Genomic DNA, 230,686 nt, shown 5'->3' with positions numbered 1-230,686 from the left:
AAGGTCAGCCGGCCCATAATCACTGGTTTTTTCAGGGTGTTACGCTTGAACCACGCCAGATCTGCAGGCAGGTCCCACGGCATGGCGTTCTCCATTCCAATAATGCGATCTGCTGCTAATGCCGCGATAAGACTAATCATGTTAACTACTCACAGGAAAAAAATTGGCGCCATGATACGAGAAGGTGAAACTTTCGTCGATAGGGGGGAAGGTCTAATTGCGTAAAGCTTTTTATGATGTCGCATTTCACTGCCTGCGCAGCGTTTTTCACCGCGAAATCGCGTCTGTTAGCCGCAGCTCGCCAGTAATCTGACGCCGGCTGGCACAAAACCGGGCGAATAAGAAAACGGCTCCCGCAGGAGCCGTGGGGGTTATCAGAAGTCGTAGCGCAGACGCACCAGATTCATATCACCCAGGTTATCGGTGCTGGAGGTAAAGACATGTTCGTAATCGACACGGAAACCGTAGTCGAGGAACAGCGTCACACCCAGACCGTTGTCGATGCGCTGATAATCACGGCCGGTCGCATACTCAATGCGATCGCCCATGACATATGGCTGCACCGCTTTCAGGCCATACTGCGCCACCGGGATTTTATAACCGGCAAAGTATTCCACGCCCCATGCATCGCCAGCAAAGTAGTCATGCACATCTTTGCGTTTGGTGGTCATGAAGTTCTGATACCAGCCGCCGCCCGCTGACAGCGTCCAGTTGCCTGGCGTCCAGCTCAGCGCAGTGCCATAAATGTTCTGATCGTAATCGCCGCTGTCGCCGTTGTTCGGGTTACGCATCGCCGCGCGGGTGTAGTTCCACGCCGTGCCCCAGCTCAGATCGTCGGTAATGTGATAATCCACACCCAGCGAACCGCCGCCTTTGCGCTTGTAGCGCAGGCCGTTGCCTGGCAGGAACTCATTATCGTCGAACAGATAAGAGGCGTAGAGATCCAGATCGCCGAAGGTGTTTTTATACTTCAGCTGCTTACGCGAACGGTAAGAGCCATCGTAGTCGCCATTGATCCCGTTACCTGGTGCCTGACCGATCATGTCGTAGTCCCAGATATCGGTCTTGGCCCCTACGGTATCGTAGTAAACGCTGTTCTGCTGACCAAAGGTCAGCTGGCCCCAGGTCTTGCTTTTCAGACCGGTGTAGAGCTGGCGGCGCGTGGTGTTATTCGCACCGTCTGCATAGTGACGATCCCAGCTGAATACCGCCGGAATATTCACGCCCAGCTCGTAGTAGCTGATCCAGCTGACGTCGTCGAACAGGTAGTAATCCGCGCCGAAACGGAAACGGGTGCCGCCATCGAATCCGTCACGCTTGTACGATTTGTCATCCACGCCGGTCTGGTGATTGACCTGAGCACGGATGCTGCCGCCAAAGGTAAAGGTGAGGCGGCTAAGCGGATCGCCAGCCTGTGGGTCCTGTTTTAACAGGGTGATTTCCGCCTGGCTGGCGAAAGGAAGAATAGCCATCAGTGCAGCCACTGCACTCAGAGAAAAAGTACGCATTTTCATTTTTATAGGTGTCCTTGCACGCTCCGGTGATGAGCGGCAGGCATATTACTGGCGAAAAATCCGGACAGGAAGTGTTTATCTTATAAATTTGTGCGAACGGGGCTGATTCGCACCTATAGCTAAAAAACTAAGTCAAATCAGTAACTTTAAGGCAAATCCTTTGCTTTACGCGAGCCTGATTTTCAGATTATCGCCAGGTTAGAGGCAAAAAAAACGGCTCCCGCACGAGCCCTTCAGACAGCTGACAAATTCAAATTCTGGGGTGACCACAACGTATCAGCACAACGCGCAGGGAGCACGGACAGAGGAGAAAAGCGTCCCGCGCCATGGACGGCGCGGGCCGGGCGGCCAGGGATTGGCTTGAGCGACTTTCCGATCTGCCCGTGCTCCCTTCGCAGGCGCGATCTCACCGCTGACATGGCCAGAATTTAACCAAAAAAAACGGCTCCCGCAGGAGCCGCTTTTCACACTACCTCGACTTACATCGCCTTAATCTGCGCGTGCATCTCCTGAACGGAGATGACCTGCTCCGTCGGGTCAGCATTCAGGGCCATCGCAGTGGCGAAACCGCCATTCAGCGTGGTGTCATAGTGCACTTTATACTGCAGAGCACTGCGGCGAATCAGCTTCGAATCTTCAATCGCCTGACGTCCTGCCGTGGTATTGACGATATAGCTATATTCGCCATTCTTCAGACGGTCCTGAATGTGCGGACGACCTTCATGCACCTTGTTCACCAGACGTGGGTTAATTCCCGCCTCGCCCAGCACAACCGCCGTGCCGTGTGTCGCATCCAGCTCGAAACCAAACTTCTGCAGCTTGGCAGCCAGGTCGACGATACGTTTCTTGTCGCCTTCACGCACCGACAGCAGTGCACGGCCCGACTTCTTCATGTTGCTCTGTGCGCCCAGCATCGCTTTAGAGAAGGCCTCAGCAAAGGTGCGGCCCACGCCCATGACTTCACCGGTCGAACGCATTTCCGGTCCAAGAATCGGGTCAACGCCCTGGAACTTGTTAAATGGCAGTACGACCTCTTTCACGGAGTAGTAAGGCGGAATCACCTCTTCGGTAACGCCCTGCTCTGCCAGCGTTTTGCCTGCCATCACGCGTGCGGCCACTTTCGCCAGCGGCACACCGGTCGCTTTCGAGACGAACGGCACGGTACGCGCGGCGCGCGGGTTAACTTCGATCAGGTAGACTTCGTTGTCTTTGACCGCGAACTGGACGTTCATCAGGCCGCGGACGTTCAGTTCGAACGCCAGCTTCTCAACCTGCTGACGCATCACATTCTGAATCTCCTGATTCAGTGTGTAGGCCGGCAGTGAACAGGCGGAGTCACCAGAGTGAACGCCAGCCTGCTCGATATGTTCCATGATGCCGCCAATCAGCACCCGCTCACCGTCGCAGATCGCATCCACATCGACTTCGACCGCATCATCCAGGAAGCGATCCAGCAGCACCGGCGCATCGTTAGAGACGGAGACCGCTGTCTGGAAGTAGCGCTTGAGGTCGGTTTCGTCGTAGACGATCTCCATGGCGCGGCCGCCCAGTACATAAGAAGGACGTACCACCAGCGGATAGCCCAGGCCAGCGGCTTTCTCAACGGCCTGCTCCAGCGTGGCGACCGTGGCATTGGCTGGCTGTTTCAGGCTCAGACGATCGACAGCCTGCTGGAAACGTTCACGGTCTTCAGCACGGTCAATAGAGTCCGGGCTGGTGCCGATAACCGGCACACCCGCCGCTTCCAGCGCACGCGCCAGCTTCAGCGGGGTCTGACCGCCATACTGCACGATTACGCCTTTAGGCTGCTCGATACGGACGATTTCCAGCACATCTTCCAGCGTCACCGGCTCAAAGTAGAGACGGTCGGAGGTGTCATAATCGGTCGACACCGTTTCCGGGTTACAGTTGACCATAATGGTCTGGTAACCATCTTCACGCAGCGCCAGCGCGGCGTGAACGCAGCAGTAGTCGAACTCAATACCCTGACCGATACGGTTTGGCCCACCGCCCAGAATCATGATCTTATCGCGATCCGTCGCCGGATTGGCTTCGCACTCCTCTTCATAGGTGGAGTACATGTAAGCGGTATCGGTGGCGAACTCGGCGGCGCAGGTATCCACACGCTTATAGACCGGGTGCAGGTTAAACTGCTGACGCAGCTTGCGAATTTCGCTCTCAGCCACGCCTGCCAGCGCCGCCAGTCTGGCGTCGGCAAAGCCTTTACGCTTCAGCGCACGCAGGAAGGTCGCATCCAGGCTGTTTACCCCTTCACGGGCTACCTGGTCTTCCAGCCGGATCAGCTCTTCAATCTGCACCAGGAACCAGCGGTCAATGTTGGTGAGATTGAAGACGCCATCGACCGACATCCCGGCGCGGAACGCGTCAGCGATATACCAGATACGGTCTGAACCGGCATCTTTCAGCTCGCGGCGGATGCGGGTCAGGGCTTCCGGGTCGTCCAGATGCACTTTCGGGTCGAAGCCGTGCGCGCCCACTTCCAGGCCGCGCAGCGCTTTCTGTACGGACTCCTGGAATGTGCGGCCAATCGCCATCACCTCACCGACCGATTTCATCTGGGTGGTCAGGCGGTCGTTGGCACCGGCAAATTTTTCGAAGTTGAAGCGTGGAATTTTGGTGACCACGTAGTCAATCGACGGCTCAAATGAGGCGGGCGTTAAACCACCAGTGATGTCATTCATCAGCTCATCGAGAGTAAAGCCGACCGCCAGCTTGGCCGCAACTTTCGCAATCGGGAAGCCGGTCGCTTTTGAAGCCAGCGCAGAGGAGCGAGACACGCGCGGGTTCATCTCGATAACAATCAGGCGACCATCTTTCGGGTTCACCGAGAACTGGACGTTAGAGCCACCGGTTTCCACACCGATTTCACGCAGGACCGCCAGCGAGGCGTTACGCATGATCTGATACTCTTTATCCGTCAGCGTCTGAGCGGGGGCGACCGTGATGGAGTCACCGGTGTGAATCCCCATCGCATCGAAGTTTTCAATCGAGCAGACGATGATGCAGTTGTCGTTTTTATCGCGAACCACTTCCATCTCATACTCTTTCCAGCCAATCAGCGACTCATCAATCAGCAGCTCATTGGTCGGTGAAAGGTCGAGGCCCCGTTCACAAATCTCTTCAAACTCTTCGCGGTTATAGGCGATGCCGCCACCGGTGCCGCCCATGGTAAAGGAGGGACGGATGATGCAGGGGAAACCGACATCTTCCGCCACGGCCAGCGCTTCTTCCATGGTGTGTGCGATACCGGAACGGGCGGTGTCCAGCCCGATGCTTTTCATCGCGACGTCAAAGCGACGACGATCTTCTGCTTTATCAATAGCATCTGCAGTCGCACCAATCATGGTCACGCCAAACTCTTCCAGCACGCCCTGACGCTCAAGCTCCAGTGCGCAGTTCAGCGCAGTCTGGCCGCCCATGGTCGGCAGTACGGCATCCGGACGCTCTTTTTCGATGATTTTGCGCACCACTTCCCAGTGAATGGGCTCGATATAGGTGGCATCGGCCATCTCAGGGTCGGTCATGATGGTCGCCGGGTTGGAGTTCACCAGGATGACCCGGTAACCCTCTTCACGCAGCGCTTTACACGCCTGCGCACCGGAATAGTCAAATTCACAGGCCTGACCGATCACAATCGGACCGGCACCAAGAATCAGGATTGATTTTATGTCTGTACGTTTTGGCATGAATTAGCTCCTGATTACTTCGCTTGCAGACGGAAGACGTCAATCAATTCAATAAAGTGGTCAAACAGCGGCGCAGCATCACCCGGTCCCGGGCTGGCTTCCGGGTGTCCCTGGAAGCTGAAGGCTGGCTTGTCAGTGCGGTGAATGCCCTGCACCGTTTTATCGAACAGCGAAATGTGGGTGACACGCAGGTTCGCGGGCAGATCGTTCTCATCGACGGCAAAACCGTGGTTCTGGGCGGTGATCATCACGCGATTATTGTCGAGATCCTTCACCGGATGGTTGCCGCCATGATGGCCAAGCTTCATCTTCACGGTCCGGGCTCCGCTGGCCAGCGCCAGCAGCTGATGACCCAGGCAGATACCGAACACCGGAATCTCGGTTTTCAGGAAGGCCTGAATCGCGCTGATGGCATAGTCACATGGCTCCGGGTCACCCGGGCCGTTGGAGAGGAAAATGCCATCCGGATTCATCTTCAGCACCTCTTCCGCCGGTGTCTGAGCCGGTACAACGGTCAGACGGCAGCCGCGGTCAACCAGCATACGCAGAATGTTGCGCTTAGCACCGTAATCGTAAGCCACCACATGATAAGGCAGGGCTTCCGCTGAGGATTGTTCCGGCAGGCCACTGCCCAGCGTCCAGCTGCCCTGCTGCCAGCTATAGGTTTCCGTCGTGCAGACCTCTTTCGCCAGATCCATCCCTTTCAGCCCGGGGAACGCCTGGGCTTTCTGCAGCGCCAGCGCGGCATCCGGATTATCACCGGCGATAATGCAGCCATTCTGAGCGCCTTTCTCACGCAGCAGACGCGTCAGCTTGCGGGTATCGATATCGGCAATGGCCACAATGTTGTTGCGCTGCAGGTAAGCGGAGAGTCCCTCTTCGCTTCGGAAGTTGCTGGCAATCAACGGCAGATCGCGGATGACCAGGCCCTGAGCATGAATCTGGCTTGATTCTTCATCAGCGGCGTTGGCACCGACATTACCGATATGGGGATAAGTGAGAGTAACGATTTGGCGGGAATAGGAAGGATCAGTGAGGATTTCTTGATAACCGGTCATTGAGGTATTGAAAACGACTTCCCCCACTGCCGACCCCGTTGCCCCGATGGCCCGACCGTGGAATTGGGTTCCGTCTTCCAGAACCAGGATTGCTGACTTAATCAAAACATCCTCCAGGGAATAAACAGTCATAATATCTGCATATTAATTCAAAATAGCCGCCTGAATCAATGCAAAAACCGCCTGAATTGTCGATTTTTGGCAAATTGCGCGCATTCTAATGATCACCCTGGGGCTTGTCTACCCTGAGGCCCGTTTTTTTCATCTTTATCTGACTTATGAGGCCAGAAACGGGCTTAAGCGGTAAAAACAGGAGAAAACCCGGCCGAATAATCGTTTGCCAGGCAGCAAAAATAAGAACCCGAGGTTGTCAGGCTGATTTTTTTGACCAAATGGTCAAAAATGGCATCTTAACGGAGATAAAACGCGCAAAAAGCGATAAAAATAGATGACTTAATCTGTTTTCAAGCCAGAGGAAGGATTTAAGACAAAATTAAGGGCAATAAAAATATTGCCCTTTTCCAATCAATTGGTTAACGATTGAAATAACCACATCACGATGGTTTACAACACGCACAACATCACAGATCCAGCACATCCCGCATATCAAACAGGCCTGCTTTCTTCTCTTTCAGCCACAATGCCGACTTAACCGCACCTTTTGCGAAGGTCATGCGGCTTGAGGCCTTGTGGGTTATCTCAACCCGTTCGCCAATATCCGCAAACATTGCCGTATGCTCACCGACGATGTCCCCGGCGCGCACCGTGGCAAAACCGATGGTCTGAGGCTGACGTTCGCCGGTGTGTCCTTCACGCGTATAAACCGCGTGCTCATCCAGTTTCCACTGCATCGCATCGGCAATCGCTTCACCCATCGCCAGTGCGGTGCCCGATGGCGCATCCACTTTGTGGCGATGGTGCGCTTCAGTAATCTCAATATCCGCATACTCCCCCATCACGCTGGCGGCTTTCTCCAGCAGCTTCAGCACCAGGTTGACGCCCACACTGAAGTTTGCGGCGAATACAATGGCGATATCTTCTGAGGCGGCGCGAATAGCTGCTTTGCCTGCGTCATCGAACCCTGTGGTGCCGATTACCATCGCTTTGCCGTGCTCACGGCAGATCGCCATATACTCCAGCGTGCCTTCCGGACGGGTAAAGTCGATCAGCACATCAAAGTCATCAATCACTGCACGTAAATCGTCAGCAATCAGGATGCCGTTTCTGCCGATGCCCGCTAACTCTCCGGCGTCGCTGCCGGTCAGCGATGAACCCGGACGGGCGAGCGCAGCACCCAGCTCCACGCCTTCAGCCTGCTGTGTCGCCTCAATCAGATTACGGCCCATACGGCCCGGCGCGCCCACAACGGCAATGCGGATATTCTTCATATTTATTCATTCCTAAAACAAAACTATGCATCCAAAGCGTCATCAGGTTAACGACGAGTTAACAGTCACGCCACTATTAATCAGGGATAATAAGAATTTTATGCAAGCCGCCTGCGATTATCAGTAAAAGCAATCGCCATGGCAAAAGATGGGCTTTTCATCGGCCGCTAAAAACAAAAAAGGCCGAACAGAGTCGGCCTTTTTATCAGGATTAACGTGCGGTTACTGCACGTTGCGCACCTCGACGCGCAGCTCTTTTGGCACTTCAAAGACGATGTTCTCTTCACGGCCAATCAGCTCGATCGCGGCTTCGCCGCCCAGCTCACGCAGTCGCTGAATCACCTGCTGCACCAGAATATCAGGCGCTGAGGCACCGGCGGTGACACCGATACAGGCCACGCCTTTGACCCACTCTTCCTGAATATCATCAGCAGAGTCGATCAGCTTCGCCAGCTTACCGGCGCGCTGCGCCAGTTCAGCCAGACGGTTCGAGTTGGAGGAGTTCTTCGACCCCACCACCAGTACCACCTCGGCATCTTTCGCCAGGGTGCGAACCGCTTCCTGGCGGTTGGTTGTGGCATAGCAGATATCATCTTTACGCGGCCCGATAATCGCCGGGAAGCGCTGACGCAGAGCATCGATGATGTCTGACGTATCATCCACTGACAGCGTGGTCTGCGTCATGAAGCTCAGGTTGTTTTCATCCTTTACCGTCAGCCGGAAAACATCTTCCGGAGACTCGACCAGATACATCCCGCCATTGGGGTTGTTGTACTGCCCCATGGTGCCTTCCACTTCCGGATGACCCGCATGACCGATCAGTATCGCCTCAACGCCTTTACGGCTGGCGCGCGCCACTTCCATATGCACTTTTGTCACCAGCGGACAGGTTGCATCAAACAGCATGGTCAGATTGCGCGCTTTGGCTTCTGCACGCACCGCCTGCGAAACACCGTGCGCAGAGAAGATCAGAATCGCGTTGTCCGGCACTTCACTGATCTCTTCAATGAAGATCGCCCCGCGCTCACGCAGGCTGTTGACCACGTAACGGTTATGCACCACTTCGTGACGCACGTAGATAGGCGCGCCATACATCTCCAGCGCGCGCTCAACGATACTGATGGCGCGATCAACACCGGCGCAGAAACCGCGCGGATTAGCTAACAGGATTTGCATCGTTCGCCTCCAGTGCCGGATCGATCTCCAGCACCTCTACATCAAACTGAATACGATGACCTGCCAGCGGATGGTTAAAATCCACGGTGATCGAATCACCGGAGACTTCACGGATCACGCCTGGCATTTCACTGCCGCCCATGCCGCTGAACAGCATGATGGCCCCCACTTCCGGTTCACCGGCATCGATAAAGTCACGACGCGAGAAATACTGGATCAGGTCAGGGCTGACGCCACCAAATGCCTCTTCCGGCGCCAGAGTGAACTGTTTAGTTTCACCCGCTTTCAGCCCCAGCAGCGCCTCTTCCAGTGCCGCTGAGAGGCTGCCATCACCGAGACGGAACAGCGCAGGCTTACCGTTTGCACGGGTCGATTCCGCCGTCGAGCCATCTTCCAGCTTCAGCGTAAAATGCACCAACACCGCGCTGTCGCGCTGTACGGACTCAGTCATCACTTACCCTTTCTGTTTAGCCTGTTTGCCGTTCGGGCTGAAAAAGCCCTCCAGCACCACCAATGCGGCACCAATACAGATGCCGCAGTCAGCGATATTAAATGTAGCGAAGTGCCAGTTACCGACATAAAAATCGATAAAATCGACCACAAAGCCATGCCAGGAGCGATCAAATAAATTGCCTATCGCACCGCCGATAATCAGGGCATACGCGATGTTTGAAATCTTCTGGCTGGCCTGATTGCGATACATCATCAGCACCAGTGAAACCACGATCGCCAGCGCAATACCGGCAAAGAACCAGCGCTGCCAGCCGCCTTTGTCCGCCAGGAAACTGAACGCCGCGCCATAGTTATGCGCATAGAACAGGTTCAGATAAGGCATCAGCGGCTGCGTTTCATGCAGCATCATGTTGTTCATCACCCACTGCTTACTGGCGAAGTCGACAACGATGACCACCAGCACCAGCCACAGCCAGCGCAATCCGGTTGAGAGTATAGGTTTACGCATCAGGCAAATTCACGCTGTTCACCGTCACCGGCTACGTTAGTGTAACAACGACCACAGACCGCAGCGTGCTCCGGATTCTGGCCGACGTCGGTAGTGTAATGCCAGCAGCGCTGACATTTCTCGCCTTCCGCCTTGTGCAGCGCAATTTTCAGACCTTTCAGCAGTTCGCTCTGCTGCGCTTCATCGTTTGCCAGCGCGTAATCAGCTACCTGGGCACCCGAGGTCAGCAGCACAAAGCGCAGCTCGTTGCCCAGCGCCTGCAGCTTAGCGGCCAGCTCCGCATCGGCATAGAGCGTCACGGTGGCTTCCAGTGCACCACCGATACGTTTGTCGGCACGCGCCTGCTCGATGACCTTGTTGACTTCGCCACGCACTTTCAGCAGCTCAGCCCAGTAGGCATCGTTCAGGGCTTCATCTTCCGCCAGGCCAAACAGACCCTGATACCACTCTTCGGTGAAGACATACTGCGCGCGTTCGCCAGGCAGATAGCCCCAGATCTCATCCGCGGTAAAGGACATGATCGGCGCCATCCAGCGTACCAGTGCTTCAACGATGTGCCACAGCGCGGTCTGACAGCTACGACGCGCCAGGCTGTCGCCCTTCGCGGTGTACTGGCGATCTTTGATGATGTCGAGATAAAAGCTGCCCATCTCAACAGAACAGAACTGCATCAGGCGCTGGATCACTTCATGGAAATCGTAGTTCTCATAAGAGGCGACGATATCGGCCTGCGCCGCCTGCGCACGTCCCACGGCCCAGCGATCCACCACGACCATCTCTTCCGGTTTCACCAGGTCGGTGGCCGGATTGAAGCCGTTAAGGTTCGCCAGCAGGAAGCGGGCGGTGTTACGGATACGGCGATAGGCATCGGCGGAACGCTTCAGGATCTCATCGGAGACCGCCATTTCACCCGAATAGTCGGTTGATGCCACCCACAGGCGCAGAATGTCAGCACCCAGTTTGTTCATCACATCCTGCGGCGACACGGTGTTGCCGATCGATTTCGACATTTTGCGGCCCTGACCATCCACGGTGAAACCGTGTGTCAGCACCTGACGATAAGGCGCTTTGCCTTTCATCGCAGTGCCGATCATCAGCGAGGACATAAACCAACCGCGATGCTGATCGGACCCTTCCAGATAGAGGTCCGGCGCCTGTCCTTCGAATTCCGGACGGGCATCCACGACGGAATAGCTGGTTGACCCGGAGTCGAACCAGACATCCAGGGTATCCGGAACCTTGACGTAATGATCGGCGTCATCGCCCATCAGCTCGCGCGGATCGAGATCCCACCAGGCCTGAATGCCATCCTGCTCAACACGCTGTGCCACTTTCTCCATCAGTGCCAGGGTATCCGGGTGCAGCTCTTCGCTCTCTTTATGAACGAACAGCGCCATCGGCACGCCCCAGGTACGCTGACGAGAGATACACCAGTCCGGGCGGTTCGCCACCATCGATTCAATACGCGCCTGACCCCAGTCCGGGATCCACTGCACGCCTTTGATCTCTTTCAGCGACTGCGCACGCAGGCCTTTCTGATCCATGCTGATGAACCACTGTGGCGTGGCACGGAAGATGATAGGCGTTTTGTGACGCCAGCAGTGCGGGTAGCTGTGCAGCAGTTTTTCAACGTGCAGCAGCGCCTGCTTCTCTTTCAGCAGCTCAACGATCATATCGTTGGCTTTAAAGACATTAACCCCATCCAGCGTCGGGTAAGTGCCTGGCAGATACGCGCCATCTGGCCCGACCGGGTTAGCGGTTTCGATGCCATATTTCTGGCCGATCACATAGTCATCCGGGCCGTGGCCGGGTGCCGTATGGACCGCACCGGTACCGGCGTCCAGCGTGACGTGTTCGCCTAGCACCACTTTCGACTGAATCTGCTCAAGGAACGGATGCTGGAACAGCTGCAGCTCCAGCGCGGCACCTTTGCATTCGCCCAGCACCTGCCATTCGCTGACACCGGCACGCTTCATCACGCTTTCCACCAGCTCTTTTGCCAGGATCAGGGCACGGCCCTCGATCTGGATCAGCTGATAGTCAAATTCCGGATGCAGAGAGATGGCGCGGTTAGCGGGCAGCGTCCACGGGGTGGTGGTCCAGATAACCAGTGAAATCGGGCCGTTGACCGCGGTGACGCCGAACGCCTGACGCACCGCGTCGGCATCGACGGCGTTGAACATCACATCAATCGACGGTGAAGTCTTGTCGTAATATTCCACTTCCGCTTCGGCCAAGGCAGAACGGCAATCCAGGCACCAGTGCACCGGCTTCGCGCCCTTGTGCAGGTGACCGTTGCCGATGATTTTACCCAGCGCACGGATGATGTTGGCTTCCGTGTTGAAGTCCATGGTCAGGTAAGGACGATCCCAGTCGCCCAGTACGCCCAGACGGATAAAGTCTGCTTTCTGGCCTTCAACCTGTTCTGCCGCATATTTGCGGCACGCTTCGCGGAATTCTGCCGCCGTGACTTTCTCGCCCGGCTTGCCGATCATCTGCTCAACTTTATGCTCGATAGGCAGACCGTGACAGTCCCAGCCCGGCACATAGGGCGCGTCATAGCCCGCCATGCCTTTCGACTTAACGATAATGTCTTTCAGAATCTTGTTAACTGAGTGACCGATATGAATGCTGCCGTTCGCATAAGGAGGGCCATCATGCAGGATAAAGGTTTTTTTCCCCTTTTTGGCTTCGCGGATAACGCCATACAGGTTGTCGGCATACCAGCGTTGCAACATTCCCGGTTCGCGTTTGGCCAGATCGCCACGCATCGGGAATCCCGTTTCCGGCAAATTCAGGGTAGATTTATAGTCACTCATCAGATTCTCGATTCCGTTTTTCGCTCAGGTTAAAGCAGCCCAAAGAACTGCCGGGCCGTTACCACATCATTCGCAATTTGTTCTTTCAACGCCTCCAGTGAGGCAAAGCGCTGCTCGTTTCGTATTTTCTGTTTCAGCACCACATCAATGTGACGACCATAAAGATTGATATTGATGTCGAGCAGGTGAACTTCAAGCTGCTGGCGTAAACCTTTTACCGTCGGACGGGTGCCGATGTTCGCCACGCCCGGCAGCGGCTCCGGCGTCAGCCCTTCCACTTCCACCGCATAGACCCCTTTCACCGGCGACACGCTGCGGCGCAAAGGCAGGTTGGCGGTTGGGAAGCCCAGCGTGCGTCCCAGTGCATCACCGTGCACGACGCGGCCGGAAATCGTGAAAGGATGGCCTAACAACGACTGCGCCAGCGCTAAATCATCGGCGGCCAGCGCCTGGCGCACGGCGGTGCTGCTGATGCGCTTTCCGCCCTCACAGAAGGTTTCGGTGCTGATAACCTCGAAGCCATACTCCACACCGGCTTTCTGCAATAACCGGAAATCCCCCTGGCGACCGGCGCCAAAGCGGAAATCATCGCCCACCGCAAGGTATCTGACGTCAAGCTTTTCAACCAGCAGGTCGCTGATAAAACGCTGGGCGGATAACGCCGCAAAGCGACGGTCAAACCGCACGCAGAGCACCTTATCGACGCCGGCTTCAGCCAGGTAGCGCAGTTTTTCACGCAGGCGCGTCAGGCGAGCCGGGGCTTTATCGCCAGCAAACAGCTCCAGCGGCTGTGGTTCGAAGACCATGACCACCACCGGCAGATTACGTTTGCGTCCCTCTTCACACAGCCGGGCCATCAGTGCCTGATGCCCGCGGTGTACGCCATCGAAATTACCAATGGTCAGAACGCAGCCGCGATGCTGCTCGTTAAGATTATGAATACCGCGGATAAACTTCATGGCTGACCCAAACCGGTGGAAATCGGCGGATTATACCCTTGAAACCGGTTCAGGTTAACCCGTCAGCACGCCTTTCATGCTTAACGCGCTGCATTTCCTGTTACAGAAGCACGTGTTGAGAATTTTGTCGCGAAATACTGTATTCAGGAAGGCGAAGCTGGTAGAATCTTGCGCCATCAAATACGTAACCGAGTGCTGCTCATAGAGCGACGCTTATTTGCACAAATCCATTGACAAAATCAGGTTGGAAGGGCATAGTCCTCGGCCTTTGATTTGTCTCTATAGAACACATTTGGGAGTTGGACCTTGGCTAATATCAAATCAGCTAAGAAACGCGCCGTAACATCTGAGAAACGCCGTAAGCATAACGCTAGCCGCCGCTCTATGATGCGTACCTTCGTTAAGAAAGTATACGCGGCGATCGCTTCAGGCGACAAAGCTGCTGCGCAGAACGCATTCAATGAAATGCAACCAATCGTGGACCGTCAGGCTGCTAAAGGTCTGATCCACAAAAACAAAGCTGCACGTTATAAAGCAAACCTGACTGCACAGATCAACAAACTGGCTTAATCGCCTGTTGTTTATCGCTTTGTTGAAAGAACCGGCGCTTACGCCGGTTTTTTTTCGCCTGTCATTTGCCGCACCGCCACTCCTCGTGAGGGTAATGCAACGCGAAAAAAGGAGGCTCTCGCCTCCTCTCTCTTAACGCAGCCTGACCCGTAACAGGCTATATCCCAATACGGCGGAGAGCAGAGAACCGGTCAGAATCCCCAGCTTAGAGAACGTCACCAGCTGCTCATGGGCGGCATCAAAGGCCAGTGAACTGATAAATATCGACATCGTGAAGCCGATACCGCACAGCACGCCGATCGCCATGATATCGCGGATGGTGGTGCCACCAGGCAATACCGCCAGCCGCAATCTGACGGCCAGCCAGCAGAAGAGCGTAATGCCCAGGGGTTTGCCGATTAACAGTCCAAAGATGATGCCTGCCGGTTCCGGTGACAGGATATCGCCCAGCGTAATACCGGCGAGGGAAATACCGGCATTGGCAAAGGCAAACAGCGGCAGAATCAGCCAGTTCACCCACGGCATCAGGCCGTGCGCCAGATGCTCTGCTGGCGAGTGCCCCTCTCTCTTCTCCAGCGGCACAAAGAAGCCCACGATAACGCCTGCCAGCGTTGCATGAACACCCGACTTAAGGACGGCGGTCCAGAGCACAATGCCCACCAGAATGTAGATCGAGATTTTGCGGACGTTGAAGTAATTCAGCAGGGCCAGCACCACAATCGCCGCTGCCGCCACGCCCAGAGAGAGCATCGACAGGCCGCTGGTATAGAACAGGGCGATAATCACAATCGCCCCCAGGTCATCGATAATCGCCAGCGCCATCAGAAAAACTTTCAGCGCAGCAGGAACCCGGCTGCCGAGCAGGGCCAGCACCCCCAGTGCAAACGCGATATCCGTTGCCGTGGGAATCGCCCAGCCGTTGCGGGCAATCTCATCACCGTGGTTGAAAGCCAGAAAGATCAGGGCGGGCAGCGCCATGCCTCCCAGGGCTGCGATAACCGGAAAGATTGCCTTCTCCCGGCTTGCGAGTTCACCGACCCTCAGCTCGCGCTTCACCTCCAGCCCAATCAGCAGGAAAAACAGCGCCATCAGCGCATCGTTTATCCATAACAGCAGATTTTTGCTGATATCCAGCGCACCAAAGCGGATCTGGACAGGCTCATTCAGTAACGCCTGATAGCCTTCGGCCGTCGCAGCGGTATTGGCGAGGATCATGGCCGCCACGGCCGCCAGGATTAATATCATGCCGTTACTGGCATCACTTTCAATGAAGCTCCTGAGGAGGTTTCTGAGTTTCCGAGGCTTATTCAACGTTTATCTTCCTGATCGGCGAGTGAAAGTGAATAAGTGTAACGACTCATATCGCCCGTTAACAGCAGCTTGTGCCCGGCGTTGTCGCTCGCATTGACCGGATCATCCGCAGGCCCGGCTACGCTGCGGGGCAGTCGGTGTGCAGCATCCCTGATCAGAGGCCAAAAAAAACGGAGCCCAGGGCTCCGTTTTATCTTTCCCGGTTTATCGGGTCAGGTCGTCAAAGAATTTTTTCACACCGTCGAAAAAGCTCTTGGAGCGCGGGCTATTGTGCTCGCCGCTCGGACCGCCAAAACTCTCTTCCAGTTCACGCAGCAGCGACTTCTGTTTCTCGTTCAGGCTGACCGGTGTTTCCAACACGACACGACACAACAGGTCACCAACCGCACCACCGCGGACAGATTTCACGCCGCGTCCGCGCATGCGGAACAGCTTGCCGGTCTGGGTCTCTGACGGCACTTTCAGCTTCACGCGTCCATCCAGCGTCGGCACTTCAATCTCGCCGCCCAGCGCCGCCATCGCAAAGTTAATCGGCACTTCGCAGTAGAGGTTGTTCTCTTCACGTTCGAAAATCGGATGTTTCTTCACCGAAACCTGAACGTAGAGATCGCCCGCTGGTGCGCCCTGCTCACCCGCTTCGCCTTCTCCGCTCAGACGGATACGATCGCCGGTGTCGACCCCGGCCGGAATTTTCACTGACAGCGTTTTCGACTTCTCAACGCGACCGTGACCGTGACAGGCGTTGCACGGATCTTTAATCACCGAGCCGCGACCGTGGCAGGTCGGACAGGCCTGCTGAACGGTGAAAAAGCCCTGGCGCATCTGCACCTGGCCTGCACCGTGACAGGTCGAACAGGTTTGTGGCTGCGTGCCCGGTTTCGCGCCGCTGCCGTGGCAGACATCACACTCTTCCAGCGTTGGAATGCGGATCTCTTTGGTCACGCCGCGTACCGCTTCTTCCAGCGTCAGCTCCATGTTGTAGCGTAAATCGGCGCCGCGGGATGCGCGCTGACGGCGTCCACCACCAAAGATGTCACCGAATACGTCGCCAAAGATATCGCTGAAGTCTGCACCGCCGCCGCCAAAGCCGCCGCCGCCGAATCCACCGCCACCCATGCCGCCCTGTTCAAAGGCTGCATGACCATATTGATCGTAGGCCGCACGCTTCTGCGCATCGGTCAGGATTTCGTACGCTTCTTTAGCCTCTTTGAATTTGGCTTCGGCTTCTTTATCTCCGGGATTACGATCCGGGTGAAATTTCATTGCCAGGCGTTTGTACGCCTTTTTGATTTCACGCTCGTCCGCGGATTTGGCGACGCCTAAAATCTCGTAGTAATCACTCTTCGCCATGTTTATTTAGCCCTTAACATGATCGCACGGGCGTGGAGAGATCTCCGACGCCCGTGCTGGTTTCAACGGCTGTCAGGCCAGCCGTCGCGCCCGGTCAGGGGCAATTATTTCTTGTTGTCTTTTACTTCTTCGAATTCAGCATCGACAACGTCGTCATCTTTCTTCGCTGACGCATCACCGGCATCGGCTGCACCTGCCTGAGACTGCTGTGCGGCTTCCATCAGTTTGCCGGACACTTCCATCAGCGCCTGCATTTTGGCGTCGATTTCCGCTTTGTCTTCGCCTTTCAGCGCAGTTTCCAGCGCGGCCAGTGCGGCTTCGATTGGTGCTTTGTCGTCTGCTGACAGTTTATCGCCGGCTTCTTCCAGCTGCTTACGCGTGCTGTGGGCAATCTGATCGCCCTGGTTGCGCGTCTGTACCAGCTCTTCGAACTTACGGTCAGCTTCTGCGTTCGCTTCCGCATCACGCACCATTTTTTCGATCTCTTCGTCGTTCAGACCGGAAGAGGCTTTAATGGTGATTTTCTGCTCTTTACCACTGTTCTTATCTTTCGCCGACACATGCAGGATACCATCCGCATCGATGTCGAAGGTGACTTCGATCTGCGGCATACCGCGAGGCGCAGCCTGGATACCGTCAAGGTTGAACTGGCCCAGTGACTTGTTGTCATTGGCGCGCTTACGCTCACCCTGCAGCACATGAATGGTCACGGCTGACTGGTTATCTTCAGCAGTCGAGAAGACCTGGCTGTGCTTGGTCGGGATGGTGGTGTTTTTGCTGATCAGCGACGTCATCACGCCCCCCATGGTTTCGATACCCAGTGACAGCGGGGTTACGTCCAGCAGCAGCACGTCTTTCACGTCGCCACCCAGTACACCACCCTGAACCGCAGCACCGACAGCAACGGCTTCGTCCGGGTTCACATCTTTACGTGGCTCTTTACCAAAGAACTCGGTGACTTTCGCCTGAACCAGTGGCATACGGGTCTGACCACCGACCAGGATAACGTCATTGATGTCAGAAACCGACAGGCCAGCATCCTGCAGCGCAACTTTCAGTGGCGCGATTGAGCGAGCAACCAGATCTTCAACCAGTGACTCCAGCTTAGAGCGGGTCACTTTGATGTTCAGGTGCTTAGGACCGGTCGCATCTGCAGTGATGTACGGCAGGTTAACGTCGGTCTGCTGAGCAGAAGAGAGCTCGATTTTCGCTTTCTCTGCGGCTTCTTTCAGACGCTGCATCGCCAGAGGATCGTTGTGCAGATCGATGCCCTGATCTTTCTTAAATTCAGCTACCAGATAGTTAATCAGACGGCTGTCGAAGTCTTCACCACCCAGGTGGGTATCACCGTTGGTTGCCAGAACTTCAAAGGTTTTTTCGCCATCAACTTCATCGATCTCGATGATGGAGATATCGAAGGTACCGCCACCCAGGTCATACACGGCGATGGTGCGGTTACCCTGACCTTTGTCCAGGCCGTAGGCCAGTGCAGCAGCGGTTGGTTCGTTAATGATACGCTTAACTTCCAGACCCGCGATGCGGCCTGCATCTTTGGTCGCCTGGCGCTGTGCATCGTTAAAGTATGCCGGAACGGTGATCACCGCTTCGGTCACTGGCTCACCGAGGTAATCTTCGGCGGTCTTTTTCATTTTCTTCAGCACTTCAGCTGAAATCTGCGGCGGTGCCATTTTCTGGCCTTTCACTTCCAGCCAGGCGTCGCCGTTGTCAGCGCTGGCGATTTTGTACGGCATGATTTTAATATCACGCTGAACTTCTTCGTCCTGGAAGCGACGACCGATCAGACGCTTAATTGCGAACAGGGTATTCTGCGGGTTGGTCACTGCCTGACGTTTAGCCGGTTGACCGACCAGAATTTCGCCATCCTGTGTGTACGCAATAATTGAAGGCGTGGTGCGATCGCCCTCGGCATTTTCCAGCACGCGTGCTTTGGTGCCATCCATGATCGCAACACAAGAGTTGGTTGTACCCAGGTCAATACCAATAATCTTACCCATCTAAACATCTCCCACTTAAATTCGTTGCCAATTTGGGTTGTGAACCTTTTATGTGGGCGGGTTGTTTGCATTCAACCTGCCAGCACATGCTTTTTTTCCAACGTTCACAACGCTCGATGAGAAGTAAATGGGGCCGCTTCGATGCGCATCAAGGGTTAAACCAAAAAAAATTTTCACCTCTGGCCCGGTCGGGATCAAAGAACCCAGGCAGAACGCTGAATATGATGCGCCGCTCCGCTCGATGGAGTGAAGCGGAGCGCTTTTTATCATCAACGTTTACTGACCGCCGAGGAACTATGGCAAATTCAACACTGGCCAACCCTGCCCCGCTGGGATTAATGGGATTTGGCATGACAACGGTTTTACTTAACCTGCACAACGCGGGCCTGTTCACGATGGACGTCGCGATTCTGGCCATGGGGATTTTTTATGGTGGGATTGCGCAGGTGCTGGCAGGCCTGCTGGAGTTTAAAAAGAATAACACCTTTGGGCTGACGGCCTTTACCTCTTACGGGATGTTCTGGTTAAGCTTTGTGGCGATTCTGCTGCTGCCGGAAATGGGCCTCGCGAATGCCCCCGACGAACGTTTTCTGGGGGCCTGGCTGCTTCTGTGGGGCATCTTCACGCTGTTTATGTTTGTCGGCACGCTGAAAGGTGCGCGGATGCTGCAGTTTGTTTTCGCCACGCTCACGCTGCTGTTTCTGCTGCTGGCCGTAGCGCATCTGATGCATCTGCCTGGGCTGGTCACCACGGCAGGCTGGGTTGGCCTTCTCTGCGGCGCCAGCGCCTGCTATCTGGCCATGGGGGAAGTGCTGAACGAAACCTTTGGCCGTACCGTTCTGCCGACGGGCGAGAAGCCCCATCACGCATAATATGACGCGGAGTCAGGCTCCGCGTCCTCTCACTACAGCGAATTAACCCCCTGATGCAGTTCTGGCTCGTGGCTGATATCACGCCGCAGCCAGATCCCCGTCACCAGTCCCACCAGCGCCAGTGCCATCACATACCAGCATGGGGCCATCACCGACACATTCATCAGCAGCGACACAAAAATCGGTGTCAGGCCGCCGAAAATCGCATAGGCGAGATTGTAGGAGAAGGAGATACCGGTAAAACGAACTTCCGCCGGAAAGGCACGCACCATCACGAACGGGACGGCGCCCACGGCGCCAACGCTGAGGCCGGCCAGTCCATACAGCAGGAAGAGCTGCTGCGGATAGAGTGCAGTCAGATGATAAAACTGCCAGCAGCAGATCGCCAGCAGCAGGCTGCCGACACACAGCGTGCGGCTGGCACCGAAGCGATCGGCCGCCAGGCCGGCAATAAGACAGCCGAAGCAGAGCATGACGGTGGCCAGGCTGTTGGCCTGCAGCGTCAGCGCAGGCGCAATGCCCAGCTGTTTTTGCAGCCAGACCGGGGACATCAGGATCACCACCACAATGCAGGCGGAGAGCAGCCAGGTCAGCAGCATGGAAATGACGACCGATTTTTTATGTTCAGCCAGCACGGTTTTCAGCGGCAGCTTACTGGAGAGCGCTTTACGCTGCTGCATCTCCACAAACACCGGCGTCTCATGCAGCCAGCGGCGCAGCACCATCGCGCCCAGCCCGAACAGGCCGCCGAGGAAGAACGGAATGCGCCAGCCGCCATCATGAATCGCCTGGGGTGAGAGTGAGGTATTGATCAGCGTTGCCACCAGCGACCCCAGTAAAATCCCGATGGTCAGCCCGGCCGTCAGTGTGCCACAGGCGATACCGATGCGTTTATAGGGCACATGCTCAGCGACAAACACCCAGGCTCCCGGCACCTCGCCACCAATCGCCGCCCCCTGCAGCATCCGCATCAGCAGCATCAGTAACGGTGCGGCAACGCCGATGGTCTGCCAGGTGGGAAGCGCGCCCATCATCAATGTCGGCAGCGCCATCAGCATAATGCTCAGGCTGAACATCTTCTTACGCCCCACTTTATCGCCAAAGTGGGCCATCACGATGCCGCCCAGCGGACGTGCCAGATAGCCGGCGGCAAAAATGGCAAAGGTCTGCAGCTGGCGCAGCCACTCGGGAATATTGGCGGGGAAAAAGAGTTCGCCAATCACGGTGGCGAAGAAGACAAAAATGATGAAGTCGTAAAATTCCAGCGCGCCGCCCAGTGCGGCCAGCGCCAGGGTTCTGTAATCCTTACCGGTCAGACGCTGCGTAGAGGTCAGGTTCATAATAGTCCAGAGGCAAAAGATCGGGTTGTAAAGATCTAATTACTATACCGTCAATCTTTTGCCACACCAGCCGGGCTATAGCTTATGCCTGAAATGGACAATATTTAGTTATTTATCTCACGTATCGCGCTTTTAGGCCGAAATGCTGCTACCACGTCGCGATGGGTTTCGACATACGGCCCTTCCAGTAGCTGTAAACAATAAGGTACAGAGGCAAAAATACCGTGGACTTTGACGTTGCCCTGCTCATCTTTCAGCCCCTCCAGTGTCTCCCTGATCGACTTTGGCTGACCAGGCAGATTGAGGATCAGTGACTGCTTACGGATCACGCCAACCTGACGCGACAGAATCGCGGTCGGCACAAACTGCAGGCTGATCTGGCGCATCTGCTCACCGAATCCGGGCATCTCCCGATCGGCGACGGCTAAGGTGGCGTCGGGAGTGACGTCGCGCCGGGCCGGGCCGGTGCCGCCAGTGGTCAGCACCAGATGGCAAAAGCGTTCATCGACCAGCTCGCAAATCGCCTGCTCAATCATCGGCTGCTCGTCCGGCACCAGTCGGGACTCCATTTCGAACGGGCTGCTGATGGCCGTGCTGAGCCAGCTCTCCAGCGCGGGAATCCCCTGATCCTGATAGATGCCGTTCGCGGCGCGATCGGAAACCGAGATCAGGCCAATGCGTAATGTATTCATGGTTAGCTTCGCTGTGAATGACCGCGGTGCGGTGGAATAAAAGGGGAATAGCCGAAAGGATAATACAAAGTGAAAGGGTCGGAAAAGGGAAAACCGTGACGGCCTGCGCCGTCACGATCGGAGGATTACAGCAGTTCTGCCAGCATCTTCTCAAGTTTGCCCTGATCAACGGCAAAGTTGCGGATGCCTTCTGCCAGCTTCGCCACCGCCATCGGATCCTGGTTGTGCTGCCACAGGAACTCAGACTCGGTCATGCGGGCCGGGCGTGCTTTCACTTCACCGCTGTAGCTCAGCTTACGCTCCAGGGTTCCTTCGCTCTCGGCCAGCTCTTTCAGCAGCGCAGGCGAAATGGTCAGACGGTCACAGCCAGCCAGCTCGATGATTTCGCCGGTGTTACGGAAGCTGGCGCCCATCACGACGGTTTCATAGCCGTGCTGCTTGTAGTAGTTGTAGATTTCAGAAACAGAAACCACGCCTGGATCTTCGTGTGCTGCGTACTCTTTTTTGTCGGTGTTGGCTTTGTACCAGTCGAGAATACGGCCCACAAACGGAGAGATCAGGAAGACGCCCGCTTCGGCACAGGCACGCGCCTGAGCGAAGGAGAACAGCAGCGTCAGGTTACAGTTGATGCCCTCTTTTTCCAGCTGCTCTGCGGCGCGGATACCCTGCCAGGTTGAGGCCAGTTTGATCAGGATGCGGTCATTGCTGATACCGGCATCGTTGTAGAGTTTGATCAGACTACGGGCTTTATTGATGCTGCCTTCGGTGTCGTAAGAGAGACGCGCATCCACTTCGGTCGAAATACGGCCCGGGATCAGTTTGAGAATTTCCAGACCAATGTTTACGGCCAGCTTGTCAGAAACCAGCTGCAGCTGCTCATCTTTATCGCTGCTCTGCTCACGCGCCCAGCCGATCGCTTCATCGATCAGTTTACGGTATTCAGGGATTTGTGCGGCGTTAAGAATCAGAGAAGGGTTAGTCGTGGCATCCTGCGGCTGATACAGCTTCATGGCTGCGATATCACCGGTGTCGGCAACGACGGTGGTGAGCTGACGCAGGGAGGTAAGTTTGTCCGTCATGTTCTTTTCTCTTAGTTAACTGTCAGTGTGAAAAAAGGCTGTTGCGATAATATCACGCGCCAACGGTGGCGCAAGGTCAGGGAATGCCGTTTACGATAGCGCGAACAAATAGGTGTGATTCGTCATTCTTTGCGGCTTTTTTGCTACACTGCGGAGCCTGATAAGCCGCCAATATCCTGTTAAAGCAGGCATTAAACGAGGAAGCAACTATGTTGATGGTGATCTCTCCCGCCAAGACGCTGGATTATGACAGCCCGCTGGCGACAACCCGCTATACCCAGCCTGCGCTGTTAGAAAAGTCACAACAGCTGATTGAGATTGCGCGTGACCTGTCACCGGCCAGCATCGCCTCGTTAATGGGCATCAGCGACAAACTGGCGCACCTGAATGCCGAGCGTTTTAACAGCTGGCAGCCCGACTTCTCGCCGCAGAATGCCCGCCAGGCGATTCTGGCGTTTAAAGGCGATGTTTATACCGGTTTGCAGGCGGAGACGTTCAGCGATCAGGATTTCGATTTTGCCCAGCAGCACCTGCGCATGCTGTCTGGCCTGTATGGCGTGCTGCGTCCACTCGATCTTATGCAGCCTTACCGACTGGAGATGGGCATTCGGCTGGCGAATCCGGCAGGTAAAGATCTCTATACCTTCTGGGGTGACCTCATCACCGAAACGCTGAACGCCGCACTGGCGGAACAGGGCGACAACGTTCTGATCAACCTCGCCTCGGATGAATATTTCCGGGCGGTCAGACCGAAAGCGTTACAGGCGCAGATGATTAAGCCGGTGTTCCTGGATGAGAAAAATGGCAGCTACAAAGTTATCAGCTTCTACGCCAAAAAGGCGCGCGGCCTGATGAGTCGCTATGTGATTCAGGAGCGCCTGACAAAGCCGGAGCAGCTTAAGGCGTTTGATCTGGAAGGCTACCGTTTTGATGCAGCCAGCAGCAGCGAAAGCGAGCTGGTGTTCAAGCGCGCGGAGCAGTAGCCCCGCGCGTCTTCTCTTTCCCGCAGCCGGGAAAGATTATTTCAGCAGAAATGCCCGCAGCGCGGCAAAGTCCGCCTGCATCTGATGTGACAACAGCGGGAGTTCCGCACGCTCCGCCAGCTCCGGCGGCAGCGTCAGGGTCTGCTCAAGGATCGCTTCCACGCTTTCACGGAATTTGGCCGGATGGGCGGTGCCGAGGAACAGGCCATACTCGCCCTCCTGCAGCTGATCGCGCAGCAGACGCCAGGCGATGGCGGCGTGAGGCTCAGAAATGTAGCCAATCTCAGCCAGTTCACGCATGGCGGCACGGGTGGTTTCGTCAGAGACCGCACCGCAGGCCAGGTCGGTCAGCCGCCAGGTTTTACGGCGGAACAGCTCTTCCACACGCGGCCAGTTGTTCGGCTGGCTGACATCCATCGCATTCGACAGGGTCGCGACCGTCTGGTTAGGCTGCCACTCGCCGTTTCCGAGGAAGCGCGGCACCGTGTCATTGGCGTTAGTGGCGGCGATAAAGCGCTTGATCGGCAGCCCCAGTGATTTCGCCAGCAGACCCGCCGTTAAATCCCCGAAGTTGCCGCTTGGCACGGAAACCACCAGCTGATTGCGTTTTTCCTGCGGCAGCTGCGCCACCGCTTCAAAGTAGTAGCAGATCTGCGCCAGCAGGCGGCTGATGTTGATGGAGTTAGCTGAGTTCAGGCCAATCGTCTTTTTCAGCGCTTCATCATCGAACGCCTGCTTGACCAGCGCCTGACAGGCATCGAAATCGCCGTCGATGGCGATAGTTTCGATGTTGCCGCCCAGCGTACAGAAGAGTTTCTCCTGCAGCGGGCTGATCTTGCCCTGTGGATAGAGGATCACCACACGCACATTCTCCATGCCGTAGAAGGCGTGGGCCACGGCCGCACCGGTATCACCGGAGGTCGCGGTCAGAATCGTGATCTGCTCGTCTGAACCGGAAACATAGGAGAGCATCTGCGCCATAAAACGGCCGCCGAAATCTTTAAACGCCAGCGTCGGGCCGTGGAACAGCTCCAGACAGGCCACATCTTCACTGACCGCTTTGACCGGTGCCGGAAACGCAAACGCAGCTTTAACACGCTCATGCAGCTGTTCGGCCGGGATCTCATCACCAATATAAGCCGACAGAATTTTGCTGCTGCGGCTGACAAAATCCATCTCCAGCATCGCGTCGATGTCTGTCAGTTCAAACTCCGGCAGTTCCAGCGGAAAGAACAGACCCTGCTGTGATCCCAGACCCTGTTTCACCGCCTGGGCGAAGCTGACCTGCTCGTTGTGATCCTTAAGATTGTAGAGTTTCATGCGTTATCCCAATTGTCGTGCGCCAGCCGTGTCGAGACGGCAGATATGGACGAAGCCTTCATCGTTCTGCAGATAGTGCTGGCTCAGCCAGTCAGCCATCCGCTGTGCCGTTTCCATCTGATTGCAAACGGCGAAAAGTGTCGGACCAGAGCCTGAGATACCGCACGCCAGTGCGCCGATATCTTTGGCCGCCTGTCGCGCCTCGGCGAAGCCCGGCAGCAGTCTGGTGCGATAAGGTTCAGCAATGACATCCTGCATAAGTTTAGCGGCCAGCAGCGGCTGACGCGTATGGCAGGCATGAATGAAGCCCGCCAGCAGGCGGCCATGCTTGATGCACTCCTCTTTGCGGTACTGCGCCGGTAAAATCGCGCGCGCTTCGGCGGTCGAGACTTTAATGCCCGGATAGGCCATGACCCACAGCCAGTCATCAAAGCCGGGCACGGCCTGGCTGATAATCTCATTCTCCTGTAGCATCAGCTGAATGCCCCCGAGGAAGCAGGGCGCGACGTTATCGTAATGAACGCTGCCGGAGATACGTCCTTCTAGTTCGCCCATCAGCGTCAGCAGGGTGCTGTCATCGAGGGGCTTACCGCAGAATTCATTCATCGCGACCAGACCGGCCACCACCGAACAGGCGCTGGAGCCCAGCCCGGAGCCGATGGGCATGTTCTTCTCCAGCGTCATCGCCACCGGGATCTCTTTGCCCACCGCCTCGCAGAAGCGCTGCCAGCACTGATAAACGATGTTCTCTTTGGGATCGGCGGGCAGCTTACTGACAAAACGTCCGGCGTTGGTCAGTGAAAAGTGCTCTGCCGCCTCCACGGAGACGCAGTCACCCAGCAGGGAACCATCCACCGGCGAAACCGCCGCGCCCAGCACATCGAAGCCGACGCTGACGTTACCAATCGAGGCCGGTGCGTAAATTTTTACCATTTTTAAACTCCCAACTTCCATGACAGCGTGCGCAGCAGGTCGGCAAAGACACCGGCCGCTGTCACATCATTTCCTGCACCGTACCCGCGCAGCACCATCGGGATCGGCTGATAGTAGCGGCTGTAAAATGCCAGCGCATTCTCGCCATTTTTCACCTTAAAGAGCGGATCGTTGCTGTCTACGGCGTCAATTCTGACTTTACAGACGCCGCCCTCTTCGATCACGCCGACATAGCGCAACACTTTACCCGCATCACGCGCCTGCGCAACCCGCGCGGCAAAGGCGTTGTCCAGCTCAGGCAGGCGCTGCATAAACTGCTCAACGTCTGCAATGTCGGTCAGGCTGGCGGGCAGCAGCGGCTCAATTTCAATATCCGTCAGCTCCAGCTGATGACCCGCTTCGCGCGCCAGGATCAGCAGCTTACGCGCCACGTCTGTGCCGGCGAGATCGTCACGCGGATCGGGTTCGGTAAAGCCCATCTCCCGCGCCATCTGAGTCGCCTGAGACAGGGAGACGCCTTCATCCAGCTTGCCGAAGATAAAGGAGAGCGAGCCAGACAGAATGCCGGAGAAGCGCAGCAGCTCATCACCCGCGTTCATCAGGTTCTGCAGGTTTTCGATCACCGGCAGACCGGCACCGACGTTAGTATCATAAAGGAATTTGCGGCGCGATTTGGCCGCGGCGGCACGCATCTGCTGGTAGTAGTTCCAGGATGAGGTGTTAGCCTTTTTGTTCGGCGTCACCACGTGGAAACCTTCGCTGAGAAAATCGGCATACTGATCGGCGACCGCCTGGCTGGAGGTACAGTCCACAATCACCGGATTAAGCAGATGATACTCTTTGACCAGCCGGGTCAGGCGCGCCAGATTGAAAGGCTCTTTGGCTTCGCTTAATGCCGCTTCCCAGTGGCTCAGATCGATGCCGTGAACATTCGTTAACAGCGCATGCGAGTTGGCGATGCCGCAGACCCGCAGGTCGATATGCTTCTGCTTCAGCCACGCCTGCTGGCGATGTAACTGATCCAGCAGCGCACCGCCGACGCCGCCGACGCCCACCACAAAGACTTCGATAACCTGATCGGTGGCGAACAGCATCTGATGCACCACGCGCACCCCGGTGATCACTTCATCGTTGTTAACCACGACGGAGATGGAACGTTCAGAGGAGCCCTGCGCAATCGCCACGATATTGATGTTGGCGCGCGCCAGCGCCGAGAAGAATTTGGCTGAGATGCCGCGCAGGGTGCGCATGCCATCGCCCACCACCGAGATCACCGCCAGATTTTCAATGATATCCAGCGGGTCCAGCAGGCCATCTTTCAGCTCCAGATAGAACTCCTCTTCCAGCACCTGACGCGCCCGCGCCAGCTCGCTCTGCGGCACGCAGAAACTGATACTGTATTCAGACGAGGATTGGGTGATCAGCACCACGGAAATGCCGGTGCGCGACATCGCCGCAAACACCCTGGCCGCCATTCCGACCATCCCTTTCATGCCGGGACCGGAGACGTTAACCATCGCCATGTTATTCAGGTTGGTGATGCCTTTCACCGGATTCTCATCCTGCTCGCCTTCTGCCCCAATCAGGGTGCCGGGCGCCTGCGGATTGGCGGTGTTTTTGATCAGGCACGGGATCTGGAACTGTGCGATAGGCGCAATGGTGCGGGGATGCAGCACCTTGGCGCCGAAATAGGAGAGCTCCATCGCTTCCTGATAGGACATCGATTTCAGCAGGCGCGCATCCGGCACCTGACGCGGATCGCAGGTATAGACGCCATCGACATCGGTCCAGATTTCACAGCAGTCGGCGCGCAGACAGGCGGCCAGTACGGCCGCCGAGTAGTCTGAGCCATTACGGCCCAGCACCACCAGCTCACCACGCTCGTTGCCGGCGGTAAAGCCCGCCATCAGGATCATATTCTGCGGCGGGATCTGGCTGGCTTCGATGCGACGGGTCGATTCGGCGATGTCGACGGTGGACTCCAGGTAGTGACCGACAGCGAGCAGCTTCTCTACCGGATCGATCACGCTGACCTCATGACCGCGTGCCTGCAGCAGCGCTTCCATAATGGCAATCGAGAGTTTTTCACCGCGGCAGATGATCGCCGCATTGACGCTGTCCGGGCACTGCCCCAGCAGGCTGATGCCGTGCAGCACCTGCTTCAGCTGCGCAAACTCCAGGTCCACGCGGGTTTTCAGCCGCTCATATTCAAAGCCAGGCTGTGACTCAGCGAGCCCCTGCAGCAGCTCGCTGAAGATGCGCTCAGCGTCGCTGATATTCGGCAAAGCGTCCTGACCACTGATGGTTTTTTCAATCATCGCCACCAGGTGGTTAGTGATCTTTGCTGGCGCAGAGAGCACGGTTGCAACCTGTCCTTGTTGCGCATTACTTTCCAGAATGTCAGCGACGCGAAGAAACCGTTCCGCATTCGCTACCGAGGTCCCGCCGAATTTCAGCACTCGCATGATATAAACTCTCCTGAATTTAAGCCGAAAAAAAAGCCCGCACTGGTTAGGTGCGGGCTTTTTTTCTGTTTTTCCTGTATGCGTCAGCCCGCACCGTTACCTGTGGTAATGGTGATGGTAATAATTGTGGTGTTCAGGCTGATTTTACGCATTGAGATTTTTTTCTGTCTGTCTTTGTCTGTCCGTCTGGCATCCAGAAGTAAAGCAAAGCGCACATTAAGTCAACCCGATTTGTCCGGCGGGCCCGTTTCCCTGACTGCGCAGAGCCACCGGCGAAATCGTAAAACGCTCTTTGATCGTTTGCGATGCTGAACTTCTCTGCGATCTGTTACTGCAAAATCAGATTTTCGCCGAGGATTAATCTGCGAGTTTTTTTTCAATATCGTGCAGCAGACGATGCAGCATCGCCGTGTCGCGCTGTTCCAGCAGCCCCACCCGCTGATCGATCCAGTCAGAGAGTTTCTCATCATCACTCACCTCCAGCTGCGCCAGCAGCTGATGCAAGCGCTGCCGCAGCGCCTGCAACTGCTGCCCGTCTGCGGCGGCGGTAAGCGGAGCCTCAACCTGATTCAGCTTCGACAATTGATAGCAGTAGACCATCACCGCCTGGCCGAGATTGAGTGACGGATAGTCATTCGCCATCGGGATGCCGGTCAGCAGATCGACCTGCTCCAGCTCCTCATTGGTCAGCCCGCTGTCTTCGCGGCCAAATACCAGCGCCATACTCTTTACCCACTGACGCTTCTCCAGCAGCTGTGTTTCAACCTGCTCTGGCGTGGCGTAGTAGCGAAACTTTGCCCGGCTGCGCGCAGTGGTGGCGACGGAGAAGTCGATGTCAGCTAATGCGTCAGCCAGCGTTGCAAACGTCTGGACGTTATCGAGGATCTCACCCGCGCCATGCGCGACCCGGCGCGCGGCCGGGTCCTGCCAGGCGTCGCTGGCGACAATGCGCAGCTGGCTGAAGCCCATGGTTTTCATGGCGCGCGCCGCAGCGCCGATATTTTCTGGCCGCGCGGGCGAGACGAGAATCAGGGGGAAGAGCATATTTATTCCATTGGTCCATTTACATAACGCCATATTAACATGACTGTTCAGGATTCAGCGGGCGGAAGCGAATAAGAAAAGCGGTGATTAACATTGTTAAAACCGGTTAAAAAAAGCGATCCGAATCTTTTTACCGGCGAAGCGGCCTTTATTAAAGAAACCACTATTAATACATTTAAGTTCAACAGGATAGAATGTGATTACCAGTGGGTTTCATTTTGGAACCGAAGCGTGAAAAATGTAATGAAAATGATGCTTTTTGTGAGCTAAACGGGCAATCTACGAGAAGTTTTTCACAAAAGTGTTAACGTGCTACAATTGCATTTGATATAAGTCAACGAAGCGTTGTTTTTATGCTTATCGGTTGTAGTTGGTGCTGTTAGGTTGCTGTTAATGCAGTTAGGATATGCGCCATTATCATTCTCGCCTGGGGCATGCAATTTTCATCCTGACTGGCTGAGCTAATACTGTTGTTGACGTTGATAGATGGCTTATCAAAATATGATTTCGTACAACGGTTCAGCGCGGCCCGCTGCTCTCGATGATGGAGAACGCCATACCGCTGTACGCCCTGTTTTCAATTTGTTGGCAAATTTTAGGTAGCTAAACATGCAGACCCCGCACATTCTTATCGTTGAAGACGAACTGGTCACGCGTAACACCCTCAAGAGCATCTTCGAGGCAGAAGGTTATGTGGTGTATGAGGCGACTGATGGTGCAGAAATGCATCAGGTGCTGACCGACAATGACGTTAACCTGGTGATCATGGACATCAACCTGCCGGGTAAAAACGGCCTGCTGCTGGCCCGTGAACTGCGCGAACAGGCCAATGTCGCCCTGATGTTCCTGACCGGCCGTGACAACGAAGTTGATAAAATTCTCGGTCTGGAAATTGGCGCTGACGACTACATCACCAAACCGTTCAATCCGCGTGAGCTGACGATTCGTGCCCGTAATCTGCTGTCGCGCACCATGAATCTCGCCATGCCGGGCGAAGAGCGCCGTCAGGTTGAGAGTTACAAATTCAATGGCTGGGAGCTGGATATCAACAGCCGCTCACTGATCAACCCGAACGGCGAGCACTATAAACTGCCACGCAGTGAGTTCCGCGCCATGCTGCACTTCTGCGAAAATCCGGGCAAGATTCAGACCCGTGCCGATCTGCTGAAAAAAATGACCGGCCGTGACCTTAAGCCGCACGACCGCACCGTGGATGTGACCATCCGTCGTATTCGTAAGCATTTCGAATCGACGCCGGACACGCCTGAAATCATCGCCACCATCCATGGTGAAGGTTACCGCTTCTGCGGCGACCTGCATGAGTAAGCTGCGGTAAGCCTGAAAAAAACGCCCCTGCGGGCGTTTTTTTTATGTTCAGTGCCACGGCATAATCGGCACGGCGCTGATCGCATTCTTCGGTGAACCATCGACGACTTTATCGGAGTAGGTCAGATAGACCAGGGCGTTACGCTTTTTATCGAAGAAGCGCACCACCTGCAGCTTTTTGAAGATCAGCGAGGTACGCTGGCGGAAGACCACCTCCCCCTCCGCTTTGCCCTGCGCGATTTTCTCACTCAGCTCCACTGGCCCAATCTGCTGGCACGAAATCGCCGCATCGGAGGTATCCTCAGCCAGCCCCAGCCCGCCTTTAATCCCACCGGTCTTCGCCCGGCTGATATAGCAGGTTACATTTTTAACATCCGGATCGTCGAAGGCTTCAACGACAATCTTGTGGTCAGGCCCGAATATCTTAAACACCGTGTCGACAGAGCCGATCTGTTCGGCGAGCAGCGGGCTGGAAAAGGTCAGTGCGGTCAGCGCAGCGAGGATAAGACGAGGTCTTGTCATGGGGTTACCATTGCAAATTGAATAGATGAACATGTAATGTACTGTCAATCGATATAATGACAAAACCAAAACGGGTTATGCCCGCACTGATTTAGCACAATCTTCCCCGGAAAACGGCCCACGTCTTTTGAGCAATGAGTGCTAATATTCTTCGATGCATTTAGCTGCACCACCAGAGTATGAGGATGTTTTATGGACCAAGCCGGTATCATTCGCGATTTGCTTGTCTGGCTGGAGAGCCATCTGGATCAACCCCTTTCACTGGACAACGTTGCCCAGAAAGCCGGTTACTCTAAATGGCACTTACAAAGGATGTTTAAAGACGTGACCGGACATGCGATCGGCGCCTATATCCGGGCGCGTCGCCTGTCTAAAGCGGCGGTGGCGCTGCGCCTGACCAGCCGTCCGATTCTGGACATCGCACTGCAGTATCGTTTTGATTCACAACAGACTTTTACTCGCGCCTTCAAGAAGCAGTTTGCGCAGACGCCGGCCTGGTATCGTCGCGCTTCCGACTGGAATTCCTTCGGTATTCGTCCCCCTATCCGTCTGGATAATGAGACGCAGCCGGAACCGACCTTCGTCACCCTGCCGGAAACGGTGCTGGTGGGTCAGACCCAGAACTACACCTGTATTCTGGAGCAGATTTCCAGCTACCGTGACGAGATGCGGATTCACTTCTGGAAGCAGTTCCTGCTGGAAACGGATACCGTGCCGCCGGTGCTGTATGGCCTGCATCAGGTGCGCGCCAGCCAGGAAAAAGATGACGAGCAGGAGATCCTCTACACCACGGCGGTGCCGGCTGACAGCGCGGGCAGCCTGCACTCCGGTCAGAACGTCATTCTGGAAGCGGGCGATTATGTGCAGTTCACCTATACCGGCCCGCGCGTCAATCTGCAGGAGTTCATCCTGCTGCTCTACGGCACCTGCATGCCGACGCTGGGGCTGACCCGCCGTCAGGGGCAGGATATTGAACGCTTCTACACCCACGGCGGTAAAAAGCGTGCCGAGCCGCCGACAGAGATCCGTTGCGAATATCTGATTCCGATTCGCCGTCAGACCCCGATCAGCTGATATTCAGGCTGCCGTCCTCACGACGGCGGCCTGCACACCTTCAGCGCTGCAGCTCGTCGAGTGCGGGCGCATCCAGATGAGAGATATCGCCCGCCATCTCCACAATCCACCCTTCGGCCAGCCAGGCGCTCTGCTGATAATCGACCCGCGAGAGCGAGCAGTTTCGCAGACGCAGCCGGCGTTCCGCCCAGGCAGGCAGTCCGAGAATGGTGCTGACCAGCGATCCCAGCGCCATACCGTGACTCACCAGCAGCGGACGGCTCCCGGCCGGCAGGTCGAGACAGGCATTCAGCGCGGCGTGCATGCGCGATGCCAGTTCGGACATGGACTCCCCTTCCGGGATGCGCCCGCCTTCGGTGCCGTTCACCAGCGTGGCACGCCACTGCTCTTCTGCGGCGGTTAAGCCATCCAGCGGACGCTTCTCCAGCACGCCCATATTGAGCTCCCGCAGGCGCGGATCGAGCGTCACCGTGCAACCACAGGCATCCGCGATAATCTCTGCGGTGCGGCGCGTACGGCCCAGATCGCTGGTGATAACGTGGGTAATACCCAGATGTTTCACGCGTTCACTCACCTGATGCGCCTGCTGTTCACCTTTTTCCGTCAGCGGACTGTCGGACTGCCCCTGAATGCGACGTTCCGCATTCCAAACCGTTTCACCGTGACGAACAAGATAGACCTGTAACATAGTAGTTTCCGTTATACTGCGACCAGAATCGCCTTAGAGCCTGTCTGTAGCCTGATGGGCCAGGCGCTTAACCATCTGAGGGTTCAATTAATTATGTACCATGTTGTCGCAGCCACCACCAATCCAGCGAAGATTCACGCGATTGCGCAGGCATTCAACGACGTTTTCGGCGAAGGATCCTGCCATATTGAAGGGGTCGGGGTCGATAGTGGTGTTGCCGCCCAGCCGCTGAGCCACCTCGAAACGCGAACGGGCGCACGTCAGCGCGTAATGAATGCCCGTCAGGTACGGCCTGAAGCGACATTCTGGGTGGCGATTGAGGCGGGGATCGAAGAGGACAGCGCCTTTGCCTGTATCGTGATTGAGAATCAGAAGCAGCGCGGCGAATCGCGGTCAGCCAGCTTCACGCTGCCACCGGCGGTGCTGGCGGGTCTGCGCGAAGGACGGGAGCTGGGCGAAGAGATGGCGCGGTTAACCGGCATTGAAAATATCAAACATCAGGGCGGGGCTATCGGGGCGTTCACGCACGGCCTGCTCAGCCGCGCCAGCGTCTATCATCAGGCCCTGATTCTGGCGCTCTGCCCGTTTGTTCATCCGCTCTATCAGTCGTAATTACTCGCCGTCCAGATGCGCCTGCAGCCAGCGTTTCAGCTCCGGCGGCGCCTCTTTCAGACTGTTAGAGCCACGGGTGATGGTGGCGATACCCACGCCAAGTTCGTTTTTCAGCTCGCGCTGGCTCATCTCCCCCTTCATCAACTCTTCGATAATCCGCAGTCGTGTGCCAAACGCTTCCCGCTCATCCGCCGTCATCATCAGTTGCATCAGCGGCAGCGCGTGACCATCGGCAAAGGCCTGCTGCATCAGCCTGACAAAGCGCTGCCAGCTATCGTCGGCCGGAGGGGTTTCGGCTGAAGGGGAATGAGAATGGGTCATGAAGAGGCTTCCGTACTCGCTAAAGAGTACGGAAGCTTAGCACAGCTAGTAACGGCGATTCCACTCACCATCTGACAGGATTTTGTCAGGCTTGCCCATGAAGTGCCGATAGTAGGCGTCATATGCCAGCACGTTCTTCACGTAACCGCGCGTTTCAGAGAACGGAATGGTCTCGATAAACGCCACGGCATCGAGATTACCTGCACTGGTTTTCAGCCAGCTTCGCACCCGGCCCGGACCGGCATTGTAAGCCGCAGAGGCGAAAATCCGGTTCTGGTCAAACTGCTGGTAGACATACTCCAGATACTGGGTACCAATCTGAATATTGGTTTCCGGATCGAGCAGCTGACTGCTGTTGCTGTAGCCGGGGATGTCATACATCTTCACGGTGTGCGCCGCGGTGGCAGGCATGATCTGCATCAGACCACTCGCCCCGACCGGCGAACGCGCTTTCGGGTTCCAGGCACTCTCCTGACGCGAAATCGCCATCGCATAGCTTGGCGGGATCTGCTTCACCTGGGTGTTGCGCTCGTAAACGCTCTGCCACGCCAGCGGGAACCGCTCTTTCAGGCTGTCCCACATTTTGGCCGTGATCGTGGCCTGCACGCTGAGATCCCACCAGTCCTGCTCATTGGCGTAGCGCGCCAGCATCTGCTGCTGCGTATGTGTGCGGCTGCCGATCAGATTGCTCCACTCGCTGCGCGCCAGGTTATCCAGCCCCCAGTACATCAGTTCACGGACGCGCGCCAGCTCGGGGCCCTGCACCGTAGCACTGTCAGGCTTCGGTGCTTCATCAATCTGCAGCGGATAATCCACCCCCAGACGCTGAGCGGCCACCATCGGATAGAAGCCACGCGCCTGCATCAGTTTACGCAGGATCTCTTCCGCTTCCTCTTTGCGATCTTTCTCAAACAGCAGGTCAGCCTGCCAGTACTGCCACTCATCCTTCTCTTTGGCCTCCACCGGCAGACGGGCGATCCAGGTGTTCAGGCCGCGCCGATCGTGCTGCGACAGCGCCAGCCGCACCCGGCGTTCTACCAGCGCGGTGGACTCACTGTTCATCACCACGGCATCGCGCCAGCGTGCCTGTTCAGCGGTCAGATCGCTGCCCATCATGCGCCAGACCACGATCTCTTTCAGCGCCTGCTCATCTTCCGGCCCCATTTTCTGCGCCCGGACCAGAATCGGGATCAGGCTGCGGGCGTTTTCCATATCCTGCCGCGCCACGCGGGTAAAGGCGTAAATCGTCGCCTGGCGGGTAAAGTCGGTGGGTCCGACGGCGCTGGCGAAGGTGCTGACCGTCAGCGGGTCCTGCTGCAGCGCCTGCACCGCGTCAGACATGGTCTGATAATCTGCCGGCAGGGTTTTCGCCAGATAGCTGACCAGGCTGTCGTTACCCGCCTTCATCGCCAGACGGATACGCTCCAGGATCGTGATCGGTGAAAGCTGACCCGATGACTGCCAGACCGAGAAGAGCTTATCGCAGTCGGCAGGCAGCGCAGTGCCGCGCAGCCAGATCTGCTTCGCGCCATCAAACGCGGCCTGCTGCTGACCCGTGGCCCATTTGGCGTAGTACCAGTTGCAGCGCGCCTGCACCGGTTTCGGTTCGGTCGGGCTGAAATTCAGCACGCCCTGCCAGTCCTGCCGGTAAGCCAGCACATTGATAAAGCGGGTGCTGAGCGAGCGCGCAGGCGGCAGCGTGGGATACTGGCGAATAAAATTCTGTACGGCCAGGGCGGTCTCCTGATCGAGATCCTGTGCCAGCAGGCGATATTGCAGATAAGGATAGAGCGGATAATCCTGAAGCGTGGGCAACAGCTGCTCCACGGTAGCCATCTGATTGCTGTCCCACGCCTGTTTAATTTGTTGATAACGTTGCCGTTGTTGATCAAGCGAATCGGCCCATGCGCTGCTGGCCGTTCCGACCAGGCAGATCCCTATCATCCAGTTACGCCACTTCACCACGTAAATCTCCTCTGTTGCTGGGCGCCGGCGAGTTGCCAGGCAGTCTTCATGCTAACCAGGGCATCAGACTCTTGCCATGTTCTTCACAATATTTACGCACGCGGCGGTTAAACGCACCGTCATCGTTCAGCCTGCGCGCCGTCATTGTGCAAATAATCATCAGAAAAACTTATCACCTCTCGTTTTAAGGCGTTGAATCATCAGCTTAAAAAAGTGGCACACCCTTTGCTCTGTTGAATTCCATCTTGTATACCAGCTGGAATCCTTCTTATGACTTCGACCACTGGCCTGACACTGCACGCCTGGCAACAACGCTACCAGCAGGCGCCACATCAGATTAGCGCACTGCTGAGCGCACACCTTGCCGCCCTGGATGCCCAGGATAATGCCTGGATCATGCTGGCGACCCCGGATCAGCTGGCGGCTCAGATTGAACCGCTGCTGGCTCACTATCAGCGCGATCCCGCATCGCTGCCTCTGTTCGGCGTGCCGTTCGCGGTCAAGGACAATATCGATGTGGCGGGCTGGCCCACCAGCGCCGCCTGTCCCGCCTTTACCTATACCGCCAGCGAGGACGCGGTAGCGGTAGCCAGACTCAAAGCGGCCGGGGCCGTGGTCATTGGTAAAACCAACCTCGATCAGTTTGCCACCGGTCTGGTCGGCACACGCTCACCTTTTGGCGCGGTCAGTAACACCTTTGACCCCGATTATGTCAGCGGCGGCTCCAGCTCCGGCTCGGCGTCGGTGCTGGCGCGCGGACTGGTCGCCTTTTCCCTGGGCACCGATACCGCCGGTTCGGGCCGCGTCCCGGCCGGTTTCAACAATATCGTTGGCCTGAAGCCGACCAAAGGCTGGTTCTCTGCGCGCGGCGTCGTGCCCGCCTGCCGCCTCAATGACACGATTTCCGTGTTCGCCCTGACGGCAGAAGATGCCTGGAGCGTCGCCAGCGTGATCGGGGGCTACGATGCCGGCGACGCCTATTCGCGCGTGAATCCGCGCACCGCCCCCGCCAGCCTGCCGGTTCGCCCCCGCTTTGCCGTTCCTGACACGCCGGAGTTTTTCGATGATGCCGCTGCTGAAGCCGCCTGGGATCGGGCGCTGGAGGCCCTGCAGGCGAGTGGCGCGACGCTGCACCCCATCGACTTCACGCCGTTCCGGCAGCTGGCAGAGCAGCTCTACTACGGTGCCTGGGTTGCTGAGCGCACCGTGGCGGTAGGCGGGATGCTCGATCGCCCCACCGATATGGACCCGGTGGTGCATGAGATCGTCGCCAGCGGCCTGAAATACAGCGCCGTCGATGCCTACAAAGCGGAGTATCTGCGGGCCGCGCTGACGCGCCAGATTCAGCAGACCCTGGCGCAGTTCGACGCGCTGGTGGTGCCGACCTCGCCCACCATTCATACCCTCGCAGAGATGAAGCAGGAGCCGATTCACTACAACTCACAGTTTGGCACCTACACCAACTTTACCAACCTCGCTGACCTCGCCGCGCTGGCGCTGCCTGCGCCGTTCCGCAATGACGATCTTCCTGCGGGTATCACGCTGATTGCGCCCGCCTGGCACGACCGGGCGCTGGCTGAATTTGGCATCCGCTGGCAGCGCCAGCTGGCGCTGCCGCTGGGGGCGACCGGCCTGCCCTGCCCGCCGCCCGTCGCTCTCCCCGTCTCCCCCGATCATGTCCGGCTGGCGGTGGTGGGGGCACACCTCACCGGCATGCCGCTGAATTTCCAGCTCACCGAGCGCAGGGCGGTGTGGGTGGAAGAGACAAAGACCGCCCCTCACTACCGCCTGTTCGCCCTGCTGGACGGGGCGATTAAAAAGCCCGGCCTGATGCGGGACGAACAGGGTGCCGCCATCACCGTGGAGCTGTGGGACATCCCGCTGGCACGCTTCGGCGAATTTGTGGCGGAGATCCCCGCCCCGCTGGGTATCGGCAGCCTGACGCTGGCGGATGGGCGGATCGTGAAAGGCTTTATCTGCGAAGGCGCGGCGCTGAACAGCGCGCTGGAAATCACCGAATCGGGCGGCTGGCGTAACTGGCTGACCTCACAGGGGAGTCACTGATCATGTTCACCACCGTACTGATTGCCAACCGGGGCGAGATTGCCTGCCGCGCCATTCGCACCCTGAAGCGCCTGGGCGTCAAAAGTGTCGCGGTCTACTCTGACGCGGATCGCAACGCGCAGCACGTTAAGCAGGCGGACAGCGCGATCGCCCTCGGCGGCGACAAAGCCAGTGACTCCTACCTGCGCATCGACAAAATTCTGGCGGCGGCGCAGCAGAGCGGCGCGCAGGCGATCTGGCCGGGCTACGGTTTTCTGTCGGAAAGCCAAGCCTTTGCCGAAGCCTGTGACGCGGCGGGCATCGCCTTTGTCGGCCCGACCGCGCAGCAGATTGGCGAGTTCGGCCTGAAGCACCGCGCGCGTGAGCTGGCAGCCAGTGCGGGCGTACCGATGACGCCAGGCACCCCGCTGCTCGCCTCGCTGGAGGAGGCGATTCAGGCTGCCGACGAGATTGGCTACCCGGTGATGCTGAAAAGCACCGCCGGTGGGGGTGGCATTGGCCTGACGCGCTGCGCCGACGCCGACGCACTCGCCAGCGCCTGGGAGAGCGTGCGCCGCCTTGGTGAGCAGTTCTTCAGTGATGCAGGCGTGTTTCTGGAGCGCTGCATCGATCGCGCCCGCCATATTGAGGTGCAGATTTTTGGTGACGGTAACGGTACCGTCGTCGCACTGGGTGAACGCGACTGCTCCCTGCAGCGCCGCAATCAGAAGGTGGTGGAAGAGACACCCGCGCCCGGCCTTTCGCAGGAGACGCGCGATGCCCTGCTCGCCTCAGCGGTGCGGCTTGGAAGGCAGGTGAACTACCGCAGCGCAGGCACCGTGGAGTACATCTACGACGTCAGCCAGCAGGCGTTCTATTTCCTTGAAGTGAACACCCGCCTGCAGGTTGAACATCCGGTCACCGAATGCGTCACCGGGCTTGACCTGGTGGCGTGCATGTTGCAGGTGGCGGCGGGTGATCCGGTGGAGTGGTCACGTCTGCAGCAGCCGCCTCAGGGCGCGGCGATCGAGGTGCGGCTTTACGCGGAAGATCCCCTGAAAAACTTCCAGCCCAGCCCTGGCCTGTTAACCGCGGTCAGCTTTCCTGACGGCGTGCGTGTCGACAGCGGCGTCGAAACCGGCAGCGAAGTCTCCAGCTTTTATGACCCGATGATCGCCAAGCTGATTGTGCATGCCGACAACCGTGAAGCGGCGCTGGAAAAACTGCATCACGCGCTGGATGCGACCCAGCTGCACGGTATCGCCACCAACCTCGACTATCTGCGCCAGATTACCACCAGCGAGGCGTTTCGCAGCGGCAACGTCTGGACGCGCTATCTCGACAGCGTGGTGCCTGCCGCCACCGTGGTGGAGGTGCTGCAGCCCGGCACCTTCAGTTCGGTGCAGGACTACCCCGGCCGCCTCGGCTACTGGGACATCGGGGTGCCGCCTTCCGGCCCGATGGATGACTTTGCGTTCCGGCTGGCTAACCGCATCGTCGGAAACCATGAGGCGGCGGCGGGACTGGAGTTCACCCTGCAGGGCCCCACCCTGCGCTTCCACTGCGATGCGATTGTGGCGCTGACCGGCGCAGAGTGTGACGCGCAGCTTGATGGCGAAGCGGTCAGTTACTGGCAGCCGCTGACAATAAAAGCGGGACAGACGCTGACGATGGGACGCGCCCGCCAGGGCTGCCGCAGCTATCTGGCGGTGCGCAACGGCTTTGACGTGCCGGAATATCTGGGCAGCCGCAGCACCTTTTCGCTGGGCCAGTTTGGCGGTCACGCCGGACGCACCCTGCGCGTCGCCGACATGCTGCCAGTCTCACAGCCTGCGCGCGCCGCCTGCACCACACCGGCCCCGACTGGCGCGCCGCAGCCGCTTGATGCGTCGCTGATTCCGCACTACGGCAGTGAATGGCGTATCGGTGTGCTCTACGGTCCGCACGGCGCACCGGACTTTTTCACCCAGGCCGCCATCGACGAGTTCTTTGCCAGCGACTGGCAGGTGCACTACAACTCTAACCGCCTCGGCGTGCGGCTGGTCGGCCCGAAACCGACCTGGACCCGCGCCAACGGCGGTGAGGCGGGCCTGCATCCCTCCAACGTTCACGACTGTGAATATGCCATCGGTGCGGTCAACTTCACCGGCGACTTCCCGGTGATCCTGACGCACGACGGCCCGAGCCTCGGCGGCTTTGTCTGTCCGGTAACGATCGCCAGAGCCGAGTTGTGGAAAGTGGGCCAGGTCAAACCCGGCGACACCATCCGCTTCCATCCAATCAGCGCGGAGGAGGCGCTGGCGCGGGAAAACGCGCAGCGTCATCTGATTGAGACGCTGCGCCCGGAACATCCCCCGGCCTTTGCCGTGCCGTCACTGGCTGAAACCGCTCACGGCTCCGCCACGATTCTCGCCGCCCTCGACGCCACCGACACCACCCCGAAAGTGGTCTATCGCCAGGCGGGCGACAAATATGTGCTGATTGAATATGGCGACAACGTGCTGGATCTGGCGCTGCGTCTGCGCGTGCATCTGCTGATGAATGCGCTGACGGCGCAGGCAGAACCCGGCGTCGAGGAGCTGTCGCCGGGCGTGCGCTCGCTGCAGGTGCGCTACGACAGCCGCATCATCAATCAGTCCGCCCTGATGACGCTGCTGCTGGCGCTGGAGGCGACGCTGGGCGATGTCAGCACGCTGAAGGTGCCCTCCCGCGTGGTGTGGATGCCGATGGCCTTTGAGGACAGCGCCACGCTCGGTGCCGTCAGCCGCTACCAGGAGACGGTTCGCGCCAGCGCCCCCTGGCTGCCGAACAACGTGGACTTTATCCAGCGTATTAATGGCTTAAGCAGCCGGGAGGAAGTACGCGCGACCCTGTTTGACGCCAGCTATCTGGTGCTGGGGCTGGGCGACGTCTATCTCGGTGCGCCCTGCGCGGTGCCGGTCGATCCACGCCATCGCCTTCTGAGTTCCAAATACAGTCCGGCGCGCACCTTTACCGCCGAAGGCACCGTCGGCATCGGCGGCATGTACATGTGTATCTACGGTATGGACTCGCCTGGCGGCTATCAGCTGGTGGGCCGGACGCTGCCGATCTGGAACACCTTCCTGAAAAATCCGCAGTTCGCGCCCGACGCGCCGTGGCTGCTGCGCTTCTTCGATCAGGTGCGCTTTTATCCCGTCAGTGAAGAGGAGCTGACCCGGCTGCGCGAAGATTTTCGCGAAGGTCGTGGCAGCCTGCGCATCGAAGAGACGCAGTTCGATTTTGCCGCCCACCAGCAGTTCCTCACCGATCACGCCGCTGAGATCGCGGCGTTCCGCCAGCGCCAGGCCGCCGCTTTTGAACAGGAGGTGCAGCTATGGGCGCAGGAAGAGCAGAGCGCGCCGCAGGCTGAGGAGGCGCTGGCCAGCGTCAGCGAGGAGCAGGAAAACGGCGTGGCGGTGCAGGCTGACCTCAACGGCAATATCTGGAAAGTGCTGGTGCAGCCGGGCGACGCGGTCAGCGCCGGTCAGACCCTGATCATCGTGGAAGCGATGAAGATGGAGCTGGCGATTGTCGCCCCGCAGGCCGGTCGGGTCACGCGTATCGCCTGCCAGGCGGGCCGCCCGGTCAGCCCGGGCGATAACCTGCTGTGGCTGGAATAAGGAGCAGCAATGACAAGGCAACCTCAATCCCCAAAAGCGCGCCCGGAGGCGCTGGCAGAGCGGGTCTATCAGGCGCTCAAGGCCGATATCTTCGCCTTTCGCCTGATGCCGGGTGACCGCTTCAGTGAAAGCGAAATCGCCGGACGGCTGGCGGTAAGCCGCACACCGGTGCGTCAGGCGCTGTTCCGTCTGGAGCGCGAAGGTTTTGTGGAAGTGTGGTTCCGCAGCGGCTGGCAGATCCGAAACTTCGATTTCGCCTGGTTTGAATCGCTTTATGACCTGCGCACCGTGCTGGAGTGCGAGGCGGTAAAACGCCTCTGCGCCCTGCCCGCCCCGCAGTGTGCAGCCCTGTTAGCGGAGCTGAACCAGTTCTGGTGTGAGGCAGAGGCGCTCACCGAGGGGCTGGTGGTTTCGCAGCACGATGAGGCGTTTCACATGACGCTGGTGGCAGCGGCGGGCAACCCGGAGATGGCCCGCATCCATGCCGAACTCACGGAGAAGATCCGCATTATCCGGCGGCTCGACTTCACCCGCGATGACCGTATCTGCGCGACCTATCAGGAACATGCAGAGATTTTACAGGCGATTTTTCAGCAACAGACCACCGACGCGCAACGCATGCTGACCGACCATATCGCCGTCAGCAAGGCGGAAGTCAGGAAGATCACGTTGCATCGCCTGCAGCAGGCCCGGCTCCAGACCATCGAATAACACAACAACCACTCAGGGGTTCAGATGATGAAAAGACGTTCGTTGATCAAAGCTTTTGCGCTCTCCGCCACCGTTGTCAGCATGGGATTTGCCTGGAGTGCGCAGGCGGCTGACACCATCAAAGTGGGGATCATGCATTCCCTCTCCGGCACCATGGCGATTTCTGAAACGCCGCTGAAAGATGTGGCGCTGATGACGATCGATGAGATCAATGCCAAAGGGGGCGTGCTGGGGAAAAAGCTGGAGCCGGTGGTGGTAGACCCCGCCTCTAACTGGCCGCTGTTTGCCGAGAAGGCGCGGCAGCTGCTGACGCAGGACAAAGCGGCGGTGGTGTTTGGCTGCTGGACCTCAGTGTCACGCAAATCGGTGCTGCCGGTATTTGAAGAGCTGAACGGCCTGCTCTTCTATCCGGTGCAGTATGAAGGCGAAGAGATGTCGCCTAACGTCTTCTACACCGGTGCGGCGCCAAACCAGCAGGCGATCCCGGCGGTGGAGTATCTGATGAGCGAAGATGGCGGCAGTGCTAAACGCTTCTTCCTGCTGGGGACCGACTACGTCTATCCACGCACCACCAACAAGATCCTGCGCGCCTTCCTGCACAGCAAAGGCGTGGCGGACAAGGATATCGAAGAGGTCTATACGCCGTTTGGTTACAGCGACTACCAGACCATCGTGTCGAATATCAAAAAGTTTGCGGCTGGCGGCAAAACTGCGGTGGTCTCGACCATCAACGGCGACTCCAACGTGCCGTTCTACAAAGAGCTGGCCAACCAGGGGATCAAAGCCACCGACATTCCGGTAGTCGCCTTCTCGGTGGGTGAAGAGGAGCTGCGCGGCATTGATACCAAACCGCTGGTCGGCCAGTTAGCCGCCTGGAACTACTTCGAATCGATCGACAACCCGACCAACGCGAAGTTTGTCGCGGACTACCGCGCCTACGCCAAAGCACACAATCTGCCGAACGCCGCCACCGTGGTCACCAACGACCCGATGGAAGCAACCTATGTGGGCATCCATATGTGGGCCCAGGCGGTGGAAAAAGCGGGCACCACCGATGTCGACAAAGTGCGGGCCGCGATGGCCGGTCAGACCTTTAACGCACCGGATGGCTTTACCCTGACCATGGACAAAACCAATCACCATCTGCACAAGCCGGTGATGATTGGCGAAGTGGAAGAGAACGGCCAGTTCAGCGTGGTGTGGCAGACCGACAAGCCGGTGCGCGCGCAGCCGTGGAGCCCGTACATTGCCGGTAACGACAAAAAGCCCGATTACCCGGTAAAAACCGCGCAGTAAGCGCGCGGCAGACAGGCAGCGTCCATCGCTGCGAAGCGGCAGCACGGCTGTGTAATCTGCCGTGCTGCCTCCCCCTGACGAGGCTCTCTTTATGACTCTATGCCGCTGCTTATTCAGCCTGCTGCTGCTGATGCCGCTGCTGGCCAGCGCCGGACCGGCGGCTGACTTTGCCGCCGCCAGCCGCAGCCAGCAGGCCACCCTGCTGCAGCAATGGGCCGCCGCGCCGGACAGTCAGCGCCTGCCGCTGCTGGAAGCGCTGCACGCCGAAACGGTGGTCATCGACCAGAACAAACAGCCCTTCAGCCAGCAGGGTACACAGCTGACACCGCTGGAGGGTGCGGCCCGGCCCGCCGGTAACCTGAAAAAACTCTTTATGAACAACCGGCTGCGCGTGCTGGTCAACAATGCGCTGGCCGCCCATCAGCTGGTGAGCAGTGATGCCGCGCTGCGCCTGCGTGCCGCGCAGCAGCTGCAGAATGGAGGCGTTGCCGACCAGCTGCCGCTGCTGACGCAGCGCCTCGCCGCCGAGCAGGATAGCCGGGTTCATGCCGCCTTAGCGCTGGCGCTGGCCAACCTGCAACTGGCAGACAGCAATCCGATGGTGCGCCTGCGTGCGGTCAATCTGCTGGGCGAGTCCAGCGATCCTGACACCCAGGCCAGCCTGCAACGCCTGACTCAGCCCGCGAATGAACCGGATGCCACGGTGCGGGCCGCGGCGGCGGACAGCCTGCAACAGATTCAGCAGCGGCTGCGGTGGGGCGATCTGCTGGGGCAGGCCTTCAGCGGCCTGTCGCTAGGATCGATCCTGCTGCTGGCCGCGCTGGGCCTGGCGATCACCTATGGCCTGCTCGGGGTGATTAATATGGCACACGGCGAAATGCTGATGCTCGGCGCGTACGCTACCTGGTGGGTACAGAGCCTGTTTCAGCAGTTTGCGCCGCACTACCTGGCCTGGTATCCGCTGCTGGCGCTGCCGGTCGCCTTCCTGGTCACCGCCGCCGTCGGTATGGCGCTGGAGCGCACGGTGATCCGCCATCTTTATGGCCGCCCCCTGGAGACACTGCTCGCCACCTGGGGGATCAGCCTGATGCTGATTCAGCTGGTGCGGGTGCTGTTCGGGGCGCAAAACCTGGAGGTGGCGAATCCATCGTGGCTGTCAGGAGGATTACAGGTGCTGCCTAATCTGGTGCTGCCGTGGAACCGCATCGCGGTGATCCTGTTCGTGGTATTTGTGCTGGCGCTCACCTGGCTACTGCTGAACCGCACCCGCCTGGGCATGAACGTGCGCGCCGTGACGCAGAATCGCGCCATGGCGGAGTGCTGCGGCGTGCCGACCGGCCGCATCGATATGCTGGCGTTCGGGCTCGGCTCCGGCATTGCCGGGCTGGGCGGCGTGGCGCTGTCGCAGCTGGGCAACGTCGGCCCGGAACTGGGCCAGGGCTATATCATCGACTCGTTTCTGGTGGTGGTGCTGGGTGGCGTCGGCCAGCTGGCGGGCACCGTGGTCGCCGCCTTCAGCCTGGGCATTCTGAACAAAGTGCTGGAGCCGCAGATTGGCGCAGTCCTGGGCAAGATCCTGATTCTGGTGCTCATCGTACTGTTTATTCAGAAACGTCCACAGGGGCTGTTTGCGGTGAAAGGAAGGGTGACTGACTGATGACGCAACCTATCACGCTTCGCGTGGCGCGCACCGCCCCACGCCTGACCCTTACCCTTGGCCTGGTCATCACCCTGGCGCTGCTGGTGATGCCGTTTCTGGCGCTGCTGCCCGCTACACATCCGCTGGCGATCTCCACCTACACCCTGACGCTGGTTGGCAAAATCCTCTGCTATGCGGTGGTCGCCGTGGCGCTGGATCTGGTGTGGGGCTACGCCGGCCTGCTGTCGCTGGGCCACGGCCTCTTTTTTGCCCTGGGCGGCTACGCCATGGGCATGTACCTGATGCGGCAGGCCGCCGGGGAAGGCTTGCCCGCCTTTATGTCCTTTCTCTCCTGGCGTGAGCTGCCCTGGTTCTGGGCCGGCACCGACTCCTTCGCGTGGGCGCTCTGTCTCAGCATGCTGGTGCCAGGCCTGCTGGCGCTGCTGTTTGGCTTCTTCGCCTTTCGCTCAAAAATCAAAGGCGTCTACTTTTCGATTATGACCCAGGCGCTGACCTACGCGGGCATGCTGCTCTTCTTCCGTAACGAAACCGGTTTTGGCGGCAACAATGGCTTTACCGGCTTTACTACCCTGCTCGGCTTTTCGGTCACGGCGACCCCGACCCGTATCGGACTGTTTGTCGCCACGGTGCTGCTGCTGCTGCTGAGCCTGGCGATCGGCTTCGCCCTGGCGCGCAGCAAATTTGGTCGGGTGCTGACCGCCGTGCGGGATGCGGAGAACCGCCTGACCTTCTGCGGTTACGATCCGCGCGGCTTCAAGCTGTTTGTCTGGACGCTCTCCGCGGTGCTGTGCGGCCTGGCCGGGGCGCTCTATGTGCCGCAGGTCGGCATCATCAACCCTGGCGAGATGTCCCCCGCCAACTCGATCGAAGCGGCGATCTGGGTGGCGCTGGGCGGACGCGGCACGCTGATTGGCCCGCTGCTGGGCGCAGCGATCGTTAACGGCGCGCGCAGCTTCTTCACCGTCGCCTTCCCGGAATACTGGCTCTTTTTCCTGGGCCTGATGTTTATCCTGGTCACGCTGTTTCTGCCGCACGGCGTGATTGGCCTGCTGCGCCGGAGAAAAAAATGAGTGATGCCCTGTTTACCCAACCCCAGTTAGCGGATCGCCACCGGGTGCAGCGCGATCCGGTGCTGCAGCTCGATAAGATCAGCGTCTCCTTTGAGGGCTTCCGGGCGCTGACCGATCTCTCGCTGCAGATCGGCGTCGGTGAGCTGCGCTGCGTGATCGGCCCCAACGGCGCGGGCAAAACCACACTGATGGATGTGATCACCGGCAAAACCCGGCCGGATGCGGGCCGGGTGATCTACGACCAGGACAGCGATCTGACCCGTCTGTCTCCGGTGGCGATCGCCCGCGCCGGGATTGGCCGTAAGTTCCAGAAACCCACCGTTTTTGAAGCGCTGACCGTGTTCGAGAATCTTGAGATCGCCCTCAGGGCCGACAAATCGGTCTGGGCCTGCCTGCGCGCCCGTCTCAACAGCGAGCAGCGCGACCGGATTGATGAGGTGCTGAAGCTGCTACGGCTGGGCGGCGAGCGCCAGCGCCGGGCGGGCCTGCTGTCGCACGGTCAGAAGCAGTTTCTGGAGATTGGCATGCTGCTGGTGCAGGAGCCGCATCTGCTGCTGCTGGATGAACCGGCGGCGGGCATGACCGATGCGGAAACGGCCTACACCGCCGAGCTGTTTCGCAGTCTGGCGGGGAAACATTCACTGATGGTGGTGGAGCACGACATGGGCTTTGTGGAGACCATCGCCGACCACGTTACGGTGCTGCATCAGGGACAGGTGCTGGCGGAGGGATCGCTGCGCGAGGTGCAGGCCAACGAGCAGGTTATCGACGTTTATCTGGGGCGCTGAGATGTTACAGGTTACTGAACTGAATCAATATTATGGCGGCAGTCACATCCTGCGCGGCCTCTCGTTTGAGGTCAGGATTGGCGAAATCACCTGCCTGCTGGGGCGCAACGGCGTGGGAAAAACCACGCTGCTGAAGTGCCTGATGGGCCTGATCCCGGCGAAGTCGGGGGAGATTCACTGGCAGCAGCAGCGGATGAATGGCCGCAAACCGCATCAGCGGGTGCAGGCGGGCATCGCCTATGTGCCGCAGGGGCGGGAAATTTTTCCGCGTCTGACGGTGGAGGAGAATCTGCTGATGGGCCTGTCACGCTTTCCGGCGGCAGAGGCACGGGCCGTCCCGGATGAGATCTATCAGCTCTTCCCGGTGCTGCAGGCGATGAAGTCACGCCGGGGCGGCGACCTCTCTGGCGGCCAGCAGCAGCAGCTGGCGATCGGCCGGGCGCTGGCCTGTCGGCCGCAGCTGCTGATCCTGGATGAGCCGACCGAAGGGATCCAGCCATCGGTGATCAAAGAGATCGGCGCGGTGATCCGCCAGCTGGCGCAGCGAGGCGATATGGCGATCCTGCTGGTTGAGCAGTTTTATGACTTCGCGGCCGAACTGGCGGACAGCTATCTGGTGATGTCCCGCGGTGAAATTGTGCAGCGAGGCCGCGGCGACGCCATGGAGGCAGAAGGCGTGCGCGGCCTGGTGGCGATTTAACGCCCGGCTTACAGTAAGCCGGTCTCCACTGAGCAGTGGTGCGATTCCCCCGCGCGCCAGAGGTTTGCGGCCCTCACGGATTGCGGGTAAGATTGAGTGCCAGCCTGGCGGATGAGACGCAACTCATTCAAATCTGTGAGGTTTGTCGCGTATCGACGCCGATTCCGGCGTCCTTCCTCCGCACTGCAGGATAGGGAACAGAGAGATGACCATGGAAACCCGGCGCGATGAACGCATCCAGAAACTGACGCAGGCGCTCAAACGCACCGACAAACTCCATCTGAAAGATGCGGCCCGGCTGCTGGGCGTCTCTGAGATGACGGTTCGCCGCGATCTGACCGAGCCGGGCTCCAGCGTAGTGCTGCTGGGCGGCTATATCGTCAGCGATCCCAAAAGTCATGCCGGTCACTATTTTGTCAGCGACCAGCACGGGCAGAACGCCGCCAGAAAGCAGCGGCTGGCTCAGGTGGCCGCCAGCCTGGTCAGCGAGAACGACACGGTCTTTTTTGACTGTGGCACCACCCTGCCCTATATCATTGATGCCCTCCCCGACACGCTCTCTTTTACCGCCATCTGCTGCGCCATGAACACGTTTCTGGCTCTGAAAGAGAAACCGGCCTGTCACGTGATCCTGAGCGGCGGGGAGTTTCATGCCGACAATGCGCTCTTTACGCCGGTGGGTGTGCACACTCTTCTCGACGATCTCTGCCCGACGCTCGCCTTTATCTCTGCGGCCGGGATCGACAAAGATCAGGGCGCAACCTGCTACAACACTAACGAGCTGACGATGAAACATCACGCCATGCTGCGCGCCCGGCAGTCGGTGCTGGTGGCGGACAGCAGCAAATATGGCAAAGTGCTGCCCGCCCGCATCGGCGACCTGCAGCGCTTCGATCTGCTGGTCAGCGACAGTGCCCCCGACCAGGCCCTGCAGACCTGGCTGACGCAGCAGGCTATTCCCCTGCGTCTGCCCTGAGGCCGGAGGCCAGCCGGTCTCTGCCCGCCTTTTCATATGGCTCGCCGGTGAGCCGGACAAATCAGCGTCTTATGACTGACCGCCCCCGGCCCGCGAATATTCGCCGCCCCCCGGCTGGGATTAAGGGGTGAAAAAGGCTAAACTTCGACATCATTCCAACGACCAACAGACCCAGAGGCTCAAACCAACGTGGCTCAATTCGTCTATAGCATGCATCGCGTCGGCAAAGTGGTTCCGCCGAAGCGACATATCCTGAAGAACATCTCGCTCAGCTTCTTCCCTGGCGCCAAAATCGGCGTACTCGGCCTGAATGGCGCGGGTAAATCGACCCTGCTGCGCATCATGGCCGGCATCGATAAAGATATCGAAGGGGAAGCGCGTCCGCAGCCGGGCATCAAGATTGGCTACCTGCCGCAGGAGCCGCAGCTCAACCCTGAACACACCGTGCGTGAGTCGATTGAAGAAGCGCTGTCGGAAGTGGTTGGCGCACTGAAACGCCTTGATGAAGTTTACGCACTCTACGCTGAAGAGGATGCTGATTTCGACAAGCTGGCCGCTGAGCAGGGTCGTCTGGAAGAGATTATCCAGGCGCACGACGGCCACAACCTGAATACCCAGCTGGAACGTGCAGCCGATGCGCTGCGTCTGCCAGACTGGGATGCGAAAGTCGCGACCCTTTCCGGTGGTGAACGTCGCCGTGTTGCCCTCTGCCGCCTGCTGCTGGAAAAACCAGACATGCTGCTGCTGGACGAACCGACTAACCACCTGGATGCGGAATCTGTCGCCTGGCTGGAACGCTTCCTGCACGACTTCGAAGGCACAGTCGTCGCCATTACGCATGACCGTTACTTCCTGGATAACGTGGCAGGCTGGATCCTGGAGCTGGACCGTGGCGAAGGCATTCCATGGGAAGGCAACTACTCCTCCTGGCTGGAGCAGAAAGATGCGCGTCTGGCGCAGGAAGCCTCTTCTGAAGCTGCCCGTCGCAAGTCGATTGAGAAAGAGCTGGAGTGGGTTCGCAAAGGACCAAAAGGCCAGCAGTCTAAAGGCAAAGCCCGTCTGGCACGCTTTGAAGAGCTGAACAATACCGACTACCAGAAGCGTAACGAAACCAACGAACTGTTCATTCCGCCAGGTGCCCGTCTGGGTGACAAAGTGCTGGAAGTCAGCAACCTGCGTAAGTCCTATGGCGACCGTGTGCTGATTGACGATCTCTCCTTCTCCGTGCCGAAAGGCGCGATTGTCGGGATTATCGGTCCGAACGGCGCGGGTAAATCGACGCTGTTCCGTATGATGTCCGGTCAGGAACAGCCTGATTCCGGCAGCATCGTGCTGGGCGACACCGTCAAGCTGGCCGCCGTGGATCAGTTCCGCGACAGCATGGACAACTCGAAAACCGTGTGGGAAGAAGTTTCCGGCGGTCAGGATATTATGCGCATCGGTAACACCGAGATGCCAAGCCGCGCCTATGTCGGACGCTTTAACTTTAAAGGCGTCGATCAGGGCAAACGCGTGGGCGAACTCTCAGGCGGTGAGCGTGGTCGTCTGCACCTTGCGAAGCTGCTGCAGGTTGGCGGCAACATGCTGCTGCTCGATGAACCGACGAACGACCTGGATATCGAAACCCTGCGCGCACTGGAAAACGCCCTGCTGGAGTTCCCGGGCTGTGCCATGGTCATCTCGCATGACCGCTGGTTCCTGGACCGTATCGCCACCCATATTCTGGATTACCAGGATGAGGGCAAAATTGAATTCTTCGAAGGTAACTTTACCGAATACGAAGAGTACAAGAAGCGTACCCTCGGCGCAGATGCGCTGGAGCCGAAGCGCATCAAGTACAAGCGTATGACGAAGTAAAGGTAAACCGGGGGGCAAGCCCAGCTTCCCCCCATTTTTAACTGTAAAGGTCTCAGCCCGATGAAAAAAGCCGGTGATCGTTCAGTCGCAAAAAAAGCGGAAGTCATTTATGAAGCGACCAAAGTCGCTAATTTTGCCGCAAGTTCGCTGCTTGAAGGCATCCGTATTTTATCTGTCCCTGAGTTACAAACCCTTGAACAGGTCCGACGCCGCTACAAGCAGTAGCAGGAGACGACGGTGAATCGCTATCGTGTCTGGCGGGATCACTACTGTTATCCCGATTCAGATGTGCTGATTAATCGCTACGACATCCGGGATCAGACCCTGCTCGATCAGGCCGAGCGTGATGTGACAGCGCTAACCATTCACACCATCCGGCTCTCCCACCCTCCCTTCACATTAAATACTCTTTGCCACATTCACTATTGTCTGTTCAGCGAGTTGTACAGCTGGGCAGGACAGGTACGCGATATTTCTATCAGCAAGGGACAGACCCGGTTTTGCCAGCCTGCGTTTATCATCAGTGAGGCGAACAGATTATTTGCAAAGCTGGCCGGGGAGAGATGGAACGAACAGCCTGACCATAATGCTCTGTGTCATCAGGTTGCCTGGTATTATTGCGAGTTCAATGTCCTGCACCCCTTTCGTGAGGGAAATGGCCGCGCACTCCGTATCCTGTTTGAACATATTCTTCTTCATGCGGGTTATCAGGTCAGCTGGCGAGGTCTGAAGGCCAGCGACTGGTTAGCAGCCAATATCGCAGGTTATCAGTCCGGCCCGGAAAAAATGGCGGCACTTTTTCTGCACCACATTATCCCGATCAGCGATAAAAATCCCTGAACACCGGGGATTGCAGCGCGAACTCGATAAAGCGAGCCAGCGCCGGAGAGTGCAGTTTGCGCCCCGGATAGACCAGCCAGAGTTCATTTCCTTCAATCTCCCATTCCGGCAGGACGGGCACCAGACGCGGGTCCGCCATCGCACCATCGGTCAGAAAGTGCGGCAGCAGCGTGATACCGGCATCCCCCAGCGCGCATTCACGCGCGTAGAGCAGATTATCGGTGAGGTGGCCTGGCGGCAGCAGCCAGCGATAGAACTCATCATCGCGCTGCAATACCCACTCATTCCAGGCGCGATGGGCAATACAGCGGTGCGCAGAGAGTTGCTGCGGATGAACCAGCGGCGGATGCTGATCGAGATAGCCCTGCGAGGCGACCAGCAGTCGCGGACAGTTACCGATCCGGCGGCCAATCAGCGACGACTCGTGCGGCTGACCGGTGCGCAGCGCCACATCGAATCCCTCCTGCACCAGATCGCGCATCTCGTCGGAGATCGACACATCCAGCGTCACATCGGGGTAGAGGCGTAAAAATGCCGCGTTACAGCGTGCCAGCAGCGTCGCGCCGATCCCCGCCGGGCTGGTGATGCGCAGACGACCGCTGGGATTTTCACGCAGGCTGGCGATCGCCTGATCCGCGCGTTCACTCGCCTGCATCATCTCCTGACAATGCAGCAGATAACGCTCACCGGCAAAGGTCAGATTGAGCTGGCGGGTTGTGCGGTTCAGCAACCGAATCCCTACCCGCTGCTCCAGCTGGCTGATGCGCTGACTGACGCTCGATTTCGGCAGTCCCGCCCGCTCTGCCGCGCCGGTAAAGCTGCCGCACTCCGCCACCAGCGCAAAGAGCGCCATATCCTGCCACTGCCGGAAGGCCATTGTTCACCTCAGACGAACACTCTATGAAAGATTGTCCATCTTATCACCGCTAAAACCAGGTTCTACACTTAAACCTGTTCCAGATCGTGACGCCAGTCTGCCACGGACAGCGCATCACCCGCCGGGCGGCCTCTTCACCGGCTGGCGTGCACTGCCCAGGGCCAGAATGGCAACTGACACTCTCCAGGCTTTGAGCCTGACTTAACAGGAAAATGCTATGTCTATTCGCGCTATCGCTATTAATCCGGAAAGTCCTGAAAACTTCACAGAAATCTTCCCTGAACCCCCGACGCCCGGTGAGTATGACCTGCGGGTCAGCGTCAAGGCCGCCTCGGTCAACCCGGTCGACACCAAAGTCCACAAAGGGGCGATCAAAAACGGCTTACAGGTGCCGCGTGTTCTCGGCTGGGATGCCAGCGGCGTCGTGCTGGAAGTCGGCAGCAAAGTCAGCAACTTTAAACCTGGCGATGAGGTCTTTTACGCTGGCGACCTGACCCGTCCTGGCAGTAACAGCACCGAGCAGCTGGTGGATGCGCGCATCACCGGACACAAGCCCGAAAGCCTGGACTGGGCGCAGTCGGCGGCCATTCCCCTGACGGCGCTGACCGCCTGGGAAGGCCTGTTTGAGCGGCTGAACCTGGAGACGGCAACCGAGGATCAGACACTGCTGATCGTCGGCGGCGCTGGCGGTGTCGGATCGCTGGCGATCCCGCTGGCGAAGCTGCGCAGCAAGGTTCAGATCATCGCCACCGCCTCCCGCGAGGACTCCGCGCAGTGGTGCCGCGATCGGGGCGCCGACAAGGTGATCAACTATAAAGATATGATCGGTGAGCTGGAGAAAGAGGGCATTAAACAGGTGGACTACATCTTCTGCCTGAATGATACCGACGGTCACTGGGAGACGATGGCAAAACTGATCGCCCCGCAGGGCCATATCTGCACCATCGTGGAAAATGAGCATCCGCTGTCGATGGATCAGCTGAAGCTGAAGAGTGCCGCTCTGCACTTCGAGCTGATGTACACCCGCAGCATGTTTAAAACACCCGATATGGCGCGCCAGGGCGAGATTCTGGATGCCGTTTCGGCACTGCTGGATGAAGGTAAACTGCAGACCACACTGAGCGAGACGCTGCACGGCTTAAGCGTTGAGACCTTAACCGCTGCCCATCAGCGTGTGCTGGAAGGTCACATGCGCGGCAAAGTGGTTATGGTCTATTAATCCGGCTGTTCTGCGGCGGCGGTGAAAAGCAACAGCCGCCGCGCTGAGGATGTATGTATGAAGTAGCCCGGTGCAGACCGGGCTATGACAGACCTTAAGGCTGAACGTTCTTCTCGCCCAGCACCCCTTTGACCAGTTCAATACAGCGCAGGAAACGGGTGTCGTAGTCATCTTCCTGGACATGGACGAAGTCGATGTTGTTTTCCCGCAGCATCGTGACCAGCATGGACTGAAACTCCCGCCGATCCACCGAGCTGCCCAGGCTGCGTAAGCCATCCGCCACCCACGGCACGTTGTTCTCCAGCAGAATCACCAGATCAAAGCGATACTCATCGATCAGCGCCTGCACAAACGGATGCTCACGCCCTTCATACTTCAGACAGAACGCCTGAGTCGTCACGAAGTCAGTGTCGATAAACGCCACTTTATTGGCATATTTCACCGCGAAATCGATGTACTGCGCCTGTCCCAGCGCGATCTTGTCGTAATCAGAATATTGCAGCGCCATTTCGTCACCGCCCAGATGGGAAAAGACATAGTCGCGGCCATATTCCCAGGCACTGGTGGTGTTGAAGATGTTGGCGAGTTTGTTCACCAGCGTCGATTTACCGCTAGACTCGCCGCCGAGGATCGCCACGGTACGCACAAAGAAGGGTTTAACTTCTGTCGGGATGTACTCCCAGAAGCGGAACGGATCCTGACGGATCTGCCCACCACTGATGCTCATAAAGGATCGGTTGGGATCGACCAGCACGGTCTGAATGCCCAGGTGCTGCTGATACATCTCCGCATCCGGCGCTTCGCTGGTGTAGATGCAGTCCGCAGCAATGCCGTGCTCGCTGAGGAAAGCGCTGACGCCCTCACTCCAGACATCCCAGCCGTGCGGATAAGGTTCAATCCCCTCCTCGTTGAAGGCGTGAATGCGGATGTTTTTCTGGTACTTAAAGGTCTGCAGCAGCCAGCGCAGGCGATCGCTGACCGTCGGCTGCTGGGACATGGCGCTGTTCTCAAACAGCTCGCGATCGCGCGGCTCATCGTAGCCCATGATGATGTGTAGCTCATCCACCTGACTGCAGGCGCGCTGGATCAGATAGATATGGCCGGTGTGCAGCGGATAGAACTTACCGAATACCACGCCCACCCTTTTATCACGGCGCGGAAATTCCAGCCCCAGAAAGCGGTGCAGCGCTTCCAGCTTCTGCGCGCTGGGGCTTTTGATTTTGGCATTGAGCAACTGGCTCAGATAGCCTTTGGTCATGCCGCTGGCGTCAGCGACCTGTTGCAGCGTGTGCCCCTGCTGGCGAATGGCCGTTTTCAGATACTCAAACGACGACATGTCGTGCCTCCTGCATCAATGCGGTTAAGGTGGGTGCCGCCTGCCCGTGGTTTTTCCGGGCAGGCGTCAGGCGCGTTACAGATCGTCCAGAATCGCCAGCGCATCGGCCAGCTTTTTCGCGCTGAAAACCTGCATCCCGGCAATCGGTTTTTTCGGCGCATTTCCTGCCGGAACGATGGCACGTTTGAAGCCGTGCTTCGCCGCTTCCGAGATGCGCTCCTGACCGCTGGGCACCGGGCGGATTTCACCGGCCAGCCCCACTTCGCCGAAGATCACCAGATCCTGCGGCAGCGGACGATCGCGCAGGCTCGACACCATCGACAGCATCAGCGCCAGATCGGCGCTGGTTTCGGTGACTTTGACGCCGCCCACGACGTTGACGAACACATCCTGATCCGCCATCTGCAATCCGCCATGACGGTGCAGCACCGCCAGCAGTATGGCCAGGCGGTTCTGCTCCAGCCCGACCGCAACGCGACGCGGGTTGCCCATCATCGAGTGATCGACCAGCGCCTGAATCTCCACCAGCAGCGGCCGCGTTCCCTCCCAGAGCACCATAACCGAGCTGCCTGAGGTTATCTCTTCACCGCGCGACAGGAAGATCGCTGACGGGTTGCTGACTTCGCGCATGCCCTGCTCAGTCATGGCAAACACCCCCAGCTCATTGACCGCACCGAAGCGGTTTTTATGACTGCGCAGGGTGCGGAAGCGGGAGTCGGCATCGCCATCCAGCAGCACCGAACAGTCGATGCAGTGCTCCAGCACTTTCGGACCGGCCAGCGAGCCATCTTTCGTGACGTGTCCCACCATGATGATCGCCACGCCGCGCGTTTTGGCGAAGCGTGTCAGGTAGGCGGCAGTTTCCCGCACCTGGGCGACGCTGCCCGGTGAGGACTGGATCTCCGCCATGTGCATCACCTGGATCGAGTCGATCACCATCAGCTGCGGCTGCTCCTGCTCGGCGATCAGGCAGATCTGCTCAATGCTGGTTTCCGACAACATGTTCACATTTTCGGTGGGCAATCCCAGACGATGAGCGCGCATCGCCACCTGTTGCAGGGACTCTTCGCCGGTGACGTACAGGGTTTTCATCCCTTCCGACAACCGGCACATCACCTGCAGCAGCAGCGTGGATTTACCCGCGCCGGGGCTGCCGCCAATCAGAATCGCACTGCCCGGCACCACGCCGCCGCCCAGCACCCGATCAAACTCTTTAAAGGTGGTGGAGAAGCGCGGGAGTGCCTCCAGGCTGATTTCTGACAGTTTCTGCACCCGGCTGGTGCCGGCGCTGCCGGCATAGCCGCTCAGGCGCTCGTTGCGCGCAGCCGCCGGTGAGGCGGCAATGCGCACCTCGGTGATGGTGTTCCAGGCGTGACAGGCGCTGCACTGCCCCTGCCAGCGTGGGTAATCTGCGCCGCATTCGTTACAGACAAATGCGCGTTTTGCCGCTTTGGCCAAATCAATTCCTCAGTTAACGCTCTTCGTGGATCAGGCTGCCGGTCAGGATGCAGAACACCCCCATGAGATCGGCATGGCGAATGGTGACCGCAGTCTGCTCATTCACCTTAGGTTTAGCATGGAACGCAATGCCCAGCGCGGAGGCTTTGATCATCAGCAGGTCATTGGCCCCGTCGCCAATCGCGACCGTCTGTTCCGGCGCGATATCAAAACGCTGCGCCAGCTTCTTCAGCGTATCGGCTTTATATTGTGCGTCGACAATCGGACCCAGCACGTTGCCGGTCAGTTTGCCGTCGCGGATTTCCAGTTCGTTGGCGACTACGGCCGACAGATGCAGCTTATCGCGCAGATATTCGGCGTAGTAGGTGAAGCCGCCGGAGGCGATAGCCACCTGCCAGCCCAGCGCCTGCAGCTTCTGCGTCAGGGTGGTTAAGCCCGGCATTAAAGGCAGCTCATCACGCACCTGTTTCAGAATATTGGCGTCTGCGCCCTGCAGGGTGGCGACGCGCTGACGCAGGCTGGCGCTGAAGTCGAGTTCACCGCGCATCGCGCGCTCTGTCACTTCTGCTACCTGCTCTCCGCTGCCTGCCAGTTTAGCGATCTCGTCGATACATTCGATCTGAATCGCGGTGGAGTCCATATCCATCACCAGCAGACCGGGGGTCTTGAGGTAGGGGATTTTACCCAGCGGCGCCACGTCCAGCCCGGCATCGTGCGCCAGTTTAGTCGCAAACGGCGTCAGCGAGCCCGCCAGGCGGATCACCTGATACTCATCGACGTTCCAGGCGCTGACAATCACCATCGCTGCACCCAGCTGATGCTGATAATCGGTCAGCCGTTGCTTATCCAGCCCGCGGCCATACAGCAGCCAGCCGGTGCGGCCAGCGCGATAATCCAGCGGCATCACTTCATCACCGCTAAGAGAAAGGGGCAAACCCGGCCAGAGAGAGACATCGGCGGGAAGATCGCACCAGGTTAAACGATTTGGCATCAGAGCTCCTGTAGGGACAACAAAACCACGCAAGAGGCTACCCTGTCTGCGTCGCTTCTGGCAACATAATCTCCAGGCTTTCTGTTGTGACATGACCCGGATGAGTAATGGCTAAAACCGCGCTGAAATTTCGCTTACATCGTACCGTGATCGTTCTCATCTCGATGACGCTGCTGGTCGCCCTGATGCAGGGCGTCTCCTGGTTCAGTACCGGTCATCAGATGGCGCGTTCTGAACAGGTCGAGGAGCTGGCTCATACGCTGACCAGCCAGGTGGCGTTCAGCCTTAAGCCGTTGATGGACAACAGTGAAAATAACCGCAATCAGATAGAAGCGATTCTGAATCAGATGACGGCGAACAGCCGCATTCTGGATGCGTCGGTGTATGACGGTGATGGCAGCCTGGTGGCGCACAGCGGAGAAAACATTAACGTGCGCGACAGGCTCGCTCTCGACGGGCAGCGTGCGGGCAGCTATTTCAACCATCAGATTGTGCAGCCCCTGGCCGGAAACGATGGCCCGCTGGGCTTTCTGCGCGTGACGCTGGACACCCATGTGCTGGTCACCGACTCACATCAGGTCGACAACACCACCAATATTCTGCGCCTGATGATGCTGCTGGCGCTGGCCATCGGCATTATCCTCTCCCGTACCCTGCTGCGCCACCGCCGTACCCGCTGGCAGCAGTCACCGTTCCTGCTCACCGCCAGCACGCCGGTGCAGGAGGATCGGGATGAAGATGACCCGAAGAAAGAGTAATGTCCGGCTCTGCTGAGAGGATAAAACGAGAAAGGCCCGCTGTGCGGGCCTTTTTTATACTGCCGGGCAAACCAAATCCGGCTTAGCCTGACCGCAACGAATAAGCTAAACGCGCAGGGAACAGGGGCAGAGGAGGAAAGCGTCCCGCGCCAGGGACAAAAACGTCGGGAGCGTTTTTGAACAACGCAGAGCGTTGGCCCGGCTACGGGCGCACCTCAGGGATGAGGTGCGTAATTGCGCGGGCCGAGCGGCCACGGATGGCTTAAGCGACTTTCCGATCTGACCCTGTTCCCTTCGCCGGCTCGGTCTCACCGCTGTCCCGTGCTGAGTTTGTGAAAAACGAGAAAGGCCCGCTCTGCGGGCCTTTTTTATGGGAACGTTGCGGATTTGCGAGATAGCTTCCCTTAGCCGATCAGCAGCGCTTCCAGCTCAGCCAGCGATTTGACCTGCCAGGTCGGTTTGATATGTTCCGGCAGCGGCCGGGTGCCATGATCGAGCCAGCAGGTTTTCACCCCGGCATTCATGCCGCCGAGAATATCGGATTCCGGCGTATCCCCGACCATCAGCACCCGCTGACGATCCGGATTGCCCATCAGGTTCAGCGCATAATCAAAAATCTCCACCGCCGGTTTTGGCACGCCGACCTGCTCAGAGATTACCAGCGCCGAAAAGTAGTCGCGGAAACCGGTGCGCTCCAGCCGCGTCTGCTGCAGCGCGGTAAAACCGTTGGTGATGATGCCCATCTTTACCCGACCGTGCAGCTGCTTCATCAGGCTCACCGCGCCTGGCAGCGGCGTACAGATCTCGCCCATTGCGGTCAGGAAGCCGCTGTTGAGGATCTCCGGCGCGACGCTGAGCTTTTCGCTCCAGTGATTGAAACGCTGGGTCTGTAACTGCAACGCGGTAATCGTGCCGTTCTGATAATCGACCCAGAGCGGCTTGTTAACCGCCTGATAGTCGCTGTAATCCTGGTCGGAGAACTGCACGTCATAACCGGCGAACAGCCGCTGCAACCCGGCATAAGCATCGAAATGAAAAAGGGTATCGTCCGCATCAAACAGGATGCAATCCCACTGTTCTGACATTAAAGCTCCTTAGCACCGCTACAGCGTCAGCGCCATCATCAGGGCATCTTCACGCCCGCTGGCGGTGGGATAGTAGTTGGAACGACGGCTCACCTGGTTGAATCCCATCTGCTCATAAAGCGCAATGGCGGGCAGATTGGACGCCCGGACTTCCAGCCACAGCGTCAGCACATCGCGTTTTATTAACTCGTCGATCAGATGCTGCAACAGCTGACGGCCAAATCCCCGGCGCTGCCAGGCGGGATCGACCGCGATGTTAAACAGCGACGCTTCATCCAGCACCACCTGGGTAATGGCAAAGGCGGCCATTTTTCCTTCGGCATCCAGCCGTAAATTGAGGAAGCGCTCGCCCTGATTGCTGGCAAACGTCTGTTCACTCCAGGGAAACGCGTGACTGCGACGCTCGATGGCAAAGGCCTCGGCCCGATCGTCAGGGGTGAGTAAAGAGATGGCTGTCATGGTTACACATCTGTTGCCAGAGCGCGCGTCTGGCGACGCCGCTGCTGATCAGTTCATTGAAAGCGGCGCTGGTCAGTGCCACGCCATTAAAAGTCTGTGCACTCTCAACCCCAAGCAGCCAGCCGGCGCAGTTCAGCGTTTCCGGCAGCATCTGGAGTTGATCCGGCGTTACGGTCATCACCTGGGCGGGTTGAAGATTGAGCGTCTGCAGCACGTCGCGCATCAGCGGTTCATCCAGCCCGGGGGGCACGTCAGCGACAATGATTAACTGCGTGTCCGGTGCCAGCGTGACGGCAATTTCGCCCTGAAGCACGCGCGGGCGGCGCAGTTGATACTGCGTAATTCCCATTTGCTGTAAAAGCCAGTCGCGCCTGGACGTCATGGTGTTACCTGTTGGCTGCCTGAATGCGACGCTATGCTAGCAAACCCATCGAACATGCGCCAACAAACCACTATAATCCCCGCTCAGATCTTACAGGAGCTCTACATGTCTGCTTTTACCCCGGCCAGCGAAGTCATTCTGCGCCACAGTGATGAATTTACCGCCCGCCACGTTTTATTTGCTGGCGATTTGCAGGATGACCTGCCCGCTCAGCTGGAAACCGCCTCGTCGCGCGTGCACACCCAGCAATATCATCACTGGCAAAACCTGAGCCGCCGTATGGGCGAACAGGCGCGTTATGGACTGGTTGCGCAGGCGGAAGATGTGCAGGGCTGCGATACGCTGGTCTACTTCTGGACCAAAAATAAGCCGGAAGTGCAGTTCCAGCTGCAGAATCTGCTGTCGCTGCTGCCGGTGGGCTGCGACGTGTTCGTGGTCGGTGAAAACCGCAGCGGCGTTCGCAGTGCAGAAGGCATGCTGGAGTCCTGGGTAACGCTGGAGAAGATCGACAGCGCGCGCCGCTGTGGTCTCTATCACGGTCGCCTCGACGCACAGCCTGACTTTGATGCCGGCGCCTTTGGTCAGCAGTATCAGATGGATGACCTGACGATTCACACCCTGCCAGGCGTCTTCAGCCGCGATGGTCTGGACAGCGGCAGTGCCCTGCTGCTCTCCACCTTTACGCCACATAACAAAGGAAAAGTGCTGGATATGGGCTGTGGCGCAGGCGTCATTGCCGCCTCACTGCATGCCCGTTCGCCTAAAGTACGCCTGTGGCTGTGTGACGTTCACGCGGCGGCGATTGAAGCGAGTAAGGCGACGCTGGCCGCCAACGGCATTGAGGGCGAGGTCTTCCCCAGCAACGTCTTCTCTGACGTCACCGGACGTTTCGACATGATTATCTCTAACCCGCCGTTCCATGAAGGCACGCAGACCAGCCTCGATGCGGCACAGGCGTTAATCCGTGGCGCGGTGAAGCATCTGAACACCGGCGGTGAACTGCGTATCGTTGCCAATGCCTTCCTGCCCTATCCACAGGCGCTGGATGAGGCGTTCGGCAGCCATGAAGTGATCGCACAGACTGGCCGCTTTAAGGTTTACCGTGCCGTCTATGGTCGCGGTGCGAAAACCCGTTAATCCTTTTTTCCGCTGCTGACCGCGTTGCCGGGCTGAAAATGTTGCTTTTTAGAGCGATCGTTTCAGCCCGACGAAATAGTTGTTGACGCAAAGAGTAAAATCTCTAGAATGCGCCTCCGTGGTTGTAACATTCTCAGGGTGTTACGGGTATGCGAAGGTGGCGGAATTGGTAGACGCGCTAGCTTCAGGTGTTAGTGTCTTAACGGACGTGAGGGTTCAAGTCCCTCTCTTCGCACCAAAATCACATGTTTCATATCGCGAGCACTGCGCGAAGGTGGCGGAATTGGTAGACGCGCTAGCTTCAGGTGTTAGTGTCTTAACGGACGTGAGGGTTCAAGTCCCTCTCTTCGCACCATTGCGGTGATATGAAAAGACAACAAGATGCGAAGGTGGCGGAATTGGTAGACGCGCTAGCTTCAGGTGTTAGTGTCTTAACGGACGTGAGGGTTCAAGTCCCTCTCTTCGCACCAACGTTGTCATCCTCCGGCTTTATTCATGTTTCCTTCCTGTTCTGACCGTTTCTTTGCCGTTTCAGGCTCGCCTTCTGATTTTTACACCTTCTCTGTTATGCCAGCATGACGTCTCTGCGCTGTTGCTAATTCAGATGAAAATTCACGGAAACCGCCGCCAGTCCGGTCGCTAATGCCAGGCAGGATGGCAGCAGCAGATAGTGACGCAGGCGCTGATGAAAGAGCATCACCACCGTCAGCAACAGCGCAACGATCATCACCATTCGCCACTGACTGAATCCCGGCTCCCACAGGGCAAACAGCGGCAGCGCTATGCACGGCAGCAGAACCCCCCACGCACTATCCACTTTTTTGCCCAGTGCCCAGCTGATTCCCCACAGGCCGCAGGCCGCTACGATCGCTATCCCCATGACGCCAACCTCAAATGATAAGCATTCCCATTATCATATGACAGTTTTTCCCGTTCTGCAGCCTGTTTTTGGCTGGCCCGGCGCTGAAGATGACAGATCATCTGGAAAATGCTAGATTGCGGCCGATAACACCTTTAATAACAGCACTAGCAATATTTGCTCATTGTCCTGCAGACCCCTCCTTTCTGCTGGCTTGCGCTTTGGTATTTCAGGGTCGTCACGAGTATTTATAATGAAATTACAATCATATGAAGAACTGAAGCAGAGTAAATACCGGCTTTCAGTGATGCTTTTCCTGTTTTTAAATATCGCCGTTTCCCTCTTTTATCTGCTGCCAATAATGAGCACGGAAAAAAGTGAGACGACGCTGCCGGTTATGTGTGTCGCCGCCTTCAGCTCCCTCACGTTAATTGCCCATTTAATCTGGCCCAAAGTTAAACTCCCCCTGTTAAATCCTGTTGCGCTGCTATTAGGGATCTTCTGGGCCTGGCATATTAATTATCGTTTCCATCTGGTGTTCTATTTTGATGGTGGCTTTCTGATTATCAGCCTGATCAGCGTGTTATTTATCAGCGCCATCGCCCTGAGCGATTATCTGGTGGCTTTCTGTCTGCACGTCGCCCCGCCCGTTCTGACCGTATTGCTGCTCGACAATGGTCAGCATCTGCCGCTTATTTTGCTGACCATCTCCCTGCCGCTGATCGGTTTTTCATTGCAGCACCTGATGCGCCGCCGGGCCGACAACTTTACCCTGCGTCTGATGCATCAGCTTTACGAAGAGAAAGAGACCTTCAGCGACCTCAGCATGCTCGATCCGCTGACCGGGCTTTATAACCGCCGTGGCCTGAAGAACCGGCTCGACAATATCCTGGAAAACCACGCCGGCAGCCACTTTGTGCTGTTACTGGATATCGATCACTTCAAGGCCTACAACGACAATTATGGTCATGCGATGGGCGATCAGGCGCTGGCGCGGGTCTCGGTAGCGATCCGTGATGCGGTGCGTTCGCGCGATGTCGTTACCCGCTATGGCGGTGAAGAGTTCCTGGTGCTGATGACCAACGTGAACAGCTCCATTGCGATGAAGCTGGCAGAGCGCATCCGTCAGTATGTGGTGGATTTAGAGATCCCCCATCTGTTCAATGAGACTGTGTCAACGCACGTCACCATCAGCGCGGGGATTGCGCCGATTTACGACAACGAGTTCGACCAGGCCGTCGCCAATGCCGACAGCGCCCTCTATGTCGCGAAGAACCAAGGCCGGAATACCATTCTCGCCTGGGAAGATTTACCCAGAGAGGCGCCTCACACCGCAGAAGAGCCCGTATAACCCGCTGATAACCGGCATCCGCCCCTGTTGATCTGACCGATCTGTCGCGGTCATCGCCGGGCTGATTACTCCTCTCCTCCCCTGCTGTTTTTACCGCCAGCAACCGCACGCTTTTACGCCGCTTGTAGAGTTAATCAATAACGATTATCATTTGCTTTCTTATCTACACTTTTCGTGAGTCGTCATGGCAACCGCTTCAGCTCAGGAACAGCGTTTCAGCGCTCAGTCGATGATCTTCCGGCAGAATGACCGTCCACTGGCGGAAAGTCTGTATGAACGGCTGCAACAGCAGCGCAGCTATCTGCTGGATTCGACCAGGCTCAGCCAGTCAGCCCCGCGTGATGCGCAGACCCTTGCCGTCTGGTCACACGCTGACGCCTTCGCTCCGCTTATCCGGCGCTACAGTGACTACCTCTATCGCGATCATCCCGATGCGGTGCGTGAAGCGAAACCCGTGCTCTCACTCTGGGCGCAGTGGTATTTCGGTCTGCTGATCCCGCCGCTGCTGATGGCTCTGCTGCAGGAGTCCCGCGCGCTCGACTGCTCGCCGGAACACATTCGTGTCGGATTTCATGAGCATGGTCATCCGGCCACCTTCTGGATTGATGTGCAGGAGGATGAGGAGGCGCGCTATCTCAACCCGCTGCAGCGCATCGACCGCCTGATTCAGCAGCATCTCATCCCGGCCGTGAATGGCATTACGCAGCATGGTGACATCAATGCCCGCCTGATCTGGAACAACATGGGGTTCACCTTCCAGTGGTTCCTGGGTGAGCTGAAAAGCCAGATAGATGAGACGCTGGTTCTGCAGCTGGAACAGGCGCTGTTCTTTAACCAGCGGCTGCTGGATGGCAGCGACAATCCCCTCTATCGCACCATGATCCCGCGTGACGGTGAGCTGGTGCGGCGCAGCTGTTGCCAGCGCTATCGCATTCCCGATGTTCAGCAATGCGGCAACTGCACCCTGAGCAGCAGCTAAACAGACCCGATTCCCGCGAATTCTCCGTTTATCCCGTTTACAGGCACAAAGGCTTGTGGCAATTTTTACGCCTTCGATCAGCCTGGAGAGAAAGATGAGTCTGGAGTCTGTGCGCCAGTTCTTCGCCGAACACGCCCCTGAAATTGAAATTATTGAACTGGCAGAGAGCACCGCAACGGTCGGGATGGCCGCTCGCGCCCACGGCGTGACGCCAGGCGAAATAGCAAAAACCCTGTCGCTGAAAGTGAAAAACGAGGTGGTGCTGATCGTGACGCGAGGCGATGCCCGGCTGGACAATCGCAAGCTGAAAGCGGCGCTGGGCGCGAAAGCGCGCATGCTGAGCGTTGACGAGGTGATTAACTGGACCGGCCACCCGGTGGGCGGCGTCTGTCCTTTCGGTCTGGAAAATCCGCTGACCGTTTACTGTGATGTTTCACTGCGCAGTTTTGAAGAAGTCTTACCTGCCGCTGGCGCTATCCATAGCGCCGTCCGCATTTCGCCGCAGCAGATGGCTGAACTGACGAATGCCCGCTGGATTGATGTCTGCGAAGCGATCTGACCCTTTACCTCTGCTCAGCTAATCAGGCGTCTGAAAGCCTGCTCAAGGATCGATAACAGCAGCGTGTTATCGACGCGATGCAGGACATGCACCGAGGCGCCGCACTGCTCGGGCACACCGACAGAGAGCCGGAGCGGCTGCCGATAACGCCAGCTCTTGCCGCGCGTGGCACCGGGACGCAGCTCAATGTCGACCCGGTAATCGATTCCTGAGGCGACACGCTGATTCAGCAGCCAGGCGACCACCAGCGCATCGTGGATCCAGCATCCCGCCAGCTGACGGGTCTGCATCGAATAGTCGATCCACGGACGCAGCGTGTCGCGCACAAAGTCGGCCAGCGGATGATCGACGGCGGTCAGCCGGGTCAGATCCTGCTGGGTCAGCAGCGTCTGCGTGGTGACATCCATCGGCACCAGCGTTACCGCAGCACCACTGTGCAGCACCTGGTGCGCCGCTTCCGGGTCCAGGCCGAAGTTGGTGTCTTTGATATAGTCATCCAGCGCAAAGACGCCTCCCATGACCACAATCTCCGCCACCGATTCGGCCATCGCGGGATAGCGCTGCATCGCCAGCGCCACGTTCGTCAGCGGGCCAATCGCCACCAGCGTAATCTCGCCCGGATTGTCGCAAATCAGCCTGCCGATAGCGTCAGCCGCGTCAAATCCGTCCGCGGTGACATCGGCTGGCTGACGGACATCCTGCCAGAGATCGGCCAGCGCCAGCTGATTAACCCGGTTATCGAGCGTCTCGCGCCACGGCGCCGGATCTTCCTGCAGCGCCTGTGTCGCCCCCTGCACCACCGGGATGGTGAGTCCCAGCCGGGCAATCAGATCTTTCGCCACGCGCGCGCCCACCTCACTCGGCGTATTGCCCGCCACGGTGGTGATTAATTCCAGCGACAGGCCGGGTGAGGCTAAGGCCAGCGCAATCGCCAGGCCATCATCGGTGTTGGCACCTGCAATCCCATTACCGGGATCGCAATCAATAATGATTCTTTTCATCTTCTTATTCGTTAACTCTGAGATTGCGGCGTGCAGCCGCAGGATTCACCGATTTCAAGATAGTGTGGAAACTCCTTTAACTGGGCTTCGCTCTGCCCCTCTTTCAGCATGTGGATCGCCGCACGCGCCATCTCGCGCAGTGGCTGACGCACGGTCGTTAATGTCGGGACATGAAACGATGACTGATTGGTGCCGTTAAAGCAGACCAGCGCGACATCCTGTGGCACCCGGATCTGATGCTCCGAAAAGGCCCGCACTGCGCCAATCGCCTGACCTTCGTTACTGGTAAACAGCGCGCGGGGCACGCAGCCACGGGCGATCATCGTCTGCACCGCTTCATATCCCCCCTGTGGGGTGTAGCTGGCGGGAAACATCAGCGATTCATCAATCGGCAGGCCGCGCTCCTGCATGGCATCGCGCCAGCCCTGAATACGATCCTGCGCGTTAAGCATATCGACCGGACCGGTGATGATGCCGACCTGCTGATAGCCATGGCTCAGCAGATGTGCCGTGACCTGCCAGGCCGCCTGGCGCTCATTGACGCGCAGCATGTTCACGCCCGGCTGAGGTTCCACCCGTTCCAGCATCACCAGGGGCGTGCCGCTCGCCTTAATCAGGTCGATGTAAGGATGGCGATCGACGCTGTTATAAAACAGGCCATCGACCTGCCGGTTGAGCAGCCCCTGAATAAGCTCCAGTTCGCGCCGGCGATCGTCACCGGCATCGCCCAGTAGCATGACATGACCGTGGTTCATCGACTCCTGCAACAGCACGTGCGCCATGGAGGCGACAAACGGATTGCCGATGTTCGGCACGACCAGACCAAAGGTTTTGGTGTTGCCGGACGCCAGCGCCCGTGCAGCCGCATTGGGCCGGTAACCGGTCGCTTTAATCGCCTCCAGCACCCGCTGCCGGGTCGCCTCGGCGACCGGACGCGGCCCGTTGTTAATGACATAACTGACAACTGCCACTGAGGTGCCTGCCGCTTTCGCCACTTCACTGCGGGTCACTTTTCCCGTTAACGACTTAGGCACATCACTTTCCTCCCTAAAAAAACAGGCCGCTTTACACGGCCTGCTGCTTATTTCGTTTTGCCCTGTCAGATGGCGTCATCAGGCAGATTGAGATCCCGCCCTCGCGTCTCAGGCGCAACAAAGGTGGTAAAGAATCCAGTCGCGGCCATCGCCGAGAAGTAGATCGCAATCGGCCACCAGTGTCCGGTATAAGAGAGCATAGCAGCCGCAATCAGCGGTGCCGTGCCGCCGGAGAGAATCGAACCCAGCTCCTTCGCCACCGCCATTTTGGTGTAGCGATGATGAACGCCGAACATCTCCACGCCCCAGGCGGCCTGCACACCAAAAATACCCAGCGACGCCAGCCCCATGCCCACCACAATCACCGGAATGACCAGCATCGGTTCACGCGTATCCAGCAGCGTAAAAGCGGGCCAGGCATAGAGCATCAGCAGCAGACAGAAGACGCGATAAACGATCCGGCGACCAAAACGGTCAGAGAGCCAGCCCGCAAAAGGGATGATCAGGAAACCCAGCAGCGACGCAAGGAACACCGCCGTGGTCGGGACCGATTTATCCACCAGCAGAACCTTCGCGACATAGCCGACGATAAAGCCCTGCGACAGATAGGAGGGACCGTTTTCACCGATGCGCAGCCCCACCATCGTCCAGAAGGCGCGGGTGCGCTGGAAGAACGGCCGCGTATCCTTCACCGGCGGGGTCGCTAGCACACCGGCGCGCGCCGCTTCCATCTCCGCTTTTCTGCGCTCAAAAACCGGGGTTTCGCGCAGATGACGCCGGATCCACAATGCCACCAGCGCGATCAGCGCACTGCTGAGGAAAGGAATACGCCAGCCCCACGCCAGCAGGCTCTGCTGATCCATCTGCACCACCAGCAGCCAGACCAGCGACGCCAGCAATGTGCCGCTGTTAGAGCCCAGCGCGATAACGGAAGCGACCAGCCCGCGACGCTCTGCGGGCGCATACTCGCCCAGCATGACCGTACCGCCAGAGAGCTCTGCACCCGCGCCGAACCCCTGCGTGAAGCGCAGCAGGACCAGACAGGCGGGTGCCCAGACGCCAATCGTGGCATAGCTGGGAATTAAGCCGATAAAGGTGGTGGAGGCCCCCATCAGAATGATGGTGGTGATCATGACCGCCTTTCGCCCTTTGCGGTCGCCGAGCCAGCCGAAGAAAAGTGCGCCGATAGGCCGGGCAACGAAGCCGACTGACCAGGTGGCAAAGCTGGAGAGCAGCGCCATGGCCGGTGTCGATTCGGGAAAGAAGACATCGCCGAAGATGATACCGGCAGCCAGACCATAGAGCGCAAAATCCGCGTACTCCATCGCCGTTCCGAGCCAGCATGAGAATGTGGCGCGCCAGAAATCTTTGCGGCCTGAGGGGGTGTTAAACCGCGCATCGGCGGCTGAAGTGGATGACAGTGATGCCTGCTGCTTAACGGAATTGTGTGCCGTCATAACCCTATCCCTGAATGCGTATGCAGATCGATAAACGCCCGTCCATGGGTCGATTCCCTGATAAAAGCGGAATTCCCCGGTGGCGACGTTCAGTTGACTAACCATGATGAAAGGTTAAAGGATTCCCTGGTGTTGGAATCATCTGCCTCGCCCGTTTTCGCCGATCTTTTTTAACCGGTCACTTAAACTGAGCGAATGTAACTTAACAATCGATGGAGCCGACTGTGCATCGAGCACCGTGAGCAATCACTGGGGACCTAGTGTATCTACGCGCGTAGATAAATCAAGCGATCCCGCCGCAAAATGTTAGTCAGACTTCACTATCACAGTGCGTCATCATGGTTTTTTATCGCAAATTCAGCCAGTTAACAGCGCCTCACTTTGCACAAAAAAAAGTCATCACTCGCGTTAAGTCAGCACTTTCTCTAATCATTAAGCATGATAAACAGGCGGGGCTGCTTTCATCGGGCTCTGTTGTCGCACAGCTCTGTGACCGCAGGATGACACTCAGGCTCAGGCTGAAAAATCGCTGCGCGCGCAAATAATGCGTTACCCTGAAAAAAAGGCCAGGCAGAGAATGTATGACCATTATTCTGATGCGACACGGTAAACCCGATCATCAGGCCGCAGGCCGTCTGAGCGTGCAGGCGCTGGCAGACTGGTGCGAAGCCTACGATCGGTCACAGGTCAGTGACGGGCCGCCGCCGCGCACTGTCCACATTGCCCGTCAGGCGGCGGTTGTTGTCTGCAGTCCCCTGCCCCGCGCGCAGTCCTCCCTGAGTCAGCTTGGTCTGCAGCCGCATGAGGTGAATGCTCTGTTTAGTGAAGTTGCCGTGCCGATGCTGCGAATGGGCGCGATGCAGCTGCCGATTCTCTGCTGGCTGGCGCTGCTGCGGCTGCTCTGGTTCTGCGGATATGCGGGTGATGCGGAGTCCCTGCCTCATGCGCGCCAGCGCGCCGCGGCGGCGGCAGAAAAGTTAATCGGGTACTCCGCTCAGGGCACCGTGCTGCTGCTGGGCCACGGCATCATGAATAAGATGATTGCCCGGGAATTACGCAAACGCGGCTGGCAGGCGGAGAAGCATGCCAGCAGCCGCCACTGGAGTTCCGCGATCTATCATCGCCCGTTTATCTGATCGAGCGAAAAATAGCCCAGCACTTCACACCCCGTTCCCACGCGCGGCGTGGCAATCACTTTACGCTGCGCCAGATCGATCACGCTCAGCGTGCCATCATCCTGATTGGCAATCAGCAGCTGCTTTTTGTCGGGGGTAAAACAGCCATCCATCGGCATGTTACCCACCCCGATGTCACCCAGCGGGTTTAGTAAATCGTCAAACAGCGTGACCAGGGGTTCCTGATCCCCTATTGCCACCAGCTGTTCGCCATCGTCGCTGAAGCGCACTACCTGGCAGGGCTGCTGATGGCCCGGCAGCGTCAGGCGCTGACGGATGCGGTGGCTTTGCCGATCGATCACATAGAGCAGCGGCGCGTCAGCCGCGCTGGCAACCAGATAAGGGTGTTTCGGTGAGGCCGCGATACCGGCAATCGGGCCAGGCAGCAGAATGGTGTCGATGACCCGCCCCTCCGCCTCACACAGATCCACCACCGTGATGGTGGCATCCTCTTCGTTATCGGTGAAGAGCTTGCGGCCGCTGGGAGAGAGCGTCAGGCGATGCGCATTGTGCGAAGGGATCGGAATAACTTTTTCGACCTTATCACTCTGTGGATCGATCACCGCTACGGCGGCGCTCTCCTCACAGCAGAGGTAGACTTTACCGTCGCGCCCCAGCTGACCGCTGTGGGGTGCCCGCAGCGGCGAGAGATCGATAAAGCCGCTGATCGTCCGACGCGCTAAATCAATGACCGCCACTTTATGACCCGGATGGGGATTGTCGCCATGCACGCCGTCGCCATAGACCGGCACATAGGCTTTACCCCAGGGGGCCAGCATCAGGAGTTCATGCGGGCGCGGTGGAAAGGCGTTCAGTTCCCGCTCAACCGCGAACGTCTCCGGATTAAGAAACAGGACGCGATTGCCCCGCTTATCGACCGCCAGCAAACCCCATGATTCACTCTGCATGTGCGCTCCTTTCTCAGTAAGTTCTTCTTAAGCGTAGACAATGCGCTTCAGGCTGTCTGATTCGGCGGATTGATGAGCCGGGCTTACGTCACACATTAAGCGCAATCACGCCCGCCCCCGCATTCCCGTAAGCACCACGGTCTCGCGATTCAGATATTCCTGAATAACGGCGCGTGCCGGGATGAAATAAATGATTAATGACGGGAACACGTTTATTTTTATTTCATGCCCGTCCTGATTCCGTTTTATCCTAAAGTCAAAAAAAGGCATAGCTAATCAGTAAATAATGTTTTATTAAAAAGGTGCAGTGCAATTCCAGATAGCCGTGAGGAAACTACCGCGCGCTCAGGCACTGCGTCGCCACCAGGGAAACCCTTTCAATAATTCCCGCACGCATCGGGGTTGCAGCCAGTCTGTAATGCCGCCTGTTTCCGCCATATGCGAACAGGCAGAGTCTGCACTATGACGGGAAAATAAAAATAACAGGTATATCATGACTGCACATCGCCAACGTCCAGCGCATAAAATCTGGCGCAACTGGAAAAGAATATCGTTCAGCAGCCAGATGTTATGGAATAAAAAACAGCAAAGACTCTGTCGGGCGCCGGAATATGATCCGGGTCAGGAAGATAATGTCGTTTTAATCGCTCAGCAGAAAGAGCTGCCGGAGATTCCAAAGATTGTCTGGATGGTCTGGCATAATGAACAGCTGCCTGCCTCGATGGCGCTCAATATCAGCAAAATACGGCGGGATAATCCCGATCACCAGGTTTATCTGGTGACGCAGCGCACCCTGTCGCAATGGCTGCCCGACCTCCGCTTTATCTCGGCCGATCTGACGCTGGCGCATAAAAGTGAGATCATCCGGCTGGAACTGCTTCACCGTTACGGCGGCATCGGCATTGACTGCAGCACCCTGCTGTTCGAGGATCTCGCCTGGGTGCATCGCGTTCACGAGGCGCGGTCTCTGGATCTGATCGGCTACTACCGTGAGCAGTCAACGCTGAACCTGCTTGCGCCGGTCATTGAAAGCTGGTTTCTGGCCGCCCCGGCGCAGAACCCTTTTATCCGTGAATGGCTGAAACAGCTGGCGCCGGTTAAAAATGTCGGCATCCGCAACTATTTCCATGAGCTGCAGAAGCGCGATGACTTTCCGCTGCTTGTGCAGAATATGGATAACCCGTCCCGTCAGCTGCTCTCACTGGCGCAGCAGGTGGCGATGCGTGAATACCGGCGGGCCAATCTTTATCTGCGTAAAGGTGAAGCCAGTGCCTGGTATTATCAGCGCCTGCACGCCGACAGCAGCAGCGCCTTTGCGCAGTCAGTGCTGTTTCAGCAGCGTCCCCAGACGCCGCCACCGATTATTAAGTTAACCGGCAATGAGCGGCTGCATCTCGACTTCAATCTGCGTATCGGCCTCTATAACCGCAGCAGCCTGATTGGGGAGATGATGCATACCCGTTCGCCGGGACTGGCACTGCCCTCAGTGGTTAAAGCGGGCGCGTAACCAGTGTGTAAAGGTGGTGACCGCGCGCGGCACCTGTGCCGCCCAGGGTCGCACGATCCACAGGCGGGCGGCAAAAGCGCCGACCGGCTGCCACTCCGGCAACACCCACTGTAACGATCCCGCTGACAGCGCCTCACGGGCGCTGAAGTCGGGCAGCATGGCAATGCCCAGACCCTGCAGGGCCGCATCGCGGATCGACTCACTGTTGTTGGTGGCAAAACTGCCCTGAATCTGCACCTGAACCGTTTCGCTCTCCCCCGGCGCGACAAACCGCCAGCGCGGTGACTCGACGCCGCGCGGGTAGTAAAGGCAGTTGTGCTGCGCCAGTGCCTGCGGCCTCTCCGGCACCCCCTGCGCCCTGAGATAGGCTGGCGAGGCCACCAGCACGGTCTGCGTGTCGCACAGTGGCAGCGCCACGTGCGTTTCCGGCAGCGTGTCACAGTGGCGAATCGCCAGATCAAACCCCTCGCTGCTCAGCGAGACAAGGCGATCCGTCACATCCAGCTGCAGGCGCACCTGCGGATAGTCGCGCAGAAACTCGCCGATAACCGGCACCAGTTGCTGGCGGGCAAACGCCACGGGTGCGGTGATGCGCACCAGACCCCGCACCGGCCCGGCGGTATCCCGCACGCTGAAAAAACTCTGTTCGATGCGGGCAAAAGGCTCGCGCAGCTCCTCCACCAGCTTCTCACCGGCGAAGGTAAGCCGCACGCTGCGCGTGGTGCGCTGCACCAGCATCAGACCCGCTCTCTCCTCCAGCTCTTTGATCTTCTGGCTCATCGCCGCTTTGCTGACATCCAGCCGCGCTGCCGCGCGGGTGAAACTGCCCTGCTCTGCCAGTACCGTCAGCCAGTGCAGATGCTCCCACAGGGTGTCCGTCTTCAACTCTTTCATCAGCATTGTTCACAATAATGAATAATCATTTCAGGCTACGCGCTTTTTCCCGCCGGATAAAGCCGTCACCATAGGCCTCTTATTTCTCAGGAGAAACCGCTATGCCACTGCTGCAATTTGATGTTATTGAGGGTCGTTCAGAATCAGAGCTGCGTACATTACTGGATGCCGCGCACCGGGCCGTGCTGACCGCTTTTAACGTGCCGGAACGGGATCGCTACCAGATTGTTCATGAAAACAAACGCTATCAGATGGTGTTTCAGGACACCGGGCTGGGATTCAGCCGCAGCGATAATCTGGTGATGGTGCGGGTCTTTACCAGTCCGCGCAGCAGCGAACAGAAACAGCGGTTTATGGCGGAGCTGGCGCGCGAACTGCGTGAGCATTGCGGCGTGCAGGGCAACGATCTGATGATCAGCTTTATCACCAATGACAAAGGCGACTGGAGTTTTGCCGACGGCGAAGCGCAGTATCTGACCGGCAAACTCTGAAAAGCGGCCCGGACGCCTGCTCTGCTGACGGTGCGCGCCAGCCACCGTCACGTCTGCTGAACGCCCGGCAGGCACGACACAAAATCCCTCTGCGCTTCCTCGCACAAATCCGCCGGATATGTTGCAGCCCGATGACAGCCAATATAGATTGTCGAAAAACCATCCCCCGACGATGGCCGGTTGCGTGACGCCCCGCGCCCCCCTGCAGAGAGAGGATTTCCCGTTGTCCGAATTTGTGTCAGTCGTGCTGTTTCTGGCTGCTATTGCTATCTATTCCTGTAAAGCCGGGCGTAACAGATTCTGGTTTATGCTTGTTCTTGTTCTGCTGGTGATATTTGTGGTGCTGAACGCCACCCTCTACGCCAGTAACTATTTCACCGGCGACGGCATTAACGATGCGGTGATCTATACCCTGACCAACAGCCTGACCGGCGCGGGCGTCAGTAAATATGTGGTGCCGGCCATCGGGCTGATCATCGTGCTGTTTCTGCTGTTCTGCCTGCTCTCCTGGGTGCTGCGGCGGCGTAAGCGTCCCCACCATCTGGGCTGGTCGCTGCTGGCGGCCGCCTGCGCGATCGGCTCGGTGCAGACTACCCCCGCCTTTCGTCAGGTCGCGACGCTGATCGTGTCGCATACCCAGCTGGCCGATTCTGACTTCGACACCTTCTATAAAGTGCCGCGTAACCGCATTGATCAGCCGCGCCTCAACGTGGTTTATATCTACGGCGAGAGTTTAGAGCGCACCTATTTTGATCCAATTGCCTTCCCCGGCCTGGCACCTGAGCTGAGCCGTCAGAAAGAGCAGAGTATCGATTTCAGCCAGACTGAACAGCTGCCGGGCACCGATTACACGATCGCGGGCATGGTCGCCTCACAGTGCGGCATTCCGCTGTTTGCCCCGTTTGACGGCAATGCGTCGGCGTCACTCTCCAGCTTCTATCCGCAGAATGTCTGTCTGGGCGACATCCTGAAAAACTCCGGCTATGAGAACTGGTTTATTCAGGGTGCCGATCTGCGTTTTGCCGGTAAGGATGTCTTCCTGAAATCGCACGGCTTCGATCCTGCCAACCTCTATGGTTCGCAGGAGCTGAAAAGCCGCGTCGCCGATCCCAGCTACCGCAATAACTGGGGCTATTATGACGATACGGTGCTCGACGAAGTCTTTGAGAAGTATCAGGCGCTCTCCCGGGCCGGTAAACCTTTTGCGCTGTTTACGCTGACCGTCGACACCCACCATCCTGACGGATTTATCTCGCGCAGCTGTCAGCGCCGAAGCTACAGCATTGAGGGAAAACCTAACCAGTCCTTCAGCGCGGTCGCCTGTTCACAGGAGCACGTTGCGCGGCTGATCGATCGCATCAAAGCGTCACCGTGGTTTAAAAATACCGTAATCGTGGTGAGTTCCGATCATCTGGCGATGAACAACACCGCGCATCCCTGGCTGATCAAACAGCCGCGTCGCAATCTCTTTATGGTGATCCGCGGGGATAAACCGCAGGCGGAGTTGCTGGAGGCAAAGCGCAGCACGCTGGATAATGGCGCTACGCTGCTGGATATTCTCGGCGGCGATAATGCGATAGGCCTGGGCCGCAGCAGCCTCTCTTCGCTGTCGCTCTCAACGCAGTTTGACGATATGAAGAGCAAGGTCATGAGCTGGAAGCCCGATATCATTCAGCTCTGGAACTTCCCGAATAAGATGGAGAACTTCACCGTCGATCAGACGAAGAATACCTTCAGCTTCTCCGGGACCACTTTTAAGCTGCCGATTCTGTTCCGCATCAGCGACAAACACGTTGAGCCGATGCCGGAAGGGGAATATTCGGCACCGCTGCGCTATCAGCTGGCCGATTTCGCGGCAGCCGATAAATTCGTCTGGGTCGATCGCTGTTTTAAAATGGCGCGACTCTGGCAGCCGTCGCTGGCCCTCTCCGGCGATCTCTGTGTGGCGATGGGGCAAACCGGCGGCACACCGTCCGTTACCCACATCGACAAACCGCAATGGAAAGGCCGGGTGCAGTTCCCGGACGGGCCGATCAGCGATGCACGTTATCAGCAGAATCTGGCGCAGATCCGTATCGAAGATAACAATATCCGCTACAGCGCTGACAGCTTCCGGCTTGATATCCCCGGCGCGCCGCTGAGTGTGAAAAGCTTCAGCGGCATCTCACGCCCGGAGAGCTGGGGACGCTGGTCAAATGCCAATCTCGCGCCTGAGGTGCATATCGACTACGTCAATGCCCTGCCCGCGAAGTTCGATCTGGTGATCACGGCGCGGGCTTACGGCGCGAATGTGCACCGGCCGATTCCGGTTCGCGTGGGCAATCAACAGCAGCTGCTGTCGCTGGGCGAAGCGATCTCGACCCATACCCTGCATTTTGATAACCCGGACGCCAGCCACCAGCTGGTGATCGCCCCGCCTGAACCTCAGCTGAGCAACACCGGCAATATCACGGGGCAGGACCCGCGCAAACTGGGCATTGGCATGGTCGAACTTAAAATCGTGCCCCAGCCTTAATCTCCTCTTTTCTCTTCAGGCCTCTGCGTTTTTGCAGAGGCCTCTTACTTTGTCGCCACCGCTTCAGGGCCTGCCGCGCAGCGCTTCCAGCTTCTCACGCTGCTGACCATCGGCGGTAAAATTCTCCTCCGCCAGCCAGCGCTGCAGCCCCCTTTTCACCTGCGGCCACTCGCGATCGATTATCGAAAACCAGCTGGTGTCGCGCGAGCGACCTTTGTAAACAATGGCCTGCCGGAAATCACCTTCATACTGAAAACCGAGGCGTGCCGCGGCTCTGCGAGAAGGCGCATTGCAGCTGTCGCATTTCCACTCATACCGGCGGTAACCCAGGGTTTCAAAGGCGTACTGCATCAGCAGGAAATGCGCCTCTGTTGCCATGCGCGTTTGCTTCAGACGGGGCGAAAAAGCGACATGACCGACTTCCATCACCCCATGTTCAGGCTGGATACGCATTAACGACAGGCTGCCCACCGCCTCTCCGGTGGCGAGGTCGATCACGGCGAAATGCAGCGGGTCGCGGCTGGCCTCCAGCTGCCGGAGATAATCCTGCCACGCCTGGGGATCATCGAACGGCCCCATAAACATATAGGTCCAGTCGCGCCCATCTTCCGCCAGCGCCCAGGCGTCAGACAGGGCCTCTCCATGCCGCGCGGCGCTGAAGGGCTCCAGCCGACACGACTGACCGGTGAAAACCTGATGTTGTGGCAGAGGACGCGGCTGCCAGTCTGGCAAAGGCTGGCCGACCGGCTGACCATAGTGATTAAGGTGTTGTGACATATCGCCTCCCGGCTGCAGATAATGTCAGCAGAGTGCCACGTTCCCTGCCGCTTAAAAAGCCTGCCCCTCAGGCAACATCCCGGATCCCTTGCCCGTAAACAGTCTGACGCGCCGGGCTGCTCTTCAGCAGGCCGGCGCAGCAATCGAGTGGCGGATCATCAGATGGGCGTCGAAGCGCGGCACGGGGCCGGGGGCCTCGCCGCGGATGGCGGCGATCAGGCGTCGTGCGGCTTCACGGCCCATTTCATAGACCGGCTGCGCAATGACCGTCAGCGGTGGCGTCACAATCTCACTCCACGGGAAATTGTCATACATCACAAAAGAGAGATCGGCCGGGATACGCAGCCCGCGCTGCGTCACTTCGCGCAGCAGCCACATGGCGACCACGCTGTCAGACGCCACCAGCGCGGTGGGCGGCTGCGGACGCTGCCACAGCGCCGCGACGATACGGCTAATCGATGCCTCGTCCAGCGCGTTCACCTGCACCAGCGACGGATCAAACGGCACGCCTGCGTCAGCAAAGGCCTGCATCATGCCGCCCACGCGCTGGGCAACCGGCGTCAGGCCAAAATCGTCTGGCGTGCTGTAGTCAGTGGTCAGCGCCATGCTGGTGATATAGGCGATATGGCGGTGCCCCGCGGCCAGCAACCGGGCCGTGACGTCTGCGGCCACGTCGGTAAATTCACAGCAGACCGCGTCCACATCAAGACCGGTTACCGCGCGATCGAACAGCGTCAGCGCTCTGCCCTCTTCCTGCACCTGTATCAGATGCGCGTTCTGCTCCAGGGCTGAACAGCAGGGCGCAACGATAATGCCATCGACCCGCTTTTCCAGCATCACCCGCACCGCATCCTGCTCCGCCTGCAGCTTTTCATCACTGTTGCTCAGCAGCAGATGGTAACCCGCCGTGCGCGCCACGTCCGCCATGCCACGCAGGGCCAGACCAAAGTGAGGATTCTCAATATCGCCGACAATCACCCCGATAGTATTGGAGCGGCCGGTGTTCATACTGCGCGCCAGCGCATTGAGCCGGTAGCCCAGCGCGGAGGCGGCGCTGTTGACCCGCTCCTGCACCTCATCGCTGACCGCGCCATAGCCACCCAGCGCGCGCGCCGCCTGGGCTTTGGAAACATTTGCTGCGCGCGCCACATCTGCCACGGTCGGCGCTTTGGATCGTCTGTTCTGGCTGGTCATAATTATTTCGAATCACAGGTTGATGACAGGAATATTGACGCCGAAAAAAGGCTGTGCTTAAACTCATTGTAACTCCTTGAGACCGGTCTCACAATGTTTCTGTCTTAAGGTGCCACCTGCGTTGAGACCGGTCTCAATCAGAATTACTGGCTCAACAGTCTCTGATGTTTAAACCTGCAAAAACGGATGAGCTATGAAATCGCAAATCACACTGGGCAAACTGCTCGGCACCGCACTCGCACTCTGTTCACTGTCGTTCCCGACGCTGGCCGCCAGCGACAACAATCCCTATGGGCTGATCGAACCGGGTCAGCTTCGCATCGCCAGCGTCGGCGACTCAAAGCCTTACACCTTCACCGACGCCAGCGGTCAGTTCACCGGCTTCGACGTCGAATTTTTCAGAAATGTCGCCCACCGCATGGGCATCGATAAGGTCGATTTTATTGGTCAGGACTTCTCGGCCATCATGCCCGCGGTCGCCAACGGTCAGTACGATGCGGCGGTGGCGGCGATTGGCATCACCCCGGCGCGGGAAAAAACGGTCGATTTCTCCACCGGCTATCTGGCCGGGTTCCTCACCGTTCTGACCCGTCATGACAGCGGCGTGAAAGATGTCGCCACGCTGGCCAAGCACCGGCTCGGCGTGGTTCAGGGCACGCTCCAGGAGAACTATGCCGTGGAGCACTTCCCGCAGACCGATCTGGTGCGCTTCCCGGATAACAACAGCGCGGTCTCTGCCCTCAACAACGGCACGCTCGACGCCGTCTTCCTCGACTATGAGGCGGCCAAAAGCTACGCCGAACGCTTTAAGCTGGTCTCTGCCGCCGATATCCCCTCTTTTGATGCACCGGCGGGCATTGCCATTGCCAAAGGTAAACCCGCCTTCAAGGCCGCGCTGGACAACGCCATCAAGGCTGCGATGCAGGATGGCACCTGGCAACGGCTCTACCAGAAGTGGTTCCCCGGATCGCCGATGCCAAAACAGTATCTGCCTGGCGGTCAGTAAAGAGGTGGACGTTTACGTCCTGAGTTAACCGGGGGATGCCCCGCTCTGCAAGGAGACGGCGATGGAGCTGCTCACGATTCTTTCCCGCACCTTCTTTGATTTTTCATCAATGAGGGAAGTACTGCCGCAGATGCTGACCACCGGCCTGGTCAACACGGTGATTATCTCAGTGGCGGCGACGCTGCTCGGCACGCTGTTTGGCCTGCTGCTGGCGCTGATGGGCATCTCGCCCTCGCGCTGGCTGCGGGTGCCTGCCCGGCTCTATACCGATCTGTTTCGCGGTCTGCCTTCCATTCTGACCATTCTGCTGATTGGTCAGGGTCTGGCGCGCTTCAGCTATCAGCTGTTCGGTCCGACACCCTATCCGCTGGGGATCTTCGCCCTCAGCCTGATCGCCAGCGCCTACATGGGCGAGATTTTTCGCGCCGGTATCCAGAGCGTGGAACGTGGCCAGCTGGAAGCGTGCCGTGCGCTGGGGATGAGCTATGGCCGGGCCATGCGACGGGTCATCATCCCACAGGGGATCCGTCGCGTGCTGCCCGCCATCGTTAACCAGTTCATCGCCATCATCAAGGATTCGTCGCTGGTCTATCTGCTCGGCCTGATGACGCAGCAGCGTGAGCTGTTTCGCGTGGGTCAGGATGCGGCGGTGCTGACCGGCAACCTGTCGCCCCTGATGCTGGCAGGACTCTTCTACCTGATGATCACGGTGCCGCTGACGCACATGGTCAACTATGTCGATGTGCGCTACCGCACCGGACGCCGTCGTCTGACGGCCCCGCAAAGCGGTCTGAAAGAGGTGGATGAGGTCAGACCGTCCGGCGGCGCCGTTCTGGTCACTCACCCCCGGATGGGAGGCAACCATGAATAATCTGAATGGCGCGAGCTGGCGCGGCGCCAGCCTGGAGCTGCGCAATCTGACCCTCGCCTATGGCCCGATTGAAGTGCTGCGTAAGGTCTCCCTGCAGGTGGCCCCGGGCACCACCACCTGCATTATCGGGCCATCAGGATCGGGTAAATCGACCCTGCTGCGCGGTATCAACCGGCTGCACGAACCGCAGTCGGGGGATGTTTTGCTGGCCGATCGCTCCGTGCTGCGCGACAAGCCTGATGCGCTGCGGCTGCGGATTGGCATGGTGTTTCAGCACTTCAATCTCTTCCCCGATCACACTGCGCTGGAGAACGTCGCCCTCGCCCCCTGGTGTGTCAAAGGCCTGCCCAAGGCGCAGGCGATGGCGATTGCGCGTCAGCGGCTGGAAGAGGTCGGTCTGGGTCAGCGCGCCGATCACCGGCCGCGCGATCTCTCCGGCGGGCAGCAGCAGCGGGTCGCGATAGCCCGGGCGCTGGCGATGGATCCGGAGGTGATGCTGTTCGACGAGGCCACCTCCGCGCTTGACCCCGAACTGGTGAAAGGGGTCCTGACGCTGATGGCGGATCTTTGTCGTCGCGGCATGACGATGGTGGTGGTGACACATGAAATGGGCTTTGCGCGCAAAGTGGCGGATCAGGTGGTGTTTATGGACGAAGGCGAGATTGTGGAAGCCGGGCCGCCAGACGCCATTTTTGACGCGCCGCAGTCGCCGCGCCTGCAACGTTTTCTCTCTGAAGTGCTGTAACTGAGCAAGGAACCTGACAATGGCGGTAAAAACTGAAATGAAGGTGGTGGTACTGGGCGGCGGCGTGCTGGGCGTTTCGACGGCGCTGGAGCTGACAAAACGCGGGGCGGCGGTGACGCTGGTGACCGAGGCGGAGGTCTGTTCCGGCGCATCGGGACGTTCACTCTCCTGGCTCAATTCGGCAGGCGAGCGCTCCCGGCCCTATCATGCGCTGCGCATGGCGGGCATCGATCGCTATCGCACGCTGTTTGCGCAGCACCCTGATCTCGACTGGCTGCGTTTTGATGGCGGCCTTTGCTGGTTCAGCAACGATGCGGCCGGGACGCAGGCCCGACACGCCTATGAGAAGGCGCACGGCTACGACTCTCAGCTCATGAGTGCCGATAACGTGGCGCTGGCAGATGCGACGGTCGATCCCGATGCGCTGCCGTCGCAGGCGATCTTTAATCCGGGTGAAGGCTGGGTCAGCCTGCCGCACCTGGTGGATTATCTGCTGAACCAGTTCCGGTCACGCGGCGGCGAAGTGATCGAGCACGCCGGTAAAGCCGCCGTGATCACCGATCAGGGCCGGGCCTGCGGCATTCGCAGTGACAAGGGGGAGATGCGGGCGGATGCGGTAGTGGTCGCCTGCGGCCCCTGGACCCCGGACGTGGTCGCCCCGCTGGGCGTGACGATCCCCAATGGTTCGCCGGTCTCGATGCTGGTGATCACGGAACCGGCCGGGCATCAGCTGAAAGCGGTGCTCAACACCCCGCGCGCCGCCATCAGACCGAATCCCGGCAACCGCTACGCGCTGGATCATGACTGGTATGAGGCGGATATCCAGCCGCTGGCCGACGGCGATTACCATATTGATGAACATGTCGTGGCCACGCTGGCCGCGGAGGCGAGCCGGCTGTTACGCGGCGACGAGCCGCTCAGCGTGCAGAGCTGGAAGATTGGCCTGAAGCCGATTCCGGGCGATGGCGATCCGGTGCTGGGTGAACTGCAGAAGGTGCCGGGCTGTTATGTGGCCTTCACCCATTCGGGTGCCACGCTGGCGCTGATTGTCGGCGAGCTGCTGGCGGAGGAGATCGTGACCGGTGAGAAGCATCCGATGCTGGCCAGCTTTGGGGCTGAGCGCTTCGGCTGAAAAAAAGCCGGTCATCACGACCGGCTGATTATCTTAGCCACGGAAGAAGATATCACCCGATTTCCCCATGACGATTTTGCCGGTGTCATTGGTAATCAGGATGTAGTTGGCGTTGATGTAGGCCCAGTGGGTGTTCTCCTGCGGGGCCGGCAGATTGCGTTTCTGCCACTCAACGATGGTGTAGGTTTTATCCGTGTACTTCTCTGGCACCGTGTCACCGATGTTGTACTGTTTGTAGTCGATGATGATGGTGCTGAGATCGTAATTCGGGCGCGCACTGTTGGCCGTTGACGGCGTGGTAGGCGTCGTCGGCGTAATGCCATCGTTAGACGGTGAGCTGGTCGGTGCCTGGCTCTGCGCGGCACCGTTGTCCGGCTGGGCGCTGCCTGCACCAGACTGCGGCTGGGCATCCGGGTTAGCGGGCTGGATCTGCGGCGGAGGCGGAACGCTGTCGGTGGCTTCGCCAGCCGCCTGAACAGCAGGGATCAGGCTCAGTGAGCCAACCAGTAATCCCATTGATAAAAGTACACGTTGAGTCCTGCGCATAATGATTTCCACGTTGAATTTTGACAGTCAGGCTAAATTTATCGCACTTCAGTTCCGGCGCGATGACGCTATGTGCCAGGCAACACAGCGCAATTCACTTTATGGCGCCCTGGTCAGCGGTAACGGATCGCTGTGCGACCACTTTATCCTGAGTTGCCAGATCGACCAACAGCGCAATGCCTAAATAGTTACTCCAGTTAAAACCGTTCTGCAGCACCACAATCGCGTTACCGTGACCTTTATCGTAGCCGATAAAACTCGCGTAGCCGCCGATGTAGCCCACCTGATAGGTGATCGGCTGCCCTTCTGTTGTCTCGGTGACCCAGGCGATATTCTGCGTCTGTGCGCCCTGCCGGTACCAGGCACGGTTCACCGCCGCAAACGCCCTGTCCCGTTCTGCATCACCGGTGGCCGTTAGGTGCGCGCGCAGATAGCGACTCAGATCGCGCGCGCTGCTGTAAAGGCTGGCCGCCGCCACCATGTTGCCGTGAAAATGCCAGTCAGGCGTCAGCGCGCCACGGCGGATAAATTTCGGCTGATCGCCGGCGTGGCCCAGCGCGCGCCACGGATAGCCCGCCAGCGTTTCCGGCTCAAAACTGCTCTGATCCATCTTTAACGGGGCGAAGATAAGCCGGGACGCCAGCGTCTGGATATCCTGATGAAAGCGCTCGCGCAGAATGAAGCCCAGCAGCGCATAGCCGAGGTTGGAGTAGCAAGGCCTGCGAACCGCCGGAGCAGAGAAATCCGCCAGGTAACTCAGCACGCTATCGCTGTCCAGATTGCCGTAGAAGTTCTCGCCCGTGCCGAGATAGCGGATGAACTGGTGCAGCATCGGCAGATCCATATCCTGCCGCGGCAGACCGGAGGTATGCGTCACCAGCTGCAGCAGCGTGATGCGGCGTGCGTCACGACTCAGCGGCACGCCCGCGGGCAGCAGATCGGCCAGCGTGTCGCTCCAGTGCAGTTTGCCCTGATCCACCAGCTGGATAATCACCTCGGCCGTCACGCCCTTACTCAGCGATCCCAGCGCAAACAGGGTGTCCGGGGTCACCGGATAGCGATGCACCCGATCGGTGACGCCAAATGAATAGTAGTGCGTTGGCTCATCATGATGGATGACGGCAATGCTGATGCCAGGAACCTGCTTCTGCTGCATGTAGTGCTGCACGATGTCATCGACATTTTCGTTGAAGGTGGCATGCGTCAGGTAGACACGATTGCTGACCGGGGCGGAGGTTTGCGACAGGGTGCCACAGCCGGTCAGCAGAACGATCGCCGCAGCGATCCCGCAGGGTCTGCCGATCCGCTGAGCGACCTGAGCCAGCCGTCGGAGGCAGAACGCAGCGATCCGGCTGCCAGAAAATTCCTTTTTCATAAAGTAATCATTCAGTTAAGTAGAGTTATCGCGCAGCAGGCTGGCCGTAGCGCAAAAAGGTACCATAAAGTGCGGCGGGCTATCGCCTGCATAATGGGGTAAAAGGGGGGTTAAACGCAGGTTAACCCTGCTGATGCCGGACAGCGTTAGCTGTGTTGCTGCCCGCAAGGGTGTACACTGCTGCGGTTTTAAGGCTCAACGCCGCGCTGAAATTTAGATATGCCCGGGAGGCAACCGCATGAAAGAAGGCCCACTGACCGAAAAAGAGCTGCAATGGCTGGAAGATATGCTGGAAAAGTATGGCAGCGAAGCGTCGATTCTCGATGTCTCCGAACTCGATGGACTGCTGACGGCGATCCTCTCCGGTCCCGTAACCGTGGAACCCAGCCAGTGGCTGGTGGCCCTGTGGGGTGGCGAGAAACAGATTCCGAAATGGAGCAACGAGCGCGAAATGACGCGCTTTATGTCGCTTTGCTTCCAGCATATGAATGACGTGGCAGACCGCTTAGCGGAATTCCCGGAGCAGTTTGAACCGCTGTTTGGCATCCGTGAGATGGAAGGACTGGAGTTTACCGTGGTGGAAGAGTGGTGCTTCGGCTATATGCGTGGCGTCGCACTGACCGACTGGTCGGCGCTGCCCGCGGATCTGCAGTCTGCGCTGGACGCTATCGCCCTGCATGGCACCGAGGAGAACCTCGAAAAGCTCGACGCCATGACACCGGAAGAGATGGAAGCCAGCATCGAAGCTATCCGCCCCGCTGCGCTGGCGCTGCACGATCACTGGATCTCGCAGCCCGAGGCGGTGCCGGTACCGCAACAGCCGGTGACCGTCGATAAGCAGCCCGGCCGCAACGATCCCTGCCCGTGCGGCAGCGGCAAAAAATATAAGCAGTGCTGTCTGCATTGATCGAACGGAGTGCGTTCTGATCGGCCGGGTGGGGTTCTGCCCGGCAGATTTAATCTGCCGATCGCCAGCGATCTGACCGCTGTCACCCCGCCCGCCCCCGCAATCCTGTAGAGTGCTCACGACTTGAACAGCTTCACGCTTATCGCTAAGGTAAGCGCGATTTTACCTGCCAGGAAACGCCATGATTACCCTCGCGCTGATTGACGATCACCTTATCGTCCGCTCCGGTTTTGCCCAGTTGCTCGCCCTGGAACCTGATTTTCAGGTGGTGGCGGAGTTCGGCTCCGGCCGTGAGGCGCTGGCAGGGTTACCGGGCCGGGGCGTCCAGGTCTGCATCTGCGATATTTCGATGCCGGACCTCTCCGGGCTGGCGTTACTGAGCCAGCTTCCGGCGGGGCTGGCCACTATCATGCTCTCTGTACACGACAGCCCGGCACTGGTTGAACAGGCGCTGAATGCCGGTGCGCGTGGCTTTCTCTCCAAACGCTGTCGCCCCGATGAGCTGATCGCGGCGGTGCGCACCGTCTCCACCGGCGGCTGTTATCTGACGCCAGAGATTGCGGTTAAACTGGCCGCCGGACGTCAGGACCCGCTGACCCGTCGCGAACGTGAGGTCGCAGAGAGGCTCTCTCAGGGCATGGCGGTCAAAGAGATCGCGGCTGAACTCGGCCTGTCACCCAAAACCGTGCATGTCCATCGCGCCAACCTGATGGAGAAGCTCGGCGTCAGCAACGATGTGGAGCTGGCGCGCCGCATGTTTGATGGCTGGCAATGAGCCCTCTCTTCTCCCGGCTGATCTCAGTGGTCGCCAGTTTCTTCCTCTTCTCGGCAGCCTGGTTCTGCCTGTGGAGTATCAGCCTGCACCTGGTTGAACGCCCGGAGCTGGCGGTGCTGCTCTTCCCGTTTGGCCTGCGTCTGGGGCTGATGCTGCAATGCCCGCGCAGTTACTGGCCGGTGCTGCTGGCGGCTGAGTGGGTCATGCTGCTCTGGCTGGCGAAGGCCGTTTCCCTGGCGCATCTGCCGCTGTTGATGGCGGGCGGCGTGCTGACGCTGCTGCCGGTGGCGCTGATCTCCCGTTTCCGCCACCAGCGTGACTGGCGCACGCTGCTGAGCCAGGGCGCGGCGCTGATCGCCGCAGCGCTGCTGCAGTCTCTGCCCTGGGCCGGTCAGGCGGAGATGCTCAACACCCTGCTGCTGACGCTGACCGGCGGCCTGACGCTGGCCCCGACCTGCCTGGTCTTCTGGCACTACCTCACCCGAACCCGCTGGCAGCCGCTGGGCCCGTCGCTGATTTCGCAGCCGGTCAACTGGCGCGCCCGGCACCTTGTCTGGTATCTGCTGCTGTTTGTCATCAGCCTCTGGTTGCAGCTTGGCCTGCCTGCAGAGCTGTCACGCTTTACCCCCTTCTGTCTGGCGCTGCCCATCATTGCGCTGGCCTGGCACTACGGCTGGCAGGGCGCACTGATCGCCACGCTGATGAATGCCATCGCGCTGATCGCCAGCCAGACCTGGCATGACCATCCCGTCGATCTGCTGCTCTCCCTGCTGGCCCAGAGCCTGACCGGGCTGCTGCTGGGTGCCGGTATCCAGCGGCTGCGCGAGCTGAACCACTCCCTGCAGAGTGAGCTGGCGCGCAACCGGCGCCTGGCGGAACGCCTGGTGGAGACGGAGGAGAGCGTGCGTCAGGAAGTGGCGCGTGAACTGCACGATGATATCGGGCAGACGATCACGGCGATCCGCACGCAGGCGGGCATTATGCAGCGCGTGGCGCCGGACAACAGCCGGGTGATCCAGAGTGGCGTCCACATTGAACAACTCTCGCTGGGCGTGTATGACGCGGTACGGCGACTGCTGGGGCGTCTGCGGCCGCGGCAGCTGGATGACCTTTCGCTGGAGCAGGCGATCCGTTCTCTGATGCGGGAGATGGAGCTGGAAGATGCCGGCATCGTCAGTCATCTTCACTGGCGCATTGATGAGACGCTGCTGAGTGAAGCGCAGCGCGTCACGCTGTTTCGCATCTGCCAGGAGGCGCTGAACAACGTTGTTAAACATGCCAGCGCCAGCGCCGTGATAATCAAAGGCTGGCAGCAGGATGATCGCCTGCTGCTGGTGATTGAAGATGATGGCTGCGGTCTGCCGCCAGGCTCCGGTCAGCAGCGTTTTGGGCTGGTCGGGATGCGCGAACGCGTCACCGCGCTGGGCGGATCGCTGACCCTCTCCTGCACCCATGGAACCCGCGTCAGCGTCCATCTGCCGCTGCGGGCTGTCTGAGGAACTGCCGTGTTTACCTTTCTGAAAACGCCTCCTGACGCGGCGCCGCTGCAGGATAAACGTGAGATTGACAGCCGCTATCGCTACTGGCGCCGCCACATCATGGCGACCATCTGGATCGGCTATGCGCTGTTCTACTTTACCCGCAAGAGCTTCAATGCGGCAGCGCCGGAAGTGATCGCCAGCGGTGTCATGCTGCGAACCGATATCGGCCTGCTGGCGACGCTGTTTTACATCACCTACGGCCTGTCGAAGTTTTTCTCCGGCATCGTCAGCGACCGCTCTGATGCGCGCTACTTTATGGGGCTGGGCCTGATGGCCACGGGCGTGGTCAATATCCTGTTTGGCTTCTCCACCTCGCTGTGGGCCTTTGCGCTGCTCTGGACCCTCAACGCCTTTTTCCAGGGCTGGGGAGCGCCGGTCTGCGCCCGCCTGCTCACCAGCTGGTATTCGCGTAACGAACGGGGCGGCTGGTGGGCATTCTGGAACACCGCTCACAACGTGGGCGGCGCGCTCATCCCGATCATTATCGGCGCGGTGGCGCTGCAGTATGGCTGGCGAACCGGGATGATGATTGCGGGCAGTCTGGCGATCCTTGCCGGGCTGTTTCTCTGCTGGCGTCTGCGCGACCGGCCTCAGACCGTGGGCCTGCCTGCCGTGGGCGACTGGCGACAGGATGAGATGGAGATGGCGCAGCAGCAGGAAGGTGCGGGCCTGAGCCGCCAGGCGATCCTGACGCGCTACGTGCTGCTCAACCCCTACATCTGGCTGCTGTCACTCTGCTACGTGCTGGTCTATGTCGTCCGTGCCGCACTTAATGACTGGGGCAACCTCTACATTTCGGAGACGCTGGGCGTCGACCTGGTGACGGCGAACTCCGCCATTACGCTGTTCGAACTGGGCGGCGTGATGGGCGCACTGGTGGCCGGCTGGGGATCGGACAGGCTGTTTAACGGCAATCGCGGCCCGATGAACCTGATTTTCGCCGCCGGCATTCTGCTTTCCGTGGGTTCACTCTGGCTGATGCCCTTTACCAGCTATGTGATGCAGGCAGCCTGCTTCTTCACGACCGGATTCTTTGTCTTCGGCCCGCAGATGCTGATCGGCATGGCGGCGGCGGAGTGTTCACACAAAGACGCGGCGGGCGCGGCAACCGGCTTTGTCGGCCTGTTTGCCTACCTTGGCGCGTCGCTCTCCGGCTGGCCGCTGGCGTGGGTGATCGACGTCTGGCACTGGAGCGGCTTCTTTGCGGTGATTGCCACGGCTGCGGGGATCTCTGCCCTGCTGCTGCTGCCGTTTCTGAATGCGCAGGCGCCGCGCCCCCAGCCTGAAGCGTGATACGCCTCTCTTTTTTGCCCTGAGTCGGGCAAAACTAAGACATTTTCCTGGTTTCGCCTGGACGCTGTCTCAGGCTGGTCTGGTCAGCGGTTTTTACAATGCCAGCCATTCGCTGCCGATGGCAGTTTTCCAACCAGGAGAATCCCCTTCCATGCTGGCCTTCCTCAAACAGGTGCGCAGACCCACGCTGGATCTGCCAATCGAACTGCGGCGCAAGATGTGGTTCAAGCCCTTTATGCAGTCCTATCTGGTGGTCTTTATCGGCTACCTGACCATGTATCTGATCCGCAAAAACTTCAATATCGCGCAGAACGATATGATCACCACCTACGGGCTGAGCATGACCCAGCTGGGGATGATTGGTCTGGGCTTTTCCATCACCTATGGCGTCGGGAAAACCCTGGTCTCCTATTATGCGGACGGTAAAAACACCAAGCAGTTTCTGCCGTTTATGCTGATCCTTTCGGCCATCTGTATGCTGGGGTTCAGCGCCAGCATGGGCAGCGGTTCGATCAGCCTGTTCCTGATGATCGCGTTTTACGCCCTGAGCGGCTTCTTCCAGAGCACCGGCGGCTCCTGTAGCTACTCCACCATCACCAAATGGACACCGCGCCGTAAGCGAGGCTCCTACCTTGGCATGTGGAACATCTCTCACAACCTTGGCGGAGCCGGTGCCGCGGGCGTCGCGCTGTTTGGTGCCAATGTGCTGTTCGACGGTCACGTGGTCGGAATGTTTATCTTCCCGTCGATCATCGCGCTGATTGTCGGCTTTATCGGCCTGCGCTACGGCAGCGACTCGCCGGAGTCCTATGGTCTGGGCAAAGCCGAAGAGCTGTTCGGCGAGGAGCTGAGCGAAGAGGATAAAGAGGCCGAAGATGAGTCGATGACCAAATGGCAGATCTTTGTTGAATATGTACTGAAGAATAAGGTGATCTGGCTGCTCTGCTTCGCCAACATCTTCCTCTATGTGGTGCGCATCGGTATCGATCAGTGGTCAACGGTTTATGCTTTTCAGGAGCTGAAGCTCTCAAAAGAGATCGCGATTCAGGGCTTTACCCTGTTTGAAGCGGGTGCGCTGGTGGGGACGCTGCTGTGGGGCTGGTTATCCGATCTGGCCAATGGCCGTCGTGCGCTGGTGGCCTGCGTCGCGTTAGCGCTGATTATCGCCACGCTGGGGATCTATCAGCATGCCAGCAACCAGTATGTCTATCTGGCTTCGCTGTTTGCGCTGGGCTTTCTGGTGTTTGGCCCGCAGTTACTGATCGGCGTGGCCGCCGTGGGTTTCGTCCCGAAAAAAGCGATTAGCGCCGCCGACGGTATTAAAGGCACCTTCGCCTACCTGATTGGCGACAGCTTTGCCAAGCTGGGCCTGGGCATGATCGCAGACGGCACACCAATCTTCGGCCTGACCGGCTGGGCAGGCACCTTTGCCGCACTGGATACCGCCGCTATCGCCTGTATCTGTCTGATGGCGATGGTCGCCGTGATGGAGGAGCGCAAGATTCGCCGCGAGAAGCGACTGCAGCGGCTGAAGATGGCATAAAGATGTTATCGGGCCCGGCGGATGCCGGGCCTTTTTTGTGCCCAACCCCTCACAGGACTCTGTTTGGCTTTTGCTGACTCAATTCGCCGTTACGCTTAATGCCTGCAAACTGGCTGGAACAGGCATTTTATCCTCTCCTCTTCAATTTTATTTTCGTCCTGACAACGTAATAACAGGCAATCGTTAATAACAGATTTGATGCCAGAAACGCTGCGAGATTTAATGATGAAAAAGCCTGTTCATCCGGGAAAAAGCATGAATAAGGCAGCGTTCGAAAAAGCAGCCAAAAGATAAATGTGAACAAAAAGATTTTCCCCAACCGACGCAACGTTGAGAAAGCCCACTCTTTAGCAAGATAACCTGGCCTTATCTTTCGCGTAACGCCGTTGAAAAAAGTGATGAGCACACTCATAACAGGCACGCTAATCAGGGTATTAACTAAAATGCTGATGTAGTCCCTTAATGATTCCCAGACCTCCGGGTCAGGCTCACCCAGAATAAAACGGGTCAAAACCTGAGCGTTATGAAAATCAAATGATGCTGTTAAAGCGTTCACTCCCCCTTCATAGGGAACCGCTTTAGCGACAAGCAGCATAATTACAGTAAACAACGCTATCCTGATAAAAAGATTAAAGGCACGCTTTGCCATGAGCAATGACCTTAATATTTTCATAAACCATTAGCTCCTTCATACAACAACCCTCTCTCTTTTACGTTCTCAAAGTTGCATTACGTAAGAGACCCTATGCACAAACTTTCCATGCAGAGCCATAAATAATTTCCCCCTGCTTTTTCTCTACCCTATTCTTTATCAACCAGGCGGAAGAATGATTTTTTCTGTCGTTTTCTGATTTCAATGCCTGACACAACTGAGAGGCATGCCCCACCTCTGAGGTTGCCTGAAGCATCAACGTGCGGCTTCAGGCAACTGATGAGAGCAGATAAAAACGCTCCCGTATTCAGAGGCTGATGCTTTCGCTGGTGTGCCACCTGCCGCATAGCTGTCCGCCATCCGGCAAATCTGCCCGTCGCCATCACAATGACCATCACACCCAATCAGCCTTCTCCCTGACCGTTCATCTCGTCTCTGTTATTCCAGAACCCGCGGTCAGGTGGTCAGCCAGACCCTCGGGTTGTGGCCATGTTTTAATATTTACAGGGTCTGGTGCCTTTGCTTAGATGATAACTCCCAAAGGCGAAGAACTGATTAAGCGGAACCTGAAGATGATGAAGGCGCTGACAGAACGGCAACTGACCATTATGCGACAGCTTATTTCTCATAACAGTTATGTGAGCCTGCGCGCTATTTCAGAAAAAACGGCCATCACGCCAAGAACGTTACGCCGCGACATTGCCGATATTAATGAAAAACTCGCTGACCAGGGGATCACACTGAGCGGTAAAAGTGGGAGAGGCATCACAATTAAATTTGCTGACGCCACTTCCGAAATAGCGGCCCGACGGATTTTTTCTGCGGAGGTGGACGATTTCAGCAGTAACGTCAGAATGCTAAAAATAGCCTCCGATCTGTTAATGCTCTCACCCCGAAGTTCGTCAATCAGTGAGCTGGCCGATAAATATTTTATCAGCCGCGCATCAATAGTGAATGATTTAAAAACATTAGACACCTGGTTACATCAGTTTAATTTAACCTTATTAAAAAGTCGTACCGGCACCAGCATTAAAGGCAGTGACCAGAATATTCGCCTGGCGATGAAAGCGCTGGTATTAAAATCGATCTACAACCGTCAGGACATGATGGAGAGCCGCCTGGATGAAAGCACGCTGCAGGAGCTTTCAGAGAAATTTGGTCAGCAGGCTGTCCATTTCACCCTGCAGCTCATCAATTTTATTGAACAGCAGCTGCACTATACGATAAGCGATCCTTACTACATTAATCTGTTCACCCACGTTCTGGTGCTGATTCACCGCAGCCACTCACCGATGCACAGCCCGGACGCCCGCGCCGTGGTCATGAACCGGGTCAGCGATCCGCACGCCTGGCAGGTTTCACTGGCGGTCATAGAGCGCATCGAGACGGCTTACAACACGCTACTGGTCGCCGAGGAGGCGCACTCCATCTATCAGTATCTGGTGTCGTCCGGTAAGGCGGGCGGCGATGCCGATCGGCACGATGATGCGCTGATTTCAGAACGGGAAACCCGCTTTGCGGCGGCGCTGATCGACCGGGTGGCGCAGCGGATCAACATCGCCATCACCACCGATCCGAAGCTGCAGGCTTCGCTGACTTCACACATCAAGCCGATGCTGAACCGCCTCAGATATCACATCCGGATTAAAAATCCGCTGCTGCACGATATCCAGACCGAACTGGGCACCGTGTTCGCCGCTGTCAAAGCGGTGATCCGGGAGCTGACGCAGGAGTATCAGCTGGATGAAATCAGTGACGATGAGGTGGCCTATCTCACCGTGCATATTCAGGCGGCCATCGAAAACAGCATTAAGGTAAAGCGGGTGCTGCTGGTCTGCTCCAGCGGCCTGGGTACCTCGCAGCTGCTTTACGGACGGATCCTGCGCGCCTTTCCTGACTGGCAAATTATCGACATTGTGCCCGGTAAAAATATCGCGGACTCCCTGAAGCGACAGGCGTGCGACGTGGTGATCTCGACTATCCGGCTGGAACCGCTGGAAAAGCCGGTGGTGTATGTCTCCGCTCTCTTTTCGGCGAAAGATATCGCCAGGGTTACCGAATGTCTGGTATCGAACTCAATTAATTAATGATGGAGAAATAAAATGACGACAGCCGTGGCGATTAATGAAGTGCTTAAAGAAGAGTGCATTATTCTCGATGTCGATTGCCAGACCAAAGAGCAGATTATTTCTCAGCTGACCGACCTGCTCTGCCAGACCGGGGCGGTCACGGATAAAGCCGCTTTTCTGAGAGATGTTTATCTGCGCGAGGAGTTAGGCTCAACCGGATTTGAAAATCATATTGCCATTCCGCACGGTAAATCGGCTGCCGTCGTTAAAACCCGGATTGCCGTCGGACGCTTACGCCAGGATATTCCCTGGGAGACCATCGACGGCACCCGGGTGCGGCTGGTGATCCTCTTCGCGGTTAAAGAGTCCGATAAAGATGTCGGCCATATAAAAATGCTCGCCAGAATATCCATTGCCCTCGGTGACGAAGAGGTGGTTGAACAATTATTGAATACAGAGCATCGCGAAGAGATGTTTCATTTACTCCTGTCCCGCTCGGGAGCCTGAATAACAGGGAGATACTGACAAAATAAAACAGTAAGGAGGTTTTCAGACAGTCGCCATCCATCCGTCGTTAAAAAGATAAAAATAAAATCGTTTCCTTTTACCGGAGAACGTTTATGAACATTATTGCCATTACCGCCTGTCCTACAGGTGTTGCCCACACCTACCTTGCCGAAAGTAATTTAAAAAAAGCGGCGAAAAAACTGGGGCTGAATGTATTAGTGGAAACCCAGGGTGCCATAGAAAGCGAATATATTCTCAGCGACGACGATATTCATCAGGCTGACGTGGTGTTGATTGCCGCAGATAAAAAAGTTGAGATGGCACGCTTTCAGCATAAAAACGTGATTGAAGTGCCCGTCACTCGTGCGGCGAAAGATGCGGAAGGTCTGTTAAGCGCCATCGTCAACGGCGAGCTGGCACCGAAGCTGGTCGAATCTGTGTCACCGACCGGCGCTGCGGAACCGGCTTCTGCGGCCAGAGAGGCGTCTGCTTCCCGCTCCTGGGCGTCGGAGATTTATGTCCACCTCATCACCGGTGTGAACCTGATGATCCCGTTTGTGGTGGCGGGCGGCATTCTGATCGCGCTGAGTTTTTCCTTCGGGATTACGGCGGCCACACCAGGGGACGCACATTTCAGCCCGATAGCGAAGATGCTTTCTGACATCGGCGGCGGCTCCGCCTTTGCCCTGATGCTGCCGATTCTTGCGCTGGGCATCAGCCAGTCGATCAGCGGTAAAGCGGGCATCGTGGCGGGGGCCGTGGGCGGGATGATGGCGATCCACACCGGCTCCGGCTTTCTTGGTGCGCTGATTGCCGGCTTCCTGGCGGGCTACATCACGCTGCTCATGAACAACCATATCCACCTGCCCAAAGCGGTCGCCGGGCTGAAGCCCATTTTAATCGTGCCGCTGCTGAGCGTGCTGCTGACCGGCGCACTGATGGTGCTGCTGATTGGTGAGCCGATCAAGATGCTGCTCGGCTGGCTGACCGCCTTCCTCAGTTCGCTGGGTAACACCAATGCGGCCATTCTGGGCCTGCTGTTCGGCATGATGGTGGCCTTTGATATGGGCGGCCCGCTGAACAAAACCGTCTGTATGTTTGCGATTGGCCTGATGTCGAGCGGCATTTATGGCCCGATTGCCGCCTGTATGGCGGCGGGCATGGTGCCGCCGCTGGGTATCGCACTGGCGACCACCCTCTTCCGCCGCAAGTTTACTGAGCAGGAGCGGGAAACCGGCAAGGTGACCTACATCCTCGGCCTCTCCTTCATTACCGAAGGCGCGATCCCGTACGCGGTCGCCGATCCGCTGCGCGTCATCCCGGCGATTGTCGCGGGCTCCGGCTTAGCGGGCGCGCTGTCGATGATGCTGGGCTGCGCGTCCCGCGCTCCACATGGCGGCATCTTCGTCATCTTCATTCCTAACGTGATCAGCAACGTCATGGGTTATCTGTTTGCGATTGCCGCAGGCAGTCTGCTGACGGCGCTGATCCTGTTGTTCCTGAAAAAAGATATTTCTCTTCCTGCAAAACAAGGATAAAACCTATGCTTTACAACATGAAAGACCTGCTCAGCGTGGCCCGTCAGCATCAGTTTGGCGTGGGTGCGTTTAACATCGCCAGCGCTGAGTTTGGACGCGTCGCGGTTGAGACAGCCGAGCGACTGGATTCACCGCTGATTCTGGAGATCCACCCTGATGAGATGGCGTTTACCGGCCCGGAGTTTATCGGCTATCTGCGGACGCTGGCGATTCAGGCACGGGTGCCGGTGGTGATCCATCTGGACCATGGCCGCACGCTGGAAGAGGTGATGAAAGCGATTTACGCCGGTTTTACCTCGGTGATGATGGATGCCTCCTCTCACTCTTTTGAGCAGAACATTGCGCTGACGAAGAAGATTGTGGAGATCGCCCACGCGGTGAATGTCTCCGTGGAAGCGGAGCTGGGCACCATCGGGGTGGCAGAAGGCAGCGGCGAAGGCGGCAGCAACGAGATTCTCTATACCGATCCGCAGCAGGCTGAGACCTTTGTGCGCGAGACCGGCACCGACACGCTGGCGGTCGCTATCGGCACCTCGCACGGCCTCTACCCCAAAGGCAAGCAGCCGAAGCTGGATATCGAGCGTCTGCAGCAGATCCGGAAGGTGGTGGATATCCCGCTGGTGCTGCATGGCGGTTCGGGTAATAAAGACAGCGAGGTGGCGGAGTCGATTCGTTATGGCGTCGGTAAGATCAACATCTCCAGCGATATGAAGAAGGCGTTTTTCGTGGCGCTGGAGCACGAGCTGAAACAGGGCGGACACGAACCTAATGCGCTGTTTGTAAAACCGATGCAGGCGGCGGGTGAAGTGATCGCGGCGAAGATGGCGCTGTTCAGTTCGGTGGGGAAAGCGGCTTTGTATCGGTAAGGGTTTGGTGATGGATGGCTGGGATGAGGTTTAGTTACTCTGCGGCTGAAACGTCAGCGGGCGGCGCGGAGAGAATAGCGCAGCGTTTATCCAGTAGCGACTCAACAGAAGCCCGATTGCCCTTATCCCAGCCGCGCCGGGTGGTTAGCAGGATAAACCCTTTTTCTCCCGAGAACGTCGCCGGGATGAGCGCCACGCCAGACTCCGCCAGCTGCGGCGAGGAGAGATGGAAATGGCGTGCCACAGAGGAGACAGGATAGATCCCCATCGCCGTCGGCTGCATGACGCGACGGGCATAGTAGGTGTGATTCAGCAAACGATCGGGTAAGGGGCGCCAGTCATCATGAATAAAGGGGCGCTCGGCCTGAAGCTGACGATAGACATCTTCACGCAGGCAGGTCAGATGAATATGCAGTTGATTCTGGCTGCGGCCATAAGCGGAATTGAGCGCCATGCCGAGCCGATCTTCAGGCACGGTAGCCCCATAGGCCGCCATCAGACGATAACGCATTAACCAGGCGTAGCCGAAATAATCGGGACGTCCGGGGCGTGATAGCGCAATGCTCTCAATGCCGGACATCGCCACCGTCGGCACCAGAATAAAGTGCAGCCTGTGGCGGGGATTCTGGATGATGCTGTAGCCCTGAGTGTTGTCCTGCGGCAGATAGATTTGCTGGCAGGGTGCCGGATCGCGTCGGTAGTGATAGTTATTCATGCAGAGGTCACGCGTGACCGTCCACAGCGCGTCAGAGCGGGCGCATCCTGTGAGCAGCAGCGCGATGACCAGCGACAGAGGCCGGCATCGCCACAACAATTTTTTGTTCAGGCGTCTCAATTATTCAGAACCCTGGTCAGCTCAATCTCGTGGGTTATGGGGTTGAAGTAAAGATAGAACAGATCCCCGTCCAGCTGATCGGGCTTCGCCCATATTTCCTTCTCCCCCAGACTGCGTTTTTGCTTCACGTATCCCAGCTTTTCGAGATAAGCGTGGAGTGAAGACGTATCTGTAGCACCCTTGAATATGATGCTATTTGAAGGAGAATAGCCGTCTCCGGGGTGCGCCTCAAAATAGTAGTTGTCCGTTATTCGCGGGGCGTTTTCGATGTCTTTTTGCGTGAGCGTGTGATAGCTGAAGAAATACTTTTCCGTGTAAACAGTCGTTTTATCAGAGCCTGAAGCTACGAGCCAGACAAATAACCCCAGGAGAATAAGGACGGTAGCAACCACTAATGCAAGCCACTTAAAGACATTTTTCATCGCTTCGTCCCTATGAATGAAAGTGATATCTCATAATTACTGAGCCCCTGACAAACACAGATGTAAAATCGTTAAGCCTGGCTTGGTGGCATAGGTGTATTGAACTGACGCAGAGCGGGCATTCTGCTCTCTTATCCTTTGGGATAAGAGAATTCAGCGGTGACTAAATGCGATCCTGATTTATCAGACTGAACATCATAAGCGAAGTAGTAACGTTCTCCCGCTGTGAACTTAAAGCCGAATAGAGGCAGGCACTCACCTTTTGGACCATAAACAGGCTTTTCATCAAAAATCTTATGGAGGGAGTCACTTTTTTCGCTGTTGATTTGAATGGCGGTGATCCTTTCCTGTGGTGCCAGTAGCGACACGACACAAACCTGATTATCTTTCAGAAATGCCGTCGCAGATTCACGCTCCACCATTCGATCGCCCGGCCCCGGGCATCCCGTTAAGAGAAATAGAGCTCCCAGCCACATTCTTTTTTTCATGTTTACCGCTCCTTCCCTGTTACGATTTTCTGATAAAGGGAGATGTTGCTACGTAAGCCCACTTCATGGATCAAAATAGAGTTATCTTTGCTGAAAACAGAATATTGTGGTTACCATAATGGTTTTAGTCATCAGAAAAATCATCTCTTATTAACTCTCTTCTCAATCACTCTGACGATGATCTGATAACCGATGAGCGTTACCACTGTACAGATGATTAATAGCGCCACCCCCACAAACCCCTCAATATCACGTTGATTGAATAGCTTTGCTAACGCTGTCCAAAACTGCTGCTCTCCTTCTGAAGAGGGATCTGATGGCCTTGCAATAAGAAAAGTAATGACAAACAAGGACACTGCGATAAGGATTCTAAACCCTGCCGGGACACGTTTTGCTTCCATTTAAAACCACCTCAATTTTTCCATAAGTCATTAGCCCATTAGGTAATTTTACTTGTGGTGTATAGAGTAAAGCCTGCCGAATCGCGATGAAATCAGTTCTGTGCTGCAATGTGATGCAGCCTAAAGAGACACCCAGTGGGCCGCGAGGATGTAGCCTGAAGTTACCTCGCTTTACGTTATTTACCCACGTATGATCATCTATCTTTCCATCATCACGATACAAAGCAAACCATTCATACCTGATGACTGGCGTTGATCCCAGCCAAGAGTAGAAATCGTGCATGTCTGTCCTGATTATGCCTTTCCAGCCACCCGTAGGGCGTTTAACGATGTGATATACCCCCTCAGGTATCGGTCCATTATCCGGGACTGCAATACATCCTGCACGATTGCGATATTCACTGTTACCAGAGTAAGCCATAAACGTGCCTATTCCATAGATGAGTAAAGGGGAGTAATCGGCATCATTAACAGTGAACTTTCCTTTTAATGCCATTTCTGGCTCCTTTTGTTTTAATGAATTTATTTAAGAACGTGATTTATCATAATGCCTCGTCATGAAAAGAAATTGATCTGCCTTCGATATTATGCACAATCATAATTTAGTGATATCCTTCTTAAACACTGTCTTCCTGATTCGCTAAAGTGCTATAACCGCCAATGAGAATCTATAAATTAGCGCTACATGTAAGTGAAACCATTTATAATTCTTCTGAAAGATAACCTGCGTAAATTGCAAATAGTCACAGCGAAGATAGTGTAGTCAAGACAGAGTTTCTTTTCAGAAACCCCGTTTTGAGATTCGATATAGCAGGGAATATTGACTCGTAAAAACCTTTATTTAAATATTCCCATGTAGCTTATCAGGCATAGCTGACTTTACGCTGCGTAAAACAATCTGGAGCAGGTAAAAAATCATGAAGGGAGCAGTACATTCAAACAGTTAACATTGACATGCTCCCAACATTATATATTCGCAAAACAATACATCTCGAATATACGTTTCATTTTTAATACTGATAAATCATTTTTGAATGATGATCATCCAATACGTTTTGGTTAAATCCTCCGGGTTAGGTGGCATTTTACCAGATTTCATAGAGGATAAAGCTGACATATCTGACTGTTCCAGAACATGAGTGACTTTCCAGCCTGCTTTGGACAAAACAGGCACGGTGCCGGAGATATCACTACTACAGGTAAACTGGGTATTATCAGACAATGTTGCTGCACTGCTGGATTGGGGCAATGAGGCCGAACGACATACGTGTGCCTCATCAGCTAAAACAGCAGTGGAAAACAGGCTAAGAGCTAGCAGAGAGGCTGTGAATTTTAACGCTGGCATAAGTAGCTCCATATGAAAAGATAATCAATATTATCTTTGAAAGAGTTCAATACAAACAAAGACAGAAGCTTTATCTTGCTGTTAAAACCGATCAAAGAACAGAAGAAAATTATTAGCAAAATTAGAAGATTTAGTGTTAATTGTGACTTTCTACAACCCGACCTGAGCACTCAGCTCCATCTGGCGAACGCGCTAAAAGATGCAGCATTAAACTAAGGATCAGATGATGCCAGTTCATCATGCTATCTGGCGGGTGGGCGATAACCCACAGCCGTTAACCATTAGTAAACTCGCCAGTGAGCAACTGCTGGAGAATATGATCTTAAACGATCCCACCATCCTCTCCGATCAGTGGATGATTATTGGCCATCAGGAAAATACGCTTGATAAAGGGCGTATCGATCTGCTGGCAATAGCACCCGATGCCTCACTGATCCTGATTGAGCTTAAACGCGACCGCACACCGCGTGAGGTGGTCGCGCAGGCGCTGGATTACGCTTCCTGGGTGGATGATCTGACCGCCGACCGTTTGTCGCAGATTTATGAAAAATTCTCAGGCGGAGGTAAGCTCGGCGACGCATTCAGGCAGCGCTTTAATACTGAGCTGGAAGAAGAGTCTCTGAATCAGTCGCATCAGATCATTATTGTCGCGGCGGAGCTGGACCCATCAACCGAACGAATCGTTGACTACCTTAGTAAGAATGGGATCTCCATAAACGTTCTCTTCTTCAAAGTATTTCAGCACGGCGGCGATCAGTTCCTGAGCCGTGCCTGGCTTATCGATCCGAGTGAAACACAAACCAACGCAGCACAGGCCACGGCTTCAGGCGCCAGTGCAAAGGAACCCTGGAACGGTGAGTTTTACGTCTCGTTTGGCGACCCACATAGTCGCAATTGGGACGAGGCTCGCGGTTACGGTTTTATCAGCGCGGGTGGCGGAAGCTGGTATAGTCAGACTTTAAAACAACTTCAGCCCGGTAATCGTGTATGGGTAAAAATTCCTGCAACGGGTTATGTCGGTGTAGGTATTGTGCAGAGTGGCGTTGAGCCTGCCAGCAGCTTCACTGTAAATACCGAAGAGGGTGAAAAGCTGGCTATGGATGTGCTGAAGTTCAGAGAGCTTTATCGTAAGAATGCTGATGACCCCGATAAGTCCGAGTATTTTGTTGCTGTGAAATGGCTGGAGACCAGAAGCGAGCAGGACGCCATCAATGAGGTTGGTTTTTTCGGCAATCAAAATACCGTCTGCAAACCTACAACGCCAAAATGGCGCCATACCATTGAAAAATTAAAGCTCTCTTTCAAAAGCTGGAATGCTGAATGGTAGTCTATTTATTACGTATCCTATTGATATAAAAGTTCTTTCGAAAATTGAGGGTTTATTATTATTCTGGATATTGATGAAATCATTATATTATCAGTACCAGACTTCTTTTCTGCTTTATAAGAGAATCAGCTTGGGATTAATTTAGTGAGCGCTTTTTTCAGCAAAAACTCAGATAAAAAAAGCCGTCCTTAAGTGACTTGAACTTGCATGTTTAGTGCGAAGGCCGGACTAGAAAAACAACACAAGACATTGAAAAAACTATATAAAAAAAACCATATTGCTTACCTGACCACCATAATGACCCCATTTAAAATCTTCTTCACATATGTTACTTTAATTTATGTTTAATATTTGGATTCAATGCCATGTCAGTAAAATCCATTAAAATCAGCAATTTATTATCTTACAATTCATTGCTTATTAATGAAATCAAGGACTTGAACTGTATAATAGGTAAAAACAACAGCGGAAAATCAAATTTACTTAAGCTACTTCGTTTTTTTTACCAAAAGATTGAAGGTCGAAAAGTGTTACCACCCCCTTTAAATTCGAATTACAGTTCATTTGGTAGCATTACTATTGAGTATGACCTTTCAAGAATAAAAAGTATCGTTACCTCAAGCAGATCCAAGAAAACTGATTTTACAAAACATATCTATAATACATTTTTTAATGAAGACAGTCACAAGGATCTGATCTTTCTAGGACAAAAAGAACTTTTTTCAGACTCTATAAAACTGACTCTATTTGTGAATAAAGATGAATCTATAAAATGGTCAACTAGCGATTATAAAAAAATAAAATTAATTGGTTATTTATTTCCTTTTTTTGACATCGAAACACGTCATATTGATTTATATGACTGGAATAAATTATGGCTGTTAGTCAGCAGACTAAAATCTTTCAAAGTTGAAAAACTAAAAACGGATGAGCTAATTGATTTTATTGATAGTCGGATATCTGAAAATAGCTTAGGTTACAAAGATTACATTTCAAAAATTCAAGAGATAACTAAAACAACTAAATATAGCTATAGAGAAAAAGTATTAAATTTTGTCAGAATAGGAATCAAAGGCCAAACATTCAATATTGATGGTCAAGATCTCGGAACACAATCAGATGGCACTAATTCTTTTGAATTTATTAATATATTTTTGAATCTTTTGATATCTCTTACTAGGCGCGAGTTTATCTCACCTATAGTCTTTATAGATGAACCAGAAACAGGTTTGCATCCTAAAGCATGTGAGGAACTAATGTTAAGGTTACATGATAACTTTACCTCTTTCAGTAAAACATCAACAGAGCGTCAGAAAGGAAGATATGCGACTCCATATCCCAAAATATTGTTCTCTACCCACTCACCTCACATTACAAAAATAACATTAAAAATGTTCAAGGAACGGCAGCAAGTTCTGCATTTTACAAAGGATGCTCATAATAATACATGCTTTTCTTATATGAGATCGCAATTCTCAGACGAAAAATTCATTAACACTTTCAGTGATAATGAAAGTAGACTTTTTTTTGGAAATTTTATTCTTTTTGTTGAGGGTGAAACTGAGATTGAGGCATTCTCTAATCGAAAACTCATTAAAAAATTTGCTTTCTTAGACAAAGTCGACATTTATAAGACAAGTAGCACTGTGAATCTTTTCAATTTAAATCCAAATATAAATAACACTTCAATACCTTTTTTATATGTCTTCGATATGGATAAAGCATTCGATTTCAAGTTTTCTAATAAAAAAGCAGTAATAAATCTAAAGAAAAATGGAGAGCTTTTTAGTTTCAAACCAACACAATTAAAAGAAGAAATAAAGAAGTACGAAAGAGGGTTTAGTGATGAATACAAGCAAATAGCAAGATCTTTAAAAGATATTGAATCATTCGATGAAGCATTCTTTGATTATAATAAAAGTAGTCATTTTTTTACTGACTCTAGCCAACTAGCGATTGACAAGCTTACTCTTGCAGTTAGCACTTACTCGTCTAAAAAGAACATTATTTTCCTATCAACCACCTTCGAAGGATGCTTAATAAATGAACACTCCTCAAGCCTATTTTTTAAATGGCTTAGCCACGAACACCAGATTGATGCTTCAAGTATAATCAATAGGTTAGCTACCTCTAGTGCATTCTCAGAGAAAATATTAATTTCGTTTCTAAGAATAATTTTTAATGGTAAATCGGAAATACTTACCAAATTTGGTCAAATTGAATCCAAAGAAAAAAGCTCTAATCGTTATACTCACCATGCAGCCAGAAGAGTGTTAAAAATTACTGAAAGAGCATTTTTGAAATATGGAGATAAGACTGACAAAACAAGCGGTTGGGTCACAAAATTCTTGAATTTCGCTATTGAAGAAATAGAAAAATCAGAGCCTGAAGAAGGGTTTGAAAGAAAATTTAGTGTGTATTTCCCTGAATTATATAGTATATTAAACAGGCTTCGCACCTGATAGGGATAGGGGCCATTTGGTGGCGCAAGCTGGACTTGCCTAGCCCTATAGCTACCAGCTTCCTCCTAGGCGTCACAGGGGTTACTGGTCGCACTTTTAGTGTTCACGACACGTGAAAAGATGTTCTTTGTATCAGGGCGAAGCTTTTTTATTAAAATGCCAACTGGTCTAACTATCATGTTGAAAATAAACGCCGCGCAGTTTAAAAAATTATTAGCTAGTCAAAGCGTTTACAAAAAAAATATCATCCCTGAAATAGAAGATAAGTTCATACAAGAGATACCTGTTAAAGGTAGATATTTTTACGCTATAAAAAACTCACCTGAAATAACAACAGCCCAATGTGCTTTAATTGAAAAAATTTTATCTCAGATTGAGATCAATAACTCAGCATTTGCCTTCGTACCTAAAAGAAGCTATTTAGATTTTTTCACCATCCATATCGGTAATTATAATTTTGTAAGACTTGATATAAAAAACTTCTTTCATTCCATAGACTTAAAGAAGCTTGAGAAAATGCTTTCAGTGTATTTTGAAAATGAGTTTATTGATACTGACAAAGATCAGCTAATTATTAAGTCATTCATGAACCTTGTCACTTACAAAATACCTTTAGCTTCCAAGAACACTACTGAAAAGGGCAATACCATCTTACCGATAGGCTTCCCAACCTCACCTATCATTTCAAATATTTACATGCGTGACTTTGATATAAAAATACAAGAGTTTTGTGCTAGGCATAACATTCAATACTCCAGATACGCTGATGACATGCTATTTTCATCCAAAAAAGATAGTGATTTTGTTTTTTCCGAAACCTTTATGAAAGAGGTAGCTATTTTGCTTAGCCTCAAAGGGTTGCATTTAAACACTAAGAAAACCATTAAAAGAAAACATACGATTTCTTTGAATGGATATACTTTATCCAACAGCAACCCCACTATTAAAGAAACGTCTCCCCACTTTGAGTTTAGAATTTCCAATAAAAAAATATCAACATTAAAGAAATTTATATTTTTAACAAAAAATGTCAATATATCTTCAAGAGAAATTATGGAAAAAGTTTTTTCCTTTAACATAAAAAAGCAAAAATTCCGTTACCCGCCTAAGAAAAAATTCATCGAGAGTTATTGTAAAACATTGTTAGTCAATAAAATAATTGGGTATCGCTCTTACATCATAGCAATACTAAAGCATTCTGAAAAACATCAAGCATGCAATGATTCAACGATTGAAAAATACAAACTATTGCTGAGCGAATTGGATTTTTATTTAGATAAAAATCCTCCTGAAGATTTTTCAAAAACATTATAGACCTAGTTATCAGGGAGAATTAAAACTTGACTAAAATGTAAAAATTTTTCATTGCGAAATTCCCTTTTTATAGCATCCTTCCCCCTTCCTTTAACTTATGCCTAAAGAGCAAAGTTTCATTAATTTATAGAGCCTTCGCGCGCAATGCTATCCCCGCCACGCCTGCCCGCTTTATGCATCGCTTTTCATGCAGGTGCATGCTATGGGCCGAGCCGCGCTCTGTATGGCCTGAGCGGGGGAAAGTGGTACATGATTTTGCATGCAGATCCATGCACGCTATGCATGCACGGCTCTTTATAAAGCTGCTTGCCAGAAAAAGGGTTTCAGAAAGACAGAGTACAGACATAAAAAAGCCGCTGGTCGGGCAGCGGCTGTGCGGCACTAATGAACCTGGCGGAATGCAGAACCATAACGGCCCAGCGTATGGCGGTCTCTTACCGGTTCCGGTGGTGGTGCCGGTACTTTTTCCGGTTGTGGCGGTGCGGTGATCACCTTTGTAATGCTCTCATTCGTCTTGAAGGTGCAGGAACAGTCCAGATTAGTACACTGATGATACCGCTCTTTCACCTGCTCTGACATATAGCGGCTCGATTTGGTGTGTGCCGCGCTTTTGCAGTATGGACAGTGCATCATTTCTGGCTGCCCTCCTGAAGCTTTGCACGCTGCATTCGGATTGATTCAGCCAGCTTCTGGCGGCGCATAGGATGGCGGTAAAGCTCCATATCAATGCCCGTAAGCGGCGGGCGATACAGACCAATATTTTCCAGCAGCGGAGCCTCATTTAGTATGCTGTCTGGCAGAGCAGCAGCCGCCCGCGTCAGCGCTTCTCCGACCAGATAAGCCACGTCTTTAATCCCATCCCGGTCGTCTCCGGCAAACGTCGGGGAAAGCTCTTCACGACGGAGACGCAGCTTAATGGCCCAAAGCAGCGACGGACTTACGTTACGCAGGGCTGACTGCCAGTGCGCATCCGCGAACCCGGTAAAAGCCTCCAGGTGCGATTCAACATACTCTTTACCACTGCCGCAGCATTTCAGCATAGCCTCCTGCTTATCCAGCGCCAGCTCTTTAAGCAGCCCGCCGAACTCATCGGCCAGTTCACGGCTGGCGATGCGCTGAGAATGTTCGGCGCGCAGCTCGTCGGTGAGATTGCCTCGCAGGTTGCGAAAGCTCGTGCGCCAGTTACTCTCGGCCTCTTTCCCTGCCTCGATGGCTGCCTGCTGTTCTTTTTCACAGCGGGCGATATCGGCGCAGATGCCGTTATAGGCTTTCATCCTTTCGGTATGTTCAGCGTGGGCTTTCTCGAAGCGTTCCAGTGATGCAGGTTTCTGTTCCGGGGTGGTCATGATTGTCTCTCATCGTCTGTAAAGGATGAGGCCATTCTGTCGTGTACCACAGGACAGCGCATTTCATTGCTTTCCGCCTGTCGATGAACAAACAAGGGCATAACCGGTAGAGGATGCACCTTAACTGATAATATTTCTTATATAACTGTTCACTGGTATTCACTGAGACAAAAAAGACAATAAATACAGTCACTAAAGCAGAGAATACTTTAAAATTAAGTCTTCACTGAGTATTCACCGGTGTTCACGCCTTCTCAGACATCAGCTTTATTCTGGCGAGCATTTTCAGATTTTAATTCTATTAATAAGGGCGTTTTAATCGCTGAAAGCTCTTAAAAGGCAATCACTGGCAGTTACTGGCAAACAGAGGCAAACAGGAGGTAAGAGAAGTGCTTTTTGCTCATTTTTCAGCAGACAGGGGGTTGTTTACTTCACCGAAAATATAACCAGAATAGGGGGTTACCTGAAGACACCACCGTAACCGGACAGCACCGACCGGACCCAGAAAGAGGTAACACCATGCACGCAGTTTCATCCGTACCGGCCCCCGCCATTCCCGTAACCCGCGATGCCGTTTTTCCGCGCGACCGCTTTATGCGCCTGCCGGAAGTCATCAGCACCTGCGGCCTGTCACGCTCGACCATTTACGACTTAATCAGCCGTGAGCAGTTCCCGTCGCAGATTTCCCTCGGCGGTAAAAACGTCGCCTGGCTGGCATCAGAGATTGACGGCTGGATGCAGGCCCGCATCGCGCAGCGCGCCGGAGGTGCAGCATGATTACGCTGAATTTCGGCACGAAAACTTACCCTCTCACCCGCGAAGAAGCCGCTTTTGTCGCGGAAAGCCTGACGGCAGCCGTCAGCGGCAAACCCGCCACGGCACCGGCCTTTACCAGCGGGATGCACGGCCATATCTCCGTGCTGAGTCAAAAAGCGAAGCCTGCAAAGCAGATTGAAAAGAAAGAGAACGAGGAATTCCGATCAAATCCGCCGCAATCCGATCACGTCCTGACCGGTTGCTGAGGAAATCGCCCCGATGTGTGAAAAAAGGCTTTTCTCTGGCGAGCGGCCGTTATACAGTTTTTGTGCTGCCGCAAAATCGGCAGCCGGGCGTAGGAACCCGTGTTACTCAATGGCGACACCAGACGCGCCATGCGTCTTTTTTTGTGTCTATGCCTCAGTGCACCCATTATCCGGGCAACGGTTCTTTCGCCGTTGCGCCGTCTGCGTAATGGTGGCCCGGGCGGGGCAGCCTTCGGGCTGGCCGGTATCCATTGAGGCCGGTATTCCTACCCCCGTCCGGGCTACCACCCATGAGCGTAGGAACTCCGGTGGTAGCAGCAACCGCTACTCAATGGAGATTGTCCTCATGACAACGGTCCTTACTGCCGCTCACTCTCAATTCACCTTTATTTTTGCCGCCATACGCCGCACCGATGCCGCCGCACGTCCCTGCATGCTGCGCACCGTGGCTGGCGATGAGCGAAGCGCCCGCGCCAGCCTCGCCCGCGATTACGTCCTGTCCTTTGCCGGCCGTCTGCCGGTTAAGGCGGTAGTCGCATGAACACGCTCACTAAGCGCCTGAATAACAGTGAGACCTACCCTATTCCCCACGCTGACTACCTGCGCCTGCTGCACGCGCACGCGGTCGGCGTGACCGTGCTCGATATGTTCGACTCGGTGAATGGCATGAGCGCGCGCGGCTGCGTGCCGGACGGCGCGGCGCTGGCCTCGGTCGTTGCCCTGCTCACCGACCAGCTCGGTAAAGTTGTTGAAACCTGTGAATCCCGCATGTTAGCCACGGAGGCCCGCCATGATGACCGTTAATCACTCCTGCCTGCCCGTCGAGGTACGCACCGCCGTTTACCGTCGCGCGCTGGCGCAGGGCTACCTGAACGCCTGCAAAGGCCTCGGTATCACCGTGTCAACGACGATCGATGAGCTTCAGATGGCCATTGCCCTTGAGCTGGAGGGCTTCTATGTGCGCCGCCACGGCCCGGACGCAGGCATGGAGATGGCCTGCACGATGCTGGGCGATATGGTTGAGCCGGACCTGCTGACCGCGCCGCCGCGGCTGACGCAGCTCGGCGTCACCATGATGGATGAGCTGTTCCGCAGCCAGCTTGCGGCCGCCAGCCGCATCATGCTGCACTGAGGGAGAACATGCACATGAAACATATCGTCTCTGACACCGTAAAGGCGGCCACCGGATTCTGGCCGCAGCTTCTGCCCGCCCTGGGCATCGGCGTGCACGCCGGAGGGCGGCACGGTGCCTGCCCGGTGTGCGGCGGTAAAGACCGCTTCCGATTCGACAATCAGGACGGACGCGGAACGTGGCTGTGCAACCAGTGCGGGGCCGGTGACGGGCTTAACCTGGTGGAAAAGGCGCTCAGTATCAGCGCTAAAGAGGCCGCCATTAAGGTGGCCGGAATGCTCGGCACGCTGCCGGACTCAGCCCCGGTTATGCATGATGAAACTGCAGACAAAAGCCGCATACAGGCAGAGGCCGCCGCACGGGCGCAGGCACTTATCGCCGCCGCTGTCAGCCGCACGGACAACGCCTACCTTTCATCGAAAGGGCTGCACGGTACGCAGGCGCTGACGCTTTCTGATGCGCTGCGCTGTGGTGGCATCCGCTTTGCCCCCGGTGACGTGCTCATCCCACTGACCGGTGAAGACGGCACGGCCGTTAACGTGCAGCTCATCAGCGCCGCAGGCGACAAGCGCACCCTGCCCGGAGGGCAGGTGAAAGGCACGTACTGGCTGGCAGGCGAGCCGGACGGCAAAACGCTGTGGCTCACCGAGGGCTACGCCACCGGCCTGACCGTGCACCGGCTGACCGGGCAGGCGGTTTACGTGGCGCTGAGCGCCAACAACCTGCCCGCGCTGGCAAAGCGGCTGCGTGATTCACATCCTGATGCGATGATGCTGATTGCCGCCGACCGTGACGACAACGGCACCGGCCAGCTAAAGGCAGAGGAAGCGGCGAAAGCCTGTGGCGGGAAAGCCGCCCTGCCGCCGGTGGCGGGTGACTGGAATGATGTATGGCAGGCGCAGGGCGATATCGCCACGCAGGCGCAGCTCACCGCCTTCACGCAGCCACAGCCGCTCAGCCCGTTTGAATCCGTCAGCGAGGCCGACCTGAAGGCCATGAGCGCCAGCCAGAAGGCGGAGCTGCTGGTCGCCCACTACGGGCAGGCGCTGGCCGTACCGCCGGTCGGGGAGGAAATCTGCCGCTATGAAAACGGCGCATGGCAGGTGATGGAGGCCAAGACGCTGCGCCGGGAAATTGCCGCGCTGTTTCAGAAGGTGCGCGCCCCGTTCTCGGCCGCCGGTATCGGCAGCGTGCTGGACACGCTCAAACTGATGGTGCCGCAGATGGGGGAACCGTCCCGCCGCCTGATTGGCTTCCGTAACGGCGTGTTTGATACCACCAGCGGCACGTTCAGCCCGCACCGCCGTGAGCACTGGCTGCGCACCGTCAACAGCGTGGATTACACCGCGCCGCGTCCGGGGGAAAACCTTGCAGACCACGCCCCGGCATTCTGGCGCTGGTTAACGCGGGCCGCCGGACATAATCACGACAAGCAGGAGCGCATTCTCGCGGCGTTATTTATGGTGCTGGCAAACCGCTACGACTGGCAGATGTTTCTTGAGGTCACCGGCCCCGGCGGCAGCGGTAAAAGCGTGATGGCCTCGATAGCCACTCTGCTGGCAGGAAAAGACAATACCACGTCCGCCACCATCGACACGCTGGAATCCTCACGCGAGCGCGCCAGCGTGGTTGGCTTCTCTCTGATTATCCTGCCAGACCAGGAGAAATGGAGCGGCGACGGCGCGGGCATCAAGGCGATTACCGGCGGTGATGCGGTGGCAATCGATCCGAAATACCGTGACGCCTATTCAACGCATATCCCGGCGGTCATTCTGGCGGTGAACAACAATCCGATGCGCTTCAGCGATCGCAGCGGCGGCGTTTCGCGCCGCCGGGTTATCCTGACGTTCCCGGAAGTGATACCGGCAAAAGAGCGTGATCCGCAGTTGCTGGACAAAATCAGCACCGAGCTGGCCGTGATTGTCCGTCACCTGATGCAGCGCTTTGCTTCACCAAACGAAGCGCGCGAGCTGTTGCAGGCGCAGCAGACTTCCGGTGAGGCGCTGGATATCAAAAGACAGGCCGATCCGCTGGTTGATTTCTGTGGATACCTGATGCCGCTGAGCACGCCAAACGGGTTGTTTATTGGTAACGCCAATATTCGCCCGCTGAATCCGAAGCGCTATCTGTACCATGCATATCTGTCGTTTATGGAATCGCGCGGCCATCAGCACCCGCTCAGCCTGACTGCATTCGGCCAGGCAGTGCCGCAGACGCTGAAAGAGTATGAGCGCATTCTGCTGAAGCGCCGGACAAATAACGGCGTCCAGACCAATCTCACGCTGCATGAGGACAGTGAGGCCGACTGGCTTCCTGCATGCAGTAAATAACCCCCACAGCAAACGAACCGGCTCAGGCCGGTTTTTTTACGACCCAGCACAGAGTGATCACTCCACATGAACATCCGTGTACACGCAGCCCACAACCGATCACCACCTAAGTAGCTGATTTTAAACACTTATAATGCAAGGTGAACAGTATGAACACTTGTCATTAAAACTTTTTATTTTGTAAAGCGCTTTGCGAACTCATATGGGGATACATGTGATCCACTGTTGCTATCTAGATAATCTGCCCACCATTGCACCATAAGACGGCGCTCTTCAAGGTGCTCAGCTTTATGGATATACGCAGCTCGCACACCATTTCTTTCCTGATGGCTCATTTGCCTTTCAACCGCGTCGCGTGACCAAAGCCCCGACTCAACTAAGGCGCTACACGACATGGCCCGGAAACCATGGCCGCATATTTCCGTTTTAGTGTCGTAACCCATTACTCGCAAAGCATTATTAATGGTGTTTTCGCTCATGGGCTTTGTCGGACGGTGATCACCTGGAAAGATAAGGTCTCTATTGCCGCTCAATTCTTTGATTTCTTCCAATAGCGCCAGAGCTTGCTGCGAAAGCGGAACAAGATGGACGGTACGCATCTTAGAGCCTCGATGAGAGTGTTTGACCCCTTCAATAGCTTCACGCTCGGCAGGAATAGTCCAGAGTGCTTTTTTAAAATCAATTTCTCCCCACCGCGCAAACCGAAGTTCACTGGAGCGGATAAATACATACAGGCTGAGTTTCAGGGCCAATCTGGTAAGTAAGCGCCCCCTGCTGGCTTCAACACGCTGAAGAAATTCAGGCAGGCGTTCCAGTGGTAAAGCTGGGCGGTGAGTCGCTTTTCTGGTTGCGATTGCTCCAGCAAGGTCTTGAGCTGGATTTCTTTCAATCAGACCGCTTTGAACGGCATAACGCATTATGCCCGTAACACGCTGCTGTAAACGCGAGGCCACATCCAACCGACCGCTTTGCTCTACTTCACGTAAGGGGAGCAGTAGATCACGTGTCGTTAAGTCGGCGATGTTCCGCATTCCGATGGCTGGAAGTATGTTGCGCTCCATATCCCGCCATACTCTCTCTGAATGGCCATCCGACCAGCGTTTGTTACTCGCATGCCAGTCGCGAGCTACCTTCTTAAAAGTGTTAAGCGCAGCCTGCTCTTGTTGTTTAATTTCTTCTTTTTTGGCATTGGGGCTGATGCCATCAGCAAGTAGAAGGCGAATTTCATCGCGTTTTTCGCGCGCTTTAGCCAGCGTGATCAGAGGATATGCGCCGAGTGCAGCTCTGCTCTCTTTGCCTTCAAAGCGATATTTAAGATACCAGCGTTTAGATCCGCTTGGTTTAATAAGAAGGTATAGCCCATGACCATCCGTGAGCTTGTATTCTTTTTCGCGAGGCTTTGCGGTACGGGCCGCAACGTCAGTTATAGGCATGATTTGGGGGTCAAAAGTTTATCGAAGCGAAGTGACCCCTATCTTGACCCCCAACTATGTTGGATGTCAACGGATGTGCCCGGACGAACTTGGACCAAAAAAAAGCCTTTCGGCTTTAATTTCAGGGAATTATGGACTATCCAGGACGTTCTCGTATATCTCAATGGTGCCGAAGGCCGGACTCGAACCGGCACACCTTTCGATGGTTGATTTTGAATCAACTGCGTCTACCGATTTCGCCACTTCGGCACTGAAGGGATGCGGAAAACGTTGGGGATTATACCGTTACCCCCTGTTTCCGCAACCCTTATCCGCAGGCTAAGGTACAACTGCTGAAAAAACCATCTTTTCAGATTTTACGTTCATCAGATGACAGCCTTGCTGACGCCGACTACTCCCCCCGCCCGCTCTGTAGCTGTTCTTCCAGCCCTCATGGTTCCCTGGCGTAACCAAAGCGCTAACCCGAAACAGGCTTCACATCCGCTACCAGCGTGGGCAGATCCCAGGTGCCGCCCGCATGGATATAGCGGCACATCCCGGTTCCGCCGTCATAGCTTTTGCGGAAAGCCTGACCATCCCATACCCAGCTCTCCTGGTTCATGCAGTCGCCGATGCCCCGGCCTTTCTGCACGCTGGTAATCTCGCCCTTGTCGTAATCCGATCCGGATACGGTTACCAGCACCGGCTGGCCTTTCAGCTGATTATCGATCACCCAGTAGCCATAGCCTTCGTTGTAAGCGGCTCGCCAGCAGAGCGCCGAAAGCAAGGCATGTGTCTCATCCAGTGGCGTAAGGGTGAGTCCGTCGGTTTCCGGATCGCTGTTTTCAGCAGGTGAGTACAGGCTGTCGCACGTGTCATCGTCATTGCGATTGACGGTTGAAAGCAGTCGGGTTTTCAGCGCGCCGATTTCCGCATCGGTCAGCAAACGGGGTTCGCCGCTGACGGTTTTTGCTGCCTGGATAACCGGTGCGGGCACAGCCTTAGCCACGCTGCTCTCCGGCTTATTGCCCTTTTTGGTGAGCGCGCCTGGCGTGCCGATCCGGCCCTGCACGTCGTCCGCTTTCACCAGCACGGCATAGGCGCCTTCGCCGGAAAGCAAGAAAGGCTTTGTGCCGCCTTTAAATTCGACTTTACCGTTGCCTTTGACGGCGCTGATGACCGCAGAAGTCTGACTGGCCGACATGCGCCAGTTATCGTCAGCCGCCACCAGATCGCCAGCTGATTTCCCGTCGATCCACAGCGTCAGCTTTTCCGCCGGTTCGCTATCATCTTCGGTGTCGCCCAGCGTCACCTCTCCCACCGTCTCTGTTCCGGGTCCGGCGGCACGGGTGAGCAGGATGGAGCCGGACGGATCCTCTTCTTTGCCATAACCCGCAATGCGGCAGGTCAGCGTATTATCACAGGCGACTTCCCAGTCTTTGTGCTCAAAGGTGGTGCCGCTCTGGCTGGCCTGAGCAGACAGGGAGATCATCGCCAGAACGAACAGCATCGGTTTACGGTTCACTTTATTCCCTCATGTTTTACGTCAGATATCAGCGTGGGTATCACTCTGTCACCGAGGGAACGTGGAAACCAGCAGCCACCGTTGATTTCCACCAGGCTTTGACGAAACGCCCTGCCATCCCAGACCCACTCTTCTTTAAACACGCAGCTGCCGGCACTACTTGCCAGCGAAACATTGGTGATTACCCCCTTTTCCCAGGTCTGAGCGTCGGTGGTGACGGCCACCGGCTTCGCTTTGCGTTGCGGGTCGGTGACCCAGAAGCCGTAACCCTGGTTATAGGCTGCGCCCCAGCACTGGGTGGAGAGCAACGTGTGCGTTGCATCCAGTGGCGTGGCGGTAATATCGCCGCTGATAATATGGTCGTTGACGTCCTTCTCTCCGACTGCGGTCAGATAATCACATTCCTGGTCCTGGGTTAACGCGGCAAGCAGCTGCGGCCTGAGCGCTGCCGCCTCTTCTTTTGTCAGAACAGAGGGCTGGGAGTGACTGATCTGTCCCGCCCGGATAACCGGAACAGCCACGGCTTTCGCGACGCTCTTTTCGGGCCTGTCGCCTTTTTTCACCCAGGCACCCGGCGTGTTGATGCGACCCTGCACATCATCCACTTTCAGCAGGGCTGCATAGGCGCCATCACCGGAAAGCTGAAGGGTCTCATTATCCCCTCTGAACTCCACTGTGCCGCGGCCTTTGATAGCCTGAATCAGCGCCAGCGACTGCGCATCTGACAACCACCAGCGATGCGCTTTCTGCGTCGCGTCACCCACACGCTGGCCGTTGATCCAGAGCGTAAGCGTTGTTACCGGCTTCTGATTTTCATCATCCTCCGGCAGCATGATTTCGCCAGAGGTGGCGGTATCCGCGCCCGCTGCACGCGTCAGCAACACGCCGCCCAGATTCTCTTCTGTGGTTTGCCCGCCGACACGGCAGGTTAAGGTGTTATCGCAGGCTACTGACCACGCCTTGTGATTAAAAGATACGCCGCTTTCCTGGGCGATCACCGGGGTGGCAAGCGCTGCCACTAGCATTACCCGCTTCTGAATAACCGTCACGCTGCTTCCTGTTCCCTGAATGTGAGGTGAGTGAAATGACAATCTGTTGCTAAGCAGAGGGCGTCCCTGCTGATGGATCCAGCGTTAGCGACTATCGCGTCACCCGCTCTTTTTTGTTATGCGCTTCAACCAGCGCACGGTGCAACTGGCCGATGGAGAGATCGCGGATGACAGGCTCGGGAATGCCGCGTAGTCGCCTGCAAAGGTAAGCGATCCCCAAAAAGTCGAAGCCTTCACTATGGAAAAGATATTCGTTTTCTTTCAGGGAAAACACCTGACGAAAATCCTCTTTTCCTGCACAAAAGCGCACGCCAAAAACGTTCTGCGCTTCCTCCAGCAATTCAACTCCATCATCACCGGTAATACCCAGGTCCTCTTCCAGCCAGCTATTTTCATCGAGAATTCCCCGTTTATACTTTGAAAAGTCGCGAATAAAAGCAATAACGTCTGCTAATGCAGGTTCCATATCGCTGCTCCTGTATATGCGCACTGCGCTATCCTCTCATTTCACAGTCGCCCAAACGTCATTTCCTGTACCTCGGCTGCTGGATTAGCCTCTCTCACGGCGGCAAGAAAACCGGCAAAATCCCGATTAAAAAGGGTGTAGTTGTTCAGGACTCTGAACTCCCTTTCGGTGCTATATGTTCCGGTGACGTAACGCACCAGCCATACTCTGCGATTACTGACTTCAGTTCCGCTGACTTTTATCCTGATAATATTTTCCAGTGGCACTTTGCAGAGTGTTTCGCCTTCACGCTGCTGATACAGGAAGTCGCTGTCATAGTAATAATCTTCCGTATTCATGCCCAATTTTTTCAATATCGGCGTATTAGCCGATATCTTTTTCATCTCTCCTGGAGAAGGAGGGGGCCCTTTTTTTTGGGGCAAAGGCCTGAATGAAGACCAGATGAGCAAAATGAAGAACGCTAACGACAGCAGTGAAATAATAAACGAAATAATCTGATGCATTTAAACATTCCGGACTGCGCGGATAGTTCCTGATTATATCCAGGAAGATATGACGCCGTTATCCGTTTTTACCGCCCTGAGCAGCGAGCAGCGCCTTTTCCAGCAACGGCAGAGGCGAGCCTGCCGTCTGCATCGGCAAGCGCTGGCCCTACTTCAGACAACTTTCATAAGCGGCAAATCAGACGTTAATACTTTTCCACCAGTTGCCCCAGTAACTGTGCCAGCCTATCCTGAAGCTCCTTTTCCGGCTCCCTGCTCTTAGCCTCTGCCACTATTACAACAGCGTCTGCTGGCAGTAAATCCTGCGGCCAGGCTGCCAGCGCATTCAGCGCCATATGGCGGTTGCGCGTCACCGGGCTTTTTAAGCCTGTCCGGATTAGTATCCAGCCCTGTCCGGGAAAACGGTTTAAATCCTGCAGGACAAAATTGAGCGCCGAATGCTGCTGATACCGCGGCCCCATTCCCGGAAACTTCTGCGGTCCGGAGCCGATGGCGTCCAGATCCAGCTCGCTTTCCGCCAGCGCGATAACCTGCGCAATATAATCCGGATTATCGGTCTGCATCAGCTGATACCAGAGGCCGTTTTCCGGCTTTTCACGGTGCCGCTGATAAATCGCGGGCCATGGATCCCCGCCCTTCTCTCTGTAAAGCTCAAGTGCTATATGAAAAATCATGCCGTCATCGTCATGCAGCCCTGCTTCAATCAGCGCGGGCCACTCGGGTAAGGCACGGATCTGCGCGCACAGCGTGCCCAGCCGCTCTGTTTCCGCCTCGCTGGCAAACGAATCTTTATCCAGCAGCCTGCCGATTTCTCCTGCAACCTTATAATGCAGCAGGTCGGCTGCAGCGCCAGGCACGATATGCGCGAGGTAACGCTCGCAGGCCTGCGCGGCAAAAGCATAGTGACTGATACCTGGACCAGGCTCACCGTGGATCATCCCGAGCAGGATTTCAGCGGCTCCCTTTAGCAACTCCGCATCGACCTCGCCTTGCAGAGCTTCGTGCAGCAGGCCATATTCGGCACAGTGCAGGGCGGTATATTCCACCATCACGTCATTTTTATAGCCTTCCCTTAACAGCCACTGACGAATGGTCTGATCCAGCGTTTCTGGCAACCGCTCGATCAAATGGATACGTCCCCAGCCAGCAGTGCGCTTCGCCAGCGCCAGCCACACCAGTGCGAACTCCTCCGGCGGCAGGATAGCCCGCATTGCCACCACGGCATAAAGGGTGAATTCATCATGGCAGCCTAACGTCTGCAGAATGTTGACGCTTTGCTGATACGGGAAAAACGCCAGCAACGCCATCGCTAATTTCACCACATGGCGGTCAGGTGCCTGCGTTACCAGAAACAGCACCAGCGCCCGCAGGCGGCGAGCATCAATCGCCTGAGAACTCCCTATCATTTTCAACAGATCATCGATAAAGCCCAGCGGTGTATCCTGCTTTACCAGCTGATAAAACGCCTGCATATTTTTACTGCTGCTGCGCCGGAGCACGCGGATGATCGCCTGCGTCACCTGAGCGGCTTTTTCCTGGTCACCGTCGTTCGCCATATGATGACTAAAAACCCCATCTAACGCGCCGGGCGACCAGCGAACTGTTTCTTCAACTTCCTGCCATGCAGGCTCGTCAGGCAGCATCTGTGCGGTGTAAGGCAACACGCTGGTTTCGTCTGACCACTGCGCCAGAAAATCATAAATAGCGCGCTGATCGGATGACCAGACGATCGGAAAACGCTGTTCGTCTGGATGACGGAAGATATTGGCGATCCACTCTTTCATTTTCTATTCCCTTATTAGTCCGTTACGCCATGCTCAGCACGGTTCTCATCAGCAACGCATCAAGATCGCTGCAGTCGCGCCGCTCGCTATCCGGCAGCGTTTCACTGATGCGCCCTTCATCCAGGCACTGGTGGATGAAAGCATGGATGCGATCCATACGCTCACCATATTCCGCTTCGCCTGCACGCTGCTTGCGCGCAAGCAGCTGTTCGATTTCGGCTAGCAGTGAGGGATCCGTTACCGTCCCTGCCAGCAGATCTTCAAAACGCATAGGCGGCACACCTTTTCCGGCCTCTATCCACTGCACCGCCAGCAGTGGGCGCAAAACGTAGAAGTACTTTTTCAGCCGCACGCTGTCGCCCTGCAGATATCCCCAAAAGTTCTTTTTCGCCATGGAGAGATAGTGCCAGCGCGCTCGTAATGGTGAAAACCAGAGCGGTATTCTTTCCCGCAAATCAGCGACGATAGCCGCTTCCTGCTGATAGACCACAGGCGAATCCAGCCATTCGATCAGTGTAGGGTTGGCTCGCTTTAACAGGCCCAGCGCTTTTCGCCACTCCCAGCCACAGACGTCGAGCGTATCGTCTATCGGTAGCTCAATAACGTCGCGCGGCGGCTCAATACGCAGATACCACTCTGGTTTATGGACATAGAGAAAACGCACATCGTAATCGCTGTCTGGTGAGGCAAAGCCCCAGCCGCGACTGCCTGACTCACAGGCATAGAGTACTTTGACCGAATGCTCTTCTTCTATCTGGCGCAGCACGCCACATACGCGTTCGCGCATTGCGCTATTCACGCCATGCAATCCTGTTCTCATTTTTTTATCCTTTTACGCAAACAACCTGTGACAAGGTATGCACCACTTCCACCAGCGAAGACTGGGCGGCCATGACAGCATCAATGTCTTTATAAGCCATCGGGATTTCGTCGATGACCTCTTTATCTTTTCGGCACTCTACGTGCGCCGTAGCGCGTCGCTGATCTTCCACGGTAAACCGGGCTTTCGCCGCCGTACGGCTCATGGTTCGCCCCGCGCCGTGACTACATGAGCAGAAGCTCTCTTCGTTACCCAGGCCACGCACGATAAAGCTCTTCGCACCCATAGAACCGGGAATAATCCCCATCTGCCCTTTTTGCGCTGAAACCGCGCCCTTACGCGTTACCAGCACCGACTCGCCAAAATGCGTTTCCCGCTCAACATAGTTGTGGTGGCAGTTCACTGCTTCCAGGTGCGTACTGAAAGGCTTACTGATGACACGTGACATCGCCGCCAGCACACGCTCCATCATGGCCTCGCGGTTATGACGGGCGAAATCCTGCGCCCAGCTCACCGCTTCCACATAGTCGTTAAAATGCCTGCTGCCCTCCTCAAAATAAGCGAGGTTACGATCCGGCAGATTAGCGATATGGCGCTGCATATCCTTTTGCGCCAGTGCGATAAACAGGTTACCGATGGCATTCCCTACCCCGCGCGATCCGCTGTGCAGCATCACCCACACCTGCTGGCATTCATCCAGGCAGACTTCAATAAAGTGATTGCCCGTTCCCAGTGTGCCCAGATGCTGATAATTGTTGGTTTTAAATAGCGCGGGATGCTTTTGCGTTAGCGTATTAAAGCGCGGCGCCAGTTCGGCCCAGTGGCGATCCACCTCCTGAGGCGGGTCTTGCCAGGCGCCCTTATCGCGACGGGATCGGGTATTAGTGCGACCGTGCGGCACCGCCTGTTCAATGGCGCTGCGCACACCCGACAGATTGTCTGGCAGATCGCTGGCCATCAGCGAGGTGCGCACCGCAATCATGCCGCAGCCAATATCCACGCCGACCGCCGCTGGGATAATTGCGCCTTTGGTCGGAATCACGCTGCCGATGGTCGATCCTTTACCCAGATGCACGTCCGGCATCACCGCCAGATGGCGAAAAATAAACGGCATTTTTGCCGTACTAAGCAGCTGTTCGCGCGCTTCTGGTTCAACCGGAACGCCATGGGTCCACAATTTTATCGGCACGCCCTTTTCCTGCTGGAGGGTCTGATAGCTATTTTTCATTTCGTTCTCCTCATTGCTGTGGATAACCTATTGCTAATGCCGTGCCAGAAAGCCGGAACGCGACAAAATAAAATTTATGTACATGATTTTTAATTGTTTTAATAAAAAAACAGACCTGCGCATTGTCTTAACCCGTGATGAAACTTATCTTTACGGATAAGTTATTTATCTTATGGGATAGGCATGAAAGCGAATGTTGTGATTGGCGTACTGGGCACCGTGCTGGATAGACGGGGCAAGCGGGAAAATCGCTGGAGCAAATGGAGGCCTACCGTTGCGCTTTGTCAGCAGGAGGATCTTCGGGTTGACCGGCTGGAACTGATTTGTCAGCCTGATGACATCAATATGGCACAGCGGGTAGTGGAAGATATCACCCAGTCATCACCTGCAACCGAAGTGGTGCTGCACAGCATTAAGCTGGAAGATCCCTGGGATTTCGAAGAGGTGTACGGCAGCTTCCTCGACTTTGTCAGCCGCTATCCTTTTAATACCGACGCCGAAGAGTACCTGGTGCATATCACGACAGGCACCCACGTGGCACAAATCTGCTGGTTTTTACTCACCGAAGCCCGCTATCTGCCCGCACGCCTTTTACAGACCTCCCCAGCCAGCAAAGGGTCAGAGAGGCCAACCGCCCTCGGTCACTACTCCATTATCGATCTCGATCTGAACCGATACGCCACGCTGACCAGCCGTTTTCAGCGTGAACAGCAGCACTCTACCTCGTTTTTAAAATCTGGCATCGAGACGCGAAACCCTACGTTTAACAGCCTGATTGCGCAGATTGAACGTGTTGCACTGCGCTCCAGCGCACCGATATTACTGACCGGCCCAACGGGCGCCGGCAAATCTTTCCTTGCTGAACGCATCTATCAACTGCGCCATGCCCGCCACCGGCTGGCGGGTAAATTTGTGGCGGTGAACTGCGCCACTCTGCGTGGCGACAATGCGATGTCCACGCTTTTCGGCCACGTTAAAGGGGCTTTTACGGGTGCACAGCAGGCACGCGGCGGCCTGTTGCGGGAAGCCGATGGCGGCATGCTGTTTCTGGATGAGATCGCCGAGCTGGGTCTGGATGAGCAAGCGATGCTACTGCATGCCATAGAGGAAAAACGTTTTTTCCCTTATGGCTCGGATAAAGAAGTGAGCAGTGATTTCCAGCTGGTCGCCGGTACGCATCGGGACATGCAGCAGTGGATAGCCGAAGGCCGCTTTCGTGAAGATCTGTTTGCCCGCATCAACATGTGGACGTTTCAACTGCCGGGTCTCGCCGAGCGCCGCGAAGATATTGAACCCAACCTGGATTTTGAGCTGGCGCGTTACAGCCGGGAGCAGCAAACGCAGGTAAGATTTGATAAAGACGCAAGAAGCCACTTTCTGCGCTTTGCCTGCTCGGCAGAAGCCTGCTGGCGAGGCAATTTCCGTGAGCTGAGCGCTTCCGTGACACGTATGGCGACCCTTGCGGACCAGGGCCGCATTTCGCTGGCGCTGGCAGAAGAAGAGATCGCCCGACTGCGTACCAACTGGTGCTCACAGGCCCGACTGGCTGTTCAGCCCGCCCCCTCTTCAGCGCAGTACGATCTGTTTGACGAATGCCAGCTACAGACAGTACTCAGCGTCTGCCGCGCGGCAGATTCGCTTTCCGAAGCCGGCCGACGCCTGTTTGCCGTATCCCGACAGGAAAAAAAACAGCCCAATGATGCCGATCGTCTGCGTAAGTATCTGGCACGGTTTGAGCTGAAGTGGGAAGACATCAAAGGATAACGCGCCTGCCAGCCTTCGCATACTCATCCGGCATTGAAAACGCGGGTTGTTCATTTCAGGATCGCGCCAGGACTCAACGCTGCGAACATCGGGGTTAACAGTAAGAGATTTGTCAGGCTCCTCGCCTGGTGCAGTTATTTTGCTCTTTTTCGCTTCTTTTCCGCTTTGATCCTGGCTTTTTCCTCTCGGGCACGTACTTTGAGAATTTTACGCATCCGAAAAGCCAGCTTCATCAGACGCAGGTCTGTGCTGATCGGCAGGCTACGCTGAGAAGCATTAGTCCATAACACGATCATCATCACTGCCGTCATAACACCAATATAAATTAATGCCCCGACTTTATCATGACCCAGGAACAGCATTAAAAACAGCACAACATAGACGGGAATAATCCCTCTGATTTTGCTGGTGTCTTCTGCCATTTGAGTAATGGCTTCGGGCATATCTATATGCGCCGTCAGATCCGGGTGATACAACTTTTTTACGGTCTTCATATTTCGTTTAAAGACCGAATAATCTTTTCGCGTGAAGTTATTGGTAAGTATTTTTTCCCGAATAGCCGCTCGATTATCCATGCGTCAACAATCCTCAGAATTTTCATGCCTTACGTGGCCGTCTGGTAGCGGGCTGATGGTAATATCTTTTGAAAATTGACGCCAGGCGAATGTATAGCCTGTAAGGAATTGCTGCTTAAAGCCAGGGAATGATCCATATTCAGACAACGTGGCCTGCGAAGCCTTATCCTCTTATTTTTTCTTTATTTTTTTCAGGATAAGCATGTTTTTATGTTATCCGATGACTATACAAAACCCTTCACGGGACGACGCTGTTATCAAAACCTGCACTGGTCCTGTTGATTTCTCTTATTAAAAGACGCTATCCCTACCCCCACAAAAAAGCCAACCTTGCGGTTGGCTTTTTCGTGCATGCTCAGCATCGGGCATTGCCCTCAGCGCCTGTTGTCAGGGTTGGCGCCTCAGTGCGAATGGTCGTAATCACGATGATGCAGCTTGTTTTCAACCTTATCCTTCACTTCGCTGGCTTTCTCGCTCACCTTCTCCGTCAGGCTCTCTTTGTGGTCGCGGTTCTGCACGCCGGGTGAGGCCGTGCCTGCGGTTGCCGGTTTGCCTCGTGCCGCCGAACCCGGCAGTTCGCTATCCAGACCGCCACGGGCATGGTCGATATCCACTTCCTGACGACGCACCGTGTCATTGATGGTCTCGGTGCGGTCACTGCCATCGGTTCGCACCACCACTTCTTCTTTCACATGGGCCGTTTTGTTGATCACCGGCTGCTCATGGGTCTCCGCCACTTCGACGGTTTTCTCGGACCAGTCCACCTCTCCGGCCAGCGCGGGTTCATTCACCGAGCGGCGGAAGATGTCAGCGTGCTGCTCATGCAGCGAAATCTCTTCAGAGACGGTATCGGTCACCGTATAGCGGCGTACACGGGTCGAGCCTTCGCTGACCAGACGTTTACCCACTTCAATCTGCTCTTCGGCCAGACGCAGAATGTCGGCTTCGCTCTCATCACCGGTCAGCGAGGTGCGTCGCGGCTCTACCTGACGGTCGTTGGTCTCACCGGCAAACTGCTTACCCGCCGTCGGGTTAACGCCCGGCGCGGTTGTGCCGTTATCCAGGGTGCTCTGCATACGTGACGGGACATCCACCGAGTCATGCGAATGGAGAATCGTCATAGCGCGTGCCAGCTTCTCCTCTTCGGTGCGCAGCGTCAGAACCACGCCGCCTTTATCCATCGCCCGGGTATAGACATCCGCCTGATCTTTATCGACGGTATGGCCAAAAAGGCGCTGCCAGAGGCTCGGATGGCGGACTGACTGCCCTTCCTGCTCTAAACGCTCTCCACTGATAAGACTGATGTCCCGATCGGAAAAGCCTGCTTTCACGAGATTTCTTTTCGCGGCCTCTGCCTGATTTGCAGAATCGAACAGTGTTACGATTTTTTCCTGTGCCATGATAGGTTCCTCTCTGTTAGCGGGTTTGATCGTCATCTCTCTCAACGTTCACCTGCTGCTCCCGTCGGGTCACCACTTCCTGAAAAGGAACGTGTTCCTGCACTTTTCGGATGTGGATTTCCTCTTTAAGCACCAGTTTTCTGACGATTTGGATTTCTTCTTCAACTACCGGGACAATCAGTACACCGTTTTCTTCCCTGATCTCGGGCATCGTCTCTACGGGTTGTGCTTTTGCTACATGCTCAACCTCAACCTTATCCCGGTTAAGCAGTGTACTGATGACCTCGTCATGCTCGGTTGTGGAACGGGTAACCCGGACATGTCCATCCACAATCTTTTGCTTCGTCAGGGCTATTTTCTCTTCAGCGAGTTTAAGCGCGACCTCTGCAGAGTTATTGTGTTCTGGCTGCCCAGCCATATTGATTCTCCCGTTAAGATTAAATATCTGCCACAACTGCCTGACACAGTGATTAAGCATGAACACTCTCGCTGATTTCGCAAGCCAAAATAATAAAATCTCCGGCGAATGAAATTTATATTCAGCCCCCTCAATTAACATCAAGCCAAATAAAAACTCTTTTTTTACCGCTGCGCTAAAAATATAAAAACCTGTAAAAACATAAACCTGAAAAGAACTGATTTCACTGGTAAATAGTTACATTTCGGTATGTGGCGTCAGGAATTATGCCGATAAAAAGGCCGCAAAAATTAGCGGTAACCAGGAATATTCCTGCCATAACGGGCGAGAATATTAAATAATGTTTCAGCACCAGATCTTTATTTACACAGCCATCAGGCTGCGCCGGGAAATAACCCAGGCCGCGCTTTATTCCATTATTCAGCGCCATGATTACAGAAGAGTCTTAAAGTAAAATTAAATAAAAAAGTTCAGGAACTTTCTGTGCCTTTGCCTCTCTTAGCAAAACTGAATACGCAGATACCGAGGTTGAGATGAAACAGGCACAACGCAGTGTGTGGGGATGGGGACTGGCCGCGCTTCTGGTCGCAGGCAGTGCATCAGCAGCAAGCTGGCAGGATCAGCTGAGCAGTGCAGCGTCGCAGCTCAGCCAGCAGAACAGCGGTAATACCACCAGCACTACGCAGCAGAATGGCGGGCTGTCGCTCTCCTCCATTACCAGCATGCTGGGCGGCGGCGACAAAGCGGTCAGCGCCAGTAGCATGACGAACGCGGCCGGCGTGATGCAGTACTGTGTCGAGCACAACGTGGTGAAAAACAATGTGCAGTCGGTGAAAGATCAGGTGCTGAGCAAGCTGGGCCTGACCACGCCCGCCGCGCAACAGCAGCAGACAGACTACACCCAGGGCCTGGCAGGCCTGCTGAACACCGGTAACGGTCAGCAGCTTAATCTGCAGAGCCTGAGCAACTCGCCAATGGGTGAGAAACTCAAAACCAAAGCCTGCGACGTGGTCCTGAAGCAGGGTAAAAACTTTATCTCCTGATCCCCTCTCTGCCTCCCTCTCCTCGCGGTTCAGCGGGGAGCGGGAAACTCCCCCGTGCTGTGATGCCTGACATTCCCTTAACCTGGGGTTGAGCGCTATAGTGTTGTTTTGGTTTCTACAGGACAGCACGCATGAAAGGCATCAACATCGCACTTTACTTCGACCCCGATCAGATCCAGGCCTGCGTCCACCAGCAGGACGGCAGCTATCTCAGCAAAAAATTCGAGTATGACGATGGCGTGATTGAAGAGATCTATCAGTGGCTGGATCAGTACGAACCCAACCGCACGCATATCTGTCTGATAGAAAACGAAACCGCCGAACTGCTGGCCGATGAGCTGGTCGACAGCGGCTATCGCGTTCACCAGGTCACCATGCACCAGCTGCTGAGCTGGTTCGCAGCCGAACCCCCTTCGTCCCCTGATGGCACGCCGATGCGCGCCATGCTGCGCTTCCTTGAAGAGGAGCATCCGCGCGAATATGAGTCACGCACGCCGCAGACCGAAGCGCTGATGGAGATGTTCGACGAGCTGGACGCGCTGGAGATGGTCGATGACGGCGACGACGAAGACGCCCTGCCGGGCGATCTGCTGCGCGCCATGAAGAAGCATAAAATCACCGCCAGCGCCGCGGCCCAGCGACTGCTGCCGGAAGTCAACGAGCGCATCCGCGAACACCTGATGCAGTATCCCGAACTGATGACGCCTGAAATCCTGCAGGACTTCTTCCCCGAGTTGCTGGAAGCGCTGGAGCGCCCGAAACATTAATCAGGGGGATCTGACATGCTGGAGCTGATCAAAGCGGTAAGCCTGGGGCTGGTCGTGCTGCTGCCGCTGGCGAATCCGCTCACCACCGTGGCGCTGTTTTTAGGGCTGGCGGGTGACATGAACTTCCAGGAGCGCAACCGTCAGGCGCGCCAGGCGTCTCTCTACGTGTTCGCCATCATGCTGGTGGCGTGGTACGCGGGCAATGCGGTGCTGAACACCTTTGGCATCTCGATTCCCGGCCTGCGTATTGCGGGTGGACTCATTGTCGCCTTTATCGGTTTCCGGATGCTCTTTCCGGCGAAGCCTGCCAGCCATTCGGTGGAAGCAAAGCAGAAACTGGATGAGCTGGACGAGGCCAAAGAGCCGGTGAACATCGCCTTTGTACCGCTGGCGATGCCGAGCACGGCCGGGCCGGGAACCATTGCGATGATCATCTCTTCCGCCTCGACGGTGAAAAGCGGCGTCGATTTTCCCGCCTGGGTGCTGAGCGTCGCGCCGGTGCTGACCTTCCTGCTGGTGAGTGTGATTTTGTGGGTCTCGCTGCGCAGCTCCGGAGCGATCATGAAGCTGGTCGGCAAGAGCGGCATTGAGGCGATCTCGCGCCTGATGGGATTTTTGCTGGTCTGCATGGGCGTGCAGTTTGTGATTAACGGCGTGCTGGAAGTGGCGCGCACCTTCCACTGATCCGGGCGTTCCCCTCTCCTGACCGGCCGAGGGGAAGCCCTTCTTCGTTACTTCAGCGTTTTACGCACCTCAGCCACCTGATCTTTACTCACGGCTGGCGCGCTGTTGCTCCAGCCCTGACGAATAAAGGTCGCCAGCTGCGCCACTTCATCATCACTCAGCCGTCCGGCAAAGCCAGGCATCGCCAGTTTTGACGGGGCCTTAGCGACAGAGGGTTGCTGTGCGCCCGCCAGGATCGTATGGATCAGACCGGTGGGGTCGCTGGCGTTGACGATCGTCGCCTGATCCAGTTCCGGGAAGACGCCCGGCGCGCCTTTGCCGGTCACGAAGTGACAGGCACCGCAGTTATCCAGATAGAGACGCTCACCTTCGCTGAGGTTTTTCGCCGCGGTAAGTTTCGCTTCCGTTGCCTGCTGCGCCTGCACGTCATACGCCTGCAGGGGCGGATTGCCGCCCAGGAACTTCAGGTAAGCGGCGATGGCGTTGAGATCGGCGTCGGTCATGTGCGAACTGCTGTGCTCAATCACAGAGGTCATCTCGCCGCCCACCGCCGCCTTATCGTTACGCCCGGTCTGCAGGTAATCCACAATTTCCTGCTGGCTCCAGTGCGGCAGGCCACGCAGCGACGGCACTGCCCAGTGGTTCAGGCTGCCACCTGCCAGGAATTGATCGTCACCGCTGTCGAGGGCTTTCTCGTTCATGCCCAGGCCGCGCGGCGTATGGCAGCTGCCGCAGTGCCCCAGGATCTCCACGATATAGGCACCGCGGTTAACGTCGGCTGATGCGCCACCGATTGGCCGGAACGGTTTATCGGACGTGAACGCCCAGTTCCAGAAACGCATGCCCCAGCGCTGGCTGAACGGGAAGCTCAGATCCGTTTCCGGTGGCTGCGCTGCGCTCGGCTTTACGCCCTTCATAAAGTAGACGTAGAGCGCGTGGATATCGTCATCACTGATTCTGGCGTAATCGGGATAAGGCATCGCCGGATAGAGACGGGAGCCGTCCGGCAGGATGCCTTTACGCACCGCGTCAGCAAACTGCTGCTCGCTGTAGTTACCGATGCCGTGTTGCTTATCGGGCGTGATATTGGTGGAGAAGATGGTGCCGAGGTTCGAGGTAATCGCCAGTCCGCCCGCATAGTCAGGCTTGCCCGGCAGCGAGTGGCACGCCATGCAGTCACCGAGCCGGGAAAGGTATTCGCCCTGCTTTATCAGTTGTGCTTCATCGTCGGCGTGAACTGGCAGCGCAGAGAGGCTGCCCAGCAGCAGCGCGTTGGTGACGATAAAAGAGTTAAGTTTCAGCTTATTCATGCGCTTATGCCTGTACCAGTGGGCCGGGATTTTTCAGGTAGTGATCTTTGATCGCCTGTGCGGCCATCAGGGTAATCGCACCGATGGTGTCGGTCGGGTTCGCCTGGAAGTTCTGCGGGAAGGCGTTGCCGCCCGGCACAAAGACGTTATGCACGTCCCAGCTCTGCAGGTATTTGTTCAGCGCCGAGGTTTTCGGGTTATCGCCCATCACCGCCCCGCCCACATTGTGGGTCGAGACATATTTGGTGATATCGAAATCCGCGCCCATCGGCAGGAAGCTCATGCTCATGCTGTCGGGGTTCAGCTCTTTAGCGATATTGCCGACGATCCCTTTCAGATGCTGTTGCAGCTTCAGCTCATTCTCTTTCCAGTTGAAGGTCATACGCAGTAGCGGCAGCCCGCGGTGATCGTTGTAGTTCGGATCGAGATCCAGATAGATATCGCGGTAGGACTGACAGGTGGTGGTGATACTGATCTTCATCGAATGACCGTACCACTCCTCCAAGCCTTCCTTGTAGCCCATGCCCCAGGAGGGCGTGCCTTTTGGCAGCGCGGTGCTGATGGGCGTGCCGGTCGCCTGTGAACTGTGGATCTTCGCGCCGCCAAGGAAGCCCAGTCCGGGGCCATCGAAGTTGCCTGGCGAGATATCGTTAAACATCTGCCCGGTCGCGCCTGCGGTGGCGTAGGGGTTAAAGTTTTTATCTTTGAAGAACAGGGTCGCGCCGCCGTTCGACAGGAAGGCGTAGTTACGGCCGACCACGCCCTCTTCGGTTATCGGGTTGTACGGCTTGCCGATGCCGGAGAGCAGCATCAGACGCACGTTGTAGAGCTGGAAGCTGCTCAGCACGACGATTTTCGCCGGCTGGAAGCACTCATTGCCCTGCGCATCGATGTAGATCACCCCTTTGGCGGTTTTCTTATCATCGTTCAGCACCACCTTAATCACTTCCGCGTGCACTTCATAAGAGAAGTTCGGCATACGCTTCAGCGCGTCCATCACCGCCGTCTGCGGCGACGCTTTGGAGTAGTTCAGGCAGGGATATTTGCTGCAGTAGCCGCAGTAGTTGCAGGGAGCGATCTGGTTGCCGTAGGGATTTTTCCACGCCCGCGAGACACAGGCCGACGGGTTCGGGAACGGGTGATAACCGAGTTTTTGCGCCGCCTCTTTGAACATGACATTGTTCAGCGTGTCTTCCAGCGCGGGCAGCGGATAAGGTTCAGAACGTGGCCCTTCAAACGGATCGCCGCCCGGCAGGATTTCGCCGCGCAGGTTGCCGGTGTTGCCCGACTGGCCGCAGATCAGCTCGAATTTGTAGTAGTACGGCTCGATCTCTTCCCAGCTGAAGGGGAAGTCCATGACCCGCATATCTTCCTGCAGAATGCCGGGCTTGTACGCCTCGTCGACATAGGTTTTGAGCTTGATATCGGTCGGGGTGGGACGGATCAGTACCGCCGTCCAGTGCATCCCTGCGCCGCCGACGCCGGTGCCCGGTGCAAATGCGCCCCATTTACGGGTAGGCAGTGCGGTCTGGCTGCTGTTGTAGCGCACGGTGACCGCCACTTCTGCCGGGGTGGCGAACACTTTGTTGCGCACCGCATAGGCATATTCATCTGCCGGTTTCGGATAGGCGAACTCGTCATAATCGCGATCGCCGCCGCGCTCCAGGGCGCGTACCTCCAATCCTGCCAGCGCCAGCTCAATACTCATCAGTGAGCCTGCCCAGCCGAGGCCGCAGACCACGACGTCGACTTCTTTTTTAGTAACCTGTGCCATGATAATCCTGTTTACCTGATGTGGAAGCGCCTCAGGCGCGTTCACCTTTGATGCTGACCGGGCCGAGCGGATAAGACACGTTGTGCTGTTTGACCCACTCGGTGAAGCTGGCACGCGCGCCGGGGAAGCCGATGGCGATCCAGGCTTTCATCCCTTTATTGCCGCCATACATCGGGTCGGCCAGATAGCCATGTTTGGTATCGGAAAGCAGCTGGCTGAAGAAATGTGACGGTCTGAGATCGGCTTCGCCCAGCGCGGCAAAGTCGATCTGGTTTTTATTCACCTGCGTCAGCACCGCATCCTTCTCCTCCAGCGTCAGCGCAGCAAACGCTTTCTGATGGGTGTCATGGCACCACTGATTGAGCAGCTTTATGCCGGTCTGGTAGATCTGCTGGGGACGGAACGGGATCTGATAGCCCAGCGTCGCGGGAGCCTGGGTATTGAAAGGCCCCTGCAGGTAGATCTCACTGCCGAAGGCTTCGCTGTACAGCTGCTGATCGATAAAGATCGGCACATTGGTTTCCAGCGCGCCCGGCGCTTTGCCTTTGCCGCCTGCCGGGATCAGACGATCGGTGGCCGCCAGGATGAACTGCCACTCGTCGGCACTGAAAAAGATCGGCCTGTAATCGGCCAACTCGGGGGCCGCCATCTCTGCCGCCTGTGCCGCCGTGATGCCCTTTAACACCAGCTCACTTAATGGCAGCGCCAGCAGTGAACCGAGCAAAAATTTACGCCTGGTGGTGGGTTTTTCTAAAAGCATATCCGCACGACTCTCATCTGCTGAATACCCCTCTTAATCGCTGATGCCGCTGAAAGGCGATGCGCAGAGGGGTATTCCCCGCCGGTATTCACGCACACGGCACAGACGACGGCAGAACGGTTAAGGGCGGGTAGAATTATCTATCGGTGACAAAGAAAATATATCGGTTAAAGACCTGACAATCTTAGGGATATAAATGTGTCCAAATGTAAAAATAAAATTTAAGGTGTGTCTCAGCAGAATACTATTATCAGGCGGAACCGCATTAATGGGCAGAAAAAAGCGTAATCGGAAGGGGAAACGGCAAGAAAAACCGATGAAAATCGGTTAATTAGCCATTATCCAGCAGGCGTGCGGCGAGATATTTTCATATTGTCATTATCACGCTCATTGATCGATAAAAGAATTACGCTTCCCTGTTCGCTGCCTTTTCTGCACGCCACGCTTTAAACAGGCCGCTTTTTTCAGGTCGTCAGTTACAGATAATGGGCTTTTGCTTCGGTGAGCAGGAATAATATTTCCGGAGCGAAAAGAGTCTTAAAGAAATAATCACAACCCGCCATTATATTCGCCTTCCTGTCCGTCTGAACCTGACGCGAATATTTGTGCAAAGCTCAGAACAAACCGGCATTTTGAGATTATCGGACGCCCGCTAGAGTAGAGCTATTACCGACTCAGGATAACCCTCTATGCGAAAAACGCTTTTGTCCCTGTTAACGGCGCTGACTCTGGTTCATTCCGCACACGCCGCCACTCCCGCCGATACCCTGGTGGTGGCCGTTCCGCTGGATGGGATCATCAGTTTTGACCCGGCGGAAAGTTTCGAAACGGTCAGCAACAGCAGCCTGCGCAATATCTACCAGATGCTGCTGGAGCCGGATCATCACCATCCACAGCAGCTCTCCCCGCTGGCCGCGACCCGCTGGCAGGCGGGCAAAACACCGCACAGTCTGGTGTTTGATCTTAATCCCCAGGCCCGCTTCGCCAGCGGTAATCCGCTGACCGCTCAGGATGTGGTGTTCTCCTTAACCCGCGCGGTGAAGCTGAATAAAGCACCCTCTTTTATTCTGGGCGAGTTTGGCTGGACGCCAGAAAATATCGACCAGCAGTTCACGGTGATCAGCGACCACCAGCTTGAGCTGCGCTGGCCGGCGGAGATTGGCCGCGACCTGGCGCTGCGCCTGCTGACCGCGCCGGTCGCCTCGATTGTCGACAGCAGGCTGGTCCGGCAGCACGCCAGTAACAATGACTACGGCAACGGCTGGCTGAAAGTGCACTCGGCAGGCAGCGCCGCCTACGCCATCAGGCAGTTTGTGCCGCTGCAGGCGCTGGTTCTGGAGGCCAATCCCTATAGCACCCAAAAACCGCATCTGAAGCGCGTTCTGCTGAAAGGGGTGGCCGATCCGGGCAGCCGCCGGCTGCTGATCCAGCAGGGAGATGTGGATGTCGCCTATCAGCTCGGCCCGGACCAGATCGCCGCGCTGAAGAACAGGGCGGGCGTGCGCGTCGAGGCCTTCCCGTCGAGCCTGGTTTACTACCTCGGCTTTAACACCCAAAGTCCGCAGCAACCGGCGCTGGGCAATCCGGCGCTGTGGCAGGCGGCGCGCTGGCTGGTGGACTATGAGAGCCTGGCGAACCAGCTGCTGAAAGGTCAGTACCGTATTCACCAGAGCTTCCTGCCGGACGGGTTTGACGGCACCCTGGATACCACGCCGTTTCACTACGATCTGAAAAAGGCACAGGAAATTCTGCAGAAAGGCGGCATTAAACCGGGCACGCATATCGCGCTGACGGTGGTCAATCAGCCGCCTTATATCGACGTGGCACAGGCACTGCAGGCGAGCTTCGCTAAAGCGGATGTGCAACTCGATCTCCAGCCGGTGGCGGAATCTGAGCTGTGGAGCAAAATGCGCAGCCGTGACTTCCAGGCGATCTTCTCCTACTGGGGCGCGGACTACATCGATCCCAACACCAACGCCAGCGCCTTTGCTTATAACGTACCCGGCGGCGGCAAAACCCTGGCCTGGCGCGTCGGCTGGACAATCCCTGAACTCAGCGCGCAGACCCGCGCTGCCGCCGAAGAGAGTGACGCAGCAAAACGTCGCAGCCTTTACACGGCCCTGCAGACCCGCGTCCAGCAGGATTCGCCGTTTGTTCTGCTGCTGCAGGGCGCAACCCAGGTCGCCGTGCGCAGCAACCTTAAGAGCCTGCAGCAGGGTATCGGCGTCAGCCTGCTCAATTTTGAAGAGGTGCAGAAGTAGAAAACCCGGCAGGGATGGCAGCCTGCCTGAAATGACGACAGTAAAAGCGAGGCCGTTGCAGGACAGCGCAACGGCCTCGCTTTTGACGAATTGTTCTCCTCTTCCCTGCCCTTCGCTTGCTATCCTTCAGGCATAACCCGTTGCCCGAGAGAGGAAAATCATGACATCTCCGCTACTGATTGCCCGGACGCCTGACGTCGAACTCCATCTGTTACCGCAAATGGCGAACCGCCACGGCTTAATCACCGGCGCAACCGGCACCGGTAAAACCGTCACGCTGCAGAAGCTGGCCGAATCCTTCTCCGCCAGCGGCGTGCCGGTCTTTATGGCCGACGTGAAAGGCGATTTAACCGGCGTGGCGATGGCCGGTCAGTCCGGCGAAAAGCTTCAGGAGAGACTGGCGAAGATCGGCGTCACCGACTGGCAGCCGCAGAGCAATCCGGTGGTGCTGTGGGATATCTTCGGCGAGAAAGGCCATCCGGTGCGGGCAACCGTCTCCGATCTCGGCCCGCTGCTGCTGGCGCGCCTGCTGAACCTTAATGAGGTGCAGAGCGGCGTTCTGCAGATTATCTTCCGCATCGCCGATGATCAGGGCCTGCTGCTGCTGGACTTCAAAGATCTGCGCGCCATGACCCAGTACATCGGTGACAACGCGAAGAGCTTCCAGACCCAGTATGGCAATATCAACAGCGCCTCGATCGGCGCGATTCAGCGCGGTCTGCTGACGCTGGAGCAACAGGGTGCAGAGCACTTCTTTGGCGAACCGATGCTGGATATCGCCGACTGGATGCGTGTCGACAGCAACGGTAAAGGCGTCATTAACATCCTCTCCGCTGAAAAGCTCTACCAGATGCCGAAACTCTATGCCACCAGCCTGCTGTGGCTGCTGTCAGAGCTGTATGAGCGTCTGCCGGAAGCGGGCGATCTGGATAAGCCTAAGCTGGTCTTCTTCTTTGATGAGGCGCACCTGCTGTTTACCGACGCGCCGCCGGTGCTGCTGGAGAAGATCGAACAGGTGATGCGTCTGATCCGCTCCAAAGGGGTCGGCGTCTGGTTTGTGACCCAGAACCCGGCGGATATCCCGGATCGGGTGCTGGGCCAGCTTGGCAACCGCGTACAGCACGCCCTGCGCGCTTTCACCCCCAAAGATCAGAAGGCGGTAAAAACCGCCGCAGAGACGCTGCGCGCCAATCCGGCTTTTGACAGTGCAGAGGCCATTCAGGCGCTCGGCACCGGCGAAGCACTCATCTCCTTCCTGGATGCCAAAGGCAGTCCGTCGGTCGTCGAGCGCGCCATGGTGATTGCGCCTGGTTCACGCATGGGGCCGGTGACAGGCGATGAGCGCAACGGTCTGATCAACCATTCGCCGCTGTATGGCAAATATGACACGGAAATCGATCGGGAATCGGCTTATGAACGGCTGCAACAGGGCGTGCAGGCCGCCAGTGACAAGGCCAATGCGCCTGAAGCCAAAGGCAACGCGGTGGCGGTCGATGACGGGATTCTGGGGGGATTAAAAGAGATCCTGTTTGGCAGCACCGGTCCGCGCGGCGGCAAGCGGGATGGTGTGGTGCAGACCATGGCGAAGAGCGCCGGGCGTCAGATTACTCACCAGATCATTCGCGGCGTGCTGGGCAGCCTGTTTGGCGGTCGTCGCCGCTAAAGGTGGGTGGCAGCCGGGCTGCCACCTTAACGCTACTGATGTTTCCAGTGGGTGGAGACCGGGTTGGTGACACTGTTCTTTTCCTGCGTGTAGGTGCCGTTCTGCTGGGCAATCGCTTCGCCGGTATCGACAATCGCGTTCTGGATAAACACATTCTGCTTATCGCCACGCACAAAGGTCAGCTGATGGAAGGCGGTCTTGTTACCCCAGTCGCTGGAGGGCAGCGAGATAAAGCGCACCGTGAAGGTCTCATCATCGAAACTGCCCTGCATCACGTAGACGCCGTAATGGTTTTCACCCTGCGAGATGATTTTATAAGTGCCGTTGTCGTAGTAATAAATTTCGGCATCGGGAAAGGGTTTTTTGTCGTACATTTTACGGTAATGCAGGACCTGCTTAATGGTGGGCTTGCCGAAGCTGACGGTCAGATTTTTTCCATCAGCAGAGGTGGTTAGCCCTTCTGCATGCGCGCCGATACCACTCATTAACATCAACAGACTGGCGGTTGCCGTTGCGATTGCTTTCACGTGAATTCTCCTGGTCTGGTTCCATGGATAGGGTGTGTCAACGTAAGGAGACTGCCTCCGGAATGTACACCGCCGTAACTGTTTATCAGAGTGGTAATTTTTAAGGTGATTAGTTTTTAGGAACAGTCTGGTCAGCGCCTCGCCCACTCGGTTAAGACCGCATTAATCCGTGCCAGACTTAACTGCACTTTTCGACCGGGAGAGGAGAACGTTGACCTGTTAAGCAGGCAAACTGCTAAGATCAGGATATGGATAAACAACACGAACTCAAACGGACCAAACGCCTGGCGCTCTCGCTGCTGCTGCTGGCCGCCCTCACCTTTATTGTCACACTGTTTCTGCCGCCCAGCTTTTACGTCAGCGGCCTCAAAGCCATAGCGGAAGCCGCGATGGTCGGCGCACTGGCCGACTGGTTTGCGGTGGTGGCGCTGTTTCGCCGCGTGCCGGTGCCGTTTATTGCCCGTCATACGGCCATTATTCCGCGCAACAAAGATCGCATCGGTGAGAATCTGGGGCGCTTTGTGCAGGAGAAGTTTCTGGATACCGATTCGCTGCTGAATCTGATCCGCCGCTACGATCCCTCCACCCTGCTGGCGCAGTGGCTCAATGCGCCAGGTAACGCCGACCGCGTGGGTCGCCATCTGCTGCAGGTGATGCGCGGCTTCCTGGATCTGACCGATGACACCCGCATCCAGACCTTTATGCGTCGTGCGGTGCATCGCGCTATCGACAAAGTCGATCTCAGCCAGACCAGTGCCCTGGTGCTGGAGAGCCTGACGAAGAACAATCGTCACCAGGCGCTGCTGGACGCGGCAATCGACCAGCTGCTGAAGCTGCTGCACAAACCCACCACCCGGGAATTTATCGCTAACCAGCTGGTGCGCTGGCTGAAGCGCGAGCATCCCATCAAGGCGAAAATGCTGCCGACCGAGTGGCTGGGCGAGCACAGCGCAGAACTGGTGGCGAACGCGGTGGATTCGCTGCTGGATGATGTGGCGCTGGATCAAGGCCATGAGCTGCGGCTGGGCTTTAACCGGGCGGTTGAGAAGCTCATCGTGAAGCTGCAGAGCGACCCGGAAATGGCGGCCCGCGCCGACGAGATCAAAGGCTGGCTGAAAGAGGATGCCTCCTTCAACCGCTACATCGGCGAGCTCTGGAATGATATGCGTAACTGGCTCAAGGCGGATTTCAGCAGCGAAGAGTCGCGCGTGCAGGCGAAAATAGGCGATGCGGCACGCTGGCTGGGCGAAACCCTGGCCGCCGACCCGGCGCTGCGCGACTCAATGAATCAGCACCTGGAGCAGGCCGCCCGCAGCGTCGCGCCGGAGTTTGCCCGCTTCCTGACGCGCCATATCAGCGACACGGTGAAAAGCTGGGATGCGCGGGATATGTCGCAGCAGATAGAGCTGAACATCGGTAAGGATCTGCAGTTTATCCGCATCAACGGGACGCTGGTGGGCGGCACCATCGGGCTGATCCTCTACCTGCTGTCGCAGCTTCCCGCCGTACTGCCGGTGGTGAAAGGCTGGCTGGGCTGACGTAACCAAAAAACCTCGCCTCCCTGCGGGGTTTTTTGTTCTCTGCGTCAGGCAATAATGGGCGGTTATGGCTGCTCCAGCGCAGGCTGCGCGACCGCCATAAAGGCTTTTACCCTCTCCCGATCCACATCGTTCCACCAGACGCCATCGACTTTGAGCGCACTGGCCACAATCACGGCCTGCGTGCGCGCCAGAATCTGGCAGACGTTGGCGGGCGTCACGCCCGACCCCACCAGCAGCGGTAAGGTGGTGGCAGCGCGGATCTCGTCGATTTCCTCCAGCGTGGCGCTGTCGCCGGTGCGTTGTCCGGTGGCGATAACCGCATCCGCTTCGAAGAAGTCGACATCGCGGGTCAGTTCCCGAATGGAGCGATCGGCCACTATCGCGTGGCTGCCGTGTTTAACATGGCTGTCGGCGAATACCCGGATATGTTCGGCACGCAGCTGGCTACGGTAGCGCAGCGCTTTCGCGGCAGCCCCTTCAATAAAGCCTTCGTTGGCGATATAAGCATTCGCCCACTGATTGACGCGGATAAAATCCGCCCCGCCCGCCAGCGCGGTGGCAAAGGCAGGCAGCGCGGCATTCGCCAGCACGTTAATGCCCAGCGGCACGCCGAAACGCTCCCGCACTTTTTCCGTAATCACCGCCATCAGCGCCGGCGTTTCCGGGCCAATATCCTCAGGTTTTGAAAAAGGAATATCGCCATGATTTTCCACAATCAGGCCGTGAACCCCGCCAGCAATATAATTTTCCGCATCGCGTAATGCGCGATCAATTATCGCGCTGACAGGTTTGCCCCGATATTTTGGCGAACCCGGGAAGGGGTCACAGTGAATGACGCCAATAATCGCTTTAGGGCGTGAAAATATCGCTTGTATTGCATCAATTTTTCCTGCTGATATAGCAACCATCGCTTCTTTATCCTGTTCGGGAAAACACTATGCGTGTTTATGTGGCTGGAAATATTACTGTCGATGAAACCTGGTCTGTTACCGATATTCCGGCTAAGGGCGCCTCTGTTCACGGTTATCAGCGATCGCAGGATATCGGCGGAAAAGGCGCGAATCAGGCGATAGTGTTATCCCGTTGCGGCATTGAAACCTGTTTAATTGCCGCGACCGGTCATGACAGCAAAGGAAAATGGATCCGTCAGCAGCTCATGAACGAGCCCGTGACGTTACTGCCCACGCAGCCCATGACCGCGTTGAGCGACACCTCGCTTATTCTGCACAGCGCCGATGGCGATAACGCCATTATTACCAGTACATCGGCGGCAGATGCGCTGGATATCACTACGCTTAGCCACCATCTGGCCAGCGCGCGTCCGGGCGATCTGCTGGTGCAGCAGGGCAATTTCTCGCCCGAAAAAACCCATGCGCTGTTCAGCCTGGCCAAATCCTGCGGCCTGATAACCGTATTTAACCCCTCACCCGTGCACGCCGCTTTTGCCTCATGCTGGTCGCTGGTCGATATCGCCGTGGTCAATCAGCACGAAGCGCAGCAGCTGCAGCCCCGCGCAGTGAAAACGTTAGTGACCACACTGGGCAGTGCGGGCGCCTGGCTGACGCAGGGCGACCAGCGAACGTTTTGTCCGGCGCAACCCGTTAATGCCACAGATACCACCGGCGCAGGCGATACCTTTCTTGCCGTGATGCTGGCTTCCGCGATCCGGCGCGGGGGGGAAATTGATGCATTAGCACTGACGCATGCCAGTCAGGCTGCGGCGCTGACTGTCAGCCGTCACGGGACACGTCAGGCCTTCCCCACCGCAGAGGAACTCGCCGCGCTGCTCCAGTCAGGCGGCGAGCCAGCGGTTATTTAAACATTGCGCGATAACTGTCCACGTTGGCTTTGGTCACCACCGTGGCCGGAACCAGAATGGTTTTCGACACGGTTTTGCCTGCGGTAATCGCGTTCAGGGCTTTTACCGCCTCTTCACCCATCTTTTTCGGATCCTGTTGCAGGACAGCCGTGACATAACCGCCATCAATCCCGCTGATGGCTTTGGATGTCAGATCCCAGCCAAAGACTTTGATCTCTTTCTGGCGGCCCTGGTTTTCCACCGCCGCAATCGCGCCCAGCAGTGCCGGCTCGCCGGTCGCGTAGATAGCGGTTAAATCCGGGTTGCCGGTGATCAGGTTTTCTGCCGCCGTCATCGCCGTATCCTGCACGTTCTGGCCATCAACCACATCCGCGACGGTGATGCCCGGATTGCTTTTGATGGTTTCTTCAAACCCCTTCTGACGCTGGTTCTGTACGGCCGAATTCAGCGCACCCACAATGCCCAGTCGCGCTTTGCCGCCCATATTTTTCGCCACGTAGTCGACAAAATAGTGACCAATAATTTTGCCGCCTTCCAGGTTATCCACGCCCACCTGTGCCGCCTGTGGTCCCGCCGGTAATACCGCATCAATGGCAATAACCGGTATTCGGGCGGCGGCCGCTTCTTTAATCGCTGGCATAATGCCGTTGACGTCAATCGCGTCCACCATAATGCCCTTCACACCCTGCTGAATATAGGTTTCAATGGCGTCGTTTTGAGACACTGGATTATCGTTAGCGTTAAAGATCACTAAATTTTTACCGCTGGCTTTCGCTGCTTCCTGGGCGCCATTATTCATCTGATTAAAAAAAAGGGCCTGCTGATTGATCTGAACCAGCGCATAAGTGGGGGCGGCTTTTGCCAGTGAAAATAATGAACCCGCAGACAGTAAGCCGGTTGCCAGCGCAACAGCACGCAGTTTTCTGGTGTTAAATGCCATCATCTTAAAATTCCTCGTCGGGAATGAGCGATAACCAGTCGATCTCCGCATTAAAATGCAGAGGGAATAGTGTTGGCGGGCAAATATCGTCTGAATGGCTGCTTCAGCCAGAACCTGAATAATCGACTTTCTGCACACCGTCCATTATGGTGCACGTGTGAAAGGAATTAATCGGGTTTGGGAGTGACTCCCGGGTCGTGCGGTAAACTGCCTTTAACATTCGCTTCTGGCTAAATTTTGTCAAGCGATTATTTTATCGTCAGCGGGCATGGAAAAGCTGTCTCCGCTGCGCGTAACTGTGTTACTGATAGCCGATTCCGGGCAAGATGGCAGGTGATATGAGTAAAAAACGGGTGCTATTATCGGATGTGGCAGCGCTGGCCGGGCTCTCTAAAGCGACCGTATCCCGCTATATGAATCAAAGCATTATGCTGCCGCAGGAGACGATTGACCGCATTGAAGCGGCGATTCGTCAGCTGGATTATCGCGGTAACAGCCTGGCGCGTCGCCTGAGCAAGGGCGGCAGCGAAACCCTGGGGCTGGTGCTGCCCGATATTACCAATCCCTTCTTTGCCGAACTGGCAGATGCCGCCGAAGAAGCCGCCTCTGCCCATGGCTACAGCCTGGTGCTCTGTATTACCCGCAACCATCCGGACAAAGAGAGTCAGTTTATCCGCTGGCTGGATACCTGCCAGGTGGATGGCCTGCTGTTTACCACCAACCATCCTGATAACGGTCTGTTACGCAAAGAGATTAACCGCCACCAGCGCATCGTGCTGCTGGATGAGGACATCCCTGGCAGCGTCGTGCCCAAAGTGTTTGCCGACAACGTTCAGGGTGGCCGGATGGCTACCGAAAATCTGATTGCTGCGGGTCATCAGGATATCGCCTTTGTCGGCGGCCCGGCGGAACTGATGAGTGTACGCGAACGCTACCAGGGGTTCTGCACCGCAATGGAGCAGGCTGGCCTGCGTGTCCCGCCCGAATGGGTGATGTACGGCGAATACCAGCGTGAGTTCGGTAAACAGGCGCTGGATCAGCTGTTCAGCCGCGCAGAGCGCCCGACCGCCGTCTTTGCCGCCAGCGATTTTCTGGTACTGGGATTGATGGATGGCCTGCGCGCGCGCGGACTCAACGCGCCCGACGCGCTGTCCCTGGTAGGCTTTGATGACGCCACCTATGCTGACTTCACCCAGCCCCGTATATCCACCATCCGCCAGCCCGCACGTGAACTGGGCCGCACGGCCGTAGAGATCATGTTGCGTATCCTGAATGATGACCTCCCCGTCCCCGCCGAAACCCGCCTGCAGGTTGAATGGGTGGCGCGCGACTCGATACGGATCCGTTAACCACGACCCAGAATGGCGCAAAAGCGCACAACACTGGCGCAAAAAGTGAGCACCTTCATTTAGCCGGTTTCTGTTCAGTAAACCGGTTTACCTGAAGTCAAACGGCAAATGTGCTGTATTACAGTGAGTTAGACCATAAGTGCCACGCCTGGTCACAGACTGGCACGGAAGCTGCACTGTCTCACCCGGCAAACAAATATCGTGTAGCGTGTTGTTCTGTGTGTTGTGACAAAGGGTTTATCCTGCAGGTAAACCGGTTTACAAGGGCGTAAACCGTGCCGGATAGCCCCTTTTTACATGCAGAGTAACGGTCCCGTTAGTGGTGATGGGAGTAATCATATGCAGCAGGCACACACTGCCCTGACACGGGTAGAGATGGTGAATATTACCAAGACCTATGGCGCGATCCGGTCTCTGCAGGGCGTCAACCTGCAACTGGCTCCGGGTGAAGTGCTGGGTCTGGTGGGCGACAACGGCGCGGGAAAATCCACGCTGACCAAGGTGCTGTCAGGTGCGGTCGTCCCGACCAGCGGCACGATTCGTATTGATGGTGAAGAGCAGCATTTCTCTAACCCGGCGGATTCGCGCCGCTGCCATATCGAGATGGTGTATCAGGACCTGTCGCTGTGCGACACCGTCGATGTGGCAGGCAACCTGTTTATGGGACGTGAACCGATGAAGTCCATTTTCGGCATCCCGTTTCTGGACGAAGAAAAAATGCACACTGACGCGCGGGAAATGCTGAAAGGCCTGGGGATTTCTATCCCGGATACCCGGCTGCTGGTACGCAACTTATCCGGCGGGCAGCGCCAGGCGATTGCCATTGCACGCGCTGCCGCCTTCGATCCCAAGGTACTGATTATGGATGAACCCACCGCCGCGCTGGCGGTCGCCGAAGTGGAAGCGGTGCTGGAGCTGATCCGCCGGGTGTCGGCGCGGGGCGTGAGCGTCATCCTGATCACCCATCGCTTACAGGATCTCTTCCTGGTGTGCGATCGCATCATGGTGATGTACGAAGGCACCAATGTGGCGGAGCGCCGCGTGGCCGAAACGGATCTGACCGAGATCGTCAATTTGATCGTGGGTGAGAAGTTTGTCGCCCGCTCGGCCGCCGCGCACTGAGCGAGGTAACAGGATGACTATTATGAATCTGAGCAGTTCCCGTATGACACAGCACTCGCTGCCGCGTCGTCTGCTGCACAACCACTCTGGCGTGGTGAGCATCGCGCTGTTTTTCGTGTTCTGCTGCGTGGTGTTTTCCCTGATCACCGGCAACTTCCTCAGCAGTGCTAACTGGCTGAATATCATTCGCCAGAGCGCGCCGCTGCTGATTGTCGCCACGGCGATGACCCTGGTGATCACCACGGGCGGGATCGATCTTTCCGTAGGATCGACGCTGGCGCTGGTCGGCGCCCTCTCCGCTATCGCGCTGAATAACTGGGGCCTGCCCTGGCCGGTGGTGTTGCTGGGCGGCTTGCTGCTGGGCGCGCTGGTGGGGGCCATTAACGGCTTCTTTATCGCTTACGAAGGCATTCCGGCCTTTATCGTCACGCTGGCGACGCTGGCGGTGGTGCGCGGCGTGGCGCTGCTGATTACCCAGGGCTACTCCATTCCCATCCCTGCCGACAGCCCGTTCGCTTTAATGGGCCGCGCTTGGGTACTGGGCGTGCCGATGCCCGCGCTGATAGGCATCGTGGCGCTGATCGTTGGCCATATCGCACTGAATCATATGCGTTTTGGGCGCTATGTCACGGCGATTGGCGCGAATGCGGAAGGCGCGCGCCGGAGCGGTATTAACACCAAAGCCGTAACCATGAAGGTCTACATCCTCAGCGGTATGGCGGCGGCGCTGGCGGGCATGATCATCACCGCGCGTCTGGGCAGCGGCTCCTCCAACCAGGGCGAAGGCTTCGAGTTGCAGGTGATCGCGGCGGTGGTGCTGGGCAGTACCAGCCTGTTTGGCGGCTTCGGAACCGTTATCGGCACGCTGCTCGGCGCGCTGTCGATTGCCATCATCCAGAACGGCCTGATTCTGTCGCATATCTCCCCGTTTTACACGCAGATCGCCACCGGTACGATTATTCTGCTGGCCATCTGGCTTAACACCCGCATTCTCAACCCGACGCGATCGGCGGCGAAAGGATAGCTGATGAAACACTCTATTTTTCGTCATCCCGATCCGCTGCCGCTGGGCAGCAACAGCGGCTATGTGATGACCGTCCTTGGCCCGCTGCCGGTGAGTGAGATGGGCGTGACGCTGATGCACGAGCACATTCTGCTGGATGCCTCCGGCAAGTGGGTACCGCCCTGCTGCTGTGGCGAGCGTCACCTGGCGGAAATGCCGGTCAGCATCGAAAACCTGGGCGAGCTGTCGCTTAATCCGCTGATCAGCCGCGATAACTGTCAGCTGTTTGATGTGGATCTGGCGATTGAAGAGCTGATGAAGTTCCGGGCACTGGGCGGCGAGACGGTGGTGGATCCCACCAATATCGGCATTGGCCGTGACCCGAAAGCGCTGCAGCGCATCGCGCGCCTGACCGGGCTGAACATCATCATGAGCACCGGGCTGTATCTGGAGCCCTCACATCCCGACTGGGTCAAAACGATCAGCATCGACGCGCTCGCTGACAGGCTGATTTTCGACCTGGGCGGCAGAGAGGAGAAACCCGAGGTGCTGGCTGGCCTGATCGGCGAAATCGGTGTGTCCAGCCGCTTTACCCCTGACGAGGAGAAATCCCTGCGGGCGGCGGGCCGCGCCAGTGCCGCGACACGGGTGCCGGTTGAGGTGCATCTGCCCGGCTGGGAGCGCTTAGGTCATCGGGTGCTGGATATCCTGGAAGAAGAAGGCGCTGACCTGCGTCATGTGGTGCTGTGCCACATGAACCCCAGCTTTGCCGATAAGCGCTACCAGCGCGATCTGGCACAGCGCGGTGCCTTTCTGGAATATGACATGATCGGCATGAGCTATTACTACGCCGATGAGACCGCGCAGTCACCGTCCGATGAGGAGAATGCCCGCGCCATTCGCGAGCTGATCGATGACGGCTTTATCGAACAGATTTTGCTGTCGCAGGACGTGTTCCTGAAAACCATGCTGACCCGCTACGGCGGTCACGGCTATGGCTACATCCTTAAACATTTTGTCCCGCGCCTGAAACGCCACGGCGTCAGCGGCGAACAACTTGAAACCTTACTGATTGCTAACCCACAGCGCGTTTTTGGTGGGTAAGGGAGAACCTGAATGCAGAAGAAAATTTTACTGGTCGGCGAGTCCTGGACCAGCACGTCTGTTCACGTCAAAGGCTTCGATCAGTTTGCCACCGCCACCTGGCATAATGGCGCGACCGACTTTATGGCGGCGCTGGCCGACAGCGATTATGCCATCACCTACATGCCCGCCCATGCTGCCGCCACCGAATTTCCTTTAACCCCGGACGGGCTTCAGCAGTGGGATGCGATCATTCTGTCCGACATCGGCGCCAATACGTTGCTGCTGCACCCGGATACCTGGCTGAAGAGCCAGCGCACGGCAAATCGCCTGACGCTGATCCACGACTATGTGGCGGCGGGCGGCGCGCTGATGATGATTGGCGGTTACTTCAGTTTTCAGGGTATCAATGGCGGCGCGCGCTATCGCAACACGGCGGTCGAGAAAGTCCTGCCGGTGCGCTGCCTGGCCTGGGATGACCGCATCGAAACGCCCGAAGGCGTTTATCCCTGCGTGACCGAATCTCACGCGCTGTTCGCCGGTATGCCAGACGACTGGCCATGGCTACTGGGCTATAACGAAGTGGAGATGCACCCGGAAGGTAAACTGCTGGCGACCATCGCCGGCACCTCACATCCGCTGCTGGCGGTGCGCGAGTATCAGCAGGGTCGCTCACTGGTCTGGACCAGCGATATGTCTGCGCACTGGCTGCCGCAGGAGTTTGCTCAGTGGCCGGGTTACCGCCAGCTGTGGATCAACTGCCTGGACTGGTTAACGGTGCGCGGATGATGAGCCAGAGCCAGACGCTGGCGCAGCAGCTGTTGCGCTTTGACACCATTAATCCTCCGGGCAACGAAGCGGCCTGCATGCACTTTCTGGCAGAGTGGCTGGCGGAACGGGGCTTTGAGGTCACCCTGTCCCCCTTCGGTGAAAATCGCCTTAACCTGATTGCCCGCCTTCCTGGCCGTCAGCCCGGCCCGCAGCTGGCGTTTACCGGCCATCTGGATACGGTCCCGCTCGGCAATGCTGACTGGCAGTTCGATCCGTTTGGTGAAATCGTGGATGACCGGCTTTACGGTCGCGGTTCGAGTGACATGAAGGCGGCTGTCGCGGCTTTTGCTGTGGCCTGCGTGACGCATCAGCAGGCGATTCAGCAGGGTTCCGGCGTCGTGCTGATGATCACCGGCGGGGAGGAGACGGGCTGTGACGGCGCGCGGGCGCTGATTGCTGCCGCTGACCTGCCCGATGTCGGCGCATTGATTGTCGGCGAGCCCACCGCCAACTATCCGGTTATCGGCCACAAAGGCGCACTCTGGCTACGCTGTGAAACGCGCGGGAAAACGGCCCATGGCGCGATGCCGGAACTGGGCATTAATGCCATTTATCTGGCGGCGGAGGCTCTGGGCAGGATCCAGCACTTCTCGCCTGGCGCGCCACATCCGCTGATGAAGCAGCCGACCGTTAACGTCGGACGCATTTCAGGCGGCCTGAACATTAACTCTGTACCCGATCGCACCCAATTTGATGTGGATATCCGCAGCGCACCCAATCTGCAGCACGCCACCATTCGACAGCAACTGACAACCTTACTGGGAGAGAGCGTAACGGTGACGACGCTGGTGGATCTGCCGGCCGTACTGAGCGAAGAGAATCAGGCCTGGATTCATTCTGTTTATCAGCATTGTCAGGCGTTACATGACGCTCCGCTGACGCCGCGCATTGTGCCCTACTTTACTGATGCGTCACTGTTGTTACCCGCACTGGGTACGCCGCCCTGCATTATCCTTGGTCCCGGCGAGCCATCCATGGCACACCAGACCGATGAATATTGCCTGCTGAGCCGGTTAGCGGAAGCGGAGCTGTTGTATGGTGCGTTGATTAACGACTGGATGAGGTCATAGAGGGGTGCCTCAGACGGCTGGCCGAATAAAGGGGCGCACGACGCCCGCCATAAAAAAGGCCGCTTGCGCGGCCTTTTTTCATTCACGGTGCTTAGCGCCGCTTAATCAGCATAAACATACTGATCGCAAAGAACGCGAAGCTTGGCAGGATCGCCCCCAGCACCGGCGGCAGTCCGTAAACCAGACTCAGCGGGCCGAAAATCTGATCCAGCACGTAGAACAGGAAGCCGAAGCTGATACCGGTCACGACCCGTACCCCCATCGACACGCTGCGCAGCGGACCGAAAATAAACGACAGCGCCATCAGCATCATCACCGCCACCGACAGCGGCTGGAAAATCTTGCTCCACATATTCAGCCGGTATCGTCCTGACTCCTGGCCGCTCTGCTTCAGATACTTACTGTAGTTATACAGACCGCGAATCGATAACGCATCCGGGTCGAGCGCCACCACGCCCAGCTTGTCGGGCGTCAGATTGGTTTTCCACTCGCCGCTCAGACTCTGTGAGCCGGTAATCTGCTTCGGATCGGTCAGGTTCGACTCATCGACCTGTGACAGTATCCAGCGCTTTTTGTCTTTATCCCAGGTCGCCGTCGCCGCATAACGCACGCTCTGTAAACGGCGCTGATCGGTAAAGTTATAGATGCTGACGCCGTCAATCTCATTGTCGCCTTTAATGCGCTCAATAAAGATGAAGTTGTTGCCATCCTTTGCCCACAGACCATTCTGCGTCGACACCAGTGCGCCGCCGTAAAGCTGCTGCGCCCGGTAGTTACGCGCCATCTGCTCGCCTGACGGCGCCACAAATTCCCCGATCGCCATGGTCAGCAGCACCAGCGGAATCGCCGTTTTCATCACCGACAGCGCCACCTGCATGCGGGTAAAGCCCGCCGCCTGCATCACCACCAGCTCACTGCGCTGCGCCAGCGCGCCCAGTCCCAGCAGAGCACCCAGCAGGGCCGCCATCGGGAAGAAAATCTCAATATCTTTGGGCACGCTCAGCAGGGTGTAATAGCCGGCGCTCAGCGCGCTGTAGCTCCCCTGCCCGGTCTTACGCAGCTGATCGACGAACTTGATGATGCCGGAAAGCGACACCAGCATGAACAGCGTCAGCATTATCGTATTGAAAATCGTTTTACCGATATAACGGTCAAGAACGCGAAACATCAGACTGACCCTCCGCGTGTAAAGCGGGCGCGAACCCGACGCATCGGCACCGTATCCCACAGGTTAAGCACTATCGCCAGCAGCAGATAGCTGATATTCACCACCCACATCCATACACCCGGATCGAGCCGGCCTTTTGCTCCGCTCGACTTCAGCGAACTCTGCAGCAGGAAGAAGATCAGATAGAGCAGCATCGCGGGCAGCATCGACAGCACGCGTCCCTGACGGGGGTTCACCACGCTGAGCGGCACCACCATCAGCGCCATCACCAGCACCGCGAACACCAGCGTCAGACGCCAGTGCAGCTCGGCCTTAAACTCAGGCGTGTTGTTGCTGAACAGACCGGTAAAACTCGACTGCTCTGCATCATTCGGATCGAGCGTCGCCGCCTTATAGCCCACAATCGCCTGATAGTTGGTGAAGTCGGTAATGCGGAAGTCACGCAGCAGGGCCGTGCCCTCAAAGCGGGTACCCTTATCCAGCGTCACCACCTGCGAACCATCTTTACGCTGCTCCATGTGGCCGCTGTCAGCCAGCACCACCGACGGACGCGCATTGCCTTTAGGCCGCAGCTGCGCCAGGAAAACGTTACCGAACTGGTTGCCCTTTACATCCTCGACAAACAGCACGGCGCTGCCGTCGCTGGAGGTCTGGAACTGGCCAGCGGCCATCGCCGCGGCTCCCGGGTTCGCTTTGGCGTTCTGCGTTACTTCATCCTGATAACGGGATGACCAGGGGCCGAGCCAGATAACGTTCACCGCCGCCACCAGCGAGGTAAACAGCATCAATACCATCGCTGCTTTAACCAGCACGGCCTTGCTCAGGCCGCAGGCGTGCATCACGGTAATTTCACTTTCCGTGTAAAGCCGTCCCAGCGTCATCAGGATCGCCAGAAACAGACTTAAGGGCAGTATAAGTTGTGCCATTTCAGGCACGCCGAGTCCTAACAGTGTCAGAACCAGGTTTGTCGGCACTTCGCCATCCACCGCGGCTCCCAGGATCCTGACTAACTTCTGGCAAAAGAAGATGAGTAGCAGGATAAACAGGATAGCCAGCTGGCTTTTGAGCGTTTCCCGAACCAGATATCTAATGATGATCACGCTTAGTACGCCTGTGAAAACTTGTCTTTTTGCAGGAAAATCGCTAGTTTCAACGCTTATCAGCCATTTTTCTTCATCAATGGCCGTCGTCGTAGCTAAAATTGTATGAAAAACGCGTCCGGGTGGTGAAAAAACAACATCTTGTCACCCTGATTCATTATGACCTCCAGCGGCAGAATGTCATGCTGCGACAATGAATAAATGGGTCATGAGCGCGCTACATTCTAGCGGCAGCAGCGGCCGTTGTCTTTAAGATTCAGGAGAGTGCATGGAGTTCAGTGTAAAAAGCGGAAGCCCGGAAAAACAACGCAGTGCCTGCATTGTCGTTGGCGTTTTCGAACCGCGTCGTCTGTCACCGATTGCCGAACAGCTGGATAAAATCAGTGACGGTTACATCAGTGCCCTGCTGCGCCGCGGCGAGCTGGAAGGAAAAGTGGGCCAGACACTGCTGCTGCATCATGTGCCAAATATCCTGTCTGAGCGTATTCTGCTGATTGGCTGCGGGAAAGAGCGTGAACTGGACGAACGCCAGTACAAGCAGGTCATTCAGAAAACCATCAATACGCTGAACGATACCGGCTCCATGGAGGCGGTCTGCTTCCTGACCGAGCTGCATGTCAAAGGACGCAATACCTACTGGAAAGTGCGTCAGGCGGTGGAAACCTCAAAAGAGGCGCTCTACAACTTTGATCAGCTGAAGAGCAACAAAGCCGAGCCACGTCGTCCGCTGCGCAAGCTGGTGTTCAACGTGCCGACCCGTCGCGAGCTGACCAGCGGCGAGCGGGCGATCCAGCACGGGCTGGCGGTTGCCGCCGGTATGAAAGCGGCGAAAGATCTCGGCAACATGCCGCCTAACATCTGTAACGCCGCCTATCTGGCGTCACAGGCGCGCCAGCTGGCCGATGCCTTCAGCAAAAATGTGACCACCCGCGTGATCGGCGAACAGCAGATGAAAGAGCTGGGCATGAACGCCTATCTCGCCGTCGGCGCCGGGTCGCAGAATGAGTCGCTGATGTCGGTCATTGAATACAAAGGCAATCCGGACGCTGAAGCGCGCCCGATTGTGCTGGTGGGTAAAGGGCTGACCTTTGACTCCGGCGGCATCTCCATCAAGCCTGCCGACAGCATGGATGAGATGAAGTATGACATGTGCGGCGCCGCCGCGGTCTATGGCGTCATGCGTATGGTGGCCGAGCTGAACCTGCCGCTGAACGTGGTCGGCGTGCTGGCGGGCTGTGAAAACATGCCGGATGGCCGTTCGATGCGTCCGGGAGATGTGCTGACCACCATGTCAGGCCAGACGGTCGAAGTGCTGAACACCGACGCTGAAGGCCGTCTGGTACTCTGTGATGCACTGACTTACGTCGAGCGTTTCGACCCGGAAGTGGTGATCGACGTCGCGACGCTGACCGGTGCCTGCGTGATTGCGCTGGGCCATCACATCAGCGGCCTGCTGTCGAACCACAATCCGCTGGCGCATGAGCTGATCAGCGCGTCCGAACAGTCCGGCGATCGCGCCTGGCGTCTGCCGATGGCGGATGAGTTCCAGGAGCAGCTGGAGTCCAACTTTGCCGATATGGGCAACATTGGAGGCCGTCCGGGCGGCGCGATCACCGCCGCCTGCTTCCTGGCGCGTTTCGCCCGCAAATATAACTGGGCGCACCTGGATATCGCCGGAACCGCCTGGCGCTCCGGCAAGGCCAAAGGCGCCACCGGTCGTCCGGTGCCGATGCTGTCACAGTTTCTGTTGAATCGGGCAGGATTGAACGGCGACGATTAAGCGCCCTCTTTTCTGACAGCAAGGGCGGATCTGATTCCGCCCTTGATCTTCTGATGAGCAAACCGATGAAAAACGCAACCTTCTACGTGCTGGAAACCGATGCCACCCAGGATGGCCTGAGCGCTGTTGAAGCGCTGGTGTGCAATCTGGCGGAAACACGCTGGCGGGCCGGAAAGCGGGTGCTGATTGCCTGCGAAGATGAACAGCAAGCCATTCGTCTCGACGAAGCGCTGTGGCAACGACCGGCCAATGCCTTCGTGCCGCACAACCTGGCGGGTGAAGGCCCGCGCTACGGTGCGCCGGTTGAGCTGGCCTGGCCACAGCGTCGCGGCAGTTCACCGCGCGACCTGCTGATTAGCCTGCTGCCCCACTTCGCAGATTTTGCTACTGCTTTCCATGAAGTGATAGACTTCGTTCCTTACGAAGACGCTCTCAAACAACTCGCGCGCGACCGCTACAAAGCGTATCGCAGCGTGGGTTTCCAATTGAATACGGCAGCGCCACCACAGCCGCAAACGACATAGCAGAAATGGAAAAGACATATAACCCGCAAGATATCGAGCAGCCGCTTTACGAGCACTGGGAAAAGCAGGGCTACTTCAAACCGAATGGCGACACCAGCCAGGAAAGCTTTTGCATCATGATCCCGCCGCCGAACGTCACCGGTAGCTTGCACATGGGTCACGCCTTCCAGCAAACCATCATGGACACCATGATCCGTTACCAGCGCATGCAGGGCAAAAATACCCTGTGGCAGGCGGGAACGGACCACGCGGGCATCGCCACGCAGATGGTGGTTGAGCGCAAGATTGCGGCTGAAGAGGGCAAAACGCGCCAGGATTATGGGCGCGATGCGTTCATCGAAAAAATCTGGGAGTGGAAAGCGGAATCCGGCGGCACCATTACCCGCCAGATGCGTCGCCTCGGTAACTCCGTTGACTGGGAGCGCGAGCGCTTCACGATGGACGAGGGCCTCTCCAACGCCGTTAAAGAGGTGTTTGTTCGCCTCTACAAAGAGAACCTGATCTACCGTGGCAAACGCCTGGTGAACTGGGACCCGAAACTGCGCACCGCAATCTCCGATCTGGAAGTGGAAAACCGCGAGAGCAAAGGCTCGATGTGGCATATCCGCTATCCGCTGGCGGATGGCGCTAAAACTGCCGACGGCAAAGATTACCTGGTCGTCGCCACCACCCGTCCGGAAACCCTGCTGGGCGACACCGGCGTGGCCGTGAACCCGGAAGATCCACGCTATAAAGATCTGATCGGCAAATTCGTGATGCTGCCGCTGGTTGGCCGCCTGATCCCGATCGTCGGCGACGAACACGCGGACATGGAAAAAGGCACCGGCTGCGTCAAAATCACCCCGGCTCATGACTTCAACGACTACGAAGTCGGCCGTCGTCATCGCTTACCGATGATCAACATCCTGACCTTTGACGGCGATATCCGCGACCGCGCTCAGGTGTATGACACCAACGGCGAAGCCAGCGATGTCTGCTCCGACGACATCCCGGCCGCCTTCCAGGGCATGGAACGCTTTGCCGCGCGTAAAGCGATTGTCGCCGCGGTGGATGAACTGGGTCTGCTGGATGAGATCAAACCCCACGACCTGACCGTTCCTTACGGTGACCGTGGCGGCGTGGTGATTGAACCGATGCTGACCGACCAGTGGTATGTGCGTACCGCCCCGCTGGCGAAAGTGGCGGTTGAAGCCGTTGAGAACGGTGATATCCAGTTCGTGCCGAAGCAGTACGAAAACATGTACTTCTCCTGGATGCGCGATATTCAGGACTGGTGTATCTCCCGTCAGCTGTGGTGGGGTCACCGCATCCCGGCGTGGTATGACAACGACGGCAACGTCTACGTCGGCCGCACCGAAGACGAAGTGCGCGCGGAAAATAACCTGGCCGCCGATGTGGCGCTGCGTCAGGATGATGACGTGCTGGACACCTGGTTCTCCTCAGGCCTGTGGACCTTCTCTACCCTGGGCTGGCCGGAGAACACCGAAGCGCTGCGCACCTTCCATCCGACCAGCGTGCTGGTCAGCGGCTTCGACATTATCTTCTTCTGGATTGCCCGCATGATCATGCTGACCATGCACTTCATCAAAGATGAAAATGGCAAACCACAGGTGCCGTTTAAAACCGTCTACATGACCGGTCTGATCCGTGATGAAGAGGGTCAGAAGATGTCAAAATCCAAGGGCAACGTGATTGACCCGCTGGATATGGTTGATGGCATCTCGCTGGAAGCGCTGCTGGAAAAACGTACCGGCAACATGATGCAGCCGCAGCTGGCCGAGAAGATCCGCAAACGTACCGAGAAGCAGTTCCCGAACGGCATCGAGCCATCAGGCACCGATGCGCTGCGCTTTACGCTGGCGGCACTGGCCTCAACCGGTCGCGACATCAACTGGGACATGAAGCGCCTGGAAGGGTATCGCAACTTCTGTAACAAGCTGTGGAACGCCAGCCGCTTTGTGCTGATGAACACCGAAGAGCAGGATTGCGGACAGAATGGCGGCGAGATGACGCTGTCGCTGGCGGATCGCTGGATCCTGACCGAGTTCAACCACACGGTGAAAGCCTACCGTGAAGCGCTGGATACCTATCGCTTCGATATCGCGGCGAACATCCTGTATGACTTCACCTGGAACCAGTTCTGTGACTGGTATCTGGAGCTGACCAAGCCGGTCATGAACAGTGGCAGTGAAGCGGAGCTGCGCGGCACCCGTCACACGCTGGTTCACGTACTGGAAGCGCTGCTGCGCCTGGCGCACCCGATCATTCCGTTTATTACGGAAACCATCTGGCAGCGCGTGAAAGGCCTGAAAAACATCAGCGATGACACCATCATGCTGCAGCCGTTCCCGCAGTTTGATGCCGCCAAGGAAGATGCGGAAGCGAAAGCCGATATCGAGTGGATGAAGCAGGCTATCGTTGCCGTGCGTAATATCCGTGCGGAGATGAACATTGCGCCGAGCAAGCCGCTGGATGTGCTGCTGCGTGACTGTTCACCGGCTGCCCAGCGCCGCGTTGAAGAGAACCGTAACTTCCTGTCACGCCTGGCGCGTCTGGAAAGCCTGACCATTCTGCCGGCAGGCGAGAAAGGTCCGGTTTCGGTCACTAAAATTGTGGAAGGCGCAGAGCTGCTGATCCCGATGGCGGATCTGGTCGACAAAACCGCTGAGCTGGAGCGTCTGGCGAAAGAGCTGGTTAAGCTGGATGTGGAAATCGAGAAGATCGAGACCAAGCTGGCGAACGAAGGCTTTGTTTCACGCGCGCCGGAAGCCGTGGTGGCGAAAGAGCGCGAGCGCGTGGCAGACCTGCAACAATCAAAAGCAAAACTGATTGAACAGCAGGCGGTCATTGCGGCATTGTAAGCGTCTTAGCTGACAGCTTATTCATAAAGCCGGGCTTGCCCGGCTTTTTTATTGTTTTCGTACAAATCCGGAAGAGATGATGACGACCAGCGCCACTTCGCTTTTTGACCTCCAGGTGCGGCCGATTACTGCCGCCGATAATCCGCATATCGCTCATGTCATCCGCGTTGTTTCGGCGGAATTTGGCCTGACGGCTGATAAGGGCTATACCGTCTCCGATCCCCAGCTCGACCAGCTGTTTGAGCTCTATAGTGCCGATCAGAGCGCCTACTGGATTGTTGAGTATCAGGGCAAGGTGGTGGGCGGCGGAGGCGTGGCGCCTCTCGCCTGCAGTGCGCCAGACATCTGCGAACTGCAGAAAATGTACTTCCTGCCCGTGGTGCGCGGCCAGGGCCTGGCGCGCGAGCTGGCGCTGCGGGCGATGGATCATGCACGCAGCCACGGCTTCCGTCGCTGCTACCTTGAAACCACCGCCAGCCTGACCCGCGCCATCAGACTCTATGAGTCGCTGGGCTTTGCGCACATCGAGGGCGCGATGGGCTGCACCGGCCATGTGGATTGCGAAGTGCGCATGCTGAAGACCTTATAAGCCGCGCTCCACGTAACGCATATCGTTGATGGACTCGATTTTGAACTGCCCGTTATCGGTGTAGCGCAGCAGCGTCACGCTGGCATTCTTAAGCTGCTCGCGTAACGAAGTATCGCCCAGCGCCTGCAGCAGCGTGGTGATAGCCATACCGTGACTGACCACCAGCACATTGCCTCCGCCCTGCTGCTGCGCCTGCTTCGCGATTGCCGTAATACTCTCCACCATGCGCTTAGCTACCTGCTGATAGGTTTCGGCCTGGCCGGAGGATTTAATCCCTGGCAGCGATGGCGTGCCTGCGGCTTCCGCCTCATGAATCGCATCGATCATCCTGTCCATCTGAATTTTACCGGCGCTGAATGCCTCCAGCAGCGCCGTGTCGGAGGGATAACCCGCCTGAAGGGCGGCAGCGGTAATCAGATTTTTATCCAGATCGCCTTCATAAAGGCCAAATCCCACCTCGCGCAGCCCTTTCATCTCCTTCAGCACAGGCGGATTTTTCCAGTTCTTCATCACCAGCTGCGCGGTTTCTCTCGCCCGACCCGAATCGCTGGACCAGGCCGCGACGAAGGGCAACGGCTGTAAACCCCGCCCCAGTTGCTCTGCAACCGCGGCGCCGGAAGCGGTCAGCGGCGTATCGGCCCATCCCTGAGCGCGATGCACTGTGTTAAACATGGTCTTGCCATGCCGGGTCACATAGAGCATCACATCCGCGGCCCAGGCGGAGCCGGCAGTGCTGACGGAGATGAGGGCAATTAACATCAGGGTTTTCAGTTTCGTTTTCATTTTACTCTCCGGGTTAAAAAAGATTGAATTTATATTGAATGACCACTTCGGCGGATAAACTGCGGGAGCGCTGAACTTTTCCCTGACTATTCAGGCGCGGAGTCTCTTTACTGTTTTTATATGACCAGCCATAACCGGTCAGCGTAAACAGCGTCAGATTTTTAAAGGAGGGATGCTGATTACTGAACTGATTAATTAATGAAACCTCGCCAGTTCGTACAAGATTATTACGATAATGGAACTGACCATAATTAAGCTGTATTCCACTGCTGATCCCCTTTGTGATTTCATACTGACTCAGAGAGACCAGCGCCAGCTCTCTGTCACGCATATAATCTTTGCCCGCGGAGGTCAGTGAAGTGAAACGTCCCCGGGTATTTTTAGTCAGGGGTCGGGCATAATATCCCACCGCCTGCTTTTTAGGGGCGGAGGTCCAGCCAGCAGCCAGCCTCTGCGTCCAGGCGCCCTGCTTCCAGATGGCCTCCCCGACATAGTGCCATGCCTGGTGATCAAAGGTTCTTTTGCTGGCGGGCATACTTTTATACTTTTCCAGCGCCTGGCTGCCATAGATCTGCGAAGCCAGTGACCAGTGTGGCGAGAGGGAATAGCCTGCCTCAATGACATGGCGGCGCTGATAGCGTTCGGCCTCACCAAACGCATAGGCCAGCGCGTGACCGCTATCTTTGTAGCTCAGCGCCGCGGTGTAAATGGCGTCGATTTTTTGCCGGGCCTGGGTTTGCAGCGCCAGCGTTTTACCCGAGTCGTGCCGTATGGCTTTGTTAACCATGGCAAGATCCAGCCGGGTATTCTGCCACGTCACGGCACCGCTGTAGCCGGCATAGCTGTTGCGCGACAGGCGATCCGTGGTCGTCAGCACACCGATATTTTTCAGCTCCTGCCAGCCCGCCTTCCCCTCGAACCGCAGCGCGCGGTTGCCGAGCTTCAGCTTAAGATAGCGCTGACTGAACTTGCTGAAGCCATGCGCATCCCGCTTTTCCATGTTCCCGCCGCTGTCATAGAGCAGACCGCGCGTGGAGAAGTAGTCGCTGGCGCCCAGGCGTACGGCGCGGGTATAGGTCGCATCAAACCCGAGCAGGTCCCACTGATAACCGGAACGAAAATCGAACGTCGCGGCCTGGCCCCAGGCATTGTGAACCGCAGTGGGCTGTGCTTCGTTCTCCTTGAGATACTTCCAGTGATTGCGCAGTCTGAGATCGAGCGCAGCGTCACGCCATAATCCGGAGGAGGTCTGAATGCCGGACGCATTAACATTTCCCCAGCAAAGGGTCAAAAATAGCGAAACAAATAACAGAGAATAACGTTTTCCTTTCATTATGAAGTCCTTCACCTGGCGATATTAAAAATCCGTCACCCCATGACAATAAGGGTGACCTGGTGCCGTTAACCCATAAAAAAAAACCGACCCACTGCCCTCTGTTAAAAAGGGCAGCGAGTCGGGTTTTGCTTAAAAAAATAACAATCCCGCACTGACTCCGGGACTATATTTATTTAAGGGCGGAAAGTCAGCGTAAAAAAGCCGTTATGTGATAGGTGGCACAAAATATCTTTTTCTGCCAGCGTGATTTAAAATAAAGCGTTACACAGCGCGTTATTTAAAACAGCGCCACGCAGGAAATATAAACGCGATCACCCAATCAGAAAAAGAGACACCCCGATCAGGGTGTCCTCAGGGATTCACCAGGCGGGTACGCCGCTGTGAAAACGCAGCTCCGTGTCCGGCTCGCTAATCAGCTTCGCCTCGACCCGGCCAATCGCCTGCACCCGTGGCGCGATATCTTTTGCCGCGATCTGCGCGGCCAGCGTCAGGTAATCCTGATAGTGGCGCGCCTCGGAGCGGAGGAGCGACAGATAGAACTTCGCCAGCTCATCATCCAGCCAGGGAGCCAGACTGGCAAAACGTTCGCAGGATCGCGCCTCAATGTAAGCGCCGCAAATCAGCTTATCCACCAGCGTTTCAGGCTCATGGGTGATCACCTCACGCAGCAGGGATTTTGCATAGCGGCTGGAGGTGATCTTCTGATAGACCAGTCCGCGTGACTGCATAATCTCCCACACCTGATAGAAGTGATGCAGCTCCTCTTTAATCAGCAGCACCATCTTTTCCACCAGCTCATCGGCCCAGGGCAGCGCATTGCGCACGATGATGCGTTTCGTCAGATTTTTATGGGCATTGATAAAGTCGCTGTCGCCATCTTCGCGGAAGATGAAGTCTTCATAGGGTTTCAGCCAGGCGAGAATCGCCTCGCCGCTCGGCTTGTCAGCCACATACTTACGGATTAACCATACCGCGGTCTGCGCGGCTTTCAGTTCGCACACCAGATGGTCGGTCAGCAGCAGGGTCAGGTTTTCCGGCTTGCGCGCCTCATCAATCCAGGCTTGCGGCGTGCGGCAGTGCAGAAACTGACAGATCGGTTCGAGTAGCGGTGCGTAATTCATGATGTCAGAACAGAGCAGGAGAAGGTAAGAGGCGGAGAGGGCTCCGCCCGGGCGACTTAGTGGCGAACACCATCATCATCTTCATCGTCGATAGCGTCGTCATCTTCCTCTTCGGCATCGGGATCTTCGAAATAGGTGCCCCAGCCGTCATAATCGACGTTGTATTTACCGACCAGGTTAACCAGCTGCTCAACCTGCACATCGATCAGTTCCGCTTTCAGCGCCGATTCGCTGAGGATGTCAACGCACATGACGGTCGTGCCATCTTCCAGCTCCAGCTCTTCCGGCTCGGTCACTTCATAACCCAGCTTAAAGGCGTCAACGGCCGCTTTTTCCAGCGAATCAAAATTATTGCATGAGAGATGGTGCTCGATGGTATAGAGCGCATCGGGATCGCTGCCATCCTCCAGCAGTTCTTCGATAATCTGCCGCGTCTCTTCACGCTGCTCTTCCAGCAATGCTTCATATGCCATAACGATGTTCCTCTCTGAGTTCGGCAATAAACCGCTATTTTCCCACACTGCCTGTCGCGCCACTACACAAAACGACAAGTTTATTGGCGCCCGCTCTTGAAAATGCATATTCATACGGTTAGATTGAATTTTAATTCACTTTAATGATTACCGGAGTGTTGTATGAGTCAGCTGTATCAGCGCCATTTCCTCAGGCTTCTGGATTTTACCCCCGCCGAAATGGATTACCTGCTTACCCTTTCCGCTGAATTAAAGCAGGCGAAAAAAAGCGCCAGCGAAGTGCAGTACCTGAAAGGCAAAAACATCGCGCTCATCTTCGAAAAAGACTCGACCCGTACCCGATGCTCTTTCGAAGTTGCCGCTTACGATCAGGGTGCTAACGTCACTTATCTCGGCCCGAGTGGCAGCCAGATCGGCCATAAAGAGTCGATGCGCGACACGGCGCGGGTGCTGGGCCGGATGTACGATGGCATCCAGTATCGCGGTTACGGTCAGGCGCTGGTTGAAACGCTGGCGGAACATGCCGGTGTGCCGGTCTGGAACGGTCTGACAGACGAATTTCACCCGACCCAGCTGCTGGCCGACCTGCTGACCATGCAGGAGCACCTGCCGGGCAAAAAACTCAGTGACATGACGCTGGTCTATGTCGGCGACGCACGCAACAACATGGGCAACACCATGCTGGAAGCGGCGGCGCTGACCGGACTGGATCTGCGCCTGGTGGCCCCGGAAAGCTGCTGGCCCGAGGCGCAACTGGTGGCTGAGTGCCGTGAGGTCGCCCGTCAGACCGGCGGTACCATCACCCTCACCGACAATATTGCCGACGGCGTCAAAGGCGCAGACTTCATCTACACCGATGTCTGGGTGTCGATGGGCGAAGCCAAAGAGGTCTGGGCAGAGCGTATCGCCCTGCTGCGTGACTATCAGGTTAACCGGGCGATGCTCGATCTGACCGGCAATCCGCAGGTGAAATTCCTGCACTGCCTGCCCGCTTTCCATGACGATCAGACCACGCTGGGTCAGCAGATGGCGGAGCAGTACGATCTGCCTAACGGCATGGAGGTGAGCAACGAGGTGTTTGAGTCGGCGCACAGCATTGTCTTTGACCAGGCCGAGAACCGGATGCACACCATCAAAGCGGTGATGGTGGCCACGCTGGGCCAGCGCTGATCGTCCGGCGGCAGGCGGGCTGACGCCACAGGTTGTCACTCGTCAGCCGCCCTGGCCCACTCCGCAGCGCAAACGTTTTCCCTTGCTGCGCCACCGCGAACGGGTATAATGCGCCCCAATTTGCCGGAGGAAATATGCGACAGCACAGCGGACAATTTGACGCGCCATCACGCCTGACCGCAGGCGGTGCTGCTGTTTCTTTCGGTCATCGACCCGATCATAAAAAAGCCCCTTAAGCAGGGGCTTTTTTTTGTCCGCAATCCGGCCGCGCAGAGGAGAGAGTTATGGCTAACCCGCTATACCGCAAGCACATCATTTCAATTAACGACCTCAGTCGTGAAGAGCTGGAGCTGGCGCTGCACACCGCCGCTCAGCTGAAAGCCCATCCGCAGCCGGAACTGCTGAAGCACAAGGTGATTGCCAGCTGCTTCTTTGAGGCCTCGACCCGCACCCGCCTGTCGTTTGAAACCGCCATTCACCGTCTGGGTGCCTCAGCGGTGGGCTTTGCTGACGGCAGCAACACGTCACTGGGCAAAAAAGGCGAAACCCTGGCCGACACCATTTCCGTCATCGGCACCTATGTGGATGCGATTGTGATGCGTCATCCGCAGGAGGGCGCGGCGCGGCTGGCGACGGAGTTTTCCGGCGGCATCCCGATTCTGAACGCCGGTGACGGGGCCAACCAGCATCCGACCCAGACCCTGCTCGACCTCTTCACCATCCAGGAGACCCAGAGCCGCCTGAATAACCTGAACGTGGCGATGGTGGGGGATCTGAAATATGGCCGCACCGTGCACTCCCTGACCCAGGCGCTGGCGAAGTTTGATGGCAACCGCTTCTTCTTTATCGCGCCCGATGCGCTGGCGATGCCCGCCTATATCACCGACATGCTGGACGAGAAGAGTATTCCCTGGTCACGTCACGACAGCTTTGAAGAGGTCATGCCGCAGCTCGATATTCTTTACATGACGCGGGTGCAGAAAGAGCGGCTCGATCCGTCTGAATATGCCAACGTCAAAGCGCAGTTCATCCTCCGCGCCGCCGATCTCGCCACGGCGCGTGACAACATGAAAGTGCTGCACCCGCTGCCGCGCATCGACGAAATCACCACCGATGTCGACAGCACCCCTTACGCCTGGTATTTCCAGCAGGCGGGTAACGGCATCTATGCACGCCAGGCTCTGCTGGCACTGGTTTTAAACAGCGAACTCGCCCTGTAAGGAGATCTCATCATGACGCAGGACAACAAATTGCAGGTCGAAGCGATCAAACGCGGCACGGTCATCGACCACATTCCGGCACAGATCGGCTTTAAGCTGCTCTCTCTGTTCCGGCTGACCGAAACCGACCAGCGCATCACCATCGGCCTGAATCTGCCGTCGGGCGAGATGGGCCGCAAAGATTTGATCAAGATTGAAAACACCTTTCTCACCGACGATCAGATCAATCAGCTGGCGGTCTATGCGCCCGATGCCACGGTTAACCGCATCGACGACTATGAGGTGGTGGCCAAGATCGCCCCGACGCTGCCGGATCGCATCGAACGGGTGCTGACCTGTCCCAACAGCAACTGCATCAGCCGCAGCGAGCCGGTCTTCTCCAGTTTTGCTGTGAAGCAGCGCGCCGACGATGTGCATCTCAAATGCAAATATTGCGAAAAAGAGTTCGCCCGCCACGTGGTGCTGGGTCACTGGTAATCGCCCTGCCCGACCTTATAATGGGCAACACCGGCGGCACCGCCGCCTGACGACATAATTAAAGGAGCCATGATGTCCCGTGAAATCAGTACTGAGAAAGCCCCTGCCGCGATCGGTCCCTATGTTCAGGGCGTCGATCTGGGCAGCATGATCATCACCTCAGGTCAGATCCCGGTCGATCCGGTCACCGGCCAGGTGGCGGATGACATTGCCGCACAGGCGCGTCAGTCGCTGGAGAATGTGAAGGCGATTGTGGAAGCGGCGGGCCTGAAGGTGGGCGATATCGTGAAGACCACGGTGTTCGTGAAGGACCTGAATGATTTTGCCACGGTCAACGCCACCTACGAGGCGTTTTTCACCGAGCATGACGCACACTTCCCGGCGCGTTCCTGTGTCGAAGTGGCGCGTCTGCCAAAAGATGTGAAGATTGAAATCGAAGCGATCGCGGTCCGTCGCTGATTCGTTCGTCCGCCTCTCTCCGCCGCGCAGGCCGGAGAGAGGCGGTAACACGCTTAACGCTTAGCCGGTCGCCACAGCCACAGTACGGCTATCGCCAGCGCAAACAGTACGCCAAACCCGACGCCCGTTGCGACAGCAGGCGCACCCGCCTTTATCGCCAGCGTATAGAGCCCCAGCATCACCAGCATCGCGCTGTTCTCACCGAGATTCTGCACCGCAATCGCGTTGCCGGAACCCACGCTCTCTTTGCCCCGCGCCTGCAGCAGCGCGTTCAGCGGCACCACAAAGAAACCGCCCAGCGCGCCAATCAGCATCAGCAGGAGATAGGCGCTGACTAGCGAATGCTGCAGCGAGAAGACGACGACCATCACGCCAATCAGGACGCCCGCGGGCATGCAGCGGCGCACCGTCTCCAGCGTCACCAGCTTCGCCGCCGCCGCCGCTCCCAGCACAATTCCGATCGCCACCATCGCATTCAGGGTGGTGGGAGTGGTGTTGTCGCTGATGCCCAGCGCCACCGGCACCCACAGCACCAGCAGGAAACGCAATGTCACGCCAGCGCCCCAGAAGAGGCTGGTGCCGAGCAGCGAGAAGCGCGTCTCTGCGTCGCGCCACAGCAGCCCAACGGCATCGAAAAAGCGGCGCACCATGACGCCCGGCCGCCAGCTCTGGCCTGGCCGCGCCGCCTGCAGTTTCGGGATAAAGAGGTTCGCAGCGACCGCAATGCCGTAGGTGAGCGCACAGATCCCCAGCGCCGCCAGCAGATGCCAGTCCGCCAGCATTCCGCCCGCCACCGAGCCGAGCAGAATGGCGGCGATGGTCGAGCCCTCCATCAGCCCGTTGGCTTTCACCAGCTTCTCGCCGTGGGTAATCTCACCCAGGATGCCATATTTGGCCGGGGAATAGGCGGCCGCCCCCGCGCCGACCAGGGTATAGCCGATGAACGGATTGAAGCCGAAGCAGATGGTCAGCGCCCCCAGCAGCTTCAGGCTGTTGGCGAGCATCATCACCCGCCCTTTTGCCATGCTGTCCGCCACCTGACCAACAAAAGGCGCCAGCAGAATGTAGGCCGCGACAAAGAGCATCTGCAGGATCGGCTGGCTCCAGTCGGGATAGAACTGGCTTTTCAGCAGCGCCAGCGTGGCAAACAGCAGCGCGTTATCGCCGAAGGCGGAAAAGAACTGGGCGACAATCACGGCGATCATGCCGCGTGACATCAGCGGTGCAGTGCGATCAGGGCTCATGTCTGCTCCTCTTCCGCCATCTTTTTCAGCGTCACATAGTCAGGTTTCCCGCTGCCGAGCTGCGGCAGCTGTTTCACCACCCGGATGTCGCGCGGCAGCGCCAGATCCGGCGCGCCCAGCTCGCGTGCCGCTTTCTGCAGCGTGTCGCGCGCCAGTTCAGCGTCGGTGGTGAAGAGCACCAGCGCTTCGCCGCGCTGCCCATCGGGACGCAGTGAGGCGGCGTGCTGTTTGTCCGGCGACGCTTTCAGGGCGATCTGCTCAACGATCTCCAGCGACACCATCTCACCGGCAATCTTGGCAAAGCGTTTGGCACGGCCCTGAATCTGGCAGAAACCGCCTTCATCAAAGCTGACGATATCGCCGGTGTCATACCAGCCCGCCTCCCTATTGCCTTCACCATCGTCGGCGACCGGCGCTTCGAGTACGCCAGGGTTTTCGACCCGCAGATAGCCCTTCATCACGTTTGGCCCGCGCAGCTGCAGCCGTCCGCCGTTCTCGATGCCCGGCACCGACATCAGCCGTGAATCCATGCCCGGCAGAATCCGTCCGACGGTGTGCGCCTTCGTCGCCATCGGCACGTTGATGGCGACCACCGGCGCACACTCGGTGACGCCATAGCCTTCAAGGATGCGGATGCCGTACTTCTCCATATAGAGCTGGCGGGTGTTCTCCTGCAGCTTCTCGGCCCCCGCCACCACATAGCGCAGGCGGGCAAAATCGTACGGCGCGGCAAAGCGCGCATAGTTGCCCAGGAAGGTGGAGGTGCCAAACAGCACGGTGCAGTTGCGGTCATAGACCAGCTCCGGCACGATGCGATAGTGCAGCGGGCTGGGATAGAGAAAGACCTGCGCGCCGGTCATCAGCGGCGTAAACAGGCCGACGGTCAGGCCAAAGGCATGAAACAGCGGTAGCGCCGACATAAAGCGATCGCGCGGCGTGAAGTCCGCCACGGTGCGGATCTGTTCGACGTTCGCCAGCAGGCTTTTATGCGAATGCACCACCCCTTTGGGATTGCCCTCCGAGCCGGAGGTAAACAGCACCATCGCGGCATCTTCCGGCTGCTGCGGCAGCTGGGCGCGGCGCGGCATCAGCAGGTGCGCGACGATCCAGAGTTTATCTTTCGTGGTCACCGTCTCTTTCAGATCTTCCAGATAGATCCACTGCACCTCACCGAGCCCCTGCGGCAGATGCCACAGGTTGCCTTTCTCCAGGAACTGCCGTGAGGTGAAGACCGTTTTAATCTGCGCGGCGGTCAGCGCCGCCCGCATACCGTTCACGCCTGCGGTGTAGTTAAGCATCGCCGGAACGCGACCACGCAGTGAGGCACCGAAAATCGCCGCGGCCGTCACGGTGGTATTCGGCAGCAGCAGCCCCACCACTTCACGCGGCTGACTATAGCGCTCCAGAATCCGGCCCACGCCCAGCGACTTTTTCAGCAGTCCGTTGTAGCTGTCAGGTTTGAAACTGACATCTTCGATGCAGCGCTTAAACGCGCCGTAGCGGGTTCGTGCGGAGAGCAGCGCCTCAAACAGGGTTTCACGCGGACGCACCGCCATGCGCGCTTCCATCATGATATGGTGCAGATGCTCCCCGGCCAGCATACGCCGGTCGCGCGCCCGTTTCGCCTCCGGCATCGGAATGCGCGTGGCGGGCAGCACAGAGAGGGTGATGCGCGGGAACAGGCGGCGTTTGAACACGCCCGCCAGGCGACCAAACGGCGTGAACTCTGCGCCTTCAATCCGCATCGGCACCACGTTTGCACCCGAGCGGGCCGCGACAAAGCCCGCCCCGCTGTAGATCTTCATCAGCGAGCCGGTGACGGTAATCCGCCCTTCCGGGAAGATCACCACCGGACGGCCACTGTCGATCAGCCGCACCAGCTGCTTCAGCGCCATCGGCCGGGTCGGGTCCAGCGGCACAAAGTCGATAAACGGCCTGACCAGGCGCATAAACCAGCTTTCGCCGATGGTCGAGTAGATGGCGAAGACCGGTCTGACCGGCAAAAATAGCGCCAGCAATATGCCGTCGAGAAACGACATATGGTTCGGCGTGATCAATACCTTCTGTTTATGCAGTTCGGCGACGTCGCCACGCAGTTCGACCCGCCATAACAGGCGGAAGATGAGGCGCAAGAGTGTGAAAACCATGCCGGCTCCTTAGCATCGGGGAAAAATAGGCCCTCACGATGCAGGATTTGAGGCAGTTCGACAACAGAATTATCGCCAAACCGACACCGCATCAGGGTGCCTGCCAGCCACCGCCGAGGGCGGCCCACTGCGTGTCTGACCACATCCGTCAGAGGCACGCCGGACAGGCAAAAAAAAACCCACGCTTCTGCGTGGGTTGGTGTAATAACAGGGTCTCACCGCCGAAGCGGTGTTGTTTTCACACCCATCAATACCTCTGGGATCGCTATCGTCGCACTGATTTGCCCTGCGGTGACAGCGTGAAAACGCAACCGAATTCGGGGAAGTGCAACGAGGTGTGAAAATTAGCCACCCCGCGCTTACACTCTGATTTGTCTAGGATTTATCTGAAGCGCCGGTGACCGGCTTGCTGTAGATTGCGTCCGGCGCGATGTTCATGTGCTTCAGCACCGGCCCCATAATGTTGCCGAACACCGGTGCGGCCACCGAGCCACCGAAGTGATCGCCCGCCGTCGGATGGTTAATCATCACCACCAGCGCCACTTCAGGATGACTGGCGGGCGCGAGACCGGCGGTGTAGTTGACGTAGCCGCCATCATATTTGCCGCTGGTGCCCATCTTTTCCGCCGTACCGGTTTTGGTTGCCAGCCGGTAGCCCGGCACCGCCGCCTTCACCCCGGTGCCGCCCGGCAGCACGTCGCTCTCCAGCATATGCACCACCTCTTTGACCGTTTCCGGATTCGCGACCTGCTTGCCCAGAACCGGCGGCGTCACGCGGGTGATCGACAGCGGACGGTAGACACCATAGGAGCCGAGCGTGGCATATTCACGGGCAATCTGCAGCGGCGTGACGCGCAGACCATACCCGAACGAGAAGGTGGCGCGTTCGATATCGGCCCAGCGGGCGCGATGCAGCGGGAAGTAGCCCACACTTTCGCCGGTCAGGCCTAAGCCGGTTGGTTTACCCAGTCCGAACGCATGGTAGGTGTTGACCAGCGCTTCGGCGGGCATCGCCAGCGCCATATGCGAGACGCCGATGTCACTCGACTTCTGCAGGATGCCGGTCATGGTCAGGCGTGGCCAGTGGCCGACGTCGCGGATCAGGTGCCCGTTAACCCGATAAGGCGTGGTGTCGATCACCGAGTCGGGCCGCACCAGATGGCGCTCAAGCGCCTCCATGACCACTAAGGGCTTGACGGTTGACCCCGGTTCGTAGCTGTCGTTAATGGCCGAGTTACGCATCTGCGCCGGCGTGGCCCCTTCATAGTTGTTGGGGTTGAACGACGGATAGGAGGCCATCGCCAGAATCTCGCCGGTGTCGATCTTCACCAGCACGGCGGCGCCGGAATCCGCTTTGTTGAGCAGTACGCCGTCGCGCAGTTTGCTGTAGAGGGTGTACTGATCGTATTTGTCGATGCTGAGCTGCACCGTTGGCGGCTGCGTTGGCGGCTGATAGTTAATCATCGAGATAATGTTGCCCGCCGCATCCTGACGATAGACCTCTTTGCCCGGCTCGCCCTGCAGCACCTTATCAAAGCCTTTTTCCAGCCCGTTCAGACCGACGTTATCGGCCCCGACGATGCCGATCAGCGGCGCAGAGGCTTCGCTCATCGGATAGAAGCGGCTGTCATCATAGACTTCGCTGATCCCCTTCAGCTTCAGCTCTTTAATATCTTTGGCGATCCCCAGTTCGATTTTGCGCCCCAGGTAGAGAAAGCGGCGTTTCGGGTTGGCGGTGATCTGCGCGGCCAGCACGTCGGGACGGGTGTTGAGCGCCGAGGCAAGATAGGCCCATTTGGCACTGGTAAAATCGGGGTTGCTCTCCAGCACGCGCTGCGGATCGGCGATCACATCGCGCGACGGCACGCTGAGCGCCAGGGCTTCGCCGTTACGATCCAGCAGGGTGCCGCGACTGGTAGGCAGCGTGACGGTTCGCAGCGATCGCTGATCCGCTTCGTGCTCCAGCATCGGCTGATTCAGGAACTGCAGGTCCGCGACGCGCGCCAGCAGCACCACCAGACAGGTCATCACACCCAGGCAGATCAGCCGGAATCGGAAAGGGTTAAAGGGGGCTTTTATCTGGTCTTTTCCCAGTAGTTTTTTAATCCGGGGCATGGCGTTCCGCTGCGCAAAATAAAGAAAAGGGGCTAAGCCAGCAGTTATAAAGAAAGCGCGGTCCGGATAACAGGAAAACTGTGTATCAGTTCGTTATCGGACACCGGTTGGCGGCAAAAAAAAACCTGCGCATCTGCGCAGGTTGGTGTAATCAAGAAAATCTATTGATGTTCACCCATCAATACCTCTGGGACCCTGACTGTAGCAAGGGCGATTGATCGGCTGCCATCACTCAAACGCAACAGTTACCGGCAAAATGTAACCAGCCATGAGATCTTTACGCTATTCTGCAATCCTGATGTTTTTTGATTTCCACCAGGCAACTCATGGCGTTTGGCCCCTGGGTCAGCGACGAGGTACCGATGTCGAGCGTAAGGACGTTAGGGTTCCCTGCGCGATCGTAAGGCTGCCACGCCTGGCCAAAGCCGGGATCAAACCAGGCCCCGGTGGCGATGATCACCACGCCCGGCGTAACCCCGTCGGTGATCCGCACACCCGCGAGCATCACCCCGCGAGCGTTGCTCACCTCGATCTCATCGCCCTCTGTCAGCCCGCGTGCCGCCGCATCCTGCGGATGCATGTAAAGCGTTTCGTGGCCGGCGGTTTTATTCCCCTGCACCGTATCGGTGGCGTCCAGCTGACTGTGCAGCCGGTCGGCAGGCTGAATGGAGATCATGTGCAGCGGATAGTCGCGGCTGACCGGCGATCCCAGCCACTCCTGCGGCTCACGCCACTCCGGATGCCCGGCGAAATCGTCCAGCTCATAATCCGCAATGGTCTGGCTGAACAGCTCAATTTTGCCGCTGGCCGTTTTAATCGGATTCGCCTGCGGATCGGCCCGGAAATCCTCCATAAACTGATAAGGCTTGCCGCCTTCGGGGATTTCCACAAATCCGCGCTGCCAGAACTCATCAAATTCCGGAAAATCGATCCCTTTACGCTGATGTGCCGTGGCGCACTGCTGATAGAGATGCGCAATCCACTGCATCTCGTTGCGCCCTTCGGTGAAGGTGTCGCGGTAGCCCAGGCGCTCCGCCAGGTCAGCAAAGATATCGAAGTCGTTACGCGCCTGATGCTGCGGTTTAATCGCCTGATGCATTGCCAGCACAAAGCGGTCGCGTGACGAGCCGCCGATGTCGTTGCGCTCCAGCGTGGTGGTCGCGGGCAGGACGATATCCGCCATCCGGGCGGCAGGCGTCCAGACGATATCCTGCACCACCACCGTATCGGGCCGCTGCCAGCCCGCCACCAGCCGGTTCAGCTGCTGATGATGATGGAAAGGATTGCCGCCCGCCCAGTGCACCATGTGAATGTCGGGATAGTGCAGCGTCTCGCCCTGAAAACGGTAAGGCTGACCGGGATTGAGCAGCATATCGCTGATCCGGGCCACCGGAATCGACAGCCCGGCGGGGTTAGGACCGGTGCTCATCATCGGGGCAGGCCCCTCCTGACGCGGGTTACCGACGCTGTTCATCGAGCCGTGACCAAATGAGAAACCGGCTCCCGGCAGACCCGGCTGACCGAGCATCGACGACAGCGCAATCATCATCCAGTAAGGCTGTTCGCCGCGATGGGCGCGCTGAACCGAATAGGAGCAGGTAATAAAGCTGCGCTTGCCGATCAGCTGCTGCGCCAGCTGCACAATACGATCGGCCGGAATGCCGGTAATGCGGCTGGCCCAGCCGGCGGTTTTCGCCACGCCATCCGTCTCGCCCAGCAGATAGGCACGCAGCTGCGGCCAGCCGGTGCAGTGACTGGCGAGAAACGCCTCATCCACTGCGCCACGCTGGTTGATCTCATACCCCAGCGCCAGCATCAGTGCCACGTCGGTATTAGGGCGAATCGGAATCCACTCGGCGTTTACAAATTCCGGGCAGTCATCCCGCATCGGACTGATGTTAATCACCGGCGTGCCTCTGGCCGCCAGCTGCTGCAGCGCCGGTTTCAGGCTGTGCTGCCCCGCTCCGCCGGAGGCAACCTGAGCGTTTTTCAGCGCCAGTCCCCCGAACGCGACAAAAATCTCAGCATGTTCGACCACCTGCGGCCATTCGGTCACGCGGCCGGTCAGTGGCATATAGGTGCCAATCACATAGGGCAGGAAGAACTGCGCGGCTCCCCAGCTATAGTTGCCCTGCTGATCGACGCCGCCGCCGCCCTGAAAATAGAAGCGGCGCACCAGGGTGCGGGCGTGGTTAACGCGACCGGCCGATGACCAGCCGTAGGAACCGTTGAAAATGCCTGAGGCTCCATAGCGCTCACGGACGCGGCGATTCTCTTCCGCCACCAGGTCCAGCGCGGTCTCCCAGTCAACGGCAACAAAGTCTTCGCGGCCACGCAGCGTGCGGTCGCTGTTTTCGCGTGACTTCAGCCACGAGCGCCGCACCATCGGCTGACGGATGCGTTTGTCGGAATAGACCAGTTCTGGAATGGTGTGGATCATCGGTGACGGATCGGCATCGGCGAAGAAAGGTTCGCAGCCCGTCAGGCGATCGTTTTCAGTGACGGCGGTAAAGGCGCCCCAGTGCGCCAGGTGTGGCACTTTGGTTTTCATCGTTGTTTTTCACGGTAGCCAGGGGGGACAGGGAGCATAACATGGGGCGGCCTCTCAGCAGAAGATGTGCCTGCGGGTCCGATTTTGCCCCTTTTTGCGACGACGCTGGCATTCTGTCGGGTTGATGTGTCTGCCCTTTTCCGTAACACTGATGCGATGTGTAAACGTTTTCCCCCGGACAGGTCAACGCATGGCTACCATAAAGGATGTTGCGCGACTGGCTGGCGTTTCTGTCGCCACAGTCTCCCGTGTAATCAATAATTCTCCCAAAGCCAGCGACAGCTCCCGACAGGCCGTAGGCCAGGCGATGGAGCAGCTTCAGTATCACCCGAATGCCAACGCACGCGCGCTGGCGCAGCAATCGACCGAAACGCTGGGTCTGATTGTGGGCGACGTCTCCGACCCCTTTTTTGGCGCCATGGTGAAAGCCGTGGATGAGGTCGCAGGCGACACCGGTAACTTTCTGCTGATTGGTAACGGTTACCATAATGAGCAAAAAGAGCGGCAGGCAATTGAACAGCTGATGCGCCACCGCTGTGCGGCGCTGGTGGTTCACGCCAAGAAAATTCCCGATGCGGAGCTGGAAGTGCTGATGAAGCAGGTGCCCGGTATGGTGCTGCTGAACCGGCTGATAAAAGGCTTTGAAAAGCGCTGTATTGCGCTCGACGACCGCTACGGCGCCTGGCTGGCGACCCGTCATCTCATCCAGCTTGGCCACCAGAATATCGCTTTTATCTGTTCGACCCACACCATCTCTGATGCCGAAGATCGCCTGCAGGGCTACTACGATGCGCTGAAGGAGCATGGCCTGCCCTGCAGCGATCGGCTGGTCACCTGGGGCGAACCGGATGAGGTGGGCGGTGAGCAGGCGATGACAGAACTGTTAGGGCGCGGCAGGAACTTTACCGCCGTCGCCTGCTACAACGACTCCATGGCGGCAGGCGCGCTGGCGGTGCTGAGCGACAACGGCGTGCGCGTGCCGGAAGAGATGTCGCTGATTGGCTTCGATGATGTGCTGGTGTCGCGCTATGTGCGTCCGCGCCTCACTACCGTGCGCTATCCGATTGTCACCATGGCGCAGCAGGCGGCTCAGCTGGCGCTGGCGCTGGCCAACGACCAGCCGCTGCCGGAAGTCACCCATATGTTCAGCCCGACGCTGGTGCGCCGCCATTCGGTAAGCGGCCCGGCCTGACGTCACGGCGGCGGGTCCGGCGCATCCGCGCTCCCCGCCGCTCCCCCGCACCAGACGGTAACCTGCCCTTTCTTTTTATACCCGCCAGCACGATCCACTATGTAGAGCCTTCTTTGTTTCAGGTCAAAACCGCGCGCATTAATTTCCGGAAATCACTACATGTAGGGAATAGAATTCACGGAACCCCAATATGTGGTTCATGGAGAGAAAAATGGCGACGGTGGTAATCAAACGTGATGGGTGCCGGACAGGCTTCGATGCGCAGCGTATTGAGCATGCGGTGTTGGCGGCGGCACGGGCCGTAAAGGTCGATGACAGCGCCTGGTGCGCGCAGGTCGCTGAGCGCGTCGCGGCGCAGCTGGCCAATCGTCCGGAAGTGGAGATCGGTGAGATTCAGTGCGCAGTCGAAGAGACGCTGATGGCAGGCCCCTGGCCGCAACTGGCTCGCGCCTATATTGAATACCGTCACGATCGCGATGTGGCCCGCGATCGGCAGAGCCAGTTGCATCACGCCATTCGCGGGCTGGTCGATCAGACCAACGCCGCGCTGCTGAATGAGAATGCCAACAAAGACAGCAAAGTGATCCCGACGCAGCGCGACCTGCTGGCCGGGATCGTGGCGAAGCACTATGCGCAGCAGCAGATCCTGCCGCGCGATGTGGTGCTGGCGCACGAGCGCGGCGAGATCCACTATCACGATCTCGACTACTCCCCCTTCTTCCCGATGTTCAACTGCATGCTGATCGATCTCAAAGGCATGCTGACCAACGGTTTCAAAATGGGCAATGCCGAGATCGAGCCGCCCAAATCGATCGCCACCGCCACCGCCGTGACGGCCCAGATCATCGCGCAGGTCGCCAGCCACATTTACGGCGGCACCACCATCAATCGCATCGATGAGGTGCTGGCACCGTTTGTTAAGCAGAGCTATGCCCGGCATCTGGCGATCGCGGAACAGTGGCAGATCCCACAGGCAGAAGCGTATGCGCGCCAGCGCACCGACAAAGAGTGCTATGACGCCTTTCAGTCGCTGGAGTATGAGGTGAATACCCTGCACACCGCCAACGGACAGACTCCGTTTGTCACCTTTGGTTTTGGTCTGGGAACGGACTGGGCAGCCCGCCTGATCCAGCAGTCGATTCTGCGCAACCGCCTGGCCGGACTCGGTAAAAACCGTAAAACCGCCGTCTTTCCCAAACTGGTGTTCACCATTCGCGAAGGCGTTAACCGGCGTGCAGGCGACGTTAACTATGACATCAAACAGCTGGCGCTGGAGTGTGCCAGCAAGCGGATGTATCCCGACATCCTCAACTACGATCAGGTGGTGAAAGTCACCGGCTCGTTTAAAACCCCGATGGGCTGCCGCAGTTTTCTTGGCGTCTACGAAGAGAACGGCGAACAGATCCATGAGGGCCGTAACAATATCGGGGTGATCAGCCTCAATCTGCCGCGCATCGCGCTGGAAGCGGGCGGCGATGAAGCGCGCTTCTGGCAACTGCTGGATGCGCGTCTGCTGCTGGCGAAGCGGGCGCTGATGACGCGGGTGGCGCGGCTGGAGAAAACCAAAGCGCGCGTGGCCCCCATCCTCTACATGGAAGGGGCCTGCGGTGTCCGGCTCAACGCCGATGATGAGGTGGGGCCGATTTTCCGCAATGGCCGCGCCTCCCTGTCGCTGGGCTACATCGGCCTGCATGAAACCCTGAATGCCCTCAGCGGCGGCCAGAAGCACCCCTATGATGACGCGGCGCTGCGCGCCAAAGGGGTGGAGATCATCGCCTATCTGCGCGCTGCCACCGATCGCTGGAAAGCCGAAACCCATTACGGCTTCAGCCTCTACAGCACGCCGAGCGAGAATCTCTGTGACCGCTTCTGCCGTCTGGACGCGGCGCAGTTTGGTCTGGTGGCGGGTGTGACGGACAAGGGCTACTACACCAACAGCTTCCATCTCGACGTTGAGAAGAAGGTGAATCCCTACGATAAAATCGACTTCGAAGCCCCCTATCCACCGCTGGCGAATGGCGGATTCATCTGTTACGGCGAATACCCGAACGTGCAGCACAACCTCAGGGCGCTGGAGGATGTCTGGGACTACAGCTACGACCGCGTGCCCTATTACGGCACCAATACCCCGATTGATGAGTGCTACGACTGCGGCTTCAACGGCGAGTTTACCTGCACCAGCCGCGGCTTTACCTGTCCGCAGTGCGGCAATCACGATCCGGCGCGCGTCTCCGTCACCCGGCGGGTCTGCGGCTATCTCGGCAGCCCGGATGCGCGGCCCTTTAACGCCGGAAAACAGCAGGAAGTGCAGCGCCGGGTGAAACATCTGGCAGAAGGACCGCTGGGATGATGCATATCCATCGCTACTACGATGTGGATATCGTTAATGGCCCCGGCACCCGCTGCACGCTGTTTGTCGCCGGTTGTGAACATCAGTGTCGCGGCTGCTACAACCAGAGTACCTGGCGAACCGACTCGGGCGTGCCTTTCACGCTGGCGATGGAGGAGCAGCTGCTGGCGGATTTGCAGGACACGCGCATTCCACGTCAGGGATTGTCGCTGAGCGGCGGCGATCCGCTGCATCCGCACAACGTGCCACACATTCGCCGTCTGGTGAAGCGGGTGCGCCAGAGCTGTCCCGGTAAAGATATCTGGCTCTGGACCGGTTACCGGATGCAGGAGCTGAATGCCGCGCAGCGCGCCGTGCTGATCTATCTCGACGTGCTGATAGATGGCCGTTTTGTCGAAGAGGAGAAGGATGCCTCGCTGCCCTGGCGCGGCAGCTGCAATCAGATCCTCTGGCAGTTACGCTGAGTGACGCGGGATGTCGCCCGACTCAATGATAGTGACGCTTTCGCCCGCCGGCGTGAACGCCTGCTGATGCAGACAGCGGGCCACGTCACGTGCGCTCACCGCCCGCCAGTGACCCGGCAGCAGAGAAAAGAGCGGGGCCATCAGGCGTTCCCCCGGACGCGTCTGCGCCCGATCGCCCAGCAGTAACGAAGGCCGTACCAGCGTCAGGTGCGGCCAGCCCTGATGGCGCAATGCGTTTTCCATTTCGCCTTTCACGCGACTGTACAGGAAAGGTGAGTGACGGCTGGCACCGTGGGCACTCACCACCAGCATCTGTTTTGCCCCCAGCCGCAGTCCGCTCAATCCGCTGTCCACCACCAGGGTGTAATCGACGTGAATAAACGCCGCTTTGCTGCCCGCCTGCCGGCGCGTGGTGCCCAGACAGCAGAACACCGTATCCAGCGAAGAGTGCAACGGCCCGAGTACATCGGTCAGGTCGGCCTCCACCGGGTTGACGACCTTACGCAGGACAGGCAGCGGACGACGGGTTGGCGCGATGATCTCATCGACGCGCGGATCCTCAATCAGTAAGCGCAGCAGATGCGACCCGACTAAGCCGGTGGCTCCGGTCAGTAATACGCGATTCATCTCAGATTCATCCTTATTTCACTGCTGACAGCTTAAAAGATAGCTGATCTTAACGGTCTGGCTTGCGTTCTCGCCCATAGCGGCCAGGCTTAAATCCTGATCCGGAAAGCGCGCCTCGCGCTCCACTGCTTTAAGGAGGAAACAAAATGAGCAAGAAAGTTGCGGTTTTGATTACCGATGAATTTGAAGACTCAGAATTTACGTCACCTGCTGAGGTCTACAAACGCGCCGGGTTTGAGGTAGTGACCATTGAGAACCAGGCCGGAAATGTCGTAAAAGGCAAAAAAGGCGAAGCCGAAGTGACCATCGATCGCAGCATTGACGACGTCAGCCCGGCTGAGTTTGATGCGCTGCTGCTGCCAGGCGGTCACTCGCCGGATTCGCTGCGTGGCGATGACCGCTTTGTCGCCTTCACCAAAGAGTTCGTCGCCAGCGGCAAGCCTATCTTTGCTATCTGCCACGGACCCCAGCTGCTGATCAGCGCCAACGGCGTGCGTGGTCGCAAGATGACCACCGTAAAAGCCGTTGCCATCGACCTGATCAACGCCGGTGCCGACTTCCATGATAAGGAAGTGGTGGTTGACGGCGATAAGCTGGTGACCAGCCGCACCCCGGCCGATTTACCCGCCTTCAATCGCGAATCTCTGCGTATCCTCGAAGCGCTGTAAATCCGTTGCGCCCTTTTCGCTGAAAAGGGCGTTTCAGCTTTCCCGCAGCCAGCTGATCTTCTTACCAAATCCCAGCGCATTGTCGGTCATCTTCACCTCATCAAGCTGAATCTCCCACAGCGGTGCTGAGACTTTGCGCGACACCGGAAACCGTTTCTGATAGGCGGCTCTGGCGACCTTCTCCGTTTCCTCCTCCAGCCGCACAATCCGGCCACGATACTGCACCCCTTTTATCAGCAGCACGCTTCTGGGCTGGCCATTGACGGTGCCCGCGACCTGCGGATTCTTCAGCATCAACGCCCCGTGACGGGTGTCGGGCTCAGTCATAATCCAGAACACCATGCGCGCTTCATCGAAGACGTAGTAGCAGTTGGCGCACCAGAGTTGATCGTCGGCGGCAGAGCAGAGAGAAAGCACGTGTTGCTTTCGGAGATAGCGAACCAGATGGGCGTGATCGGACAAGGTAAACTCCTGGCGATGCACCGGAGCGTGAAGCGCGCTACACTGCCCGGCACCTTTTTTTGGGAAATGATTGCGAATGAGTCAGCAGTGGCAACTCTACATCGTCCGTACGGCGAAAGGGAGCCTGTACACCGGCATCACCACAGATGTGATGCGCCGGTTTGATCAGCACCAGACCGGACGCGGCGCCCGCGCGTTGCGCGGCAAAGGTCCGCTGGCGCTGGTGTTTCACTGTGATGCAGGTGACCGTGCCAGCGCCTCCAGACTGGAGTATCAGGTCAAGCAGCTGACCCGTCAGCAGAAACTACAGTTAGTGGCGGGTCAGCCGGTCAGCCTGGAGAGCTGGCTGGGTATTACAGCAGGCGATTAAAGGGCTCGGCGAAGTCGATCTCCCCGTCTGCGCCCTCAAACGCCGTCTCTGCCAGGCGATAGACCTGGAACGTCGCCTCGCTGTCCGGCCAGCGGCTGTGCAGGCCGACGCGGGCTGCCGGTTCAAAGCCAAAGCGGCTGAAGAATGCCGGATCGCCCAGCACGACCACCGCGCTGTAACCGAACTCGTTGAGGGTATCCAGTCCTTCATAAATCAGTTTGCTGGCAATGCCCTGCCCGCGCAGCGTCTCATCCACCGCCAGCGGGGCCAGCGCCACCCAGCCACGATCTTCACCTTTAACGCTGACCGGACTGAATGCAGCATAACCCAGCACCTGTCCCTCATCGTCAGTGGCGACCACGCCTAAGGTTAACAGGCCATCTTCGCGCAGCGACTGCGTCAGTTCCGCCTCGGCGGGCGACGTGAAACAGCGTCTGAGCAGCGTGTCGATGCCTGCGGCATCCACGCCAATTTCGCTACGGATCAACATAGGGCACCTGCGCGTGCCTGTCCGGCCTTCGCGTCCTGTTTCATCCCGGCGTCGACAAAGGCCGCCATCTGCTGAATTGCCGTGCGTAACGCGGTGGGCATAGCCTCGGGTTCAATAGCATCCATTACGTTCTTCACCTCAAGTCCCAGCTCAGTGTCCCCTTCAATCACCAGACGGCGTTGAAAGAAGAGCATGTCGGGATCTGCTTTACGTGCTGCCACCAGCAACAAATCATTGGCATTGCCCCGAAACCAGACATCCGCTTCGGACTGTTGCAATACCACCAGCCGGCCGTCCTGCAGCGTGGTAATCCATTGCAGATTGAGATCGGCAATCCCGATACCCAGCAGGCGACCTTCCAGAAAGTCTAACTCACCTTCAGCTAAAGCATGACGAAATTGCCAGTTTAAGAGTTGTTGCAGAAGCCGCTTCTTGACCGGGAATGGGGTAAGCGCTGCGGGTAAGCCTAAGATTTCCGGAGCCTTTTTTACAAAATGGGCATGAATCCGCTTTAACACTTGTGTCCCTCCCTTCAGAAAATTTTACGTATATTGCCATATCCGTTTCGACACACCTCATCCGGGATCAATAAAAATCGCGCTCCCGGGAGGAAAAAAAAGCCGCACCGGTGGGGAGGAACGGAAAATTCACTGCCCCAAATCAATACGCCTCCCGGCGCAGATGCCTAGACTCGACGCCCATCTGCATGTTGAGAGGAACACCTATGGAACTGCTCTGCCCGGCAGGCAACCTGCCCGCAGTGCGCACCGCCGTCGAGAATGGCGCGGATGCGGTCTATGTGGGGCTGAAAGATGACACCAACGCCCGCCACTTCGCGGGCCTGAACTTCACCGACAAAAAGCTGGCCGAAGCGGCTCGCTATCTGCATCAGCATCGCCGCAAACTGCATGTGGCAATCAATACCTTCGCCCATCCGGACGGCATGGGACGCTGGCAGCGGGCTATTGATGTGGCGGCGCAGAACGGGGCCGACGCGCTGATCCTCGCCGATATCGCCACGCTGGAGTATGCGGCGACGCACTATCCCCAGGTGGAGCGCCATCTCTCCGTGCAGGCGTCAGCCACCAATCTGGAGGCGATTCGCTTTTATCATCGCCACTTTAACCTGCAGCGTGTGGTGCTGCCGCGGGTGCTCTCTCTGCATCAGGTAAAGCAGCTGGCGCGCAGCACGCCGGTGCCGCTGGAGGTGTTCGCGTTTGGCAGCCTGTGCATTATGGCGGAAGGCCGCTGCTACCTCTCCTCGTGGCTGACCGGTGAGTCGCCTAACAGCGCCGGTGCCTGTTCTCCGGCGAAATTTGTGCGCTGGCAGCAGACGCCGCAGGGTATGGAATTCCGCCTGAACGAAGTGCTGATCGATCGCTACGCGGCGGACGAAAGCGCGGGGTACCCGACCCTGTGCAAAGGACGCTACGAGGTCAGCGGCCAGCGTTATCACGTGCTGGAAGAGCCCACCAGCCTGAACACGCTGGAGTTGCTGCCGGAGCTGCTGCGGGCCGGGGTCGCCTCGGTCAAGATCGAGGGTCGCCAGCGCAGCCCCGCCTATGTTGCTGATGTCGCGCGCGTCTGGCGTCAGGCGATCGACCGCTGTCAGGCCCAGCCGGAACAGTTTGAGGTGGCGCCCCGGTGGATGCAGACGCTGGGGGATCTCTCTGAAGGCACGCAAACCACGCTGGGTGCTTATCACCGTGAATGGCAATAAGGAGTCATGATGCAATATGCCGTCGGGCCGGTGCTCTGGTACTGGCCAACCCCCACGCTGGAGGAGTTTTACCAGCAGGCTGCCCGCAGTAGCGCGGAGATTATTTACCTCGGCGAAGCGGTGTGCAGTAAACGCCGCGCGACGCCTTATGGCCGCTGGATGGAGATGGCCCGTGACGTCGCGGCCAGCGGCAAACAGGTCGTGCTGAGCACCCTGGCGCTGCTGCAGTCCCCCTCTGAACTGAAAGAGCTGCAGCGTTATGTCGAAAACGGCGAGTTCCTGATTGAAGCGAATGATATCGGCACGGTTAACATGGCCGCTGAGCGCCACCTGCCCTTTGTGGCAGGCCCGACGCTGAACGTCTACAACGCTGACACCCTGCAACTGCTGGTCAGGGAGGGGATGACGCGCTGGTGTATGCCGGTCGAGATGTCACGCGACTGGCTGCTGCAGCTGCTGGAACAGTGCGAAACGCGCGGTATCCGGCAGCAGTTTGAGGTGGAGGTGATGGGCTACGGTCATCTGCCGCTGGCGCTCTCGGCGCGCTGCTTTACCGCCCGCTCGGAAAACCGCGCGAAGGATGATTGCGAAACCTGCTGCATCAACTATCCGACAGGCCGCCGCGTCAGCTCGCAGGAGGGGCAGCCGGTGTTCGTGCTCAACGGCATTCAGACCATGAGCGGCTACTGTTACAACCTGGGGAACGATCTGGCGGGGATGCGGGAGTGGGTCGACTGCGTCCGGCTCTCTCCGCAGGACAGCACCACGCTGGCAGAGATAGATCGTTTCCGGGCCAATGAGAATGGTCAGGCTCCGTTAATGGTCGCGAAAGGCTGCGATTGCAATGGTTACTGGCGCAAACTGGCGGGTATGACGCTGGCATCCTGAGTAAAAGCACATACCGGCTATATTCCTGCTGAGGTTAGCAGTTTTAATATAAGGAATGATGCGTAATACTAAATGATGCAGACTTTAATGCCTGCGCCATACAACGGGAGTAGTCATGTCTGATAAAAAACCTCTTCGCCTGTCCGTGCTGGATCTCGCGCCGATCCCTCAGGGTGCGACCGCGCGGGATGCGTTCCACAATTCGCTGGCGCTGGCGCGTCAGGCTGAAAAACTGGGCTACCAACGCTACTGGCTGGCTGAACATCACAACATGACGGGGATTGCCAGTGCTGCGACGTCGGTGCTGATCGGCTATCTGGCGGCCAATACCGAGACGCTGCAGCTGGGATCGGGCGGCATTATGCTGCCTAACCATGCGCCGCTGGTGATTGCCGAGCAGTTTGGCACACTGGCTTCTCTCTATCCCGGCCGTATCGATCTCGGCCTGGGTCGTGCGCCCGGCTCTGACCAGCGTACGATGATGGCGCTGCGTCGTCATCAGGCCAGCATGCACGCCGACACCTTTCCTGAAGATGTGGCTGAACTGATTAACTGGTTTGATGCGGAAGCGGATGCACAGCCGCCGGTACAACCGGTGCCGGGCCTCGGCCTGAAGATCCCGGTCTGGCTGCTCGGCTCCAGCCTCTACAGTGCACAACTGTCAGCCCGGATGGGTCTGCCATTTGCCTTCGCCTCACATTTTGCGCCGGATCAGCTGTTCCAGGCGCTGCACGTCTACCGCGAAAACTTCCAGCCCTCGGCGCGACTCGACAAGCCGTATGCCATGGTCTGCATCAACGTGGTCGCCGCTGACAGCGAGCGTGAGGCACGCTTCCTGTTTACCTCGCAGCAGCAGCAATTTATTAACCTGCGCCGCGGCAAACCGGGCCCGTTACCGGCGCCGGTTGAGAACATGGATAACCTCTGGTCTCCGTCAGAGCAGTATGGGGTTCAGCAGGCGCTCAGCATGTCGCTGGTCGGCGATGGAGATAAGGTGCGTCACGGGCTGGCGTCACTGATGCGTGAAACTCAGGCGGATGAGATCATGGTCAACGGCCAGATTTTTGACTCCGCGGCGCGCCTGCGCTCCTTCGCCATTGCGATGGAGGCCGCCAAAAGCCTGTAGTCAGTTCTGCGGTGGGGGCGCAGTTTCCGCGCTCACCGCCAGCTGACGACTGTCCCTGGCCGGGGATTGCCCGTAAAGGCGGCGATACTCCCGGCTGAACTGTGACGCACTCTGATACCCTACCCGATAGCCTGCCGTCCCGGCATCCAGCTTTTCCACCATCATCAGCCGTCGCGCCTCATTCAGCCGCAGCTGTTTCTGATACTGCATCGGCGTCATTGCCGTGACCGCTTTGAAGTGATGATGCAGCGAAGAGATGCTCATGCCGACACTGCTGGCGAGCTGGTCAATCTTCAGCGGCTGATGAAAATTCTCCCGCAGCCAGCGGGCCGCCTGCGCCACCCGGTTACCCGGCCGCTCAGCCAGCGCCATATTCAGAATGCGCGACCCTTCCGGTCCGGTCAGCAGCCGGTAGAAAATCTCCTGCTCGATCAGCGGGGCGAGCGCCGGGATATCCTCAGGATGGTCAAGCAGCCGCACCAGCCGCGTTACCGCCTCCACCAGCCACGGCGACATCTTATGCACGGTGATGCCGCGTTCGTTGCGGGCCGTGGCGGGTGACAGCGTCGGGGGAAACTGGTCGAGGTAGCGCATCAGCCGGGATTCATTGATGGCGATACCAATCCCCAGATTAGGCTTTTCCGGCGTGGCGACCGTGACGCAGGCGCGCACCGGCATATCCAGCGTCACCAGCAGCAGATCGCCCGGGCCATAATGCAGCACCTCATCACCGATGTGCAGCGCCTTGCTGCCCTGTGCGACCAGCGCGAAACTGGCCCATTGGGCAAAGTGCACGGGCTTCGTTGGTGCAGAGCTGCGCCCAAAGAACAGGTAGTCAATGGCACTCGCGTGCCGTCCATCCTCCGGCGCATGCCGCGCAATCAACCGGGCCAGCGCCTGCCACGTATCATTCTCTGTCACCGGGTCATCTCCCTTCATCATCTCAGCCGATATTACCTGAGCCGGTGCGCCATGCCTGTGTCGCAGCGACACTTTTGCAGGATCGGGCAAAAAGCTTGCAGGATTGCGCTACCCGGATGGGTCACCGGCGCGCATAGTCTGTCAACGCAATCATTACGGCGGAGATCAGGATAATGAAGGCACTACAGAATAAAATCGCGCTGGTAACGGGAGCATCAAAAGGCATTGGTGCTGCTATCGCCATCGCCTTTGCGACGGCAGGCGCACGGGTAATCGTCAATTATCAACAGGACGAGGTGGGTGCGGCTGACGTGGTCAGCGACATTCTTGCCCTGGGCAGTGACGCGGTGGCGGTGCAGGCGGATATCTCTGTGCAGCAGGACGTGGAACGGCTGTTTGCAACCACCGTCGCCTGTTTCGGCGCGCCAGATATTGTGGTGAATAACGCGGGCCGCTTTCATCACGGCGCTTTTGAGGCGCTGACCCAGGAGGAGATGCAGCAGCAGATCAACGTTAACCTGCTTGGCACGCTGCTAGTCTGTCAGCAGGCGATTCATCACTTTCCTGCCCATGGCGGCACCCTTATCAACCTCAGCGCCCTGAGCAGCCAGAACAGCACGCCGGGTTCCGTGCTCTGGGCGGCGACCAAGGGCGCGGTGGATACCCTGACACAGGGGCTGGCGCGCGAACTGGGTGCCAGAAACATTCGGGTTAACGCCCTGGCACCGGGAATGATTCTGACAGAGGGATTGCTGGCGGCGAAGAGGATGAGCCCGCAGCTTAAAGCGCAACTGCTGGCCGCCACGCCGCTGGGGCGCTTTGGTCTGCCGGAAGATGTGGCACAGGTGGCGCTGTTTCTGGCCTCGGAGGAGTCCGCCTGGGTCAGCGGCGAGCGCGTCATCATCAGCGGCGGAGCCTGATCGGCATAAAAAAAGGGAAGCCAGTGGCTTCCCTTTTTGTTACGACATGAAGTCGTTATGCGTCACGACGACGTGGTGCGGCTGCGCCATCTTCACGACGTGGACCACGGCCGCCTTCGCGGTTAAAGCTGCGACCGCCTTCACGACCACCGTCACGGCGCTCAGAAGAGAAACGACGACCACCTTCACGGTTGCCAGCGCCTGGGCCATTACGACGATCGCCACCGGCCGGACGACGGTCACCACGACCTTCGTTTGGCTGAGCATCACCCAGTAACTGCATATTCATCGGCTTGTTCAGAATACGTGTACGGGTGAAGTGCTGCAGCACATCGCCTGGCATGCCTTTCGGCAGCTCGATAGTCGAGTGGTTACCGAACAGCTTGATGTTACCGATGTAACGGCTGCTGATGTCGCCTTCGTTAGCGATCGCGCCAACGATATGACGAACTTCAACACCATCATCGCGACCCACTTCGATGCGGTAGAGCTGCATCTCGCCAACGTCACGACGTTCGCGACGTGGACGGTCGCCATCGCGGCTGTCACGTGGACCACGCGCTTCGCGGCTGTCACGACGGCCATCACGATCGTCACGATCGCGGTATTCACGACGTGGCGGACGTGGCGCTTCCGGTGGCAGAATCAGAGGACGTTCGCCCTGTGCCATCTTCAGCAGTGCCGCGGCCAGCGTTTCCAGATCCAGTTCGTCTTCTGGCTGCATTTTAGTCAGCAGAGCACGGTACTGATCCAGATCGCTGCTTTCCAGCTGCTGCTGAACTTTCGCGGCAAACTTCGCCAGACGACGCTGACCCAGCAGTTCTGCGTTTGGCAGTTCAACTTCCGGAATAGTCAGCTTCATCGTACGTTCGATGTTGCGCAGCAGACGACGCTCGCGGTTCTCAACGAACAGCAGCGCGCGGCCAGCACGACCGGCACGACCGGTACGGCCGATACGGTGAACGTAAGATTCTGCATCCATCGGGATGTCGTAGTTAACAACCAGGCTGATACGCTCAACGTCCAGGCCACGGGCCGCAACGTCAGTCGCAATCAGGATGTCGAGACGACCATCTTTCAGGCGCTCCAGCGTCTGCTCACGCAGTGCCTGGTTCATGTCACCGTTCAGCGCGGCGCTGTTGTAGCCACTGCGCTCCAGCGCTTCTGCAACTTCCAGGGTCGCGTTTTTGGTACGTACGAAGATAATCGCCGCATCAAAATCTTCCGCTTCCAGGAAGCGAACCAGTGCGTCAGTTTTACGACCGTAAGCGGTCCAGTAGCTCTGGCTGATGTCAGGACGCGTGGTCAGGCTTGACTGAATACGCACTTCCTGTGGATCTTTCATGAAGCGTTTCGTGATGCGACGAATCGCTTCTGGCATGGTGGCAGAGAACAGAGCGGTCTGATGACCTTCCGGGATCTGCGCCATGATGGTTTCAACGTCTTCGATGAAGCCCATACGCAGCATTTCGTCCGCTTCGTCCAGCACCAAGCCGCGCAGGTTAGAAAGGTCTAACGTGCCGCGTTTCAGGTGGTCCAGCAGACGGCCAGGCGTACCCACAACAACCTGTGGTCCCTGACGCAGTGCACGCAGCTGCACGTCATAACGCTGGCCGCCGTACAGGGCAACCACGTTCAGGCCACGCATGTGTTTAGAGAATTCGGTGACAGCTTCAGCAACCTGAACCGCCAGTTCGCGGGTCGGTGCCAGCACCAGGATCTGAGGTGCTTTTACAGAAGGGTCAATGTTGTTTAACAGCGGCAGAGAGAACGCCGCAGTTTTACCACTCCCGGTCTGCGCCATACCTAACACGTCACGGCCCGCCAGCAGGTGAGGAATACACTCAGCCTGGATTGGGGAAGGCTTTACGTAGCCCATGCCATTCAGTGATTCAAGGATGTCGGCGTTCAGGCCAAGGTCAGCAAAAGTGGTTTGAATATCAGTCATGTAGTACACGTGCCTCTTAGATTGCGGCGGCCAGTCTACATAACTCGTCGTGAAAACTTTCAGTCATTTTCATCAAAAAGTGTGAACCGGCTCAAATTAGAAGTTTTGACGAACAGAAAAGCCCTCATCCCTGAAGATGATGACTTTACAGGTGTTACGGGCAAATTTAGTTCGTCAGCTATTGCTGGTCAGATTCTGATAAATCGTCTTGTGCCTGGCCGAGTTGCGCCAGTTCCAACAATGCGTATCGGTGTTCAACAAAGTTATTGACGTTGTTGGCTACCGCCAGTTTGAACAACGCTTTCGCGTCGTCCTTCTCCCCCAGACTTAGGTAGTACTTACCTAAATAGAAGTTGGTTTCACTGAGATGTTCAGCGAGCGAGGTGTTATCCGTTGCGTCCGCCTTGAGACTTTCCATCAACGTTTTCTCGTTGATATCTCCAAGGTAGAACTCGACAATATTCCATCCCCATTGGTCTCTGACCGCTTTGTCATGACGCTGTTGAAGCGCGACTTTTGCCTTGTCGGCATCCATCTCACGTTCAGCCAGATAGAGCCACAGACTGCGGAAAGGATCGTTAGGATCGTCTTGATAAAACGCCAGCAGATCATCTTGCGCTAACTTGTATCGACCGCCGTAATAGAGGGCGATACCACGGTTTAAATGCGCATAGTTGTAAGTTGGATCAAGCTCAAGTACAGAATCGAACGCTTCATAGGCGGCATCAAAGTTGCCCGCCTGCGTTAAATATATGCCTAAGTAGTTAAACACTTCGGGCATATCTGGTCTTATAGACAGCGCTTGCGAAAAATCGTTCCGCGCTAATGCCCGCAGACCTAAACTATCATACAACACTCCGCGCTCATATAACAGCTGTGCGCGTTCATCATCGGTGAGAGCGCGACTGGCAAGTATTTGTTCCATGCGCGCCAGTATCACTTCCTGCTGCAGTGTGGGCTGTAACGGCACTGCAAGAACTTCGTTCTTACGCCAATTGGAGTTGCTGCATCCTGCCAGCGTTAAAGCTGTCGCAACAAAACACCAGCGCAGAAAAGGCTTCATTTCCCACTCCCGAATACAAACATTGGGATAACCATCCTGTCATCCGCCTGCTGTGCACAAGGATTCCCGCCCTCGCGATGACACAAACGCCCCTCTCTGCCAGGCAAAGAGGGGCAAATCAGCAACGACTTATTCAGCGGCAGGTGTGGTCACCGCTGCAGCTTCTTCAGCCTGCGGCTTAGATTCTGTCGCTTCTTTGATGCTCAGACGTACGCGGCCCTGGCGATCAACTTCCATCACCTTCACCGGCACTTCCTGACCCATCTGCAGATAGTCAGTCACTTTCTCAACGCGCTTATCGGCGATTTGCGAAATGTGAACCAGACCTTCTTTACCACCGCCGATGGCGACGAAGGCACCGAAGTCAACGATACGGGTCACTTTACCACTGTAAATGCGGCCCACTTCGATCTCTGCGGTAATCTCTTCGATACGACGGATCGCTTCTTTCGCTTTCAGACCATCGGTCGCAGCGATTTTCACGGTGCCGTCATCTTCGATTTCGATCGTTGTGCCAGTCTCTTCGGTCAGTGCACGGATCACTGAGCCGCCTTTACCAATCACATCTTTGATCTTGTCAGAGCTGATCTTGATGGTGTAAATGCGCGGTGCGAATTCAGAAATCTCAGTACGTGGCGTGCTGATAGCCTGTTCCATAACGCCCAGGATGTGCAGACGCGCACCCTTAGCCTGGTTCAGCGCTTCCTGCATGATTTCACGCGTGATGCCTTCGATTTTGATGTCCATCTGCAGCGCGGTGATACCTTCACGGCTACCGGCCACTTTGAAGTCCATGTCGCCCAGGTGATCTTCGTCGCCCAGGATGTCAGACAGAACAACAAACTTCTCATCTTCTTTCACCAGACCCATTGCAATACCTGCAACAGCGGCTTTGATTGGCACACCCGCATCCATCAGCGCCAGTGAGGCACCGCAGACAGAGGCCATTGAAGAGGAGCCGTTAGATTCGGTGATTTCAGACACCACACGCACGGTGTAAGGAAAATCTTCCGCTTTTGGCATAACTGCTAACACACCGCGTTTCGCCAGACGACCGTGACCAATTTCACGACGCTTCGGCGAACCGACCATGCCGGTTTCACCGACAGAGTACGGAGGGAAGTTGTAGTGGAACAGGAAGCTGTCAGTGCGCTCGCCCATCAGCTCATCCAGGTTCTGCGCATCGCGGGTGGTACCCAGCGTTGCTGTTACCAGCGCCTGCGTCTCACCACGGGTGAACAGGGATGAACCGTGAGTACGTGGCAGCACGCCAGTACGCACGTCCAGACCACGGATCATATCCTTTTCGCGGCCATCGATACGCGGCTCGCCGTTCAGGATACGGGTACGAACAACATTCTTTTCCAGGCTATGGACGATGTCGCTGATTTCAGCGCTATCCAGCGTCTCATCTTCAGCCAGCAGCGCAGCAATGGTTTCGTCTTTGATGACGCCAACCTGCGTGTAACGCTCCTGCTTGTCGGTGATGCGGTAAGCATCGCTGATGCGCGCTTCTGCCAGTGCAGCAACGCGTGAAATCAGTGGGGTGTTGGCGGCTTCTGGCTGCCAGTCCCAGCGTGGTTTGCCCGCTTCAGCAACCAGCGCGTTGATGTTTTCGATAATCACCTGCTGCTGATCGTGGCCAAAGACCACGGCGCCCAGCATCTGCTCTTCTGACAGGATCTCAGCTTCAGATTCCACCATCAGAACGGCATTCTGCGTACCGGCAACCACCAGGTCCAGACGAGACTGTTTCAGCTCATCCGCTGTCGGGTTCAGAACGTATTGATCGTTGATGTAACCAACACGCGCAGAACCGATTGGGCCATTGAACGGCAGACCCGAGAGTGACAGCGCGGCAGAAGCACCGATCATAGCAACGATGTCAGGATGAACCTGTGGGTTTACAGAAACCACGGTCGCAATGACCTGAACTTCGTTAACGAAACCTTCCGGGAACAGCGGACGAATCGGGCGGTCAATCAGACGCGCAATCAGCGTTTCGCCTTCGCTTGGGCGGCCTTCACGACGGAAGAAGCTGCCTGGGATACGACCAGCAGCGTAGGTACGCTCCTGATAGTTCACGGTCAGTGGGAAGAAGTCCTGACCGGGTTTAGTTTTTTTCTGGCCGACGACAGTGACGAACACCGCGGTATCGTCCATGCTCACCATAACAGCAGCAGTCGCCTGGCGCGCCATCATGCCGGTTTCCAGCGTGACGGTATGTTGACCATATTGGAATTTGCGTACGATCGGATTCAGCAAAATCAAAGTCCTTAACTTCGGGGCAAGGCTATCTGTAGCCCGCCATTGATTACCAATCTCCAGCTGCATCCTCGCGACTAATGACAACCCTCGACCGCCCCTGCGGTAAAGCCTCTCATTAGCCGCGCGAAATTCTGCAAACTAAAGATCACACTAAGCAACAATACATCAGTTTGGCCCGGATTGCTGCCGATTGCTCAAAAAAAGGGGCCATAAAGGCCCCCTTTTCATGAAACTCGCACAAATCTGATCGTCTGCTGCACGCCGCGTTAATCGCTGCATGACGCCCTGACGACCCGATTTTTCAGACTTAGCGACGCAGACCGAGGCTTTCGATCAGGCTGCTGTAGCGCGCAACGTCTTTACGCTTCAGGTAGTCCAGCAGCTTACGACGCTGAGATACCATGCGCAGCAGACCGCGACGGCTGTGGTGGTCTTTTTTGTGCTCAGAGAAGTGACCCTGCAGATGGGTGATCTGCGCGGTCAGCAGGGCAACCTGAACTTCAGTTGAACCGCTGTCGTTAGCACCACGGCCATATTTAGCAACGATCTCTGCTTTAGCTTCTACGCTTAGAGACATAATAAACTCCGGTATAAAATGAATGTATGGGTGCCGATCTCTAATTCAGCATCCCGCTTTTAAAGCCGCGCTATTCTACTCTGCGCCCGATAGCAACGCAAATGCCCCATCAGCGAAAAGTGAAGGCGCGACTTAATCCTGATACTCCACCACTAAGCGACGGGGTGCCAGACGGCCATCGTCGGCAATTTCAGCCATCCCGATGAACTTACGCGCCTCACCTTCGGACACCCTGACCAGCCCCTGCGCGGGCGCCTGACTGGCCTGAACCGGCTGACCCTGGCGGAAAAATGCAGCCACTGCAGGCGGGATGTTCACTTCCGGGAAATCGGACGCAGGACTGTCCATTGGCAACAGCAGCGGATCGAGCTGCGTTTCCAGAGGAATGCCGGCTTCTGTCGCTTCCGCCAGCAGGGTGTTGAGCTGTTCCAGCGTCACCATCCTTTCATACGGATAACGGGCAACCTGAACGCGACGCAGCATGATGACATGCGCTCCGCATCCCAGCTTCTCACCGAGATCGTCGATGATGCTGCGGATATAGGTGCCTTTCGAGCAGTGAATTTCCAGCTCCAGCTCGTTATCCTGCCAGCGAATAAACTGCAGTTCGTAGACCGTGATTGGACGCGGTTCACGCGCAATCTCAATGCCCTGACGCGCATATTCATACAGGGGACGTCCCTGATGCTTCAGCGCCGAAAACATTGAAGGCACCTGCAGGGTCTCACCGCGGAAGCTCTCCAGCGCGCTGTCGAGGTCGGCCTGACTGAAGGTGACCGGACGTGTCTGAACGAGGTTGCCATCGGCATCTGACGTGTCGGTCCGCTCACCCAGCCGCGCAATCACGCGGTAGCGCTTGTCGGAATCCAGCAGATACTGTGAAAACTTGGTCGCTTCACCCAGGCAGATCGGCAGCATGCCGGTTGCCAGCGGGTCAAGCGCGCCGGTATGGCCTGCGCGGTTAGCGTTAAAGATACGCTTCACCTTCTGCAGGACATCGTTCGACGAGACGCCTTGAGGCTTATCCAGCAGCAACACGCCATGGACGTCGCGGCCGCGACGACGCGGACGACTCATTACGCCTCCTCGTCATCGCCGGTGGCGTCAGAGCCACGGCGCTCGGCATCGTTTTTCACGACGCTTGTGACGAGATTGGACATGCGCATCCCTTCAACCAGGGAGTTGTCGTAGAAGAACGTCAGCTCCGGCACGATACGCAGACGCATCGCTTTACCCAGCAGAATGCGGATGTAGCCTGACGCTTCTTTCAGCGCTTTCAGACCCTGTTTCACCGCGTCCTCATCCTGGTCATTCAGGAAAGTGACGAACACTTTTGCGTAGGCGAGATCGCGTGACACTTCAACGCCTGACACGGTGACCATCATGCCCAGACGCGGATCTTTGATCTCACGCTGCAGGATCATCGCAATCTCTTTTTGCAGCTCTTGTGATACGCGCTGCGGGCGACCAAATTCTTTCGCCATCATTATTTCTCCCAAATAATTCGGGAGGCCAGAGGCCTCCCAAATTGCAACACATCAGCAGTCGATTACTCGATGGTGCGTTTAATTTCGATGATTTCAAACACTTCGATCATATCGCCAACGCGAACGTCGTTGTAGTTCTTCACGCCGATACCGCACTCCATGCCGTTACGCACTTCGTTAACGTCATCTTTAAAGCGACGCAGGGATTCCAGCTCGCCTTCGTAAATCACCACGTTATCACGCAGGACACGGATTGGGTTGTGACGCTTGATGTTACCTTCCGTCACCATACAACCGGCAATCGCGCCAAACTTCGGTGATTTGAACACGTCGCGGACCGCAGCCAGACCAATGATCTGCTGTTTGTACTCTGGTGCCAGCATGCCGCTCATCGCCGCTTTTACTTCGTCAATCAGGTTATAGATGACGGAGTAGTAGCGCAGATCCAGGCTTTCAGCGTCAATGACGCGACGCGCAGAGGCATCGGCACGCACGTTGAAGCCCAGGATGATGGCGTTAGAGGCAGCCGCCAGGGTCGCATCGGTCTCGGTGATCCCGCCCACGCCTGAACCGACAATCTTCACCTTCACTTCGTCGGTAGAGAGTTTCTGCAGGGAGTCGGAGATCGCTTCCACAGAACCCTGAACGTCCGCTTTCAGAACGATGTTCAGTTCAGACACTTCGCCTTCGGTCATGTTGGCAAACATGTTCTCAAGCTTAGATTTCTGCTGGCGAGCCAGTTTAACTTCGCGGAATTTGCCCTGACGATAGAGCGCCACTTCACGTGCTTTCTTCTCGTCACGAACCACAGTCGCTTCATCACCCGCAGCCGGCACGCCGGAGAGGCCCAGAATCTCAACCGGGATAGACGGACCCGCTTCCATGACTTCACGACCCAGTTCATCGCGCATTGCACGAACACGGCCATATTCGAAGCCACACAGGACGATGTCGCCTTTGTTCAGCGTACCTTCACGAACCAGCACGGTTGCAACCGGACCGCGACCTTTGTCGAGGAACGATTCGATAACCACGCCGCTCGCCATGCCGGCACGGATAGCCGTCAGCTCCAGGACTTCCGCCTGCAGCAGGATAGCGTTAAGCAGGTCATCAATGCCGGTACCCGCTTTCGCAGAGACATTAACGAACATGTTTTCGCCGCCCCACTCTTCCGGAATGATTCCGTACTGGGTCAGTTCGTTTTTAACGCGATCCGGATCCGCTTCTGGCTTATCGCACTTGTTCACCGCAACCACAACCGGCACTTTGGCCGCTTTGGCGTGCTGAATAGCTTCGATGGTCTGAGGCATCACGCCATCGTCTGCGGCAACGACCAGGATAACGATATCGGTCGCCTGCGCACCACGTGCACGCATCGCGGTAAACGCGGCGTGGCCCGGGGTGTCCAGGAAGGTGATCATACCGTTGTCGGTTTCAACGTGGTAAGCACCGATGTGCTGCGTAATGCCGCCCGCTTCGCCAGAGGCGATTTTGGTCGAGCGGATATAGTCCAGCAGTGAGGTTTTACCGTGGTCAACGTGACCCATGATGGTAACCACCGGCGCGCGAGCTTCCTGCGCGGCATCGGTGTCACGATCGTCCATTACCGCCTCTTCCAGCTCGTTTTCACGACGCAGGGTCACTTTGTGGCCCATCTCTTCTGCGACGAGCTGTGCGGTTTCCTGGTCGATGACCTGGTTAATGGTCGCCATCGCGCCCATCTTCATCATCGCTTTAATGACCAGAGAACCTTTCACCGCCATTTTGTTCGCCAGTTCGGCTACGGTGATGGTTTCGCCAATCACAACATCGCGGTTCACGGCCTGAGCGGGTTTGTTGAAGCCCTGCTGCAGTGCGCTTGGTTTACGATGTTTGCCACCTTTACCGCCACGAACCTGTGCACGCGCTTCTTCGCGGTCAGTTTTCGCTTCGGAATGTTTGTTGCCTTTTTTCGCCGGACGCGTTGCTTTCGCCGTGGTACGCGCACGCGCACGGCCAGCTTCTACCTGACGGTCGTTTTCATCTTCCGCCTGACGGGCATGGGTTGAAGTGGTGACGTGATAGTCGCCTTTATCCTCTTCTTCCGGCTTTTCCCACTCAGCTGATTTCTCTTCAGCCAGACGGCGGGCTTCTTCGGCTACGAGGCGGGCCGCCTCTTCGAGCTTACGGCGAGCTTCTTCTTCCGCTTTACGCTTCAGTTCAGCTGCTTCAGCTTCGCGACGGGCTTTGTCAGACTGCGCAGCCCTGGTCACTTCGTCGGTAGGTTGATTTGTCACTTTGTCATTTTCCGCTGCTGCACGTTTGGCCTTCTCAGCGGCTTCGCGCCTGGCTTTATCTTCGGCTTCACGTTGCGCTTTCTGTTCAGCTTCGCGACGGGCTTTCTCTTCAGCCTCGCGTTGCGCCTGCTCTTCCGCTTCACGCTGCGCCTCGGCTTCAGCTTCTGCCTGAGCTTGCTCAGCCTCTGCATCACCCTTCACATAGGTACGCTTTTTGCGGACTTCAATTTGCACCGATTTACTTTTACCCCCGGTGCCAGGAATATTCAAGGTGCTGCGCGTTTTACGCTGCAGCGTCAGCTTAGCTGAACCGACCTGACCGTGTTCACGGTTCAGATGAGATAGTAAGGTTTCTTTCTCTTGCTGGGTCACGGCGTCATTTTCTGACTTAGGGATCCCCGCATCAGCAAATTGCTGTACCAGGCGATCGACCGGAGTCTGAATTTCTGCGGCCAGCGATTTTACGGTTACATCTGTCATGCTGTTCCTTCCTGTTATTACGCGTCATCGCCGAACCAGCAGATATTACGTGCGGCCATAATCAGCGCGCCGGCTTGTTCATCAGACAGGCCTTCAATATCCGTCAGATCGTCAACACCTTGCTCAGCGAGATCTTCCAGCGTGCAAACGCCTTTCGACGCCAGGCGGAACGCCAGCGCACGATCGAGACCTTCAAGGTTCAGCAGGTCCTCAGCAGGATCCTGATTACCAAGGCTCTCTTCTTTCGCCAGTGCCAGGGTGGTTAACGCATTTTTTGCTCGTTCACGCAGGGCTTCAATGGTCTCTTCGTCGAGGCCGTCGACTTCCAGCAGCTCGTTGATAGGCACATAGGCCAGCTCTTCCAGCGAGGAGAAGCCCTCTTCCACCAGTACGGTGGCGAACTCTTCGTCGATGTCGAGATGTTTCGTGAACATATCGATCGCTGCATGTGCTTCAGCCTGATGCTTAGCCTGCAGATCATCGACGGTCATCACGTTCAGCTCCCAGCCACTCAGCTGTGATGCCAGACGCACGTTTTGGCCGTTACGGCCGATCGCCTGAGCCAGATTGCCAGCTTCGACGGCGATATCCATGGTGTGGTTATCTTCATCAACCACGATTGACGCCACATCGGCCGGGGCCATGGCGTTGATAACAAACTGCGCCGGGTTATCGTCCCAGAGCACAATATCGATACGCTCGCCGCCCAGTTCGCTGGAAACAGCCTGAACACGCGCGCCGCGCATGCCCACACAGGCACCCACCGGATCGATACGTTTGTCGTTGGTTTTGACTGCAATTTTCGCACGCGAACCCGGATCGCGGGCAGCGGCTTTAATTTCAATCAGTTCTTCGCCAATTTCTGGCACCTCAATGCGGAACAGTTCGATCAGCATTTCCGGTTTGGAACGTGTTACAAACAGCTGCGCGCCACGCGCTTCCGGGCGAACGGAGTAAAGCACGCCACGGATACGGTCGCCTGGACGGAAGTTTTCACGCGGCAGCATGTCTTCGCGCAGAATGACTGCTTCAGCATTGTTGCCTAAGTCGAGGGAGATGTTGTCGCGGTTAACTTTCTTCACCACGCCCGTGATAATTTCGCCTTCCTGCTCACGGAACTGATCAACCACCATTGCGCGCTCAGCTTCGCGCACTTTCTGCACGATAACCTGCTTAGCGGTCTGGGTGGTGATACGGTCAAAGGTGACCGATTCAATCTGATCTTCGACATAATCGCCCAGATTGAATGCTTCATCTTCGAAGCGGGCCGCATCCAGCGTGATCTCGCGCGTCGGCTGAGTCACCTCTTCTACGATTTCCCAGCGGCGGAAAGTATCGAAGTCGCCACTGCGGCGATCAATGCTGACGCGTACCTCAATTTCCTGCTCGTACTTTTTCTTGGTCGCAGTCGCCAGCGCGCTCTCCAGCGCTTCGAAGATTTTCTCACGCGGCAGGGCTTTTTCGTTAGAAACGGCTTCTACAACAGCTAAGATCTCTTTGTTCATCCTGGTTAGCCTCAATCCGGACTTTTAAAAGTGGGGGACCAGGTTCGCTTTCTGAATATTACTCAGCGCGAACACTACATCGTTACCCTCAACATGCACCGTGATCATCTCGCCATCAACTGACTTGATGATTCCCTGCCATTTACGGCGGTTCTGAACGGCCATACGCAGCACCAGAGTCACTTCCTCACCCATAAAGCGGGTGTAGTGTTCTGCGGTAAACAGAGGACGATCGAGTCCCGGTGAAGAGACTTCAAGGTTGTAAGGAACGGTAATGGGATCTTCTACATCCATTACGGCGCTTACCTGGTGGCTGACATCGGCGCAATCATCGACATTGATGCCATCTTCACTATCAATATAGATGCGCAGAATAGATGTGCGACTACGAACGAATTCAATACCAACCAGTTCGTAACCCAGCGCTTCTACCGGAGCCGATACCAACTCTGTCAATTTTTGCTCTAATGTGGACAAGCCCACCCCCAAGACATAAAAAAAGGGCCTATAGCCCAGTATTACGATTCGCTAATAACAAAAAACCCCGAATATTCGGGGCTTTTAGTCACTGGACCCTGTCTGCCGCAATGCGGCCCGGACTCCATCCAAAGAATTTTCTTTCAAAAATCAGCCGTGAATGCGTCCGTCGATGCACACAGTATATTTGAAAAATAACTCAAAGGGAAAGTGGTTGCGGGGGCCGGATTTGAACCGACGACCTTCGGGTTATGAGCCCGACGAGCTACCAGGCTGCTCCACCCCGCGTCCGAAAACGTGGCGAATATTACGCCAGACCTGCATAAAATGCAAGTGATACTACGATTTGGTACCGAGGACGGGACTTGAACCCGTAAGCCCAATCGGGCACTACCACCTCAAGGTAGCGTGTCTACCAATTCCACCACCACGGCACTACACTGACCACAACGATGCGTTGTGTTGACGACCTTACTTAGGAATATCGCTGCCCGGTGTAACCGGTTGAGCTGGCTTTTCAGTCTGTTGAGAAGACTGCGCCGGCGCAGAAAGATTTTCCCACTCGCTTCCTTTCGACGCTTTATTGCTGTTCAGATTACCCAGAACCAGACTGATGATGAAGAACAGAGCCGCTAAGATGCCAGTTGTGCGCGTCAGGAAGTTACCTGAACCCGAAGAACCAAACACCGTACCGGATGCGCCTGCACCGAATGAGGCTCCCATATCAGCGCCTTTGCCTTGCTGCAGCATGATCATACCTACGAGGGCGATCGCTACAATAAGGAAAACAACTAAAAGAGCTTCGTACATATTCAACCTGTTCCTTGCACGATAATCGTACAGTTAAAGCTTCAGCCAGTATTGATGGGGAGTCTCGTCATCACCCATCAGAAGCGGGTGTGAATACTAACCAAAGGCGCATAGCTCTGCAAGTGCAATTTTCACCACCTAAACTGATTGCAGAAAAAAGCGCCATCCCGGTGATTTTACAGGCAGTTCAGCCTGCTGCGAACTGCCTGCAGGCGTTTTAAACCGCCTTGACCTGGTCGGCGATCAGATTAGCCAGCTCTGTTACCTTCGCCTCATCCTCGCCCTCAACCATCACCCGAATCAATGGCTCAGTGCCTGACTTACGCAGTAACACGCGTCCGCGCCCCGCCAGGGCTTTTTCCGCCTCTGCCGTTGCGGCTTTGACCGCCTCGCTTTGCAGCGGATCGTGCTCACCGGCAAAGCGGACGTTAACCAGCACCTGTGGCAGCATCTTCATGCCGCTGCAGAGGTCGTGCAGGCTCATGTGATTACGCACCATCGCAGTAAGCACTTGCAAACTTGCAACGATACCGTCGCCGGTGGTGGTTTTATCCAGCAGGATAACGTGACCGGAGTTCTCCGCGCCGAGACGCCAGCCCTTCTCCTGCATCTTCTCCAGCACATAGCGGTCGCCCACTTTGGCGCGGGTAAACGGGATGCCGAGCTGCTTCAGCGCCAGCTCCAGGCCCATATTACTCATCAGGGTGCCGACCACGCCACCGCGCAACTGACCCTGACGCAGGGCTTCACGCGCGATGATATAGAGGATCTGGTCACCGTCGACTTTGTCACCCAGATGGTCAATCATCATGATGCGATCGCCGTCGCCATCATAGGCCAGGCCGATATCCGCCTTCTCTGCCAGAACACGCTGCTGCAGCAGTTTGAGATCGGTCGCCCCACACTCTTTGTTGATGTTCATGCCGTCCGGCTGAACACCGATGGCAATCACGGTCGCCCCCAGCTCACGCAGCACGTTCGGCGCGATGTGGTAGGTGGCCCCGTTGGCACAGTCGACCACAATTTTCAGGCCATTCAGATTGAGTTCGCTGGGGAAAGTGCCCTTACAGAATTCGATGTAACGTCCCGCGGCATCGACGATGCGGCTGGCACGGCCTAACTGCGCAGACTCCACGCAGGTAATCGGCTTCTCCATCTCCAGCTCAATCGCTTCCTCGACATCATCCGGCAGCTTTGTCCCTTCGGAAGAGAAGAACTTAATGCCGTTGTCATCAAACGGGTTGTGCGAGGCAGAGATTACAATGCCCGCCTCAGCGCGGAAGGTGCGGGTCAGGTAGGCAATGGCCGGGGTCGGCATCGGGCCGGTAAAGGCCGCCGTCAGGCCCGCCGCGGCGAGCCCCGCTTCCAGCGCTGATTCCAGCATGTAGCCTGAGATACGCGTATCTTTTCCGATGATGATCTTCTTTGAACCGTGGCGCGCCAGTACTTTCCCGGCGGCCCAGCCCAGCTTCAGGACGAAATCGGGGGTAATAGGGGCTTCACCGACTTTGCCGCGAATGCCATCTGTACCGAAATATTTGCGATTACTCATGTTTATCCTTTTGCTCTTCGGGTCGCTTCGACCACGCGCATTGCTTCAGCCGTCTCTTTCACATCATGCACGCGAATAATCTGCGCGCCCTGCATGGCTGCAATCACCGCGCAACTCAGGCTGCCGGTTAAACGCTGTGACGGGCCGACATTTAACAGCTGGCCAATCATCGATTTACGGGACATTCCCACCAGCAGCGGCAGACCGAAGTGGTGAAAATCGCCCAGATGGGCCAGCAGTTCATAATTGTGGCTGAGATTCTTACCGAAACCGAAGCCCGGGTCGAGTATCAGCCGTTCTTTTTTGATACCCGCCGCTTCACAGCGCGCAATCTGCTGAGCGAAGTAAGTGTCCACTTCGCTTAAAATGTTGTCGTAAGCGGGAGCCTGCTGCATGGTGCGGGGCTCGCCCTGCATATGCATCAGACAGACGGGCAGATCGGTCGCCGCGGCCGCCTCCAGCGCGCCGGGTTCAGAGAGCGAACGCACGTCATTAATGATGTGAGCACCCACTCGCGCGGCTTCGCGGATAACCTCTGCTTTAGAGGTGTCCACGGAAATCCAGACTTCGAACCGCTGGGCAATGGCATCAATGACGGGAATGACACGCTCCAGCTCCTCTTCCACACTCACCTCATCCGCGCCCGGACGGGTGGATTCCCCGCCGACATCGATGATGGTGGCTCCTGCGTTGACCATCTCATTGGTATGGGTCAGTGCATCGACCAGCGCGTTATGTTTACCCCCGTCAGAAAAAGAGTCCGGCGTGACATTCAGAATGCCCATCACATGAGGAAAAGATAAATCGAGATGGGAATCACGGGCGAACAACTTCATGGCGGAAACTCCTTACGGGTCACTATCCGGATGTAAAAAACCCCGGACCAGCCGGGGTTTTGTCTGACGAGATAACGTCTTATTTATTGTACTGCTCTGACATGGTGTTGCCTGGGTTTGGCGTACGCGGTTCATCGACCGGACGCGGCGCCTTCGGCGTACCGTTGCTGTCTGAGTTGCTGCCGGGATCTTCCCAGCCCGCTGGCGGACGCACTTCACGGCGCGCCATCAGGTCGTCGATCTGCGGTGCGTCGATGGTTTCATACTTCATCAGCGCGTCTTTCATTGCGTGAAGGATGTCCATGTTCTCACCCAGGATGCGACGGGCACGCTGGTAGTTGCTGTCGATCAGGTGCTTCACTTCCTGGTCGATGATACGGGCCGTTTCATCAGACATGTGTTTTGCTTTGGCAACAGAACGGCCAAGGAACACTTCACCCTCTTCTTCTGCATAGAGCAGCGGACCCAGTTTGTCCGAGAAGCCCCACTGCGTGACCATGTTGCGTGCCAGGTTGGTCGCGACTTTAATGTCGTTCGACGCACCGGTAGAAACATGTTCTGCGCCGTAGATGATCTCTTCTGCCAGACGACCGCCGTACAGGGTCGAGATCTGGCTTTCCAGTTTCTGACGGCTGGCGCTGATCGCGTCGCCTTCAGGCAGGAAGAAGGTCACACCCAGCGCACGGCCGCGTGGAATAATCGTCACTTTGTGCACCGGATCGTGCTCTGGCACCAGGCGACCGATGATCGCATGGCCCGCTTCGTGATAAGCCGTCGACTCCTTCTGCGATTCGGTCATGACCATAGAGCGACGTTCCGCACCCATCATGATCTTGTCTTTGGCTTTTTCGAACTCAACCATCGACACCACACGCTTGTTGGAACGGGCTGCAAACAGTGCGGCTTCGTTGACCAGGTTAGCAAGGTCAGCACCGGAGAAGCCAGGCGTACCACGCGCAATGATGGCGGCATCGATGTCGGTTGCCAGCGGCACACGACGCATATGCACTTTCAGAATCTGCTCACGACCACGGACATCAGGCAGACCCACCACAACCTGGCGGTCAAAACGACCTGGACGCAGCAGCGCCGGGTCCAGTACGTCAGGACGGTTCGTCGCGGCGATAACGATAATACCTTCGTTACCTTCGAAACCATCCATCTCCACCAGCATCTGGTTCAGCGTCTGTTCACGTTCATCATGACCCCCGCCTAAACCGGCACCACGCTGACGACCGACGGCGTCGATCTCATCGATAAAGATGATGCAGGGCGCGGCTTTTTTGGCCTGTTCGAACATGTCGCGCACACGGGATGCACCGACACCGACAAACATTTCCACAAAGTCAGAACCGGAGATGGTAAAGAATGGCACCTTCGCTTCACCGGCAATCGCTTTTGCCAGCAGGGTTTTACCGGTTCCCGGTGGCCCCACCATCAGCACGCCTTTAGGAATTTTACCGCCCAGCTTCTGGAAACGGCTCGGCTCACGCAGGTACTCAACCAGCTCACCCACTTCTTCTTTCGCTTCGTCACAACCGGCTACGTCAGCAAAAGTGGTTTTAATCTGGTCTTCCGTCAGCATGCGGGCTTTGCTTTTGCCGAAGGACATCGCGCCCTTACCGCCGCCGCCCTGCATCTGACGCATAAAGAAGATCCACACACCGATCAGCAGCAGCATCGGGAACCACGAAATGAAGATGGAAGCCAGCAGGCTCGGCTCTTCCGGCGGTTCGCCAACCACTTTGACGTTTTTGGTCAAGAGGTTATCGAGCAACTTAGGATCGTTGACAGGAATGTAGGTGGTGTATTTATTGCTGTCTTTTTTAATAACGTTAATTTCACGCCCGTTAATACGTGCCTCGCGGACCTGATCCTGGTTCACTTCCGACAGGAAGGTTGAATAATCAACCCGACGGCCATTCGACTCGCTGGGCCCAAAGCTCTGGAATACTGACATCAGCACGACCGCGATGACTAACCAGAGAATCAGGTTTTTCGCCATGTCACTCAAGGGATTAACCTCATATTACAACGGTGTTAACAGATAGCGTAGGGTACTATAGATCCTGCATACATGGAATCGCAGCTCAGCTGCGGACAACTCCAGCAATTTGGTTATAGTTTGCGCCCAGTCGCCACAATGTACACTTCACGTGAACGTGACCGTGAAGCGTCCGGCTTACGAATTTTCACTTTCGTAAACAGGGAGCGAATTTCCCGCAGGTATTCATCGAAGCCATCTCCCTGAAACACTTTCACTACAAAACTTCCGCCGGGTGCCAGGATATCCCGACACATCTCCAGCGCCAGCTCGACCAAATACATCGACCGGGGAATATCTACGGCAGGTGTACCACTCATATTCGGCGCCATATCGGACATGACAACCTGAACTTTCTCTTCACCAACGCGCTCAAGCAGCGCATTGATCACCGATTCTTCACGAAAATCGCCCTGAAGGAAATCGACACCGACTATCGGATCCATTGGCAGGATATCACAGGCAATGATGCGCCCTTTGTTCTCGATTTGCTGTACAACATACTGCGACCAGCCACCGGGTGCAGCACCCAGATCTACCACGGTCATACCGGGTTTGAAAAGCTTGTCACCCTGTTGTATTTCATCAAGTTTAAACCAGGCACGCGAACGCAACCCTTTTTTCTGCGCCTGAAGTACATATTTATCGCTAAAGTGTTCCTGAAGCCAGCGGCTCGAGCTGGCCGAACGCTTTTTACCCGTCATAATATTTCCAGTTAAATCGTCATCGTAGCGATAAACCTGCACGCAGTAGGTTGCGCCGATTTGGTGATATACCCGAGATGGCGGTAGAATGAACCGTTTTCAATCCCTGAGTAAGTAAAAAACTACGATGAATCTAAGTACCAAACAAAAACAGCACCTCAAGGGCCTCGCCCATCCGCTCAAGCCGGTCGTTATGCTGGGTGGCAATGGCCTGACTGAAGGCGTGCTGGCTGAAATCGAGCAGGCTCTGTCGCATCACGAACTGATCAAGGTGAAAATCGCCTCGGAAGATCGTGAAACGAAACAGCTGATCGTTGACGCTATCGTGCGTGAGACCGGTGCCAGCAACGTACAGGTGATCGGCAAAACGCTGGTGCTGTATCGCCCCTCTAAGGAGAGCAAAATTTCTCTGCCACGCTAAGTGGGCAAAGAAAGTGCCATGCTCCCACCTCAGATAAAAGGCCGCATTGCGGCCTTTTTCCTTTCTTTACATTGTGCTTTAACGCTTTTCAAAGCGTAGCAACACTTTAAAGGTATTCCACCTTCAGGATCTCATACTCAACGTCGCCGCCTGGGGTTTTAATGATGGCGACATCATCCGCCTCTTTACCCACCAGGCCACGCGCCATTGGCGAATTGACAGAAATCAGATTTTGCTTAAAGTCCGCCTCATCATCGCCGACAATGCGATAAGTCGCCTCTTCGTCGGTTTCGATATTCAGTACGGTTACCGTTGCGCCAAAGATCACGCGTCCGGTTTTAGGCATCTGCGTTACGTCGATAACCTGCGCATTAGAGAGTTTGGCTTCAATCTCCTGAATGCGGCCTTCGCAGAACCCCTGCTCTTCACGCGCAGCGTGATATTCCGCGTTCTCTTTTAAATCGCCATGTTCGCGTGCTTCAGCGATAGAGGCGATAATGCGCGGGCGCTTCACGGTTTTCAGCTCGTTCAGCTCTTCGCGCAATCTTTCAGCGCCTCTCAACGTCATCGGAATCTGATTCATTTAAGCTCCTCGCCATCTTTCCTGTTTAACGGTGTCATCCTGACTGGTGACTGCAGAAAAAAGCGTTCTGCGGCGCATTAGCCCGTTTTTTGCAAATAAAAGAATCCTGACCCGGAGATGCTTCCAGGCCAGAAAAGAGTTTTGCAATTTGATACGTATTTTACCCCAGAGTTCCCTGCGGGTCATCGTTTACTTTGCACCGCCCAGCGACGTAGTATTGACGCCCTCACCTGCCAGTTACCGCGAGATTATGCGATTTTCACGACTTGTTACCGGATTAAGCTGCGCATTTATGCTGCAGGCACACGCAGCGCCAGTTGATGAATACATGCAGTACCTGCCAGACGGCGCCAATCTGGCGCTGATGGTGCAGAAAGTGGGCGCATCAACCCCGATCATCGATTACCACGGCAAACAGATGGCCCTGCCCGCCAGTACCATGAAAGTGGTGACGGCGCTCGCGGCGTTGCTGGAACTGGGCGGCGATTACCGTTTTCAGACCACCTTTGAGACCCGTGGCTCTATCGTGGATGGCACGCTGAACGGCGATTTAGTCGCCCGTTTCGCCGGCGATCCCACCTTAAGCCGCCAGGATCTGCGCAATATGGTGGCGGCAATAAAGAAGCAGGGCATTAACCATATCAAAGGCAACCTGGTGATTGATACCTCCGTGTTTGCCAGTCACGACATGGCACCGGGCTGGCCGTGGAACGATATGACCCAGTGCTTCAGCGCCCCGCCAGGGGCCGCCATTGTGGATAAGAACTGCTTCTCGGTGTCGCTCTACAGCGCCAGTTCGCCGGGCGAAAACGCGTTTGTCCGCATCGCCTCCTACTATCCGGCACACATGTACAGTCAGGTTCGCACCCTGGGCCGCAACAGCGGCGAAGGGCAATATTGCGAACTGGATGTGGTTCCGGGTGAACTGAACCGTTATACCCTGACCGGCTGTATGCGTCAGCGTGCAGAGCCGCTGCCGCTGGCCTTTGCCGTGCAGGATGGCGCGGCCTGGGCGGGCGAGATCCTCAAGGCGGAACTGCGCGCGTCAGAGATCGACTACAGTGGCCATCTGGTTCGTCAGACACAGGTCACCGAACCGGGCACCGTGCTCGCCTCCACCCAGTCTGCGCCGCTGCATACCCTGCTGCACACCATGCTGAAGAAGTCAGACAATATGATTGCTGATACGGTGTTCCGCACCATCGGCCACCACTACTTCAATGTGCCTGGCACGTTCCGCGCCGGTCAGGACGCCGTGCGCCGCATACTGAAAGCCAAAGCCAACATCGATATGGGCAACAGCATTCAGGTGGATGGTTCCGGTCTGTCACGCCATGACCTGATCTCGCCGCAGACCATGATGCAGGTTTTGCAATTCATTGCGAAGAATGACAATACGCTGGATTACATTTCGATGCTGCCGCTGGCGGGTTATGACGGCACGCTGCAGTATCGCGGCGGGCTGCATGAAGCGGGACTGGATGGCAAAGTCTCGGCGAAAACCGGTTCCCTGCAGGGGGTCTATAACCTGGCGGGCTTTATCACCACCTCCAGCGGTGCGCGGGTTGCCTTTGTGCAGTTCCTCTCCGGCTATGCGGTTCCGCCGGAAGATCAGCGTACCCGCCGTATTCCGCTGGTGCGTTTTGAGAGCCGGCTCTACCGCGATATCAATCAGAACAACTGATCCGCGCGTAACAAAAAACGCAGCGGGTCATCGACCTGCTGCGTTTTAATCATCTTCTCCGGACGGCGTTGCGACAGCCTCTCCCCCGTTCAGTCACGGCGGCCAGCCTTCTCCCGACCCGGTTATTACTGCATCAATCAGAAGCGGGTGTTCACACTCATGTACCAGGTGCGGCCCGACTCATTGAAGGTGTTGGCCCCTGCCCCGTAGAGGTAAGCGCCGGTTCGTGTATTACCCGTGGTCTGTGCATTGCCCTCACGGAAGTGACGCTTGTCGAACAGGTTATCGACGCCTGCGGTGACGCTGACAGAGGCGTTAATGTCATAGGTGCCACTCATGCCGAGCACCGAATAGGGGCTGACCTGATCGGTTGCACTGCCGGTGACGGCGTTACCTTTATAGTCATACTTCTTCGGGACCTGCTTGCCATACCAGGTCAGGGTGGTCTGCAGGGAGAGATCCGACATCGCCTGCCAGCTCAGCGTAGAGTTGAGCGTATATTCCGGAATCACTGACAGGCGGTCCCCGGTCTCTTTGTTCTTACTCTGCAGCATGTAAGTGAAGTTGTTGTTCCACGTCACGCTGTCGGAGAAGGGAACATTGATCGTCCCTTCCACACCTTCGACCAGGGCTTTCGGCACGTTTTCCCATTTGTAGATGTCCGTTTTGCCGTTAGAGGCGGTGCCGGTCGGCACCCTGCCCGCGTCGATCTTGTTGCGGTAGTCGTTGCGGAACCAGGTCAGTCCGGCCTGATAGCCGTCACGCTTCCACTCCAGCCCAATCTCCTTGTTGATGCTGTTTTCTGCTTTCAGATCATCATTCCCCATCAGGTAGCAGGCTCCGGTACTGGCGGCGCAGCCCTGGCCGTTGCTGTAGAGCAGATAGTTGGGGTTGGTCTGATAGAGGCTCGGCGCTTTATAAGCACGGGCGATACCCATTTTCAGGGTCAGCTCATCGCCCAGCCCCTGAGACAGGTTGAGCGACGGACTCCAGTTATCGCCCACGATCGAGTGATGATCAAAACGCACTCCCGGCGTCAGCATGGTGCTGTCGGTCAGCTCAATGTTGTCTTCGGCAAACAGCGAGAAAATCTCCGCCTGAGAATAGGGAGAGCGGCCGGTGGTGGCGATCCCCGGAATGGAACCGTAACTGGCAGCCTGCGTGGTTGACGACGGATCTTTCATCCGCTGCTGATTCCACTCGGTGCCCAGGGTCGCCGTCTGATTCACCAGCCACTCAAACGGCACGCTGATCTCACTGTGCAGCAGCAGATCATCCAGCTGGATGGTGTTGAAATGGCTGTCGGAGAAGATGCCCTCCGTCCCACCCGCCAGCCCTTCGTTCAGCCGGGAGTTGCGGGTATTCTCATACTGCGCATACGTATTGGTACTGACGCCATTGTCCCAGGCACCGGTCCACCTGACAGAGACGTTCTGCCGATAGAGCCGGTTAGTCTCATCACCATATTTACTTTTCACCAGGTCACTGGTGTTGGTGTTCTGCGTATCCCCGGCGTAGAGGTTGCCCTGACGGCTGAAACCGGCTCCCACTTCCAGCGCCTGCATCGGCGCAAAGGCCCAGCGCAGCAGACCATGAATGTCTTTGTTGACCGCGCCTTCCCGGCCCGCCGGATACGATCCGGCATAGCTTCCGGTACGGGCGGCGGCGTGCCCTTCATTGATGTCATACGCATCTGCCTGCGTTTTTGCCAGCCCGCCATAGAGGCGGAAGCTGACATCATCCCCCAGCGGCCCCTCAAGGCTGAAGTTAGTGCGTCGGGAAGCACCCTCATCCTTATGCTCCGGCACGTTGTAGTAGGCGCTCCACGAGCCGTGCCACTGATGATCCATCTCTTTTCGGGTAATGATGTTCACCACGCCGCCCGCCGCCCCGTTACCGTAACGGGCCGCTGCCGGGCCGCGAATCACCTCGATGTGATCGATGATCTCTGGCGGCACCCAGTTGCTGTCGCCGCGCGTGTCACGCTCGCCACGCCAGCCCAGCCGGACGGCATTACGGCTGGTCACCGGCAGACCATCAATCAGGATCAGGGTATTTTCCGGGCCCATGCCGCGGATATCGATCTGACGATTATTGCCGCGCTGACCGCTGGTGGAGTTACCGGTCAGATTGACGCCCGGCATGGTGCGGATGATTTCGGCGACATCGCGCGCCGGCGGGTGCTTATTGATTTCGTCGGCGGTAATGGTCGAGACACCCGGCGCCTGCAGCGTCTGCTCGGCGGCGGTCACCATCATGGTGCTGTCGTTAAGGCTGTCTGACGCAGTGTTGTTAAGCGCCGGATCGCTGCTGCTGGCCGCCACGGCACCGGCAGAGATGAGAGAGGCGGTGAAACCCAGTTCAATCATAATGGCCAGTGAAAGCCGCGATAACTTTTTCATTTTTCTGTTCCTGGACGACCAGCAGGGATGCCACTGCCAGCGCGCCGGTAAAAAGGTAATGTCCCTGATCCCCTTCCTGCCCGGCTGATTTCAGCACCGCGAGACACCCCGCTGAAAGCCGGTGCGGCAGAGAAAATGCACACACGCCCTGACGAGCGGAAACACCCTATTGCAAATGCAAATAATTATCAATACTATTATTTATATCATTTATGGCACAGATTTCGTCTGTTCGAACGATGGCGCGTATGACCTGGTTAAACGAAGAAACCGGCAGTGAACGCTGGTGGCAACAGCAGCAGCAGCGGGGGATTCCGCTGATTGAACCGGGTGACGCGGGCACCTGTCAGGTCACCTTTTTCTGGCGCGATCCGCAGGGCGACACACAGAGATCGGACACCCGCCGCGTCTGGATCAACATTACCGGCGTGACCGATCATCATCATGCCGCCGCCCCTGTTTCACTCTCTCCGTTGCCCCACACCGATGTCTGGTGGTGGCAAACCACCCTGCCCGCTGACTGGCGTGGCAGCTACTTTCTCATCCCGGATGCGCAGGCCGAGCCGTTTACCGGCCAGAGCAATGTGCAGGCGTTACGGCAGTGGTGGGGGCAGAAATTTCCGCAGGCGCAAAACGATCCGCTCAATCCGCTGCGAGGCTGGGCGGGCGGACGCGGCATGTCACACTCGCCGCTGCACCTGCCTCATGCGCCCGATCAGCAGGTCTGGCGGGCGGTCGATGGAGGCCGCGCCGCCGCGATACCCCTGCAACACTTTCTGTGGCGCAGCAAACGGCTGGGAAACCAGCGTCAGATCTGGATCTGTGTAACCGGCGAGTCCGATGCTGGCGCGCGTCCGCTGGCACTGCTGCTGGATGGACAGTTCTGGGCGCACAGCATGCCGGTTGCCGGTCCGCTTCAGCAGCTCACCGCGGCAGGCGAACTGCCCCCGGCGGTCTATGTCATGATCGACATCATCGATCGCGAACACCGCACGCGCGAGCTGACCTGCAACCCTGACTTCTGGCTGGCCGTTCAGCATGAGCTGCTGCCACAGGTTGCGCACCAGACGCCCTGCCGTATCGACAGCGACCGCACGCTGGTGATCGGCCAGAGTTTTGGCGGCCTCGCTGCCGCTTACGCCACGCTGACCTGGCCCGACACCTTTGCCGGTGCCGTCAGCCTTTCCGGCTCTTTCTGGTGGCCCGGGCGCGACGATCCCAGCGGCTGGCTGCCGCAGCAGTTACAGCAGGGCCTGCTGCAGGCACCGCCACGGCGCTTTTATCTGGAAGCGGGTCGGCGCGAGCGGCTGATTCTGGCCGCAAATCAGCAGTTTCAGCGCGATCTGACCGATGCCGGACATCAGGTCAGCTATCACCCGGTGGAAGGCGGTCACGATGCACTCTGCTGGCGCGGCGGGCTGCTGACCGGCCTGAAAACCCTGTGGCCATCATCCTCATTCGCTTAACGTCCGCCGCCTGCCCGCCACTGCAGGGTGCCACGGGCAGAATCGGGGCGTCAGCGCGCCCCGCGATGGTGGTCAGGAGACTGATATGCAACAACCTCACCCTTTTGACGACCCGCAGCAGGCGTGTCTGGTACTGAAGAACGATCGGCAGCAATACAGCTTATGGCCCACCTTTTGTGCGATCCCGGCCGGGTGGCAGCCGGTATGGGGCCCCGCGCCACAGGCACACTGCCTGACGTGGCTGAATGAACACTGGCACGATATCCGCCCCGTCACCGCAGAAGCCAGCCGGAGCGATCATGTCTGAACTCTCCCTGACACCACAGAAAACGCTGCCGCTGGTGGCTGCCCAGCCCGGTATCTGGATCGCTGACCAGCTCTCGCCCTATAGCAATGCCTACGCCGTGGCACATTTTGTGGAACTGCGGGGCGCACTGGACAGCGCGCTGCTCTCCCGCGCTATCGTGGCGGGCATGCAGGAGGCGGACACCCTGAACATGGCCTTTGGCGAGCGGGACGGCGAACCACTGCAGTGGCCTGTCGCGCAGCATTTCCGCTTACCTGAGGTGATCGATCTGCGCGCCGCCGCCGATCCGCACGCCGCCGCGCGGGCGCGGATGCAGGAGGATTTGTCGGGCGATCTGCGGGTGCTGAGCGGTGCGCCGCTCTGTCACCACAGCCTGCTGCGACTGGGTGAGGAGCAGTGGTACTGGTATCAGCGCTACCATCATCTGGTGGTGGATGGTTTCAGCTTTACCGCCCTGACCCGCCGTATAGCCGATCTCTACAGCGCCTGGCAGCGCGGCGACACGCCGCCGCCGACGCCGTTTGTGCCGTTCAGCGAGGTGGTTGAGGAGTATCAGCGCTATCAGCAATCGGCAGCCTGGCTGCGCGACCGCCAGTTCTGGCTGGAGAAAGGCGCAGCGTTACCTGCCCCCGCCTCCCTCTCCCCGCTGCCGCTGGCCGGTCAGCACGCCAGCACGGATCTGCGGCGTCACAGCATCACGGTGGATCGAAGCGCCTTTCAGAAGCTGCTTGAGCACACCGGCCAGCAGAACCTCAGCGCGGCAGATACGGCCGTGGCGCTGGTGGCGCTGTGGCTGGCGCGTCTGACCGGTCAGAACGATTTTGCCGCCGGTTTCATCTTTATGCGCCGCATCGGCTCGGTGGCGCTCTGCGCCACCGGTCCGGTGATCAACGTGCTGCCTCTGGCAGTGCATTACGATCCGGCCCAGCCGCTGGCAGCTCTGGCGGCCCGGCTGGCGGGTGAAGTCAGAAAAATGCGTCGTCATCAGCGCTATGACGCAGAGCAGGTGCAGCGCGATCTGGGTCGTCACGGCGACAGCGATCCGCTTTACGGGCCGGTGATTAACCTGAAGATGTTCGACTACCAGCTCGATTTCGCCGGTACAGCGGGCATCACCCATCAGCTGGCGTCCGGCCCGGTTCGCGATCTGGAGATGGCTATCTATCTGAACGATCAGGGCGATCTGACGCTGGCGCTGCTGGCTAACGCGCAGCGCTACAGTGACGCCCTGGTGCAGCAGCATGCCCGCCGTTTTAATCGGCTGCTCTCCCAGCTTGCCAGCCAGCCCGCGCGTGCCTGTGGCGAGCTGGATATGCTGATGCCGGACGAGCACCGGCAGCTGGCGGCGATCAATCAGACCGCCGTGACGCTACCCCCGGCCACGCTGAGCAGCCTGCTGCTGCAGCAGGCTGAACGAACGCCGCAGGCACCGGCGCTGACCGATGCGTCGCATCAGCTCAGCTATCAGCAGATGCAGCAGCAGGTCGCCGCGCTGGGACAGCAGCTGATCGCCCGGGGTGTGGCGCGCGGGGATATTGTCGCCGTGGCGCTGCCGCGCTCCGTGTTTTTATCGCTGGCGCTGCAGGCGATCGTCAGCGTGGGGGCCACCTGGCTGCCGCTCGACACCGGGTATCCCGACGACCGGTTAAAGATGATGCTGGCAGACGCCACGCCGAAAGCGCTGATCACCCGCCGTGAACTGGCTGACCGGCTGGCGGCGCTCTCGCCGGTCACACCGCTGTTTTACGACACGCTGTTAACCCCCGCTGAGGCGATGCCGTCGCAGGTGCCCTCCCCGCAGGATGGCGCGTACCTCATCTACACCTCCGGCTCAACCGGGCGGCCAAAGGGCGTGCTGGTCAGTCACGCCGCGATCGTCAACCGCCTGTTATGGATGCAGGATCGCTATCCGCTGGGTCAGGAGGATGTGGTGTTACAGAAGACGCCGGGCAGCTTTGATGTCTCCGTCTGGGAGTTCTTCTGGCCCCTGATCGCCGGTGCGCAGCTGGTGATGGCGCCGCCCGATGCGCACCGCGACCCGGAGGCGCTGAGGCAGCTGTTTGCCCGCTACCGCGTGACCACCACCCACTTTGTTCCGTCGATGCTGGCCGCCTTTGTCGCTGCGCTGCAGGAGGAGGCGGCGGCAGCCTGCTGCGCAACCCTGCGTCGGGTCTTCTGCAGCGGTGAAGCACTGCCCGCCGCGCTGTCGCGTCAGTGGCAGACGCTGACCGGGGTGCCGCTGCATAACCTCTATGGCCCGACCGAAGCGGCGGTGGATGTCAGCTACTATCCGGCCTCCGGCGCAGAGCTGGCCGCCGTTGAAGGCGCCAGCGTACCGATTGGCTTCCCGGTCTGGAACACCGGCATGCGGATCCTGGATGCCCGTCTGCAGCCGGTGCCGCCGGGCATTGCCGGCGATCTCTGGCTGACCGGCGTCCAGCTGGCGCACGGCTATCTGGATCGTCCCGACCTCACGGCCAGCCGCTTTGTGGCCGATCCCTGGGGTGACGGCACCCGGATGTACCGCACCGGCGACGTGGCACGCTGGCTGCCGGATGGCGCAGTGGAGTATCTGGGCCGCAGTGACGATCAGCTTAAAATTCGCGGACAGCGCATTGAGCTGAATGAGATCGATCTGGCGATGGCCGCCCTGCCGGGCATTGAGCAGGCGGTGACGCACGCGGCCGTGCTGGGCGGCGGCGGCGATCAGCAGGGTGATGCCCGACAGCTGGTCGGTTATGTCGTCGCCGATGAGACGATTGACGCGGACGCCCTGCGCCAGCGGCTGGCCACCCGGCTGCCCGCACACATGGTGCCGGTGGCGATTGTTCAGCTGGCGAGCCTGCCGCTCAGCAGCAACGGCAAGCTCGATCGAAAAGCCCTGCCGCTGCCACAGACCCAGGCCAGGATAGCCGGGCGCGCGCCCAGTCCCGGACTGGAAAGCACGCTGGCTCAGGCGTTTGCTTCGCTGCTGGAGCGCGAGTCGGTCAGCGCACAGGATGACTTTTTCTTGCTGGGAGGGCATTCGCTGCTGGCGATGCGTCTGGCGGCGCAGCTGCGCCGGACGCTGGATCAGCCGGTGTCGGTGGGGCAGATTATGGTGGCCCCTACGGTGGAACAGCTGGCGGCTCTGCTCAGCGGCCCCTCTGCCGGGGCGACCCGCGCCGGGTTTGAGACGGTATTGCCGCTGCGGCGCAGCACAGGCCCGACGCTGTTCTGTTTCCATCCCGCCTCCGGTTTTGCCTGGCAGTTCAGCGCATTAACGCGTTATCTGGACCCGCGCTGGTCCCTGCTGGGCATTCAGTCACCCGACCTCACCAGCCCGCTCAGCCAGGCGCAGCATCTTGATGCGGTGTGTGATGCTCATCTGGCGACGGTGCGACAGCAGCAGCCTCAGGGGCCTTACTATTTCCTGGGCTACTCGCTGGGCGGCACGCTGGCACAGGGGATTGCCGCGCGGCTGGAAGCGGAAGGCGAAACCGTTGCCTTCCTCGGGCTGCTCGACACCTGGCCGCCGGAAACGCAAAACTGGGATGCACGGCGCGGCGAGAACGTGCTGGATCCGGCGGTGCTGGAAGAAGTTAACCGCGAGCGCGAGCAGTTTATCGCGACGCAGCGTCAGCAGGCGGGTGAAGGTATGGAGGCGCTGTTCACCACCATTGAGCGCAATTACGCCCGTTCCGTACGGCTGCTGGCCACGGCCCGCAGTGCCCGTTTCAGCGGACAGGCGACGCTGTTTCTGGCGCAACAGACGCAGCAGCCCGGTCAGGATGCACGTCGCGCCTGGGCACCTTACCTCGGCGGTCTGACGATCTGGCCGCTGGACTGTGCCCATGTTGAGATCGTCTCACCCCGCCTGTTTGAACAGATCGGTCCCCGCCTGCAGCAGATACTGGCGTCGCTGAATCCGTAACCGCCTTCTCCTGCGGAGAGGGTGCTGGTCAGCCTCTTCCGCACGGCACAATCATCGGGGTGCCGGCTACCGGATCGCGGATGATGACGCAGCGCAGGCCGTAGATCGCTTCAATCAGCGCTGGCGTCACAATCTCCGCCGGTTTCCCTTCAGCGATGATTTTTCCGTCACGCATCGCAATCAGGTGGCTGGCGTAACGGCACGCCTGATTAAGATCGTGCAGCACCACCACCAGCGTGCGGCCGTGCTGCTGATTGAGATCCTGCATCAGCTCCAGCAGCTCAATCTGATGCGTAATATCCAGCCAGGTGGTGGGTTCGTCGAGCAGCAGTAACGGAGTTTCCTGCGCCAGCACCATCGCGATCCAGACCCGCTGCCGCTGACCGCCAGAGAGCGTATCCACCGGCTGGGCGGCCAGATCGGCCACCCCGGTGGCCTGCATCGCCTGCTGCACCGCCGCCTCATCTTCCTGTCGCCAGCGTCCGAACAGCGTCTGGTGCGGATAACGTCCGCGTGCCACCAGTTCACTGACGCTGATGCCCGCAGGCGCACTGGAACTTTGCGGCAGCAGCCCCAGCCGCCGCGCCACCTCTTTGGTGGCATACCGCGCGATCGTCTGACCATCCAGCAGCACCTCGCCCTGCAGCGGCGTCACCAGCCGGCTCAGGGTGCGCAGCAGCGTCGATTTTCCGCAGGCGTTAGGCCCGATGATGACGGTCAGTTCACCGTCGGGGATCGCGACCGAGAGATGCTCCGCCACGATCTTTTTGTCGTAACCCAGCGTCAGCGCCTTACCCTGCAAACGTGTTTTCTCTCTCACTGGCGTCGCGCCTCCCGTATCAGCAGAGCAATCAGATAGAGTCCGCCCAGGCTGACGGTAATGACACCGACCGGCAGCTGATAAGGCAGGAAAAGATGCTGTGCGGCGTAGTCTGCGGCGATTAACAGCAGCGCACCGCATAGCGCAGCCAGCGGCAGTGCGCCTTTGACGCCTCCGCAGAGACGCCGTGCAATCTGCGGCGCCAGCAGCGCAATAAAAGAGAGAGGCCCGGCCAGCGCGGTTGAGGCCGCAGTCAGGATCACGCCTGTCAGCATCAGCATGACGCGGCTGCGTTCCACCGGAACCCCTAAGGCGCAGGCGGTGTCATCGCCCATCTCCAGCAGACGCATGCGCCGGGCCAGCATTCCCGTTGCCAGCAGCGCCAGCAGCAGCACAACCGTCACGGGAAGCGTCTTCGCCCAGGTGATGCCGTTAAGTGAACCGGCGCTCCAGAGCCCGGCGCTCAGTGCCGCCTCCAGGGAGGCGCTGATAATCAGCCAGCTGTTGAGCGCCATCAGCAGCGCCCGCACGCTGATGCCGACGATAATCAGACGAAAGGTCTCCACGCCGTTGCGCCAGCTGAACAGCCAGACCACCGCAGCCGTAAGCAGCCCGCCCGCCAGTGCCGCCAGCGTCATGCCCGCCATGTTTTGTTGAAACAGCACCAGCGCGACCAGCACCCCGCTGTATGCCCCGGTGTTGAAACCGAGAATATCGGGGCTGCCCAGCGGGTTACGCAGCAGTGACTGAAAAATCGCGCCACTGACGCCCAGCGCGGCCCCCAGCAGCAGCGCCATCATGACGCGCGGCAGACGCCACTCCAGCACAATCAGCTGAACATTGCGCGCCGCCTCCCCGCTGAAGAGCGTCCACACCTGCTGCACAGAGAGGGAGGGGGTGCCGCGTGTCAGCCCCAAAAACGTCAGGATGCCGCAGGCCACCAGCAGTAAAAGCGCATTGATTATGATGCGTTTCATCACAGCCCTCTTCCCGGCCGGCGGCGAACCAGCACAATCAGCATCGGCGCGCCGATAATGGCGGTCACAATCGACACGCGCAGCTCGCCCGGCACCAGCAGCCGTCCCAGAATGTCGGCGGCCAGCAGCAGACAGGGGGTCATCACAAGGGTTCCCGGCAGCAGCCAGCGATGGTCGCTGCCCAGCAGCCAGCGTGCCAGGTGTGGCGTCATTAAGCCGACAAAGGCGATGGGGCCGACAGTGGCCGTCGCCGCGCCGCTCAGCAGCGCAATCGCCAGCAGGCCCGTCAGTTGCGTTCGCACCACGCGGGTGCCCAGTGCGGTCGCCATATCACCGCCCATGCTCAGGCTGTTCAGTGAACGTGCCAGCAGCAGTGCCAGCACGCTGCCGACAGCGACGGCCGGCAAGGTAGCGCGCAGAATGGCGAAACTGCGGATATCCAGCGAGCCGCTATGCCAGAAACGCAGATGATCGTAGATATCAGGATTGAGCAGCGACAGCCCGGACGTTAATCCCTCCAGCACCGCACCCAGCGCTACCCCCGCCAGGGTCAGGCGCACCGGACTGACCCGACCGCCGCCCACGGCGCCGGTCAGCGCCACCAGCAGAGAGGCCAGCAGTGCACCGGCAAAGGCGAAACCCAGCCAGTCAGCCGGGGAGTCTGCGCCGGTCAGGGCGATCCCCAGTACGACCGCAAAACCCGCACCGGCGTTAACCCCCAGAATGCCGGGATCGGCCAGAGGATTTCGCGTCAGGCTCTGCATCAGCGCACCCGCCAGCCCCAGGCTGCATCCGGCCAGCACCCCCGCCAGCGTGCGCGGCAGCCGGGCGTCACGCACGATGACACAATCGACGCGGGTGCAGTCGGTGAACAGGGCCTGAGTGACCTCATGGAGGGGAATGGATTTGGCGCCCAGCATCAGACTGAGCGCGAAAAGTAGCAACAGCAGCATCCCTGAACCTGCTATTGCGCGACATTGACGCATAACGTTTAAGCCTTCACCAGAAGAGTCACAGAGAAGCCCATGCGATTAAGCGACCGATAAGCCTTATCATTTCTGCAGGTTATCCCGTCTCTCAGACGCCACGGCCTTTAACAAACAGCGTCTCCAGCCGCGTCAGCAGATTGCTGGCGCTGTAGTAGTCGAGGCGGAAGCTATCCAGCCCCAGTGCATAGACCGCCCTGCTTTTTACTGCCGGGGTCTGCGCCAGGAAAGGGTTGCTCATCACCTGTGCAGTGGTGTTGTCGTCGGCGGCAAACAGCAGGTAAGTCTGACCATTCAGGCCTGCCGCCAGATTTTCACCTGACAGCTGAAGAATATCTTTGCGCGTTCCCATACTGTGACCAGCGTGAAGGCTGGCGGGCGGCGTCGCCAGCGTGAAGCCCAGCTGCTGCAGTAACCTGGCCTGCGCTGACGCTGCCGTCCACAGGTTCACGGCCCGCCCGTCGCCGTTCCAGACCATCGCGGAAACCGGCTGCGGCGGCAGCGTCAGCTTCGCCTTCAGCGCCTTTTCGCGTGCCTCAAAAGCGTTTATCCGTGCGGCCGCATCCGCCTCATGCCCCGTCGCCTTGCCCAGCAGCGTCACCAGCTGCTGCCAGCTTTTATCGTCATAATTGACCACCAGCACCGGCGCAATCGCCGCAAGCTGATCGACCAGTCTGATGGCTGAATCATTGCCGGTGGCGCTGACCACAATCAGATCCGGCGCTTCGGCAGCAATCGCTTCTGCCCGGGGTTCGCCAATGTAGAGACGCTTCACGCCGCGCTGTTTCGCCACCGCGCCCCACTGCCGGAAATAGCCCTGCTCATCCGCCAGGCGACTGCCGGGGGCGGTGGCCCCGCTGGCGACCACCGGCGCATTAATGGCCAGCAGCGACCCGGTCAGGGTCACGCTGGTTGAGACGATTCGGGTCGGTGCCTGCGTCAGGGTAAGATCGCCACTGGCTCCGGTAATGGTGCGCGGCCAGCCCGTCCCGGCCACCGCGCTGACACTGAGCAGACTGCTCAGAAAAAACAGCACGATCGCCCTGCTAACCCTCTGTTTATTCATACGTTATTTTCCACACTCGTTCAGATAAGGTCGGCGGCTGTTTATGCTGATCTGACCCGGAGCAGCAGCCGAAGCGCCGCATATGGATTGACAGATCCGGCCAATCCACGTAGCTTAACGCCTAATAATACAAATGATAATCATTATTAGTTATCTTATCATTTCCGGGTGAAAAGTATGGCCGAATCACGCGCATTTGAACATCCCCTGTTGCACGATTTTGCGGCACTCTGCCAGGGTTTCCTGTTTACCTCGCCCTGGCAAAGCCTCACCACACAGGGCTGCTTTACAACGCTGACCACGCCAGTCAGACAGGGTGAACAGCTGACAGGGGATTTTCAGCAGCAGCTTCAGCACCACTTTACCTCGGCCAGAAAGCAGGGCATTGCGCACCCCATCGTGGCAGGTGCCATCCCCTTTGACGTGGCGCAGCCCGCCGCGCTGTTTATCCCGGAGTCCTGGCAGCGCTTTAACCGTGACGATCTGATCGCCCGGGCCTCACTGGCAGACGCGAATCTGCCCGTGATTCGTCGCCGTACGGCGTTGCCGGATCAGGCGCGCTTTACCGACATGGTGGCGCAGGCAGTTGCCGCCACGCGCCGGGGCGACCTGGAGAAAGTGGTGCTGTCGCGGCTGATGGAGATCGTGGCTGAACAGCCGGTTGATACGGCTGCTCTGATGCAGCGCATCGTGGTGCAGAATCCCGGCAGCTATCACTTTCATCTGCCCCTGCCCGGCGGCGGCGCGCTGGTGGGAGCCAGCCCGGAACTACTGATTCGAAAACAGGGTCGCCTGTTCAGCTCCTGTCCCCTGGCCGGCTCGGCCGCACGCAGCCACGATCCGCAACGCGATCGGGCCTCCGGCGACAGCCTGATGCAGTCGGCGAAGGATCGTCATGAACATCAGCTGGTGACGGATGCGATGCGCGCCACCCTGCAGCCGCGCAGCCGTTTGCTGTCGGTGCCTGAAACACCCTCTCTGCTGACCACGGCCACCCTCTGGCATCTCGCCACGCAGATCCGAGGCGAAGTGCTGGACGAGCGCGAAAATGCACTCTCCCTCGCCTGCCTGCTGCATCCGACGCCGGCGCTCAGCGGCTTTCCGCATCAGCGTGCGCAGGCCCTGATCCAGCGCCTTGAGCCGTTTGAGCGTCAGCTGTTTGGCGGCATCGTCGGCTGGTGTGACGACCGGGGCAATGGCGAATGGGTCGTCACCATTCGCTGCGGCACGGTGAAGGGATCGCGGGTACGGCTGTTTGCCGGTGCGGGCATCGTGACGGACTCACAACCTGAAGCAGAGTGGCGTGAAACCGGCGTCAAACTCGACACCCTGCTTCGCGCTTTTGGATTGCAATAAAGGAACCTGCATGACGATCTCCTATAGCCGCTGGCCGGACGACCTGGCCGCCCGTTACCGTGAAAAAGGCTACTGGCTCGACCTGCCGATGACCGACATACTGGATCGCCACCGCGACAACGATAGCGTGGCGGTGATTGAGGATGACAGGCGGTTGACCTACCGCCAGCTGGCGGCACTGAGTGACAACCTGGCGGCGGCGTTACAGCGGCGTGGCCTGAAACGGGGTGATACGGCGCTGGTGCAGCTGGGCAACGTGGCCGAATTTTACCTGACGCTGTTTGCCCTGTTTAAACTCGGTGTTGCGCCGGTGAATGCCCTGTTCAGCCATCAGCGCACCGAACTGACCGCCTACGCCAGCCAGATTTCGCCCCGCCTGGTGATTGCTGACCGCACGCATCCGCTGTTTGCCGATGACGCTTTTATTGCGCAGCTCCGCCACGATCACCCTTCACTGCAGCAGGTGATCCTGCGCCATGCCTCACCGCCGGAACAGAGCCTTGAAGCGCTGCTGGCCGAACCGGCCGGTGCGTTTATGGCCACGCCGACCGCGGGCGACGAGGTAGCCTTTTTCCAGCTCTCTGGCGGCAGTACCGGCACGCCAAAACTGATTCCGCGCACCCACAACGACTACTACTACAGCATCCGTGAAAGTGACGCGATCTGTGGCGTCACTGCCGATACCCGCTACCTCATCGCCCTGCCCGCCGCCCACAACTTCCCGCTGAGTTCGCCGGGCGCGCTGGGCGTCTTTTACGCGGGGGGACAGGTTATTTTGGCCGCCGATCCCAGTGCGACAGCCTGCTTTCCCCTGATTGAGAAACATCAGGTGACCGATACCGGCCTGGTTCCGCCTGCCGCCAGCCTCTGGCTGCTGGCGCTTCAGGAATCGGACAGCAAGGCGGCACTGGCCTCCCTGCAGCGCATGCAGGTGGGGGGCGCTAAGCTGGGCGAAACGCTGGCTGCACGCATACAGCATGAGATCGGCTGCACCCTGCAGCAGGTCTTTGGCATGGCCGAAGGACTGGTGAACTACACCCGGCTGGATGATGATCCGCAGACCATTCTCACCACACAGGGACGCCCGATCTCTCCGGATGATGAGGTCTGGGTTGCCGACGAGCAGGGTCATCCTCTGCCCGTGGGTGCCACCGGTCGTCTGATGACGCGCGGCCCCTACACCTTTCGCGGCTACTACAACAGTCCGCAACACAACGCCGCCAGTTTCGACGAACGGGGCTTTTACTGTTCCGGTGACCTGGTTGAGATCACCCCTGACGGCAACCTTATCGTGCAGGGTCGGGAGAAAGATCAGATCAACCGGGGTGGCGAGAAGATCGCCGCGGAAGAGATCGAAAACCTGCTGCAGCAACACGCCGATGTGATCCACGCGGCACTGGTCTCCATGAGCGATCCGCTGCTGGGTGAAAAAAGCTGCGCGTTTATCGTCACCCGTCAGCCGGTAAAACCGGCGGCGCTGCGGCGCCACCTGCGTGAGCTGGGCGTCGCAGAATTTAAGCTCCCCGACCGCATTACCTGCGTAGATGCCCTGCCACTGACCCCGGTCGGCAAGGTCGATAAAAAACGTCTGCGCCAGCATCTTGCCGATCAACACGCGTAAGCCCGATCTGTCCGGAGAATTTTTATGACTATTCCACAACTGACCTCCTATCCACTGCCCGCCGCCACCGAATTGCCGAATAACCGGGTGAAATGGGCGCTGGAGCCGGGCCGGGCCGCCCTGCTCATCCACGATATGCAGCGCTATTTTCTCAGCTTCTGGGGGGAAAACAGCCCGCTGATTGAGCAGGTCGTCGGCAATATTGCCCGCCTGCGTCGCTACTGCAAAGCGCAGGGCATTCCGGTGTTTTACACCGCCCAGCCGACGGCGCAGAGCGATACGGATCGCGCCCTGCTCAACGATATGTGGGGACCGGGCCTGAATAAACATCCCGACCAGCAGAGGATCGTGGCGGCGCTGTCCCCCGACGAGGACGACCAGGTGCTGACCAAGTGGCGCTACAGCGCCTTTCATCGTTCCCCGCTGGAGGCGATCCTGAAGGAGATGGGCCGCGATCAGCTGATTATCACGGGCGTCTATGCCCATATCGGCTGCCTGACCACCGCCACGGATGCCTTTATGCGTGATATCCAGCCGTTTATGGTGGCCGATGCGCTGGCTGATTTCAGCCGCGAGGAGCATATGATGGCGCTGACTTACACCGCCGGCCGCAGCGGAAAAGTGGTAATGACGGCTGATATGATGCCGGTCCCTCTCAGCAAAGCGGACCTGCGCGCGCTCGTCCTGCCGCTGCTGGAGGATGATGAGGTGCCGGAGGATGATGAAAACCTGATCGATTATGGTCTGGATTCGGTGCGCGTCATGGCGCTGGCGGCACGCTGGCGTCAGGTTCACCGGGATATCGACTTTGTTACGCTGGCGAAAAATCCGAGCATCGATGGCTGGTGGGCGTTGCTGTCGCGGGAGCTCACTCAATGAGCCACACCTTCGACTTCAGCGGTCGCGTTGTCTGGGTAACCGGAGCCGGTCAGGGCATTGGTTATCAGAGTGCGCTGGCCTTTCATCGGGCAGGCGCGCGGGTGGAAGCCTTTGACCTGCAGTTTGCGCGGCAGGATTATCCGTTTCGCTGTCATCGCCTGGATGTGGCCGATCCGGATCAGGTAGAAGCGATCTGTCAGCACGTGCTGGCAACGCAACCGCGCATTGATGTGCTGGTCAACGCGGCGGGCATTTTGCGCGTCGGCGCCACCGATGCGCTCTCCTTCGCTGACTGGCAGGCGTGCCTGAACGTCAACGCGGGCGGCGCCTTTAACCTGTTTCAGCAGACGCTGCCGCGCTTTCGCCAGCAGCGCGCCGGGGCCATCGTCACCGTGGCGTCTAACGCGGCGCACGCGCCGCGAATCGGCATGTCGGCCTACGGCGCATCGAAAGCGGCGCTGCGCAGTCTCTGTCTGACCGTGGGGCTGGAAATGGCCCCTTTTGGCGTTCGCTGTAATATCGTTTCACCCGGCTCCACCGACACCGCGATGCAGCGCAGCCTGTGGCAGACCCCCGGTGGCGAGCAGGAAATGATCGCCGGTTTTCCGGATCAGTTTAAGCTGGGGATCCCGCTGGGCAAGATCGCGCAGCCGCAGGAAATTGCGGCCACCGTGCTGTTTCTCGCATCAGACCTGGCCAGCCATGTAACCCTGCAGGATATCGTGGTCGACGGCGGCGCAACCCTGGGAGCCTGAAAATGTCTGCGATCTGGAAACGATCCTTCGATCTTCCCGCTCTGAATGCACTGGGCGAGCAGTCGCTGGTCGCCCATCTCGGGATCGTCTTTACCGTGATAGGCGAGGATTACCTGGAAGCGACGATGCCGGTGGATGCGCGCACGCACCAGCCGTTCGGCCTGCTGCATGGCGGGGCTTCCGTGGTGCTGGCGGAGTCGATGGGCTCTATGGCCGGGTATATGGCGGTGGAAGAAGGCAGCAGCGTGGTAGGTGTCGAAGTTAATGCCAGCCATCTGCGTGCGGTGTCAGCCGGGACAGTGCGGGGGATCTGTCGCCCCCTGCATCTGGGCAGACGCAGTCAGAGCTGGCAGATCGAGATCCGTAACGGCCGGGATCAGTTGTGCTGCAGTGCGCGACTCAGCGTGGCGGTGATGAGCAGCTGAAAAAAAGCCCCCCTTTCGGTCGGAAAGAGGGGCTTTGCCGGTCAGCCTGTGGCCGCGTCGTGGTTAGCGCTGATAGATAATTTCGACGCCTTCGTCGTCTTCATCATCCCAGTCGTCATCCCACTCTTCATCTTCCACTTCTGTCGCATTTTCAAGGGTTTCTTTGTGGTAATCGTCCCACATGAACTCCACTTTCTCCGGCTGCTTCTCTTCAAGCTCGGCTTCTTTCGGATTGGCGTTGATGAAGCTCATCACATCCCAGCAGAGTTCGTTGACGCCGGTACGGCTGGCGGCAGAGATCAGGTAATACTTATCTTCCCAGCCCAGCGCCTCAGCGACCGCTTTAGCACGTGCCTGCGCTTCTTCTTCACCAATCAGGTCCACTTTGTTGAAGACCAGCCAGCGCGGTTTGTTGAACAGCTTCTCGCTGTACTTTTCCAGTTCGCCAAGAATGATGCGGGCATTTTCAACCGGATCGCTTTCATCGATCGGATCGATGTCGATCAGGTGCAGCAACACGCGGCAGCGCTCCAGGTGCTTCAGGAAGCGGATCCCGAGACCGGCACCCTCAGCGGCGCCTTCAATCAGGCCCGGAATATCGGCCACGACAAAGCTCTGCTCGCTGTCCATACGTACCACGCCCAGGCTTGGCACCAGGGTGGTAAACGGATAGTCCGCCACTTTTGGCTTGGCGGCTGACACGGCGCGAATAAAGGTGGATTTACCGGCATTCGGTAAGCCCAGCATGCCGACGTCCGCCAGCAGCATCAGCTCAAGCTGCAGGTCGCGCTTCTCACCCGGAGTTCCCATGGTTTTCTGGCGCGGGCTGCGGTTCACTGACGATTTAAAACGGGTGTTGCCCAGGCCATGCCAGCCGCCTTTACCGACCATCAGTTTCTGGCCGTGACGCGTCATGTCGCCTAAGGTCTCGCCGGTTCCCTGGTCGATAACCCGGGTGCCGACCGGAACTTTGATTTCGATATCTTTACCGCGTTTACCGGTACAGTCGCGGCTCTGGCCATTCTGCCCGCGTTCAGCGCGGAACGATTTCTCGAAACGATAATCGATAAGGGTATTGAGGTTTTCATCGGCGATCAGATAAACGTCGCCGCCGTCACCGCCATCACCCCCGTCAGGGCCGCCCTTCGGGATATATTTTTCGCGGCGGAAGCTGACGCATCCATTACCGCCATCACCCGCGACGACCAGAATTGTCGCTTCATCAACAAACTTCATTTTCAATCTCCGTCACACAATCGCCTGCAGCACTCTGCAGACGGGTCCGCCAGGGTCTTCTGCGCTGACCAGCGGCGGATAAATCAGGACTGGCTGTCGCCAGTGTGTACATAAAGTGTACAGCAAACTTCAGTGAGGCGTCGCTTTTACCGCGACAGAGCGCAGAATGTAAAAAGCCCCGCAGGAGCTGCGGGGCCTTTAATTCGTGCGTTCAGACGTTAAACGTCTGCGTCACGACAACCTTACTCAGCAACGATGCTGATGTATTTACGGTTGTTCGGACCTTTAACTTCGAATTTTACTTTGCCGTCTGCGGTAGCGAACAGGGTGTGGTCACGACCACAACCTACGTTGCTGCCTGCGTGGAATTTGGTGCCACGCTGACGAACGATGATGCTACCTGCCAGAACAGATTCACCACCAAAACGCTTAACACCCAGACGTTTTGCATTGGAGTCACGACCATTTCGAGTCGAACCACCAGCCTTTTTATGTGCCATTTGTCAGATCTCCTCTTACGCCGTGATACCAGTGATTTTCACATCAGTGAACCACTGGCGATGGCCAGCCTGCTTACGGTAGTGCTTACGACGACGAAACTTAACGATCTTAATTTTCTCGCCACGACCGTGAGCAACAACTTCTGCCTTGATCATACCGCCTGAAACCAGTGGCGCGCCGATTTTCACGTCTTCGCCATTAGCAATCATCAGAACCTGGTCAAACTCGATGGTTTCACCGGTTGCGATGTCCAGCTTTTCCAGGCGAACGGTCTGACCTTCGCTTACTCGGTGTTGTTTACCACCACTTTGGAAAACCGCGTACATATAAAACTCCGCTTCTGCGCTTGCCTTTTAGTTCATCAGGCGGCGCGCTAAATATTCACAATAGGGCGCGAATTCTACGCAAAACTCCAGAAGAAGACAAGAGCACTTTGCACACTCTTGCAGAAAAAAAACACAGGCTGAACGCAACCGTTTCTCAGGCTGAAAATTCAAGTACAATCAGTAACAGATTACCTGAACGCTGGCTGGGTAAAAGCACTTACCATGGCAGAGATAACGAGTCATAGCTGAAAAGACGAATGAACTTAGAACAGATCAACGAATTAACCGCACAGGATATGGCTGCCGTTAACCAGACCATCCTCGACCAGCTGAATTCAGATGTCTCGCTCATCAACCAGTTGGGCTACTACATCATCAGTGGTGGGGGTAAGCGTATCCGTCCCATGATTGCCGTGCTCTCCGCACGCGCCATGGGCTACAAGGGCGACCTGCACGTGACCAATGCGGCGCTGATCGAATTTATCCACACCGCCACGCTGCTGCATGACGATGTCGTGGATGAATCCGATATGCGTCGTGGCAAAGCGACCGCGAACGCGGCGTTTGGCAATGCGGCAAGCGTGCTGGTCGGGGATTTTATTTACACCCGCGCCTTCCAGATGATGACCAGCATGGGGTCGCTGCGTATCCTGGCGCTGATGTCAGAAGCGGTCAACGTGATAGCCGAGGGCGAAGTCCTGCAGCTGATGAACGTGAACGATCCTGACATCACCGAAGAGAGCTACATGCGCGTGATTTACAGCAAGACCGCGCGCCTGTTTGAAGCCGCGTCGCAGGCTTCTGCGATCCTGGCTGACGCCACGCCGGAAGAGGAGAAAGCACTGCAGGATTATGGACGCTATCTGGGCACGGCTTTCCAGTTAATCGACGATTTGCTGGATTACAGTGCGGACGGAGAGACGCTGGGTAAAAACACCGGCGACGACCTGAGCGAAGGGAAACCGACGCTGCCGCTGCTGCATGCAATGCAGAACGGCTCACCTGAGCAGGCGAAGATGATCCGCGAAGCCATTGAGAAGGGTAATGGCCGCCATCTGCTGGAACCGGTACTGGAAGCGATGCACCAGTGCGGCTCGCTGGAGTGGACCCGCACCCGCGCCGAACAGGAAGCGGATAAGGCGATTGCCGCTCTGCGCATTCTGCCTGAATCACCCTGGCGCAGTGCGCTGGAGTCGCTGGCGCACATGTCAGTTCAGCGCGATTTCTGATTCCCTACGGAGCCTCCCTGGCTCCGTTTCTCCTCCCCGCTCTCACTTCTTTATGTTCGCTCATTGCTGTTGCATGCCTTTTGCGGGCTGTCACACAGACCCGACGCTGACGCCAAATATTACTGGAAATTAATGGAAACTATTTGCTATAAAAAACGCTTACTTTCCAGATAACAGTAAAAAGGTAAGCCAACGTCCCGGTGGACGACACAAAGACAAGGAGAACGGGTTATGCAAAAAAGGATGGAAGACTGGCACCCGGCTGACATTATCGCAGCCCTGCACAAACGCGGTACGACGCTGGCCGCACTGTCACGCTCGGCCGGCCTCAGCTCATCAACACTCGCGAATGCGCTGACGCGCCCGTGGCCAAAAGGCGAATGGCTGATCGCCGAGGCGATCGAGGTGCATCCCAGCGAGATCTGGCCCAGCCGCTACTACGATCCTGACACGCACCGCCTGCTGGATCGCAAAAAACGTATCCGGATCCCCGCCGATCTTTCCGGCACACCCTGAGATCGACAGGCGAAAAAAAACCAGCCCCACAAAGGGCTGGTTCTTTCAGCGCATACCTGAGATTACTCTTCGCTGACGCGCTCGATATTCGCACCCATCGCTTTCAGCTTATCTTCGATATGCTCATAGCCACGATCGATGTGATAAATGCGATCGACGAATGTCGTGCCTTCTGCGATACAGCCAGCCAGAACCAGGCTGGCAGAAGCACGCAAATCGGTCGCCATCACCTGCGCACCGGACAGGGTTTCCACCCCGTGACAGATCGCGGTGTTGCTCTCGATCTCCGCATGGCCGCCCATACGAATCAGTTCCGGGATGTGCATGAAACGGTTTTCGAAAATGGTTTCGGTAATCACGCCGGTGCCTTCCGCCACCATATTCAGCAGGGTGAACTGCGCCTGCATATCGGTCGGGAAACCCGGGTGTGGCGCGGTGCGCACATTGACCGCTTTAGGGCGTTTGCCGTGCATATCGAGACTGATCCAGTCTTCGCCGGTTTCGATATCGGCACCGGCATCACGCAGTTTAGAGAGAACCGCATCCATCGTATCGGGCTGAGCCTTGTGGCACATCACTTTACCGCCTGAAATGGCGGCTGCCACCAGGAAGGTGCCGGCTTCGATACGGTCCGGCAGAACGCGGTAAACACCGCCGCCCAGACGCTCGACGCCTTCGATGGTGATCTTGTCGGTGCCTGCGCCGCTGATGCGGGCACCCAGCGTGTTAAGGAAGTTGGCGGTATCGACAATTTCCGGCTCCCGCGCCGCATTCTCGATCACGGTGGTGCCGGTCGCCAGGGTTGCCGCACTCATAATAGTGACGGTTGCGCCGACGCTGATCTTGTCCATGACAATCAGCGCGCCCTTCAGGCGGCCGTTGACGGACGCCTTGACGTAGCCCTCTTCCAGCTTAATCTCGGCACCCAGCTGTTCCAGGCCGGTGATATGCAGGTCAACCGGACGCGCACCAATCGCGCAGCCGCCCGGCAGCGAAACCTGACCCTGACCAAAACGCGCCACCAGCGGGCCCAGCGCCCAGATGGAGGCGCGCATGGTTTTCACCAGATCGTAAGGCGCACAAAATACATCGACCGCGCTGGCATCGACATGCACAGAACCGTTGCGCTCCACCTTCGCACCCAGCTGGCTCAGCAGCTTCATGGTGGTATCAATGTCGCGCAGCTTTGGCACATTCTGGATCTCTACCGGCTCTTCAGCCAGCAGGGCAGCAAACAGAATAGGTAGCGCGGCGTTCTTCGCCCCGGAAATGGTTACTTCACCACTTAAGCGGGTGGGGCCTTGCACACGAAATTTGTCCATTAACACGGCTCTCAATTAACTAGCTAAAGATGGGACTCGCTTACCACGAGTGCACCACGCTGAGGGATCAGAAACCGTTGAGTTTACGGTCGCGCGCCCATTCAGCGGGAGTATAGGTTTTGATAGAGACAGCATGAATGCGGTTGTCCGCGATGTATTCCATCAGCGGCGCGTAGACAGCCTGCTGTTTTTTCACGCGGCTCAGCTCGCCAAACAGTTCGCCTACGGCGATTACCTGAAAATGGCTGCCATCGTTGCTCATCACATGCACTTCGTCTAAAGGCAGCGCTGCCATCAGCACGGCCTGAATTTCACTGTTTTCCATTGTGCTTAACTTCACTTAATAATAATAAGGCTGACATAGTAGAGGAAAGCGGCTGACTCTTAAATACGCAAAAGCCCCTGTTGAAAACAGGGGCTTAGCATAACAAGCGGAAATCAGGCGCTTTTATCCGCAGAAACAATAATCTGTTGCAGATTGTAAAGCGTAATCAGCGACTGCAGTTTGTCGCTGATACCGGCAAAGCGCGGGGTGCTCCCCTGCGCCCGTGCGATTTCCCGCAGGTGCACCAGCAGAGCGAGGCCGGAAGAGTCAACCCGGTTCAGCGCCGCGACGTCGATCGTCTCGACGCCGCGAATCAGCGTTTCACGCTGCTGCCAGAGGCCCATCAGGGTGTCGCGATCCAGCTCGCCTTTCAGTAATAGCGTGCTGGCTTCGCGCTCCCAGCGTAACGATTCGTGCATTATTGTTGTTTATCCAGCGTGATTGGCTGTGACGCAGACGATTTGAGCTGCGCCGTCAGACCATCGATACCTTTGGTCCGTAACAGATCGCTCCACTCATTCTGTTTGGTGGTGATCATGCTGACACCTTCGGCAATCATGTCATAAGCCTGCCAGTTGCCAGTCTGGCTGTTTTTACGCCACTGAAAGTCGAGGCGAACCGGCGGACGGCCATTAGGATCGATGATAGTGACGCGAATCGCCACAATTTTGGCGTCGCCCAGCGGCTGCTCAGGCTGGATCTGGTAGCTCTGGCCGTTGTAGAGGGCCAGTGCCTGACCATAAGCCTGGGCCAGATAGTCGCCAAAAGCGCTGAAGTAAGCTTCGCGCTGGGCCGGTGTTGAGTCACGATAGTAGCGACCCAGCACTAATGCGCCCGCATATTTGATCTGCACGTAAGGCAGCAGTTCCTGACGCACAATCTGACGCAGGTAGTTGGGGTCCTGCTTGATTTTTGGCTGCTCATTTTTCAGACGGCTGAAGGTCTTTTGCGCCGCTTCGTTCATCAGCTTGTAGGGATTGCTCTGGTCGGCTGCCGTTGCCGTCAGCGGGACCGCAACCACCAGCATGGCAATCATCAGTAAACGTTTAAACATGGTATGCCCTCTTCTTTAAGGTTGAGCCGGTTCCGCAGGCGCGGCACTGCTGCCATCCTGCGCATCCTTGCCCTCATTTTTTTGTTTGTTGTCGCCGCTCTTGTAAAGGAACTGACCGATCAGATCTTCAAGCACCATCGCCGATTTGGTGTCGCGCAGCGTATCGCCATCTTTCAGCATCGCCGAACCGAGCTCAGGGTCGTCAAAGCCTAAGTTAAGCGCCAGGAACTGCTCACCCAGCAGACCCTGGGTGCGAATCGCCAGCGAACTGGTGTCTGAAATTTTATTCGCGTACTGATCGCTGATCTCCATCGTGACGCGCGGCAGCAGGGTCTTCGGTTCAAGCTCGATATCCGTCACCCGGCCAATCACTACGCCGCCGATTTTGACCGGCGAACTGGCTTTGAGGCCGCCAATATTGTCAAAGGTCGCGTAGAGTTTCCACGTCGGCTCCGTGCCCATCGACTTCAGGTCGGCGACGCGCAGACAGAGGAACAGCGCGGCGATCAGCGCCATAATCATAAAAATGCCAACCCAGATTTCGCTTTTTTTGCTTTGCATTGCATCAATTCCCAAACATCAGTGCTGTCAGCACAAAATCCAACCCGAGTACCGCCAGAGAGGCGTGTACGACGGTACGCGTTGTCGCGCGACTGATCCCTTCGGAAGTGGGAATCGCGTCATAGCCATTAAAAAGAGCAATCCAGGTCACCGTCACGGCAAAGACGGCGCTTTTAATCAGGCAGTTCACCACGTCGGTGCGGAAATCGACTGCATTCTGCATCGCCGACCAGAAGAAGCCGGGATCGATCCCCTTCCAGCTCACCCCCACCAGCGCACCGCCCGCGATCCCGACCGCCGTGAAGATGAGTGCCAGCAGCGGCATGCTGATGAAGCCCGCCCAGAAACGGGGCGACACCACCCGGCGTAACGGATCGACCGCCATCATCTCCATACTGGAGAGCTGCTCGGTGGCTTTCATCAGGCCGATTTCCGCCGTCAGCGCCGAGCCCGCCCGTCCGGCAAACAGCAGTGCGGTCACCACCGGTCCCAGCTCTCGCAGCAGCGACAGGGCCACCAGCATACCCAGACTGGTTTCGGCGCCATAGGTGGTCAGTACCAGATAGCCCTGCAGCCCGAGAACCATGCCAATGAAGAGACCCGATACCACAATAATCAGGAGCGACAGCACGCCAACGCTGTAGAGCTGTTTGATCAGTAGCGGCGTGTGTCTGCGAAACGCCGGTTTTCCTACCAGCGCATGAAACAGCATTAATCCTGCGCGTCCAAAACTGGCGCACGTTTCAATTCCCTGACGACCAAACGACGCCAGCGCCTTCAAGACCATCTGTTTAGTTACTCCGTGAGCCGGTTAAATCAGCGAGATAATCGCCGGCAGGAAAACGGAATGGAACCGGACCATCCGCATCGCCATCAATAAACTGGCGCACGCGCGGGTCGTTATTCTCTCGCAGTTCCGGCGTGGTGCCGTGTGCGATAATTTTTTGTCCGGCCACAATATAGGCATAGTCCGCAATGCTCAGTACTTCCGGTACGTCATGCGAGACCACGATGCAGGTCAGGCCCAGCGCATGGTTCAGTTCATCAATGAGTTTGACCAGCACGCCCATGGTAATCGGATCCTGACCGACGAAGGGCTCATCAAACATGATGAGTTCCGGCTCCAGCGCAATAGCGCGCGCCAGGGCCACACGTCGCGCCATGCCGCCTGACAGCTCTGCGGGCTTCAGCTGGGCCGCGCCCCGCAGGCCCACCGCCTCCAGCTTCATCAGCACCGTGCTGTGCAGCAGCGGCTCAGGCAGTCGCGTATGTTCACGCAGCGGCCACGCAACGTTTTCATAAACCGTTAAGTCTGTAAACAGCGCACCCGACTGGAACAGCATGCTCATCTTTTTACGCGCTTCATACAGTCTGGCGCGCGATAATGACGGAATGTTTTCGCCACGGAAAAAAATCTCGCCGCGGGTCGGCTGAAGTTGCCCCCCAATCAAGCGTAGCAGAGTGGTTTTTCCGATCCCCGATGGCCCCATAATCGCGGTCACTTTGCCTTTCGGCACGGTCAGCGAGATGTCATCAAAGATGGTGCGATCTCCGCGCGAAAAACTCACGCCACGAACCTCAACCAGATTCGTTTGCTGCTGGGTCATTATTACCTCTTGTAAGGATCGGGCGTAAACATGGGGTACGATGGTAGCCTGTTCGGTCCTGATTCACGATAGCTTTACAGAAACTTACCGCTAAGATTTGGCGAAAATGGTCATTAAATTTACTTTTGCCCCTGAGGCGGTCAAAATCAGCGCCTGTCTCGCCAAACAGAATTTTAAACCGGCCGGGAACGCATTGCCGGCCTGAGTTTTTACGCAAGGATTTTTCATGTTCGTAGCTTCTGCACTGTTGATTATCGGTTTGCTTTTACTGGCTTATGGTGCCGATCGACTGGTGTTTAGCGCCTCAATATTATGCCGCTCTCTGGGCATTCCGCCGCTGATTATCGGCATGACCGTGGTCAGCATCGGCACCTCGCTGCCGGAGATGATCCTCTCCTTTTCGGCAGCGCAGCATGGCCAGATGGATCTCGCTGTGGGCACCGCCCTCGGCTCGAATATTACGAACATTTTACTGATTCTGGGTGCCGCTGCGCTTATGCACCCGCTGAGTGTGCATTCTAATCTGATTCGCCGCGAACTGCCGCTGATGTTGCTGGTCACCCTGCTCAGCGGTTTTATGCTGTTTGACAATCAGCTTAGTCGACTGGATGGAATTGGCCTGATCGCGATTGCCGCGATTTATCTTCTGGTGGTGATTCGCATCGCACGCAAGGCCGAACGGGACAATAACGACACCCTGACCCGCGAGCAGCTGGCCGAGCTGCCCCGTGAAGAGAGCGGCAACACGGTGGCCTTTCTCTGGCTCGCCGTTGCGCTGATCATCCTGCCGATGTCGACACGTATGGTGATCGACAATGCTACGGCCTTTGCCGACTACTTTGGCGTCAGTGAGCTGGTGATGGGCCTGACGCTGATTGCCGTGGGCACCAGCCTGCCTGAGCTGGCAACGGTCATCGCCGGTGCACTGAAAGGCGAAGATGATATCGCGATCGGTAATCTGGTCGGCGCCAACATTTATAATATTGCCATCGTGCTTGGCCTGCCGGCGCTGATCCACCCCGGCAGCATTGACTATCACGCTTTCGCCCGCGACTACTGGGTGATGCTCGGCGTGAGTGCGCTCTTTGCCCTGCTCTGCCTGCTACGGCGCCGCCGTGTTGGCCGGACGGCAGGCCTGATTTTACTCTGTGGTTTCTTCGTCTGGGTGACGCTGCTGTGGATACAGCCGGCGTTCATGGACGGCTAACAAGGACAGACTCACTATGTCACATCAGCAACCAACAGCATTCGACTTCCAGCAGGTGGGAAAAACCGTCCTGCGCATTGAGCGTGAAGGGCTGGAACAGCTCGATCAATATATCAATGAGGATTTTGCCCGCGCCTGCGCCCTGATCTATGCCTGCCAGGGTAAGGTGGTAGTAATGGGCATGGGGAAGTCAGGTCACGTCGGCAAGAAAATGGCGGCGACCTTTGCCAGCACCGGCACGCCCGCCTTTTTTGTGCATCCGGGCGAAGCCAGCCACGGCGATCTGGGCATGGTGAGCAAAAATGATGTGGTCATCGCCATTTCTAACAGCGGGGAGTCGAACGAGATTCTCGCCCTGATTCCGGTGCTGAAGCGCCAGCACATTACGCTGATCTGCATGACCGGACGGCCTGACAGCGCGATGGGACGGGCTGCCGACGTGCATCTCTGCGTCCACGTTCCTCAGGAAGCCTGCCCGCTGGGTCTGGCCCCGACCAGCAGTACCACCGCCACGCTGGTGATGGGTGATGCTCTGGCGGTTTCGCTGCTGGAAGCGCGGGGATTTACAGCGGAGGATTTCGCCCTCTCCCACCCCGGCGGTGCGCTGGGCCGCAAACTGCTGCTGCATGTGGCCGATATCATGCACAGTGGCGATGCGCTGCCGCATGTCACCCGTGACGCCTCACTGCGCGATGCGCTGCTGGAGATTACCCGCAAAAACCTCGGTCTGACGGTGATCGTCGACGACCTGATGAAAATCGAAGGGATTTTTACTGATGGTGACCTGCGCCGCATCTTTGATATGGGCATCGATTTCCAGCGTGCCACCATCGGGGAAGTGATGACGCCAGGGGGCATCCGCGTCCGGCCAAACATGCTGGCGGTGGACGCCCTGAACCTGATGCAGACCAAAAACATTACGTCGATTCTGGTGGCCGATGACGACCATCTGCTCGGTGTGGTACATATGCATGACATGCTGCGCGCTGGCGTAGTCTGAACAGGAAGAGAAAATGCAACAGGCAACTCCCCCGATTGACACCTGCTACGGCCCGGTCAGTGCTGAGGTTATGGCGCGCGCCAGTCGCATTCGTCTGCTGATCTGTGACGTGGACGGCGTGATGTCCGACGGGGTGATCTACATGGGAAATAACGGCGAAGAGCTTAAGGCGTTCAACGTGCGGGATGGCTATGGCGTGCGTTGCCTGCTGACCTCAGATGTGGAAGTGGCTATTATTACCGGCCGCAATGCCCGTCTGATGGAAGATCGCTGCAAAACGCTCGGCATCCGTCATCTTTATCAGGGACAATCGGATAAGCTTTTGGCCTATCGCGAACTTCTGGATAAACTGTCCCTTTCCGACGACCAGGTCGCCTATATCGGCGATGACCTGATCGACTGGCCGGTCATGGCGAAGGTGGGATTGAGCGTGGCGGTGGCGGATGCACATCCCATCCTGTTGCCGCGCGCAGACTATGTTACCCGTATCGCCGGTGGACGCGGTGCGGTTCGTGAAGTCTGCGATCTGATCTTAATGGCGCAGAACAAATTTGAGGATGCCAAAGGGCAATCAGTATGAGTAAAAGCAGGCGTTGGATAACGCTGATTCTGACCTTGATTGCACTGGTTTTGATCGGCTGGAATCTTACCAATAAGGATGACGATGGGATGCCCGTCGGGACAGACAGTCAGTCTCCGACCTACACCAGTGCGGATTCGCACACGGTGGTTTATAACCCGCAGGGCGCGCTGTCCTATAAACTGGTCTCAGACAAAGTGACCTATTTCTCGGATGACGAACTGAGCTGGTTCGAGCATCCGGTGATGACCACCTATGATGAGAACAAAATCCCGACCTGGACGTTACGCGCGGATAAGGCAAAGCTCACTAAAGATCGTATGCTTTATCTTTATGGCCATGTTGAGCTCAACACGCTGACGCAGGATTCTCAGCTGGAGCGGATCAAAACAGATAACGCGCAGATCAATCTGGTGACCCAGGACGTTACCTCGGATGACCAGGTGACATTGTATGGCCGCAGCTTTAACTCCACCGGCATGAAAATGCGCGGCAATTTACGGACAAAAAACGCCGAGTTAATCGAGAAGGTCAAAACCTCTTATGAAATTCAAAATGAACAAAAATAGCCTGAAGCTTTTACTGGCCAGCGTGCTGCTGGCGACCAGCGTTCCGGCGCTGGCCCTGACCGGTGACTCGGACAAACCCGTTAATATTGACTCGCAGAATCAGGCGCTGGATTTACAGGGCAATGTCGCGACCTTTACCGGTAACGTCATTGTGACGCAGGGCACCATCAAAATTACGGCAGATAAAGTCGTGGTCACCCGTCCGGGCGGCGACAGTAAGAAAACTATCGTCGACGCCTACGGTAATCCTGCCACCTTCTATCAGATGCAGGACAGCGGCAAACCGGTTCAGGGCCATGCCGCAAAACTGCATTACGAACTGGCCAACGATTTCGTTGAACTGACCGGCAATGCGTTTATTGAGCAGCAGGACAGCAACATCAAAGGCGATCGCATCACCTACCTGGTGAAAGAGCAGAAGATGCAGGCTTTCAGCCAGGGCCAGAACAAGCGCGTCACCACCGTACTGGTGCCGTCGCAACTTCAGGATAAAGCGTCGTCCAACAGCGAGAAGAAGAGTAACTGATAGCTATGGCCACATTAATCGCAGAAAACCTGGCGAAGGCCTACAAAGGCCGTCGCGTGGTAGAAGATGTCAGTCTGCAGGTGAAATCCGGCGAGATTGTCGGCCTGCTGGGCCCGAACGGTGCCGGTAAAACCACCACGTTCTACATGGTGGTCGGCATCGTGCCGCGTGACGCGGGCCGTATCGTGATTGACGATGAAGACATCAGCATCCTGCCGCTGCATGCGCGTGCGCGTCGGGGTATCGGCTATCTGCCGCAGGAGGCGTCCATTTTCCGTCGCCTCAGCGTTTACGATAACCTGATGGCGGTGCTGCAGATCCGTGACGATCTGACTGAAGAGCAACGCCAGGATCGCGCCCGCGAGCTGATGGAAGAGTTCCACATTGAGCACCTGCGCGACAGCATGGGCCAGGCCCTCTCCGGCGGCGAACGCCGCCGTGTTGAGATCGCGCGTGCGCTGGCCGCCAATCCGAAGTTCATTCTGCTGGATGAGCCTTTTGCCGGTGTTGACCCTATCTCCGTTATCGACATTAAGAAGATCATTGAGCATCTGCGTGACAGCGGCCTCGGCGTGCTGATTACCGACCACAACGTGCGTGAAACGTTAGCGGTCTGTGAGCGGGCCTATATCGTCAGCCAGGGCCACCTGATCGCGCACGGCACACCCAATGAAATTCTTGCGGATGAGCAGGTTAAGCGGGTTTATTTGGGTGAAGAGTTCAGACTCTGATAAGGTGTCGTTAAGACCGCTATTTACCTGGGAACTATCATCCTGTCTATGAAGCAAGGCTT

214 protein-coding genes, 6 tRNA genes and 1 other annotated feature (2 of these 221 cut by a window edge) are annotated in these 230,686 nt (G+C 57.2%); of the genes, 103 read left to right on the top strand and 117 right to left on the bottom strand.

Features of this window, described 5'->3' with window-relative positions; translation table 11 throughout:
- From folA to ribF, 10 genes are all read right to left on the bottom strand, one after another.
- On the bottom strand, positions 1-140 hold the 5' end (the start) of the coding sequence (gene folA, locus F3I47_RS11700) for a type 3 dihydrofolate reductase (RefSeq protein WP_009092201.1). It extends 343 nt beyond the left edge of the window; only the first 140 of its 483 coding nucleotides appear in the window; it begins with the start codon at positions 138-140; its stop codon lies off the left edge, out of view.
- A 234-nt stretch (positions 141-374) separates the two neighbouring features.
- Positions 375-1,508 (bottom strand): porin, encoded by a 1,134-nt coding sequence (locus F3I47_RS11695; protein ID WP_369974601.1) that lies wholly within the window; start codon positions 1,506-1,508, stop codon positions 375-377.
- Positions 1,509-1,993: 485 nt separating this feature from the next.
- Positions 1,994-5,221, bottom strand: coding sequence for a carbamoyl-phosphate synthase large subunit (carB, locus tag F3I47_RS11690; protein ID WP_009092204.1), 3,228 nt, complete (start codon positions 5,219-5,221; stop codon positions 1,994-1,996).
- A 14-nt stretch (positions 5,222-5,235) separates the two neighbouring features.
- Entirely contained in the window at positions 5,236-6,384 is a 1,149-nt protein-coding gene (gene carA / locus F3I47_RS11685) for a glutamine-hydrolyzing carbamoyl-phosphate synthase small subunit (protein WP_150028646.1), read from the bottom strand.
- Positions 6,385-6,860: 476 nt separating this feature from the next.
- Positions 6,861-7,667: a 4-hydroxy-tetrahydrodipicolinate reductase gene (gene dapB / locus F3I47_RS11680; RefSeq protein ID WP_009092207.1), complete on the bottom strand. Its 807-nt coding sequence runs from the start codon at positions 7,665-7,667 to the stop codon at positions 6,861-6,863.
- A gap of 222 nt (positions 7,668-7,889) precedes the next feature.
- Positions 7,890-8,843, bottom strand: coding sequence for a 4-hydroxy-3-methylbut-2-enyl diphosphate reductase (gene ispH, locus F3I47_RS11675; RefSeq protein WP_010253724.1), 954 nt, complete (start codon positions 8,841-8,843; stop codon positions 7,890-7,892).
- Complete coding sequence (gene fkpB / locus F3I47_RS11670; RefSeq protein WP_009092210.1) at positions 8,824-9,294, bottom strand: FKBP-type peptidyl-prolyl cis-trans isomerase; 471 nt, start codon at positions 9,292-9,294, stop codon at positions 8,824-8,826. The genes ispH and fkpB overlap by 20 nt, the downstream gene beginning before the upstream one ends.
- Positions 9,295-9,297: 3 nt before the next feature.
- Positions 9,298-9,804, bottom strand: a complete 507-nt coding sequence (gene lspA / locus F3I47_RS11665; protein ID WP_009092212.1) for a signal peptidase II — start codon at positions 9,802-9,804, stop codon at positions 9,298-9,300.
- Positions 9,804-12,623: an isoleucine--tRNA ligase gene (gene ileS / locus F3I47_RS11660; protein WP_046101192.1), complete on the bottom strand. Its 2,820-nt coding sequence runs from the start codon at positions 12,621-12,623 to the stop codon at positions 9,804-9,806. Before ileS ends, lspA begins: the two co-directional genes overlap by 1 nt.
- 29 nt (positions 12,624-12,652) lie before the next feature.
- Positions 12,653-13,582 carry a bifunctional riboflavin kinase/FAD synthetase gene (ribF, locus tag F3I47_RS11655; RefSeq protein ID WP_009092217.1) on the bottom strand — a complete coding sequence of 310 codons (930 nt, stop codon included), beginning with the start codon at positions 13,580-13,582 and terminating at the stop codon, positions 12,653-12,655.
- Positions 13,583-13,888: 306 nt separating this feature from the next.
- Between ribF and rpsT the strand changes: the two genes are divergently transcribed.
- The gene (rpsT, locus tag F3I47_RS11650; protein ID WP_006117633.1) at positions 13,889-14,152 is read left to right on the top strand and encodes a 30S ribosomal protein S20; all 264 of its coding nucleotides are present in this window, start codon (positions 13,889-13,891) and stop codon (positions 14,150-14,152) included.
- Between the two features lie 132 nt (positions 14,153-14,284).
- Here the strand turns inward: rpsT and nhaA are convergent, their stop codons facing one another.
- The 3 genes from nhaA to dnaK form a co-directional block, all read right to left on the bottom strand.
- On the bottom strand, positions 14,285-15,463 hold the full coding sequence (gene nhaA, locus F3I47_RS11645) for a Na+/H+ antiporter NhaA (protein ID WP_033736405.1): 1,179 nt from the start codon (positions 15,461-15,463) through the stop codon (positions 14,285-14,287).
- Between the two features lie 204 nt (positions 15,464-15,667).
- Entirely contained in the window at positions 15,668-16,813 is a 1,146-nt protein-coding gene (dnaJ, locus tag F3I47_RS11640) for a molecular chaperone DnaJ (protein ID WP_150028647.1), read from the bottom strand.
- 104 nt (positions 16,814-16,917) lie between these two features.
- Positions 16,918-18,828 (bottom strand): molecular chaperone DnaK, encoded by a 1,911-nt coding sequence (gene dnaK, locus F3I47_RS11635; RefSeq protein WP_009092227.1) that lies wholly within the window; start codon positions 18,826-18,828, stop codon positions 16,918-16,920.
- Positions 18,829-19,124: 296 nt separating this feature from the next.
- Here dnaK and satP point away from each other — a divergent pair, with 296 nt between their 5' ends.
- On the top strand, positions 19,125-19,700 hold the full coding sequence (satP, locus tag F3I47_RS11630) for an acetate uptake transporter (protein WP_046101190.1): 576 nt from the start codon (positions 19,125-19,127) through the stop codon (positions 19,698-19,700).
- A 32-nt stretch (positions 19,701-19,732) separates the two neighbouring features.
- Here the strand turns inward: satP and F3I47_RS11625 are convergent, their stop codons facing one another.
- The 3 genes from F3I47_RS11625 to tal all read right to left on the bottom strand — a co-directional run bounded on the left by F3I47_RS11625 (position 19,733) and on the right by tal (position 22,811).
- Positions 19,733-21,040, bottom strand: a complete 1,308-nt coding sequence (locus tag F3I47_RS11625) for an MFS transporter (RefSeq protein ID WP_150028648.1) — start codon at positions 21,038-21,040, stop codon at positions 19,733-19,735.
- 104 nt (positions 21,041-21,144) lie between these two features.
- Positions 21,145-21,732, bottom strand: coding sequence for a molybdopterin adenylyltransferase (gene mog / locus F3I47_RS11620; protein WP_009092232.1), 588 nt, complete (start codon positions 21,730-21,732; stop codon positions 21,145-21,147).
- A gap of 125 nt (positions 21,733-21,857) precedes the next feature.
- Complete coding sequence (gene tal / locus F3I47_RS11615) at positions 21,858-22,811, bottom strand: transaldolase (RefSeq protein ID WP_009092233.1); 954 nt, start codon at positions 22,809-22,811, stop codon at positions 21,858-21,860.
- Between the two features lie 209 nt (positions 22,812-23,020).
- Here tal and yaaA point away from each other — a divergent pair, with 209 nt between their 5' ends.
- Positions 23,021-23,794, top strand: coding sequence for a peroxide stress protein YaaA (gene yaaA, locus F3I47_RS11610; RefSeq protein WP_046101187.1), 774 nt, complete (start codon positions 23,021-23,023; stop codon positions 23,792-23,794).
- Between the two features lie 36 nt (positions 23,795-23,830).
- Here the strand turns inward: yaaA and thrC are convergent, their stop codons facing one another.
- The 5 genes from thrC to F3I47_RS11585 form a co-directional block, all read right to left on the bottom strand.
- Entirely contained in the window at positions 23,831-25,114 is a 1,284-nt protein-coding gene (gene thrC, locus F3I47_RS11605; protein ID WP_046101186.1) for a threonine synthase, read from the bottom strand.
- A 3-nt stretch (positions 25,115-25,117) separates the two neighbouring features.
- Positions 25,118-26,047 (bottom strand): homoserine kinase, encoded by a 930-nt coding sequence (gene thrB / locus F3I47_RS11600; RefSeq protein ID WP_058957752.1) that lies wholly within the window; start codon positions 26,045-26,047, stop codon positions 25,118-25,120.
- A 2-nt stretch (positions 26,048-26,049) separates the two neighbouring features.
- On the bottom strand, positions 26,050-28,512 hold the full coding sequence (thrA, locus tag F3I47_RS11595) for a bifunctional aspartate kinase/homoserine dehydrogenase I (protein WP_009092237.1): 2,463 nt from the start codon (positions 28,510-28,512) through the stop codon (positions 26,050-26,052).
- A gap of 26 nt (positions 28,513-28,538) precedes the next feature.
- Positions 28,539-28,657 (bottom strand) — a sequence feature (Thr leader region).
- A complete protein-coding gene (gene thrL / locus F3I47_RS11590; protein ID WP_111209051.1) occupies positions 28,596-28,664 on the bottom strand; it encodes a thr operon leader peptide in 69 nt (22 codons plus the stop codon). (Overlaps the previous feature by 62 nt.)
- 205 nt (positions 28,665-28,869) lie before the next feature.
- Positions 28,870-29,556, bottom strand: coding sequence for a tRNA/rRNA methyltransferase (locus F3I47_RS11585; RefSeq protein WP_009092238.1), 687 nt, complete (start codon positions 29,554-29,556; stop codon positions 28,870-28,872).
- 609 nt (positions 29,557-30,165) lie between these two features.
- Between F3I47_RS11585 and arcA the strand changes: the two genes are divergently transcribed.
- Positions 30,166-30,882: a two-component system response regulator ArcA gene (arcA, locus tag F3I47_RS11580; RefSeq protein ID WP_009092239.1), complete on the top strand. Its 717-nt coding sequence runs from the start codon at positions 30,166-30,168 to the stop codon at positions 30,880-30,882.
- A 48-nt stretch (positions 30,883-30,930) separates the two neighbouring features.
- On the opposite strand, the gene creA is transcribed toward arcA, so the two are convergent.
- Complete coding sequence (gene creA / locus F3I47_RS11575; protein ID WP_009092240.1) at positions 30,931-31,404, bottom strand: protein CreA; 474 nt, start codon at positions 31,402-31,404, stop codon at positions 30,931-30,933.
- A 192-nt stretch (positions 31,405-31,596) separates the two neighbouring features.
- On the opposite strand from creA, the gene robA reads away from it, so the two are divergent.
- The gene (robA, locus tag F3I47_RS11570; protein WP_150028649.1) at positions 31,597-32,478 is read left to right on the top strand and encodes an MDR efflux pump AcrAB transcriptional activator RobA; all 882 of its coding nucleotides are present in this window, start codon (positions 31,597-31,599) and stop codon (positions 32,476-32,478) included.
- Between the two features lie 40 nt (positions 32,479-32,518).
- Here robA and gpmB read toward each other — a convergent pair whose 3' ends face one another.
- Positions 32,519-33,166, bottom strand: a complete 648-nt coding sequence (gene gpmB, locus F3I47_RS11565; protein ID WP_140924198.1) for a 2,3-diphosphoglycerate-dependent phosphoglycerate mutase GpmB — start codon at positions 33,164-33,166, stop codon at positions 32,519-32,521.
- 93 nt (positions 33,167-33,259) lie between these two features.
- Here gpmB and yjjX point away from each other — a divergent pair, with 93 nt between their 5' ends.
- Positions 33,260-33,778, top strand: coding sequence for an inosine/xanthosine triphosphatase (gene yjjX, locus F3I47_RS11560; protein WP_009092243.1), 519 nt, complete (start codon positions 33,260-33,262; stop codon positions 33,776-33,778).
- Here the strand turns inward: yjjX and trpR are convergent, their stop codons facing one another.
- Entirely contained in the window at positions 33,779-34,099 is a 321-nt protein-coding gene (trpR, locus tag F3I47_RS11555) for a trp operon repressor (protein ID WP_058957753.1), read from the bottom strand.
- A gap of 45 nt (positions 34,100-34,144) precedes the next feature.
- Positions 34,145-36,064 carry a murein transglycosylase gene (gene sltY / locus F3I47_RS11550; RefSeq protein ID WP_009092246.1) on the bottom strand — a complete coding sequence of 640 codons (1,920 nt, stop codon included), beginning with the start codon at positions 36,062-36,064 and terminating at the stop codon, positions 34,145-34,147.
- 270 nt (positions 36,065-36,334) lie between these two features.
- On the opposite strand from sltY, the gene atzF reads away from it, so the two are divergent.
- The 12 genes from atzF (at position 36,335) to F3I47_RS11490 (ending at position 51,646) form a co-directional block, all read left to right on the top strand.
- Positions 36,335-38,128, top strand: a complete 1,794-nt coding sequence (atzF, locus tag F3I47_RS11545) for an allophanate hydrolase (protein WP_150028650.1) — start codon at positions 36,335-36,337, stop codon at positions 38,126-38,128.
- 2 nt (positions 38,129-38,130) lie between these two features.
- Positions 38,131-41,748 (top strand): urea carboxylase, encoded by a 3,618-nt coding sequence (gene uca / locus F3I47_RS11540; RefSeq protein ID WP_150028651.1) that lies wholly within the window; start codon positions 38,131-38,133, stop codon positions 41,746-41,748.
- 9 nt (positions 41,749-41,757) lie between these two features.
- A complete protein-coding gene (locus F3I47_RS11535) occupies positions 41,758-42,459 on the top strand; it encodes a GntR family transcriptional regulator (protein WP_046101179.1) in 702 nt (233 codons plus the stop codon).
- 27 nt (positions 42,460-42,486) lie between these two features.
- The gene (gene urtA / locus F3I47_RS11530; RefSeq protein ID WP_046101286.1) at positions 42,487-43,755 is read left to right on the top strand and encodes an urea ABC transporter substrate-binding protein; all 1,269 of its coding nucleotides are present in this window, start codon (positions 42,487-42,489) and stop codon (positions 43,753-43,755) included.
- A gap of 91 nt (positions 43,756-43,846) precedes the next feature.
- The gene (urtB, locus tag F3I47_RS11525) at positions 43,847-45,412 is read left to right on the top strand and encodes an urea ABC transporter permease subunit UrtB (RefSeq protein ID WP_150028652.1); all 1,566 of its coding nucleotides are present in this window, start codon (positions 43,847-43,849) and stop codon (positions 45,410-45,412) included.
- Entirely contained in the window at positions 45,412-46,485 is a 1,074-nt protein-coding gene (gene urtC, locus F3I47_RS11520) for an urea ABC transporter permease subunit UrtC (RefSeq protein ID WP_150041160.1), read from the top strand. The genes urtB and urtC overlap by 1 nt, the downstream gene beginning before the upstream one ends.
- Positions 46,482-47,273 (top strand): urea ABC transporter ATP-binding protein UrtD, encoded by a 792-nt coding sequence (gene urtD / locus F3I47_RS11515; protein ID WP_009092253.1) that lies wholly within the window; start codon positions 46,482-46,484, stop codon positions 47,271-47,273. Before urtC ends, urtD begins: the two co-directional genes overlap by 4 nt.
- A gap of 1 nt (position 47,274) precedes the next feature.
- The gene (gene urtE / locus F3I47_RS11510) at positions 47,275-47,973 is read left to right on the top strand and encodes an urea ABC transporter ATP-binding subunit UrtE (RefSeq protein WP_150028654.1); all 699 of its coding nucleotides are present in this window, start codon (positions 47,275-47,277) and stop codon (positions 47,971-47,973) included.
- A 211-nt stretch (positions 47,974-48,184) separates the two neighbouring features.
- Positions 48,185-48,949: a DNA-binding transcriptional repressor DeoR gene (gene deoR, locus F3I47_RS11505; RefSeq protein ID WP_009092255.1), complete on the top strand. Its 765-nt coding sequence runs from the start codon at positions 48,185-48,187 to the stop codon at positions 48,947-48,949.
- A 189-nt stretch (positions 48,950-49,138) separates the two neighbouring features.
- The gene (gene ettA, locus F3I47_RS11500) at positions 49,139-50,806 is read left to right on the top strand and encodes an energy-dependent translational throttle protein EttA (protein ID WP_072215507.1); all 1,668 of its coding nucleotides are present in this window, start codon (positions 49,139-49,141) and stop codon (positions 50,804-50,806) included.
- Between the two features lie 60 nt (positions 50,807-50,866).
- Complete coding sequence (locus tag F3I47_RS11495; protein ID WP_140028835.1) at positions 50,867-51,031, top strand: YhfG family protein; 165 nt, start codon at positions 50,867-50,869, stop codon at positions 51,029-51,031.
- Between the two features lie 12 nt (positions 51,032-51,043).
- On the top strand, positions 51,044-51,646 hold the full coding sequence (locus tag F3I47_RS11490; protein WP_140028834.1) for a Fic family protein: 603 nt from the start codon (positions 51,044-51,046) through the stop codon (positions 51,644-51,646).
- Here the strand turns inward: F3I47_RS11490 and F3I47_RS11485 are convergent.
- Positions 51,627-52,523 (bottom strand): LysR family transcriptional regulator, encoded by an 897-nt coding sequence (locus F3I47_RS11485; protein ID WP_058957759.1) that lies wholly within the window; start codon positions 52,521-52,523, stop codon positions 51,627-51,629. The genes F3I47_RS11490 and F3I47_RS11485 overlap by 20 nt on opposite strands.
- A gap of 217 nt (positions 52,524-52,740) precedes the next feature.
- Here F3I47_RS11485 and F3I47_RS11480 point away from each other — a divergent pair, with 217 nt between their 5' ends.
- Positions 52,741-53,742: a zinc-binding alcohol dehydrogenase family protein gene (locus F3I47_RS11480; RefSeq protein ID WP_150028656.1), complete on the top strand. Its 1,002-nt coding sequence runs from the start codon at positions 52,741-52,743 to the stop codon at positions 53,740-53,742.
- Positions 53,743-53,836: 94 nt separating this feature from the next.
- Here the strand turns inward: F3I47_RS11480 and nadR are convergent, their stop codons facing one another.
- The 3 genes from nadR to serB all read right to left on the bottom strand — a co-directional run bounded on the left by nadR (position 53,837) and on the right by serB (position 57,527).
- The gene (gene nadR / locus F3I47_RS11475) at positions 53,837-55,078 is read right to left on the bottom strand and encodes a multifunctional transcriptional regulator/nicotinamide-nucleotide adenylyltransferase/ribosylnicotinamide kinase NadR (RefSeq protein ID WP_009092260.1); all 1,242 of its coding nucleotides are present in this window, start codon (positions 55,076-55,078) and stop codon (positions 53,837-53,839) included.
- Positions 55,079-55,153: 75 nt separating this feature from the next.
- Positions 55,154-56,536 (bottom strand): DNA repair protein RadA, encoded by a 1,383-nt coding sequence (gene radA, locus F3I47_RS11470; RefSeq protein ID WP_009092261.1) that lies wholly within the window; start codon positions 56,534-56,536, stop codon positions 55,154-55,156.
- A gap of 13 nt (positions 56,537-56,549) precedes the next feature.
- Positions 56,550-57,527, bottom strand: coding sequence for a phosphoserine phosphatase (gene serB / locus F3I47_RS11465; RefSeq protein ID WP_046101170.1), 978 nt, complete (start codon positions 57,525-57,527; stop codon positions 56,550-56,552).
- Positions 57,528-57,634: 107 nt separating this feature from the next.
- Between serB and F3I47_RS11460 the strand changes: the two genes are divergently transcribed.
- Positions 57,635-58,285: a YtjB family periplasmic protein gene (locus F3I47_RS11460; protein WP_009092263.1), complete on the top strand. Its 651-nt coding sequence runs from the start codon at positions 57,635-57,637 to the stop codon at positions 58,283-58,285.
- A gap of 404 nt (positions 58,286-58,689) precedes the next feature.
- Here the strand turns inward: F3I47_RS11460 and yjjG are convergent, their stop codons facing one another.
- Genes yjjG through F3I47_RS11445 form a run of 3 tightly spaced genes read right to left on the bottom strand, consistent with a single transcriptional unit; the run spans position 58,690 to position 60,211 of the window.
- Positions 58,690-59,370, bottom strand: a complete 681-nt coding sequence (yjjG, locus tag F3I47_RS11455) for a pyrimidine 5'-nucleotidase (protein ID WP_009092264.1) — start codon at positions 59,368-59,370, stop codon at positions 58,690-58,692.
- An 18-nt stretch (positions 59,371-59,388) separates the two neighbouring features.
- Entirely contained in the window at positions 59,389-59,829 is a 441-nt protein-coding gene (gene rimI / locus F3I47_RS11450; RefSeq protein WP_009092266.1) for a ribosomal protein S18-alanine N-acetyltransferase, read from the bottom strand.
- Positions 59,801-60,211: a DNA polymerase III subunit psi gene (locus F3I47_RS11445; RefSeq protein ID WP_033736409.1), complete on the bottom strand. Its 411-nt coding sequence runs from the start codon at positions 60,209-60,211 to the stop codon at positions 59,801-59,803. The genes rimI and F3I47_RS11445 overlap by 29 nt, the downstream gene beginning before the upstream one ends.
- A 105-nt stretch (positions 60,212-60,316) precedes the next feature.
- On the opposite strand from F3I47_RS11445, the gene rsmC reads away from it, so the two are divergent.
- The 4 genes from rsmC to F3I47_RS11425 all read left to right on the top strand — a co-directional run bounded on the left by rsmC (position 60,317) and on the right by F3I47_RS11425 (position 61,818).
- Positions 60,317-61,348: a 16S rRNA (guanine(1207)-N(2))-methyltransferase RsmC gene (gene rsmC, locus F3I47_RS11440; RefSeq protein WP_150028657.1), complete on the top strand. Its 1,032-nt coding sequence runs from the start codon at positions 60,317-60,319 to the stop codon at positions 61,346-61,348.
- A gap of 151 nt (positions 61,349-61,499) precedes the next feature.
- A tRNA-Leu gene (locus tag F3I47_RS11435) sits at positions 61,500-61,586 on the top strand.
- A gap of 30 nt (positions 61,587-61,616) precedes the next feature.
- Positions 61,617-61,703: transfer RNA gene (locus F3I47_RS11430), tRNA-Leu, on the top strand.
- Positions 61,704-61,731: 28 nt separating this feature from the next.
- A tRNA-Leu gene (locus F3I47_RS11425) sits at positions 61,732-61,818 on the top strand.
- Between the two features lie 125 nt (positions 61,819-61,943).
- On the opposite strand, the gene F3I47_RS11420 is transcribed toward F3I47_RS11425, so the two are convergent.
- On the bottom strand, positions 61,944-62,228 hold the full coding sequence (locus tag F3I47_RS11420) for a DUF1435 domain-containing protein (protein ID WP_150028658.1): 285 nt from the start codon (positions 62,226-62,228) through the stop codon (positions 61,944-61,946).
- 232 nt (positions 62,229-62,460) lie between these two features.
- Here F3I47_RS11420 and F3I47_RS11415 point away from each other — a divergent pair, with 232 nt between their 5' ends.
- The 3 genes from F3I47_RS11415 (at position 62,461) to F3I47_RS11405 (ending at position 65,096) form a co-directional block, all read left to right on the top strand.
- Positions 62,461-63,558 carry a diguanylate cyclase gene (locus F3I47_RS11415; protein WP_046101167.1) on the top strand — a complete coding sequence of 366 codons (1,098 nt, stop codon included), beginning with the start codon at positions 62,461-62,463 and terminating at the stop codon, positions 63,556-63,558.
- A 184-nt stretch (positions 63,559-63,742) separates the two neighbouring features.
- A complete protein-coding gene (fhuF, locus tag F3I47_RS11410) occupies positions 63,743-64,537 on the top strand; it encodes a siderophore-iron reductase FhuF (protein ID WP_033736411.1) in 795 nt (264 codons plus the stop codon).
- A 94-nt stretch (positions 64,538-64,631) separates the two neighbouring features.
- Positions 64,632-65,096 carry a YbaK/EbsC family protein gene (locus F3I47_RS11405; protein WP_046101165.1) on the top strand — a complete coding sequence of 155 codons (465 nt, stop codon included), beginning with the start codon at positions 64,632-64,634 and terminating at the stop codon, positions 65,094-65,096.
- Positions 65,097-65,110: 14 nt separating this feature from the next.
- Here the strand turns inward: F3I47_RS11405 and F3I47_RS11400 are convergent, their stop codons facing one another.
- From F3I47_RS11400 to F3I47_RS11390, 3 genes are all read right to left on the bottom strand, one after another.
- Positions 65,111-66,097, bottom strand: a complete 987-nt coding sequence (locus F3I47_RS11400) for a nucleoside hydrolase (RefSeq protein WP_140924181.1) — start codon at positions 66,095-66,097, stop codon at positions 65,111-65,113.
- Positions 66,098-66,108: 11 nt separating this feature from the next.
- Entirely contained in the window at positions 66,109-67,131 is a 1,023-nt protein-coding gene (locus tag F3I47_RS11395) for a LacI family DNA-binding transcriptional regulator (RefSeq protein ID WP_009092276.1), read from the bottom strand.
- 65 nt (positions 67,132-67,196) lie between these two features.
- Entirely contained in the window at positions 67,197-68,588 is a 1,392-nt protein-coding gene (locus F3I47_RS11390) for an MFS transporter (RefSeq protein WP_150028659.1), read from the bottom strand.
- Between the two features lie 581 nt (positions 68,589-69,169).
- On the opposite strand from F3I47_RS11390, the gene F3I47_RS11385 reads away from it, so the two are divergent.
- Positions 69,170-69,724, top strand: a complete 555-nt coding sequence (locus F3I47_RS11385) for a histidine phosphatase family protein (RefSeq protein WP_009092279.1) — start codon at positions 69,170-69,172, stop codon at positions 69,722-69,724.
- Here the strand turns inward: F3I47_RS11385 and F3I47_RS11380 are convergent.
- Positions 69,706-70,671, bottom strand: a complete 966-nt coding sequence (locus tag F3I47_RS11380) for a WD40 repeat domain-containing protein (RefSeq protein ID WP_150028660.1) — start codon at positions 70,669-70,671, stop codon at positions 69,706-69,708. The two genes, F3I47_RS11385 and F3I47_RS11380, sit on opposite strands and share 19 nt — an antisense overlap.
- A gap of 493 nt (positions 70,672-71,164) precedes the next feature.
- Here F3I47_RS11380 and F3I47_RS11375 point away from each other — a divergent pair, with 493 nt between their 5' ends.
- Positions 71,165-72,178 (top strand): glycosyltransferase family 32 protein, encoded by a 1,014-nt coding sequence (locus tag F3I47_RS11375; RefSeq protein ID WP_150028661.1) that lies wholly within the window; start codon positions 71,165-71,167, stop codon positions 72,176-72,178.
- On the opposite strand, the gene F3I47_RS11370 is transcribed toward F3I47_RS11375, so the two are convergent.
- A complete protein-coding gene (locus F3I47_RS11370; protein WP_150028662.1) occupies positions 72,155-73,072 on the bottom strand; it encodes a LysR family transcriptional regulator in 918 nt (305 codons plus the stop codon). The two genes, F3I47_RS11375 and F3I47_RS11370, sit on opposite strands and share 24 nt — an antisense overlap.
- A gap of 101 nt (positions 73,073-73,173) precedes the next feature.
- Between F3I47_RS11370 and F3I47_RS11365 the strand changes: the two genes are divergently transcribed.
- Both F3I47_RS11365 and opgB read left to right on the top strand, forming a co-directional pair.
- Complete coding sequence (locus F3I47_RS11365; RefSeq protein ID WP_009092284.1) at positions 73,174-73,563, top strand: tautomerase family protein; 390 nt, start codon at positions 73,174-73,176, stop codon at positions 73,561-73,563.
- Positions 73,564-73,786: 223 nt separating this feature from the next.
- Positions 73,787-76,078, top strand: coding sequence for a phosphatidylglycerol--membrane-oligosaccharide glycerophosphotransferase (gene opgB / locus F3I47_RS11360; RefSeq protein ID WP_150028663.1), 2,292 nt, complete (start codon positions 73,787-73,789; stop codon positions 76,076-76,078).
- Between the two features lie 63 nt (positions 76,079-76,141).
- Here the strand turns inward: opgB and F3I47_RS11355 are convergent, their stop codons facing one another.
- Together F3I47_RS11355 and F3I47_RS11350 are read right to left on the bottom strand one after the other, a co-directional pair.
- The gene (locus tag F3I47_RS11355) at positions 76,142-76,855 is read right to left on the bottom strand and encodes a GNAT family N-acetyltransferase (RefSeq protein WP_150028664.1); all 714 of its coding nucleotides are present in this window, start codon (positions 76,853-76,855) and stop codon (positions 76,142-76,144) included.
- A gap of 123 nt (positions 76,856-76,978) precedes the next feature.
- The gene (locus tag F3I47_RS11350; RefSeq protein WP_058958262.1) at positions 76,979-78,049 is read right to left on the bottom strand and encodes a LacI family DNA-binding transcriptional regulator; all 1,071 of its coding nucleotides are present in this window, start codon (positions 78,047-78,049) and stop codon (positions 76,979-76,981) included.
- Positions 78,050-78,242: 193 nt separating this feature from the next.
- On the opposite strand from F3I47_RS11350, the gene F3I47_RS11345 reads away from it, so the two are divergent.
- The 4 genes from F3I47_RS11345 to F3I47_RS11330 all read left to right on the top strand — a co-directional run bounded on the left by F3I47_RS11345 (position 78,243) and on the right by F3I47_RS11330 (position 81,803).
- Positions 78,243-79,055: an ABC transporter substrate-binding protein gene (locus F3I47_RS11345; protein ID WP_140028824.1), complete on the top strand. Its 813-nt coding sequence runs from the start codon at positions 78,243-78,245 to the stop codon at positions 79,053-79,055.
- A 61-nt stretch (positions 79,056-79,116) separates the two neighbouring features.
- Positions 79,117-79,926 carry an amino acid ABC transporter permease gene (locus F3I47_RS11340; protein ID WP_150028665.1) on the top strand — a complete coding sequence of 270 codons (810 nt, stop codon included), beginning with the start codon at positions 79,117-79,119 and terminating at the stop codon, positions 79,924-79,926.
- Positions 79,919-80,671, top strand: coding sequence for an amino acid ABC transporter ATP-binding protein (locus F3I47_RS11335; RefSeq protein ID WP_009092290.1), 753 nt, complete (start codon positions 79,919-79,921; stop codon positions 80,669-80,671). The genes F3I47_RS11340 and F3I47_RS11335 overlap by 8 nt, the downstream gene beginning before the upstream one ends.
- 19 nt (positions 80,672-80,690) lie before the next feature.
- On the top strand, positions 80,691-81,803 hold the full coding sequence (locus F3I47_RS11330; RefSeq protein ID WP_009092291.1) for an FAD-binding oxidoreductase: 1,113 nt from the start codon (positions 80,691-80,693) through the stop codon (positions 81,801-81,803).
- 33 nt (positions 81,804-81,836) lie between these two features.
- Here F3I47_RS11330 and F3I47_RS11325 read toward each other — a convergent pair whose 3' ends face one another.
- Positions 81,837-82,349 (bottom strand): RcnB family protein, encoded by a 513-nt coding sequence (locus F3I47_RS11325; protein ID WP_033736413.1) that lies wholly within the window; start codon positions 82,347-82,349, stop codon positions 81,837-81,839.
- Positions 82,350-82,443: 94 nt separating this feature from the next.
- The gene (locus F3I47_RS11320) at positions 82,444-83,724 is read right to left on the bottom strand and encodes a serine hydrolase (protein WP_190311309.1); all 1,281 of its coding nucleotides are present in this window, start codon (positions 83,722-83,724) and stop codon (positions 82,444-82,446) included.
- Between the two features lie 238 nt (positions 83,725-83,962).
- Here F3I47_RS11320 and F3I47_RS11315 point away from each other — a divergent pair, with 238 nt between their 5' ends.
- The 5 genes from F3I47_RS11315 (at position 83,963) to uhpT (ending at position 89,783) form a co-directional block, all read left to right on the top strand.
- On the top strand, positions 83,963-84,631 hold the full coding sequence (locus tag F3I47_RS11315; RefSeq protein ID WP_150028666.1) for a YecA family protein: 669 nt from the start codon (positions 83,963-83,965) through the stop codon (positions 84,629-84,631).
- 181 nt (positions 84,632-84,812) lie between these two features.
- Positions 84,813-85,406, top strand: a complete 594-nt coding sequence (gene uhpA, locus F3I47_RS11310) for a transcriptional regulator UhpA (RefSeq protein WP_140028820.1) — start codon at positions 84,813-84,815, stop codon at positions 85,404-85,406.
- Positions 85,403-86,902 (top strand): signal transduction histidine-protein kinase/phosphatase UhpB, encoded by a 1,500-nt coding sequence (uhpB, locus tag F3I47_RS11305; RefSeq protein WP_150028667.1) that lies wholly within the window; start codon positions 85,403-85,405, stop codon positions 86,900-86,902. Before uhpA ends, uhpB begins: the two co-directional genes overlap by 4 nt.
- Positions 86,903-86,911: 9 nt before the next feature.
- Positions 86,912-88,240 carry an MFS transporter gene (locus F3I47_RS11300; protein WP_150028668.1) on the top strand — a complete coding sequence of 443 codons (1,329 nt, stop codon included), beginning with the start codon at positions 86,912-86,914 and terminating at the stop codon, positions 88,238-88,240.
- Between the two features lie 151 nt (positions 88,241-88,391).
- A complete protein-coding gene (uhpT, locus tag F3I47_RS11295; RefSeq protein WP_009092301.1) occupies positions 88,392-89,783 on the top strand; it encodes a hexose-6-phosphate:phosphate antiporter in 1,392 nt (463 codons plus the stop codon).
- Positions 89,784-89,910: 127 nt separating this feature from the next.
- Here uhpT and F3I47_RS11290 read toward each other — a convergent pair whose 3' ends face one another.
- Positions 89,911-90,432, bottom strand: coding sequence for a hypothetical protein (locus F3I47_RS11290; protein ID WP_150028670.1), 522 nt, complete (start codon positions 90,430-90,432; stop codon positions 89,911-89,913).
- Positions 90,433-90,962: 530 nt separating this feature from the next.
- Between F3I47_RS11290 and F3I47_RS11285 the strand changes: the two genes are divergently transcribed.
- From F3I47_RS11285 to F3I47_RS11270, 4 genes are all read left to right on the top strand, one after another.
- Entirely contained in the window at positions 90,963-92,522 is a 1,560-nt protein-coding gene (locus F3I47_RS11285) for a transcription antiterminator (protein ID WP_223812703.1), read from the top strand.
- Between the two features lie 15 nt (positions 92,523-92,537).
- Entirely contained in the window at positions 92,538-93,011 is a 474-nt protein-coding gene (locus F3I47_RS11280; RefSeq protein ID WP_052722456.1) for a PTS sugar transporter subunit IIA, read from the top strand.
- 113 nt (positions 93,012-93,124) lie between these two features.
- Complete coding sequence (locus tag F3I47_RS11275) at positions 93,125-94,549, top strand: PTS fructose transporter subunit IIC (RefSeq protein ID WP_150028671.1); 1,425 nt, start codon at positions 93,125-93,127, stop codon at positions 94,547-94,549.
- A gap of 5 nt (positions 94,550-94,554) precedes the next feature.
- Positions 94,555-95,415 carry a ketose-bisphosphate aldolase gene (locus F3I47_RS11270; RefSeq protein ID WP_150028672.1) on the top strand — a complete coding sequence of 287 codons (861 nt, stop codon included), beginning with the start codon at positions 94,555-94,557 and terminating at the stop codon, positions 95,413-95,415.
- Between the two features lie 34 nt (positions 95,416-95,449).
- Here the strand turns inward: F3I47_RS11270 and F3I47_RS11265 are convergent, their stop codons facing one another.
- The 6 genes from F3I47_RS11265 to F3I47_RS11240 all read right to left on the bottom strand — a co-directional run bounded on the left by F3I47_RS11265 (position 95,450) and on the right by F3I47_RS11240 (position 98,906).
- A complete protein-coding gene (locus tag F3I47_RS11265; RefSeq protein ID WP_150044122.1) occupies positions 95,450-96,226 on the bottom strand; it encodes a CDP-diacylglycerol diphosphatase in 777 nt (258 codons plus the stop codon).
- Positions 96,227-96,246: 20 nt separating this feature from the next.
- On the bottom strand, positions 96,247-96,672 hold the full coding sequence (locus tag F3I47_RS11260; protein WP_150028674.1) for a hypothetical protein: 426 nt from the start codon (positions 96,670-96,672) through the stop codon (positions 96,247-96,249).
- A 131-nt stretch (positions 96,673-96,803) separates the two neighbouring features.
- Positions 96,804-97,160, bottom strand: a complete 357-nt coding sequence (locus F3I47_RS11255) for a putative T6SS immunity periplasmic lipoprotein (RefSeq protein WP_150028675.1) — start codon at positions 97,158-97,160, stop codon at positions 96,804-96,806.
- Positions 97,161-97,300: 140 nt separating this feature from the next.
- On the bottom strand, positions 97,301-97,561 hold the full coding sequence (locus F3I47_RS11250; protein ID WP_009092310.1) for a hypothetical protein: 261 nt from the start codon (positions 97,559-97,561) through the stop codon (positions 97,301-97,303).
- On the bottom strand, positions 97,530-98,057 hold the full coding sequence (locus F3I47_RS11245; protein ID WP_150028676.1) for a DUF2778 domain-containing protein: 528 nt from the start codon (positions 98,055-98,057) through the stop codon (positions 97,530-97,532). The genes F3I47_RS11250 and F3I47_RS11245 overlap by 32 nt, the downstream gene beginning before the upstream one ends.
- A 528-nt stretch (positions 98,058-98,585) precedes the next feature.
- A complete protein-coding gene (locus F3I47_RS11240) occupies positions 98,586-98,906 on the bottom strand; it encodes a hypothetical protein (protein ID WP_150028677.1) in 321 nt (106 codons plus the stop codon).
- 226 nt (positions 98,907-99,132) lie between these two features.
- Between F3I47_RS11240 and F3I47_RS11235 the strand changes: the two genes are divergently transcribed.
- The 3 genes from F3I47_RS11235 to F3I47_RS11225 all read left to right on the top strand — a co-directional run bounded on the left by F3I47_RS11235 (position 99,133) and on the right by F3I47_RS11225 (position 104,009).
- The gene (locus tag F3I47_RS11235; RefSeq protein WP_150028779.1) at positions 99,133-100,233 is read left to right on the top strand and encodes a nuclease; all 1,101 of its coding nucleotides are present in this window, start codon (positions 99,133-99,135) and stop codon (positions 100,231-100,233) included.
- Positions 100,234-100,598: 365 nt separating this feature from the next.
- Positions 100,599-102,695, top strand: coding sequence for a retron Eco8 family effector endonuclease (locus F3I47_RS11230; RefSeq protein WP_150042068.1), 2,097 nt, complete (start codon positions 100,599-100,601; stop codon positions 102,693-102,695).
- 99 nt (positions 102,696-102,794) lie between these two features.
- Entirely contained in the window at positions 102,795-104,009 is a 1,215-nt protein-coding gene (locus F3I47_RS11225; RefSeq protein ID WP_150041131.1) for a reverse transcriptase family protein, read from the top strand.
- Between the two features lie 381 nt (positions 104,010-104,390).
- Here the strand turns inward: F3I47_RS11225 and F3I47_RS11220 are convergent, their stop codons facing one another.
- Positions 104,391-104,642, bottom strand: coding sequence for an ogr/Delta-like zinc finger family protein (locus tag F3I47_RS11220; protein ID WP_150028680.1), 252 nt, complete (start codon positions 104,640-104,642; stop codon positions 104,391-104,393).
- Positions 104,639-105,355, bottom strand: coding sequence for a hypothetical protein (locus F3I47_RS11215; RefSeq protein WP_150028681.1), 717 nt, complete (start codon positions 105,353-105,355; stop codon positions 104,639-104,641). The genes F3I47_RS11220 and F3I47_RS11215 overlap by 4 nt, the downstream gene beginning before the upstream one ends.
- A 519-nt stretch (positions 105,356-105,874) precedes the next feature.
- Here F3I47_RS11215 and F3I47_RS11210 point away from each other — a divergent pair.
- The 6 genes from F3I47_RS11210 to F3I47_RS11185 are packed head-to-tail and all read left to right on the top strand — an operon-like array spanning position 105,875 to position 109,839.
- On the top strand, positions 105,875-106,132 hold the full coding sequence (locus tag F3I47_RS11210) for an AlpA family transcriptional regulator (RefSeq protein WP_085286551.1): 258 nt from the start codon (positions 105,875-105,877) through the stop codon (positions 106,130-106,132).
- The gene (locus F3I47_RS11205) at positions 106,129-106,377 is read left to right on the top strand and encodes a hypothetical protein (protein ID WP_150041132.1); all 249 of its coding nucleotides are present in this window, start codon (positions 106,129-106,131) and stop codon (positions 106,375-106,377) included. Before F3I47_RS11210 ends, F3I47_RS11205 begins: the two co-directional genes overlap by 4 nt.
- Before the next feature lie 13 nt (positions 106,378-106,390).
- Positions 106,391-106,918 (top strand): host cell division inhibitor Icd-like protein, encoded by a 528-nt coding sequence (locus tag F3I47_RS11200; RefSeq protein WP_150028682.1) that lies wholly within the window; start codon positions 106,391-106,393, stop codon positions 106,916-106,918.
- Positions 106,915-107,181, top strand: coding sequence for a hypothetical protein (locus tag F3I47_RS11195; RefSeq protein WP_058781704.1), 267 nt, complete (start codon positions 106,915-106,917; stop codon positions 107,179-107,181). Before F3I47_RS11200 ends, F3I47_RS11195 begins: the two co-directional genes overlap by 4 nt.
- The gene (locus tag F3I47_RS11190; protein ID WP_150028683.1) at positions 107,168-107,509 is read left to right on the top strand and encodes a DUF5375 family protein; all 342 of its coding nucleotides are present in this window, start codon (positions 107,168-107,170) and stop codon (positions 107,507-107,509) included. Before F3I47_RS11195 ends, F3I47_RS11190 begins: the two co-directional genes overlap by 14 nt.
- Positions 107,510-107,523: 14 nt before the next feature.
- Positions 107,524-109,839 (top strand): primase-helicase zinc-binding domain-containing protein, encoded by a 2,316-nt coding sequence (locus F3I47_RS11185; RefSeq protein WP_150028684.1) that lies wholly within the window; start codon positions 107,524-107,526, stop codon positions 109,837-109,839.
- A 173-nt stretch (positions 109,840-110,012) separates the two neighbouring features.
- On the opposite strand, the gene F3I47_RS11180 is transcribed toward F3I47_RS11185, so the two are convergent.
- The 9 genes from F3I47_RS11180 to F3I47_RS11140 form a co-directional block, all read right to left on the bottom strand.
- Positions 110,013-111,272, bottom strand: coding sequence for an integrase arm-type DNA-binding domain-containing protein (locus F3I47_RS11180; protein WP_150042066.1), 1,260 nt, complete (start codon positions 111,270-111,272; stop codon positions 110,013-110,015).
- 164 nt (positions 111,273-111,436) lie between these two features.
- Positions 111,437-111,521: transfer RNA gene (locus F3I47_RS11175), tRNA-Leu, on the bottom strand.
- A gap of 208 nt (positions 111,522-111,729) precedes the next feature.
- A complete protein-coding gene (locus F3I47_RS11170; protein WP_150028780.1) occupies positions 111,730-112,761 on the bottom strand; it encodes a DUF1176 domain-containing protein in 1,032 nt (343 codons plus the stop codon).
- An 11-nt stretch (positions 112,762-112,772) separates the two neighbouring features.
- The gene (locus tag F3I47_RS11165) at positions 112,773-113,801 is read right to left on the bottom strand and encodes a DUF1176 domain-containing protein (RefSeq protein ID WP_150028686.1); all 1,029 of its coding nucleotides are present in this window, start codon (positions 113,799-113,801) and stop codon (positions 112,773-112,775) included.
- 115 nt (positions 113,802-113,916) lie between these two features.
- Positions 113,917-114,291 (bottom strand): hypothetical protein, encoded by a 375-nt coding sequence (locus tag F3I47_RS11160; RefSeq protein WP_150041133.1) that lies wholly within the window; start codon positions 114,289-114,291, stop codon positions 113,917-113,919.
- Between the two features lie 41 nt (positions 114,292-114,332).
- A complete protein-coding gene (locus F3I47_RS11155) occupies positions 114,333-114,794 on the bottom strand; it encodes a hypothetical protein (protein ID WP_150028687.1) in 462 nt (153 codons plus the stop codon).
- A 185-nt stretch (positions 114,795-114,979) separates the two neighbouring features.
- The gene (locus tag F3I47_RS11150; protein WP_150028688.1) at positions 114,980-116,578 is read right to left on the bottom strand and encodes a hypothetical protein; all 1,599 of its coding nucleotides are present in this window, start codon (positions 116,576-116,578) and stop codon (positions 114,980-114,982) included.
- Positions 116,579-116,600: 22 nt separating this feature from the next.
- The gene (locus F3I47_RS11145) at positions 116,601-117,398 is read right to left on the bottom strand and encodes a nucleotidyltransferase domain-containing protein (RefSeq protein WP_150028689.1); all 798 of its coding nucleotides are present in this window, start codon (positions 117,396-117,398) and stop codon (positions 116,601-116,603) included.
- A 4-nt stretch (positions 117,399-117,402) separates the two neighbouring features.
- Complete coding sequence (locus F3I47_RS11140; protein WP_150028690.1) at positions 117,403-118,626, bottom strand: RtcB family protein; 1,224 nt, start codon at positions 118,624-118,626, stop codon at positions 117,403-117,405.
- A gap of 183 nt (positions 118,627-118,809) precedes the next feature.
- Between F3I47_RS11140 and rtcR the strand changes: the two genes are divergently transcribed.
- On the top strand, positions 118,810-120,390 hold the full coding sequence (rtcR, locus tag F3I47_RS11135) for an RNA repair transcriptional activator RtcR (RefSeq protein WP_150028691.1): 1,581 nt from the start codon (positions 118,810-118,812) through the stop codon (positions 120,388-120,390).
- Between the two features lie 134 nt (positions 120,391-120,524).
- Here the strand turns inward: rtcR and F3I47_RS11130 are convergent, their stop codons facing one another.
- The 3 genes from F3I47_RS11130 to F3I47_RS11120 form a co-directional block, all read right to left on the bottom strand.
- Positions 120,525-120,965, bottom strand: coding sequence for a hypothetical protein (locus F3I47_RS11130; protein ID WP_150028692.1), 441 nt, complete (start codon positions 120,963-120,965; stop codon positions 120,525-120,527).
- A 401-nt stretch (positions 120,966-121,366) separates the two neighbouring features.
- Positions 121,367-122,365 (bottom strand): YsnF/AvaK domain-containing protein, encoded by a 999-nt coding sequence (locus tag F3I47_RS11125; protein ID WP_150028693.1) that lies wholly within the window; start codon positions 122,363-122,365, stop codon positions 121,367-121,369.
- 16 nt (positions 122,366-122,381) lie between these two features.
- On the bottom strand, positions 122,382-122,924 hold the full coding sequence (locus tag F3I47_RS11120) for a YsnF/AvaK domain-containing protein (protein WP_223813778.1): 543 nt from the start codon (positions 122,922-122,924) through the stop codon (positions 122,382-122,384).
- Positions 122,925-123,316: 392 nt separating this feature from the next.
- Between F3I47_RS11120 and F3I47_RS11115 the strand changes: the two genes are divergently transcribed.
- The 3 genes from F3I47_RS11115 to F3I47_RS11105 all read left to right on the top strand — a co-directional run bounded on the left by F3I47_RS11115 (position 123,317) and on the right by F3I47_RS11105 (position 125,277).
- Positions 123,317-123,826, top strand: a complete 510-nt coding sequence (locus F3I47_RS11115; protein WP_009092330.1) for a DUF2501 domain-containing protein — start codon at positions 123,317-123,319, stop codon at positions 123,824-123,826.
- Between the two features lie 131 nt (positions 123,827-123,957).
- Positions 123,958-124,593, top strand: a complete 636-nt coding sequence (locus F3I47_RS11110; protein WP_009092332.1) for a hypothetical protein — start codon at positions 123,958-123,960, stop codon at positions 124,591-124,593.
- A gap of 15 nt (positions 124,594-124,608) precedes the next feature.
- Positions 124,609-125,277 (top strand): MarC family NAAT transporter, encoded by a 669-nt coding sequence (locus tag F3I47_RS11105; protein WP_140923198.1) that lies wholly within the window; start codon positions 124,609-124,611, stop codon positions 125,275-125,277.
- Between the two features lie 47 nt (positions 125,278-125,324).
- Here F3I47_RS11105 and F3I47_RS11100 read toward each other — a convergent pair whose 3' ends face one another.
- Genes F3I47_RS11100 through F3I47_RS11090 form a run of 3 tightly spaced genes read right to left on the bottom strand, consistent with a single transcriptional unit; the run spans position 125,325 to position 129,121 of the window.
- Entirely contained in the window at positions 125,325-126,587 is a 1,263-nt protein-coding gene (locus F3I47_RS11100; protein ID WP_150028695.1) for a cytochrome c, read from the bottom strand.
- Positions 126,588-126,591: 4 nt separating this feature from the next.
- Positions 126,592-128,361, bottom strand: coding sequence for a GMC family oxidoreductase (locus tag F3I47_RS11095; RefSeq protein ID WP_150028696.1), 1,770 nt, complete (start codon positions 128,359-128,361; stop codon positions 126,592-126,594).
- A gap of 31 nt (positions 128,362-128,392) precedes the next feature.
- Positions 128,393-129,121: a gluconate 2-dehydrogenase subunit 3 family protein gene (locus tag F3I47_RS11090; protein WP_150028697.1), complete on the bottom strand. Its 729-nt coding sequence runs from the start codon at positions 129,119-129,121 to the stop codon at positions 128,393-128,395.
- Positions 129,122-129,810: 689 nt separating this feature from the next.
- Between F3I47_RS11090 and F3I47_RS11085 the strand changes: the two genes are divergently transcribed.
- Positions 129,811-131,382, top strand: a complete 1,572-nt coding sequence (locus tag F3I47_RS11085) for an ABC transporter substrate-binding protein (RefSeq protein WP_150028698.1) — start codon at positions 129,811-129,813, stop codon at positions 131,380-131,382.
- Between the two features lie 160 nt (positions 131,383-131,542).
- Positions 131,543-133,045 carry a helicase HerA-like C-terminal domain-containing protein gene (locus F3I47_RS11080; RefSeq protein WP_150028699.1) on the top strand — a complete coding sequence of 501 codons (1,503 nt, stop codon included), beginning with the start codon at positions 131,543-131,545 and terminating at the stop codon, positions 133,043-133,045.
- A 32-nt stretch (positions 133,046-133,077) separates the two neighbouring features.
- Here F3I47_RS11080 and F3I47_RS11075 read toward each other — a convergent pair whose 3' ends face one another.
- Positions 133,078-133,572 carry a hypothetical protein gene (locus tag F3I47_RS11075; protein ID WP_140028791.1) on the bottom strand — a complete coding sequence of 165 codons (495 nt, stop codon included), beginning with the start codon at positions 133,570-133,572 and terminating at the stop codon, positions 133,078-133,080.
- A gap of 248 nt (positions 133,573-133,820) precedes the next feature.
- Between F3I47_RS11075 and F3I47_RS11070 the strand changes: the two genes are divergently transcribed.
- A complete protein-coding gene (locus tag F3I47_RS11070; RefSeq protein WP_150028700.1) occupies positions 133,821-135,110 on the top strand; it encodes a DUF445 domain-containing protein in 1,290 nt (429 codons plus the stop codon).
- A 65-nt stretch (positions 135,111-135,175) separates the two neighbouring features.
- Here F3I47_RS11070 and F3I47_RS11065 read toward each other — a convergent pair whose 3' ends face one another.
- Positions 135,176-136,021, bottom strand: coding sequence for a BtpA/SgcQ family protein (locus F3I47_RS11065; protein WP_150028701.1), 846 nt, complete (start codon positions 136,019-136,021; stop codon positions 135,176-135,178).
- Positions 136,022-136,050: 29 nt separating this feature from the next.
- Here F3I47_RS11065 and F3I47_RS11060 point away from each other — a divergent pair, with 29 nt between their 5' ends.
- On the top strand, positions 136,051-136,932 hold the full coding sequence (locus F3I47_RS11060) for a ribokinase (RefSeq protein ID WP_009092344.1): 882 nt from the start codon (positions 136,051-136,053) through the stop codon (positions 136,930-136,932).
- Here the strand turns inward: F3I47_RS11060 and F3I47_RS11055 are convergent.
- The gene (locus F3I47_RS11055; protein WP_150028702.1) at positions 136,925-137,875 is read right to left on the bottom strand and encodes a substrate-binding domain-containing protein; all 951 of its coding nucleotides are present in this window, start codon (positions 137,873-137,875) and stop codon (positions 136,925-136,927) included. The two genes, F3I47_RS11060 and F3I47_RS11055, sit on opposite strands and share 8 nt — an antisense overlap.
- A gap of 323 nt (positions 137,876-138,198) precedes the next feature.
- Between F3I47_RS11055 and F3I47_RS11050 the strand changes: the two genes are divergently transcribed.
- The 6 genes from F3I47_RS11050 (at position 138,199) to F3I47_RS11025 (ending at position 144,330) form a co-directional block, all read left to right on the top strand.
- Entirely contained in the window at positions 138,199-139,221 is a 1,023-nt protein-coding gene (locus F3I47_RS11050) for a LacI family DNA-binding transcriptional regulator (RefSeq protein WP_150028703.1), read from the top strand.
- 375 nt (positions 139,222-139,596) lie between these two features.
- Positions 139,597-140,343 carry an ATP-binding cassette domain-containing protein gene (locus F3I47_RS11045; RefSeq protein WP_167428931.1) on the top strand — a complete coding sequence of 249 codons (747 nt, stop codon included), beginning with the start codon at positions 139,597-139,599 and terminating at the stop codon, positions 140,341-140,343.
- 22 nt (positions 140,344-140,365) lie between these two features.
- Positions 140,366-141,367, top strand: coding sequence for an ABC transporter permease (locus F3I47_RS11040; protein ID WP_162484734.1), 1,002 nt, complete (start codon positions 140,366-140,368; stop codon positions 141,365-141,367).
- Between the two features lie 3 nt (positions 141,368-141,370).
- Positions 141,371-142,450 (top strand): phosphotriesterase, encoded by a 1,080-nt coding sequence (locus F3I47_RS11035; protein ID WP_150028704.1) that lies wholly within the window; start codon positions 141,371-141,373, stop codon positions 142,448-142,450.
- Positions 142,451-142,462: 12 nt separating this feature from the next.
- On the top strand, positions 142,463-143,218 hold the full coding sequence (locus F3I47_RS11030) for a glutamine amidotransferase (RefSeq protein WP_150028705.1): 756 nt from the start codon (positions 142,463-142,465) through the stop codon (positions 143,216-143,218).
- Positions 143,218-144,330 carry a M20 family metallopeptidase gene (locus F3I47_RS11025; RefSeq protein WP_140028894.1) on the top strand — a complete coding sequence of 371 codons (1,113 nt, stop codon included), beginning with the start codon at positions 143,218-143,220 and terminating at the stop codon, positions 144,328-144,330. The genes F3I47_RS11030 and F3I47_RS11025 overlap by 1 nt, the downstream gene beginning before the upstream one ends.
- Positions 144,331-144,421: 91 nt before the next feature.
- On the opposite strand, the gene lptG is transcribed toward F3I47_RS11025, so the two are convergent.
- Both lptG and lptF read right to left on the bottom strand, forming a co-directional pair.
- Complete coding sequence (gene lptG / locus F3I47_RS11020; protein WP_009092354.1) at positions 144,422-145,498, bottom strand: LPS export ABC transporter permease LptG; 1,077 nt, start codon at positions 145,496-145,498, stop codon at positions 144,422-144,424.
- Positions 145,498-146,598 (bottom strand): LPS export ABC transporter permease LptF, encoded by a 1,101-nt coding sequence (lptF, locus tag F3I47_RS11015; RefSeq protein ID WP_058957610.1) that lies wholly within the window; start codon positions 146,596-146,598, stop codon positions 145,498-145,500. The genes lptG and lptF overlap by 1 nt, the downstream gene beginning before the upstream one ends.
- 268 nt (positions 146,599-146,866) lie before the next feature.
- Here lptF and pepA point away from each other — a divergent pair, with 268 nt between their 5' ends.
- From pepA to F3I47_RS10995, 4 genes are all read left to right on the top strand, one after another.
- A complete protein-coding gene (gene pepA / locus F3I47_RS11010; RefSeq protein ID WP_009092357.1) occupies positions 146,867-148,378 on the top strand; it encodes a leucyl aminopeptidase in 1,512 nt (503 codons plus the stop codon).
- Between the two features lie 65 nt (positions 148,379-148,443).
- Positions 148,444-148,902 carry a DNA polymerase III subunit chi gene (locus F3I47_RS11005; RefSeq protein WP_009092358.1) on the top strand — a complete coding sequence of 153 codons (459 nt, stop codon included), beginning with the start codon at positions 148,444-148,446 and terminating at the stop codon, positions 148,900-148,902.
- 5 nt (positions 148,903-148,907) lie between these two features.
- Positions 148,908-151,763: a valine--tRNA ligase gene (locus F3I47_RS11000; protein WP_046101111.1), complete on the top strand. Its 2,856-nt coding sequence runs from the start codon at positions 148,908-148,910 to the stop codon at positions 151,761-151,763.
- Positions 151,764-151,842: 79 nt separating this feature from the next.
- Positions 151,843-152,352 carry a GNAT family N-acetyltransferase gene (locus F3I47_RS10995; protein WP_150028781.1) on the top strand — a complete coding sequence of 170 codons (510 nt, stop codon included), beginning with the start codon at positions 151,843-151,845 and terminating at the stop codon, positions 152,350-152,352.
- Here the strand turns inward: F3I47_RS10995 and F3I47_RS10990 are convergent.
- The 4 genes from F3I47_RS10990 to rraB form a co-directional block, all read right to left on the bottom strand.
- Positions 152,347-153,135, bottom strand: a complete 789-nt coding sequence (locus F3I47_RS10990; RefSeq protein ID WP_140028782.1) for a histidine phosphatase family protein — start codon at positions 153,133-153,135, stop codon at positions 152,347-152,349. The two genes, F3I47_RS10995 and F3I47_RS10990, sit on opposite strands and share 6 nt — an antisense overlap.
- A 13-nt stretch (positions 153,136-153,148) precedes the next feature.
- Positions 153,149-154,468: a hypothetical protein gene (locus F3I47_RS10985; protein WP_150028706.1), complete on the bottom strand. Its 1,320-nt coding sequence runs from the start codon at positions 154,466-154,468 to the stop codon at positions 153,149-153,151.
- Positions 154,469-154,830: 362 nt separating this feature from the next.
- Complete coding sequence (locus tag F3I47_RS10980) at positions 154,831-155,592, bottom strand: tRNA-(ms[2]io[6]A)-hydroxylase (protein WP_009092364.1); 762 nt, start codon at positions 155,590-155,592, stop codon at positions 154,831-154,833.
- A gap of 56 nt (positions 155,593-155,648) precedes the next feature.
- A complete protein-coding gene (rraB, locus tag F3I47_RS10975) occupies positions 155,649-156,065 on the bottom strand; it encodes a ribonuclease E inhibitor RraB (RefSeq protein ID WP_009092365.1) in 417 nt (138 codons plus the stop codon).
- A gap of 162 nt (positions 156,066-156,227) precedes the next feature.
- Here rraB and argF point away from each other — a divergent pair, with 162 nt between their 5' ends.
- From argF to ridA, 4 genes are all read left to right on the top strand, one after another.
- On the top strand, positions 156,228-157,235 hold the full coding sequence (argF, locus tag F3I47_RS10970; protein ID WP_140028780.1) for an ornithine carbamoyltransferase: 1,008 nt from the start codon (positions 156,228-156,230) through the stop codon (positions 157,233-157,235).
- Positions 157,236-157,519: 284 nt separating this feature from the next.
- Positions 157,520-158,455 carry an aspartate carbamoyltransferase gene (pyrB, locus tag F3I47_RS10965; protein WP_009092369.1) on the top strand — a complete coding sequence of 312 codons (936 nt, stop codon included), beginning with the start codon at positions 157,520-157,522 and terminating at the stop codon, positions 158,453-158,455.
- A 12-nt stretch (positions 158,456-158,467) separates the two neighbouring features.
- Complete coding sequence (gene pyrI, locus F3I47_RS10960) at positions 158,468-158,932, top strand: aspartate carbamoyltransferase regulatory subunit (protein WP_009092371.1); 465 nt, start codon at positions 158,468-158,470, stop codon at positions 158,930-158,932.
- Between the two features lie 72 nt (positions 158,933-159,004).
- Complete coding sequence (gene ridA / locus F3I47_RS10955) at positions 159,005-159,391, top strand: 2-iminobutanoate/2-iminopropanoate deaminase (RefSeq protein WP_058957616.1); 387 nt, start codon at positions 159,005-159,007, stop codon at positions 159,389-159,391.
- A 53-nt stretch (positions 159,392-159,444) separates the two neighbouring features.
- On the opposite strand, the gene lplT is transcribed toward ridA, so the two are convergent.
- From lplT to F3I47_RS10935, 4 genes are all read right to left on the bottom strand, one after another.
- Positions 159,445-160,635 (bottom strand): lysophospholipid transporter LplT, encoded by a 1,191-nt coding sequence (gene lplT, locus F3I47_RS10950; protein WP_009092375.1) that lies wholly within the window; start codon positions 160,633-160,635, stop codon positions 159,445-159,447.
- Positions 160,632-162,782, bottom strand: a complete 2,151-nt coding sequence (gene aas, locus F3I47_RS10945; protein WP_150028707.1) for a bifunctional acyl-ACP--phospholipid O-acyltransferase/long-chain-fatty-acid--ACP ligase — start codon at positions 162,780-162,782, stop codon at positions 160,632-160,634. Before aas ends, lplT begins: the two co-directional genes overlap by 4 nt.
- 375 nt (positions 162,783-163,157) lie before the next feature.
- Positions 163,158-164,897 carry a penicillin-binding transpeptidase domain-containing protein gene (locus F3I47_RS10940; protein WP_150028708.1) on the bottom strand — a complete coding sequence of 580 codons (1,740 nt, stop codon included), beginning with the start codon at positions 164,895-164,897 and terminating at the stop codon, positions 163,158-163,160.
- A gap of 277 nt (positions 164,898-165,174) precedes the next feature.
- Positions 165,175-167,448 carry a molybdopterin guanine dinucleotide-containing S/N-oxide reductase gene (locus tag F3I47_RS10935; RefSeq protein ID WP_150028709.1) on the bottom strand — a complete coding sequence of 758 codons (2,274 nt, stop codon included), beginning with the start codon at positions 167,446-167,448 and terminating at the stop codon, positions 165,175-165,177.
- Positions 167,449-167,638: 190 nt separating this feature from the next.
- On the opposite strand from F3I47_RS10935, the gene galR reads away from it, so the two are divergent.
- From galR to nrdG, 3 genes are all read left to right on the top strand, one after another.
- Entirely contained in the window at positions 167,639-168,640 is a 1,002-nt protein-coding gene (galR, locus tag F3I47_RS10930; protein WP_009092386.1) for an HTH-type transcriptional regulator GalR, read from the top strand.
- A gap of 211 nt (positions 168,641-168,851) precedes the next feature.
- Complete coding sequence (nrdD, locus tag F3I47_RS10925; protein ID WP_150028710.1) at positions 168,852-170,990, top strand: anaerobic ribonucleoside-triphosphate reductase; 2,139 nt, start codon at positions 168,852-168,854, stop codon at positions 170,988-170,990.
- Complete coding sequence (nrdG, locus tag F3I47_RS10920) at positions 170,987-171,454, top strand: anaerobic ribonucleoside-triphosphate reductase-activating protein (protein ID WP_150028711.1); 468 nt, start codon at positions 170,987-170,989, stop codon at positions 171,452-171,454. The genes nrdD and nrdG overlap by 4 nt, the downstream gene beginning before the upstream one ends.
- On the opposite strand, the gene F3I47_RS10915 is transcribed toward nrdG, so the two are convergent.
- Positions 171,446-172,081: an NAD(P)H-binding protein gene (locus tag F3I47_RS10915; protein WP_009092389.1), complete on the bottom strand. Its 636-nt coding sequence runs from the start codon at positions 172,079-172,081 to the stop codon at positions 171,446-171,448. The two genes, nrdG and F3I47_RS10915, sit on opposite strands and share 9 nt — an antisense overlap.
- Before the next feature lie 146 nt (positions 172,082-172,227).
- On the opposite strand from F3I47_RS10915, the gene F3I47_RS10910 reads away from it, so the two are divergent.
- The gene (locus F3I47_RS10910; protein ID WP_009092391.1) at positions 172,228-172,749 is read left to right on the top strand and encodes a type 1 glutamine amidotransferase domain-containing protein; all 522 of its coding nucleotides are present in this window, start codon (positions 172,228-172,230) and stop codon (positions 172,747-172,749) included.
- Positions 172,750-172,782: 33 nt separating this feature from the next.
- Here F3I47_RS10910 and F3I47_RS10905 read toward each other — a convergent pair whose 3' ends face one another.
- Positions 172,783-173,211, bottom strand: a complete 429-nt coding sequence (locus F3I47_RS10905; protein ID WP_046101095.1) for a YhbP family protein — start codon at positions 173,209-173,211, stop codon at positions 172,783-172,785.
- Between the two features lie 76 nt (positions 173,212-173,287).
- Here F3I47_RS10905 and F3I47_RS10900 point away from each other — a divergent pair, with 76 nt between their 5' ends.
- A complete protein-coding gene (locus F3I47_RS10900) occupies positions 173,288-173,581 on the top strand; it encodes a GIY-YIG nuclease family protein (RefSeq protein ID WP_009092393.1) in 294 nt (97 codons plus the stop codon).
- Here F3I47_RS10900 and F3I47_RS10895 read toward each other — a convergent pair.
- Together F3I47_RS10895 and F3I47_RS10890 are read right to left on the bottom strand one after the other, a co-directional pair.
- The gene (locus tag F3I47_RS10895) at positions 173,565-174,071 is read right to left on the bottom strand and encodes a GNAT family N-acetyltransferase (RefSeq protein WP_009092394.1); all 507 of its coding nucleotides are present in this window, start codon (positions 174,069-174,071) and stop codon (positions 173,565-173,567) included. The two genes, F3I47_RS10900 and F3I47_RS10895, sit on opposite strands and share 17 nt — an antisense overlap.
- The gene (locus F3I47_RS10890) at positions 174,065-174,589 is read right to left on the bottom strand and encodes an SCP2 domain-containing protein (protein WP_009092395.1); all 525 of its coding nucleotides are present in this window, start codon (positions 174,587-174,589) and stop codon (positions 174,065-174,067) included. The genes F3I47_RS10895 and F3I47_RS10890 overlap by 7 nt, the downstream gene beginning before the upstream one ends.
- A gap of 206 nt (positions 174,590-174,795) precedes the next feature.
- Here F3I47_RS10890 and F3I47_RS10885 point away from each other — a divergent pair, with 206 nt between their 5' ends.
- The 3 genes from F3I47_RS10885 (at position 174,796) to F3I47_RS10875 (ending at position 177,805) form a co-directional block, all read left to right on the top strand.
- On the top strand, positions 174,796-175,791 hold the full coding sequence (locus F3I47_RS10885) for a peptidase U32 family protein (RefSeq protein WP_150028712.1): 996 nt from the start codon (positions 174,796-174,798) through the stop codon (positions 175,789-175,791).
- Between the two features lie 9 nt (positions 175,792-175,800).
- The gene (locus F3I47_RS10880; protein ID WP_046101093.1) at positions 175,801-176,679 is read left to right on the top strand and encodes a U32 family peptidase; all 879 of its coding nucleotides are present in this window, start codon (positions 175,801-175,803) and stop codon (positions 176,677-176,679) included.
- A gap of 115 nt (positions 176,680-176,794) precedes the next feature.
- Entirely contained in the window at positions 176,795-177,805 is a 1,011-nt protein-coding gene (locus F3I47_RS10875) for a luciferase-like monooxygenase (RefSeq protein WP_058957629.1), read from the top strand.
- Here F3I47_RS10875 and F3I47_RS10870 read toward each other — a convergent pair whose 3' ends face one another.
- Positions 177,806-178,726, bottom strand: a complete 921-nt coding sequence (locus tag F3I47_RS10870) for an AraC family transcriptional regulator (protein ID WP_185155355.1) — start codon at positions 178,724-178,726, stop codon at positions 177,806-177,808. It abuts the gene before it with no gap.
- A 173-nt stretch (positions 178,727-178,899) separates the two neighbouring features.
- Here F3I47_RS10870 and F3I47_RS10865 point away from each other — a divergent pair, with 173 nt between their 5' ends.
- Positions 178,900-179,646, top strand: a complete 747-nt coding sequence (locus F3I47_RS10865) for an SDR family NAD(P)-dependent oxidoreductase (RefSeq protein ID WP_111207625.1) — start codon at positions 178,900-178,902, stop codon at positions 179,644-179,646.
- A 55-nt stretch (positions 179,647-179,701) separates the two neighbouring features.
- Here the strand turns inward: F3I47_RS10865 and F3I47_RS10860 are convergent, their stop codons facing one another.
- The 17 genes from F3I47_RS10860 to rlmE all read right to left on the bottom strand — a co-directional run bounded on the left by F3I47_RS10860 (position 179,702) and on the right by rlmE (position 197,673).
- Entirely contained in the window at positions 179,702-181,594 is a 1,893-nt protein-coding gene (locus F3I47_RS10860; protein WP_009092402.1) for a DEAD/DEAH family ATP-dependent RNA helicase, read from the bottom strand.
- Positions 181,595-181,610: 16 nt separating this feature from the next.
- Positions 181,611-181,667: a protein YrbN gene (gene yrbN, locus F3I47_RS22715; protein WP_098053093.1), complete on the bottom strand. Its 57-nt coding sequence runs from the start codon at positions 181,665-181,667 to the stop codon at positions 181,611-181,613.
- A 105-nt stretch (positions 181,668-181,772) separates the two neighbouring features.
- Entirely contained in the window at positions 181,773-182,657 is an 885-nt protein-coding gene (nlpI, locus tag F3I47_RS10850) for a lipoprotein NlpI (protein WP_009092404.1), read from the bottom strand.
- A gap of 129 nt (positions 182,658-182,786) precedes the next feature.
- Complete coding sequence (gene pnp / locus F3I47_RS10845) at positions 182,787-184,922, bottom strand: polyribonucleotide nucleotidyltransferase (RefSeq protein ID WP_150028714.1); 2,136 nt, start codon at positions 184,920-184,922, stop codon at positions 182,787-182,789.
- Between the two features lie 310 nt (positions 184,923-185,232).
- On the bottom strand, positions 185,233-185,502 hold the full coding sequence (rpsO, locus tag F3I47_RS10840) for a 30S ribosomal protein S15 (protein ID WP_003851063.1): 270 nt from the start codon (positions 185,500-185,502) through the stop codon (positions 185,233-185,235).
- A gap of 132 nt (positions 185,503-185,634) precedes the next feature.
- Positions 185,635-186,579 (bottom strand): tRNA pseudouridine(55) synthase TruB, encoded by a 945-nt coding sequence (gene truB, locus F3I47_RS10835; protein WP_058957632.1) that lies wholly within the window; start codon positions 186,577-186,579, stop codon positions 185,635-185,637.
- Entirely contained in the window at positions 186,579-186,986 is a 408-nt protein-coding gene (rbfA, locus tag F3I47_RS10830) for a 30S ribosome-binding factor RbfA (RefSeq protein ID WP_009092407.1), read from the bottom strand. Before rbfA ends, truB begins: the two co-directional genes overlap by 1 nt.
- Before the next feature lie 65 nt (positions 186,987-187,051).
- A complete protein-coding gene (infB, locus tag F3I47_RS10825) occupies positions 187,052-189,745 on the bottom strand; it encodes a translation initiation factor IF-2 (RefSeq protein WP_009092409.1) in 2,694 nt (897 codons plus the stop codon).
- 17 nt (positions 189,746-189,762) lie between these two features.
- Positions 189,763-191,250, bottom strand: a complete 1,488-nt coding sequence (gene nusA, locus F3I47_RS10820; RefSeq protein WP_009092410.1) for a transcription termination factor NusA — start codon at positions 191,248-191,250, stop codon at positions 189,763-189,765.
- Positions 191,251-191,274: 24 nt separating this feature from the next.
- Positions 191,275-191,727: a ribosome maturation factor RimP gene (rimP, locus tag F3I47_RS10815; RefSeq protein WP_009092411.1), complete on the bottom strand. Its 453-nt coding sequence runs from the start codon at positions 191,725-191,727 to the stop codon at positions 191,275-191,277.
- Between the two features lie 211 nt (positions 191,728-191,938).
- A tRNA-Met gene (locus F3I47_RS10810) sits at positions 191,939-192,015 on the bottom strand.
- 59 nt (positions 192,016-192,074) lie between these two features.
- A tRNA-Leu gene (locus F3I47_RS10805) sits at positions 192,075-192,161 on the bottom strand.
- Between the two features lie 37 nt (positions 192,162-192,198).
- Positions 192,199-192,537, bottom strand: a complete 339-nt coding sequence (gene secG, locus F3I47_RS10800) for a preprotein translocase subunit SecG (protein WP_009092412.1) — start codon at positions 192,535-192,537, stop codon at positions 192,199-192,201.
- Positions 192,538-192,754: 217 nt separating this feature from the next.
- Positions 192,755-194,089, bottom strand: coding sequence for a phosphoglucosamine mutase (glmM, locus tag F3I47_RS10795; RefSeq protein ID WP_009092414.1), 1,335 nt, complete (start codon positions 194,087-194,089; stop codon positions 192,755-192,757).
- Positions 194,090-194,091: 2 nt separating this feature from the next.
- On the bottom strand, positions 194,092-194,925 hold the full coding sequence (gene folP, locus F3I47_RS10790; RefSeq protein WP_009092417.1) for a dihydropteroate synthase: 834 nt from the start codon (positions 194,923-194,925) through the stop codon (positions 194,092-194,094).
- 79 nt (positions 194,926-195,004) lie between these two features.
- Positions 195,005-196,930, bottom strand: coding sequence for an ATP-dependent zinc metalloprotease FtsH (gene ftsH / locus F3I47_RS10785; protein ID WP_009092418.1), 1,926 nt, complete (start codon positions 196,928-196,930; stop codon positions 195,005-195,007).
- Between the two features lie 113 nt (positions 196,931-197,043).
- Positions 197,044-197,673, bottom strand: coding sequence for a 23S rRNA (uridine(2552)-2'-O)-methyltransferase RlmE (gene rlmE / locus F3I47_RS10780; protein ID WP_150028715.1), 630 nt, complete (start codon positions 197,671-197,673; stop codon positions 197,044-197,046).
- Positions 197,674-197,800: 127 nt separating this feature from the next.
- Between rlmE and yhbY the strand changes: the two genes are divergently transcribed.
- Positions 197,801-198,094: a ribosome assembly RNA-binding protein YhbY gene (gene yhbY / locus F3I47_RS10775; protein ID WP_009092420.1), complete on the top strand. Its 294-nt coding sequence runs from the start codon at positions 197,801-197,803 to the stop codon at positions 198,092-198,094.
- Between the two features lie 106 nt (positions 198,095-198,200).
- On the opposite strand, the gene greA is transcribed toward yhbY, so the two are convergent.
- On the bottom strand, positions 198,201-198,677 hold the full coding sequence (greA, locus tag F3I47_RS10770) for a transcription elongation factor GreA (protein ID WP_009092422.1): 477 nt from the start codon (positions 198,675-198,677) through the stop codon (positions 198,201-198,203).
- A gap of 250 nt (positions 198,678-198,927) precedes the next feature.
- Between greA and dacB the strand changes: the two genes are divergently transcribed.
- Positions 198,928-200,361 carry a serine-type D-Ala-D-Ala carboxypeptidase gene (gene dacB / locus F3I47_RS10765; protein WP_009092423.1) on the top strand — a complete coding sequence of 478 codons (1,434 nt, stop codon included), beginning with the start codon at positions 198,928-198,930 and terminating at the stop codon, positions 200,359-200,361.
- Between the two features lie 137 nt (positions 200,362-200,498).
- Here dacB and F3I47_RS10760 read toward each other — a convergent pair whose 3' ends face one another.
- Positions 200,499-202,763 (bottom strand): TonB-dependent siderophore receptor, encoded by a 2,265-nt coding sequence (locus tag F3I47_RS10760; RefSeq protein WP_150028716.1) that lies wholly within the window; start codon positions 202,761-202,763, stop codon positions 200,499-200,501.
- A 239-nt stretch (positions 202,764-203,002) separates the two neighbouring features.
- On the opposite strand from F3I47_RS10760, the gene fes reads away from it, so the two are divergent.
- From fes to F3I47_RS10745, 3 genes are all read left to right on the top strand, one after another.
- The gene (gene fes / locus F3I47_RS10755) at positions 203,003-204,229 is read left to right on the top strand and encodes an enterochelin esterase (RefSeq protein ID WP_150028717.1); all 1,227 of its coding nucleotides are present in this window, start codon (positions 203,003-203,005) and stop codon (positions 204,227-204,229) included.
- Between the two features lie 85 nt (positions 204,230-204,314).
- A complete protein-coding gene (locus tag F3I47_RS10750) occupies positions 204,315-204,536 on the top strand; it encodes an MbtH family protein (protein ID WP_009092432.1) in 222 nt (73 codons plus the stop codon).
- Positions 204,529-208,449 (top strand): enterobactin synthase subunit F, encoded by a 3,921-nt coding sequence (locus tag F3I47_RS10745; protein ID WP_150028718.1) that lies wholly within the window; start codon positions 204,529-204,531, stop codon positions 208,447-208,449. Before F3I47_RS10750 ends, F3I47_RS10745 begins: the two co-directional genes overlap by 8 nt.
- A 28-nt stretch (positions 208,450-208,477) precedes the next feature.
- Here F3I47_RS10745 and F3I47_RS10740 read toward each other — a convergent pair whose 3' ends face one another.
- The 4 genes from F3I47_RS10740 to fepB all read right to left on the bottom strand — a co-directional run bounded on the left by F3I47_RS10740 (position 208,478) and on the right by fepB (position 212,298).
- Positions 208,478-209,269, bottom strand: coding sequence for an ATP-binding cassette domain-containing protein (locus F3I47_RS10740; protein WP_150028719.1), 792 nt, complete (start codon positions 209,267-209,269; stop codon positions 208,478-208,480).
- Positions 209,266-210,246, bottom strand: a complete 981-nt coding sequence (fepG, locus tag F3I47_RS10735; RefSeq protein ID WP_190311310.1) for an iron-enterobactin ABC transporter permease — start codon at positions 210,244-210,246, stop codon at positions 209,266-209,268. Before fepG ends, F3I47_RS10740 begins: the two co-directional genes overlap by 4 nt.
- Positions 210,246-211,232 (bottom strand): Fe(3+)-siderophore ABC transporter permease, encoded by a 987-nt coding sequence (gene fepD, locus F3I47_RS10730; protein ID WP_150028721.1) that lies wholly within the window; start codon positions 211,230-211,232, stop codon positions 210,246-210,248. The genes fepG and fepD overlap by 1 nt, the downstream gene beginning before the upstream one ends.
- Positions 211,233-211,323: 91 nt before the next feature.
- Positions 211,324-212,298 (bottom strand): Fe2+-enterobactin ABC transporter substrate-binding protein, encoded by a 975-nt coding sequence (fepB, locus tag F3I47_RS10725; protein WP_150028722.1) that lies wholly within the window; start codon positions 212,296-212,298, stop codon positions 211,324-211,326.
- 177 nt (positions 212,299-212,475) lie between these two features.
- Between fepB and F3I47_RS10720 the strand changes: the two genes are divergently transcribed.
- The 5 genes from F3I47_RS10720 to F3I47_RS10700 are packed head-to-tail and all read left to right on the top strand — an operon-like array spanning position 212,476 to position 217,334.
- Positions 212,476-213,654 (top strand): isochorismate synthase, encoded by a 1,179-nt coding sequence (locus F3I47_RS10720; protein WP_150028723.1) that lies wholly within the window; start codon positions 212,476-212,478, stop codon positions 213,652-213,654.
- A 10-nt stretch (positions 213,655-213,664) separates the two neighbouring features.
- Positions 213,665-215,275: a (2,3-dihydroxybenzoyl)adenylate synthase gene (locus F3I47_RS10715; RefSeq protein WP_150028724.1), complete on the top strand. Its 1,611-nt coding sequence runs from the start codon at positions 213,665-213,667 to the stop codon at positions 215,273-215,275.
- A 24-nt stretch (positions 215,276-215,299) separates the two neighbouring features.
- Positions 215,300-216,154, top strand: a complete 855-nt coding sequence (locus F3I47_RS10710; protein WP_150028725.1) for an isochorismatase family protein — start codon at positions 215,300-215,302, stop codon at positions 216,152-216,154.
- On the top strand, positions 216,151-216,909 hold the full coding sequence (dhbA, locus tag F3I47_RS10705; RefSeq protein ID WP_150028726.1) for a 2,3-dihydro-2,3-dihydroxybenzoate dehydrogenase: 759 nt from the start codon (positions 216,151-216,153) through the stop codon (positions 216,907-216,909). Before F3I47_RS10710 ends, dhbA begins: the two co-directional genes overlap by 4 nt.
- A gap of 2 nt (positions 216,910-216,911) precedes the next feature.
- Positions 216,912-217,334, top strand: a complete 423-nt coding sequence (locus tag F3I47_RS10700) for a hotdog fold thioesterase (RefSeq protein WP_046101077.1) — start codon at positions 216,912-216,914, stop codon at positions 217,332-217,334.
- A 63-nt stretch (positions 217,335-217,397) separates the two neighbouring features.
- Here F3I47_RS10700 and cgtA read toward each other — a convergent pair whose 3' ends face one another.
- From cgtA to rplU, 3 genes are all read right to left on the bottom strand, one after another.
- Positions 217,398-218,570 carry an Obg family GTPase CgtA gene (gene cgtA, locus F3I47_RS10695; protein WP_009092447.1) on the bottom strand — a complete coding sequence of 391 codons (1,173 nt, stop codon included), beginning with the start codon at positions 218,568-218,570 and terminating at the stop codon, positions 217,398-217,400.
- A 242-nt stretch (positions 218,571-218,812) separates the two neighbouring features.
- Positions 218,813-219,070, bottom strand: coding sequence for a 50S ribosomal protein L27 (rpmA, locus tag F3I47_RS10690; RefSeq protein WP_009092448.1), 258 nt, complete (start codon positions 219,068-219,070; stop codon positions 218,813-218,815).
- Between the two features lie 15 nt (positions 219,071-219,085).
- Positions 219,086-219,397 (bottom strand): 50S ribosomal protein L21, encoded by a 312-nt coding sequence (rplU, locus tag F3I47_RS10685; RefSeq protein ID WP_008925416.1) that lies wholly within the window; start codon positions 219,395-219,397, stop codon positions 219,086-219,088.
- 257 nt (positions 219,398-219,654) lie between these two features.
- On the opposite strand from rplU, the gene ispB reads away from it, so the two are divergent.
- Together ispB and F3I47_RS10675 are read left to right on the top strand one after the other, a co-directional pair.
- Positions 219,655-220,626 (top strand): octaprenyl diphosphate synthase, encoded by a 972-nt coding sequence (gene ispB, locus F3I47_RS10680; RefSeq protein WP_150028727.1) that lies wholly within the window; start codon positions 219,655-219,657, stop codon positions 220,624-220,626.
- 231 nt (positions 220,627-220,857) lie between these two features.
- Positions 220,858-221,142, top strand: coding sequence for a helix-turn-helix transcriptional regulator (locus tag F3I47_RS10675; RefSeq protein ID WP_033736431.1), 285 nt, complete (start codon positions 220,858-220,860; stop codon positions 221,140-221,142).
- A gap of 62 nt (positions 221,143-221,204) precedes the next feature.
- On the opposite strand, the gene murA is transcribed toward F3I47_RS10675, so the two are convergent.
- The 7 genes from murA to mlaF all read right to left on the bottom strand — a co-directional run bounded on the left by murA (position 221,205) and on the right by mlaF (position 226,011).
- On the bottom strand, positions 221,205-222,464 hold the full coding sequence (murA, locus tag F3I47_RS10670; RefSeq protein ID WP_009092454.1) for a UDP-N-acetylglucosamine 1-carboxyvinyltransferase: 1,260 nt from the start codon (positions 222,462-222,464) through the stop codon (positions 221,205-221,207).
- Between the two features lie 67 nt (positions 222,465-222,531).
- Positions 222,532-222,789, bottom strand: a complete 258-nt coding sequence (gene ibaG, locus F3I47_RS10665) for a BolA family iron metabolism protein IbaG (protein WP_009092456.1) — start codon at positions 222,787-222,789, stop codon at positions 222,532-222,534.
- A 113-nt stretch (positions 222,790-222,902) separates the two neighbouring features.
- A complete protein-coding gene (gene mlaB, locus F3I47_RS10660) occupies positions 222,903-223,208 on the bottom strand; it encodes a lipid asymmetry maintenance protein MlaB (protein WP_046101075.1) in 306 nt (101 codons plus the stop codon).
- Positions 223,208-223,843: a phospholipid-binding protein MlaC gene (gene mlaC / locus F3I47_RS10655; protein ID WP_009092458.1), complete on the bottom strand. Its 636-nt coding sequence runs from the start codon at positions 223,841-223,843 to the stop codon at positions 223,208-223,210. The genes mlaB and mlaC overlap by 1 nt, the downstream gene beginning before the upstream one ends.
- Positions 223,844-223,858: 15 nt before the next feature.
- The gene (mlaD, locus tag F3I47_RS10650) at positions 223,859-224,404 is read right to left on the bottom strand and encodes an outer membrane lipid asymmetry maintenance protein MlaD (protein ID WP_009092459.1); all 546 of its coding nucleotides are present in this window, start codon (positions 224,402-224,404) and stop codon (positions 223,859-223,861) included.
- A gap of 4 nt (positions 224,405-224,408) precedes the next feature.
- Complete coding sequence (gene mlaE / locus F3I47_RS10645) at positions 224,409-225,191, bottom strand: lipid asymmetry maintenance ABC transporter permease subunit MlaE (RefSeq protein ID WP_009092460.1); 783 nt, start codon at positions 225,189-225,191, stop codon at positions 224,409-224,411.
- Between the two features lie 4 nt (positions 225,192-225,195).
- Positions 225,196-226,011, bottom strand: coding sequence for a phospholipid ABC transporter ATP-binding protein MlaF (mlaF, locus tag F3I47_RS10640; RefSeq protein ID WP_046101074.1), 816 nt, complete (start codon positions 226,009-226,011; stop codon positions 225,196-225,198).
- Between the two features lie 226 nt (positions 226,012-226,237).
- Between mlaF and F3I47_RS10635 the strand changes: the two genes are divergently transcribed.
- The 7 genes in view from F3I47_RS10635 to rpoN are tightly spaced (at most 48 nt apart) and all read left to right on the top strand, a layout consistent with a single transcriptional unit that may run on beyond the window.
- A complete protein-coding gene (locus F3I47_RS10635; RefSeq protein ID WP_150028728.1) occupies positions 226,238-227,218 on the top strand; it encodes a calcium/sodium antiporter in 981 nt (326 codons plus the stop codon).
- A 16-nt stretch (positions 227,219-227,234) separates the two neighbouring features.
- Complete coding sequence (gene kdsD, locus F3I47_RS10630; RefSeq protein ID WP_009092463.1) at positions 227,235-228,218, top strand: arabinose-5-phosphate isomerase KdsD; 984 nt, start codon at positions 227,235-227,237, stop codon at positions 228,216-228,218.
- A 13-nt stretch (positions 228,219-228,231) separates the two neighbouring features.
- Positions 228,232-228,798: a 3-deoxy-manno-octulosonate-8-phosphatase KdsC gene (kdsC, locus tag F3I47_RS10625; RefSeq protein ID WP_009092464.1), complete on the top strand. Its 567-nt coding sequence runs from the start codon at positions 228,232-228,234 to the stop codon at positions 228,796-228,798.
- Positions 228,795-229,367: an LPS export ABC transporter periplasmic protein LptC gene (gene lptC / locus F3I47_RS10620; RefSeq protein WP_009092465.1), complete on the top strand. Its 573-nt coding sequence runs from the start codon at positions 228,795-228,797 to the stop codon at positions 229,365-229,367. The genes kdsC and lptC overlap by 4 nt, the downstream gene beginning before the upstream one ends.
- The gene (gene lptA, locus F3I47_RS10615; protein WP_033736432.1) at positions 229,342-229,893 is read left to right on the top strand and encodes a lipopolysaccharide ABC transporter substrate-binding protein LptA; all 552 of its coding nucleotides are present in this window, start codon (positions 229,342-229,344) and stop codon (positions 229,891-229,893) included. The genes lptC and lptA overlap by 26 nt, the downstream gene beginning before the upstream one ends.
- A gap of 5 nt (positions 229,894-229,898) precedes the next feature.
- Positions 229,899-230,624, top strand: coding sequence for an LPS export ABC transporter ATP-binding protein (gene lptB, locus F3I47_RS10610; RefSeq protein WP_009092467.1), 726 nt, complete (start codon positions 229,899-229,901; stop codon positions 230,622-230,624).
- Between the two features lie 48 nt (positions 230,625-230,672).
- A protein-coding gene (rpoN, locus tag F3I47_RS10605; RefSeq protein WP_009092468.1) for an RNA polymerase factor sigma-54 crosses the window boundary here: on the top strand, positions 230,673-230,686 show its 5' end (the start). It continues 1,420 nt past the right edge of the window; 14 of the gene's 1,434 nt are visible here — the first part of the coding sequence; the start codon lies at positions 230,673-230,675; the stop codon falls past the right edge of the window.

This window comes from Pantoea sp. M_10 (assembly GCF_008631515.1).
Taxonomy (GTDB): domain Bacteria; phylum Pseudomonadota; class Gammaproteobacteria; order Enterobacterales; family Enterobacteriaceae; genus Pantoea; species Pantoea anthophila.
Note: the sequence above shows the minus strand (reverse complement) of the source record. Positions and strands in the feature narration are given on the sequence as shown.

Bases quoted from the DNA above. Each gene is read 5' to 3' on its own strand.
- ibaG (WP_009092456.1), bottom strand. From the start codon at position 222,789: ATGGAAAACAGTGAAATTCAGGCCGTGCTGATGGCAGCGCTGCCTTTA.
- F3I47_RS10885 (WP_150028712.1), top strand. From the start codon at position 174,796: ATGGAACTGCTCTGCCCGGCAGGCAACCTGCCCGCAGTGCGCACCGCC.
- F3I47_RS11165 (WP_150028686.1), bottom strand. From the start codon at position 113,801: ATGCTAGTGGCAGCGCTTGCCACCCCGGTGATCGCCCAGGAAAGCGGC.
- F3I47_RS11130 (WP_150028692.1), bottom strand. From the start codon at position 120,965: ATGGATAATCGAGCGGCTATTCGGGAAAAAATACTTACCAATAACTTC.
- urtB (WP_150028652.1), top strand. From the start codon at position 43,847: ATGACTCTATGCCGCTGCTTATTCAGCCTGCTGCTGCTGATGCCGCTG.
- uca (WP_150028651.1), top strand. From the start codon at position 38,131: ATGTTCACCACCGTACTGATTGCCAACCGGGGCGAGATTGCCTGCCGC.
- F3I47_RS11625 (WP_150028648.1), bottom strand. From the start codon at position 21,040: ATGAACCTGACCTCTACGCAGCGTCTGACCGGTAAGGATTACAGAACC.
- secG (WP_009092412.1), bottom strand. From the start codon at position 192,537: ATGTACGAAGCTCTTTTAGTTGTTTTCCTTATTGTAGCGATCGCCCTC.
- F3I47_RS10935 (WP_150028709.1), bottom strand. From the start codon at position 167,448: ATGAAAACCAAAGTGCCACACCTGGCGCACTGGGGCGCCTTTACCGCC.
- F3I47_RS11195 (WP_058781704.1), top strand. From the start codon at position 106,915: ATGAACACGCTCACTAAGCGCCTGAATAACAGTGAGACCTACCCTATT.
- ispH (WP_010253724.1), bottom strand. From the start codon at position 8,843: ATGCAAATCCTGTTAGCTAATCCGCGCGGTTTCTGCGCCGGTGTTGAT.
- nadR (WP_009092260.1), bottom strand. From the start codon at position 55,078: ATGTCGTCGTTTGAGTATCTGAAAACGGCCATTCGCCAGCAGGGGCAC.
- nlpI (WP_009092404.1), bottom strand. From the start codon at position 182,657: ATGAAGCCTTTTCTGCGCTGGTGTTTTGTTGCGACAGCTTTAACGCTG.
- F3I47_RS11065 (WP_150028701.1), bottom strand. From the start codon at position 136,021: ATGGTTGCTATATCAGCAGGAAAAATTGATGCAATACAAGCGATATTT.
- F3I47_RS11160 (WP_150041133.1), bottom strand. From the start codon at position 114,291: ATGGAACCTGCATTAGCAGACGTTATTGCTTTTATTCGCGACTTTTCA.
- F3I47_RS11170 (WP_150028780.1), bottom strand. From the start codon at position 112,761: ATGCTGTTCGTTCTGGCGATGATCTCCCTGTCTGCTCAGGCCAGCCAG.
- F3I47_RS11285 (WP_223812703.1), top strand. From the start codon at position 90,963: ATGATAACTCCCAAAGGCGAAGAACTGATTAAGCGGAACCTGAAGATG.
- F3I47_RS10940 (WP_150028708.1), bottom strand. From the start codon at position 164,897: ATGCCCCGGATTAAAAAACTACTGGGAAAAGACCAGATAAAAGCCCCC.
- F3I47_RS11005 (WP_009092358.1), top strand. From the start codon at position 148,444: ATGAAAAACGCAACCTTCTACGTGCTGGAAACCGATGCCACCCAGGAT.
- rimI (WP_009092266.1), bottom strand. From the start codon at position 59,829: ATGACAGCCATCTCTTTACTCACCCCTGACGATCGGGCCGAGGCCTTT.
- F3I47_RS11110 (WP_009092332.1), top strand. From the start codon at position 123,958: ATGAAAGGCATCAACATCGCACTTTACTTCGACCCCGATCAGATCCAG.
- fes (WP_150028717.1), top strand. From the start codon at position 203,003: ATGGCGCGTATGACCTGGTTAAACGAAGAAACCGGCAGTGAACGCTGG.
- F3I47_RS11255 (WP_150028675.1), bottom strand. From the start codon at position 97,160: ATGAAAAAAAGAATGTGGCTGGGAGCTCTATTTCTCTTAACGGGATGC.
- F3I47_RS11695 (WP_369974601.1), bottom strand. From the start codon at position 1,508: ATGCGTACTTTTTCTCTGAGTGCAGTGGCTGCACTGATGGCTATTCTT.
- infB (WP_009092409.1), bottom strand. From the start codon at position 189,745: ATGACAGATGTAACCGTAAAATCGCTGGCCGCAGAAATTCAGACTCCG.
- F3I47_RS11025 (WP_140028894.1), top strand. From the start codon at position 143,218: ATGAGCCAGAGCCAGACGCTGGCGCAGCAGCTGTTGCGCTTTGACACC.
- mlaE (WP_009092460.1), bottom strand. From the start codon at position 225,191: ATGGTCTTGAAGGCGCTGGCGTCGTTTGGTCGTCAGGGAATTGAAACG.
- F3I47_RS11180 (WP_150042066.1), bottom strand. From the start codon at position 111,272: ATGCCTATAACTGACGTTGCGGCCCGTACCGCAAAGCCTCGCGAAAAA.
- F3I47_RS11045 (WP_167428931.1), top strand. From the start codon at position 139,597: ATGGTGAATATTACCAAGACCTATGGCGCGATCCGGTCTCTGCAGGGC.
- ftsH (WP_009092418.1), bottom strand. From the start codon at position 196,930: ATGGCGAAAAACCTGATTCTCTGGTTAGTCATCGCGGTCGTGCTGATG.
- F3I47_RS10880 (WP_046101093.1), top strand. From the start codon at position 175,801: ATGCAATATGCCGTCGGGCCGGTGCTCTGGTACTGGCCAACCCCCACG.
- F3I47_RS11405 (WP_046101165.1), top strand. From the start codon at position 64,632: ATGAGTCTGGAGTCTGTGCGCCAGTTCTTCGCCGAACACGCCCCTGAA.
- aas (WP_150028707.1), bottom strand. From the start codon at position 162,782: ATGGTTTTCACACTCTTGCGCCTCATCTTCCGCCTGTTATGGCGGGTC.
- dapB (WP_009092207.1), bottom strand. From the start codon at position 7,667: ATGAAGAATATCCGCATTGCCGTTGTGGGCGCGCCGGGCCGTATGGGC.
- lptC (WP_009092465.1), top strand. From the start codon at position 228,795: ATGAGTAAAAGCAGGCGTTGGATAACGCTGATTCTGACCTTGATTGCA.
- F3I47_RS11275 (WP_150028671.1), top strand. From the start codon at position 93,125: ATGAACATTATTGCCATTACCGCCTGTCCTACAGGTGTTGCCCACACC.
- rtcR (WP_150028691.1), top strand. From the start codon at position 118,810: ATGAAAGCGAATGTTGTGATTGGCGTACTGGGCACCGTGCTGGATAGA.
- F3I47_RS10700 (WP_046101077.1), top strand. From the start codon at position 216,912: ATGTCTGCGATCTGGAAACGATCCTTCGATCTTCCCGCTCTGAATGCA.
- pyrB (WP_009092369.1), top strand. From the start codon at position 157,520: ATGGCTAACCCGCTATACCGCAAGCACATCATTTCAATTAACGACCTC.
- thrC (WP_046101186.1), bottom strand. From the start codon at position 25,114: ATGAAACTCTACAATCTTAAGGATCACAACGAGCAGGTCAGCTTCGCC.
- F3I47_RS11115 (WP_009092330.1), top strand. From the start codon at position 123,317: ATGAAACAGGCACAACGCAGTGTGTGGGGATGGGGACTGGCCGCGCTT.
- F3I47_RS11385 (WP_009092279.1), top strand. From the start codon at position 69,170: ATGACCATTATTCTGATGCGACACGGTAAACCCGATCATCAGGCCGCA.
- F3I47_RS11080 (WP_150028699.1), top strand. From the start codon at position 131,543: ATGACATCTCCGCTACTGATTGCCCGGACGCCTGACGTCGAACTCCAT.
- atzF (WP_150028650.1), top strand. From the start codon at position 36,335: ATGACTTCGACCACTGGCCTGACACTGCACGCCTGGCAACAACGCTAC.
- F3I47_RS10710 (WP_150028725.1), top strand. From the start codon at position 215,300: ATGACTATTCCACAACTGACCTCCTATCCACTGCCCGCCGCCACCGAA.
- F3I47_RS10895 (WP_009092394.1), bottom strand. From the start codon at position 174,071: ATGTTGATCCGTAGCGAAATTGGCGTGGATGCCGCAGGCATCGACACG.
- creA (WP_009092240.1), bottom strand. From the start codon at position 31,404: ATGACAAGACCTCGTCTTATCCTCGCTGCGCTGACCGCACTGACCTTT.
- F3I47_RS10985 (WP_150028706.1), bottom strand. From the start codon at position 154,468: ATGAAAGGAAAACGTTATTCTCTGTTATTTGTTTCGCTATTTTTGACC.
- lspA (WP_009092212.1), bottom strand. From the start codon at position 9,804: ATGCGTAAACCTATACTCTCAACCGGATTGCGCTGGCTGTGGCTGGTG.
- kdsD (WP_009092463.1), top strand. From the start codon at position 227,235: ATGTCACATCAGCAACCAACAGCATTCGACTTCCAGCAGGTGGGAAAA.
- rsmC (WP_150028657.1), top strand. From the start codon at position 60,317: ATGTCTGCTTTTACCCCGGCCAGCGAAGTCATTCTGCGCCACAGTGAT.
- nrdD (WP_150028710.1), top strand. From the start codon at position 168,852: ATGGCGACGGTGGTAATCAAACGTGATGGGTGCCGGACAGGCTTCGAT.
- F3I47_RS11270 (WP_150028672.1), top strand. From the start codon at position 94,555: ATGCTTTACAACATGAAAGACCTGCTCAGCGTGGCCCGTCAGCATCAG.
- nusA (WP_009092410.1), bottom strand. From the start codon at position 191,250: ATGAACAAAGAGATCTTAGCTGTTGTAGAAGCCGTTTCTAACGAAAAA.
- F3I47_RS11365 (WP_009092284.1), top strand. From the start codon at position 73,174: ATGCCACTGCTGCAATTTGATGTTATTGAGGGTCGTTCAGAATCAGAG.
- F3I47_RS11210 (WP_085286551.1), top strand. From the start codon at position 105,875: ATGCACGCAGTTTCATCCGTACCGGCCCCCGCCATTCCCGTAACCCGC.
- rbfA (WP_009092407.1), bottom strand. From the start codon at position 186,986: ATGGCGAAAGAATTTGGTCGCCCGCAGCGCGTATCACAAGAGCTGCAA.
- F3I47_RS11400 (WP_140924181.1), bottom strand. From the start codon at position 66,097: ATGAAAAGAATCATTATTGATTGCGATCCCGGTAATGGGATTGCAGGT.
- F3I47_RS11035 (WP_150028704.1), top strand. From the start codon at position 141,371: ATGAAACACTCTATTTTTCGTCATCCCGATCCGCTGCCGCTGGGCAGC.
- F3I47_RS11370 (WP_150028662.1), bottom strand. From the start codon at position 73,072: ATGAAAGAGTTGAAGACGGACACCCTGTGGGAGCATCTGCACTGGCTG.
- F3I47_RS10715 (WP_150028724.1), top strand. From the start codon at position 213,665: ATGACGATCTCCTATAGCCGCTGGCCGGACGACCTGGCCGCCCGTTAC.
- lptG (WP_009092354.1), bottom strand. From the start codon at position 145,498: ATGTTTCGCGTTCTTGACCGTTATATCGGTAAAACGATTTTCAATACG.
- uhpB (WP_150028667.1), top strand. From the start codon at position 85,403: ATGAGCCCTCTCTTCTCCCGGCTGATCTCAGTGGTCGCCAGTTTCTTC.
- F3I47_RS11000 (WP_046101111.1), top strand. From the start codon at position 148,908: ATGGAAAAGACATATAACCCGCAAGATATCGAGCAGCCGCTTTACGAG.
- F3I47_RS11420 (WP_150028658.1), bottom strand. From the start codon at position 62,228: ATGGGGATAGCGATCGTAGCGGCCTGCGGCCTGTGGGGAATCAGCTGG.
- yjjG (WP_009092264.1), bottom strand. From the start codon at position 59,370: ATGTCAGAACAGTGGGATTGCATCCTGTTTGATGCGGACGATACCCTT.
- rplU (WP_008925416.1), bottom strand. From the start codon at position 219,397: ATGTACGCGGTTTTCCAAAGTGGTGGTAAACAACACCGAGTAAGCGAA.
- dnaK (WP_009092227.1), bottom strand. From the start codon at position 18,828: ATGGGTAAGATTATTGGTATTGACCTGGGTACAACCAACTCTTGTGTT.
- F3I47_RS11230 (WP_150042068.1), top strand. From the start codon at position 100,599: ATGTCAGTAAAATCCATTAAAATCAGCAATTTATTATCTTACAATTCA.
- F3I47_RS10750 (WP_009092432.1), top strand. From the start codon at position 204,315: ATGCAACAACCTCACCCTTTTGACGACCCGCAGCAGGCGTGTCTGGTA.
- thrB (WP_058957752.1), bottom strand. From the start codon at position 26,047: ATGGTAAAAATTTACGCACCGGCCTCGATTGGTAACGTCAGCGTCGGC.
- F3I47_RS11350 (WP_058958262.1), bottom strand. From the start codon at position 78,049: ATGACCAGCCAGAACAGACGATCCAAAGCGCCGACCGTGGCAGATGTG.
- fepG (WP_190311310.1), bottom strand. From the start codon at position 210,246: ATGAAACGCATCATAATCAATGCGCTTTTACTGCTGGTGGCCTGCGGC.
- uhpA (WP_140028820.1), top strand. From the start codon at position 84,813: ATGATTACCCTCGCGCTGATTGACGATCACCTTATCGTCCGCTCCGGT.
- yaaA (WP_046101187.1), top strand. From the start codon at position 23,021: ATGTTGATGGTGATCTCTCCCGCCAAGACGCTGGATTATGACAGCCCG.
- F3I47_RS11240 (WP_150028677.1), bottom strand. From the start codon at position 98,906: ATGCCAGCGTTAAAATTCACAGCCTCTCTGCTAGCTCTTAGCCTGTTT.
- F3I47_RS11190 (WP_150028683.1), top strand. From the start codon at position 107,168: ATGATGACCGTTAATCACTCCTGCCTGCCCGTCGAGGTACGCACCGCC.
- F3I47_RS10875 (WP_058957629.1), top strand. From the start codon at position 176,795: ATGTCTGATAAAAAACCTCTTCGCCTGTCCGTGCTGGATCTCGCGCCG.
- F3I47_RS11140 (WP_150028690.1), bottom strand. From the start codon at position 118,626: ATGAAAAATAGCTATCAGACCCTCCAGCAGGAAAAGGGCGTGCCGATA.
- fkpB (WP_009092210.1), bottom strand. From the start codon at position 9,294: ATGACTGAGTCCGTACAGCGCGACAGCGCGGTGTTGGTGCATTTTACG.
- F3I47_RS11355 (WP_150028664.1), bottom strand. From the start codon at position 76,855: ATGTCACAACACCTTAATCACTATGGTCAGCCGGTCGGCCAGCCTTTG.
- kdsC (WP_009092464.1), top strand. From the start codon at position 228,232: ATGCAACAGGCAACTCCCCCGATTGACACCTGCTACGGCCCGGTCAGT.
- F3I47_RS10760 (WP_150028716.1), bottom strand. From the start codon at position 202,763: ATGAAAAAGTTATCGCGGCTTTCACTGGCCATTATGATTGAACTGGGT.
- galR (WP_009092386.1), top strand. From the start codon at position 167,639: ATGGCTACCATAAAGGATGTTGCGCGACTGGCTGGCGTTTCTGTCGCC.
- F3I47_RS11220 (WP_150028680.1), bottom strand. From the start codon at position 104,642: ATGATGCACTGTCCATACTGCAAAAGCGCGGCACACACCAAATCGAGC.
- serB (WP_046101170.1), bottom strand. From the start codon at position 57,527: ATGCCAAATCGTTTAACCTGGTGCGATCTTCCCGCCGATGTCTCTCTC.
- mlaB (WP_046101075.1), bottom strand. From the start codon at position 223,208: ATGCACGAATCGTTACGCTGGGAGCGCGAAGCCAGCACGCTATTACTG.
- fepB (WP_150028722.1), bottom strand. From the start codon at position 212,298: ATGAATAAACAGAGGGTTAGCAGGGCGATCGTGCTGTTTTTTCTGAGC.
- F3I47_RS11340 (WP_150028665.1), top strand. From the start codon at position 79,117: ATGGAGCTGCTCACGATTCTTTCCCGCACCTTCTTTGATTTTTCATCA.
- F3I47_RS11205 (WP_150041132.1), top strand. From the start codon at position 106,129: ATGATTACGCTGAATTTCGGCACGAAAACTTACCCTCTCACCCGCGAA.
- rlmE (WP_150028715.1), bottom strand. From the start codon at position 197,673: ATGACGGGTAAAAAGCGTTCGGCCAGCTCGAGCCGCTGGCTTCAGGAA.
- ribF (WP_009092217.1), bottom strand. From the start codon at position 13,582: ATGAAGTTTATCCGCGGTATTCATAATCTTAACGAGCAGCATCGCGGC.
- F3I47_RS11320 (WP_190311309.1), bottom strand. From the start codon at position 83,724: ATGAAAAAGGAATTTTCTGGCAGCCGGATCGCTGCGTTCTGCCTCCGA.
- F3I47_RS11125 (WP_150028693.1), bottom strand. From the start codon at position 122,365: ATGGCACAGGAAAAAATCGTAACACTGTTCGATTCTGCAAATCAGGCA.
- F3I47_RS11245 (WP_150028676.1), bottom strand. From the start codon at position 98,057: ATGGCATTAAAAGGAAAGTTCACTGTTAATGATGCCGATTACTCCCCT.
- F3I47_RS11585 (WP_009092238.1), bottom strand. From the start codon at position 29,556: ATGCTCTTCCCCCTGATTCTCGTCTCGCCCGCGCGGCCAGAAAATATC.
- F3I47_RS10990 (WP_140028782.1), bottom strand. From the start codon at position 153,135: ATGAAAACGAAACTGAAAACCCTGATGTTAATTGCCCTCATCTCCGTC.
- deoR (WP_009092255.1), top strand. From the start codon at position 48,185: ATGGAAACCCGGCGCGATGAACGCATCCAGAAACTGACGCAGGCGCTC.
- robA (WP_150028649.1), top strand. From the start codon at position 31,597: ATGGACCAAGCCGGTATCATTCGCGATTTGCTTGTCTGGCTGGAGAGC.
- F3I47_RS11150 (WP_150028688.1), bottom strand. From the start codon at position 116,578: ATGAAAGAGTGGATCGCCAATATCTTCCGTCATCCAGACGAACAGCGT.
- F3I47_RS10720 (WP_150028723.1), top strand. From the start codon at position 212,476: ATGGCCGAATCACGCGCATTTGAACATCCCCTGTTGCACGATTTTGCG.
- F3I47_RS11090 (WP_150028697.1), bottom strand. From the start codon at position 129,121: ATGCTTTTAGAAAAACCCACCACCAGGCGTAAATTTTTGCTCGGTTCA.
- F3I47_RS11185 (WP_150028684.1), top strand. From the start codon at position 107,524: ATGAAACATATCGTCTCTGACACCGTAAAGGCGGCCACCGGATTCTGG.
- F3I47_RS11105 (WP_140923198.1), top strand. From the start codon at position 124,609: ATGCTGGAGCTGATCAAAGCGGTAAGCCTGGGGCTGGTCGTGCTGCTG.
- satP (WP_046101190.1), top strand. From the start codon at position 19,125: ATGGCAAATTCAACACTGGCCAACCCTGCCCCGCTGGGATTAATGGGA.
- fhuF (WP_033736411.1), top strand. From the start codon at position 63,743: ATGGCAACCGCTTCAGCTCAGGAACAGCGTTTCAGCGCTCAGTCGATG.
- F3I47_RS11070 (WP_150028700.1), top strand. From the start codon at position 133,821: ATGGATAAACAACACGAACTCAAACGGACCAAACGCCTGGCGCTCTCG.
- F3I47_RS11495 (WP_140028835.1), top strand. From the start codon at position 50,867: ATGAAAAAAGCCGGTGATCGTTCAGTCGCAAAAAAAGCGGAAGTCATT.
- F3I47_RS11460 (WP_009092263.1), top strand. From the start codon at position 57,635: ATGGCTAAAACCGCGCTGAAATTTCGCTTACATCGTACCGTGATCGTT.
- F3I47_RS11390 (WP_150028659.1), bottom strand. From the start codon at position 68,588: ATGACGGCACACAATTCCGTTAAGCAGCAGGCATCACTGTCATCCACT.
- F3I47_RS11330 (WP_009092291.1), top strand. From the start codon at position 80,691: ATGGCGGTAAAAACTGAAATGAAGGTGGTGGTACTGGGCGGCGGCGTG.
- mlaD (WP_009092459.1), bottom strand. From the start codon at position 224,404: ATGCAAAGCAAAAAAAGCGAAATCTGGGTTGGCATTTTTATGATTATG.
- dnaJ (WP_150028647.1), bottom strand. From the start codon at position 16,813: ATGGCGAAGAGTGATTACTACGAGATTTTAGGCGTCGCCAAATCCGCG.
- gpmB (WP_140924198.1), bottom strand. From the start codon at position 33,166: ATGTTACAGGTCTATCTTGTTCGTCACGGTGAAACGGTTTGGAATGCG.
- F3I47_RS11155 (WP_150028687.1), bottom strand. From the start codon at position 114,794: ATGCATCAGATTATTTCGTTTATTATTTCACTGCTGTCGTTAGCGTTC.
- mog (WP_009092232.1), bottom strand. From the start codon at position 21,732: ATGAATACATTACGCATTGGCCTGATCTCGGTTTCCGATCGCGCCGCG.
- trpR (WP_058957753.1), bottom strand. From the start codon at position 34,099: ATGACCCATTCTCATTCCCCTTCAGCCGAAACCCCTCCGGCCGACGAT.
- F3I47_RS10635 (WP_150028728.1), top strand. From the start codon at position 226,238: ATGTTCGTAGCTTCTGCACTGTTGATTATCGGTTTGCTTTTACTGGCT.
- murA (WP_009092454.1), bottom strand. From the start codon at position 222,464: ATGGACAAATTTCGTGTGCAAGGCCCCACCCGCTTAAGTGGTGAAGTA.
- yjjX (WP_009092243.1), top strand. From the start codon at position 33,260: ATGTACCATGTTGTCGCAGCCACCACCAATCCAGCGAAGATTCACGCG.
- mlaC (WP_009092458.1), bottom strand. From the start codon at position 223,843: ATGTTTAAACGTTTACTGATGATTGCCATGCTGGTGGTTGCGGTCCCG.
- F3I47_RS10980 (WP_009092364.1), bottom strand. From the start codon at position 155,592: ATGAATTACGCACCGCTACTCGAACCGATCTGTCAGTTTCTGCACTGC.
- tal (WP_009092233.1), bottom strand. From the start codon at position 22,811: ATGACGGACAAACTTACCTCCCTGCGTCAGCTCACCACCGTCGTTGCC.
- F3I47_RS11215 (WP_150028681.1), bottom strand. From the start codon at position 105,355: ATGACCACCCCGGAACAGAAACCTGCATCACTGGAACGCTTCGAGAAA.
- F3I47_RS10910 (WP_009092391.1), top strand. From the start codon at position 172,228: ATGAGCAAGAAAGTTGCGGTTTTGATTACCGATGAATTTGAAGACTCA.
- dhbA (WP_150028726.1), top strand. From the start codon at position 216,151: ATGAGCCACACCTTCGACTTCAGCGGTCGCGTTGTCTGGGTAACCGGA.
- ridA (WP_058957616.1), top strand. From the start codon at position 159,005: ATGTCCCGTGAAATCAGTACTGAGAAAGCCCCTGCCGCGATCGGTCCC.
- F3I47_RS10745 (WP_150028718.1), top strand. From the start codon at position 204,529: ATGTCTGAACTCTCCCTGACACCACAGAAAACGCTGCCGCTGGTGGCT.
- urtC (WP_150041160.1), top strand. From the start codon at position 45,412: ATGACGCAACCTATCACGCTTCGCGTGGCGCGCACCGCCCCACGCCTG.
- lptB (WP_009092467.1), top strand. From the start codon at position 229,899: ATGGCCACATTAATCGCAGAAAACCTGGCGAAGGCCTACAAAGGCCGT.
- F3I47_RS11145 (WP_150028689.1), bottom strand. From the start codon at position 117,398: ATGAGAACAGGATTGCATGGCGTGAATAGCGCAATGCGCGAACGCGTA.
- arcA (WP_009092239.1), top strand. From the start codon at position 30,166: ATGCAGACCCCGCACATTCTTATCGTTGAAGACGAACTGGTCACGCGT.
- rraB (WP_009092365.1), bottom strand. From the start codon at position 156,065: ATGGCATATGAAGCATTGCTGGAAGAGCAGCGTGAAGAGACGCGGCAG.
- F3I47_RS10900 (WP_009092393.1), top strand. From the start codon at position 173,288: ATGAGTCAGCAGTGGCAACTCTACATCGTCCGTACGGCGAAAGGGAGC.
- F3I47_RS11315 (WP_150028666.1), top strand. From the start codon at position 83,963: ATGAAAGAAGGCCCACTGACCGAAAAAGAGCTGCAATGGCTGGAAGAT.
- F3I47_RS11280 (WP_052722456.1), top strand. From the start codon at position 92,538: ATGACGACAGCCGTGGCGATTAATGAAGTGCTTAAAGAAGAGTGCATT.
- glmM (WP_009092414.1), bottom strand. From the start codon at position 194,089: ATGAGTAATCGCAAATATTTCGGTACAGATGGCATTCGCGGCAAAGTC.
- F3I47_RS11480 (WP_150028656.1), top strand. From the start codon at position 52,741: ATGTCTATTCGCGCTATCGCTATTAATCCGGAAAGTCCTGAAAACTTC.
- F3I47_RS11120 (WP_223813778.1), bottom strand. From the start codon at position 122,924: ATGTTAATTGAGGGGGCTGAATATAAATTTCATTCGCCGGAGATTTTA.
- thrA (WP_009092237.1), bottom strand. From the start codon at position 28,512: ATGCGAGTGCTGAAATTCGGCGGGACCTCGGTAGCGAATGCGGAACGG.
- mlaF (WP_046101074.1), bottom strand. From the start codon at position 226,011: ATGACCCAGCAGCAAACGAATCTGGTTGAGGTTCGTGGCGTGAGTTTT.
- F3I47_RS11100 (WP_150028695.1), bottom strand. From the start codon at position 126,587: ATGAATAAGCTGAAACTTAACTCTTTTATCGTCACCAACGCGCTGCTG.
- F3I47_RS11060 (WP_009092344.1), top strand. From the start codon at position 136,051: ATGCGTGTTTATGTGGCTGGAAATATTACTGTCGATGAAACCTGGTCT.
- lplT (WP_009092375.1), bottom strand. From the start codon at position 160,635: ATGAGCCCTGATCGCACTGCACCGCTGATGTCACGCGGCATGATCGCC.
- F3I47_RS11055 (WP_150028702.1), bottom strand. From the start codon at position 137,875: ATGATGGCATTTAACACCAGAAAACTGCGTGCTGTTGCGCTGGCAACC.
- rpmA (WP_009092448.1), bottom strand. From the start codon at position 219,070: ATGGCACATAAAAAGGCTGGTGGTTCGACTCGAAATGGTCGTGACTCC.
- F3I47_RS11250 (WP_009092310.1), bottom strand. From the start codon at position 97,561: ATGGAAGCAAAACGTGTCCCGGCAGGGTTTAGAATCCTTATCGCAGTG.
- F3I47_RS11050 (WP_150028703.1), top strand. From the start codon at position 138,199: ATGGCAGGTGATATGAGTAAAAAACGGGTGCTATTATCGGATGTGGCA.
- ispB (WP_150028727.1), top strand. From the start codon at position 219,655: ATGAACTTAGAACAGATCAACGAATTAACCGCACAGGATATGGCTGCC.
- dacB (WP_009092423.1), top strand. From the start codon at position 198,928: ATGCGATTTTCACGACTTGTTACCGGATTAAGCTGCGCATTTATGCTG.
- urtA (WP_046101286.1), top strand. From the start codon at position 42,487: ATGAAAAGACGTTCGTTGATCAAAGCTTTTGCGCTCTCCGCCACCGTT.
- rpsO (WP_003851063.1), bottom strand. From the start codon at position 185,502: ATGTCTCTAAGCGTAGAAGCTAAAGCAGAGATCGTTGCTAAATATGGC.
- F3I47_RS11335 (WP_009092290.1), top strand. From the start codon at position 79,919: ATGAATAATCTGAATGGCGCGAGCTGGCGCGGCGCCAGCCTGGAGCTG.
- pepA (WP_009092357.1), top strand. From the start codon at position 146,867: ATGGAGTTCAGTGTAAAAAGCGGAAGCCCGGAAAAACAACGCAGTGCC.
- F3I47_RS11535 (WP_046101179.1), top strand. From the start codon at position 41,758: ATGACAAGGCAACCTCAATCCCCAAAAGCGCGCCCGGAGGCGCTGGCA.
- greA (WP_009092422.1), bottom strand. From the start codon at position 198,677: ATGAATCAGATTCCGATGACGTTGAGAGGCGCTGAAAGATTGCGCGAA.
- F3I47_RS10675 (WP_033736431.1), top strand. From the start codon at position 220,858: ATGCAAAAAAGGATGGAAGACTGGCACCCGGCTGACATTATCGCAGCC.
- carB (WP_009092204.1), bottom strand. From the start codon at position 5,221: ATGCCAAAACGTACAGACATAAAATCAATCCTGATTCTTGGTGCCGGT.
- pyrI (WP_009092371.1), top strand. From the start codon at position 158,468: ATGACGCAGGACAACAAATTGCAGGTCGAAGCGATCAAACGCGGCACG.
- truB (WP_058957632.1), bottom strand. From the start codon at position 186,579: ATGAGTCGTCCGCGTCGTCGCGGCCGCGACGTCCATGGCGTGTTGCTG.
- F3I47_RS10865 (WP_111207625.1), top strand. From the start codon at position 178,900: ATGAAGGCACTACAGAATAAAATCGCGCTGGTAACGGGAGCATCAAAA.
- F3I47_RS10995 (WP_150028781.1), top strand. From the start codon at position 151,843: ATGACGACCAGCGCCACTTCGCTTTTTGACCTCCAGGTGCGGCCGATT.
- F3I47_RS11200 (WP_150028682.1), top strand. From the start codon at position 106,391: ATGTGTGAAAAAAGGCTTTTCTCTGGCGAGCGGCCGTTATACAGTTTT.
- F3I47_RS11040 (WP_162484734.1), top strand. From the start codon at position 140,366: ATGAATCTGAGCAGTTCCCGTATGACACAGCACTCGCTGCCGCGTCGT.
- cgtA (WP_009092447.1), bottom strand. From the start codon at position 218,570: ATGAAGTTTGTTGATGAAGCGACAATTCTGGTCGTCGCGGGTGATGGC.
- urtE (WP_150028654.1), top strand. From the start codon at position 47,275: ATGTTACAGGTTACTGAACTGAATCAATATTATGGCGGCAGTCACATC.
- nrdG (WP_150028711.1), top strand. From the start codon at position 170,987: ATGATGCATATCCATCGCTACTACGATGTGGATATCGTTAATGGCCCC.
- folP (WP_009092417.1), bottom strand. From the start codon at position 194,925: ATGAAGTTGTTCGCCCGTGATTCCCATCTCGATTTATCTTTTCCTCAT.
- F3I47_RS11235 (WP_150028779.1), top strand. From the start codon at position 99,133: ATGCCAGTTCATCATGCTATCTGGCGGGTGGGCGATAACCCACAGCCG.
- F3I47_RS10915 (WP_009092389.1), bottom strand. From the start codon at position 172,081: ATGAATCGCGTATTACTGACCGGAGCCACCGGCTTAGTCGGGTCGCAT.
- F3I47_RS11485 (WP_058957759.1), bottom strand. From the start codon at position 52,523: ATGGCCTTCCGGCAGTGGCAGGATATGGCGCTCTTTGCGCTGGTGGCG.
- F3I47_RS11260 (WP_150028674.1), bottom strand. From the start codon at position 96,672: ATGAAAAATGTCTTTAAGTGGCTTGCATTAGTGGTTGCTACCGTCCTT.
- F3I47_RS11030 (WP_150028705.1), top strand. From the start codon at position 142,463: ATGCAGAAGAAAATTTTACTGGTCGGCGAGTCCTGGACCAGCACGTCT.
- F3I47_RS11415 (WP_046101167.1), top strand. From the start codon at position 62,461: ATGAAATTACAATCATATGAAGAACTGAAGCAGAGTAAATACCGGCTT.
- yhbY (WP_009092420.1), top strand. From the start codon at position 197,801: ATGAATCTAAGTACCAAACAAAAACAGCACCTCAAGGGCCTCGCCCAT.
- F3I47_RS11445 (WP_033736409.1), bottom strand. From the start codon at position 60,211: ATGACGTCCAGGCGCGACTGGCTTTTACAGCAAATGGGAATTACGCAG.
- ileS (WP_046101192.1), bottom strand. From the start codon at position 12,623: ATGAGTGACTATAAATCTACCCTGAATTTGCCGGAAACGGGATTCCCG.
- uhpT (WP_009092301.1), top strand. From the start codon at position 88,392: ATGCTGGCCTTCCTCAAACAGGTGCGCAGACCCACGCTGGATCTGCCA.
- F3I47_RS11380 (WP_150028660.1), bottom strand. From the start codon at position 70,671: ATGCAGAGTGAATCATGGGGTTTGCTGGCGGTCGATAAGCGGGGCAAT.
- F3I47_RS11095 (WP_150028696.1), bottom strand. From the start codon at position 128,361: ATGGCACAGGTTACTAAAAAAGAAGTCGACGTCGTGGTCTGCGGCCTC.
- F3I47_RS11375 (WP_150028661.1), top strand. From the start codon at position 71,165: ATGACTGCACATCGCCAACGTCCAGCGCATAAAATCTGGCGCAACTGG.
- lptA (WP_033736432.1), top strand. From the start codon at position 229,342: ATGAAATTCAAAATGAACAAAAATAGCCTGAAGCTTTTACTGGCCAGC.
- F3I47_RS11290 (WP_150028670.1), bottom strand. From the start codon at position 90,432: ATGGCAAAGCGTGCCTTTAATCTTTTTATCAGGATAGCGTTGTTTACT.
- F3I47_RS11085 (WP_150028698.1), top strand. From the start codon at position 129,811: ATGCGAAAAACGCTTTTGTCCCTGTTAACGGCGCTGACTCTGGTTCAT.
- F3I47_RS10860 (WP_009092402.1), bottom strand. From the start codon at position 181,594: ATGACTGATATTCAAACCACTTTTGCTGACCTTGGCCTGAACGCCGAC.
- fepD (WP_150028721.1), bottom strand. From the start codon at position 211,232: ATGCGTCAATGTCGCGCAATAGCAGGTTCAGGGATGCTGCTGTTGCTA.
- F3I47_RS11325 (WP_033736413.1), bottom strand. From the start codon at position 82,349: ATGCGCAGGACTCAACGTGTACTTTTATCAATGGGATTACTGGTTGGC.
- argF (WP_140028780.1), top strand. From the start codon at position 156,228: ATGAGTCAGCTGTATCAGCGCCATTTCCTCAGGCTTCTGGATTTTACC.
- urtD (WP_009092253.1), top strand. From the start codon at position 46,482: ATGAGTGATGCCCTGTTTACCCAACCCCAGTTAGCGGATCGCCACCGG.
- F3I47_RS11345 (WP_140028824.1), top strand. From the start codon at position 78,243: ATGAAATCGCAAATCACACTGGGCAAACTGCTCGGCACCGCACTCGCA.